General features: G+C 60.5%; 211 protein-coding genes, 1 pseudogene and 1 riboswitch (2 of these 213 only partly in view). Of the genes and pseudogenes, 94 read left to right on the top strand and 118 right to left on the bottom strand.

All coding sequences use genetic code 11. The annotated features are described in order from the left end of the window. The 3 genes from HGP16_RS12440 to HGP16_RS12430 all read left to right on the top strand — a co-directional run. Positions 1–431: the 3' portion of a LacI family DNA-binding transcriptional regulator gene (locus HGP16_RS12440; RefSeq protein ID WP_168840313.1), read on the top strand. The gene continues 568 nt to the left of window position 1, outside the view; 431 of the gene's 999 nt are visible here — the last part of the coding sequence; the start codon falls outside the window, past its left edge; the stop codon is at positions 429–431. A gap of 303 nt (positions 432–734) precedes the next feature. Beyond that, a complete protein-coding gene (locus tag HGP16_RS12435; RefSeq protein WP_168840312.1) occupies positions 735–1,091 on the top strand; it encodes a hypothetical protein in 357 nt (118 codons plus the stop codon). Between the two features lie 212 nt (positions 1,092–1,303). Then, positions 1,304–1,675: a hypothetical protein gene (locus tag HGP16_RS12430; RefSeq protein WP_168840311.1), complete on the top strand. Its 372-nt coding sequence runs from the start codon at positions 1,304–1,306 to the stop codon at positions 1,673–1,675. A gap of 136 nt (positions 1,676–1,811) precedes the next feature. Here the strand turns inward: HGP16_RS12430 and HGP16_RS12425 are convergent, their stop codons facing one another. The 3 genes from HGP16_RS12425 to HGP16_RS12415 form a co-directional block, all read right to left on the bottom strand. Then, positions 1,812–2,252, bottom strand: a complete 441-nt coding sequence (locus HGP16_RS12425; RefSeq protein WP_168840310.1) for a VOC family protein — start codon at positions 2,250–2,252, stop codon at positions 1,812–1,814. Between the two features lie 191 nt (positions 2,253–2,443). After that, the gene (locus HGP16_RS12420; protein WP_168840309.1) at positions 2,444–2,665 is read right to left on the bottom strand and encodes a hypothetical protein; all 222 of its coding nucleotides are present in this window, start codon (positions 2,663–2,665) and stop codon (positions 2,444–2,446) included. A 278-nt stretch (positions 2,666–2,943) separates the two neighbouring features. Then, on the bottom strand, positions 2,944–4,122 hold the full coding sequence (locus HGP16_RS12415; protein WP_168840433.1) for an AraC family transcriptional regulator: 1,179 nt from the start codon (positions 4,120–4,122) through the stop codon (positions 2,944–2,946). 501 nt (positions 4,123–4,623) lie between these two features. Between HGP16_RS12415 and HGP16_RS12410 the strand changes: the two genes are divergently transcribed. Continuing rightward, positions 4,624–5,661, top strand: coding sequence for a dipeptidase (locus HGP16_RS12410; RefSeq protein WP_168840308.1), 1,038 nt, complete (start codon positions 4,624–4,626; stop codon positions 5,659–5,661). A 72-nt stretch (positions 5,662–5,733) separates the two neighbouring features. Here the strand turns inward: HGP16_RS12410 and HGP16_RS12405 are convergent, their stop codons facing one another. From HGP16_RS12405 to HGP16_RS12385, 5 genes are all read right to left on the bottom strand, one after another. Next, on the bottom strand, positions 5,734–7,131 hold the full coding sequence (locus HGP16_RS12405; protein ID WP_168840307.1) for an LLM class flavin-dependent oxidoreductase: 1,398 nt from the start codon (positions 7,129–7,131) through the stop codon (positions 5,734–5,736). A 35-nt stretch (positions 7,132–7,166) separates the two neighbouring features. Then, positions 7,167–8,144 (bottom strand): ABC transporter permease, encoded by a 978-nt coding sequence (locus tag HGP16_RS12400; RefSeq protein ID WP_168840306.1) that lies wholly within the window; start codon positions 8,142–8,144, stop codon positions 7,167–7,169. 3 nt (positions 8,145–8,147) lie between these two features. Continuing rightward, positions 8,148–9,167 carry an ABC transporter permease gene (locus tag HGP16_RS12395; RefSeq protein WP_168840305.1) on the bottom strand — a complete coding sequence of 340 codons (1,020 nt, stop codon included), beginning with the start codon at positions 9,165–9,167 and terminating at the stop codon, positions 8,148–8,150. Beyond that, positions 9,157–10,707, bottom strand: a complete 1,551-nt coding sequence (locus HGP16_RS12390; protein ID WP_168840304.1) for a sugar ABC transporter ATP-binding protein — start codon at positions 10,705–10,707, stop codon at positions 9,157–9,159. Before HGP16_RS12390 ends, HGP16_RS12395 begins: the two co-directional genes overlap by 11 nt. Positions 10,708–10,769: 62 nt before the next feature. Beyond that, the gene (locus HGP16_RS12385; protein WP_168840303.1) at positions 10,770–11,774 is read right to left on the bottom strand and encodes a sugar ABC transporter substrate-binding protein; all 1,005 of its coding nucleotides are present in this window, start codon (positions 11,772–11,774) and stop codon (positions 10,770–10,772) included. A 391-nt stretch (positions 11,775–12,165) separates the two neighbouring features. On the opposite strand from HGP16_RS12385, the gene HGP16_RS12380 reads away from it, so the two are divergent. The 3 genes from HGP16_RS12380 to ftsZ all read left to right on the top strand — a co-directional run bounded on the left by HGP16_RS12380 (position 12,166) and on the right by ftsZ (position 15,868). Further along, complete coding sequence (locus HGP16_RS12380) at positions 12,166–13,209, top strand: substrate-binding domain-containing protein (protein WP_168840302.1); 1,044 nt, start codon at positions 12,166–12,168, stop codon at positions 13,207–13,209. 72 nt (positions 13,210–13,281) lie between these two features. Next, positions 13,282–14,487, top strand: coding sequence for an acyl-CoA dehydrogenase family protein (locus tag HGP16_RS12375; protein WP_168840301.1), 1,206 nt, complete (start codon positions 13,282–13,284; stop codon positions 14,485–14,487). A 373-nt stretch (positions 14,488–14,860) separates the two neighbouring features. After that, positions 14,861–15,868 (top strand): cell division protein FtsZ, encoded by a 1,008-nt coding sequence (gene ftsZ / locus HGP16_RS12370; RefSeq protein WP_168840300.1) that lies wholly within the window; start codon positions 14,861–14,863, stop codon positions 15,866–15,868. An 82-nt stretch (positions 15,869–15,950) separates the two neighbouring features. Here the strand turns inward: ftsZ and HGP16_RS12365 are convergent, their stop codons facing one another. From HGP16_RS12365 to HGP16_RS12330, 8 genes are all read right to left on the bottom strand, one after another. Next, positions 15,951–17,168: an SfnB family sulfur acquisition oxidoreductase gene (locus tag HGP16_RS12365; protein WP_168840299.1), complete on the bottom strand. Its 1,218-nt coding sequence runs from the start codon at positions 17,166–17,168 to the stop codon at positions 15,951–15,953. Positions 17,169–17,343: 175 nt separating this feature from the next. Beyond that, positions 17,344–18,642, bottom strand: coding sequence for an FAD-binding oxidoreductase (locus HGP16_RS12360; protein WP_168840298.1), 1,299 nt, complete (start codon positions 18,640–18,642; stop codon positions 17,344–17,346). A gap of 129 nt (positions 18,643–18,771) precedes the next feature. Further along, the gene (locus tag HGP16_RS12355) at positions 18,772–20,028 is read right to left on the bottom strand and encodes an ABC transporter substrate-binding protein (RefSeq protein ID WP_168840297.1); all 1,257 of its coding nucleotides are present in this window, start codon (positions 20,026–20,028) and stop codon (positions 18,772–18,774) included. A gap of 53 nt (positions 20,029–20,081) precedes the next feature. Further along, entirely contained in the window at positions 20,082–20,510 is a 429-nt protein-coding gene (locus HGP16_RS12350; RefSeq protein WP_168840296.1) for a hypothetical protein, read from the bottom strand. Further along, complete coding sequence (locus HGP16_RS12345; RefSeq protein WP_168840295.1) at positions 20,507–21,562, bottom strand: aldo/keto reductase; 1,056 nt, start codon at positions 21,560–21,562, stop codon at positions 20,507–20,509. Before HGP16_RS12345 ends, HGP16_RS12350 begins: the two co-directional genes overlap by 4 nt. Before the next feature lie 5 nt (positions 21,563–21,567). After that, the gene (locus tag HGP16_RS12340; protein ID WP_168840294.1) at positions 21,568–21,921 is read right to left on the bottom strand and encodes a TIGR04076 family protein; all 354 of its coding nucleotides are present in this window, start codon (positions 21,919–21,921) and stop codon (positions 21,568–21,570) included. Position 21,922: 1 nt separating this feature from the next. Next, positions 21,923–22,411 (bottom strand): DUF3830 family protein, encoded by a 489-nt coding sequence (locus HGP16_RS12335; protein ID WP_168840293.1) that lies wholly within the window; start codon positions 22,409–22,411, stop codon positions 21,923–21,925. Then, the gene (locus HGP16_RS12330) at positions 22,408–23,142 is read right to left on the bottom strand and encodes a GntR family transcriptional regulator (protein ID WP_168840292.1); all 735 of its coding nucleotides are present in this window, start codon (positions 23,140–23,142) and stop codon (positions 22,408–22,410) included. The genes HGP16_RS12335 and HGP16_RS12330 overlap by 4 nt, the downstream gene beginning before the upstream one ends. A 121-nt stretch (positions 23,143–23,263) precedes the next feature. On the opposite strand from HGP16_RS12330, the gene HGP16_RS12325 reads away from it, so the two are divergent. The 4 genes from HGP16_RS12325 to HGP16_RS12310 are packed head-to-tail and all read left to right on the top strand — an operon-like array spanning position 23,264 to position 26,695. Next, positions 23,264–24,061, top strand: coding sequence for an ABC transporter ATP-binding protein (locus HGP16_RS12325; protein WP_168840291.1), 798 nt, complete (start codon positions 23,264–23,266; stop codon positions 24,059–24,061). Then, complete coding sequence (locus HGP16_RS12320; RefSeq protein ID WP_168840290.1) at positions 24,058–24,807, top strand: ABC transporter ATP-binding protein; 750 nt, start codon at positions 24,058–24,060, stop codon at positions 24,805–24,807. The genes HGP16_RS12325 and HGP16_RS12320 overlap by 4 nt, the downstream gene beginning before the upstream one ends. After that, positions 24,804–25,712: a branched-chain amino acid ABC transporter permease gene (locus HGP16_RS12315; RefSeq protein ID WP_168840289.1), complete on the top strand. Its 909-nt coding sequence runs from the start codon at positions 24,804–24,806 to the stop codon at positions 25,710–25,712. Before HGP16_RS12320 ends, HGP16_RS12315 begins: the two co-directional genes overlap by 4 nt. Then, positions 25,709–26,695 (top strand): branched-chain amino acid ABC transporter permease, encoded by a 987-nt coding sequence (locus HGP16_RS12310; protein ID WP_168840288.1) that lies wholly within the window; start codon positions 25,709–25,711, stop codon positions 26,693–26,695. The genes HGP16_RS12315 and HGP16_RS12310 overlap by 4 nt, the downstream gene beginning before the upstream one ends. A 222-nt stretch (positions 26,696–26,917) precedes the next feature. Here HGP16_RS12310 and HGP16_RS12305 read toward each other — a convergent pair whose 3' ends face one another. The 4 genes from HGP16_RS12305 to bla form a co-directional block, all read right to left on the bottom strand. Next, entirely contained in the window at positions 26,918–27,304 is a 387-nt protein-coding gene (locus HGP16_RS12305) for a hypothetical protein (RefSeq protein ID WP_168840287.1), read from the bottom strand. 48 nt (positions 27,305–27,352) lie between these two features. Further along, entirely contained in the window at positions 27,353–27,673 is a 321-nt protein-coding gene (locus tag HGP16_RS12300; protein WP_168840286.1) for a hypothetical protein, read from the bottom strand. Positions 27,674–27,832: 159 nt separating this feature from the next. Next, complete coding sequence (gene ampC, locus HGP16_RS12295) at positions 27,833–29,005, bottom strand: class C beta-lactamase (RefSeq protein WP_409526834.1); 1,173 nt, start codon at positions 29,003–29,005, stop codon at positions 27,833–27,835. 50 nt (positions 29,006–29,055) lie between these two features. Further along, positions 29,056–29,946, bottom strand: coding sequence for a class A beta-lactamase (bla, locus tag HGP16_RS12290; RefSeq protein ID WP_168840285.1), 891 nt, complete (start codon positions 29,944–29,946; stop codon positions 29,056–29,058). Between the two features lie 169 nt (positions 29,947–30,115). On the opposite strand from bla, the gene HGP16_RS12285 reads away from it, so the two are divergent. Together HGP16_RS12285 and cml are read left to right on the top strand one after the other, a co-directional pair. Continuing rightward, positions 30,116–30,994 carry a LysR family transcriptional regulator gene (locus HGP16_RS12285; RefSeq protein ID WP_168840284.1) on the top strand — a complete coding sequence of 293 codons (879 nt, stop codon included), beginning with the start codon at positions 30,116–30,118 and terminating at the stop codon, positions 30,992–30,994. A gap of 364 nt (positions 30,995–31,358) precedes the next feature. Continuing rightward, positions 31,359–32,555, top strand: a complete 1,197-nt coding sequence (gene cml / locus HGP16_RS12280; protein ID WP_168840283.1) for a CmlA/FloR family chloramphenicol efflux MFS transporter — start codon at positions 31,359–31,361, stop codon at positions 32,553–32,555. Positions 32,556–32,678: 123 nt separating this feature from the next. Here cml and HGP16_RS12275 read toward each other — a convergent pair whose 3' ends face one another. After that, complete coding sequence (locus HGP16_RS12275) at positions 32,679–33,701, bottom strand: LLM class flavin-dependent oxidoreductase (protein WP_168840282.1); 1,023 nt, start codon at positions 33,699–33,701, stop codon at positions 32,679–32,681. Between the two features lie 556 nt (positions 33,702–34,257). Between HGP16_RS12275 and HGP16_RS12270 the strand changes: the two genes are divergently transcribed. The 8 genes from HGP16_RS12270 (at position 34,258) to HGP16_RS12235 (ending at position 43,419) form a co-directional block, all read left to right on the top strand. Beyond that, positions 34,258–34,758, top strand: a complete 501-nt coding sequence (locus tag HGP16_RS12270) for an invasion associated locus B family protein (RefSeq protein ID WP_168840281.1) — start codon at positions 34,258–34,260, stop codon at positions 34,756–34,758. 181 nt (positions 34,759–34,939) lie between these two features. Then, complete coding sequence (locus HGP16_RS12265; protein ID WP_168840280.1) at positions 34,940–35,866, top strand: ArsR/SmtB family transcription factor; 927 nt, start codon at positions 34,940–34,942, stop codon at positions 35,864–35,866. A gap of 222 nt (positions 35,867–36,088) precedes the next feature. Next, a complete protein-coding gene (locus HGP16_RS12260) occupies positions 36,089–37,597 on the top strand; it encodes an alpha-N-arabinofuranosidase (protein ID WP_168840279.1) in 1,509 nt (502 codons plus the stop codon). Between the two features lie 124 nt (positions 37,598–37,721). Continuing rightward, a complete protein-coding gene (locus HGP16_RS12255) occupies positions 37,722–39,623 on the top strand; it encodes an ABC transporter substrate-binding protein (protein ID WP_168840278.1) in 1,902 nt (633 codons plus the stop codon). Between the two features lie 117 nt (positions 39,624–39,740). Further along, positions 39,741–40,745 carry an ABC transporter permease gene (locus tag HGP16_RS12250; RefSeq protein WP_168840277.1) on the top strand — a complete coding sequence of 335 codons (1,005 nt, stop codon included), beginning with the start codon at positions 39,741–39,743 and terminating at the stop codon, positions 40,743–40,745. Positions 40,746–40,748: 3 nt separating this feature from the next. Further along, entirely contained in the window at positions 40,749–41,606 is an 858-nt protein-coding gene (locus tag HGP16_RS12245) for an ABC transporter permease (protein WP_168840276.1), read from the top strand. A gap of 2 nt (positions 41,607–41,608) precedes the next feature. Beyond that, positions 41,609–42,598 (top strand): ABC transporter ATP-binding protein, encoded by a 990-nt coding sequence (locus tag HGP16_RS12240; RefSeq protein WP_168840275.1) that lies wholly within the window; start codon positions 41,609–41,611, stop codon positions 42,596–42,598. Beyond that, positions 42,595–43,419 (top strand): ABC transporter ATP-binding protein, encoded by an 825-nt coding sequence (locus HGP16_RS12235; RefSeq protein WP_168840274.1) that lies wholly within the window; start codon positions 42,595–42,597, stop codon positions 43,417–43,419. Before HGP16_RS12240 ends, HGP16_RS12235 begins: the two co-directional genes overlap by 4 nt. Positions 43,420–43,428: 9 nt before the next feature. On the opposite strand, the gene HGP16_RS12230 is transcribed toward HGP16_RS12235, so the two are convergent. Beyond that, entirely contained in the window at positions 43,429–43,860 is a 432-nt protein-coding gene (locus HGP16_RS12230) for an Lrp/AsnC family transcriptional regulator (protein WP_168840273.1), read from the bottom strand. A 138-nt stretch (positions 43,861–43,998) separates the two neighbouring features. Between HGP16_RS12230 and HGP16_RS12225 the strand changes: the two genes are divergently transcribed. Then, entirely contained in the window at positions 43,999–45,102 is a 1,104-nt protein-coding gene (locus HGP16_RS12225; RefSeq protein ID WP_168840272.1) for a saccharopine dehydrogenase family protein, read from the top strand. An 85-nt stretch (positions 45,103–45,187) separates the two neighbouring features. On the opposite strand, the gene HGP16_RS12220 is transcribed toward HGP16_RS12225, so the two are convergent. The 4 genes from HGP16_RS12220 to HGP16_RS12205 all read right to left on the bottom strand — a co-directional run bounded on the left by HGP16_RS12220 (position 45,188) and on the right by HGP16_RS12205 (position 52,588). Then, positions 45,188–48,223, bottom strand: coding sequence for an FAD-binding and (Fe-S)-binding domain-containing protein (locus HGP16_RS12220; protein ID WP_168840271.1), 3,036 nt, complete (start codon positions 48,221–48,223; stop codon positions 45,188–45,190). 137 nt (positions 48,224–48,360) lie between these two features. Then, positions 48,361–49,596, bottom strand: a complete 1,236-nt coding sequence (locus HGP16_RS12215; RefSeq protein ID WP_168840270.1) for a pyridoxal phosphate-dependent aminotransferase — start codon at positions 49,594–49,596, stop codon at positions 48,361–48,363. A 5-nt stretch (positions 49,597–49,601) separates the two neighbouring features. Beyond that, positions 49,602–51,134: an aldehyde dehydrogenase family protein gene (locus tag HGP16_RS12210; protein WP_168840269.1), complete on the bottom strand. Its 1,533-nt coding sequence runs from the start codon at positions 51,132–51,134 to the stop codon at positions 49,602–49,604. A gap of 59 nt (positions 51,135–51,193) precedes the next feature. Next, the gene (locus HGP16_RS12205; protein WP_168840268.1) at positions 51,194–52,588 is read right to left on the bottom strand and encodes a VOC family protein; all 1,395 of its coding nucleotides are present in this window, start codon (positions 52,586–52,588) and stop codon (positions 51,194–51,196) included. A 104-nt stretch (positions 52,589–52,692) separates the two neighbouring features. Here HGP16_RS12205 and HGP16_RS12200 point away from each other — a divergent pair, with 104 nt between their 5' ends. Beyond that, entirely contained in the window at positions 52,693–53,601 is a 909-nt protein-coding gene (locus HGP16_RS12200) for a LysR family transcriptional regulator (RefSeq protein WP_168840267.1), read from the top strand. Positions 53,602–53,617: 16 nt separating this feature from the next. Here the strand turns inward: HGP16_RS12200 and HGP16_RS12195 are convergent, their stop codons facing one another. Continuing rightward, on the bottom strand, positions 53,618–54,142 hold the full coding sequence (locus HGP16_RS12195; protein WP_205926531.1) for a 2'-5' RNA ligase family protein: 525 nt from the start codon (positions 54,140–54,142) through the stop codon (positions 53,618–53,620). Positions 54,143–54,649: 507 nt separating this feature from the next. On the opposite strand from HGP16_RS12195, the gene HGP16_RS12190 reads away from it, so the two are divergent. Continuing rightward, positions 54,650–55,312, top strand: a complete 663-nt coding sequence (locus HGP16_RS12190; protein WP_168840266.1) for a hypothetical protein — start codon at positions 54,650–54,652, stop codon at positions 55,310–55,312. Positions 55,313–55,472: 160 nt separating this feature from the next. Here the strand turns inward: HGP16_RS12190 and HGP16_RS12185 are convergent, their stop codons facing one another. The 10 genes from HGP16_RS12185 to HGP16_RS12140 all read right to left on the bottom strand — a co-directional run bounded on the left by HGP16_RS12185 (position 55,473) and on the right by HGP16_RS12140 (position 65,381). Then, complete coding sequence (locus HGP16_RS12185) at positions 55,473–56,312, bottom strand: mechanosensitive ion channel family protein (protein ID WP_168840265.1); 840 nt, start codon at positions 56,310–56,312, stop codon at positions 55,473–55,475. 121 nt (positions 56,313–56,433) lie between these two features. Further along, complete coding sequence (locus HGP16_RS12180) at positions 56,434–57,903, bottom strand: diguanylate cyclase domain-containing protein (RefSeq protein ID WP_409526830.1); 1,470 nt, start codon at positions 57,901–57,903, stop codon at positions 56,434–56,436. A 220-nt stretch (positions 57,904–58,123) separates the two neighbouring features. Continuing rightward, positions 58,124–58,573 carry a manganese-binding transcriptional regulator MntR gene (mntR, locus tag HGP16_RS12175; RefSeq protein ID WP_168840264.1) on the bottom strand — a complete coding sequence of 150 codons (450 nt, stop codon included), beginning with the start codon at positions 58,571–58,573 and terminating at the stop codon, positions 58,124–58,126. A gap of 167 nt (positions 58,574–58,740) precedes the next feature. Continuing rightward, a complete protein-coding gene (locus tag HGP16_RS12170; RefSeq protein ID WP_168840263.1) occupies positions 58,741–59,745 on the bottom strand; it encodes an inorganic phosphate transporter in 1,005 nt (334 codons plus the stop codon). Next, positions 59,745–60,386: a DUF47 family protein gene (locus HGP16_RS12165; RefSeq protein WP_168840262.1), complete on the bottom strand. Its 642-nt coding sequence runs from the start codon at positions 60,384–60,386 to the stop codon at positions 59,745–59,747. The genes HGP16_RS12170 and HGP16_RS12165 overlap by 1 nt, the downstream gene beginning before the upstream one ends. Positions 60,387–60,550: 164 nt before the next feature. Beyond that, positions 60,551–61,633: an LLM class flavin-dependent oxidoreductase gene (locus HGP16_RS12160; protein WP_168840261.1), complete on the bottom strand. Its 1,083-nt coding sequence runs from the start codon at positions 61,631–61,633 to the stop codon at positions 60,551–60,553. Between the two features lie 87 nt (positions 61,634–61,720). Next, positions 61,721–62,575 carry an ABC transporter permease subunit gene (locus HGP16_RS12155; RefSeq protein WP_168840260.1) on the bottom strand — a complete coding sequence of 285 codons (855 nt, stop codon included), beginning with the start codon at positions 62,573–62,575 and terminating at the stop codon, positions 61,721–61,723. After that, a complete protein-coding gene (locus HGP16_RS12150; RefSeq protein WP_168840259.1) occupies positions 62,572–63,360 on the bottom strand; it encodes a taurine ABC transporter ATP-binding protein in 789 nt (262 codons plus the stop codon). Before HGP16_RS12150 ends, HGP16_RS12155 begins: the two co-directional genes overlap by 4 nt. Before the next feature lie 56 nt (positions 63,361–63,416). Further along, positions 63,417–64,430 carry a taurine ABC transporter substrate-binding protein gene (gene tauA, locus HGP16_RS12145; RefSeq protein WP_168840258.1) on the bottom strand — a complete coding sequence of 338 codons (1,014 nt, stop codon included), beginning with the start codon at positions 64,428–64,430 and terminating at the stop codon, positions 63,417–63,419. Between the two features lie 312 nt (positions 64,431–64,742). After that, a complete protein-coding gene (locus tag HGP16_RS12140) occupies positions 64,743–65,381 on the bottom strand; it encodes an alpha/beta family hydrolase (RefSeq protein ID WP_168840257.1) in 639 nt (212 codons plus the stop codon). A 241-nt stretch (positions 65,382–65,622) separates the two neighbouring features. Here HGP16_RS12140 and HGP16_RS12135 point away from each other — a divergent pair, with 241 nt between their 5' ends. From HGP16_RS12135 to HGP16_RS12085, 11 genes are all read left to right on the top strand, one after another. Next, complete coding sequence (locus tag HGP16_RS12135; protein ID WP_168840429.1) at positions 65,623–66,357, top strand: phosphotransferase enzyme family protein; 735 nt, start codon at positions 65,623–65,625, stop codon at positions 66,355–66,357. A gap of 600 nt (positions 66,358–66,957) precedes the next feature. Beyond that, the gene (locus HGP16_RS12130) at positions 66,958–67,269 is read left to right on the top strand and encodes a hypothetical protein (RefSeq protein ID WP_168840256.1); all 312 of its coding nucleotides are present in this window, start codon (positions 66,958–66,960) and stop codon (positions 67,267–67,269) included. A 5-nt stretch (positions 67,270–67,274) separates the two neighbouring features. Beyond that, positions 67,275–67,712: a toxin-activating lysine-acyltransferase gene (locus tag HGP16_RS12125; protein WP_168840255.1), complete on the top strand. Its 438-nt coding sequence runs from the start codon at positions 67,275–67,277 to the stop codon at positions 67,710–67,712. Between the two features lie 339 nt (positions 67,713–68,051). After that, the gene (locus HGP16_RS12120; RefSeq protein WP_168840254.1) at positions 68,052–69,044 is read left to right on the top strand and encodes an LLM class flavin-dependent oxidoreductase; all 993 of its coding nucleotides are present in this window, start codon (positions 68,052–68,054) and stop codon (positions 69,042–69,044) included. 23 nt (positions 69,045–69,067) lie between these two features. After that, entirely contained in the window at positions 69,068–70,417 is a 1,350-nt protein-coding gene (locus HGP16_RS12115) for an LLM class flavin-dependent oxidoreductase (protein WP_168840253.1), read from the top strand. A 15-nt stretch (positions 70,418–70,432) separates the two neighbouring features. After that, the gene (locus HGP16_RS12110) at positions 70,433–71,632 is read left to right on the top strand and encodes a M20 aminoacylase family protein (protein WP_168840252.1); all 1,200 of its coding nucleotides are present in this window, start codon (positions 70,433–70,435) and stop codon (positions 71,630–71,632) included. Further along, a complete protein-coding gene (locus HGP16_RS12105; protein ID WP_168840251.1) occupies positions 71,629–72,189 on the top strand; it encodes a GNAT family N-acetyltransferase in 561 nt (186 codons plus the stop codon). The genes HGP16_RS12110 and HGP16_RS12105 overlap by 4 nt, the downstream gene beginning before the upstream one ends. A 40-nt stretch (positions 72,190–72,229) precedes the next feature. Then, on the top strand, positions 72,230–74,005 hold the full coding sequence (locus tag HGP16_RS34410; protein ID WP_168840250.1) for an amino acid ABC transporter permease/ATP-binding protein: 1,776 nt from the start codon (positions 72,230–72,232) through the stop codon (positions 74,003–74,005). A 92-nt stretch (positions 74,006–74,097) separates the two neighbouring features. Further along, positions 74,098–75,042: an ABC transporter substrate-binding protein gene (locus HGP16_RS12095; RefSeq protein WP_168840249.1), complete on the top strand. Its 945-nt coding sequence runs from the start codon at positions 74,098–74,100 to the stop codon at positions 75,040–75,042. Positions 75,043–75,119: 77 nt separating this feature from the next. Continuing rightward, a complete protein-coding gene (locus HGP16_RS12090; protein ID WP_168840248.1) occupies positions 75,120–76,058 on the top strand; it encodes an ABC transporter substrate-binding protein in 939 nt (312 codons plus the stop codon). Positions 76,059–76,070: 12 nt separating this feature from the next. Further along, positions 76,071–77,111: an LLM class flavin-dependent oxidoreductase gene (locus HGP16_RS12085; protein ID WP_168840247.1), complete on the top strand. Its 1,041-nt coding sequence runs from the start codon at positions 76,071–76,073 to the stop codon at positions 77,109–77,111. A 135-nt stretch (positions 77,112–77,246) separates the two neighbouring features. On the opposite strand, the gene HGP16_RS12080 is transcribed toward HGP16_RS12085, so the two are convergent. The 5 genes from HGP16_RS12080 to HGP16_RS12060 form a co-directional block, all read right to left on the bottom strand. Next, positions 77,247–79,559, bottom strand: a complete 2,313-nt coding sequence (locus HGP16_RS12080; protein WP_168840246.1) for a heavy metal translocating P-type ATPase — start codon at positions 79,557–79,559, stop codon at positions 77,247–77,249. Between the two features lie 182 nt (positions 79,560–79,741). After that, positions 79,742–80,719, bottom strand: coding sequence for a zinc-binding dehydrogenase (locus tag HGP16_RS12075; RefSeq protein ID WP_168840245.1), 978 nt, complete (start codon positions 80,717–80,719; stop codon positions 79,742–79,744). Between the two features lie 41 nt (positions 80,720–80,760). After that, on the bottom strand, positions 80,761–81,354 hold the full coding sequence (locus HGP16_RS12070; protein ID WP_246705517.1) for a TetR/AcrR family transcriptional regulator: 594 nt from the start codon (positions 81,352–81,354) through the stop codon (positions 80,761–80,763). Positions 81,355–81,416: 62 nt separating this feature from the next. Further along, positions 81,417–82,673, bottom strand: a complete 1,257-nt coding sequence (locus HGP16_RS12065; protein WP_168840243.1) for an arsenic transporter — start codon at positions 82,671–82,673, stop codon at positions 81,417–81,419. Positions 82,674–82,790: 117 nt separating this feature from the next. Further along, entirely contained in the window at positions 82,791–83,246 is a 456-nt protein-coding gene (locus HGP16_RS12060) for a universal stress protein (RefSeq protein ID WP_168840242.1), read from the bottom strand. 628 nt (positions 83,247–83,874) lie between these two features. Between HGP16_RS12060 and cydD the strand changes: the two genes are divergently transcribed. The 23 genes from cydD (at position 83,875) to HGP16_RS11950 (ending at position 108,733) form a co-directional block, all read left to right on the top strand. After that, a complete protein-coding gene (gene cydD / locus HGP16_RS12055) occupies positions 83,875–85,599 on the top strand; it encodes a thiol reductant ABC exporter subunit CydD (RefSeq protein ID WP_168840428.1) in 1,725 nt (574 codons plus the stop codon). Continuing rightward, positions 85,596–87,281 carry a thiol reductant ABC exporter subunit CydC gene (gene cydC / locus HGP16_RS12050; RefSeq protein WP_168840241.1) on the top strand — a complete coding sequence of 562 codons (1,686 nt, stop codon included), beginning with the start codon at positions 85,596–85,598 and terminating at the stop codon, positions 87,279–87,281. Before cydD ends, cydC begins: the two co-directional genes overlap by 4 nt. A 79-nt stretch (positions 87,282–87,360) precedes the next feature. Next, positions 87,361–88,956 carry a cytochrome ubiquinol oxidase subunit I gene (locus tag HGP16_RS12045; protein ID WP_168840240.1) on the top strand — a complete coding sequence of 532 codons (1,596 nt, stop codon included), beginning with the start codon at positions 87,361–87,363 and terminating at the stop codon, positions 88,954–88,956. 6 nt (positions 88,957–88,962) lie between these two features. Continuing rightward, entirely contained in the window at positions 88,963–90,117 is a 1,155-nt protein-coding gene (gene cydB / locus HGP16_RS12040) for a cytochrome d ubiquinol oxidase subunit II (RefSeq protein ID WP_168840239.1), read from the top strand. Positions 90,118–90,135: 18 nt separating this feature from the next. Further along, complete coding sequence (gene cydX / locus HGP16_RS12035; protein WP_168840238.1) at positions 90,136–90,261, top strand: cytochrome bd-I oxidase subunit CydX; 126 nt, start codon at positions 90,136–90,138, stop codon at positions 90,259–90,261. Positions 90,262–90,555: 294 nt separating this feature from the next. Beyond that, positions 90,556–91,959 (top strand): PLP-dependent aminotransferase family protein, encoded by a 1,404-nt coding sequence (locus tag HGP16_RS12030; protein ID WP_168840237.1) that lies wholly within the window; start codon positions 90,556–90,558, stop codon positions 91,957–91,959. A gap of 199 nt (positions 91,960–92,158) precedes the next feature. Beyond that, complete coding sequence (locus tag HGP16_RS12025; RefSeq protein ID WP_168840236.1) at positions 92,159–92,563, top strand: DUF983 domain-containing protein; 405 nt, start codon at positions 92,159–92,161, stop codon at positions 92,561–92,563. Between the two features lie 184 nt (positions 92,564–92,747). Continuing rightward, positions 92,748–93,458 carry a FadR/GntR family transcriptional regulator gene (locus HGP16_RS12020; RefSeq protein WP_168840235.1) on the top strand — a complete coding sequence of 237 codons (711 nt, stop codon included), beginning with the start codon at positions 92,748–92,750 and terminating at the stop codon, positions 93,456–93,458. 28 nt (positions 93,459–93,486) lie between these two features. Then, positions 93,487–95,079 carry an ABC transporter substrate-binding protein gene (locus HGP16_RS12015; RefSeq protein ID WP_168840234.1) on the top strand — a complete coding sequence of 531 codons (1,593 nt, stop codon included), beginning with the start codon at positions 93,487–93,489 and terminating at the stop codon, positions 95,077–95,079. 54 nt (positions 95,080–95,133) lie between these two features. After that, on the top strand, positions 95,134–96,093 hold the full coding sequence (locus HGP16_RS12010) for an ABC transporter permease (RefSeq protein ID WP_168840233.1): 960 nt from the start codon (positions 95,134–95,136) through the stop codon (positions 96,091–96,093). A gap of 1 nt (position 96,094) precedes the next feature. Continuing rightward, positions 96,095–96,970, top strand: a complete 876-nt coding sequence (locus HGP16_RS12005) for an ABC transporter permease (protein WP_168840232.1) — start codon at positions 96,095–96,097, stop codon at positions 96,968–96,970. A gap of 20 nt (positions 96,971–96,990) precedes the next feature. After that, the gene (locus HGP16_RS12000) at positions 96,991–97,905 is read left to right on the top strand and encodes a dihydrodipicolinate synthase family protein (RefSeq protein ID WP_168840231.1); all 915 of its coding nucleotides are present in this window, start codon (positions 96,991–96,993) and stop codon (positions 97,903–97,905) included. A 5-nt stretch (positions 97,906–97,910) separates the two neighbouring features. Then, positions 97,911–98,927 carry an ABC transporter ATP-binding protein gene (locus tag HGP16_RS11995; protein WP_168840427.1) on the top strand — a complete coding sequence of 339 codons (1,017 nt, stop codon included), beginning with the start codon at positions 97,911–97,913 and terminating at the stop codon, positions 98,925–98,927. Next, the gene (locus tag HGP16_RS11990) at positions 98,928–99,881 is read left to right on the top strand and encodes an ABC transporter ATP-binding protein (protein WP_168840230.1); all 954 of its coding nucleotides are present in this window, start codon (positions 98,928–98,930) and stop codon (positions 99,879–99,881) included. Positions 99,882–100,111: 230 nt separating this feature from the next. Continuing rightward, positions 100,112–100,996 (top strand): AraC family transcriptional regulator, encoded by an 885-nt coding sequence (locus HGP16_RS11985; RefSeq protein WP_168840229.1) that lies wholly within the window; start codon positions 100,112–100,114, stop codon positions 100,994–100,996. 198 nt (positions 100,997–101,194) lie between these two features. Beyond that, a complete protein-coding gene (locus HGP16_RS11980; RefSeq protein ID WP_168840228.1) occupies positions 101,195–102,280 on the top strand; it encodes a sugar ABC transporter substrate-binding protein in 1,086 nt (361 codons plus the stop codon). A gap of 75 nt (positions 102,281–102,355) precedes the next feature. Then, positions 102,356–103,177 carry an ATP-binding cassette domain-containing protein gene (locus tag HGP16_RS11975; protein WP_168840227.1) on the top strand — a complete coding sequence of 274 codons (822 nt, stop codon included), beginning with the start codon at positions 102,356–102,358 and terminating at the stop codon, positions 103,175–103,177. Beyond that, positions 103,174–104,424, top strand: a complete 1,251-nt coding sequence (locus HGP16_RS11970) for a sugar ABC transporter permease (RefSeq protein ID WP_168840226.1) — start codon at positions 103,174–103,176, stop codon at positions 104,422–104,424. The genes HGP16_RS11975 and HGP16_RS11970 overlap by 4 nt, the downstream gene beginning before the upstream one ends. A 25-nt stretch (positions 104,425–104,449) precedes the next feature. Beyond that, complete coding sequence (locus tag HGP16_RS11965) at positions 104,450–105,178, top strand: SDR family oxidoreductase (RefSeq protein ID WP_168840225.1); 729 nt, start codon at positions 104,450–104,452, stop codon at positions 105,176–105,178. Then, entirely contained in the window at positions 105,178–106,809 is a 1,632-nt protein-coding gene (locus HGP16_RS11960) for an FGGY-family carbohydrate kinase (RefSeq protein WP_168840224.1), read from the top strand. Before HGP16_RS11965 ends, HGP16_RS11960 begins: the two co-directional genes overlap by 1 nt. Before the next feature lie 170 nt (positions 106,810–106,979). Further along, the gene (locus HGP16_RS11955; RefSeq protein ID WP_168840223.1) at positions 106,980–107,378 is read left to right on the top strand and encodes a cupin domain-containing protein; all 399 of its coding nucleotides are present in this window, start codon (positions 106,980–106,982) and stop codon (positions 107,376–107,378) included. Positions 107,379–107,576: 198 nt separating this feature from the next. Beyond that, positions 107,577–107,699, top strand: coding sequence for a hypothetical protein (locus tag HGP16_RS34405; RefSeq protein ID WP_281408223.1), 123 nt, complete (start codon positions 107,577–107,579; stop codon positions 107,697–107,699). A 113-nt stretch (positions 107,700–107,812) separates the two neighbouring features. Beyond that, positions 107,813–108,733, top strand: coding sequence for an alpha/beta hydrolase (locus HGP16_RS11950; RefSeq protein ID WP_168840222.1), 921 nt, complete (start codon positions 107,813–107,815; stop codon positions 108,731–108,733). A 1-nt stretch (position 108,734) separates the two neighbouring features. On the opposite strand, the gene HGP16_RS11945 is transcribed toward HGP16_RS11950, so the two are convergent. Beyond that, positions 108,735–110,738, bottom strand: coding sequence for a CocE/NonD family hydrolase (locus HGP16_RS11945; RefSeq protein ID WP_168840426.1), 2,004 nt, complete (start codon positions 110,736–110,738; stop codon positions 108,735–108,737). A 23-nt stretch (positions 110,739–110,761) separates the two neighbouring features. Beyond that, positions 110,762–112,342: an ABC transporter substrate-binding protein gene (locus HGP16_RS11940; protein ID WP_168840221.1), complete on the bottom strand. Its 1,581-nt coding sequence runs from the start codon at positions 112,340–112,342 to the stop codon at positions 110,762–110,764. A 121-nt stretch (positions 112,343–112,463) separates the two neighbouring features. Between HGP16_RS11940 and HGP16_RS11935 the strand changes: the two genes are divergently transcribed. Continuing rightward, positions 112,464–113,249, top strand: a complete 786-nt coding sequence (locus HGP16_RS11935) for a helix-turn-helix domain-containing protein (protein WP_168840220.1) — start codon at positions 112,464–112,466, stop codon at positions 113,247–113,249. 61 nt (positions 113,250–113,310) lie between these two features. Here the strand turns inward: HGP16_RS11935 and HGP16_RS11930 are convergent, their stop codons facing one another. The 9 genes from HGP16_RS11930 to HGP16_RS11890 all read right to left on the bottom strand — a co-directional run bounded on the left by HGP16_RS11930 (position 113,311) and on the right by HGP16_RS11890 (position 125,107). Further along, on the bottom strand, positions 113,311–114,942 hold the full coding sequence (locus HGP16_RS11930; RefSeq protein WP_168840219.1) for an ABC transporter ATP-binding protein: 1,632 nt from the start codon (positions 114,940–114,942) through the stop codon (positions 113,311–113,313). Next, entirely contained in the window at positions 114,935–115,762 is an 828-nt protein-coding gene (locus tag HGP16_RS11925) for an ABC transporter permease (protein WP_168840218.1), read from the bottom strand. Before HGP16_RS11925 ends, HGP16_RS11930 begins: the two co-directional genes overlap by 8 nt. After that, the gene (locus HGP16_RS11920) at positions 115,759–116,766 is read right to left on the bottom strand and encodes an ABC transporter permease (protein WP_168840217.1); all 1,008 of its coding nucleotides are present in this window, start codon (positions 116,764–116,766) and stop codon (positions 115,759–115,761) included. The genes HGP16_RS11925 and HGP16_RS11920 overlap by 4 nt, the downstream gene beginning before the upstream one ends. A 198-nt stretch (positions 116,767–116,964) precedes the next feature. Beyond that, entirely contained in the window at positions 116,965–118,554 is a 1,590-nt protein-coding gene (locus HGP16_RS11915; RefSeq protein WP_168840216.1) for an ABC transporter substrate-binding protein, read from the bottom strand. A gap of 128 nt (positions 118,555–118,682) precedes the next feature. Beyond that, complete coding sequence (locus tag HGP16_RS11910) at positions 118,683–119,465, bottom strand: carnitinyl-CoA dehydratase (RefSeq protein ID WP_168840215.1); 783 nt, start codon at positions 119,463–119,465, stop codon at positions 118,683–118,685. 6 nt (positions 119,466–119,471) lie between these two features. After that, positions 119,472–121,529 (bottom strand): acetate--CoA ligase family protein, encoded by a 2,058-nt coding sequence (locus tag HGP16_RS11905; protein ID WP_168840214.1) that lies wholly within the window; start codon positions 121,527–121,529, stop codon positions 119,472–119,474. A gap of 4 nt (positions 121,530–121,533) precedes the next feature. After that, positions 121,534–122,694 carry an acyl-CoA dehydrogenase family protein gene (locus HGP16_RS11900; RefSeq protein WP_168840213.1) on the bottom strand — a complete coding sequence of 387 codons (1,161 nt, stop codon included), beginning with the start codon at positions 122,692–122,694 and terminating at the stop codon, positions 121,534–121,536. 12 nt (positions 122,695–122,706) lie between these two features. Further along, on the bottom strand, positions 122,707–124,197 hold the full coding sequence (locus tag HGP16_RS11895; protein ID WP_168840212.1) for a carnitine 3-dehydrogenase: 1,491 nt from the start codon (positions 124,195–124,197) through the stop codon (positions 122,707–122,709). 7 nt (positions 124,198–124,204) lie between these two features. Further along, positions 124,205–125,107, bottom strand: a complete 903-nt coding sequence (locus tag HGP16_RS11890) for a 3-keto-5-aminohexanoate cleavage protein (RefSeq protein WP_168840211.1) — start codon at positions 125,105–125,107, stop codon at positions 124,205–124,207. Positions 125,108–125,213: 106 nt separating this feature from the next. Here HGP16_RS11890 and HGP16_RS11885 point away from each other — a divergent pair, with 106 nt between their 5' ends. After that, positions 125,214–126,206: a GlxA family transcriptional regulator gene (locus HGP16_RS11885; RefSeq protein ID WP_168840210.1), complete on the top strand. Its 993-nt coding sequence runs from the start codon at positions 125,214–125,216 to the stop codon at positions 126,204–126,206. Here HGP16_RS11885 and HGP16_RS11880 read toward each other — a convergent pair. After that, positions 126,181–127,056 (bottom strand): LysR substrate-binding domain-containing protein, encoded by an 876-nt coding sequence (locus HGP16_RS11880; protein WP_168840209.1) that lies wholly within the window; start codon positions 127,054–127,056, stop codon positions 126,181–126,183. The two genes, HGP16_RS11885 and HGP16_RS11880, sit on opposite strands and share 26 nt — an antisense overlap. A 110-nt stretch (positions 127,057–127,166) precedes the next feature. Between HGP16_RS11880 and HGP16_RS11875 the strand changes: the two genes are divergently transcribed. Then, positions 127,167–128,075, top strand: coding sequence for a DMT family transporter (locus HGP16_RS11875; RefSeq protein WP_168840208.1), 909 nt, complete (start codon positions 127,167–127,169; stop codon positions 128,073–128,075). Positions 128,076–128,171: 96 nt separating this feature from the next. Continuing rightward, positions 128,172–128,534 (top strand): hypothetical protein, encoded by a 363-nt coding sequence (locus HGP16_RS11870; protein WP_168840207.1) that lies wholly within the window; start codon positions 128,172–128,174, stop codon positions 128,532–128,534. A gap of 29 nt (positions 128,535–128,563) precedes the next feature. Here the strand turns inward: HGP16_RS11870 and HGP16_RS11865 are convergent, their stop codons facing one another. The 16 genes from HGP16_RS11865 to oiaX form a co-directional block, all read right to left on the bottom strand. Further along, complete coding sequence (locus HGP16_RS11865) at positions 128,564–129,628, bottom strand: ABC transporter ATP-binding protein (protein WP_168840206.1); 1,065 nt, start codon at positions 129,626–129,628, stop codon at positions 128,564–128,566. A 23-nt stretch (positions 129,629–129,651) separates the two neighbouring features. After that, positions 129,652–131,166, bottom strand: coding sequence for a DUF5060 domain-containing protein (locus tag HGP16_RS11860; RefSeq protein WP_168840205.1), 1,515 nt, complete (start codon positions 131,164–131,166; stop codon positions 129,652–129,654). 38 nt (positions 131,167–131,204) lie between these two features. Beyond that, entirely contained in the window at positions 131,205–132,092 is an 888-nt protein-coding gene (locus HGP16_RS11855) for a carbohydrate ABC transporter permease (protein ID WP_168840204.1), read from the bottom strand. After that, positions 132,089–132,988, bottom strand: coding sequence for a carbohydrate ABC transporter permease (locus HGP16_RS11850; RefSeq protein ID WP_168840203.1), 900 nt, complete (start codon positions 132,986–132,988; stop codon positions 132,089–132,091). The genes HGP16_RS11855 and HGP16_RS11850 overlap by 4 nt, the downstream gene beginning before the upstream one ends. A 95-nt stretch (positions 132,989–133,083) precedes the next feature. Continuing rightward, positions 133,084–134,337: an extracellular solute-binding protein gene (locus HGP16_RS11845; RefSeq protein WP_168840202.1), complete on the bottom strand. Its 1,254-nt coding sequence runs from the start codon at positions 134,335–134,337 to the stop codon at positions 133,084–133,086. A gap of 81 nt (positions 134,338–134,418) precedes the next feature. Next, on the bottom strand, positions 134,419–135,063 hold the full coding sequence (gene dhaL / locus HGP16_RS11840; RefSeq protein WP_168840201.1) for a dihydroxyacetone kinase subunit DhaL: 645 nt from the start codon (positions 135,061–135,063) through the stop codon (positions 134,419–134,421). Continuing rightward, positions 135,060–136,079 carry a dihydroxyacetone kinase subunit DhaK gene (locus HGP16_RS11835; RefSeq protein ID WP_168840200.1) on the bottom strand — a complete coding sequence of 340 codons (1,020 nt, stop codon included), beginning with the start codon at positions 136,077–136,079 and terminating at the stop codon, positions 135,060–135,062. The genes dhaL and HGP16_RS11835 overlap by 4 nt, the downstream gene beginning before the upstream one ends. A gap of 57 nt (positions 136,080–136,136) precedes the next feature. Further along, a complete protein-coding gene (locus tag HGP16_RS11830) occupies positions 136,137–138,014 on the bottom strand; it encodes a hypothetical protein (RefSeq protein ID WP_168840199.1) in 1,878 nt (625 codons plus the stop codon). Further along, positions 138,011–139,045, bottom strand: a complete 1,035-nt coding sequence (locus HGP16_RS11825) for a Gfo/Idh/MocA family protein (RefSeq protein ID WP_168840198.1) — start codon at positions 139,043–139,045, stop codon at positions 138,011–138,013. Before HGP16_RS11825 ends, HGP16_RS11830 begins: the two co-directional genes overlap by 4 nt. Before the next feature lies 1 nt (position 139,046). Continuing rightward, a complete protein-coding gene (locus tag HGP16_RS11820) occupies positions 139,047–140,111 on the bottom strand; it encodes an ABC transporter permease (RefSeq protein ID WP_168840197.1) in 1,065 nt (354 codons plus the stop codon). Then, entirely contained in the window at positions 140,108–141,661 is a 1,554-nt protein-coding gene (locus HGP16_RS11815; RefSeq protein WP_168840196.1) for a sugar ABC transporter ATP-binding protein, read from the bottom strand. Before HGP16_RS11815 ends, HGP16_RS11820 begins: the two co-directional genes overlap by 4 nt. Continuing rightward, positions 141,658–142,302, bottom strand: coding sequence for a DUF2291 family protein (locus HGP16_RS11810; protein WP_168840195.1), 645 nt, complete (start codon positions 142,300–142,302; stop codon positions 141,658–141,660). Before HGP16_RS11810 ends, HGP16_RS11815 begins: the two co-directional genes overlap by 4 nt. 78 nt (positions 142,303–142,380) lie before the next feature. Continuing rightward, entirely contained in the window at positions 142,381–143,322 is a 942-nt protein-coding gene (locus HGP16_RS11805; RefSeq protein ID WP_168840194.1) for a D-ribose ABC transporter substrate-binding protein, read from the bottom strand. Between the two features lie 78 nt (positions 143,323–143,400). Further along, positions 143,401–144,228, bottom strand: a complete 828-nt coding sequence (locus HGP16_RS11800; RefSeq protein WP_168840193.1) for a phosphogluconate dehydrogenase C-terminal domain-containing protein — start codon at positions 144,226–144,228, stop codon at positions 143,401–143,403. Between the two features lie 90 nt (positions 144,229–144,318). Next, complete coding sequence (locus tag HGP16_RS11795) at positions 144,319–145,653, bottom strand: four-carbon acid sugar kinase family protein (protein ID WP_168840425.1); 1,335 nt, start codon at positions 145,651–145,653, stop codon at positions 144,319–144,321. A 23-nt stretch (positions 145,654–145,676) separates the two neighbouring features. Beyond that, positions 145,677–146,936 (bottom strand): 3-oxo-isoapionate-4-phosphate decarboxylase OiaX, encoded by a 1,260-nt coding sequence (oiaX, locus tag HGP16_RS11790; protein WP_168840192.1) that lies wholly within the window; start codon positions 146,934–146,936, stop codon positions 145,677–145,679. A gap of 184 nt (positions 146,937–147,120) precedes the next feature. Between oiaX and HGP16_RS11785 the strand changes: the two genes are divergently transcribed. The 3 genes from HGP16_RS11785 (at position 147,121) to HGP16_RS11775 (ending at position 149,212) form a co-directional block, all read left to right on the top strand. Further along, a complete protein-coding gene (locus HGP16_RS11785; RefSeq protein ID WP_168840191.1) occupies positions 147,121–147,825 on the top strand; it encodes a transcriptional regulator NanR in 705 nt (234 codons plus the stop codon). A gap of 100 nt (positions 147,826–147,925) precedes the next feature. Beyond that, entirely contained in the window at positions 147,926–148,138 is a 213-nt protein-coding gene (locus HGP16_RS11780) for a hypothetical protein (RefSeq protein ID WP_168840190.1), read from the top strand. Between the two features lie 201 nt (positions 148,139–148,339). Beyond that, positions 148,340–149,212: an undecaprenyl-diphosphate phosphatase gene (locus HGP16_RS11775; RefSeq protein WP_168840189.1), complete on the top strand. Its 873-nt coding sequence runs from the start codon at positions 148,340–148,342 to the stop codon at positions 149,210–149,212. Between the two features lie 80 nt (positions 149,213–149,292). Here the strand turns inward: HGP16_RS11775 and HGP16_RS11770 are convergent, their stop codons facing one another. The 4 genes from HGP16_RS11770 to thiM are packed head-to-tail and all read right to left on the bottom strand — an operon-like array spanning position 149,293 to position 152,309. Then, positions 149,293–150,057, bottom strand: coding sequence for a 3-oxoacyl-ACP reductase (locus HGP16_RS11770; protein ID WP_168840188.1), 765 nt, complete (start codon positions 150,055–150,057; stop codon positions 149,293–149,295). A gap of 7 nt (positions 150,058–150,064) precedes the next feature. Further along, positions 150,065–150,877 carry a bifunctional hydroxymethylpyrimidine kinase/phosphomethylpyrimidine kinase gene (gene thiD / locus HGP16_RS11765; protein ID WP_168840187.1) on the bottom strand — a complete coding sequence of 271 codons (813 nt, stop codon included), beginning with the start codon at positions 150,875–150,877 and terminating at the stop codon, positions 150,065–150,067. Next, positions 150,874–151,509: a thiamine phosphate synthase gene (gene thiE / locus HGP16_RS11760; RefSeq protein WP_168840186.1), complete on the bottom strand. Its 636-nt coding sequence runs from the start codon at positions 151,507–151,509 to the stop codon at positions 150,874–150,876. Before thiE ends, thiD begins: the two co-directional genes overlap by 4 nt. Then, positions 151,506–152,309 (bottom strand): hydroxyethylthiazole kinase, encoded by an 804-nt coding sequence (thiM, locus tag HGP16_RS11755; protein WP_168840185.1) that lies wholly within the window; start codon positions 152,307–152,309, stop codon positions 151,506–151,508. Before thiM ends, thiE begins: the two co-directional genes overlap by 4 nt. A gap of 51 nt (positions 152,310–152,360) precedes the next feature. Then, positions 152,361–152,457, bottom strand: a riboswitch (TPP riboswitch). Between the two features lie 234 nt (positions 152,458–152,691). On the opposite strand from thiM, the gene HGP16_RS11750 reads away from it, so the two are divergent. Further along, the gene (locus tag HGP16_RS11750) at positions 152,692–152,838 is read left to right on the top strand and encodes a DUF1127 domain-containing protein (protein ID WP_168840184.1); all 147 of its coding nucleotides are present in this window, start codon (positions 152,692–152,694) and stop codon (positions 152,836–152,838) included. 188 nt (positions 152,839–153,026) lie between these two features. Here HGP16_RS11750 and HGP16_RS11745 read toward each other — a convergent pair whose 3' ends face one another. Then, positions 153,027–153,212: a hypothetical protein gene (locus HGP16_RS11745; protein ID WP_168840183.1), complete on the bottom strand. Its 186-nt coding sequence runs from the start codon at positions 153,210–153,212 to the stop codon at positions 153,027–153,029. Positions 153,213–153,413: 201 nt separating this feature from the next. Here HGP16_RS11745 and yghU point away from each other — a divergent pair, with 201 nt between their 5' ends. Together yghU and HGP16_RS11735 are read left to right on the top strand one after the other, a co-directional pair. After that, a complete protein-coding gene (gene yghU / locus HGP16_RS11740; RefSeq protein ID WP_168840182.1) occupies positions 153,414–154,289 on the top strand; it encodes a glutathione-dependent disulfide-bond oxidoreductase in 876 nt (291 codons plus the stop codon). Between the two features lie 212 nt (positions 154,290–154,501). After that, on the top strand, positions 154,502–156,109 hold the full coding sequence (locus HGP16_RS11735) for a hypothetical protein (RefSeq protein WP_168840181.1): 1,608 nt from the start codon (positions 154,502–154,504) through the stop codon (positions 156,107–156,109). A 23-nt stretch (positions 156,110–156,132) separates the two neighbouring features. Here HGP16_RS11735 and HGP16_RS11730 read toward each other — a convergent pair whose 3' ends face one another. Then, the gene (locus HGP16_RS11730; RefSeq protein WP_168840180.1) at positions 156,133–157,506 is read right to left on the bottom strand and encodes a sigma-54-dependent transcriptional regulator; all 1,374 of its coding nucleotides are present in this window, start codon (positions 157,504–157,506) and stop codon (positions 156,133–156,135) included. Next, a complete protein-coding gene (locus HGP16_RS11725) occupies positions 157,503–159,365 on the bottom strand; it encodes an ATP-binding protein (RefSeq protein WP_409526833.1) in 1,863 nt (620 codons plus the stop codon). The genes HGP16_RS11730 and HGP16_RS11725 overlap by 4 nt, the downstream gene beginning before the upstream one ends. 233 nt (positions 159,366–159,598) lie before the next feature. Between HGP16_RS11725 and HGP16_RS11720 the strand changes: the two genes are divergently transcribed. The 8 genes from HGP16_RS11720 (at position 159,599) to HGP16_RS11685 (ending at position 168,476) form a co-directional block, all read left to right on the top strand. Next, the gene (locus HGP16_RS11720) at positions 159,599–160,927 is read left to right on the top strand and encodes a dicarboxylate/amino acid:cation symporter (RefSeq protein ID WP_168840178.1); all 1,329 of its coding nucleotides are present in this window, start codon (positions 159,599–159,601) and stop codon (positions 160,925–160,927) included. Positions 160,928–161,229: 302 nt separating this feature from the next. Continuing rightward, positions 161,230–161,751 carry an NUDIX hydrolase gene (locus tag HGP16_RS11715; RefSeq protein WP_246703469.1) on the top strand — a complete coding sequence of 174 codons (522 nt, stop codon included), beginning with the start codon at positions 161,230–161,232 and terminating at the stop codon, positions 161,749–161,751. Between the two features lie 312 nt (positions 161,752–162,063). Further along, positions 162,064–162,309: a helix-turn-helix domain-containing protein gene (locus tag HGP16_RS11710; RefSeq protein WP_168840176.1), complete on the top strand. Its 246-nt coding sequence runs from the start codon at positions 162,064–162,066 to the stop codon at positions 162,307–162,309. Positions 162,310–163,451: 1,142 nt separating this feature from the next. Then, a complete protein-coding gene (locus HGP16_RS34675) occupies positions 163,452–163,628 on the top strand; it encodes a hypothetical protein (protein ID WP_409526832.1) in 177 nt (58 codons plus the stop codon). A 1,043-nt stretch (positions 163,629–164,671) separates the two neighbouring features. Next, the gene (locus HGP16_RS11700) at positions 164,672–165,685 is read left to right on the top strand and encodes a helix-turn-helix transcriptional regulator (RefSeq protein ID WP_168840175.1); all 1,014 of its coding nucleotides are present in this window, start codon (positions 164,672–164,674) and stop codon (positions 165,683–165,685) included. 141 nt (positions 165,686–165,826) lie between these two features. Then, positions 165,827–166,117: a hypothetical protein gene (locus HGP16_RS11695; RefSeq protein ID WP_168840174.1), complete on the top strand. Its 291-nt coding sequence runs from the start codon at positions 165,827–165,829 to the stop codon at positions 166,115–166,117. A 365-nt stretch (positions 166,118–166,482) separates the two neighbouring features. Next, a complete protein-coding gene (locus HGP16_RS11690; protein WP_168840424.1) occupies positions 166,483–167,214 on the top strand; it encodes a response regulator in 732 nt (243 codons plus the stop codon). Then, complete coding sequence (locus HGP16_RS11685; protein WP_168840173.1) at positions 167,211–168,476, top strand: ATP-binding protein; 1,266 nt, start codon at positions 167,211–167,213, stop codon at positions 168,474–168,476. Before HGP16_RS11690 ends, HGP16_RS11685 begins: the two co-directional genes overlap by 4 nt. 400 nt (positions 168,477–168,876) lie before the next feature. On the opposite strand, the gene HGP16_RS11680 is transcribed toward HGP16_RS11685, so the two are convergent. From HGP16_RS11680 to HGP16_RS11650, 7 genes are all read right to left on the bottom strand, one after another. Then, positions 168,877–170,832: a MacB family efflux pump subunit gene (locus HGP16_RS11680; RefSeq protein ID WP_168840172.1), complete on the bottom strand. Its 1,956-nt coding sequence runs from the start codon at positions 170,830–170,832 to the stop codon at positions 168,877–168,879. Positions 170,833–170,835: 3 nt separating this feature from the next. Then, on the bottom strand, positions 170,836–172,152 hold the full coding sequence (locus tag HGP16_RS11675) for an efflux RND transporter periplasmic adaptor subunit (RefSeq protein ID WP_246703467.1): 1,317 nt from the start codon (positions 172,150–172,152) through the stop codon (positions 170,836–170,838). Positions 172,153–172,156: 4 nt separating this feature from the next. After that, a complete protein-coding gene (locus HGP16_RS11670; protein ID WP_168840422.1) occupies positions 172,157–173,581 on the bottom strand; it encodes an efflux transporter outer membrane subunit in 1,425 nt (474 codons plus the stop codon). 340 nt (positions 173,582–173,921) lie between these two features. Next, positions 173,922–174,542, bottom strand: coding sequence for a hypothetical protein (locus tag HGP16_RS11665; protein WP_168840171.1), 621 nt, complete (start codon positions 174,540–174,542; stop codon positions 173,922–173,924). A gap of 340 nt (positions 174,543–174,882) precedes the next feature. Continuing rightward, positions 174,883–175,044: a hypothetical protein gene (locus tag HGP16_RS11660; RefSeq protein WP_168840170.1), complete on the bottom strand. Its 162-nt coding sequence runs from the start codon at positions 175,042–175,044 to the stop codon at positions 174,883–174,885. An 81-nt stretch (positions 175,045–175,125) separates the two neighbouring features. Next, positions 175,126–175,977 carry a helix-turn-helix transcriptional regulator gene (locus HGP16_RS11655; protein WP_168840169.1) on the bottom strand — a complete coding sequence of 284 codons (852 nt, stop codon included), beginning with the start codon at positions 175,975–175,977 and terminating at the stop codon, positions 175,126–175,128. Positions 175,978–176,046: 69 nt separating this feature from the next. Continuing rightward, positions 176,047–176,274: a DUF1127 domain-containing protein gene (locus HGP16_RS11650; protein WP_168840421.1), complete on the bottom strand. Its 228-nt coding sequence runs from the start codon at positions 176,272–176,274 to the stop codon at positions 176,047–176,049. 236 nt (positions 176,275–176,510) lie between these two features. On the opposite strand from HGP16_RS11650, the gene HGP16_RS11645 reads away from it, so the two are divergent. Beyond that, positions 176,511–177,653: a Xaa-Pro peptidase family protein gene (locus HGP16_RS11645; RefSeq protein ID WP_168840168.1), complete on the top strand. Its 1,143-nt coding sequence runs from the start codon at positions 176,511–176,513 to the stop codon at positions 177,651–177,653. A gap of 71 nt (positions 177,654–177,724) precedes the next feature. On the opposite strand, the gene HGP16_RS11640 is transcribed toward HGP16_RS11645, so the two are convergent. From HGP16_RS11640 to HGP16_RS11610, 7 genes are all read right to left on the bottom strand, one after another. After that, on the bottom strand, positions 177,725–178,774 hold the full coding sequence (locus tag HGP16_RS11640; protein WP_168840167.1) for a DUF2278 family protein: 1,050 nt from the start codon (positions 178,772–178,774) through the stop codon (positions 177,725–177,727). Positions 178,775–178,929: 155 nt separating this feature from the next. Continuing rightward, positions 178,930–179,988, bottom strand: coding sequence for an ABC transporter ATP-binding protein (locus HGP16_RS11635; protein ID WP_168840166.1), 1,059 nt, complete (start codon positions 179,986–179,988; stop codon positions 178,930–178,932). Between the two features lie 4 nt (positions 179,989–179,992). Continuing rightward, positions 179,993–180,823, bottom strand: coding sequence for a carbohydrate ABC transporter permease (locus tag HGP16_RS11630; RefSeq protein WP_168840165.1), 831 nt, complete (start codon positions 180,821–180,823; stop codon positions 179,993–179,995). A 3-nt stretch (positions 180,824–180,826) separates the two neighbouring features. Then, positions 180,827–181,762, bottom strand: a complete 936-nt coding sequence (locus HGP16_RS11625) for a carbohydrate ABC transporter permease (RefSeq protein ID WP_168840164.1) — start codon at positions 181,760–181,762, stop codon at positions 180,827–180,829. A gap of 90 nt (positions 181,763–181,852) precedes the next feature. Beyond that, on the bottom strand, positions 181,853–183,112 hold the full coding sequence (locus tag HGP16_RS11620) for a sugar ABC transporter substrate-binding protein (RefSeq protein WP_168840163.1): 1,260 nt from the start codon (positions 183,110–183,112) through the stop codon (positions 181,853–181,855). Positions 183,113–183,152: 40 nt separating this feature from the next. Next, on the bottom strand, positions 183,153–184,319 hold the full coding sequence (locus HGP16_RS11615; protein ID WP_168840162.1) for a PLP-dependent transferase: 1,167 nt from the start codon (positions 184,317–184,319) through the stop codon (positions 183,153–183,155). Beyond that, positions 184,316–185,011, bottom strand: coding sequence for a FadR/GntR family transcriptional regulator (locus HGP16_RS11610; RefSeq protein WP_168840161.1), 696 nt, complete (start codon positions 185,009–185,011; stop codon positions 184,316–184,318). Before HGP16_RS11610 ends, HGP16_RS11615 begins: the two co-directional genes overlap by 4 nt. A gap of 193 nt (positions 185,012–185,204) precedes the next feature. Here HGP16_RS11610 and HGP16_RS11605 point away from each other — a divergent pair, with 193 nt between their 5' ends. Together HGP16_RS11605 and HGP16_RS11600 are read left to right on the top strand one after the other, a co-directional pair. Then, entirely contained in the window at positions 185,205–185,459 is a 255-nt protein-coding gene (locus HGP16_RS11605; RefSeq protein ID WP_168840160.1) for a hypothetical protein, read from the top strand. Positions 185,460–185,902: 443 nt separating this feature from the next. Further along, complete coding sequence (locus tag HGP16_RS11600; RefSeq protein WP_168840159.1) at positions 185,903–186,043, top strand: hypothetical protein; 141 nt, start codon at positions 185,903–185,905, stop codon at positions 186,041–186,043. A gap of 143 nt (positions 186,044–186,186) precedes the next feature. On the opposite strand, the gene HGP16_RS11595 is transcribed toward HGP16_RS11600, so the two are convergent. The 3 genes from HGP16_RS11595 to HGP16_RS11585 all read right to left on the bottom strand — a co-directional run bounded on the left by HGP16_RS11595 (position 186,187) and on the right by HGP16_RS11585 (position 189,437). Further along, positions 186,187–187,413, bottom strand: a complete 1,227-nt coding sequence (locus HGP16_RS11595) for an amidohydrolase family protein (protein WP_168840158.1) — start codon at positions 187,411–187,413, stop codon at positions 186,187–186,189. A gap of 46 nt (positions 187,414–187,459) precedes the next feature. Further along, positions 187,460–188,662: an amidohydrolase family protein gene (locus HGP16_RS11590; RefSeq protein ID WP_168840157.1), complete on the bottom strand. Its 1,203-nt coding sequence runs from the start codon at positions 188,660–188,662 to the stop codon at positions 187,460–187,462. 61 nt (positions 188,663–188,723) lie between these two features. Then, positions 188,724–189,437 carry a GntR family transcriptional regulator gene (locus HGP16_RS11585; protein ID WP_168840156.1) on the bottom strand — a complete coding sequence of 238 codons (714 nt, stop codon included), beginning with the start codon at positions 189,435–189,437 and terminating at the stop codon, positions 188,724–188,726. A 268-nt stretch (positions 189,438–189,705) separates the two neighbouring features. Between HGP16_RS11585 and HGP16_RS11580 the strand changes: the two genes are divergently transcribed. From HGP16_RS11580 to HGP16_RS11555, 6 genes are all read left to right on the top strand, one after another. After that, the gene (locus HGP16_RS11580) at positions 189,706–190,794 is read left to right on the top strand and encodes an ABC transporter ATP-binding protein (RefSeq protein ID WP_168840155.1); all 1,089 of its coding nucleotides are present in this window, start codon (positions 189,706–189,708) and stop codon (positions 190,792–190,794) included. Positions 190,795–190,825: 31 nt separating this feature from the next. After that, complete coding sequence (locus HGP16_RS11575) at positions 190,826–192,124, top strand: PotD/PotF family extracellular solute-binding protein (RefSeq protein ID WP_168840154.1); 1,299 nt, start codon at positions 190,826–190,828, stop codon at positions 192,122–192,124. Positions 192,125–192,187: 63 nt separating this feature from the next. Further along, positions 192,188–193,099, top strand: a complete 912-nt coding sequence (locus tag HGP16_RS11570; protein WP_168840153.1) for an ABC transporter permease — start codon at positions 192,188–192,190, stop codon at positions 193,097–193,099. A gap of 1 nt (position 193,100) precedes the next feature. Beyond that, positions 193,101–193,922 carry an ABC transporter permease gene (locus HGP16_RS11565; protein WP_168840152.1) on the top strand — a complete coding sequence of 274 codons (822 nt, stop codon included), beginning with the start codon at positions 193,101–193,103 and terminating at the stop codon, positions 193,920–193,922. A gap of 4 nt (positions 193,923–193,926) precedes the next feature. Then, positions 193,927–194,670: an aspartate/glutamate racemase family protein gene (locus HGP16_RS11560; RefSeq protein WP_168840151.1), complete on the top strand. Its 744-nt coding sequence runs from the start codon at positions 193,927–193,929 to the stop codon at positions 194,668–194,670. Positions 194,671–194,778: 108 nt separating this feature from the next. Further along, on the top strand, positions 194,779–196,068 hold the full coding sequence (locus HGP16_RS11555) for a DUF763 domain-containing protein (protein WP_168840150.1): 1,290 nt from the start codon (positions 194,779–194,781) through the stop codon (positions 196,066–196,068). 14 nt (positions 196,069–196,082) lie between these two features. Here HGP16_RS11555 and HGP16_RS11550 read toward each other — a convergent pair whose 3' ends face one another. Continuing rightward, positions 196,083–198,419, bottom strand: a complete 2,337-nt coding sequence (locus tag HGP16_RS11550; RefSeq protein WP_168840149.1) for a glucose/quinate/shikimate family membrane-bound PQQ-dependent dehydrogenase — start codon at positions 198,417–198,419, stop codon at positions 196,083–196,085. A 355-nt stretch (positions 198,420–198,774) separates the two neighbouring features. Here HGP16_RS11550 and HGP16_RS11545 point away from each other — a divergent pair, with 355 nt between their 5' ends. After that, positions 198,775–198,963 carry a hypothetical protein gene (locus HGP16_RS11545; protein WP_168840148.1) on the top strand — a complete coding sequence of 63 codons (189 nt, stop codon included), beginning with the start codon at positions 198,775–198,777 and terminating at the stop codon, positions 198,961–198,963. Between the two features lie 58 nt (positions 198,964–199,021). On the opposite strand, the gene HGP16_RS11540 is transcribed toward HGP16_RS11545, so the two are convergent. From HGP16_RS11540 to HGP16_RS11530, 3 genes are all read right to left on the bottom strand, one after another. Further along, positions 199,022–199,750, bottom strand: a complete 729-nt coding sequence (locus HGP16_RS11540; RefSeq protein ID WP_168840147.1) for an esterase family protein — start codon at positions 199,748–199,750, stop codon at positions 199,022–199,024. After that, positions 199,747–200,706 (bottom strand): acetylxylan esterase, encoded by a 960-nt coding sequence (locus tag HGP16_RS11535; RefSeq protein ID WP_168840146.1) that lies wholly within the window; start codon positions 200,704–200,706, stop codon positions 199,747–199,749. The genes HGP16_RS11540 and HGP16_RS11535 overlap by 4 nt, the downstream gene beginning before the upstream one ends. A gap of 95 nt (positions 200,707–200,801) precedes the next feature. Then, positions 200,802–201,344, bottom strand: a complete 543-nt coding sequence (locus tag HGP16_RS11530) for a GNAT family N-acetyltransferase (RefSeq protein WP_168840145.1) — start codon at positions 201,342–201,344, stop codon at positions 200,802–200,804. A gap of 522 nt (positions 201,345–201,866) precedes the next feature. Between HGP16_RS11530 and HGP16_RS11525 the strand changes: the two genes are divergently transcribed. Beyond that, positions 201,867–202,169, top strand: a complete 303-nt coding sequence (locus HGP16_RS11525; RefSeq protein ID WP_168840144.1) for a hypothetical protein — start codon at positions 201,867–201,869, stop codon at positions 202,167–202,169. Between the two features lie 85 nt (positions 202,170–202,254). On the opposite strand, the gene HGP16_RS11520 is transcribed toward HGP16_RS11525, so the two are convergent. The 4 genes from HGP16_RS11520 to HGP16_RS11505 are packed head-to-tail and all read right to left on the bottom strand — an operon-like array spanning position 202,255 to position 206,847. Further along, complete coding sequence (locus HGP16_RS11520; protein ID WP_168840143.1) at positions 202,255–203,217, bottom strand: spore coat protein U domain-containing protein; 963 nt, start codon at positions 203,215–203,217, stop codon at positions 202,255–202,257. A 1-nt stretch (position 203,218) separates the two neighbouring features. Next, entirely contained in the window at positions 203,219–205,633 is a 2,415-nt protein-coding gene (locus HGP16_RS11515) for a fimbria/pilus outer membrane usher protein (protein WP_168840142.1), read from the bottom strand. Beyond that, on the bottom strand, positions 205,605–206,324 hold the full coding sequence (locus HGP16_RS11510) for a molecular chaperone (RefSeq protein WP_168840141.1): 720 nt from the start codon (positions 206,322–206,324) through the stop codon (positions 205,605–205,607). Before HGP16_RS11510 ends, HGP16_RS11515 begins: the two co-directional genes overlap by 29 nt. 25 nt (positions 206,325–206,349) lie before the next feature. Next, positions 206,350–206,847, bottom strand: coding sequence for a spore coat U domain-containing protein (locus HGP16_RS11505; RefSeq protein WP_168840140.1), 498 nt, complete (start codon positions 206,845–206,847; stop codon positions 206,350–206,352). Between the two features lie 464 nt (positions 206,848–207,311). Here HGP16_RS11505 and HGP16_RS11500 point away from each other — a divergent pair, with 464 nt between their 5' ends. Next, entirely contained in the window at positions 207,312–207,929 is a 618-nt protein-coding gene (locus HGP16_RS11500; protein WP_168840139.1) for a hypothetical protein, read from the top strand. A gap of 27 nt (positions 207,930–207,956) precedes the next feature. Here HGP16_RS11500 and pepT read toward each other — a convergent pair whose 3' ends face one another. The 3 genes from pepT to HGP16_RS11485 form a co-directional block, all read right to left on the bottom strand. Then, positions 207,957–209,189: a peptidase T gene (gene pepT / locus HGP16_RS11495; RefSeq protein ID WP_168840138.1), complete on the bottom strand. Its 1,233-nt coding sequence runs from the start codon at positions 209,187–209,189 to the stop codon at positions 207,957–207,959. A 217-nt stretch (positions 209,190–209,406) separates the two neighbouring features. Then, a complete protein-coding gene (locus tag HGP16_RS11490) occupies positions 209,407–209,931 on the bottom strand; it encodes a DUF992 domain-containing protein (protein ID WP_168840137.1) in 525 nt (174 codons plus the stop codon). A 245-nt stretch (positions 209,932–210,176) separates the two neighbouring features. Then, the gene (locus tag HGP16_RS11485) at positions 210,177–211,424 is read right to left on the bottom strand and encodes an adenylate/guanylate cyclase domain-containing protein (RefSeq protein ID WP_168840136.1); all 1,248 of its coding nucleotides are present in this window, start codon (positions 211,422–211,424) and stop codon (positions 210,177–210,179) included. 224 nt (positions 211,425–211,648) lie between these two features. On the opposite strand from HGP16_RS11485, the gene HGP16_RS11480 reads away from it, so the two are divergent. Then, a complete protein-coding gene (locus HGP16_RS11480; protein ID WP_168840135.1) occupies positions 211,649–212,245 on the top strand; it encodes a nucleoside 2-deoxyribosyltransferase in 597 nt (198 codons plus the stop codon). 46 nt (positions 212,246–212,291) lie between these two features. Here HGP16_RS11480 and HGP16_RS11475 read toward each other — a convergent pair whose 3' ends face one another. The 8 genes from HGP16_RS11475 to HGP16_RS11440 form a co-directional block, all read right to left on the bottom strand. Further along, the gene (locus HGP16_RS11475; protein WP_168840420.1) at positions 212,292–213,068 is read right to left on the bottom strand and encodes a PhnD/SsuA/transferrin family substrate-binding protein; all 777 of its coding nucleotides are present in this window, start codon (positions 213,066–213,068) and stop codon (positions 212,292–212,294) included. 51 nt (positions 213,069–213,119) lie between these two features. Continuing rightward, the gene (locus HGP16_RS11470) at positions 213,120–214,124 is read right to left on the bottom strand and encodes an ornithine cyclodeaminase family protein (protein ID WP_168840134.1); all 1,005 of its coding nucleotides are present in this window, start codon (positions 214,122–214,124) and stop codon (positions 213,120–213,122) included. A 112-nt stretch (positions 214,125–214,236) separates the two neighbouring features. Next, positions 214,237–215,754 (bottom strand): histidine ammonia-lyase, encoded by a 1,518-nt coding sequence (hutH, locus tag HGP16_RS11465; RefSeq protein WP_168840133.1) that lies wholly within the window; start codon positions 215,752–215,754, stop codon positions 214,237–214,239. 277 nt (positions 215,755–216,031) lie between these two features. Continuing rightward, positions 216,032–216,778, bottom strand: a complete 747-nt coding sequence (locus tag HGP16_RS11460) for an ATP-binding cassette domain-containing protein (protein WP_015343065.1) — start codon at positions 216,776–216,778, stop codon at positions 216,032–216,034. Beyond that, positions 216,771–217,835 (bottom strand): ABC transporter permease subunit, encoded by a 1,065-nt coding sequence (locus HGP16_RS11455; protein WP_168840132.1) that lies wholly within the window; start codon positions 217,833–217,835, stop codon positions 216,771–216,773. Before HGP16_RS11455 ends, HGP16_RS11460 begins: the two co-directional genes overlap by 8 nt. 109 nt (positions 217,836–217,944) lie before the next feature. Beyond that, on the bottom strand, positions 217,945–218,934 hold the full coding sequence (locus HGP16_RS11450; protein WP_168840131.1) for a substrate-binding domain-containing protein: 990 nt from the start codon (positions 218,932–218,934) through the stop codon (positions 217,945–217,947). A gap of 227 nt (positions 218,935–219,161) precedes the next feature. After that, positions 219,162–220,571 (bottom strand): ROK family protein, encoded by a 1,410-nt coding sequence (locus HGP16_RS11445; protein ID WP_168840130.1) that lies wholly within the window; start codon positions 220,569–220,571, stop codon positions 219,162–219,164. Further along, positions 220,564–221,505 (bottom strand): tagatose-bisphosphate aldolase, encoded by a 942-nt coding sequence (locus HGP16_RS11440; protein WP_168840129.1) that lies wholly within the window; start codon positions 221,503–221,505, stop codon positions 220,564–220,566. Before HGP16_RS11440 ends, HGP16_RS11445 begins: the two co-directional genes overlap by 8 nt. Positions 221,506–221,732: 227 nt before the next feature. Between HGP16_RS11440 and HGP16_RS11435 the strand changes: the two genes are divergently transcribed. Then, positions 221,733–222,653, top strand: coding sequence for a sugar-binding transcriptional regulator (locus HGP16_RS11435; protein WP_205927502.1), 921 nt, complete (start codon positions 221,733–221,735; stop codon positions 222,651–222,653). Then, on the top strand, positions 222,653–223,354 hold the full coding sequence (locus tag HGP16_RS11430) for an HAD-IA family hydrolase (RefSeq protein ID WP_168840128.1): 702 nt from the start codon (positions 222,653–222,655) through the stop codon (positions 223,352–223,354). The genes HGP16_RS11435 and HGP16_RS11430 overlap by 1 nt, the downstream gene beginning before the upstream one ends. Here HGP16_RS11430 and HGP16_RS11425 read toward each other — a convergent pair. From HGP16_RS11425 to HGP16_RS11415, 3 genes are all read right to left on the bottom strand, one after another. Beyond that, positions 223,336–223,569: a tautomerase family protein gene (locus tag HGP16_RS11425; protein ID WP_168840127.1), complete on the bottom strand. Its 234-nt coding sequence runs from the start codon at positions 223,567–223,569 to the stop codon at positions 223,336–223,338. The genes HGP16_RS11430 and HGP16_RS11425 overlap by 19 nt on opposite strands. Before the next feature lie 149 nt (positions 223,570–223,718). Then, positions 223,719–224,978: an NAD(P)/FAD-dependent oxidoreductase gene (locus HGP16_RS11420; protein WP_168840126.1), complete on the bottom strand. Its 1,260-nt coding sequence runs from the start codon at positions 224,976–224,978 to the stop codon at positions 223,719–223,721. Continuing rightward, positions 224,975–225,292, bottom strand: coding sequence for a MocE family 2Fe-2S type ferredoxin (locus tag HGP16_RS11415; RefSeq protein ID WP_168840125.1), 318 nt, complete (start codon positions 225,290–225,292; stop codon positions 224,975–224,977). Before HGP16_RS11415 ends, HGP16_RS11420 begins: the two co-directional genes overlap by 4 nt. 178 nt (positions 225,293–225,470) lie before the next feature. On the opposite strand from HGP16_RS11415, the pseudogene HGP16_RS11410 reads away from it, so the two are divergent. Next, positions 225,471–226,294 (top strand): annotated as a pseudogene (locus tag HGP16_RS11410) (LacI family DNA-binding transcriptional regulator). 182 nt (positions 226,295–226,476) lie between these two features. Here the strand turns inward: HGP16_RS11410 and HGP16_RS11405 are convergent. Further along, the gene (locus HGP16_RS11405) at positions 226,477–227,511 is read right to left on the bottom strand and encodes a sterol desaturase family protein (RefSeq protein ID WP_168840124.1); all 1,035 of its coding nucleotides are present in this window, start codon (positions 227,509–227,511) and stop codon (positions 226,477–226,479) included. A gap of 189 nt (positions 227,512–227,700) precedes the next feature. Next, the gene (locus HGP16_RS11400; protein ID WP_168840123.1) at positions 227,701–228,630 is read right to left on the bottom strand and encodes a sugar ABC transporter substrate-binding protein; all 930 of its coding nucleotides are present in this window, start codon (positions 228,628–228,630) and stop codon (positions 227,701–227,703) included. Between the two features lie 230 nt (positions 228,631–228,860). Here HGP16_RS11400 and HGP16_RS11395 point away from each other — a divergent pair, with 230 nt between their 5' ends. Then, the gene (locus tag HGP16_RS11395; RefSeq protein ID WP_168840122.1) at positions 228,861–229,694 is read left to right on the top strand and encodes a sugar phosphate isomerase/epimerase family protein; all 834 of its coding nucleotides are present in this window, start codon (positions 228,861–228,863) and stop codon (positions 229,692–229,694) included. Positions 229,695–229,744: 50 nt separating this feature from the next. Continuing rightward, on the top strand, positions 229,745–229,960 hold the 5' end (the start) of the coding sequence (locus HGP16_RS11390; RefSeq protein WP_168840121.1) for an S-(hydroxymethyl)glutathione dehydrogenase/class III alcohol dehydrogenase. The gene runs 912 nt beyond the window's last position; only the first 216 of its 1,128 coding nucleotides appear in the window; it begins with the start codon at positions 229,745–229,747; the stop codon falls past the right edge of the window.

Here is a 229,960-nt window from a genome sequence, read left to right as displayed (position 1 = left end):
AGGACCTGCGCGCCGGCAAGCGCAAGGCCGGCTTCGAACGCATATTGCGTGCGCACGGTCTGGGTTTTGCCGAGCAGCGGATTGACGATGCCTTTTCTTCGATCGCGCTGGGAAAGCGGCTGACGACGGCACTGCTTGCAGCAGTGCCCGATATCGATTGTATCTATTACTCAAACGACGACATGGCGAGCGGCGGGTTGTTTGCCTGCATGGAACTGGGCGTTGCGGTTCCCGGCCAGGTGCTGATTGCCGGATTCAATGGGCTGGATCTGATCGGTTCCTTGCCGGCACCGATCGCGACGTCCCGTTCGCCAAGGCGCGCGATGGGCGAGATGGCCGCGCAATTGGTTCGTCGCGCTGTCGCCGGCGAGGGAGATAGCGGCCAGAAAACCATCGTGTTCAAACCGACGATCACCGGCATCGGGCGTTAGGATATCGTCGTCCGGACACCGGTGCTGCGACGCGAGGCCAATGTGGCGGCAATCTTATGTTCAGCAACAAGATTTCCCACGAATTCCACCGGGCAGAAACATTCGGACATGGGCGAGGCGAACTCATCGGCTAGACCGGCATCGAGTTTGCTATGTTGCGGAGTTTCGAGTGTCGATGCTTTCCATAAATCCGTGGCGATGGGCTGAAAACACGAATTGTGGCGACAGCGCGCCAGCATGCGAGAAGGTTGTCATTTCGTATGCGTGATACTAATCTGGGTAGCATCAGGGGATTGGGGATTCATGTACGACGATTCGATCCTGCCGACAGAGATTGCCGTTTTGCTGGGCTTGATAGGCAATATCGGCGCGCCGCTTTTGGCCTTCTGGGCGGCGGGAAAACGACCCCGGTTGCGTCTCTGGTTTCATGCGGCCGCCGTCGTCGCGATCATGGCCTCACCGCTGGTGGCCATGATCCTTGGATTGCCGGACCTGCTTCCTGAAGAGGAGGACAGCCAGGGCGCTCGTTTTGCTTTCCTGCCGCTGATCATGGAAACAGCCATCATCGTGCTGCTCTATTGTCTCGCCGGCGCAATGCTTCTGTCCCAGTCGGTCCATTCGGCCATCACCGATTGGCGGGATGGAGATCGTACCCCTTGAGCGGCAAAGTTCCCGACATGGGCCTCTTACTATCGGTAGGGGATCGAAGGAAGTGCCACGCGCCCGCGCGGTCGCCCAACGACTATTTCTTTCGATAATCTTGGCTTGCCATCCAGCGGTATGTCATGAACAGGTTCCGGTGGCGTTCAGGCAGAGTTCAGGCGAGTTGGTGTATCTCTGCCTCGTCCATAAGAGAAAATGGGGTAAGGGAAATGTTGGAACGTTTCGTACGAGTATCGCGTGTCGCCCTGGTCGGGCTGGCCGCACTGCAACTGATGACCTCCGCCGCCTCGGCACAGTACTATGGCGGCGATGACGGATACGCACCGCCGCCCTGGCAGCGTGACCAGGGCCGGGATTGGAACCGCCCGCCGCGCGGCTGGGATCGCGACCGTGACCGTGATTGGGACCGTGATCGCGGCTGCAGCCGGCGCGACCTCATGCGAGCCGCCCGTGCCGAAGGCTTCCGGCGCATCGATTCGATTGACAGCAATGGACGGCGTATCATCGTTCGTGGCTGGAATGACGGCGGCCCAGACCGCATGGCCTTCGCCAACCGGAGCGGTTGCCCGGCTCTCAACTGATAGCTGATATAACGTAAGCGGAAGCCGAGTGTGGATCAGCTTCCGCTTACCTTCGCGGCCGCGCATCCTTATCGACTGGCTGAAAGGGATGCACCGTTGCTGCTCTTGAGCTTTGTTGCCGTTTTCTCGCCCAGCCTTAGGCGGTGGCGAATTTCTTTTTCGCAAGAACAGCACTGCTGTTCATGTCGGATACGGCTGATGCTTCGATGTCATCGCTTCGCGACGTAACGCTGAACTGCCAGGACACTCCCCAGTGATCGACCACCGGGCCGTGTCTGTCCGTCGAACTGCCCTTTTTCAGAGCATCGCGCAGACGATCTGCCTCGGCCTGCGTTGTACATTCGAAAATGATGGAAGAGCAATGATCGGACCGATCGAGTGGCCCGGCCTCGAAGCCCATAAAGGAACGGTTGCCGAGTGTGAAGCCTGCGAACTTCACGCTGCCTGCCGGACCATTCGGATTGTCGGTCAAGATGTTCGAGATCCACCCGGCTGACGAATTCGGAATAAGTGTCGCGTAGAACTCAATCGCCGATTCCATGTCACGCCGAAACCAGAGATGTTGCCTGATTTTCATTGTTGTTCGCTTTCTTCAAGTCCCGCCCGGATAGAGCGCCGCATGAAGGAGGCATGTCTGCCGTGTTGGTGAGTAAAACTCGTGCCGCCGGCGAGCCGCCTTCTTGGTGAGCGGTGGCGCCGGCGGCATGCTGAAGAGTTGCTGCTGGCCGTTCGTGCCCACCCCTGTGAGGCACGGACGGGTACGCAACACTATTTTTCGGCAACTCTACCAGCGAGAGCCATGACATAGTCGTCGGCGATATCGGCCAGCGTCAAAGCGACTTCCGGTTCATTCCAGCCGGCAGCAAGCGCCATTTGCACGAAATCACGAAACGCCACTTCAAGGACCTCTTCGCGTTCGACGGCGCGATAGGCGTCAGTGGAAGGATGTTGAGGTTTGCTGATGTTCATTGTCTGGCGGGTCGATACCATTGTTATGTTCCCTAAAGCTTTGCCTTGGTGGACGGAGGGTACATTCGCCATGCACGAAGGCTTTGGTGTCCAAACGATTATTATGCTTCTTTTCTAATAGGTTACACGCGGTATGTCGTTAGCCGTGCATCCAGAAACTTGCAGCAGCGTCCATTTTCGCAATTGCTGAAGTGCGATCTGGCGGCCGCGCCGCACGCGCCGGCGCAGGCGAATGTATCGCCCAGTGCGCGAAGCAATCCGCTTTGTGCGCGTTTAGGGGATGTCGAAATCCATCGTCTCTAGTGATAGTAGCCGAGGGTCCTTAGCCATTCTTCGAAGGAATGGGTGCTGTCGGGCGATGCCGGCGAGGCGACTTGTCCAAGATAGCGCGGAATGGTGAGATTTCTTGCTTCGCGGGGACTGTAGCCAAATTCCTTGCTGAATGCCCGGCTGAAGTGTGCTGCCGACGAAAAGCCGACAGCAAAGGCAATATCGAGGATCTGCTCCCGGTTCGCCGGATCGCTGAGCGCCGCATGGGCCGACAAGAGGCGGCGTCGCTGAATATAATGATGCACGCCGCCATATTGCTCGAAGATCTGGTAAAGCCTGGTGCGGGATATGCCGAGCTGCCGGCATATCTGCTCCACCGTCAGATCGCCTGCGGCAAGATTGCTTTCGACGAACCGCCGCACGCGTTCCGTTACCGCCAGAGTGCTATGCTGTTCGACGCCCGTCGATTGGGCGGCCGAGGTCGAAACGGAAGCGACGATCATGTTGCGCACCGTCTGGACGACATGCGGCAGGTCCGTCGCCGCAAAGCGAGAAAGATTGTCCGTGACGCTGTCGAGATAATCGATCAGCATGCCGGTGAAGATGCCTGAAAGCGCGATGTTGTTTTCGATCTCGACGGGGGCGGGAACTTCGAACAGCAATGCTCGCGGCAGAAAGAGCGAGAGGGTTCTCGCCTCCGTCGATCGTCCCCGAAAAGGATGTCCGAGGGAGCGCAATTCTATCTTGCCCGGCTCGCCTTCCAGCACACGCCCGTCGACCTCCGTCCACGTGCGGCCGTCGCGTAGGACGGAAATGTGCCAATGATCGATGAGGTTGGCTTTTACCTTCGCCTGTGAACGCATGTAGCTGTGGGGAGGCGTATCCTGCTGAACGATGAGCATGCCACCGAGGTTCCAGGCCACGTGGTCTGCAGGAAAGCCGGTTTCCGGTGAGACATTATCCGGCGGCCGGATGTCGGCCAGCGGTGCGATATAAGCCTGCCAGGCGGCAAATTGCGCCGCCGGTTCGAGCGCGCGTGTCGAAAACTGCAGCGGCTGCAAAGCCGGTGGCGGCAGCGTTTCTTCGCTGGCTGCCTTTTCCGGTCGCGGAAAGCGTCGCCGATCTGACGGCTGGGGCCTTCTATCCTCGCGCCAAGACCGATCCTTCGCCTCGACGGACGCAGATGCGGATTGCTCTTCGCGTGGCAGATCAGACAATCCGGTCTCCTCGAATACCGTCAGGATAAAACACGAGCATCGCGTTCAAATGGACACTCATGATGTCCGCAGATTGGTCGCCTGTTTCAATAGGAATAAGGTCCAAAGCCTGCTTCGGGCTGTCTTTTTTCCAGCAAAACGACATGTTGCACCTTGCCGTATCCTTAGCCACTTGATGACGCCAAACCCTTTCATTTGCAGCGCGATTTCGAAAAGGCAAGTCTTGCGGGTCATCAACCTCATATTCGCGTGGCAATTGTTCCGAAGCATGGCGTCAGGTGGCGTTGATCTGTGCCGCGTCGGCGCATATCGAGCGATTACGGGCCGGCGGCCCGATCGATGCCTGCGCAAGAGCCGATCGCGGCGCGAAATCGGCGCCTTTGCAAAGCTGGTCCAAAATTATTCGGTTTTCGCAGCCCCATGCATAGTTTGCGTTTGCCCATCCCGCCAAGTTTGCCTACGCAGAGATAAACCGCAGTTTTGGAATGAGACATGACCGAATCCTCGATAATCCCCGTCTTTGATGGCCACAACGACGTGCTGCTCCGGCTGCGCCGCGGCGGCTTGAATTCCGTCGACGCTTTCCTGAATGGCGAAGCTGCCGGACATATCGATTTGCCCCGCGCCCGCCGTGGAGGCCTCGCAGGCGGGCTCTGCGCCATATTCATCCCGTCGCCGGATCAACCAAAGCCTGAAAACGCCGATTTTTCCACGCCTGCCCAGCCCGATGCGCTGAACGAAACCCTGGCCATGGCGCGGCTGCTGCTTGCGATCGAGGCCCGGTCGAAGGGAGCCGTCAAGGTTTGCCGTTCGGCCGCCGATATCAAGCGGTCGATCGCGGAAGGCCAATTTGCCGCCGTTTTCCATATTGAGGGCGCGGAGGCGGTCGCGGCCGATCTCGACGCCCTTTATGTCCTGCATCAGGCCGGCCTGCGCACGCTTGGGCCTGTCTGGAGCCGCTCGAACGTCTTTGCTCACGGGGTGTCTTTCCGCTTCCCCTCGACGCCGGATATCGGCCCCGGCCTCACCGATGCCGGCAAGGATCTGATCCGCGCCTGCAACGAACTCAGGATCATGATCGATCTCTCGCACATGAACGAGCAGGGGTTTTGGGATATCGCGAAATTGTCGAATGCGCCGCTGGTTGCCTCGCATTCCAATGCACATGCGCTTTCTCCGCACAGCCGCAACCTGACAGACAGGCAGCTCGACGCGATCCGCGATACCGGCGGTCTGGTCGGCATCAATTTCGGTGTGCTCTTCCTGCGCGACGACGGTGTGAGGAACACGGATACGCCGCTCGATGTCCTCGTTCGCCATGTCGCCTATATTGCCGAGCGGATTGGCATAGAGCACGTCGCGCTTGGTTCCGATTTCGATGGTACGACCATTCCGGCGGCGCTCGGCGATGCCAGCGGCCTGCCGAAACTGATCGACGCCTTGCGCGCGCATGGGTTCGATGACCAGGCGCTCGCAAAGATCGCCCATCAGAACTGGGTTCGTGTCCTCGAGCAGACCTGGGGCGGCTGAGACGAGGCATCCTCTCGTCTCCGCTTGAGGCTGGAAAGCGGTCAGTAGCTCACGAATCCCTTTGCCTGGAGCCTATCCGGCGCGTCTGGATGGGGCCGCAGCTTCACCAAGATTGCGATAGCCCGTCGCCGGATGCGGTGCCGCGAGCCTCGGGCCGCTGCCGCCAAGCTTCTCGCGCAAGGTGCCCGCGCGATATTCGGTCTTGTAGACGCCGCGCTTCTGCAATTCCGGCACCAGGAGATCGACGGCATCCTCGAAGCTCTCGGGGGTGACCGCATAGGCGAGATTGAAGCCGTCGACGTCGGTATCCTCGATCCATTCCTGCATGAGGTCCGCGACCGTCTGCGGCGAGCCGACAAAGACCGGGCCGAAGCCGCCTATGCCGACCCAATCCGCCATCTCGCGCACCGTCCACTCCTTGCCCGGATCGATGGTGGTGAAGGTCTCGACGGCGGATTGCACTGCGTTGGTGTAGCGATGGCGCAGTACCTCGTCGGGCGAGAACTGGCCGAAATCGATGCCGGTCCAGCCCGAGATCAGCGCCTGCGCGCCTTCGAGCGAAACATATTGGCGGTATTCGTTGAACTTGCGCTGCGCCTCGGCATCGGTCTCGCCGAGGATTACGGTCTGGAGATTGAAGGATAGGATTTCGCGGGGATTGCGGCCGAGGCGCTCGGCCGCCTCGCGAACATTGGCGACGTAGCGCTTCAAGACCGGCTTTGAAGGTGCTGCTACGAAAATGCATTCGGCATGCGCGCCGGCGAAATCCTTGCCGCGGCTGGAGGCGCCTGCCTGATAGAGCACGGGGGTGCGTTGCGGCGACGGTTCGCAGAGATGGATGCCGGGAACGCTGAAATGCTTGCCGGAATGGCGGATCGAGTGCACTTTCTCGGGCCGCGTGAAGATGCCCGCTTCGCGATCGCGGATGACGGCACCGTCTTCCCAGCTGCCTTCCCAGAGCTTGTAGCAGACTTCGAGATATTCCTCGGCCAGCGCATAGCGGTCGTCATGTTGCGTCTGTGTCGATTGGCCGATGTTCAGGGCACCACTGTTCAAATAGGAGGTGACGATGTTCCAGCCGACGCGACCCTTCGTCAGATGATCGAGCGTGGAGATGCGCCGGGCGAACGTATAGGGATGCTCGAAGGACAGCGAAGCGGTCAGCCCGAAGCCGAGATGCTCCGTCTCATAGGCCATGGTCGGGATGAGCTGCAGCGGATCGTTGACCGGCACCTGCGCCGAATGGCGCAAGGCGGCGTCGACATTGCCGTTCAGCACGTCATAGACCCCGAGCACGTCGGCGATGAACAGGCCGTCGAACTTGCCGCGCTCCAGCGTCTTTGCCAGATGGACCCAATAGTCGAGGTCCTTGTAGGTCCAGCTTTTGTCGCGCGGGTGGCGCCACAGGCCCGGTGATTGGTGTCCGACGCAATTCATGTCGAAGGCATTGAGCCTGATTTGGCGTGTCATCTTGTGTTCCTGCAATTGTATCGTTCGGCCGGCGCTCAGGCGCCGACGGCTTTCTTGTTGACGAAGCTGAAGGCCAGCACGGCGAAGATCAGCAGGCCGGTGGCGACCTGCTGCCAGTAGAAGTTCAGGCCCGTCAGCAGCAGGCCATTGGCGACGATGCTCAAGAGCAGAACGCCAAGCACCGTGCCGGCGACGTTCGGCCGGCCGAGTGGTGAAAAGGTGGTGCCGATAAAAGTGGCGCCGATGGCGTTCAGCATGAAGCCGTTGCCGGAGGAGGGGATATAGACGGTGACCGTCGCCGTCAGAATCAGACCGGCAAAGGCGGCAATCGTGCTCGCAAGAATGAAGGTCACGGCCACATGCTTTGCCAGGCCGATGCCCGAATACCGCACCGTTTGGGGTTGAATGCCGATGGCAAGCACGACGCGGCCGAAGCGCATGCGCGCGAACAGCAGTGCCGCGCTCGCGATGATGATCGCGGCGATCAGAAGCGGGACCGGCAGGCCGGCAATCGTTCCATGCCCGATAAAGCGGAATGCTGCGGAGATGCCTGATGGCGGCAGATAGACCGGATTGCCGCCATCCGTCAGCAGCTGCTGAATGCTGCGGCCAATGAACAGCGTTCCGAGCGTTGCCAGGAATGGCGACACGCCGATCGCCGAAATCAGCACGGCGTTGACGACGCCGACAACAGCTCCCGCGCCGAGGCCCGCCAGGGCAGCGAGCGGCACGGGCAGGCCCGCAAGAATGCCGGAAACGAAGGCAAAGCTCGCGAAATCGACGGCCGTCCCAACCGAAAGATCGATGCCGCCGGCGGCAACCGCAAAGGTCATGGCGATCGAGACGATGGCAAGCAGCGTGAAGTTGTTGACGAGAATGCTCTGCAGGTTACCGACACTCAGGAATGTCGGCGCCACGGTCGAAAACAGCGAGAAGACGACGATAAGGGCGATAATAAGCCCATAGCGGGCGATGCCGGCGACTGATCTTGTCGGGGCGATGGCAGCGGTCATGGCTTAGATCTCCCTTTTGCGAAGCAGGGTGGTTGCCGAAACCACGATCAGGATCAGTAGGCCCTGGACGCCGCTGACCAGTGTGCTGGGCAGGTTGAGCAGCTGAAAGCCGTTGATGAGGAAGCCGACAAATAGCGTCGAGATCAGTGTGCCGCCGATGGTCGGCACGAGCCGGCGGGAGAAGACCGAGCCGAGCAATGCGGTGACGACAACGGGAAGCAGCATTTCGCCGGAGCCGGTGGTGCTGCCGCTGAGATAGGCGACGGACAGGATGCCGGCGACGCCACCGCAGAGGCCGCTGGCAACGAAGGCTCCCGCGATAAGGCTTTTCAATGGTAATCCAGCGGCGCGTGCGGCCTCCGGAAACTCCCCGACGGCATAGAGCCCGAGGCCGAGCGGAGTGAATTGCACGATCGCCGTGACGATGACGGTAAAGCCGATCAGCACATAGGCCAGGATCGGGATGTCGAAGCCGTCCGAAGACGAAAGAACGGTCAGCAGATCGGTCGAGGCAGGAAGCACCGTGTTCTGCGTCAAAACCAGCTCCAGCCCGGCGACCACATTCATCACGGCGAGGGTCGCCAACAAGGGCACGATGCCGGCAAAAACGATCGCCAGCGCATTGACGGCGCCGATCGCGAGACCGGTGGCCAGTGCGCCCGTCGCGGCGAGCGCATCGCTGAAGCCGAGCTGGATAAGGGTTGCGTAAACAGCAGCGCTCAGCCCCATATTGGCGGCAAGCGAGAGGTCGATGCCGCCCGTGACGACATTGGAGCCGCCGGCGATGAGCACGATGGTCAGGCCGATGGCGAGAACGCCCGGAATGGCCGATTGTCCGAGCACGTTGCCGATATTGCCGACCGTGAGGAAATAGGGCGCGGTCAGCGCGAAAATCGCCAGGATGGCTGCGAAGGCAAGCAGCGAGCCGAACCGTAAGGCCGCAGCCGCAAGCTTGCCACCGGTCGGCAGCGCCTGCGCCGTCTCAACCTGGGGGAGGGAGGCAAACTGAACATCAGCCGACATGGCGCAATCCTTCCAAGGCACCGGTCGATGCCGACAGCACTTCATCCGTTGTGGTCTCAGAAGAGATCAGTTCGCGCGTGACGCGGCCGCGAAACAGCACGAGGATCCTGTCCGTGATGCCCACAAGCTCCGGCAGGTCCGACGAAAGAACGATCACGCCGGCGCCGCGCGCGGCAAGCTCGCCGATCAGCGAATAGATTTCGACTTTCGAACCGATATCGACGCCGACGGTAGGCTCGTCCAGCAGGTAGATTTCCGACCGGCGGCTCAGCCATTTGGCGATCGCCACCTTCTGCTGATTGCCGCCCGAAAGGGTGCGCACCAGCGCCTCGCGCCCGGCCGTCTTGATCTGCAAGCGCTTGATCAGCTCGTCGGTATCGTCGCTTTCCCGTTTGCGGTTGAGAAAGCCGAAGCGCGTGTAGCGGCCAAGGCTCGACAGCGTGATGTTTTCACGCACGCTGAGCTCCAGGCCCACGCCATGGCCGCGCCGGTCCTCGGGCACCAATGCGATCTGATGATCGACGGCTTCGACTGGATTGCGAGGCTTCAGGCCGCGCGCATCGATATCGATCGTCCCGCTTGTCGCCGCCTGCAGCCCGAACAAGGTCCGCACGAGATCCTTTGCTCCGGAGCCAAGCAGCCCGGTAATGCCGAGGATCTCGCCGCGATGCAGGGAGAAGCCGACATCATGGAAACGGCCCGTTGCCGAGAGGTTTTTGACCTTGAGGATTTCCTTGCCGAGTTCGATTTTCCGTTTGGGAAACATGTCGGCGATATCGCGTTCGATCATCAGGCTTGCGATCCGACCGGCCGATATCCCGCCCGTCGTCAGCGATGCGACGTCGACGCCATTGCGCAGAACGGTAACATCGTCACACAAGGTCTCGATTTCGTTGAGATAATGCGAGATGTAGACGATGGTCACGCCTTCGCTGCGCAAACGTCGGATCAGGCGGAACAAAATCTCCGCCTCCTGACGCACCAGCGCCGCGGTCGGTTCGTCGAAGACGAGGATCTTCGGCTTATGCAGCAGCGCACGGGTAATCTGGACGATCTGCCGCTCCGCGGTCGAGAGCTCGCCGATCAATGCATTCTTCGGCAGATCGACGCCGAAATAATTGGCGAGGAGTTCGTCGGCGCGGCGCTGCATGGCGCTGCGGTCCAGGAACGGTGTCTTGCCGCGGCGAATTTCCCGCCCGAGAAAAAGCGCTTCTCCGACGGTAAAGGTCGGGACCAGAAGCCGATCCTGGTGGATGAAGTGAATGCCGAGTTCTTCGCACAGATGCGGCGTCAGGCGATCATAGACCCGGCCCTCAATCTCGATGCGCCCTTCATCCGGAGTGTGCAGACCGGCCAGGAGCTTGATCAGCGTGGATTTGCCGGCGCCGTTCTGCCCGACAAGTCCGTGGACGGTGCCGCGCCTAATGGCGAGCGATGCGCCGGCCAGCGCCTGCGCGCCGCCGAAGCGCTTGACGATGCGATCGAAGCGCAGGATGTGCGACGCGTTGTCTGATTCAGTCGCGTGCTCGGCTGCGATCATGAAAGGGGCCTTTCGCCATTTAAGAGGGCGATGCGGGGGAATCCGCATCGCCGGTTTTCAGGTCAACTGATACCGAGCGTCTTGATCACGTCGGCGACGTTGCGCTTGTTTGCGAGCAGCGCGGGCACATAGGTCTCGCGTGCCAGCGCCTGCCCCGACAGCAGCTTGGCGACATTGCGAATGGCAGTGCGGCCGATCTCCGCCGGCTGCTGGGCTGCATCGGCCCCGGCCGGCGAATTGGGATCGGCGACGAGCTGCAGCACTTCCGGACTGCCGTCGACGCCGTAGGTGCGGATCTCGGTGCGGCCGGCGGCAGCGAGGGCCTGTGTGGCACCCAGCTGCGGAATGTCCCAGGCCGACCAGATCGCCTTGATCGAACCTTTTTCCGGATACTTGTTGAGGATCGCGGTGATCTGCGTAAAGGCATCCTGAACCGTGTTCGGAATGACGTCGCGCAGCTCCGGCTGAATGATCTTCACCTTCGGGAAGTATTTGACGACGTTGACGAGCTGGTCATAGCGGATCGCGCAAGGTGTCACGCCGTAGAAGCCGTTGAAGACGACGATATTGCCTTCGCCGCCGATATCGGAGACGAGCTGCAGCGCCAGGTCCTTGCCGATGCCCCAATTGTCCGAGGTTGTGTTGTTGATCGAATTGGTCGAGCCGACGTCGACGGTCAAAACCGGAATGCCGGCGTCGCGGGCCTTTTTCAGCCAGGGATCGATGACGCTCAGCGTGCCGAGGATCTGGACGATGGCGTCAGGCTTCTGCGCGATCAGCGTCTGCAGCTGCGACACCAGCTTGCCGTCGTTGCGGCCGGCATCGACGGCGATCGGCGTGCCGCTCAGCCGCTTCACCTCGTCGATTTGCGCATTGTAGGCCTGCAGGTCGAAATAGTGGTCGGTTCCGGTCGCGCTGATGGCGATGCGCTTGCCCTTCAGCGACAATGCATCGTCGGCGGCTGCGGCTTTCGACAGAATGCTCGAAGCCGCGAGCGCGGTCCCGGCAACGGCCGTCAATTTCAAAATATCCCGGCGGCCAAGTCCGGTCGTTTTCTCATTGGTCATGAAAGCACCTCCAGTAATCCAAAATTCCAATAGATTATAAAATAGATAGATTTAACGATTTAAAGAGAAACGTTTTTCCAAAACCGGAACGCATGGGGAAATTTCCATGATGTGGTCTGTCTGCCGGCACGTCGGGTTTTGCGGCGATGAGGGCTAACGGCGCCGAATGGAACGCATTCCGATGCCGGAATTGTGCGTCAAATGATCGACCAATCGCGAGGCATGTCCTTGCCGCCATCCGTTCGGCTGGGGAACAAAGAATCTCCGAAGGCGAGCAAAATCGGATGATTTAATCTACTAAAAACATAGGGATTATATCTAATAATTGCACGCGTCGCAGGGTGATCTGTCCGTCAGACGACGCTTTCGGTTGATCGTGAGGATCGCGACAATGAAATTTCTCACACGGCTTGCCCTGTCGGCCGTTGCTCCTCTTCTTCTTACGCAAGCTGCGCTGGCTAGTGGCGTGAACGGTGCCCCTGCGCCCTTTGACAAGGGTGGCGTGAAGGTTGCTCTCGTCAGCTATATCTCCGCCGGTGACTTCTTTCAGGCCTATCAGGCCGGCGCCGAAGCACAGGCCAAGGCGCTCGCCATCGATCTCCGCGTCTTCCCGGGTCGTCAGGATGCTGCCGCGCAGCGTGAACAGATCCTCCAGGCGATCAATCTCGGCGTCTCCGCCATCGTCATCGACCACGGCCTGCCGGAATCGCTTGGCGATGTCATCCAGCAGGCGCTCGACAAGGGTATCAAGGTCGTCGCCTTCGACGTCAATCTCAACAATCCGAAGATCCCGCAGGTTGAACAGAGCGATCACGAGCTTGCCGATCTCGCTTTGAAGCAGGCGGTCAAGGACAATGGCGCCAGCTTCAAGGCGGGCTATGTCTATATTGCCGGCTTCGCGCCGCTCGACCGTCGCAATGAGGTCTGGAACACGTTCAAGAAGCAGAATGCAGGGGTCGTCGAAAAGGCCCGCTTCGGCAATGTCAGCGATACGACGGCGACCTCAACCGCCGACCAGGCAAAGGCGGTGCTGACGGCCAATCCCGATATTACCGTCGTCTTCGCTCCCTATGATGAATTCGCACGCGGCGTGAAGCTTGCCGCCACGGATCTCGGCATCACGGACAAGCTGAAGATCTATTCGGCTGATGTGTCGACCGCCGACATCCAGGAAATTACCGAGCCGGGCAGCCCCTGGGTCGCGACGGTCGCGACCAATCCGGCCGTGGTCGGCGCCGTCTCCATCCGTGCTGCCGCATTGCAGATCGCGGGCCAAGAGGTTCCGCATCAGATCACCGTTAAGCCGACACTGCTGACGCAGGAAGGGCTTCGGGCAGCCGGTGTGAAGACGATCGAGGAACTCGCGCAGAAAGTTCCCGCTTTCAGCGTGAGCGACGCGGTGACCGCAAGCTGGATACCGGACAAGCTTTTCTAAGCTGCCGACTTCGATCTTCCGGCGGGGTCCTTTGATTCCGCCGGATTACGTCACTGAACCGGAGTTCACATCATGAGCCAGTCCAACGTTGTCTTCGCGAGCAATCGAAACGCCACGCGGGAGGACCTTTTTGCCAGAGCGGAAGCGATTGCCGCGGATCTTTCGAAGCGCGCCGCGGAGCTTGACCGCGAAGGTCGCCCGCCGCTCGGTGAAATCGTCAAGTTGAAGAATGCGGGCCTGCTGAACGCCCTGCACGCGCCGCAGATCGGCGGCGGCGGTCTCGATTGGGTGGATGGCTTGCGTCTGGTGCGCATTCTTGCGCGCGGAGAAAGCTCCATCGGCCAGCTTCTCGGCTATCACTATGTCAACAGCCAATATGTCTATTGGGCTTTCGATGAGGCGCGCGCGCAGGAGTTCGGCGGCAAGACGGTCGCCAACAGCCTTTATTGGGGCGCCGCCGTCAATCCGCGCGATCCCGGCCTCGTGCTGACGCGCCGCGGTAATGGCTACGTTCTGAATGGCCGCAAATCCTTCTCGACGGCCGCTCACCTATCCGATTACATCAACGCCAATGCCGCGCTGGACGACGGCATTGTCGGCTTTGCGGCCCCGACCAATCGAGCCGGCTACAAGGCTAATGATGATTGGGACAATTTCGGCCAGCGCCTCTCCGACAGCGGCAGCGTCGAGTTCCATGATTTCCCCGTTTATGAGGAGGATCTGGACAGCGCGGCATCGACCGGAGGCGAGGCACCGGTACTTGCGACATTCAACACTCCGCTCATTCAGCTTGTTTTCGTGAATTTCTATCTCGGCACGGCCGAGGGCGCATTGCGCGAGGCGGTCGACTATGTCCGGAGCACAACGCGGCCCTGGGTTACCTCTGGTGTCGAGCGTGCAGCGGACGATCCCTATATTCTCGAGCGTGTCGGTGAATTTACCGCCACGCTGAAGGCATCCGCCGCTCTAGCCGATAGCGCTGCTGCAGCGGTCCAGCAAGCTCTAGCCAAGGGGCACAAGGCGACGGCACGGGAACGCGGCGAGGCGGCGACCGAAGCCTATGCGGCGAAGGTGAATGCCACGCACGTGTCGCTTGATATCACTTCGCGCGTCTTCGAGCTCACAGGTGCGCGTTCGACCGCGGAGAAATATCGTTTCGACCGTTTCTGGCGCAATGTGCGGACCCATACCTTGCACGATCCGGTTTTCTACAAGGCCAAGGAAGTCGGTGAGTTCGTGCTGAACGACAAGATCCCCGAGGTCAGCCTCTACAGTTGAATACGAGGGCGGCGACGCGGTGCGGCTAAAAAATGGGTGGGCTCGCAATCTGCGCCGGTGATGACGTCACCCGTGCTCAGATCGGTTAACGCTGTTGGTATCCGGTGTGGTGCTGACCACGGTCGGAACACTTAGCAGCTTTAAGCGCGCGCTTCCGGCTGTGGTTTTTCACGCAACGCTGGACGGTTCATGCTTTGATATCTGGCTCACAAATCCTGTGCTCAAATCATTATTCTGTGGAGGCGGCTGGCACATGCCGTAATGCGCACACGTTCCCCGCTAGGATCTCCTCTCTCGCGAATCGCTGCAACGTCCGTTTTCACAAGGGCAGGCGATCGCGATTGAGAATGAAATTGATCCAATGGAGTCCTTCATGGCTGACATCCGCACACCACTTTCCGGGGTGATACCGAAGATTTCCGTCGTCGGTGTCGGCGGTGGCGGCGGCAACGCGATTAACAATATGATCGCGCAACAACTTCAGGGCGTTGAATTTATCGCGGCAAATACGGATGCGCAGGCGCTTGCGACGTCGAAGGCGACCAGGCGCATTCAACTTGGTGCACAGGTGACGGAAGGTCTCGGCGCAGGCTCTCTGCCGGAAATCGGACGGGCCGCCGCTGAGGAATCCATTGATGAGATCATGGACCACCTCCAGGGCACGCACATGTGCTTCGTCACGGCCGGAATGGGTGGCGGCACCGGCACCGGCGCTGCTCCAATCATCGCTCAGGTCGCGCGGCAAGCGGGCATCCTCACGGTCGGCGTCGTCACCAAGCCCTTTACGTTCGAAGGCAACCGGCGCATGCGTACGGCCGACGAGGGCATCGAGCAACTCCGCAAAAGTGCCGATACTGTTATCGTCATCCCCAATCAGAACCTGTTTCGCATTGCGGACGCCGCAACCACCTTCGCAAATGCCTTTGTGACTGCGGACCGGGTCCTGTACGCGGGCGTCGGCTGCATCACGGATCTGATCATCAAGGAAGGTCTCATCAACCTCGACTTCGCCGACGTCAAATCCGTAATGCGGGGAATGGGGCGCGCGATGATGGGAACGGGCGAGGCGTCAGGGCCAGGCCGCGCATTAAAAGCGGCCGACGCCGCCGTTTCCAACCCGCTTCTGGACGACATGAGCATGAAAGGCGCGCGGGGCGTGCTGATCTCCATTTCCGGCGGGACGGATATGACGCTGTTCGAGGTCGATGAGGCCGCCAGTCGCATACGCGACGAAGTCTTTACTGATGCCGATATCGTTGTCGGCGCGATCTTTGACAAGAATCTCGACGGCGTGTTCAGGGTATCGGTCGTTGCAACCGGTCTGGAAAGTCTCGCGGCGTCTGCTGTTCAGGCCGGGGAAATCAATATGGACCGGTACTGATGGGCTCCCGCTTGGTGGCTCTGACTTAACCTTTTGATTATATTAGAGCCCCGGCGTCATGGCGGGGGCTTTTGTCTCTCCGTCAAAGCGCGCCGTTCTTCGGCGGGATGACGTCGTTGAGGTGGTAATTGCCGACAACGTGATATTTCCAGCGAACCGGGTCATGAAGCGTATGCGTGCGGGCATTGCGCCAGTGCCGGTCAAGATTGAGGTCGAGCTTCACCGATGCCGTCCCGGCAAGCTCGAACAGCGTGTTCGTCGCCTCGATGGCGATTTCCGTCGTCAGCACCTTCGCTGCCGCAACGGCAAGCGTCGCTTCGACCACTCTCTTTTCGGTCGTCTCGACTTGCGCGGCATCGACCTTGCGGCCGGCGCGCTCGATGGTTGCGGTCGCGGCTTCGAGCCGGATAGCGATCTGGCCGACCTTGGCGATGGTCAGCGGATCGTCGCTGGCGCGCTCCACGCCGCTATCCATCCAGGGGCGGGATCGGGTCTTCACGAAATCCAGCGTCTCGGCAAAGGCGGCTCGCGCGATGCCGAGATCGACGCCGGCATGGATGATCTGGCCGACAGAGCCGATCGTCGTTGGCCGCTCGAAACCCTTGTGATGGAGGACGACATGGTCGGCATTCACATAGACATTGTTGAGGACCGTGGTGCCGCTGCCCGTCGTGCGCTGCCCGAAGCCATCCCAATCATCGATGATTTCGATGCCGTCCGTGCCCTTCGGAACGAAAGCCATGACCAGCTTGTCAGCTTCATCCAGCGCGAAGACGGTGACCCAATCGGCAAAGAGAACACCCGTCGAATAGAATTTGCGGCCGTTGATGCGATAGCCGGGACCGTCGCGGGTGATGCGCGTGTCGTAATGCCCGACCGTTTTCGTGCCCCGTTCGGAGAGAGCGTTGCCGAAGCGATCGCCCGCCAATGCGCGGCCGAAGAAATAACGCTTCTGATCTTCCGAACCATCGATGCGCAAAGCCTCGAGGATGTAGAAATGGTTCTGCGGGATCTGCCCGATCGAGCCGTCGGCCTCAGCCAGGATCGCGGTGATCTCCGCCAGCGTGGCATTGGAGACATCCAGGCCGCCATATTCCTCGGGAACGGTAATCGCCAGCAGTCCGGATAGAGCCAGCGCGTCCATTTCGGCAAAGGGGAGCAACCTCTCGCTGTCGCGCTCCGAGGCGGTGGCGGCAAAGCGCTCGGCAAGCTCCTGCGCAACAGCCAGCGCCTGTTGCTCGGTCTCCAGCAAAGCCGCCTCGGGATGCGTGGCGTTGATATGGTGCAATTGCGTGTTCATGAGCAGGCTCCGATTTCATTCGGCGCCACGATGCCGCATTCAAGGCGGTGGTTCGAGAAAAGCCATTTCGTTTTTGGCGGTGCGGTCGCGTCTTCGTTTCTTTCTCTATAGAATTAATAGTCAATTGCTGCCTGAAACTGCGTCGTCATTGATAATCATCGATGTTCTCACCCAGCTACCGACGCGCGGTTCGCCAGTCTTCAAAGCGCGCATGCGCGAGCGCAAGCGAAGCGACGACGGGCGTGAAGCGGTGGAATGGCAGCGGACGGCTGGATTGCAGCGGGATCGGCAGCGATGCCGCCGTTTCGCCGAGCGCCAATCTCGCAAGGATTTGGCCGAGCTGGGCGGTCATGGCGACGCCGCGGCCGTTGCAGCCGATCCCTCCGAAGAAGCCGTCACCGAAACGGTAAAGGCGCGGCAGGAAATCCGGCGTCATGATCGCCATTCCGCTCCAAACGATCTCTACGCCTGGATGGCGCGGCAGGCGGAGTTCGGATGCGAGCCGGTCAACGACGGCGCGGCCAACGCGGTCGAAGGCGCCGATCGGATTGATCGCCATGCCGCCGCTGATCAGCCTGTTGTCGCGATCGAGCCGGTAGGTGAAAAGGTTGGAGCGCGTATCGCCGACCGGCCGCCGATGCCGCGCGATCCGCGCGACGGTCTCGGCATCAATCGGCTTGGTTGCGACCTGATAGACTTTCAGCGGTACGCCGGTTCGCCCCATGCGCGCGGCAATGCCATCGGTAAAGGCGTTGGTGGCGAGGATGACGGCATCCGTTTCTATTTCGTGGCCCGCGAGACTGACGCGCCATGTGCCGCCATGTCGTTCGACGCGCTCGACCATGCTGTTTTCGCAGATCGCGCCGCCGCGCCGCATGACCGCGCCGGCAAGTCCGTAGAGATAATTCAGCGGATGGATGGTGCCGCCGGAATGATCGATCAATCCTCCGGAATAGATATCCATGCCCGTTTCGTCCTGGATGGCGCGTGCGTCGAGAAATTCAACTGGACGGCCAAGCTCCGTCCAATCCTGTGCTCTTTGACGCAAGATCGCAGCCATGTCGTCGCCATAGGCCGGCTGTAGCCAGCCGGTCTGCGCGGCGTCGCAGGAAATCTTCTCTTCCGCAATGGTCGCAAAGACCTCGTCTGCTCCTATGCCGACGAGCGACAATAGAGCATCGGCCCTGTCGCGCGGCAGCTTCTGGCGAACGGTCGCCGGATCGGCCTTGGCGAAATTCGGGACGACAAAGCCGGCATTCATGCCGCTCGCACCGGCACCTAATCGCCCTGCCTCAGGGACGATGACGGAGCGGCCGGCACGGGCAAGATGAAGGGCTGCGGTCAGGCCCGTGAAGCCGCCGCCGATCACGACGACGTCTGAGCGGGAGGGAACATCGCGCGAAAGTTCGGGGGCGGGGCCTGCCGTCAGCGTCCACAAGGTCGGATTGGTGGGGCGAGCAACGGGGCTGGGCATCAGCGAACGATCTTTCAATACCTATGCCAGATGGCTGTCACGACAGGTGAGCCGCCGAAGGGATTGCGCCAGAATGTTTCCCGCGAGGCGCATCGGAAAATGCGCCTCGCCGTTTGCAGAAACGATGGCCTACTTGATCTTGTCCTTCAGCGCGGAAACGTCTTCCATTTTGAGTTCGCCATCGGTGACGACCTTGCCGTCGCTGATCTTCCAAAGGCGGAAGGGACCGGTGATGTCGCCATACGGATCGAAGGAGACCGGCCCGATGACGCCTTCGTAGCGGATCGACTTGCCCTCCTTGATCAGGTCGAGCGCCTTGGCGAATTCTTCCTTGCCGGCATAGATCGGCGTGCCCTTGGGATCGACGACCTTGTAGATATCGTCCTTCAGCTTGGACGTGTCGTCGCCGGCGATCGCAAGCGCGAGACCGACGATCGCGCCGGCATCATAGGCGCGGTCCGCAGCCGGATTGGTCGGCTCTATCCCTGAGAAATCCCTGTAGTTCTTGTTGAAGTAGTCAGTCGATGGCGTCGGCGTCGTGCCCGAGGACGTGCCATAGGCCTCCTTCAGATAGTCGGCGCCGACGGAATCGATGAAGTCGGGACTGTTCATACCGTCATTGAGCAGGAATTTCTGCGGGCCGCCCTGCGAGATCCAGGTGCGGGCGATGGTTGCACCGTCGACCGGCGTGCTGACGAGGTAGAGGCCGTCCGGATCACCGCCCATGCTGGCGGTGACTTCGGAGGCATAGCTCGACTGCTTTTCATTGTAGGGCGTCGTCGAGACGATCGTGCCGCCGAGCGCCTTGTAGGCCTTTGAGAATTCGGCGACCATGTTGACGCCGAAATCGTTGTTGACGTGGATGATCGCGAGCTTCTTGAAGCCCTTGTCGATCGCATATTTTGCGGCTGCTATGCCCTGCAGCGAATCCGACGTGATGGTGCGGAAGAAGATGCCGTTCGTCTTGCCGTCACGGCCGAGCGCCGTCAGCGTCGGTGATGAGGCGGCGGGCGATACCTGCACGATCTTGGCGGGCGCAGTGACCGAGGTCAGGATCGGGATCGTCACCGAAGAAATGATGCCGCCGATGATGGCCGGAACCTTCTTGACCTGCACGAGCTGGGTAGCAGCATCGACCGCGACATTGCCCTGGCTCTGGCTGTCGCGCGTATCCGTCACCAGATCGCAGCCGTGAGCGCCGCCGGCGGCATTGATATCTCGGAAGGCCATCTCGACGGACTTGGCGCCCGCCTGGCCGTACTCGCCGGCCGGGCCGGTCAGCTCCATCACGAGGCCCACCGTTACCTTGCAGTCGGCAGCATTGGCGGCTCCGGCTCCGGCCAGAAGCGCCAGGGCGGTGCTGATTTGAAATATCGTCTTCTTCATCTTTGTTCCCCTTGTTCGGTCAACGATTTTCATTTCTGTTTTTTCAGAACCTGTCAGTTCTCCGGCATCTGCAGCCAGGTTTCATGCAGATGCCGCCATTCGACACCGTTGGGCGCCGATGAACTTGCGATGAAGAGCGCGCTTGCCTGGCGGCGGCTGTATTTGCCGCCGCGCGACTGGGCTTCGACATAGGTAAGAACGATCGTGTCCTCAGTCTCGAAGCTTGCGCGGATATCCGAAATCTCGATGCTGAAATCGTTATGAAAAGTCGCCCGGTTTGCTCGGATCAGCTCGATGGTCCCGGCGCGGTCGAAGATGCGACCGGTCGGCGGGATCATGTGGAAAGCATGACCGAAGGTGCGCTCGCAGCGGCCGAAATCGGTGTTGTCCGCAGTTGCCGCATCATACCAGGCTTCGAAGAAGCGATGGAAATCGAGAACTTCGGCACTGGCTTTCCGGAAGAGGGGCGATTCCTGGTTCATACTTTCCCCGCATTGAGGTTGTAATGCATAATCGAGCCGTGTCTGCCGGTGCGGTCGCGCTCCAGCGTATAGACGTCGCCTTCAATGCCAGCGCTTTGGCCGATGATGCCGGCGATCTGCCGACGGTCCTCATCCGAAAGTGCAATATCCATGATCCTGGCATTGGCGAGCGCATGCGCCTGATTGCGGGCGCCGACGATGACTGCAGCCACCTGCGGCTGCTCCAGCACCCAGGCGCTGGCAATCGTCGCGATATCGACGCCATGGCGATCGCCGATGGCCTTCAGCGCGCCGAGCAGCGATTGGAACAGCTCCCAGCCGCCGAAATCATCGATGATCAGCTTGTACTTGACGAGCGAACGGTTCTCGAGCGGCATTTCGGGTTCCGGCTGTCCCAGCCATTTGTCGCTCAGGAAGCCGCCGGCCACCGAGCCGTAGCAGAGGAATCTCACGTTATTTTCGGCGGCGAGCTTGGCGAGGCGGCGCGACGGCCGCTGATCGAGAACGGAATACTGCAGCTGCTGGCTGACCAGCGGAATGCCGGCTTTAAGGATCTCTGAAATATGCGGCGTATCGAAATTGGTCGTGCCGACATTGCGCACCTTGCCTTCGCGGCGCATCTCGTCGAGCCAGCTCAGGGCTTCGAGATAGCCGGGCAGGGAGTAATCCCACCAATGAAACTGCACCAGATCGAGCTGTTCGGTCTTCAGCTTGCGCAGCGACTTGTCGACAATGCCGCGAATATAGTCGCGGCTGATCGTTGCCAGCTTCTCCAGATCGGGCACGAGCTTGGTGTGCACCTTCATCGCGCCCGCGGCCTCGGTGCCGCGTTCGTTGCGAAGCTGCGCGCGCGCTTCGCCGATCAGCTCCTCGACGCCCGTATAGATATCGGCGCAGTCATAGGTGCGGATGCCGACATCGAAGGCGGCGATCAGGTCGGTCACGGCCTGCGCGCGATCGATCGCGCCATGTCCTCCGGCAAGCTGCCAGCCGCCGCGGATGACGCGCGAAATCTCGTATCCCGGGCTGAGCTCAAAAGTCTTGGCGGTCATGCGGTTCATTCTCCTTCGGGCAATGGCACGGCCGTCGTTTCGGCATGGCTGAATCGCCGCTTGCCCGTCCTGACGATCCGCAGCCGGCTCGCGCAGTTGGGGTCGGGGCAGGCGATTTCGGCGTCCGAGGTCATCCAGTCGTTCTTGTGGGTGGGCCGTTGCTTGGCCGCAAGCAGCGGCAGGACGGCCGATATGGAATAGATCGAAAAGCCCTGGCCCGGCGGCAAAGACAGCATTTCGCCCTTGAGTTCGAAATAGTCGCCCGGCTTGGCGCCGCAATAGATCGGCTTGCCGTCGGGAATGACGGCTTCAATCCTCAGGTCGAAGAGCTCGAAACTGTCGTCGCTTGCCGCCGCCATATCAGATCTCCGCCCGCTCGAAGGTGACATCGCAGGCACCGTTACGGCGGATGACGCCGCAGGCTGCGGCGAATTGTTCGCGTTCGTCTGGGCGCACCTGCGCGACGACGCTGCCGGCCAGCCAGCCGATCGGGAAGAGCAGGCGCGCGCCCTGCCCATAGAACAGGCCGATGTCGAAGATCGCATCGGGATTGCCGCCCCACATGCGCGGCGGCACATAGCTCAGCACGATATCGCCGGGCTGTGGTGTCAGCGTCGCATTCTCGGCCGGCAAAGCGGTGGCATGGGAGGCACCTTTCAGATGCGCCGGCGGGATCGGGCAGGAGATTTCCGGGCCGGTCCACATGGCATGAATACCGCCGACTATCCGCGGTTCGCTGAGATAGGTCCAGAGAAAGGTCGCGTTGTCAGGCGCCTTGGCCTCCAGCAGTGGCGCAAAGACGCTGAGGCCGGAGCGTGGTTCGGAGATCTTGATGGCGCGTTGGCTCATGCGGATAGGCCCTTCTTGGCTTCGGCTTCCAGTTTGCTGCGCAGGAAGGTGAATGGCCGGCTGATATCTGCAACGAGCGCATCGCGGGCTTCCTTGGCATCCTGCGCGGCGATCGCCTTGACGATCGTGCGGTGATAATGGGCCGTATCGACCTCGCCGGCGTCCGAAAAGGCGTAGATGGCGACGCGGATACAGGGGCCGGACTGCAGCCACAGGCTTTCGATCATCGGGATCAGCACGGCGGAACCGCAGGCGCGATAGATTTCGAAATGAAAGGCCTGGTTCAGCGTCACCTCACGATCGACGTCCTTCTTATGCTTCAGCGCGCGCATCTCGTCCCATTCACCGAGCATGCTCTCGATGGTCGCGATCTGGCGGGAATTCATGCGGGTTGCGGCGAGCGCGATCGCCTCGCCTTCGATGAGGATGCGGGCGCGCAGAAGGTCGTCCATGCGCTCCAGCGTGATCGGCGGCACGCGAACGGATCGGTTGGGAAGGGCTTCCAATGCCTTCTCGGTGATCAGGCGGCCAAGGGCTTCGCGCACCGGCATGGTGCTGGTCATCAGCGCGTCGGCCAGGCCACGGATCGTCAGCACCTGGCTCGGCTCGAAAAGCCCGCCGATCAGCGCGCGGCGCAGCTCCAGATAGACCCGATCCTGAACCGTCTCGCGGCCCACGGGCGCAAGCTGTGCGGCAATCGGATCGCTCTTGTCGGCGGTGGCCTTTTGCATTCGAAATCCCTTTTCGGCTTGCGAAGACGATTAAAGCTGATTAGCGTGATCAATGCAAGTGTGATCACAAATCAAATAATCAGGGAAGCGACAGCGATCGCTTTCCGGCCAGAGGGATCTCATGAGTGCGACAACTGAACGGCATGGGGAGGAAGCCCGGCCGGTTCTGACGGCAAGAAATGTGGTGCGGCGTTTCGGCGGCCTTGTGGCTGTCAACGACGTTTCTTTCCACGTGCGCGAGGGCGAGATCCTCGGCCTAATCGGCCCGAACGGTGCCGGTAAGACGACGATGTTCGACCTTCTGGCCGGCAGTGTCGCACCGAGCAGCGGCGAGATCGTGCTGAACGGCGTGGCGGTAGCAGGCGAGGCGGCCCATCGCCGGATCGCTCGTGGTCTCGGCCGTACTTTCCAGATTCCTCGGCCCTTTCCCAACCTGACGCTGCTCGACAATGTCATGCTGGCCGCTCAGGATCAGGCGGGCGAGCGTCTGCTGTCGAATTTCCTGCGACCGTGGAGAGTCGCCACGCAGGAGAAGGCTGCCCATGCCAAGGCGATGGAGCTGCTCGACCTCGTTCACCTGACACGCCTGGCGCACGAGCCGGCACGCGTCCTGTCAGGCGGTCAACGCAAGCTTCTGGAGCTTGCCCGCGTCATGATGGCCGATCCGGCTCTTATTTTGCTCGATGAGCCGGCTGCCGGTGTCAACGCCACACTTCTCGAGACGATCATCGACCGCATTCGCGATATCAATCAGCGTGGCGTCACCTTTCTCCTGATCGAGCACAATATCGATATGGTGACACGCCTGTGTCACCGCGTGCTGGTCATGGCGAGCGGCCAGCTTCTGTGCGAGGGCACTCCGGAAGAGGTTGCCCGCGATCCGCGCGTCATCGAAGCCTATCTCGGAGGTGCGGCATGAGCGAACCGGTCTTAACTGTTCGCAATCTTGTTGCCGGTTACGAGCCGGGCGTGCCGATCGTTCGCGGCGCTTCGATCACGGTAGCGGAAAAAGAGATCGTCGTTGTGCTCGGCCCAAATGGTGCCGGCAAATCGAGCTTCATCAAGGCGATTGCCGGCCTCGTTGCCATCGAAAGCGGCACGGTGGAGCTGGGCGGCCGGGATATCACGAGTGCGCCCGCGCACACCATGGTGCGGCTCGGCCTTGCCTTCGTACCGCAGACGGAGAACGTCTTTCCGCTGATGTCCGTCGAAGACAATCTGAAGGTCGCCGGCGGCATTCTGAAGCCGAAGGAAGTGCCCGGCCGCATCGACGAAATGTACGCGACCTTTCCTGATCTCGCCCGTCATCGCCGCATTGCGGCCGGCAATCTCTCGGGAGGGCAGCGGCAGATGCTCGCCGTCGCGCGCGCTCTTATCGTGCATCCGAAGCTCCTCGTGCTTGATGAACCCTCAGCGGGTCTCTCGCCGAAATTCGTCTCGATGGTCTTCGACATGCTGACCGAAATCCGCAAATCCGGCGTCACCATTCTGCTGGTCGAGCAGAATGCCAAGGCGGCCCTCGCTATCGGCGATCGCGCCTATGTTCTCGTCGAAGGCAAGGACAGGCATGAAGGGCGTGCCTCGGAGCTCTGGAACGATCCCGTCGTTGCCGAACTCTATCTCGGCCAGCGCCCGGCTGCTTCCAAAACAGGAGGTGCGGTATGAACCCGCAATTCATCGTCGACGGATTGCTGACGGGTTCCATGATCGGCCTTGGCGCCATCGGCGTGACGCTGACCTATTCGATCTTGCGCTTTTCGAACTTCGCCCATGGCGATTTCATGGCTTGGGGCACCTATGCAACGCTTGCCGTCGTCAGTGCCATCGGCGCTGTCTTCGGCAAGATCGCACCGATCGGCCCGCTTTCCTTCGGCTGGCCTCTGATCGTCGCGGTCATCGTCGCGATAGGCTTTACCGGCGTTCTTGCCCTTGCACTCGATAAGGTGCTGTTTGCCAGGCTCCGAGCCAAGGGCCAGTCGATCATCGTCGTCATGGCGAGCTTCGGTGCGTCCATGGCTCTGCGCAGCCTGCTCGAATTCCTCTTCACCTCGCGTCCGACCTATTTCAGCCGTGCCATCCAGATCGCCATGCCCGTCGGCTTCGGCATTCGCATTACGCCCGATCAGATCGCGCTTCTGATCGTCACGGCGCTGCTTGTTTTCGGCGTGCATATGCTGATGACGAGGACGCAGACGGGCCGCTCCATGCAGGCGCTCAGTCAGAATCCGTCGCTTGCCCGCGTCGTCGGCATCGATGTCGCCAAGGTCGTTCGCGTCACTTGGCTGATCGGCGGGGGGCTGGCCTGCGTCGCCGGCGTCATGATCGGCATTCTCGTGCAGATCCGCCCGCTGATGGGCTTCGATATGCTGCTGCCGATGTTTGCCGCCGCCATTCTCGGTGGTATCGGCAGCGTGCCGGGCGCGGTTCTCGGTGGACTGATTATCGGCCTTGCCGAGGCGGCCGCGGTTCAGTTGATCGGGGCGGAGTGGCGCGCCGCGATCTCCTTCATCATCCTGATGGCAGTGCTGTTCGTCCGGCCGATCGGCCTTTTCGGAGTGAGGGAGCGATGATGGATATTATTGGCTACGGCGCTTTCTTCCTGACGACGGCGCTGATCTTTTCCTTCATCACGCTCGGGCTGAACCTGCAATGGGGGCTGACCGGCCTCTTCAATGTCGGGCTTGCCGGCTTCGTTGCCATCGGGGCTTATACCTCGGCCTTGCTGACGACACCGGATATGTCCGGGCGGTTCGGCGGATTCGATTTGCCGGTCCTCGTCGGTTGGTTCGGCGCCATGATCGTCGCCGGTCTTGCCGCTGCCATCATTGGCATTGCGACGCTCCGGCTGAAATCCGATTATCTGGCGATCACCACCTTCGGCGTCGCCGTCGTCGTTCAGCTTGTGGCGCTGAATGCGCAGAAGCTGACCGGCGGTCCCTTCGGCATCGGCTTCATTCCCCGCCCATTCTCCAGCCTTGCCGAAACGCCGCTGCTCTTTAATCTGGCTAATCTCGGCGTCGTGGTTGTCGTGATGCTGATCGTCTATCTCGCGCTCGAGCATCTGGCAAAAAGCCCCTGGGGACGCGTCTTGAAGGCGCTACGCGAGGACGAGCGCGCCGCCATTTCGCTCGGCAAGAGCGCTCGTTTCTATCGTGTGCAGGCCTTTGCCGTCGGCGGTGCCGTCATGGGGCTTGCCGGCGCCATGCAAGCGCATTTCATCGGCTTTATCGCGCCCGACAATTATATCCCGACCCTGACGTTTCAGGTCTGGGTGATGCTGATCGTCGGCGGTTCGGGCAGCAACAAGGGTGCCGTCATCGGCAGCATCCTCGTCTGGGGAATATGGGCAGGATCGGGAGCGCTGACGAGCGTCCTCTTTTCGCCGGAGCAGCAGGCTCGCGCGGCCTCGCTGCAGATCGTGGCGATCGGCGTCATGCTTTGCATCATCCTGCTGGTGCGGCCGGGCGGCCTCTTCGGCGATATCCCGAAACGTCGTTCAGCGATCGCGCTGCAATCGAAACCTGTCGCGGACGAGGGTAGCGCCGCGTCTTAGCGGTGGGCTTTGCCGATCGGATCGGTATTCCATGCCGTGTGGGGTTCTGCGTTCTGCCGAGGCAGATTAAGGACGTACCGGCCATGGGCGACCGGTACGCAGTTCGTTTTTAGAGCGTGATGCCGAAAAGTGTAGGCGGTTTTCGGACGACATCACGCTCTACTTCTTTGATTCTAGGGCGGATTCAGATTTTAGGTCGATTCGGCCTAAAATCATCCGGCTCTAGGAAGCCAGAGCGCGACGCACAGGCTGAGCCGGAATAGGCTTGGCGGGAACCCGTAGAGGGCGCTTCGCGGCGACGGGCGACTTCCGTGCCGTGCTGGTTTTGGCTACCCCAAGCCAGCGAAGAATAGCGTCGAAGCCGGGCTGGGCCGCCCGCTTGAATTCCGGGCTCATTTCCTCGTCCATGCCGCAGAGAGAGGCGATTTCCTGCCAGTCGACGCGGCCTGCCCGAAGAGGAGGACGCGACTGGAAAACGATCAGGCCGATCATGAAACCTTTGATATTCTCGAAGCTACGCGGCTGAAGCAGCGGCTTGAGCCGCATATCGCAAAAATCCGAAATCTTGCGCTGGAAAACGTCAGAGGCAGAGCTTTTCTTTATGGGCATTATTCATTCCTTGCAGGCGACATCATCCAAAGGTCGGGGTGTGGCCCGCTAAAGCACGGAAGTTAAGGAAGCGCAAACAACCGACCGATTGGCCGCTTTCAATTCTACGATGCGCCGGCATTTGGCAAGTGGCAGATCGGTCACGCTTCGGTAAAAGGCCGCACCGGGCATGGAGCGGCGAGGGAATGTCGGGCGCTTTTCCGAGCCGCCGCTAAGATCATGAAAAAACTGTAACTTGCCTCCCGCACCATTGAGAGCGACATTTTCCTTGCGCCGGATATATGAGGTGAAAGACATGTCAGTCTTAGAAATGTTGGTCAGACGCCGGATGCAGGAAGAATATGCAAAGGGTACATCGCCAGAGCGCATTACCCGCCTCCTGCAGGAATTCTTCAACGGGACAGAGGCCTCCAAGGCAAATGCTGTCTCGCGACGGTCTTCTGGCAATCCATAAAATGATGAGGCCGGCCTCGATGACTTTTCCGAGAGCCGGCCCTTTGTCGACGCAGACTAATCCTTAAAAACTGTCTATCGTGCCGCGTTCGATCCGGACAAGCTTTCGACTGCCGCCAGGATCTTGTAGGCTGCCGAGACGCGGGTGGGGATCGGAAAATTCCTGTTTGCCAAGAGGACGATGCCGATCTGCCGTGCGGGAATGAAGGCCGCATAGGCGCCGAAGCCGTTCGTCGACCCCGTCTTGTTGATCAGCACATCCTTGCGCGGCGGCTGCGGCGGGTCAAGGCGAGTGACCTTGTGTGGATTGCGCGACATGTCGAACGAGTTGCCGTCCACCAACCGGGCAGGCGTCGTCGGATAGGCATAGATTTCCCAGCCAAGCCCCTGCGTCATGTTGCCGACGGTATAATAGCCGACATGCGTCGCATCGACTGCCCGCTGAAGGGTGCTATCGAGCTTCGAACCATCCATATTGGATTCGAGAACGGCAAGCATGTCTAATGCCGTGGTCTTGATGCCATAGGCGGGTGTGTCGAGAACGCCGGGCCCTACGCGGATCGGCTTGCCCTTTTTTGAATAGCCATAGGCATAGTTGCTCATCTCGGCGGCCGGAACGTGGACATAGGTATGCTTGAGCCCAAAGCCGGCGATGATCTTGTCCTGTATCAGCGTATCGAACGGCTGGCCCATAGCCCGCGCGGCCAGATAGCCGAACAGCCCGATGCTGGGGTTGGAATATTGCCGGTACGTACCGGGGGCAAAGGACGGATGCCAGTTGCGATAATAGACGACCATTCCCTCATTGCTGACGCTGTCCGGGAATTGCAGGGGCAGGCCGCCGGCCGTGTATGTGCCGAGATCGAGAAGGCTGATCTTGTCGAAGGCCGTACCTGCCACTTCCGGCATGTATTTCGTCGCCTTGTCGGAGAAAGACAGCTTCCCGCTGACTTCGGCGTAGGAGGCGAGCGTTGCCGCGAAGGTCTTGCTGATGGAGCCGAGCTCGAAGATCGTATCGTTCGTTACCTTCTGGCCGCTGTCCTTCGAGGCGAGGCCGTAGTTGAAGACATAGCGCTTGCCCTTGACGGTAATTGCAATTGCCATGCCCGGCACATCGTTTTCCTTCATGAGCGGACGAATGGTCTCATTGACGGCCCGCTCCAGGCGGCTCTGGTTGATGTCTTCGGCGTGGGCGCCGACGCCATAGAGGAGGCAGGAGGTGATTATTCCAAGTTTCGGCAGCGAAATGGTAGGTATATTCAAGTTGATATCCTCATGCTGATGGATGAAGGGCGATCTCAGATCATTGCAGCGATACGACCGATTTCGGCGACGATTGCGTTACGTTCGTCCGCTGAAATCGACGGTATCTCGCAATAAGCCGTGACGATGATCGGCACGCGGTTCGACGGCCAGAATACCGCGATGTCGTTGGCATTGCCGGCTTTGTCACCGTTTGTGCCGGTCTTGTCGCCGACCAGCCAATCCTTCGGGACGCCGGCGCGCAGGCGGGCGTCCCCCGTCTTGTTGGTGATCAGCCATGCGGCCAGTTGCGATCGCGAGGCGGCCGAAAGCACATCGGTAAACAGAAGCCGTCGCAGGTTCTCCAGCATCGCGGCCGCCGTAGTCGTGTCGCGCTGGTCGTTCGGCGTATCGTGGTAATTCAATGCGGGCTCTATGCGGTCGAGGCGCGTCATCTCGTCGCCGAGGCTTCGGCAGAAGGCGGTTAGCGCCTTGGGGCCGCCGAAGCTCGCGAGCAGGAGATTTGCAGCCGCATTGTCGCTGAGCGTGACGGCCGCAGCACAGAGTTCTGCCACCGTCATGCCGTTGCCTGCGTGCAACTTGGTTGCTGGCGAGCCGTCGATGATGTCGCCTTCCGAGTAACGAATGCGCCGGTCCAGCTTTTCCTCGCCCTTGTCGACCCGCGCCAGCACCAGGGCCGCCGCCAGCGCCTTGAAGGTGCTGCACATCAGAATGCGTTCGCCGGCGCGATGCTCGATGTGCCTGCCGCTTGCCATGTCGAGAATGCTGACACAAATGCGGCCGCGATGCTTGCTCTCGAGCGCGGCAAGCTGCGCTTCACCCGAATGATCGTCTGCAGCGCGTCCAACCGCGCTTAGCCCTGCTAGAACAGGCAAAGCAAGCAAGCCGCCGGCAAGGCTTTGCCGGCGCGACAGTAAGATCGTCATCTTGTTTCCACTTCGATTGATGTTGAGCAAAGAGATAGTTTCAGGGCCGGTGGACGTTGTTGGAACCCTGCAAATCACCTTGCGAGACAGACTATGGCGTCGCTTCCTGCCCTAGACAAACGATCAATTCTGGGCTTAGACATGAGAAAAACTTGGCCTTAGGACACAAATGGACATCTCTCAGCTGCCGTTGAACGCACTGCGCGTTTTCGAGGCTTCGGCGCGGCACTGCAGCTTCACGCGGGCAGGGCTCGAACTCCGGGTGACGCAGACGGCCATCAGCCATCAGGTCAAGGCACTGGAGGACGTGCTGGGGGTGACCCTCTTCAAGCGCCTGCCGCGCGGCCTTGCGCTGACCGATGAGGGGCATGCTCTCTTGCCGGTGTTGACCGATGCCTTTCGCCGTATGAGCGCCACGCTCAGCCAGCTGGAGGAAGGCAATTTTGCCGAGATTTTGACGATCGGCGTCGTCGGCACTTTTGCCATCGGCTGGCTGCTGCCGCGCCTCGGCAGCTTCAAGGCGCAGCATCCGCATGTCGATCTGCGCTTGAAGACTAACAACAATCGCGCCGACATGGTGCTCGACGGGCTGGATTTCTTCCTGCGCTTCGGCGACGGCGCGTGGCACGGAACAGAGGCGATCCACCTGATGGATGCGCCGCTATCTCCGGTCTGCCGGCCCGATATCGGCGAGCGGTTGCGCACGCCCGCCGATCTTGCCGAAGTTGAGCTTTTACGCTCTTACCGGATCGACGAATGGTCGCTCTGGTTCAGAGCTGCGGCCCTGCTACCGCCTCATCTTCGAGGCTGGATGTTCGATTCGTCGCTGACGTTGGTGGAGGCCGCCGCGCGCGGCGTCGGCGTCGCGCTCGTGCCCGTCGCGATGTTTACGCATGACATCGAGGCCGGGCGCATCATGCAGCCGTTCCAGATTACGGCGACGACCGGCAGCTACTGGCTGACGCGATTGAAATCGCGGGCGGAAACGGCATCGATGAAGGTGTTCCGCCAATGGCTGATCGGGGAAATCGAGGAGATGCCGGGATAGGATGTGCAAATAAATCGGCCCCCCGGGCAGAGGCTGGAGCATGATGATCGGTGGTCGATGCATTCGCTGGCGAGTTTCAATCTCACGGCACCGGTTCGAATGCCGGAGCGCACGATCGTCGCGTGTTCCGCAAGCAGTTGCAGTCGCGCGCCCGTTTGCAGCATCATTGTTCGAATTGATGGCATCTGCTAAAGGCTGGTCATCATGAAGCATTTCGCCATGGAGCAATCGGCATGGGGACCCTGAAGTCAGCAGATAGATAAGCCGCAACAGCTTCTTGTTGTTGCGGCGTGCTGTCGAAACTCATTCCAACCGGACCCAGTGGCAGACGCCGCCCGATTTCTCTTTCGAGCGGAATTTTCTCATGTCTGACATACGCCCGTCATGGGCCTCCTCGCTGCCGGCAGCGCTGCTGCTGATGGCGCCCTTCGATATCCTCGCCTCGCTGGCCATGGATATCTATCTTCCCGTTGTCCCGTCGATGCCCGGCATCCTGAACACGACGCCATCGGTGATCCAGCTCACATTGAGCCTCTATATGATCATGCTCGGCCTTGGGCAGGTGGTATTCGGTCCGCTTTCGGATCGCATCGGTCGCCGTCCTGTGCTGCTTGCCGGGGCGATCGTGTTTGCCGTGGCTTCCTTCGGGGCCGCCTGCTCATCGACGGCGGCTGCTTTCGTCCTTTGCCGGCTGCTGGAGGCCATGGGTGCTTCGGCGGCTCTGGTTGCGACCTTTGCAACCGTCCGGGATGTCTATGGCAACCGGCCGGAGCAAGCCATCATCTATGCCGCGTTCGGCTCGATGTTGTCCTTCGTGCCCGCACTCGGCCCCATAGCGGGCGCGATGATCGCCGATCGCTTCGGATGGCGCGCCATCTTCATGGTGCTGGCACTTCTGTCCCTGGCCGCGAGCGTCAACGCCATGGCACGTTGGCGTGAAACGCGGCCTGCGGGTTTGAGCGAGCCACGCCGCTCCATTTGGCCGATCTTCACAAGCCCGCCGTTCTGGACCTATACGCTGGCTTTCAGTGCGGGCATGGGCACGTTCTTCGTGTTCTTCTCGACGGCACCACGCGTGCTGATCGGCCGGGCCGGCTATTCGGAACTCGGCTTCAGCATGGCATTCGCAACGGTCGCAGTCGTGATGATAGCAGCCGCGCGCTTTGCCGGACTGTTTGTCGAGCGCTGGGGCGTTGCAGGCTGTGTCGCGCGGGGCATGGCACTGCTTCTTGTTGGCGCGGCTGGCCTGGCGTTCGGTCAGGTCTACGGCTCTCCGTCCTTCACAAGCTTCGTGTTGCCAATGTGGATCATGGCCCTTGGGATCGTCTTCACGGCATCGGTGACGGCGAACGGAGCGCTTGCGGAATTCGGCGACATCGCCGGATCGGCGGTGGCATTCTACTTCTGCATCCAGAGCCTGATCGTCAGCATCGTCGGTACGCTGGCGGTGACCGCATTGGGCGGCGATAGCGCATGGCCATTGGCGGGCTTTGCCACGCTCATGGCATCCCTGGTGCTGGCGGCACTGCATGTCTTGCGACGCCAGGACGCCGTAGCCTGATCTGCAAAGCACCCGCCTTTCGGCGGTGCGCCCTTAAAAGCACTGCCCGCGAAAGTCGAATTTCGCGGGCAGCCGAGGCCGGTTTATGCAATCCGAACGCCGTGGTCGACGCCAGGAATTGCCTTATCGCCATCCCAGCGCCGGAGCGACATGGGTCAGAATGGATTCGATGACATGGGCGTTGTATTCGACGCCGAGCTGGTTCGGCACGGTCAGGAGCAGGGTATCGGCCGCTGCGATCGCCTCATCTTTCGCCAATTCCTCGATGAGCGCGTCAGGCTCGGCCGCATAGCTGCGTCCGAAGATGGCCCGCGTCTTCTCGTCGATGAAGCCGATCTTGTCGGCATCCTTGCCGCTGCCGCCGAAATAGGCGCGGTCGAGATCGTTCACCAGCGCGAAGATGCTGCGGCTTACCGAAACGCGTGGTTCGCGCTTGTGTCCCGCCTCTTTCCAAGCCTCGCGGTAGAGCTTGATCTGATCCGCCTGCTGGACGTGGAAGGGCAGGCCGCTTTCGTCGTCCTTGAGCGTCGAGCTTTGCAGGTTCATGCCGAGCTTTGCCGCCCATACGGCCGTGGCATTGGAGCCTGCGCCCCACCAGATCCGCTCGCGCAGGCCTTCCGAATAGGGCTCGAGGCGCAGGAGGCCGGGAGGATTAGGGAACATCGGGCGCGGATTGGGTTGTGCAAATCCTTCACCGCGCAGGAGATCGAGCAGCACTTCCGTGTGCCTGCGTCCCATATCGGCGTCGCTCTCGCCATCCATCGGCGTATAGCCGAAGTGGCGCCATCCATCGATCACCTGTTCCGGGGAGCCGCGGCTGATGCCAAGCTGCAGCCGCCCGCCGGCGATGAGATCGGCAGCGCCGGCATCCTCCGTCATATAGAACGGGTTCTCGTAGCGCATGTCGATAACAGCCGTGCCGATTTCGATGCGGCTGGTCCTGGCGCCGACGGCTGCCAGCAGCGGGAAGGGCGAAGCAAGCTGACGCGCGAAATGGTGCACGCGAAAATAGGCGCCATCCGCGCCCAATTGCTCGGCCGCTACGGCAAGATCGATCGATTGCAGGAGCGTGTCGCCTGCCGATCGCGTCTGCGATTGCGGTGATGGCGTCCAGTGGCCGAATGAAAGGAAACCGATCTTCTTCATGATACTATCCTATTATCTCCGGTTCGCCCGGCTCGATTCACGCCATGAGTGCCGACGCCGATTGCCCGCGTCTTCATGTCATGGCTTGCAAAAGCCGTGGATTCAAACGGCTATATGCGCATGGGCTCAGCTGGATGAAACAGTGCGATCTGTGAACTGATTGTCAATGTCGGCAGGGGCGCAGAAGACGGATGACGCCTTGACAACTCCATGTCTCCGTTTGTTTTTCTCACATTTGGTATATTCATGACTGCACATCGTTCGCCAAGTACGATGTCGATCGGCTCTTAATTTCCGCCACCCCCTCCGCCGTATTGAAGGCGTCCAAGGGCGCGAAAATCGTGTGGCGGCCCGCTTCCGATGGACTGTCGAGGCTCGACGCGGTGCCTCCGGCATGATTGCATTTTCCGCCGCCATGGTTTCCTGCACGTCACCCAACATGAACAAATTTTAACGAAGACATTAACAATCGGATAACGCACCGCACCGAAACTGCCGCGCGTGTGAGTACATCTCTCGCTTTCAATGTCCTTGAAACAAGAAATGGCAGGAAACTATGTTTGCTAGAAAATTCGCCCCCGCTCTGGTCTTCGTCGCATTCGGCGCCGGTATTGCGCATGCGGAAGTGCCCGTCCGTATCGATCAGTTCGATCATTGGGGCGCGTATTCTTATAAATCCGGCAATAGCGTCAGTTGCTACGTGCTGTCGAAACCGGTTGCGCAGCAACCCGCCAATGTCGACCACGGCGACAACTTTTTCATAGTCTCGCGCCTATCGCCCGGGGACAAATTGGTTCCCGAAGCCGCAATGGGCTATGATCTGAAAGACGGCGGACAAATGACGGCTGCCGTGGGCGACAAGACGTTTCCGATGTTCACGAAAGACCGGCACGGCTGGGTGAGGGATGAAACTCAGGAGCCTTCCATGGTCGGTGCCATGAAGGGCAGCGCGCAATTGGAGCTGCAGGCAACGTCCAAACGCGGCACCGCCACGCGCTATTCCTACTCACTATCAGGCATTACGGCCGCGTTGAAACGAATAGAAACGTGCGAATGATGCTGCCGGCGTCCAAGGTGCGGGCGGAACTCCCATTGCCAGGAGTTGTATAGCGGGAAAGACCCGACGGCGTCTTCCTGTTCGCATGGGAAGACGCCAAACGGGCGGCAAAGCCAATATCTCTTGTGAAATCAAAAATCCTGATATAAATGATATCCATTGATGGGGTGTTCAGGATTCGATGCAGCGCGGCTTTCTGACAATTTATGCGGGCGAGAACGCCGCGGTCTTCAGGGCACTTTCAGCGCCGGCCCGTGTTGAGATGCTGAAGCTGCTCTGCGCCAAAGGCTCGATGAACGTCAACGAGATCGCGCGGGAACTCGATCTGCCGCAATCCACCGTCGCAACGGCGATCATGATTCTGGAGGAGGCCGGTCTTGTCGAGACCAAGGCCGCGAAAGCGCGCAAGGGTTACCAGAAGATCTGCACTGCGCTTTACGACGAAATCCTGCTGAGCTTCGAGGATCAGGCTTTCAAGCACGACGAGGACGTGATTGAGGTCGCCATGCCGATCGGCCTTTATACGAGCTGCGAGACGCATGCGCCTTGTGGCCTTTGTTCGACCGAAGGCGTGATCGGTCTCCTCGACGTTCCCGATTATTTCCTCGATCCACAGCGCATGCAGGCCGGTCTTCTGTGGTTCGGCCGCGGCCATGTCGAATATAAATTCCCGAACAATGCCAAGATCTTGAACCGGAATGTCAATGCCATCGAATTCTCGATGGAACTGTCGTCCGAAGTGCCAGGCACCAATCCGGACTGGCCGTCCGACATCACCATCTGGATCAATGGCGTCGCTGTCGGCACATGGACGTCACCTGGCGACTACGGCGATAAGCGCGGGGCTTTCACACCGGGTTGGTGGAAGCTGGAAGGCTCTCAGTACGGTAAGCTCAAGACCTGGCGAATCTCGAAGAAAGGCACGTTCATCGACGGCGTTGCCGCTTCCGATGTGACCATCGACGATCTCGCCATTAGCCAGCATTCTTCGATCCGGTTGCGCATCGGCATTGCCGACGACGCCCGCAATACGGGCGGCGTCAATATTTTCGGTCGCGGCTTCGGCAATTATGGCCGCGATATTCTGATGCGCGTCGATCTGGCATAGGTCTGTATCATAAATTTTGATATATAGCATATGATCGAGATAAATTTCCAATAAGTCGTATTTTTAATAAGTTTTTGTTTTTGCGCGTTTTTTATTATCAATAGATCATTGCCCTCGCGATTTTCAGGCTATTTTCCACGGCGGGAGCGTTGACGGCCTTCCAAAAGTATATCAAGATCAAGGTATAAGAACGAAATATGTGATATATATGGGAGGTAGGCCGTGAAGGCGCATGTAATCGTCCACCGAGACTTCCGGATTGCCGATATTGACGATCGGCTCTACAGCTCATTTTTGGAGCATCTGGGTAGGGCGATCTATGGCGGTATCTACGAGCCGGGCCATCCGACTGCCGATGAGCACGGATTTCGCCGGGATGTCATCGAACTGGTCCGCGAGCTGAATTCACCCTATTGCCGCTACCCCGGCGGCAATTTCGTTTCCGCCTATAATTGGGAAGATGGCGTCGGGCCACGGTCAGAGCGCCCGGTGCGTCTCGACCTTGCCTGGCGGACGCGCGAGAGCAACCAGATCGGCGTCAACGAATTCGTCGATTGGTGCAAGAAAGCCAATACCAAGCCGATGCTGGCCGTCAATCTGGGTTCACGCGGCCTCGACGATGCCCGAAATTTCCTCGAATATTGCAATCATCCCGGCGGCACCTATTGGTCGGACCTGCGGCGCAAGCATGGTTGGGCTGATCCTCACGGCGTCAAGCTTTGGTGCCTTGGTAACGAGATGGATGGCCCATGGCAAGTCGGCCACAAGTCGGCTTTTGAATACGGCCGTCTCGCTGATGAAACCGCAAAGGCCATGCGCGGCTTCGACAAATCGCTCGAACTGGTGGTCTGCGGCTCGTCGAATTCCGACATGAAGACCTATCCCGATTGGGAGGCTCAGGTTCTGGACCAGTGCTACGACAGCGCCGATCATATCTCGCTGCACATGTATTTCGCCAATCGCGAAAAGAACACGCTCAACTATCTGGCCAAGGCCGAGAAGCTCGACCGCTACATCGTCACCATCAGCGGCGTCATCGACTATATCAAGGCGAAGAAGCGGTCCAAGAAGACGGTCGGCATCTCCTTCGATGAATGGAATGTCTGGTACCATTCCAACCAGCAGGACAAGGAGATTCTTGCCCGCGATGAATGGCCGGATGCGCCGCATCTTCTGGAGGATGTCTATAATTTCGAAGACGTGCTGCAGGTCGGCGGCATCCTCAATACATTCATTCGCCGCTCCGATCGCGTGCGGATTGCCTGCATAGCGCAGCTCGTCAACGTCATCGCGCCGATCATGACGGAAGACGGCGGCCCGGCCTGGCGGCAGACCATCTATTACCCACTCTATTTCGCTTCGAAATATGGTCGCGGTTATGCGCTGCGTCTCGTCACCGATGGCCCGACCTATGACAGCGACGAAGCTGACGATGTGCCCTATCTCGACGTATCGGCCGTTCATGACGACCTTGGCAAAATGGTCACCCTGTTTGTCGTCAACCGTCATCCGGATAGCTCACTCGATCTCGACACCCGTCTCGAAGGATTTCCCGAAGCCCGCGTCGTCGAGCAGCATGAGATGGCGCACGGCGATCTGCAGGCGGCCAACACGGCAAGGCAACCAAACGCTGTCGTACCGACAAATACGAGCGACGCGAAAGTGGAAGACGGTCGCCTTCGCGCCACGCTGAAGCCATTGTCCTACACGGTAATCCGGCTGTCGGTATGACGGCCGGCGGGCGCTGATCGCGAGGAGGCGGTCCAGTTGGCCTTGAAGGCATAAGGGGAAGAAAGAGCGACCCGCCCGACACCTGTTCGGGCGCGCCGACAATCGACAACAAAGGGAGGAGATCATGCAGCAGTGGAAGAAGCTTGCTTTCGGCGTCGCACTGGCCACGTTCGGCTTTATCGCGACGGTCCAGGCTCAAGACTATACCGCCTTGCCACGCAAGGAGACTTTGATCGTCGAAAACCCCGAGGGGACGATCAAGAATCCTGGCTGGTTCAATATCTGGGTCAATGGCGGCGGCGGCGTTTCGACCGGCCTTCAGCAGCTGACTATGGATACGCTCTGGTACATCGATCCGGAAAAGGGCCTGGGCGGTTCGGCCTGGGACAATTCGCTGGCTGCGGACAAGCCGCAATATAATGACGACTTCACCCAGATGACGGTGAAACTGCGCAAAGGCATCTACTGGAGCGACGGCGTCGAATTTACCGCCGACGATGTGGTCTACACCGTCAAGACGCAGATCGACCATCCCGGCATGAACTGGAGCGCCGCTTTCTCGGTGCAGGTCGCCAGCGTCGAAGCACGGGACCCCTATACCGTCGTCTTCAAGCTGAAGAAGCCGAATTCGCGCTTTCACGCCATCTTCACCGTTCGCTGGAACGGTGCGTGGATCATGCCTAAGCATGTCTTCGAGAAGGTCGCCGATCCCGTTCGCTATGATAATGCCAATCCCGTCTCGCTCGGCGCCTACAAGCTGAAGGCCTACGATCCGCAGGGCAAATGGTACACTTGGGAGAAGCGCGACGACTGGCAGCGCACCTCGCTTGCCCGCTTTGGCGAGCCGGCTCCGAAATATGTGAGCTATGTCGATCCCGGCCCGCCGGATAAGCGCACCATCGCGCAGCTCGAGCATAATCTGGATATCATTCACGACAACACGCCGGAAGGCATGTTCACGCTGAAGGAAAAGTCGAAGACGGTCGACAGCTGGTTCCCTGGCTTCCCCTTCGCTCATCCGGATCCGACGCTGCCTGCAGTGATCTTCAACAATCAGGACCCGTTGTTCCAAAATCCCGATGTGCGCTGGGCATTGGCACTGCTGATCGATATCAAGGCCGTCGATATGGCGAGCTACCGCGGCGCGGCAACGCTTTCCGCGCTCGGTGTTCCGCCGACGGCAATCGCCATGACTGACTATCAGGCGCCGATGCAGGATTGGCTTAAGAATTTCGAGATCGACACCGGCAAGCGCAAGATAAAGCCCTATGATCCGACGATCGGCCAGCAGATCGCCGATATCCTACGCAAGCAGCCGAAATTTAAAGATCAGATCCCGACCGATCCGGCCGCCATCAGCGCTGCCTTTGGCTATGGCTGGTGGAAGCCCGATCCGCAGGCCGCCGCGGAACTGCTGGAAAAAGCCGGATTCAAGAAGGTGGGCGGCAAATGGATGACGCCTGATGGCCAGCCATTCAAGATCCGCTTGACGGTTGAGGGTGACACGCGTTCTGTCTTTACCCGCGCCGGTACCCTGATCGCCCAGCAATGGGCAGCCTTCGGGATCGACTCAAAGGCTGCGCCGACCACCAATCTCTGGCAGGTGGGATTGCAGCCCGGCAGCTACCAGGTTGCGATCGCCTGGAGCGTCGAGACCTGGGGCGGCGATCCCGACCTGTCCTTCTTCCTCGACAGCTGGCATTCCGAGTTCGTCGCCAAGAAGGGTGAGAATCAGGCGCCGCGCAACTGGCAGCGCTGGTCCAATCCCGAGCTCGACAAGATCATCGAGAACATCCGTCGCATCAGCGCCGATGATCCGAAGGGCATCGAACTCGGCAAGGACTATCTGAAGCTGGTCGCCCGTGAAATGCCGACCATTCCTCTGATGTCCTACAACGTCTTCACGTCGATGGACACGACGTACTGGAAGGGTTACCCGACGATAGCGGATCCCTACACCGACCCGGTTCCCAATTGGGCGAACTCGCGGTTGATGATGGTGAAGCTCAAGCCGGCGCAGCCTTAATTCTCCCAAACCTGACGTGGCAGATGCGCCGCGTCGGGCACCTGTCGCCGGGCGCGAAACGGGTCCGGCGATCTTTTCGATAAGAGATGAAGTGCGAGCAGTAAGGAAAACGACGGCATGACGTCCTATCCAGTTTTTGTGTTGAAACGATTTGGCCAATTTCTGCTCGTCGTCTTCCTCGGCATATCAGCGACTTTCTTCATTACGCATCTGACACCGATCGACCCGGTCGAGGAAAGCATCGGCGCCATTCAGCAGATGGGCCAATCCGATCCCCGTGCCGTTGAGCTGATGCGCGAGTCCCTGCGGGAACTCTACGGTGTCGGAGGCTCGATCTGGCAGCAATATCTGCATTTCTGGGGACGCCTTGCGACAGGCGATCTCGGGCCGTCGCTTTCGGCATTTCCCACGCTGGTTTCCGCCATTATTGCAAGGGCGCTGCCCTGGACGATCGGCCTGATGACCGTTTCCACGATGATCACATTCGTGCTCGGCAACATAATCGGCGCGCTGGCGGGCTATTACCGCAAGAGCACGGTGCTAAAAGCCGTGAGCCTCGTTTTCATCGCCATGCAGCCAATACCCTATTATATTCTGGCCTTCGTGCTGATCATCCTCTTCGGCTATATCTGGCCGATCCTGCCGATCAACGGCGGTTATGAGATGAACACCAATCTGCAGCTATCTTTTGCGCTGGTGCTCGATATTTTGCGCCACTCCCTCCTGCCGGCGCTGTCCCTGATCCTTGTCGGGACAGGCGGCTGGCTCATCGGCATGCGGGCGCTCGTCTCCAATATCATCACCGAGGATTATGTCGTTTTCGCCGAGCTTGGCGGCGTGCCGAAGCGCAGGATCCTGCGCTCCTACATCGCCCGCAACGCCATGGTGCCGCAGTTCACCGGCCTTGCCATGTCGCTTGGCGCCGTCTTCAACGGCACCGTCATCACTGAAATCGTCTTCGGCTATCCCGGCATCGGCAATCTTCTGATTTCAGCGGTGCATGCCGGCGACTACAGCCTTGTCCTGGGGCTCAGCGCGTTGTCGATCGTCGGCGTCGCCGCGGCCGTATTCATCATCGATATATTGGGTCCGCTGATCGACCCGCGCATCAAGGTGGAGTAGGCCATGCTGACGATCGTTCGCGACCTCGCTCGCCAGAATGCCGAATTCCTTTGCGGTCTGCTGCTGTTTGCCGTCATCGTCGGAATGGTGATCCTGTCCTATTTCTCGCCCTACGGTCCTTCCGATCTTTATCTGCTGCCGCCCGACATGCCGCCGGATGGACAATACTGGCTGGGCACGACATCGCGTGGCCAGGATGTCTTCTGGCAACTGTCCGTCGCGCTCCGCAACACGCTTTATTTCGGCATCGGCGTTGCCTTTCTGTCTCGCATCATCTCGCTGGTCGTGGGGCTGGTGGCCGGCTATGCCGGCGGCACCGTCGATCGCGTGCTGATGGCGATCAATGACAGCATCATGGTCGTTCCGCAGTTTCCGCTGCTGATTCTGTTCTATTTCGTGCTCAAGGATGAAATGACGTGGACGGTGCTGATCGTCGTCATGGCGTCGCTCGGCTGGTCCTATGACGCGCGCCTGATCCGCTCGGTTGCGATCAGCCTGAAGACGCGGCCCTTCACCACGCAGAGCATCTATTCCGGCATGAGCATGCGCAAGATTCTCGTCGAGGAGCATCTGCCCTATGTGCTGCCGATCGTCTTCGCCACGACGATGAACAATATGATCTGGTCGATCGGCATGGAGATCACGCTTTCGGTGCTCGGCTTCACGGACATCGAAACGCCGACCATGGGCATGATGATCTACTGGGCGAATGCGCATTCGGCGCTGATTGCCGGCACATGGTGGTGGGTTGCGGCCCCCGTAGCTGCCATCGTCGTGCTGTTCATGGCGCTCTTCCTGCTGTCGATGTCGATGAATGAATACAATGACCCGCGCAGTCGTTTGAACCGGATGGGAGGCTAGGCATGGAGGCTGTCGTTGAGGTCAATAACCTCAAGGCCTATTACCGGGCCTTCCTCTATGGCATCGATCGCGAGGTGCGCGCGGTTGACGATATCAGCCTGTCGATCGGTCGTGGCGAGATCTACGGGGTTGCGGGTGAATCGAGTAGCGGCAAAACGACGCTGATCAAGACGATTGCGGGTGCGATCCGGCCGCCGCTTCGCGTCGTATCCGGTGCCGTCAAATTTCACTTCAACGGCGGAACGCAGGATATTTATGCCATGACGCCGGAGCAGCGAGCTTCGCTTCGCTGGCGGCATCTGTCCTATATTATGCAGGGCTCGATGAATGTGCTCAATCCTGTCAGGCGCATCCGTCACTCGTTCACCGATTTCGCCTTCCGGCACATGAAAGCCGATCGTACCACCTTCTTCGACCGGGTGGGCAATCATCTCCAAAGGCTGAAGCTTGACGCCCATCTCCTCGATGCCTATCCGCATGAATTGTCCGGGGGCATGCGCCAGCGCATGACGATCGCGCTCGCCACCATCCTGACGCCGGAATTCATCATCGCCGACGAGCCGACGACGGCGCTCGATGTCATCGTCCAGCGCGATGTCCTGCAGATGATCCGCGAGATACAGCGCGAGATGGGTTCGTCCTTCCTGTTCGTCACGCATGACATGGGCGTTCACGCCGCGGTTTCCGATCGTATCGGCATTGTCTATGCCGGGCGGCTGGTGGAGGAGGCGCCGACGCGCAAGCTTTTCCAGCTGCCGCTGCATCCCTATACGCAGCATCTGGTCGCAAGCCTGCCACGGATCGGCGATGTCTCGACGCGTCCTTCGCTTGAAGGGCGGCCGCCCAATCTCGCCATGCCGCCGGAAGGATGCCGTTTCCATCCGCGCTGTCCGAAGCGCATGGATATCTGCAGCCGCGAAGTGCCGCCCATGGTGACGGTCGAACCGGATCGGCGCGTTGCCTGCTTTGCGGTGACGGGAGGAGGGCGATGAGCGATCTTCTTTCACTCTCGCATGTCAGCAAGGTGTACCGGCAGGGCGGCATGCTCAGCCGTCGCCAGACAACCGCGGTGCAGGATGTCAGCCTGACATTGGGAGAGGAGCCGGAAATCCTGTCCATCGTCGGCGAATCGGGTTCGGGCAAATCCACCATTGCTTCGATGATCCTCGGCCAGACGGCACCGACATCGGGCAGCCTGAACTTTCGCGGCAAACCCGTCACCATTCATGGAAGATCCGAGCGCCGCGCCTTTATGCGCGAAGTTCAACCCATCCTTCAAAACCCGTTCGAAGCCTTCAATCCGCTGAAGAGGGTCGACCGATATCTCTTTGAGACAGCAAGGAATTTTGCCCCGTCTGGCGCGCGGCCGAACCGAGCCGATGTCGAGCGCATGGCCGACGAGGCGCTTGCTCATATCGGCTTGACGCTTGCTGAAGTAAAGGGACGATTTCCGCATGAGCTGTCGGGCGGCCAGCTGCAGCGAACCGCCATCGCCCGGGCGCTCATACCGCAACCGCGCTTGCTGGTGGCCGACGAGCCCGTCTCGATGGTCGACGCTTCTCTTAGAATGGCGATCGTCAATCTGTTCGGCCAGCTGAAGAAGGAGCTTGGGCTCTCGATCATCTACATCACCCATGATCTCGCAACCGCCTATTACATCAGCGATCGCATCATCATTATGAAGAAGGGCGAGATCGTCGAGCAGGGCGGTGCGCGCACCGTCCTCGACAATCCGCAGCATCCCTATTCGCGGGCTTTGAAGGAAGCAGTTCTTTCCACAACGCCGGAGATGGAGCCGGCAGCGCTCGGCTGACCCTTGTTTTCAGCGCGAGATCCGCGTCGAAAGGATGATGGACGACAGGGTGCGTTCGACACCGTCGATCATGCCGATCTCGTCGATCAGCTGGTCCAACTCTGAAATCGAGGGTGCAGCGATAATGGCGATCAGATCGAACGTGCCGCTGACGGAATGAAGCGTCGTAACCTCCGGGATCGCACCCAGCGACGCCGTCACCGCGGACAAGGCTTTCGGCGCGATCGTGATCAGTACATGCGCTCGAATGAGACCGGAAAGATAGGTCTCCGACAGCCGCACGCCATAGCCTGAAATCACGCCTTCTCGCTCTAGCCGTTCGAGCCTCGCCTGAACGGTGGTGCGCGACAGCGACAGCTTTTTGGCGAGCGTCGCCACCGGCATGCGGGCATTCTGGCCGAGCAAGGCGATCAATTCGCGGTCCTTATCCGTAACCTGCATGGCGCTTCCTGCATTTTGCAAAATTGCTTCGTCGTTTTGTATGAATTCATACAACGAAATGCATTTTTCGTCGCTATGAATCGTTCAACTCCCGTCTACACTTATAAAAATCTTATCAATGAAATGCAGGGGAGTCATATGAAAGACATAGTGGTCATCGGTGCAGGCAAGATCGGTGGGGCGATCGCTCTGATGCTGGCTGAAACGGGCGATTACAGCGTCGTTGTCGCCGACCGCAGCCAGGAGCAGCTGGACAAGATCGACCGCCATCCCGCGATTTCCACGGCTGCCGTCGACATCGCCGACCGCGCCGGGCTCGTTGCCGTGCTGAAGGGCAAGTTTGCCGTATTGTCGGCTGCACCGTTCCATCTCACAGGTTTCGTCGCGGAAGCCGCGCTCGAAGCCGGCGTCCACTATCTCGATCTCACCGAAGACGTCGCGACGACGAAGAAGGTGGAAGAGTTGGCTCAGGGCGCGAACACTGCCTTCATCCCGCAATGCGGCCTGGCACCGGGTTTCATCTCGATCGTCGCCAATGATTTGACCAAACATTTCGATAGCCTCGACAGTGTGCGCATGCGGGTCGGCGCGCTGCCGCAATATCCGTCCAATGCCCTGAACTACAATCTGACCTGGAGCACGGACGGCCTCATCAACGAATATATCGAGCCATGCGAGGCGATCGTCGAAGGCAAGCTCGTCACCGTGCCGGCCATGGAAGAGCGCGAGGAATTCTCGCTCGACGGCGTCACCTATGAGGCCTTCAACACGTCAGGCGGCCTTGGAACCTTGGCTAAGACGCTCTCTGGCCGCGTGCGCACGATGAACTACCGGACCATCCGCTATCCCGGCCACCAGGCCATCATCAAGGCGCTGCTTAACGACCTGAACCTCAAGAACCGCCGCGACGTGTTGAAGGATCTCTTCGAAAACGCGCTGCCCGCCACCATGCAGGATGTGGTTGTCGTCTTCGTCACCGTTTGCGGCTGGCGCGAAGGCCGTTACATGCAGGAGACTTATGCCAACAAGGTCTATGCAGGCATCGTTGCGGGGAAGAAGATGAGCGCCATCCAGATCACCACCGCCGCCGGCATCACCACCGTGCTCGATCTGCTGGCGCAGGGTAAGCTGCCCGCCAAGGGCTTCGTCTGCCAGGAAGAAATCGATTTCAACGACTTCCTCGCCAATCGCTTCGGGCAAGTTTACAGTGTTGAAACGATCAGGATGAGAGAAGCCGTGTAAGCGGCTATTCCTCTTGTTATTTTTCAGATGCGGCGCCTTCGGGCGCCACATGTGTTTTAGCCGTTGGAAATTTGCCTTATGGAGGCTAACCAATCAGCCGATCGAGGATCTCCACCGGATGCGGGATGGTTTGGCGATCGATCTTGGCGATTTGCGAGCGGCAGGAGAAGCCGGTCGCCGTGACCACGGTTTGATGACCGTTCTCGGCGACCTTGTCCTGCCAGCTCATCGCGTAGAGCTTCTCAGAAATGGCGCGATTGCGCACCTCGTGACCGAAAGTGCCGGCCATGCCGCAGCAGCCGACATCGGCCATGTCGAGCTTGATTCCTAGCTTGTCGAACAGCAGGGACCATTGCTTGATGGCGGCCGGAGCATTCGTCCGTTCCGTGCAATGCGCAAGCAGTGTGAAGCGCTCTTGCGGCGAAGTCTGGGCTGGCGGCAGTCGGTCGAGATTGGCCACGAGCCATTCCTGAAGGAGCAGTACCGGCGCCTGCAGCCGGGCGGAGGGCAGGGCGGCATATTCGCTGCGATAGGTCAGCGTCATCGACGGATCGATGCCGACCAGCGGGATGCCCATTTGCGAGATGCGATCGAGATAATCACGGGATTTCATCGCCGCCTCTTCGAAACGCCTGAGATAGCCATGCACATGCAGGGCCTTGCCGTTCAGCTGCGAGGCGGCGAGCCAGGGTTTGACGCCCATTTTCAATGCGAGCTTGAGCGTGGCGATGACAACAGCCGGGTCGAAGTAGGTGGAAAACGCATCGGCAATGATGACGACCGCGTGCGCCCGCTCTTCCGCTGAGAGCTGCGCCAGATGTTCGGGCGTGGCGATCCGTACGCCGAGACGAGCGGCTTCCCGTTCGAGCGACATCGCGGCCATGGCCGGAAGCGCGGTGAGGCCGGCAAGCCGCATCAAGGCCTGGCCGGCGCGGGAGCCGGTCAGCAAATTGTAGGCCGGCTTGAAGCGCGCCATCAGCGGCAGGGTAGTTTCGATGGCGGCGACGATCGGATCTTTTAACGGCCTGACATAGCGGCCGTAATAGAGCTCCAGGAATTTCGATCGGAAGGCCGGCACGCTGACCTTGACGGGACATTGGCCGGCGCAGGCCTTGCAGGCGAGACAGGTATCCATCGCCGCCCGCACCTCATGCGAAAAGTCGCCTCGATTGGCCGGATTGAGCGAGTTGACCGTCCGCCGCAAGAGATTGCCGAAAGGGTTGGTGCGGCGCAGCACTTCTGTCTCGTGCCGCGGATCGACCTGCCGTTCGGCAAGTAGACGCAGCCATTCGCGCATCAGCGCCGCGCGGCCCTTCGGCGAATAGCGCCGGTCGCCCGTCGCTTTAAAGGAGGGGCACATCGGGCTCGCCGCGTCGAAATCGAAACAGGCGCCATTGCCGTTGCAATAGGCTGCATTGTCGAAGGCGGCGCGGATATCGTTGCCGATGATACGATCGAAGTCACCGCGCAGTGATACTTTATCGATCGTCAGCAGCGGGCGCGACGAGGCCGAGGCGATCTTGCCGGGGTTGAGGCGATCGTCCGGGTCGAAGGCGCGCTTGATCTCCTGCAGGCTGGGATAAAGGTCGCCGAAGTAATCAGGCACATATTCCGAGCGCACGCCTTTGCCATGCTCGCCCCAGAGCACGCCGCCATATTTGCGTGTGAGGGCAACGACGCCGTCGCTGATCTTGCGGACGAGCGGCTGATGGTCTGATCGGGTGAGATCAAGTGCCGGGCGAACATGCAGCACGCCGGCATCGACATGGCCGAACATGCCGTAATCCAACCCCTCGGCATCAAGAAGCGCCCGGAATTCAGTGATATAGGTGGCCAGATGCTCGGGCGGAACGGCGGTGTCCTCGACGAAGGGCACTGGCCGCACAGGCCCGTCGACGTTGCCGAGCAGGCCGACGGCGCGCTTGCGCATCGACCAGATGGCCTCGATCTCGGCCTTTTCGCGGGCGAGCGTATAGCCCTTGTGGCGCGCGGAAGAGCGGTCATTGAGGGCGGCAGCGACCTCGGCTAGCTTGCGCTCCAGCTCCTCATGGTGGTCGGCCAGCACCTCGACGATATTGATGCCGTTGGCGGAGCCGGATGCATCCTCGGGGAAGAAGCGGGCGATGCCGGTCCAGACGATATCGCCCTTTGCCAGGCCAAGTACTTTCTCGTCGACTGTCTCCACCGAGGCGACCTTCAGCGCCACCAGCCGCCGCGCATCCTCGAGCGCCGTGTTGAAATCATCATAGCGGATGTTGATGAGGGCCGATTGCGCCGGGATCGGCAGAACATTGAGTTCGGCCTCGGCGATCATGGCAAGCGTGCCTTCCGAGCCGCACAATACCGCGTTGAGATCAAAGCGGCCATCGTCGCGCCTGATATGGGCGAGATCGTAGCCGGTCATGTAGCGGTTGAGCTTCGGAAAGGTCGCCGCGATCAGCGCGCTTTTGTCTCTGGCGATCGCATCGACGATCCTGTGAATTTCTCCGATCCGGTCGTCACGTGCCCTGATCTCCCCCAGTTCGGCATCGTCCAGAGGGCGCGACCACCAGTCGCCGCCATCGGAGAGCACGATGCGAAGGCCGAGAACGTGGTTGCTGGTCTTGCCGTAAAGGCATGAGCCCTGGCCACAGGCATCGGTGGAGATCATGCCGCCGATGGTGGCGCGGTTGGAGGTGGAAAGCTCGGGTGCGAAGAATAGCCCGTACGGTTTCAGCGCCTTGTTGAGCTGATCCTTGACGACACCGGCCTCGACCCGGGCAATCCTTCGAACCGGATCGATCTCCAGGATCCGGTTCATATGCCTGGAGCAATCGACGACGATACCTGAGGTCAGCGATTGCCCGTTTGTCCCGGTTCCGCCGCCGCGTGGCGCGATGGCAAGCTCGGAAAAGGCGGGCTCTGATATGGCTGCGGCGATGACCTTCAGGTCGGTAGCGCCGCGCGGATAGAGGATTGCCGCCGGCTTGACCTGATAGATGGAATTGTCGGTCGAGGTGACCGTCCGAGCGCCCTCATCCGTTTCCACGTCACCGCGAAAACCGAGAGCAGCCAGCCGGTGCCCGAGGGCGCCGATCTGCTGCTTGAGGCTGTCTTTCGCCGAAACGAGGCGTGGGAGCATGGTGCGAAGGCTTCCGGCGTTCTGTCCGATGACTAGAGCATCTCCGCTTTTTAAACAGAATTACGGAAATGCTCTATCTCTTTGTTTTCACGCAATTCCGGGTGTACAGCCGCTTTGCCGCTTCTGCCGGAATTGCTTCAGCGCCTGAGAGCCGCGCAGGCCCTTTCGATACGATCGAGGGCTTCGACGAGATCGGCTTCCGATGTCGCATAGGAAATGCGGAAATAGGGCGACAATCCGAAGGCCGAGCCAGGCACGACGGCGACATGCGCTTCATCGAGCAGATAGGCGCAGAAGTCCGCATCCGTCCCAATAGATTTTCCGGATGTCGTTGTCGTTCCGAGTATGCCGGCGCAGCCCGAGAATGTGTAGAAGGCGCCTTCCGGCACCAGGCAATCCAGACCCTCAATGGCGTTGAGCCGGCCGACGACCAGATCACGCCGACGCTGGAAGCTTGCCTTGCGGCCCTCAAGAAAGTCCTGCGGGCCATTGAGTGCGGCAACGGCTGCCGCCTGGCTGACGGAGGAAGGGCAGGATGTCGCCTGGCTCTGGATGACGGCCATGGCTTTGATGAGAGCCTTGGGGCCGCCGGCATAGCCGATGCGCCAGCCGGTCATGGCATAGGCCTTGGAAACGCCGTTGACCGTCAGCGTCCGGCTTTTGAGGCTCGGCTCGATGGCGACCGGCGTGGTGAACTCAAAGCCGTCATAGACGATGTGCTCGTATATGTCGTCGACCATCAGCCAGACATGCGGATGGCGCAGCAGCACCTCGATCAGCGGACGATAATCGGCCTCCGAATAGGCAGCACCCGATGGGTTCGACGGCGAGTTGAGCAGCAGCCAGCGCGTCTTCGGCGTGATCGCTTTTTCGAGCTGATCCGCCTGCAGGCGAAAACCGGCCTTGGCATCGCAGGGGATCAGAACGGGCACGCCGCCACAGATCTCGACGATATCGGAATAGGAGGTCCAATAGGGCGTCGGGATGATGACCTCATCGCCCAGATTGATCGATGCCATGAAGGCGTTGAACAGGATCTGCTTCGCGCCCGTCGCCACGGTGATTTCGTCGAGCGCATAGTCGATGCCGTTCTCGCGCTTAAATTTTCCGGCGATCGCCTTCTTCAGCTCCGGCGTGCCGTCAAGCGCGGTATATTTCGTTTCGCCGCGATCAATCGCCGCCTTGGCGGCTTCCTTGACATTGTCAGGCGTGTCGAAATCCGGTTCGCCGGCTCCGAGAATGATGACTGGCAGACCCTCCCGCTTCATCGCATTGGCGCGGGCGCCGATCTGAAGAATGGTGGAGACGCCGATGGAGGCGATCCGCGAAGCGGGCTTAAAGCCCGCCTCCTCGATTTTGGCGGCGATCGTCATGGAGCTTACTCGATGTCGAAGGAGACGCCCTGCGCCAGCGGCAGGGCCTTGGAGTAGTTCACGGTATTGGTCGCCCGGCGCATGTAGGCCCTCCAGGCGTCGGAGCCGGATTCGCGGCCGCCGCCGGTTTCCTTCTCGCCGCCGAATGCACCGCCGATTTCAGCGCCAGACGTGCCGATATTGACGTTGGCGATGCCGCAATCCGATCCGTCTGCCGCAAGGAAGCGCTCGGATTCCTGCATGTCGCGCGTGAAGATCGAAGACGAGAGGCCGGCGGCAACGGCATTGTGCTCGTCGATGACGGCGTCGAAATCGTCATAGGGCATGACGTAGAGGATAGGCGCGAAGGTTTCTTCGAAGACCGGGCCTGCCTGCTTCGGCATTTCCACCAGCGCCGGCTTCACGTAATAGCCGTCGGCATGGCCGACATCGATCCGCTCGCCGCCCGTGACGGAGCCGCCGTGAGCTTTGGCCTCGGCAATCGCCTTCTGCATGCCGTCGAACGCCGCCTTGTCGATCAGCGGGCCGACCAGCGCAGAGGAGTGCAGGGGATCGCCGACCGAGACGCTCTGATAGGCCTTCTTCAGCCGCGGCACGAGCTGGTCATAGACGCTTCTGTGGACGAAGAGGCGGCGCAGCGTCGTGCAGCGCTGGCCGGCCGTGCCCATGGCGCCGAAGGCGATGGCGCGCAGCGCCATGTCGAGATCGGCCGACGGGCAGACGATACCGGCATTGTTGCCGCCGAGTTCGAGAATGGCACGGGCAAAGCGCTTGGCGAGCCGCGGTCCGACCTCACGGCCCATACGGGTCGAACCGGTCGCCGAAACGAGCGGCACCTTCGGGTGATCGACGAGGATTTCGCCGATCGCGCGATCGCCGATCAGCACTTGCGACAGGCCTTCCGGCGCGTCGCCGAAACGGGCAAGCGCGCGATCGAGGATCGCCTGCGAGGCGAGCGCCGTCAGCGGCGTCTTTTCCGATGGCTTCCAGATGACGGCGTCGCCGCAGATCAGCGCCAGTGCTGCGTTCCATGACCAGACCGCGACCGGGAAGTTGAAGGCCGAGATGATGCCGACGACACCGAGCGGATGCCAGGTTTCCATCATGCGATGGCCGGGACGTTCGGTCGCGATCGTCAGGCCGTAGAGCTGGCGGGAAAGGCCGACGGCGAAATCGCAGATGTCGATCATTTCTTGCACTTCACCGAGGCCTTCGGAGCGAATCTTGCCGGCTTCGATCGAGACGAGGCGGCCGAGATCGTCCTTGGCTGCACGCAGCTCTTCGCCCAGCAGGCGCACCAGTTCGCCGCGCTTCGGGGCCGGCACGAGGCGCCAGGCGCGGAATGCGGCATGCGCCTTCTCGATTTTCTTTGCCGCTTCCTCGGCCGAAACGGTCTTGAGGCTGCCGATCTTCTCGCCGGTGACCGGGGAGTAGGAGGGCATATCGCCTTGCGTGTAGAGCGCTTTGTCGACGCCGAGCTTTTCGAGAATGGCGGCAGCTTCGGCTGCAACGGAAGGGGTCTTGGCTGCGATGTTCATCGTTTGAAACTCCACTTGTCTTGATCCGGATGGCGCGCGGCTTTTATTGCCGCATCACCTCAGTCGGCGGCGTCTTGTTTGGATAATGCCCGCAGGCAGGCGTCGATCGATGCCTGTTCAATGCCGGCATAATGGTCGAATTCGTTCAGCACCTTCATGCCGAGATCAGCTTCGAAGCGCTGCTGGTTCGGGCTGGCAACGAATTCCTGCTGCGCGCCGTCACCGAGATTGGATTGGAAGATGCCGGCAGCACTGACGGGAAGGAAATCCTCGTAGACGATCGGGTCGAACTGAACGAGCCCTTGGCCGATCAGCGCATCGATGTCTCCATGGCTCGTCGCGGCTGTTATGCCCTTGGCTGTCAACGAATAGGTGAAGTAGCCGAGGCCTTCGGCGCGGATTGCCGCCCAGTCATCCGGGAATTCAGCAAAGCTCTGAGCGAGCGCGGCTTCATAGTCGCGCGCATTCGATCCATCTACTGCCGGGCGCACGATCTTGCGCGATTGATCCAGCAGCCTGTCATAGAGCGCACGGCCTTTCGGCGTCAGCGCAATGCCGCGCTGCTCGATCTCGCCGAAGCGGGCCGTGTGCGAGCCGGCTTCCCAGACGCCATCGGCGTTGCGGAAAGAGACGGGCTCCTCGAGCGCCTTGAACGAAGTCTGGCGCAACAGGATCGGGCAGGAGCGCGTCGGCGGCCCTTCGACGACCGCTTTCGGTGCGATGTCGTAATCGGGCATCAGCGCCTGCACCCGGTCGATATCCAGGGTGCGCGGCGTCAGATGGTTGATGTGCGGCCCCTTGAACGACACGACATCGGCGATCAGGCGGTGGGCATCGTGGAGGCGGTGATACATGGCGGCATCGACATTGGCTTCGTCATGCCAGCGGAAGGTTTCCAGCACTTCGTCGACGAACCGGCTGGCATCGGCCATGTTCAGCCCGCCATCGCGTTCGGCTTTCTCTGTGAGCGCAACGGCGCCGTCCGCGAAGATCCGGCGCTGTGCGAGAATATCCGCGGCGGCCTTGCGCAGCTCTTCATCTGCGATGAGGTCGAGTCGCAGCAGCGAAGTAAAGACGCGGAAGGGATTGCGCTTCAATTGCGCGTCGCCGACCGGCCGGAATGCCGTCGAATGGACCGGCACGCCGGCGGTCGAAAGATCGTAATAGCCGACCGGATACATGCCCATGACCGCGAAGACGCGCGCCATCATCGCAAGCTCTGCCGCGGTGCCGAGACGGATGGCGCCGTGCCGCTCCTCGGAGATGCGATCGAGATAATCGGTCGCCTCAAGGCGTTCCTTCAGCTTTGGGTTTGCTGCCAGCGTTTCGTCGTTGACGCGAGCGACCAGTTCCATGAGCGTGCCATAGGCGGGAACTTCTTCGCGATACATCGCCGACATGGCGGCCGAAAAGGCGCTGCGAATATCGCTGGTCGAGACGTGATCAGGCTTCATGTGCGATCTCTTCCTGAAAGGCTATATCATTCCTATTTGGCAGGATATCTCTTGTTTGGCAGCCAGTCTTGTGAGAGGGAATTCTAACTTGATGCGAAAATGGAATGATCATGCGCCGACGCCTCATCCCTGATATCGTCAATCTGCAGGCGTTCGAATGCGCTGCGCGGCACCAGAATTTTTCGCGCGCGGCCGAAGAGCTGAACCTGACCCAAAGCGCCGTCAGCCGGCAGATCAGCGATCTGGAGCAGCAGACGGGCCTGAAGCTGTTCGAGCGTGTCCGCCAGCGCGTCGTGCTATCCGAAGCCGGGCTTCGGCTGTTGCCGGAGGTGAAGGATCTGCTGCTGCGCTCGGAGCGGCTGATGATCGGCGCCGTTGCCGCCGGTCAGATGAAATTGTCGCTGAAAGTCGCGACCTTGCCGACCTTCGGCACGCGCTGGCTGGTGCCCCGTCTCGGCCGATTCCTTGACGAGCATCGCGATGTTGCCGTCACGGTGGAATCGCGCTCCAAGCCTTTCAGCTTTGACGAGGACAATTTCGATCTTGCCATTCACTACGGCCTGCCGGCCTGGGCCGGCGCTGTGGCGACCTTTCTTTGCAACGAGACCGTTCTGCCCGTTGCCAGCCGCGAGCTTGCCGGACGGCTGGGTCTTGTCTCGCCGGAGGAACTATCAGGAGCCCCGCTGCTGCATCTGACGACCCGTCCGAAGCTCTGGGCGCAATGGTTCGATCTGCAGGGGCTGCCGGCCGACAACGCCTATCCCGGCGCGCGCTTCGATCAGTTTTCCATGATCATCGCCGCGGCCATTGCCGGGCTCGGCGTCGCGCTTCTGCCGACTTATCTGATCGAGGATGAACTCAAAGCCGGTACGCTTCTGCCGCTGTTCGATCTACCGATGCCGACCGAGAACAGCTACTACGTCGTCATGCCGGAAAAGAAGCAGACGAACGAGACTGCGACATTGTTTCAGGATTGGCTGCTGAGCGAGGTCACGCCGCAAACGCAGGCTTGATGATATCGTACAGATTCTATCTGCGTTCGATAGTGCATCTGAACGGCACTGTGGCTTCATGCCGCCACGGGCCGCCGAGATAGCTTGCGAGATCAATTCCGGTAATCCTGATCGGCCGCTGTTCAAACCCCTCTCGCAGTCGGAAGAAGAGCGCATCCGCCTTGGCTCTCTGCGCCTTATTCTGGATGGTGATATGCGGGCGCCATTTCTGCAGATCCTGTGGCCCCGGCCAAGATCCGAACAGCTTCATCATTTCAGCACGCAGTTCGAGCAGGCCGGGACTGTCGATTGCAAATGCGACGCCCGCGCCGAGGTGGCGCACGCCACTCACGACGGCCGCCGGTGCCTCACGACTCCCTACGTGCTCTGCCACTAGCTCCCGCACGCGTGCGAGATGCTGACCCGGAAGATGGTGGAAGATCGTCACATGCGCCTCAAGAAAATTGCTTTCGGCGGGGAAGTTCTCCTCGCGAAGGCGATTGAAGGGAGCGAGATCTTTGGGATGAACGCGTGCGGTGACGATGATAGGCGGGATGCGCAATAATGTTTCCTTTCGTAAGGAAAGCTATCCGATATCCATCATGTTGTCAGGACAGGAGTCGCGTGAGTGGTGGTTGCCGCTTCGCTGCCTCGCCGGCGCTTGATCGCAGCCCGGCATCCGATCGCGCGAATGTGATTATCCATCATTGAAAGCATGGCTTGCCGGGGAAGGCCGGTTTTTCAGGCCATTCGCGGTGATGTCGCTTTCGTGCAGCGACGTCGCAGGTGCGACATGTGTGCAACGCAGCAAAAAACATTGGTTCGAGGGGTTTACAAGCGCGGCCTCGGATGGGAGTCTTTTCTGCGAAGGGTGCTGCTTGATTGGGAGCGGCGTCATGCCTTTCGATCGGACGCCGTTTTACATTGGCTCCGATGCGCCGCGTTCCGCTGGCGCTTAACCGAACAAAATCAATCCGAGGCCAGAACGCGGCATTGCTCCGTGTCTGGCTGTTGTCTTAGTGCGCCCTGGACATCGTCGCGTCCGGGCACAGAAAATTCGGGCTTTAGCATGGGCTTCAAGTCAAAACGCGTCCTTCGGGGCGTTCTTGGTCTTCTTGCGAGTGTCAGCGTGCCGCAGGTGTCCAAAGCCAGCGATCTGATGATCTGGTCGCCCGTCAAGGTCGCACCGCGAGCATATAAGACGACGCTTGGCTTTCGGCTGCCGATGGCCTGGGACGTCAGCGCGGGCATGGATCTCGGCTTGGGTAGCGCCACGAGCGGCGCGATCCTGCGCAGCAGCAGCTTGGCGACGCTGTGGGGCACAGCGATCGACGATCACAGGCGCTTTTCGACCGTATGGCGTCGCGAAGTCGCCTTGAGGGTCGATACTCTGAACAGCACGGGAACCCTATGCTTCGAACGCTCGCGGAGCTGGACGGTATCCGAAAACCTGGATATGAGCACATCCCGCTCCCTGAACCTGAATTACGCGGGATCGCGAAACGCGGCGGATTCCATTACCGCGACACAGGCCGTCACCGTCGCCGTTCCGTGGACGGGAACCTCGCTGTCCGCAATCGGTAATCTGAAGGATGCGGGCAGCGTCTTTTCCAGCACGGTCTCGTTTCAGCAGCCGTTGGCGCCGAATCTCAAGTTTTCGGCTTCCTTTGCAAATCTGGAGACTTTGACGCCGGCCGGCAACCTGCGCGTCGACTACCGCATCAAATGGTAGGGTGACGCCGGTCAATCCTCAGCCGGGTAAAGCGCGGAACAAATGCCATTCATGGAAGTTTAAAGCGAGCAAGAGATCAATCTTGCCCGAGGTGTTATGGCCTCGCGAAGCCTGTCGCTGGTTCAGCTCCCTGCCGGCGGCAGGCTTGGTACGATGCGTGTCAATCGGCTGGGCTAGTCGGCTCGGTGGGGGACTTGACCGTGATGTCTGGTCCGGTGAGTCGGGCCTTCAATCTTGAGACGACATCATGCCGAACATCTGTCCATGACGCAGTGACCGTCCAATACTCGATGTTTAAGACGGTCTGATCGACTGCCAGATCGTCGAGATAGACCTTAGGCGCGGGTGCATTCCTGATGCGCTGATCCGCCTTCAGGACGTCGAGTATGGTCTTGCGGGCAAGGTCGACATCGACCTTTTCGCCCAGGGCAACGGTCAACTCCTGACGGCGATCCGGTTCGCGATTGTAGTTGATGATGGGAGTATTCCAGAGCGTGGAGTTCGGCGCCATGAGATAGAGACCGTCAGCCGTCTTCATCTCCGTTGCAAAGAGCCCGATATCCTTGATGTAGCCTTTGACGTTGGCCGTCTCGATATATTCGCCGACCCGGAATGGCCGCAGGATCAGCAGCATGATGCCGGCTGCGATATTCTGCAGCGTGCCTTGCAATGCCAGGCCGATCGCCAGGCCGGCAGCGCCGAGAGCGGCGATGATGGAAGCAGTCTGGACACCGAATTGCCCCAGAACAGTGATGAAGACCAGTATCAGCAGGCTGTAGTGCAGGACGTTCTGAAAGAAACTTGCCAAGGTTTCGTCGATGCCGCGAATGCGCGAGATGACGCGGTAGGCCGAGCGGCTGATAATGCCGGCGAGAATCCAGCCGCCGATCAGAAGAATGATCGCGCCGAGAAGCGAGAAGCCATATTGAACCGCGAGCGCAGCGGCCTGGTCGAGCGCAGTCCGGGTGGCGACGACAATATTGGTCGTTTGATCTTCCATTGGAGGGCTCCCTCTTATCCCAAAGGCCAAATGAGATGTCGCGGGTTTTGTTCCTGCTCATCGGGCGCATGAAGATCAGCAATTTCAATTGATTGCAGGATCAGTTCCTGTGCCGGAAGCTTCAAGCGCCGTGCTTTGCCTGATGGGCACCCATGGTGGCGGCAGCGGCGTAGTGAGCCTTCTTCTGCTCGTACATGCTGAGATCCGCGCGCTTGATCATGGATTCCATGGTCTCGCCGGGCTCGCTCGTTGCAACGCCGATGGAGATGCTGAGCGGCGCGCTGGAATAGAACTGATTGTTGATCTTCAGCAGTTCGTTGATCGTTTCAACCATCGCGGCAGCCGTGACCTCGTCCGCGCCGGGCATGAGAATGGCAAATTCGTCGCCGCCGATGCGGGCGGCATGGTTCGGCAGGGATACGACGCTGTTCAGCACTTCGCCCATCCGGCGCAGCAACGCGTCTCCGGCGTCGTGCCCGCTCTCGTCGTTGGCCTCCTTGAGGCTGTTGAGATCGATGATGATGGCCGAAACCGGCCGAAGCGATTTGCGCTCCAGCCTGTTGAGTTCGTCCATATAGAAGGCGCGGTTGAAGAGCCTGGTCAGCACATCGTGCTTGCCGAGATATTCGAGATAGGCTTCCGCCTTCTTGCGCGCGGTAATGTCGGTGAGTGCCACTTGCACAAGTGACCAGTCGTCCTCATAGCCGGGGAAAACAGAAAACTGCAGGAGAACGTGGCGCTCCGATCCGTCGAGGGCATAGTTCAGTACCTCGCGCTGATGGAATAGGCGACCATTCCACAATTCCACCAGCTGGCCGCGAAAGTGTTTTTCCATGTCGTCGCGGAACACTTCGCCGATCCGGTGGTGCAGGGTCTGGCGATCAGGTGCACAGAAGAGGTCGAGCGTCGCCTGATTGACATCGAGCACGCTGATCTCGCTCATGCATTGCCGCACGAATTCCGGATGCACGTCGAGAAATACCTGAAAGTCGACGATGCCGCGATCACGGATTTCGTCGAGCAAAATCCTGATACGGCTGAAGTCCTCGACCCATAGGGACACCGGAGAATGCTCGAACAGGCCCTCCGCATAGCGGCGCTGTCGCTCTTCCAGACGCCTTGCTTCCTCGCGCGCCGTCACGTCCTCCGTGGTCAGCAGCAATCTGCTCCAGGATGTTTCATACCCCGGCAGAATGACGCCGCGAAGCTGGATATCGAGCCTTCTGCCGCCTAGCGAATAATTGACCGCCGTACCGGAAAATTCGGTCCTGCCCTCCCAGAGAGCGACCAGTTCGTTCACATGGCTTTGCAGCATCTCGTCCCGGAACACCCTGGAAACTGCGCCGGCCAGCACCTCGAAGGACGGCGCCTCGAAGAGTTCCAATGTCTTGGCATTGACGGCAAGCAGCTTGATCCTTTGCGAGCAAGCCGCGACGCGCTGTACGTCGGCAAGCAAATATGAGCGCAGGTCCGTCACGCCTTCCGCGCGCCAGAGTTCGAACTGCTCCTTGACGCCGCTGAAATCCTCCAGCCACATGGCGACGGGGGCCAGGTCGAAAACGATGCTGCTGAGATCCTGGGCGTTCATCATGATTCCCTGCGCCGGCAATAAAACCAGTATGCCAAATAGAAAGACCGGCGGTTCGCTAAGTTCTGCTTAGCGTGCATTTGTAAAGCTTGCGTTGACATCGGATATTGGGTCAAGCCGGTCGGTCAATCGCGGCTTATTTTCAATTCATTCTTGTTAAAACTGTGCCCTAAAAGGCTCGCTGGTGCCATGAGCCGCCGAATTTGCGTGATATCTGCAACCGTCACGTCTTCAAAAAGCGTTCAAACGCTTCGAGGGTCTTTTCGCTGACATGGTGCTCGATACCCTCGGCATCATTTCGCGCGGTATCGGGATCGACGCCGAGACGGCAAAGAACGGCTTCCACAACCACGTGCCGTCGCCGGGTCGCAACCGCCAGGCGCTGGCCTTCCTCGGTCAGGAAGACGCCACGATAGGGGCGCTGCGTGATCAGGTTTTCCTCGACCAGACGCTTGAGCATCTTTGCGACCGTCGGCTGCGTTACCCCCAGTCTCTGCGCAATATCGGTCTGGCGTGCCTCGCCGGCATGCTCTATCAGGTCGGCGATGAGCTCCACGTAATCTTCCATCAATTCGGTACGTCGATCGTCGCGGCTTTTCTGAAAGGCCTCCGCATGCGTCTCCACTTCGGTAGAAGAAAGACGGCTTTCCGGGGCTACGGGCGGTTTCGTCAAGATGGCTCACCTTCGCAAGGTCAAGAAAGTGGTGAAGATATTTAGCCTTGCCTATAAATAAATCGCAAGCGCAATAAAACCCTCACGGCGGTATAATCACCGGCAAATGAGGTCAGGCTTCGCTCTTCGGTTCAGCGCGCTAAGCGCTGTTCCTTATCGTGAGCTGTTCAATGAAAGAGTTGAATGATCCAGTAGGATAGCGCCGAGATCACGGCCGCAGCCGGCAGCGTGATGATCCAGGCGATAACGATGTTGCCGGCAACGCCCCACCGTACGGCCGAGACTCGACGCGCGGCTCCGACACCGATGATGGCGCCGGTAATCGTATGGGTCGTGGAAACCGGTATTCCGAGCCAGGTCGCGGCAAAGAGCGTCAATGCGCCGCCCGTCTCCGCGCAGAAGCCCTGCATCGGATTGAGGCGGGTAATTTTCGAACCCATCGTGTGCACGATCCGCCATCCTCCAAGCAATGTGCCCAAGGCCATGGCCGACTGGCATGAGAGAACCACCCATAAGGGAACGTGGAAAGCGCTGCCGCCATATCCTTGGGAATAAAGCAGTATCGCAATGATTCCCATGGTCTTCTGGGCATCATTGCCGCCGTGTCCGAGGGAATAGAGCGAGGCTGAGAAGAACTGCAAGATGCGGAAGGTGCTGTCAACGGCAAACGGGGTCTGCCGGACGAAGAGCCATGTCACGGCAAGCACCAGAAACAATGCGAGCGTGAAGCCGATGAGCGGCGACATGACGATCGCGCCCGCCGTCTTGAGGACGCCGACCCAGACGATCGAACTGATGCCGACCTTGGCAAGACCGGCGCCGATCAGTCCGCCGACCAGTGCATGCGACGAGCTTGACGGAATGCCGAATATCCAGGTGACGATGTTCCAGACGATTGCGCCCATAAGAGCGGAGAAGATGACCGACGCGTCGACGATCTTCGGGTCGATGATGCCCGTTCCAAGCGTTTCCGCGACGTGCAAGCCGAAGAACATGAAGGCGATGAAATTGAAAAATGCGGCCCAGAGAACCGCATATTGCGGCCTGAGAACTCGGGTCGAGACGATGGTCGCGATGGAATTCGCGGCATCATGAAGGCCATTCAGGAAGTCGAAGAACAGCGCCGTGGCAATGATTGCCACCAACAGCGGAAAGGCAAGCGAAGCCTCCATCAGACACTCTCGATCACGATGCCGTTGATCTCATTGGCGACGTCTTCGAAGCGGTCGACAACCTTTTCCAGCTCGCCATATATCTCGCTGCCGATGATGTAGGCCATGGCGTTGGAGGCGCCGTGCGTGCGGAAGAGATCCTTCAGGCCCTGTTCGTGCAGCTCGTCGGCATAACCTTCGGCCTTGACGATCTCTTCCGTGATGGTCGCAAGCCGCGTGGCATTGGTGCCCATGCGAGCCAGCAACGGCACCGCTTCGGCAACGAGATGCGCCGCCTTGACGATCACTTCGCCCATCTGCTGCATGAGGGGATCGAAACTCTTCTGCTCGAACAGGCGTATGGTCTTGACCGTCTTGTGCATCATGTCGATGGCGTCATCCATCGACATGATCAGATCCTTGATATCGCCGCGATCGAAGGGGGTAATGAAGCTCTTGCGAACCGCGAGCAGCACGTCGCGCGTAATATCGTCGGCCTGATTTTCGAGCTCGATGATCTGCCGGCACCTTCCCTCGATGTCATTGCCGGAAAGCAGGGCGTTCAGCGCCTCGGCGGCACCGACGATCGTGCGCGAATGCTGCGCGAAGAGATCGAAGAAACGATCCTCGCGCGGCATGAGTTTGCGAAACCAGCCTAGCATCAAAGCTCCATGCGTCCATTGTCACGAAATCGTCATAATTGACAAAGTGCGGCTTGGAAAGGCTGGGGAGAGTGATGTTTTCAGGTCTTGCCGATGTTTGCTGTGGACGCCACGACGCTCCGCATCGGCTTCCATTCAACGCGGACAGATTTTTCGCCGATGGATCACGCCGAAACGTGCTCGCGCAGCAGCGGCAATAATTGGTCACCCTGCCGCTTGATTTCCGAGAGATAGGGCGTGTCCGAAAGGACGAAATGCGTGATGCCCAGATCGCGATATTTGAGCAGCGAACGGGCGACGTCTTCGGCCGAGCCGACAAGCCATGTGGTGCCTGCCCCTCCGCCGCCGAATTTGCCCGGCGCGGTATAGAGGTTATAGTCGAGCACGTCGCCGCGCGCGGCGAGATCGAACAACCGTTTCTGGCCGACGGCGACCGACTGCCGATGATCGTTCCAGCGAACTCCGTTGCCTTTGGCCATTTCGGCAACTTTCGCTTCGGCGTCCGCCCAGGCCTGCCCCGTCGTGTCGCGAACCAGCGTCGTGATGCGCAGCCCGAACTCCAGCGGCGGGAGATCTCGATCGAGCTCTCTACTCAATGCCTTGAGCCGGCTGATCCGTTCACCAATGTCGGCGAGCGGCTCACCCCAGAAGAGTTGGACATCGGCTTCAGTGGCGGAAACGCGCTCCGCTGCATCCGACGCGCCGCCGAAATAGAGCTTGGGGTGCAGGCGGTCACCACGGCGCTGGAGGCGTGGCGCGGCGGTGGAGTCGTTCACGCGGAAATGCTCGCCCTCATAGGAGACGTTTTCTTCCGTCCAGAGCTTGCGGGTGAGCCGCATGAACTCCTTGGTGCGGCCATAGCGGTTGGCCTGGTCGCCTTCGCTGTCGCCATAGGCGGCAAGGTTATCCTTACCCGATACGATATTGACGCGCACGCGGCCGCCGCTCAGGTGATCCAGTGTGGCGGCGGCGGAGGCGAAATGCGCCGGTCGCCAATAGCCGGGGCGTATTGCAATCAGCGGCTCGAAAGTGGTGGTGCGGGCGGCAAGTGCGGTCGCGACAGTAAAGGTGTCGGGGCGTCCCCAGCCGGTGCCGATCAGCGCACCCTTCCAGCCGTGATCCTCCAGCGCCCTGGCGTGACTGGTGAGCGTCTCCAGGCTGTTGTGGTTCTCGACGGCGGAATCGCCGCGATGGCCCGGTTTGACGTCGTTGGGGATGTACCAGAGAAACTCGCAATTGTTGCTCATGCCTGCGCCTGTGGGTCTGTCGCAATCGAATGAGTGATTGCATGGAGAGGAGGGCCGCGAACGACATCGGCCCACGGCCGATCGCTGTTAAAGCTTGCCCTTCCAGGGAACGAGGACAGCCGCGAGGATACGGACGGCGGCCGAAAAGGCGAATGCGCAGACCGCGATGATGCCGATGCCGACGAAGACGACGTCGGTGGCAAGGAACTGCGATGCCGACATGATCATGAAGCCGATGCCACGGGTCGAGGCGATGAGTTCCGCCGCCACCAGCGTTCCCCAGCCGATGCCGAAGGCGATCCGCACGCCCGTTAGAATTTCCGGCAGGGCCGAGGGCAGCACGACGGCGAAGAAGAGCTGCAGCCGGTTTGCACCCAGCGACCTGGCGGCATTGACGCGTTCGAGCGGCAGCGACCGGACGCCGGCCTGCGCGGACAGGCAGATCGGCGCGAACATGGCGAGCACGAGAAGTGTGATCTTCGAGGTCTCGCCGATGCCGAGCCATATGATCATCAGCGGCAGATAGGAAAGCGGAGGCAAGGGCCAGTAGAATTCGATCGGCGTATCCAGAATTCCTTTTGCCCAGCGGTTGAGACCCATCAACAGGCCGACTGGAATGCCGAGGAGGATCGCGATGGTCGCGGCGGCGACGATGCGGAACAGACTGGCGAGTATATGCTCGGACAAGGACGCGCCGGCATAGCCGTCGCGATAGACGACACCGATCTGCGTCAGAACCTCGTCCGGGCGGGGCAGGAAGAGATGCGACACCAGACCGAGCTTTCCAACCAGCCACCACAGCGCAAGACAGACGATTGCCGTGGCGATGCTGATGGCGATAGTCGGCTTGTCGCCGACCCCGAAACCGGGAACGCGAACCAGCTTTGGCTGCTCTTTGTTCCGGGAGGTTGCGATCGGGCGCGTCTCGATGATGTCGCTCATGCCGCGCTCCTGATGTTGTCGGCGTCGTGGAGAATGGTGCGAATTTCCTCTCGGAGATTGCCGAATTCCGGAGATGTGACGATCGCCCGCGTGTCGCCGCTCTCGGCGAAGCGATGCACGAAATCAAGTTCGAAGCGGGCAACGACGCGCCCTGGCCGTGGAGACATGACCAGCACCTCCGTGCCGAGGAACAGTGCTTCCTCGATCGAATGGGTGATGAAGAAGATGCGCTTGTCGGTTCTGGCCCAAATCGAGACCAGCAATTCCTGCATCTGTTCGCGCGTCAGGCTGTCGAGCGCGCCGAAGGGCTCGTCCATCAGCAGGATGTCCGGGTCGGTGGCAAGAGCGCGGGCAATGCCGACGCGCTGGCGGATGCCGCCCGACAATTCATAGGGTAGGGCATTGGCAAAATCGGTCAGGCCCACGAGCCGCAGCAGCTCGGCTGCGCGATCTCGGCGCTCCCGCCTTCCCAACCCTGCAAATTGCAGGCCGAGCGCGACATTATCGATCACCGTTTTCCATGGCAGCAACGCATCCTTCTGGAAGACGACGCCACGATCGGCGCCGGGTCCGGAGACGGGTCTGCCGTCGAGCGTGATCTTCCCTTCCGACAACGGCAGGAAGCCGGCGATCGCATTGAGCAAGGTGGATTTGCCGCAGCCCGAAGCGCCAAGCGCCACGACGATGCCGCGCTCGGGAATGTTGAAGGAAACGCGGTCGAGCGCGTGAACGGTTCTGCCGTCACGCGCCCCAAAGAAAACGCTGGCATGGTCGACTTGAAGCATGGAGCCCTCAAAAAAATGCGGCACCGACGCGACAAGCGCGCCGGTGCCAGGGAGGATCAGTTGCTTGCGCTCGTAAGCGCGTCAGCGGTGACGAATGCGCCGTAATTCGGCAGGACCCCGGAGACTTTCCCCTGGCTCTTCAGGAAGGTCGCTGTGTCCTTGAGGATCCTGGCCGCCCCGGACTTGTCGCCGCCGCCGAGCCAGTCAGCCGATGCCTGTACGTCGGGCGTCAAAAGGGTGAGATTTTTCAGGGCGGCGGCTTGCTGATCGGCCGTGCCGCCGAGAAGCTTGGCAAGCGCCTTTGCATTCTCGCTGTCCGGTCCCCATGCAGCCTTGTCGGCCACGAAGGAGGCGTAGTACTTGTTGATGACCGAGGCGTAGGCTCTCAGGAACTGCGGGTTGTCGGCCGCGAATTTCGAGGTTGCAACCCAGGCGGAGAAGGTCGGAGCGCCCTTGTCGGCGACATCCTTGGATGTTACCAGCACCTTGCCGTTCTTCTTCAGCTCCGTCAACGCCGGATCCCAGACGAAGCCGCCGTCGATATCACCGCGATTGTAGCTTGCGACGATTTCCGGCTGCGGGATAGCAAAGACCTGCACGTCCTTTTCCGTCAGGCCGAGGGACTTGATGAGGGCGAGCAGCTGATAGTGATCAGTCGAAACCGGTGCTGCCGCGAGCTTCTTGCCCTTCAGATCGGCAAGCGTATTGATGCCGGAGCCGTTACGCACCACGAGAGCCTCGTCGACGCCCGAGATGGAGGAGAGGTAGAAAGCCTTCATGTCAAGTCCGCGCGAGGCGGCCGCCGCAAACGGGCTTGAGCCGACATAGCCGATCTGGACGTCGCCGGATGCGATGGCGGCAAAGATCTCGGCTCCGGAATTGAATTTGCGGAAATCGATTGCGTAGCCCGTCTCCTTGGCGAATTCGCCATTGACGATCGCGACGGAGGAGGGCAGGGCATCGGTTTGGTAGCCGACAACGACTTTCTTGTCCGCCGCAGCCGCAACGGATGCGATGGAAATGCTGGCGAGACCAAATGCGGCCGCAGCGATCAGTTGCTTGAAATTCATGTTTGTCCCCTTGGCCGGAGCAAGGTTTCCGGCGGTTCGCTAAGTTCGATAAGCTGAACCTAGCGAAGAGAACAGGGTCATCGACAGAAATAACAAACTATTTTTATAGACTATAAGGGGAATTGTTTCTCTGACTCCATGACGAGCGCAGCGACGTCATATTTTTATAGAGGAAAGGCGAAGAGCACTGCTGAAGTGGGCAACCGAGACGGATGAGGCGGGTATTGAAAGAGCCGCCCTGAATCAGGTGTTTGATCTCGCCGGCGGAATGCTTGCAAATCGCGGCTTGGGCGCGCCTTTACCTTCTGCCGATCAACGCAGCGCAGAGGCCCATCGGGCTACGTGATCGGCAACGATTGCGATATGCTCTGCGGACGTCAGACCGGATACGGCCTTTCGTGGCGTGAAGTCATGGTCTCCATCCTCCAGCCAGAGAATCTCGATCATTTTGGAGAGCTCGTACGTAGAGACTTCTTCCCGCGATCCGAATAGGTCGCGAGTTCCCTGACAGATGAGCGTAGGCGTCTTGATGTTTGCGAGATGGGCGGTCGGCAGGTTCTCCGGTTTTCCTATTGGATGGAAAGGATAGCCAAGACAAAGGAGTCCAGAAATCCGTCCCGCATTGCGAAGATCGTCCGCGATCATACTCGCCACACGTCCGCCCATGGATTTCCCCGCGATGACGAGTGTCCCCCCTGAACCGACTTCATCGATCACGGTTTTGAATTCCTGATTCAGGAGCTCTGCTCGAGGTGGCGGGGACCGCTTCCCCGAAGAGCGCCGTGCCGACATGTAATCAAACTCGAACCGGATAATTCGTAAGCCTTTGCGGACAAGCGCCGCGGACACGGCTTCCATCCATTTCGTGTCCATTGCGCCACCCGCCCCATGCGCGAGAACGATAGTGACCTTGGCATCTTCGGGACCATTGACGAGGAAATGGTAAGGCATTCAGGATTCTCCCGGTTCGTAGCGTCGCAGAGTAAGCGCTGCGCCGCTGGCGTCTTGTTAGCAAACCTCGGATTCGATGGCGAGGAGGCACCGCCTGAAGCGCATAGCAAGCTGCTAGAGATCCCGAAAGCGGACACAGCAACGTAGACTTGCGGAGCTTGCTAAGCTTAAGTTCATTGACGTTGCTCGCGCCTGCGGTCAATGAAGTGAAGCACTAACTATGCCGCCAGGGGTATCGCCATTGGGATGGGAAGCTCTCCGGCAATGGGATGAAGATGCGGTTCGTATCGAACCACTCACTGGCGGCGTTGCCAACGACGTCTGGAGCGTTCGCGTTCGTGGACAGATCGCGGTCGGCCGCCTCGGCTCCAGGAGCGACGATGATCTCGCGTGGGAAACCGAGCTCCTCCAACACCTCGATCGTGCGGGTATGATCGTTCCAGTGCCGATCCCCACGGCCGACGGCCGCCTGTTCGCGGACGGTCTGGTGGTGATGAAATACATCGGAGGCGGACCGCCGAAGACGGGGTCCGATTGGCGTCGCGTCGCCGATACGCTACGCAAGCTGCATGGGTTGACGAAAGGTTGGCCGCAGCGCCCCGGTTGGAAGTCCTCGATCGACCTCCTGCATGCCGAAGCGGGAACGAGGGTCAATCTTGCCGCGATGCCGCCGGAGGGCGTTACTCGATGTCGAGCAGCGTGGGCGCGGCTAATCGGGCGTCAGACCTGCGTTGTCCACAGCAACCCAAGCAATCCTGGCAACATCCGCATGACGGCGGATCGCGTCGCTTTGATCGACTGGGATGAGTCTCACGTCGACGTCCCCGATCTTGATCTGGTGTTGCCCGACAACGCCGCCGATCTCGACGCCGATGCCTATGATGTCGCCGCGCAAGCGTCAGCCGCCTGGGAAGCCACTGTTTGCTGGCAGGACGACTACGCAGTCAGGCGGCTCGCCGAAGTTCGAGCAGTCTGAGCGCTCTCGGCGGATCGATGCGCGCCGGAACGTCCGGCGACCGCATAGCTGCGAAGCTTGATAAGAGGTCTAGCAACGGGATTAGTAAGTAATAAGTCAAAGAAAGCGTAGGAAGATATACCAAGTTGGCTGCCGTATGTCATAGTGTACAATAGATGAGAGCCAAGATTGGAGCGACCGATTTGAGATATACGTAGCTTGTTGCGACGTGGAAAAATTTTGTGAAAGACAGTAAGTATATGGCAAGTGTGACAGATAAGAGTTGAGACCCAATACCGAGATAGAGAAGATGCTGTGATACTGCCGAGAACTGCAAGGCACCTTCAAATATGGCGAAGAGAAACAAGCCGATAAATGGATAGGGCGTACGTCTGAAAATCCAGACCGTCAGAAACTTTGTCATTTCCTCAAAGAAGGCGAGCAGCGTTGTCTTAAAAATGAACGCAAAGCTCAAGGACACAGCCGCTCTCCCGTTTCAAGAAACCCTTTTGGGTTCGCTATCTGCCGCCGGAACTATCCCTGCCGTTGTTCGAGGGTGAACCGCCACCCCCGTAATCGCCCATTGCCGTGTAACCAGAAGGATCTGGCGCTCCGCTCCCGATGACAGAACCAAGAGCAGATCTGCTGAATCCCGGATTGTTGCTGGGATCTTTCGATGCGGCAACTTGGCCGTCGAAGCTATATCCGTCTTTCACGCCCACGCCTACACCTTGCGAGTATGAAGTCGAGCCAGACGAGTCTGAGGAACGCCTTCGGCTCGATAAGTCCGAATTACGGGTGGACGGCAAGGACATTGGCTTTTCACCAGGCATGACAGTGACCGTCGACGTCGTCACGTCAACGCGCAGGCTCATTTCCTACTTTTTTGAACCTATTACGAAGGCAATTCAAAATGGATTGAAGGAGCGATGACACCAATGGATGCGACTTCATCGGTCAGAAAATTGGGTGCAACGGAGGCATTGGGGAGTATGGCATTTCTGACGCTTCAATCTCCGCTTCACCGACGCTGGTTGCTCGCCGACCTGGAAAGAAACTTCGTTCCCGCACTCAAGACGGGCCAGTGCAAGATTTACTTTTTCGGACCGGACAATCCCAAGGCCTTTGTGACATGGACACTCGTCGACGACGTCACCCACCTGAAGTTGATGTCCGACGGCCTCACTCCTGATGAATCAAAATGGGCATCAGGCGACAACCTTTGGTTCATTGACGTTGTCGCACCGCATGGTGATGCCGCCATGGTCATTCGAGACTTGCGGCAAAATCATTTCTCGGGTCAGAATGGCTATTCAATCAAGCGCAACCCGGATGGTTCGATCAATCGAATTAAGAAGTGGTGCAACATTCGCTAATGCGGTGCTTGCCCGCTGCACGTGCGTGGTTTCGTCAACGACACCCCGATATATGCCTGCGCAGTTAGGCACAGCGATCTTCTTTCAACCTTGTGACGCAAAGTCTCCTTTTCGCGGCAACTATTCGTCCGTGACATTTTTAAAGGCGCAAGTGGTCGCCTAACCTCCAGTCTGGTGACATTTGTTGCCGCCCCATCCACATCCCGTCGGCGACTGCCGATTTTTTCCGCATCCGGCGGAAGAAAAAGAAAGCTGTTTCTTAAATAACTTAAAATCTATGTTTTTTATAGACTAAAGCGTTCCATGGTCGGCATTGGACGCAAACATGGATGAAGCGGCATGTCTTATCTCCTTAGCCTTCTCGACAAGAGCCCGATCGAACAGGGGCTTGACGCCACCGATGCGCTTGGCGCCACGACGCGTCTGGCCGTAAGGGCCGAAGAACTTGGCTATCATCGCTTCTGGGTTGCCGAGCACCATAATATGGCGAACCTCGCAAGTTCGGCACCCGAAGTTCTGATCGCCTATCTTCTCGCCCGCACTTCGAAGATCCGCATCGGTTCCGGCGGCGTGATGCTGCAGCATTACAGTGCCTACAAGGTCGCGGAGGCCTTCAATCTCCTGGCCTCGCTGGCACCCGGCCGCGTCGATCTCGGCGTCGGCAAGGCGCCGGGCGGATTTCCGCTCTCGACCCGCGCATTACAGCGCGCCTTCGATCCCGAGAAGAAGCCGGATTTCGCGGAGCAACTCTCCGACATCAACACCTACCTTGCCGCCGATCCCCACTCCGACGGCGCGCTGGCAACGCCGTTTCCGCCGCGTTCGCCCGAACGCTTCCTGCTTGGCGCCAGCGTCGAAAGCGCGAAGCTTGCCGCGGAGAAAGGCTGGAGGTTGGTGTTTGCCGGCCATCTGAACGGCGATCCCGAAAACCTGCGGAAGACGTTCGAAGCCTATGACCATGCGAGCGGTGGCAAGGTGCCGATCCTGGCGCTCGCCGCCTTCGCCGCCGAAAGCGAGGCCCATGCCCGGGAGCGCGTCGGCCAGCTGCGCATCGTCAAGCTTTTCCTGCCCAATGGCCAGAGCGTCAATGTCGGCACCCAGGAGCAGGCGGCGGAGTTTGCGCGTCAGGCGGGCTTCTCCGACTTCCGGACCGAAGAGAAGGTGCCGAGCGTGCTGCACGGCACGGCGGCGCAGATCCGCGACGAACTCGACACGCTTCATCATCGCTACGGCGTCGAGGAATTCGTGCTCGACACGCCGGCGCTGACCGCCGCCGAACGGCTGAACTCCATAGAATTGCTTGCCAAAGAACGCCTTTCGCTCGTCGCCTGAGCGCCTATCCCAGGAGGATCATCATGGCTCAAAAACACGTCACCTTCGGTATCATGCTGCAAGGCCCGGGCGGCCACATGAATGCCTGGAAGCACCCGAGCGTCCCGGCCGACGCCAGCACCAATCTCAACTTCTTCGTGAAAGCCGCCCGCAAAGCTGAGGATGCCGGCATTGCCTTCGCTTTCGTCGCCGATGGGCTCTATATCAACGAGCAATCCATCCCGCATTTCCTTAACCGGTTCGAGCCGCTGACCATCCTGTCCGCGCTCGCTGCCTTCACGACGAAGCTCGGCCTGGTCGGCACCGTTTCGACCTCCTACAGCGATCCCTTCACTATTGCCCGGCAATTTGCCTCGCTCGATCTCATCAGCGGCGGCCGCGCCGGCTGGAACGCCGTGACCTCACCGCTCGAAGGCTCCGGCCGCAACTACAGCCGCGAGCATCCCGAGCACGAGCTGCGCTACGAGATCGCCGACGAATATCTCGATGCCATCAAGGGCCTGTGGGATTCCTGGGACGACGATGCCTTCGTGCGTGACCGCGAGACCGGCGTCTATGCCGACAAATCCAAGCTGCATCGCCTGAACCACAAGGGCCGGTTCTTCCGCATCGAAGGTCCCCTTAATATCGGTCGTTCCAAACAGGGGCAGCCGGTGGTGTTCCAGGCCGGAGCCTCCGATTCCGGCATCCGGCTGGCCGGCAAGCACGCCGATGCCGTCTTCACCAACGGCGGACCGCTCGAAGACGCCAAGATCTTCTACACGCAGGTGAAGCAAAGCGCGATCGCACATGGCCGCAGTGCCGCCGATGTCGGCATCTTTCCGGGTATCGGCCCGATCGTTGGAGCGACGCCGGAGGAGGCGGACGCCAAGTATCAGGCAATCCGCAATCTCGTCACCATCGAGGAGGCGCTCGCCTATCTCGGTCGCTTCTTCGACCATCATGACTTCAGCGTCTATCCACTGGATGAGCAGTTTCCCGATCTCGGTGACATCGGCCGCAACAATTTCCGCGGCACGACCGACCGGATCAAAAAGACCGCCCGGGAGAAGGGGCTCACGCTGCGCGAGGTGGCGCTCGATGCGGCAACACCGCGAACCTCATTCATCGGCACCGCCGAGCATATTGCCGGTGAAATCATCCGCTGGGTGGACGAAGAGGGTGCTGACGGCTTTATCCTCGGTTTCCCGGTGATCGGCGAAGGCTTCGACGATTTCTCCAAGCATGTCCTACCGATCCTGACGGCGCGCGGCTACTTCGAGCCCACGCTGAAAGGCGAGACGCTGCGCGATCACCTTGGCTTGCCATTCCGCGAAAGCCGTTACGCGGCGGAACAGGATGGCATCGAACCCGCAAAGGCCGTGGGCGCCTGAGCCCGGACGATCGCCATGAACGCCATCATCAAGCCCGCTTCGGTCATCGACCAAGTCGAGACAGGCATCGCTGCATACCTCGATGAGATCATCGCGCTGAGGCACGATCTGCACCAATATCCCGAGCTCGCCTTCCAGGAGCATCGAACCGCCAAGAAGGTTGCCTCGTTCCTTGCCGACTGGGGCTACGACGTCGCGACAGGCATAGCCGGCACGGGTGTCGTTGCGACCCTGAAGCGGGGCGACGGGAAGCGTAGCATCGGCATTCGTGCCGACATGGATGCGCTGCCCATCGAAGAGGCGACCGGGCTAGACTATGCCAGCAGCAACCCCGGCGTCATGCATGCCTGCGGCCACGATGGGCACACGTCGATCCTCCTGGCGGCCGCCCGCTATCTCGCCGAAAACGGCAATTTCAGCGGCACCTTGCGGCTGATCTTCCAGCCGGCCGAAGAGATCGGCGCCGGTGCGCGCAAGATGCTGTCGGAAGGGCTTTTCGATCGCTTTCCGGTCGATGCGGTCTTCGGGCTGCATAATTGGCCTGATGTCCCGGCGGGCCAGTTCGGCTTCGTTGCCGGTCCGGCTATGGCCTCCGTCGATCAGGCCGTTATCAGGATCGTCGGAAAGGGCGGCCATGGCGCCGAGCCGCATCGTGCCGTCGATCCCGTGCTGGCTTCCGCCTCCTTCATCACGGCACTTCAAAGTGTTGTTTCCCGCAACATCGATCCGCAGGATATGGCGGTCGCGACCGTGGGATCCATTCATGCAGGTTCTGCTTCGAACGTCATTCCCGAAAGCGTCGAGATGAAGCTGACCATGCGCGCTTTCAGCGAAAAGGTGCGCGCGAAGCTGCAGGAGCGGATTCCGGCGCTGGCGCGGGCGCAGGCGGAAAGCTTCGGCGCGGTGACCGAGGTCAATTACCGCCTCGGTTTTCCGGCACTCGTCAATCATGCCGATGAAACCGCCTTCGCCCGTGATGTCGCCTTGAAGACGCTTGGAACTGCCGCCGTGGAAGCGGATTTCCGGCCGCGGACGGCAAGCGAAGATTTCGCCTTCATGCTGGAGGCGAAGCCAGGGAGTTATCTCTTTGTCGGCAACGGCGATAGCGCGCCCCTGCATAGCGCCCAATACAACTTCAACGACGCGATCATTGCACCCGCAGCCCGCTACTGGGTGCGGCTCGCCGAAACCTTCCTTGCGGATGACAACAGGTGACGACCGACATGAGCGATACGTTTCTCTATACGACCCCGCTCGATCCACGCGCCAAGCCGCTGATCGACGAACTGATCCATGAGTATGACAGCCGCTACGGCAACTATTTCAATGCCGAAGGGGCGGCTGCCGAACTCAACCGCTATCCGCCGGAGGCCTTCGCGCCACCGGATGGCAATTTCCTGCTTCTGTTGCGCGATGGCGAGACGATCGGCGGCGGAGGCTTCAAGCGCTATGACGACCAGACCGCCGAATTCAAACGGATATGGACCCGGCAGGATCTGCGTCGTCAGGGCTTGGCACGGAAGCTGCTGGTGGAGCTGGAAGCGCAGGCAGGGCGGCAGGGCTATCGCCGCATCTATCTGACGACAGGTTTCCGCCAGCCCGAGGCGGTCGGTCTTTATCTCACCAATGGCTACACCGCGCTCTTCGACACTTCGGTCGATCCGGAAGTCTACAAGAGCCTGCCTTTCGAGAAGGATATCAGCCATCTGGCCTTGTCCTACGTCGCCGAAGCCTCCGGCTCACGGCAGCGACTGGCCGCAGCCGGTCGATAGCGGCGAACAGGTCAATCACAATCATAAAGGGGTAAGTATCATGGCGCTGACGACGGATTTTGCGGGTGTCTATCGAGGCACTGGAGCCACCGAGCCGAAGACTGACTATTCGCGTTATCGCATCGTGCCTGCGAGACACCCCGGACGCACGGCCGGCACGATCTTTGCCGCGCTCGTCATAGCGGTCGTTCTCTATTCCACCTTCACCAATCCGCGGTGGGGCTGGGCCGTTTTTGCCCAATGGTTCTTTGCCGAGCCCGTGCTGGTAGGTCTCGGCAGGACTTTGCTGCTGACGGCGCTTGCGGCCGTGTCCGGCTCCATTCTCGGAACTGCGCTGGCGCTGGCGCGCGTGTCGAAGTCGCCGCTGCTTGCGAGCCTCTCCTGGGGCTACATCTGGCTGCTGCGTTCAATCCCGATGATTGTGTTACTGTTAATTCTCAACAATCTTGGCTATCTTTATGAAACTATTAGCATCGGCGTTCCTTTCACCGGCAAGGTCCTCTTCGATTATCCGACTACGCAGCTGCTGACGCCATTTGCAGCGGCCTTCCTCGGATTGACGCTCAACCAGTCGGCTTTCTTTGCCGAAATCGTTCGCGGCGGCATCCTCTCCGTCGACCAGGGCCAGTTGGAAGCGGCCGCCGCCCTCGGCCTATCGCGCCGTCGCCAGGCGTTCCGCATCATCTTGCCGCAGGCGATGCGCTCCATCCTTCCCACGGGTTTCAACGAGATCATCGGCCTCGCCAAGAGCACGTCCATGGTCTACGTGCTCGCCCTGCCGGAGCTCTTCTACACGGTGCAGGTCATCTACCGCCGCAATCTGGAAGTCATTCCGCTGTTGATGGTGGCGACGGTCTGGTATCTCGTCATCATGACGGTGCTGTCGATCGCCCAGCACTATATCGAGCGCTATTTCTCCAAGGGTGCGGTGCGCAATCCGACGCCTTTGCCCTTCCAGTCCTATTTCCAGCGCTTCCGTCGTCCGCCGGTCGCATCGGCAAGGGTAAGTGGCGTGACGCTTGGAAGCCGGACGGGTGCTGCTGACTGGCGTGCCAGGGGTGGTGCCGTGCGCATTCATGGCATTTCGAAGAGCTTCGGCACGCTGAAGGTTCTTGACGATATCGAGCTCAATTTGCCGGCCGGCAGCGTGACGGCAATCATCGGCCCGTCGGGCTCGGGGAAATCAACCCTGCTGCGCGCCATCAATCATCTGGAACGGGTCGACAGTGGTTTCATCTCCGTGGACGGCGAACTGGTCGGCTACACGCAAAAGGGCGACGTGCTCTATGAGCTCAAGGAGAAGGATATTCTGAAGCGCCGGACGGACATCGGCATGGTCTTCCAGAACTTCAACTTGTTCCCGCATCTCACTGTTTTGGAAAACATTATCGAAGCGCCGATTCAAGTGCGGGGATTGAGCCGCGACGACGCTATCACTTTTGCGCAGGAGCTTTTGGCCCGCGTCGGGCTGAGCGACAAGATCGATGCCTATCCCCGCCAGCTTTCCGGCGGCCAGCAGCAGCGCGTCGCCATCGCCCGCGCGCTGGCGCTGCGGCCGAAGGTGCTGCTGTTCGATGAGCCGACCTCGGCGCTCGATCCGGAGCTCGTCGGCGAAGTCCTCGACGTGATCAAGGAACTGGCGCGCACCGGCACCACTCTCGTCATCGTCACCCACGAAATCGGTTTTGCTCGCGAGGTCGCCGATACCGTCGTCTTCATGGAAGGCGGACACATTCTTGAGACCGGCTCGCCGGGGCAGGTCTTCAACGATGCGAGACATCAACGCACCCGCGCCTTCCTCGCCAAGGTTCTCTAGCAGCAGCAAGTAGACATTGGACGCTCTGACACAGCAGGCGTCCGGATAATGATAATAATATCAACAACCTATAATTGAAAAGGAGACGGGAAATGACATTTATTGAGAGAGCGAAATATGTCGTTGCGGGCGTTCTGACGGCGGCAGCGATGAACTGCACGACAGCAGGCGCGGCTGAAAAGTTCAATCTGAGCCCGGATACGTCCAATCGTGTTCGCGCCGAGAAGGACGAGGCAGCGATCAAGGCGATCGCTCCCGGTTTTAAATTCGTCAATTCAGGCAAACTCACGGTGGCGATCAACCCTTGGGATCCGCCGATCGCCACCTATGCGACCGACGCCAAGACCGTCGTGGGTGCCGATCCGGATATTGCGCAGTTGCTCGCCGATTCCCTCGGCCTGCAGCTCGATCTCGTGCCGGTTGCCTGGGAAGACTGGCCGCTCGGCGTCTCCTCCGGCAAGTATGACGCCGTCATTTCCAACGTGACGGTCACGGAAGAACGCAAGGAGAAGTTCGATTTCTCCACCTATCGCAAGGACGTGCTCGGCTTTTACGTGAAGGCCGGCAGCAAGATCACCGAGATCAAGGAGCCGAAGGATGTCGCCGGCCTCAAGGTGATCACCGGCGCCGGCACCAACCAGGAGAAGATCATTCTCGAATGGGATCGCCAGAACGTGGCGGCGCGCCTGAAGCCGATCGAGGTGCAGTACTACGACGACCGCGCCGCCGCCGATCTCGCGCTACAGTCTGGCCGCGCCGATGTCGAGTTCAATCCGAATGCGACGCAGGCGTATAACGCCTCCATCAACGGCACGAGGAAGCTTGTCGGCATCGTCTCCGGCGGCTGGCCGCTGACGGCCGAAATCGCCGTGACGACTAAGAAGGGCGCCGGCCTTGCCGATGCCGTTACCCTCGCACTCAACGATCTGATCAAGAATGGCAAGTATGGCGAAGTGCTGAAGCACTGGAGCCTGACGGCCGAAGGGATCGATCAATCCAAGACCAACCCTGCGGGCCTGCCGAAGAGCGGTTCGTAATGTTGGTCGGGCGGACCGGCGTCAGTGGGGCTCGCGCCGGTCCGCTCCCATCCATCTCAAATGGAGAGACAGGTTCCGTGACCATCCGCACGACTTTCAGAACTACGTTTGCCGCCGCAGTGGCAATTGCCTTGACCGGTCTTGCTCCGACAATGGCTGCCGAAGACTTCGATCTGAGCCCGGAACAGCCCGGACGCATCCACGCAGCGAAGGACGAGGCGGTGATCGCCGCTATCCCGAAGGATTTGAAGTTCGTGACGCCGGGCACCTTCACCGTCGCGGTCGCACCGGGCGGTCCGCCGCTTGCGACCTATGCGACGGACGCGAGGACTGTGGTCGGCGCCGATCCCGATTACGCCTATGCCGTTGCCGATGCGCTCGGTCTCAAGCTCGAACTCGTCCCGGTCGCCTGGATCGACTGGCCGCTGGGGCTGACCTCGGGCAAATATGATGCCGTGATATCTAACGTCGGCGTCACGGAGCAGCGCAAGGAGAAGTTCGATTTCTCCACCTATCGGCAGGGCCTGCACGATTTCTTCGTCAAGACCGACGGCAAGATCACTGGGATCAACGAGCCAAAGGATGCCGCCGGTCTGCGCATCATCGTCGGCGCCGGCACGAACCAAGAGCGCATCTTGCTGCAATGGAGCGACGAAGACGTCAAAGCCGGCCTGAAGCCGATCGAGCTGCAATATTACGACGACGATGCGGCAAGTCTTCTGGCCCTCCAGTCCAATCGCGCCGACGTCATCGTGCAGCCGCACGCGCAGCTCGTCTACATCGCCGCGCGCGACAAGAACATCAAGCGCGTCGGCACGCTGAGCGCCGGCTGGCCGGATCGCTCGGATGTCGCGATCACCACGCGCAAGGGCAGCGGTCTGGCGGTGGCGCTGACGCTTGCGACAAACGGGCTGATCAAGGACGGCACCTACGCCAAGATCCTCGACCACTGGCATCTTGCGGAAGAAGCCTTGCCGAAATCGGAAACCAATCCGCCGGGCCTGCCGAAGTTTTGAGGAGACAGCCGCATGAGCCGTAAAGCCGCATCGATCAGCCACATCGGCTTTCTCACGCCAGGCAACTATCCGGACGAAGATCCGTTAGCCGGCCTGGAACAGACCCTGCAACTGCTCGAACATGGCGAAGAGAGGGGATTCAACAGCGCCTGGGTGCGGCAGCGTCATCTTGAACCCGGTATTTCCTCGGCGAGCGCCTTTCTCGCGGCCGCGACGCAGCGAACGCGCCATATCGAGCTTGGCACTGCCGTCATACCCATCGGCTATGAGAGCCCCTATCGGCTTGCCGAAGATTTGGCGACCGTGGATGTGCTGTCGCGCGGACGATTGAACATCGGCCTCAGCGCTGGTCGTCCGCTGCATGCCGATCTGATCGGGCCGCTCGCTTTCGATGGCGATTGGGAGAGCCATGATTTCTCCCATCAGCGGGTGCTGCGCTTTGCCGATAATCTGAGGGGGACCTATGTCGGCAATGACGATACGCTCATCAAGACGCCGTTCGGGCCGCAGCGTCCGCGCCTTCAGCCCTATGCGAAGGGCCTGATCGATCGCATCTGGTATGGCGGCGGCTCCTTGCGCTCAGCCGAATGGGCCGGTCGCAACGGTTTCAATCTGCTGATCGGCAATGTCACGACGGGTGAGCAGACCGACGATTTCTTCGTCGCGCAGTCGCGACAACTGGAAACCTATCGCGCGTCCGGCGGCGATACGAGGCGGGTAGCACTCGGCCGGGTCGTCGTGCCATTCGATAGCGCCGATGCGATCACGCGCAAACGCTATACGGCCTATGCCGCCGGCCGCTACGAGCGCACGCTTTCACCTCAGGGCGAGCGACGCACGCTGTTCGCGCGCGATCTTGTGGGGTCGTCCGAAGAAATCCTCGAACGCTTGCGTAAGGATCCGATCCTGCCCCATGTCAGCGAATTCCGGCTGGAGCTGCCTTACGAGTTTCACGATGAGGAATATCGGCAGATCCTCCATGATTTCGTGACGGCAATCGCGCCGGAGCTCGGCTGGAAAGAAACCACGGTCTTGCGGCGGTCCGTATCCTGACGGCCATAAGCTATTCGCCAGCTGGTATCGGCGAATAGCGCCGAATCCGCCGGCAAGGCGTGGCGCGATTGTTGGCACCATTTCCAACAGCAGCAAAGACGGGCGCCGACATATTCATCGGCGCTCGTAGATATCCTAGGCGGCGACCCGGCGCGGTCTGACGGCGAGCAGGCGCAGCGCATTCATGGTGACCAGCACCGTGGCGCCCGTATCGGCGAGGATTGCCGGCCAGAGACCGGTGATGCCGATGATGGTGGTGACGAGGAAGAGACCCTTCAGGCCGAGCGCAATGGTGATGTTCTGGCCGATGTTGCTCATCGTCCGCCTGGAAAGGTCGATCATTTCGATAACGTCGCCGACGCGGCCGTGCAGCACGGCGGCATCAGCCGTTTCCAGTGCAACGTCGGTCCCGCCGCCCATGGCAATCCCGACATCGGCGGCTGCGAGGGCCGGCGCATCGTTGATGCCGTCGCCGACCTTGGCAACGCGGAAACCTTGTCGCTTCAGGTCACCGACGATCCGCTGCTTGTCTTCGGGCAACAGTTGCGCGCGAACCTCGATGTCAAGCGTCTTGCCGATCGCCTCTGCCGTGCGCTGGTTGTCACCCGTCAGCATGATCGTCTTGATGCCCGCATCGGCAAGCGCCTTGAGGCCGGCGGCCGTATCGGCGCGCGGTTCGTCACGGATGGCCAGCAGGCCGGCGGCACCGCCTTTGGCAACGAGAATGGAAACGGTCTTTCCTTCATCGTTGAGCGCCGCGATCCGGGCCGATTGCTCTGAAGTCAAAGACACTTTGTCGGCTGCCGCCTGCGGCGATCCGAGGAATACGTCCAGACCATCGACCGTTCCGCTTACGCCCTTGCCGCCGATGGCTTTTGCATCGATGACCTGGGGGACATCCGTTCCGGCTGCAACCGCACGGTCGAGGATCGCGCGGGCGAGCGGATGGCTGGAACCGGTTTCGAGCGCTGCCGCCAGTCGCAGCACTTCCGTATCGCTCATGCCGAGACCGACGATATCGGTGACCTTGGGCTTGCCTTCGGTGAGCGTCCCCGTCTTGTCGAACGCGACGGCGGTGACCTTGCCGATATTCTCGAGCACGGCGCCGCCCTTCAGCAGCAGGCCGCGCCGGGCGCCCGAGGAGAGCGAAGCAGCAATCGCCGCCGGCGTCGAGATGACGAGGGCGCAGGGGCAGCCGATCAGCAGGATCGCAAGGCCCTTGTAGACCCACTCGCCCCAGCCGCCGCCGAGAAACAGGGGAGGGACGATTGCGACGAGCGCGCCGACAACGACGACGCCGGGCGTGTAATAGCGGGAGAAGCGATCGATGAAGCGCTCGGTCGGCGCCTTCGATTCCTGCGCCTCCTCGACCAGCTTGACGATGCGGGCGATGGTATTGTCGGATGCCGCCGCTGTTACGCGGATGCGCAGCGCGGCATCGCCGTTGACGGTGCCGGCAAAGACGGTCGCGTCGGCGCTCTTGCGCACCGGCGTGCTTTCGCCGGTCACCGGCGCCTCGTCGATGGCGCTTTCGCCGGAGAGGATAACGCCATCGGCCGGGATGCGGTCGCCCGGGCGCACCAGGATGACGGCACCAATGGCAAGGCTTTCGGCCTCGACCTCGCGGGTCTTGCCATTTTCTTCAAGTTGCGCGGTCTTGGGCACAAGACGCGTCAGGGATTGAATGCTGGCGCGCGCCTTGCCGGCTGCAACGCCTTCCAGCAGTTCACCGATCAGGAACAGGAAGACAACGGCTGCGGCTTCTTCGCTGGCGCCGATGATAACGGCGCCGATGGCCGCGATTGTCATCAGCATTTCGATCGAGAACGGCGTTCCGACCCTTGCGGCCATGAAGGCACGCCGGGCAATTGGCAATAACCCCACAAGCATGGCCGCGGTAAAGATCCAGGCGTCCAGCGCGGGGACGAGCTTCCCGATCCCCCAGGCAGCGGCGACAGCCACGCCGGTCGCGATGGTCAGGCGGCCCTTGGCCGATTTCCACCAGGGGCCGGCCGTTGGGCCGCGATCGTGACCGTGAAGGCCCGCCACAGCGGCCTCCCCCCCTTCCGATGCGTGGCTATGCCCTGCGTGATCGTGCTTATGGCTGGCTGTACCATGTCCGTGATCGCCGCGATCATGGTCATGTCCGGTATGGTCGTGATCGTGGCCGCACCCGCAGGCGTGATCATCCGCCGCCGCCTTCGGCGCGGGAACGGTGCTTTGCGGAAGCGGGAAAACCTTGTAGCCCAGTCCTGAGACGCGCTTTGCAATGCTCGGCAGCAGGTCGGGATCGCCCTGATGTCTGACGGTCATCGTGCCTGCGGTGACCGAGACGGAGACGTCCTCCACGCCTTGCAGGCGGCGAACGGCCGTGTCGATTTTCGTGGCGCAGGAAGCGCAATCCATGCCCTCCACACGATAGCGGCTCTGTTGTGTTGTCGACGTCATCTTCCGGTTCCGATTTCGTTGTCGGAACCATTGCTACATCCTCTAGCTACTAGAGGGACAAGAGCCAGTTTGCAGATTCTTGCGGGATCGTAACACTCCGGCGGCTTCCACATCCCATTGCGGGCCAACGTCAGCTTATGCCGCCCGCAGAGCCTGCAGGCGGCGAGCGCTGCCACAGGGAATTATAGCTTCAGCAGAACCTTGCCGGCCTTGCCGGGTGCCAGCGAAGACTTCACCGCCTGGGCGATTTCGGTAATGTCATAGGCGGCTTCCACCGGCAGCTTGACCTCGCCGGACGCGACCCGCGCGATCAGTTCGCTGATGAGCCGCCGACGCTCGTCGGCCGACATGGCGGCGCTGACCTTGATGCCCCAGAAGCCCTTGATCGTCAGCTGCTTGAAGATGACAGCCCTCGAGGCGATCTGCATCGGCTTGCCGGCCGCAGTGCCGAAGGACACCAGCAGACCGTTTTCACCCAGCAGATCGGCAAGGTCGTTGCTCGCAACGCCTCCGACGGAGTCCACTGCGGCGCGGATCGGCGCATCGCCGATCATGGCACGCACTTTCGCCTTCCATTCGGAGGCAGCGGTCGACACGGCGTTGCCGATACCGAATGCCGACAGCTCGTCAATGCCGCCGTCGCGCCGAACAAGATTGATCATATGGATGCCGCGGCTGCGGGCCAGCATGGCGAGCGTCTTGCCGACCGCGCCGTTGGCGGCGTTCTGGATGATCCAGTCGCCGCGCTCGACATTAAGGGATTCCAGCAGCGAGATGGCGCTGAACGGCATGGCGATCAGCTGCGCCGCGGCCTCGTCGGTAATGGCGTCGGGCACGGGGACGAGGCTGGCCGCCGGCGCCGTGAATTGCTCGGCCCAGGTGCCATGCACGCCGGCCGCAACGACGCGTTTGCCGATCAGCGTCTTGTCGACGCCCGCGCCAACGGCATCGACGAAGCCGACAGCCTCGCTGCCGCCGATCGCTGGCAGTATAGGTTTGTAGCCATAGGCGCCGCGCACTGTCCAAAGGTCGTGATTATGGATCGGCGAGAGAATGGTGCGAATGCGCACGTCTCCCGCGGCGGGTTCGGGCAGCGGCATGTCGGCCAGATAAAGGACGTCTGCCGGGTCGCCGAAGACATCGTGGATGGCACTGCGCATTTTGTATTCCTTGCGTGTTGACATGCTAGTCCTGTCGTGGATCAAAGGCCGCCGGGTGCGGTAAGGGCTTGTTCAGTGGCAAGCATGGCCTGGTCGAGCGGCGTCTTGTCCCTGCCAAGTTTCGCCAGGATCGCCGCCCCGAGCCAGAGACTATAGAGCGAGCGGGCTGTTTTTTCCGGGATGCAGGATGGCGAAATGGAGCCATCCTCGCGGCCCTCGGTGATCGTCTTGGTTAGGCGATGAATGAGATCCTCGACGCCGCCGAGAAGGATCACGCGCATATTGTCCGAGAGGTCGGAAATTTCGGCGGCAAGTTTCACGACCAGGCACCGCTCGGCAAGGCTTGCGCTATTGCCATCGGAAAGCCAGGCGTTCCAATAGTGCATCACACGTTGGCGGCCGTTGCCCTTCCAGCCGAAAAGCGCATCGAGGCGCTCCGCATAGTCGGAGCAATATTGCTTCAGCAGGGCGCAGCCGAAGGCTTCTTTCGATGCGAAATAATAATAGAACGACCCTTTCGGCACGGCGCTTTGCTCAAGCAGCTCTTTCAAGCCGACGCCTCCGAACCCCTTGCGCAGCACCAGTTCCCGCCCGATTGCGAGAATATGGCTTCGAGTGAGCTCTGATTTCTTCATTGTCACCATGAGCGGTGCGTAACAAATAATCGACCGGTCGTCTATAAACTCGTTGTTTGCCGTCAGATCAGTGCGAGCGTTGCAAGCGAGAGGATCAGGGCCGGGAGCATGACGATGGCACCGATCTTCAAGAAGGCCAGTGCGCCCATGTGAAGCCCCTCCCGACGAAGGGCGGCGAGCCAGAGGATGGTGGCAAGCGAGCCGGTTACCGAAAGGTTGGGACCAAGATCGACGCCGATCAACACTGCGCCGGCAACGGAATCAGGAACATGGGCCGCCTGCACCGCGCTGCCGGCGAAAAGGCCGGCTGGCAGGTTGTTGACGAGATTGGAGATGATCGCGACCGAAAAACCGGCGGCTCCGATTGCCTGCGTCTGGGATTGTGCGGCAAGCGATGCGAGCTTTTCGGACAGAAGCGCGGTCAGGCCGGTATGATTGACTGCTTCGACGATCACGAAAAGGCCTGCCACCAGGGGCAACACGCTCCAGCTTATGCCGCGCATCGTCTCGATCGGGCTTTGCCGCGTAAGCGCGAGAACAATGACCGTCGTGATGACGCCTGCGGCAAATGTCGGTATTCCCAGGTCGAAACTCATGGCCGATGCGGCAATCAGCACAAGAGCGGTGACCACAAGCCCCCATCCGGCCAGCCGGGCTGCGTGCGAAAGGGAGGGTTCCGCGACATCGCGTGCGATCGTGTCTTCGATGAGCGCGCGCCTCTGTGTCCAGTAGAGGCAGGCGAAGGTCACGATGATCGAGACGATCGATGGCAGCAGGAAGGTCTGCATCCACCGCGACAAAGGCGGCATTTCGCCACCGGCAAAGATAACGAGATTAGCCGGGTTGGAGATCGGCAGCACGAAGCTGGCGGCATTGGCGATGAAGGCGCAGACCAGCAGGTAAGGCATGGGATCCTTCACCCGTGCCGCCCGGCATGCGGCATAAACGGCCGGCGTGAGCACCACGGCAGTGGCGTCGTTCGACAAGAAAACCGTGACGACGACGCCAACCACATAGACGAGGACGAACAGCCGGCGGGGCGACCCCTTGGCATGCGAGGTGGCGATCGCCGCAACCCAGTCGAAAAGCCCTTCGCGCCGTGCCAGCTCCGACAGAAGCATCATGCCGATCAGGAACAGATAGACATCGAAACCTTTGGATACACCTGCCCAAACGTCGGCCGGGCCGATCAGCCGGAAGGCGAGGAGAACCGCCGCGCCGAGAACCGCCCAGATCGCTTCTGGCCAGCGGAACGGGCGCGTAACGACACCGAGGGCCGTCAGGCCGGCAATGCTCCAGGTGATGGCGGATTCAGTCATTCGGCTCGTCGTGGCTATCGAAAGGGAGCGGATATGTAGCATTGCGGCGTTGGAGCGCAAACGGTAATTTCGGTTCGGCCTTCACGGAAACTCGCTGCCGGACGACCTCGCCAGAGGTTATGCTTTTTTCGTTTTGGCTTCTTTCGCTGCATTGTCATGTGATTTGTCGGCACGCTCGACAAGGACGGAACATTCCGCATGCCGGATGACATATTCGACCGTCGAGCCGAAGATACGGTCGAGAATATCGGAAGTATGGGTTGCAAGCACGATGAGATCGGCCTTCTTCTCCTGCGCGACCGCCAGCAAGGTTCTCGATGCGGTGCCGGTGCGCACTTCTATCGATGCGGTAATGCCGAGACGCCTGCAAAGCGCATCGAGCTTGTCTTCCGCTTCCTTGATGACAGACACGGCCCAATTGTCCGGGCTTTCGCTGCCCGAGGGAAAACGCTCGATCACATGAACCACGATCAGTTCCCCGCCCGGCGACAGAAGAGCGTGGGAGGTGCGCAGTAGACGTTCGGCGCGCTCGCGAGATCCCAGTCCTATTGCGCAGATAATTTTCTCATACATTCCACTCTCCCCAAGCCTATGCCGAAGCGGTCTGTAAACTCGGTCTGCGATCGCGGCGGCCGTCATTGGCAGTATGACGCGTGCTCGTTGATTCGGCGATGATTGTTAGCCGAGTGGTGGCCATTTGGCCGCTATTTGTGCTTTCGATGGCGCATGGCTCGCCATTTGCACAGATTTAATCCCGTCCTTCACGAGAACGAAGCGCGCCCTCGAATTGCTGCGCTGCAAACGGACAGGGCGGCGATTGTCAGCCTGTCGTCGTGGCGAGACTACAGAAATATCATTGGCTTCTGCGTCAATCTGCCATCGTCGGATAGGGGATCTGCGACATCCTGCACGCTTTTGCGCACTGCACAATTTGTCCTAGAACCATTTCGCGAACCACTTGCTGCGGGCTCAACCCTTCGGCGAGACAGTTTCCGTTACTCTTGTCGCTGACAAGACGCGGAAAGCCAGTCATATTGGGGCTCCGATATCGTCGATTGCGGCAAGTGCGTTCTGGGTTCGACGAAGACCAAAGGTGTCTGCGCTGCAGATCTGTCGGTCAGCATATGTCGGCGGACCCTCCTTGATGGCACAGTATGGGAAAGGACGGGCTCACGTGACAGCTTCCTCCGCCACCGATGGAATGTTGGAAAGACGCAAGGCCGCAAACCCCGCTTCGGCAGGGAGCCCAGCCGCTGCCGGTGCCGTAGCCGATCGGACGTTCGAAAAGTGTCCTGGTCTCGGCCTGGCTTCGGCATTGCAATGTCTGTCGTCGCTCGGTTGGATCGGGCAGGCGGCGATGCTTGCCATCGGCGTCGGTGCGATCAGCCAAGGCGGCGGCGTTGCTGATGTCGCGGTCCCGGCAGCCTTCGTCGCAGGCATTGGGGTCCTGCGCGCCGGATTGGATGCGGCCGGTGGTCGGCTAGCATTTCGGGCCGCGCGTCGCGAGTTGAGCCTTCGGCGCGCCGCCGCGACCAAGGCGCTTGCACTGCGCTCACCCCTCGACAGCGGCAGGCCGGCATCCGGTTTGGCGGCAAGCGTCGTGGGCGAGCAGGCCGAGGCGGTCGTACCTTATCTCGCGCGGTTCCGTCCGGTGCGCATGAGAGCGACCCTGGTGCCGCTTGTCATCCTCGCCTGCATCCTGCCGATCTCCTGGTTGGCTGTCGTGATCCTTGCGCTCTGCGCGCCACTCATTCCGATTTTCATGGCGCTGATCGGTTGGCGCGCCAAGGCTGCCAGTGAAAAGCAGCTTGCTGAAACCGGCGGCCTCAACGCCTTCCTGCTCGACCGTCTGCGCGGCCTCGCGGCTATCCGCGCGCTCGATGCCGTCGACATCACGGCACGACGACTACGCGCGGACGCGGATTCACTCCGGGTCCGCACCATGGCCGTATTGAGGATCGCCTTCCTGTCTTCGGCGGTGCTCGAGTTCTTTGCCGCGCTCGGCGTTGCCGCAACGGCCGTCTATGTCGGCTTCAGCCTGCTGGGCTCGATCGGGATCGGCACATGGGAAGGCCGCCTTACCTTGACGCAGGGCCTCTTCATTCTCCTGCTTGCGCCGGCCTTTTTCGAGCCACTGCGCGAACTGTCCGCTGTCTGGCATGACCGCGCCAATGGCGAGGCTGCACTCTCGGCACTGAGGGAGCTGGCATCTCCGCAACTGACCATCCTTGGCGGCTTCGATGCGCGACCAGTCATAACTACAGGCACCCCATCGATCGAAATCGAAGGTCTGGTGTTCCGGCATGGGCCGGAGCGGCATGCGGCGATCGATCATTTCGATCTCTCGGTCGCGCCGGGAGAACATGTGGCGCTTTGGGGCGCAAGCGGTTCAGGCAAGACCACGCTTCTGTCGCTGATCGCCGGTCTCGCCCGGCAGGACGCCGGCGTGATCCGGATCGGCGGCATTCCGCTGCGCGACGATACCGCCGACGGATTGCGCCGTCGCATGGCCTGGATCGGCCAGTCGCCACACGTTTTTGCTGGCAGCGTGAAACGAAATGTTGCGCTCGGACGCGCGAACATCGATGCCGCAGCCGTCACTGAGGCGCTGGAAGGTGTCGCTCTCGATCGCGTCTTTACGCCGGAACGGGTGTCGGCGGTTGGTGAGGGAGGGCTGGGCCTCTCCGGCGGCGAAGCACTGAGACTGGCGCTTGCGCGCATGATGGTCGATGAGGGCGCCGACATCATCCTTGCCGACGAACCGACCGCCCATCTCGACGCAGAAACCGCCGCTGCCGTGACCAATGCGCTGCTCGCGCTCGCTAAAGGGCGGGTCCTGATCGTGGCGACACATGATCCGGAACTTGCGGCGCGGATGCATCGCGTCGTCCGCCTTGACGAGCAGGCACGGAAGGTGGCGGCATGATGCGTTCACTCAAAACCCTGCTTCCACTCATCGGCCTGTTCTGGCGCGAGCGCGGTGCGAGCCTAGCCCTTGGGGCAGGACTCTCCGTGCTCGCGATGCTCGCCGGCGGCGGATTGCTGGGATTGTCCGGCTGGTTCATCACCGCGTCGGCCTTTGCCGGCCTGACGGTTGCAACTGCCATGGTCTTCGACGTCTTCGCGCCGTCGGCCGGCATACGCATGCTTGCGATCGGCCGCACCGCCGCCCGCTACGGAGAACGGCTCGTCACCCATGACGCGACGCTCAGGGTTCTCGCAGCCCTTCGCGAGCGGCTGTTTCGCGGCTGGGCGGAGCCGGCAGCCGCCGCGGCGATGATCCGCCGGCCGGCGAACCTGCTGTTCCGTTTGACGAATGACGTCGATGCGCTCGACTCCCTCTATCTGCGCGTGCTGGTACCGGCTGCGGTCGCCGTCCTTGCCGCCATCGCCGTCACCATCGCCCTCAGCTTCATCGATCCGTGGCTCGGGGTTGCTGCTGGAGCCTGGCTCGTCGCGCTCTGTCTTGGCCTTTCGTTTGTTGCCGGGCGCCTGGCGTTGAAGCCGGGCCGCCGTCGCGCCCATGCCATGGAAGCATTGCGTGCACGCGCTATCGATCTTGTCGCCGGCCAGACCGATCTCGCAATGGTCGGGCAATTGCAGGCGCAGCGAGCCGCTATCGCCGAAGCCGACGAGCGGCTGGCCAGGGCGGATAATGATCTGAACCGTATCGATAGCGCTGTCGCGGCCGGTTTCTCGCTTGGCTCGACCATGCTGATGACCGCCACGCTTTTGGCGGCCGCCCTTCTTGCCAAGCAGGGGACGATCGGTGCGCCCGCGGCGGCCTTTGCATTGCTGATTGCCTTTGCCGCGACCGAGCCGTTCGCCGCGATGCGACGCGGAGCCCTCGATCTCGGGCGAACCTTGGTCGCCGCAAGACGTATTGCGCCGAGGTTGAACCCGGCCGCCGTGCCGTTGGGACGTGTCGAGCCACAGCCGGGCTATGCGTTCCAGCTCGCTGAGGTCGTAGCCGGTCATGATGGCGCACCCGTCTTGAAGGACGTCTCCTTATCGCTCTCGGCCGGCGAACGGCTGGCGATTGTCGGGCAGAGCGGTGTCGGTAAGTCGACATTGCTGGCCCTGCTCGCCGGTGAGATCGCCGCCGCCGGCGGTTCGGTGGCGAGCCTGCCTGCGGCAACCCTGACCCAGCGCACGGAGCTGTTTCAGGACACGGTACGGGGCAATCTGAAGCTCGCGGACCCGCATGCCGCGGATAACAAGTTGCGCGGCGCGCTCGCAATGGCCGGCTTGCTTGATGACGTCGAAGCACTGCCGCACGGCCTTTCGACCCGCCTTGGCGAAGGTGGCGGCGGCTTGTCCGGCGGTCAGCTTCGCCGGCTGGCGCTTGCGAGACTTCTGCTGCGCGACACGCCGCTCTGGCTGCTCGATGAACCGACGGAAGGCCTCGATGCCACGACGGCCCGCGCCGTGCTTGCGCGGCTGGCCTCGGCCGCCGATGCGCGCAGCATCGTGATTGCCACGCATATTCGTCGTGAGGCCGCCTTGGCAGACCACATCGTGCTTCTGGACGACGGACGGATCGCTGCCAGCGCGCGGCGCGACACACCGGAATTCGACATGCTCCTCGACCGGCTGCGGCCGGATTGAGGGGTACCCAACATGCCCGCGACGCGTCGAATGGCGTCGCATTCCTGTCAGACGCACCGTAGGGGGTGGGAGAAAGACTATGGAACTAGATATCGTGGCGCTGTCGCGCCTGCAGTTTGCCATGACGGCGCTGTATCATTTCTTATTCGTGCCGTTGACGCTCGGCCTTTCCGTGCTGCTCGCCATCATGGAGACGACCTATGTCATGACCGGACGCCAGATCTGGCGGCAGATGACGAAGTTCTGGGGGACGCTCTTCGGCATCAACTTCGTGCTCGGCGTTGCCACAGGCATCGTGATGGAATTCCAGTTCGGCATGAACTGGAGCTATTACAGCTATTATGTCGGCGATATTTTCGGCGCCCCCCTGGCGATCGAAGGGCTGATGGCCTTCTTCCTCGAGGCGACCTTTGTCGGCCTGTTCTTCTTCGGCTGGGACAAGCTCTCCAAGGTCGGCCACCTGGTCGCCACCTGGGCGGTGGCGCTGGGATCGAACTTCTCGGCACTCTGGATCCTGATCGCCAATGGCTGGATGCAGAACCCGGCAGGCTCGGCGCTCAACCCGCAGACCATGCGCATGGAGATCGTCAGCTTCTTCGATGTCCTCTTCAACCCGGTGGCGCAGGCGAAGTTCGTTCATACCGTCTCAGCCGGCTACGTTTGTGCCTCGGTCTTCGTGCTCGGCGTCTCTGCCTGGTATCTCGTGAATGGCCGCAGCATCGAGCTCGCGAAGCGCTCGATGACCGTCGCCGCATCTTTCGGTCTTGCTTCTGCGCTGTCGGTCGTCGTGCTGGGTGACGAGAGCGGCTATCTGACAACCGAGCATCAGAAGATGAAGCTCGCGGCGATCGAGGCCATGTGGAAGACCGAGCCAGCGCCGGCCGCCTTCACCGCCTTCGGCTTTCCGGATCAGGAGGCGCGCGAGACCCACTATGCCATCCATATCCCCTGGGCCATGGGTCTGATCGGCACGCGGTCGCTGACAACGGAAATCGCCGGCATCGACAAGCTCGAGGCGCAGGCCAAGGACCATATTCGCCAGGGCATCAAGGCTTATGACGCGCTGATGAAGATCCGCGCGGCAAATCCGGCAACGCCGGGCGAGGCTTCGCAGGACGTCGCCACCGCGCGCACCTCCTTCGAGGATATCGGCCATGAACTGGGCTATGCGCTGCTTTTAAAGCGCTATGTCGACGATCCGCGCCAGGCGACGGACGAGCAGATCGCCCAGGCCGCCCGCGACACCATTCCGCATGTGCCGACGCTCTTCTGGTCCTTCCGCATCATGGTCGGCCTCGGCATGTTCTTCATCCTGCTGATGACGGTCTTCTTCTGGCTTTCGGCGCGGCGGAAACTCGACCGGTATCCAACCCTGCTTCGGATTGCGGTTTTCGCCATCCCGTTGCCATGGGTCGCGATCGAGCTTGGCTGGGTCGTTGCGGAATTCGGCCGCCAGCCATGGATCATCGAAGGCGTGTTGCCGACGGCCGCTGCCGTCTCCAACCTCGGCGCCGGCACGGTGCTTCTGACCATCCTCGGCTTTGCCGCGCTTTATACCGTCCTCATCGTCATCGAGATGACCTTGATGATCAAGGCGATCCGCCAAGGCCCCGAACCGGACGACGAGCCGGAGGCCAAGCTGATTTCCGAAAACCTCGTTCCGGCTGCGGAGTGACCTGCCATGATCCTGCATGAATTGATCGACTACGAGACCCTGCGCATCATCTGGTGGCTGCTTCTCGGCGTACTTTTAATCGGCTTTGCCGTCACCGATGGTTTCGATCTGGGCGTTGGCACGCTGCTGCCGTTCGTCGCCAAGACCGATACGGAGAGGCGCATCGCCATCAACTCGATCGGCGCGACCTGGGAAGGCAACCAGGTCTGGCTGATCCTCGGCGGCGGCGCCATCTTCGCCGCCTGGCCACCGCTTTATGCCGTGTCTTTCTCCGGCTTCTACCTCGCCATGTTCGCCATCCTTTTCGCGCTGATCCTGCGGCCGGTCGCTTTCAAATACCGCTCCAAGCGCGACGGCGCCGGTTGGAAGACAGGCTGGGATTGGGCACTCTTCATCGGCGGCTTCGTTCCGTCGCTGATCTTTGGCGTCGCCGTCGGCAACGTGCTGCAGGGCGTGCCCTTCCGCTTCGATAATGATATGCGCATCTATTATGAGGGGTCGTTCTTTGCTCTCCTGAACCCCTATGCTCTACTCTGTGGTCTTTTGTCCGTCGCCATGCTCGTCATGCATGGCGCGGCCTGGCTGCAGGTGAAGACGGATGGCGCGGTTGCCGAACGCGCGCGCCGCTTTGGCACTTTGGCGGCCCTGGCGGTCATCGTGCTCTTTGCGCTCGGTGGCCTGTTCCTGTGGATGGGCATCGACGGCTATCGCATCGCGAGTGCCATCGATGCCGATGGGCCGTCCAATCCGCTGTTGAAGACGGTCGAGCATGGTGCCGGGGCATGGCTTGCCAATTACAGTGCGCATCCGTGGATGATGATCGCCCCGGTTCTCGGCTTCATCGGTGCGGCGGCAGCTTTGCTTGCGATGCTGGGCCGGCGCGAGGTTACGGTGCTGCTGTTCAGCAAGCTCGCCATTTTCGGCATCATCTCGACCGTGGGATTGTCGATGTTCCCCTTCCTCTTGCCGTCATCGCTCGATCCGCGGTCCAGTCTGACCGTTTGGGATGCGTCGTCCAGCCACCTGACGCTGTTCATCATGCTTGTCGTCACCATCATCTTTCTGCCGATGATCCTGGCTTACACTGCGTGGGTCTATCGCGTGCTGTGGGGCAAGGTCGACGAGGAGACGGTCAACGACAAGAGCGGTCACGCCTATTGATCCTGAAGGAGATTTTGCATGTGGTACTTTGCCTGGCTTCTCGGCTTTCCTCTCGCCGCGGCATTCGCGGTTCTCAACGCCATGTGGTACGAACTCATGGATGATCAAGCAAAGGCGAAAGCGGCTCGCACTCAAGAGAAATGAGTTGCATGATCCCTGTTTGAAGGCGTTCTGCCAGATGATCGGCATGCCGGCTGGAGTCGGCGTGCCGCTTGTCGTTCGAGTGGTTTCCTTCCGTCGGGGCACGCCTTGCGCTGGCGGCCTCCCATGAAACGAAATCCTGTCACCGTCCATTCAATTGGAAATATCGCGGCATGTGATCGCGTCGGAGATAAAAATCGGAACCGATGGTTCCATTTGACGTAAATTGTATGCAACAATATGCAATCAATATCAGTCAGGTTGCAGTTCGGGGCCGATCCCGTCGCGGAGCATGAAATGAAAAACTGGCATCCAGATCTCAGTCGCTCCTCCAGTCCCCGCTATATCGCCATCGCCGACCTGATCGAAATGGATTTGCGCAGTGGCGTTCTGACCGTGGGCGACAGGCTGCCGCCGCAGCGCGCGCTTGCCAAGCGCCTCAATATCGATTTCACGACCGTGGCGCGAGGCTATGTCGAGGCGCAGAAACGCGGCCTTGTGGATTCCCATGTCGGGCGCGGGACTTTCGTCACCGGTAGACAGGAGCGCGAGCGCCGCGGCTCGGTTCTCGATGTCGCCTCGGACCCGCGCCGTGCCCCGGCGATCGACCTCTCGATGAACCTGCCGCCGGAGCCGAACGATCCGGATCTCATCGCCCGCATGCGGGAAGGACTGTCCGTGGTCGCGGCCGATCTCATTCCATTGCTCCGCTATCAAGGATTCGGCGGCTCGGGTATGGACAAGGAAGCCGCCGGCGCCTGGCTTGGCCGGCGCGGACTGACCCCATCCCAGGAGCGCATCTTCGTGACGCCCGGCGCTCATCCGGCCTTGCTGGCGATCTTCGGCCTGTTGGCCAAGCCCGGCGAGACGGTGCTTTCGGAAAATATCACCTATCCGGGCATGCGCTCGATCGCGGCCCAGCTCCGGCTTAATCTCGCGGGGCTGCCGATGGATGAGGACGGCATTTTGCCGGACGCCTTTGCCGAGGAGTGCCAACGCCGGCAACCGAAAGCACTCTACCTCAATCCCATTCTGCAAAACCCGACGACGTTGACTATTCCGCTCAAGCGCCGCGAGGCGATTGCCGCCGTCGCCCGCAGATATCGCGTACCGATCATCGAGGATGATGCCTATGGCTTCATTCCGCTGGACGCGCCGCCGCCAATGGCTGCGGTCGCACCGGATATCACCTGGCATATCGGAGGATTGGCGAAGTGCATCGGCGCGGGGCTGCGCCTTGCCTTCGTCGTGGCGCCGGACACTAAGTCGATATGGCCCTTCATGAGCGCAATGCGCAGCAGCAACGTCATGGCGTCGCCGCTTAATATGGCGCTTGCGACGCGCTGGATCGAGGACGGCACCGCCGATGGCATTCTGCGTTTCATTCGCGCGGAGGCAGCCGCCCGCCAGAAGATGGTGGCCGACATATTGCCATCCCGGAGCTATCGCGCCGATCCCATCAGCTTCAATATCTGGCTGCCGCTGGGTAATGGCTGGACGCGCGCCACCTTCGCCAGCCATATGCGCAATGCGGGCATCGGCGTTGTCGCAAGCGATGCCTTCACGGTGGAGGGTCCTGCATCTGAAGCCGTCCGCGTCTGCCTCGGCGGCCCGATAGGTCGTGAAGCTTTGAAAGCGGCGCTGGACTTCATGGCGCATGCGCTGGAGGCGCCGCCGGAAATGGCGGCATCGTTCTTTTAGAATTCAATCGCAATTCGCGGACGATCCAGACGGACCGTAAGCTCCGGCTCGCTGGCTTTTTCGGCATTTGCCGAGTGGCCTCCTGCGTCACTCTGCCAGATGGACTCGTCGAATGCATTCATCGTAACTATATTGAATGCATGCAATATGCGATATTGATCGCAATTCGCGAGAATATTGATTCAGGAGCGATGCCGCCATGGAAACTGAATATCCGCCGTTGAGCCCGGTTCAGACCGGCCTTCATTGCCGTTGCCCTCGTTGCGGGCAAGGGCGCATGTTCGATGGGTTCTTGACGCTGCGCAAGAAATGCGAAGCCTGCGGCCTCGACTATTCCTTTGCAGATCCCGCCGATGGCCCGGCTTTCTTCGTCATCTGTTTTGCCTGCATTCCGAGCGTGCTTCTCGGCGTATGGCTGGAGGTTGCCTTCTCGGCGCCGATCTGGGTTCAGTTCCTGGTGACAGGGCCATTCATGCTGGCGACCTGCATTCCGCCGCTACGGCCGCTAAAGGGGTGGCTGGTTGCCAGCCAGTATTTCTACAAGGCCGAGGAGGGCAAGCTCGTCCGTTTGCCGGAACGGGATGCGCCGCACGCGGCGAAATGAGCATCGGCACCACCTCCCAAGCCCGGGCAGGCCATCGTTCGGCATGAAGATTATCGCCTTGGTCGCTCCTGGCGGGCCTGGTTTTGCGCAACCGACCCGACGGATATTGCCTACTCACCTGTCCACTTGACGGATATCCTACAAGTTCATAGGATCAATGCCGATCTCTATGGGAGTCCGTTCTATGGTCGGCAAAGTAATGCAGCCTTTGACGCGCGCGCCATTGCTGCATGTCTCCGTGCAGGAAAGTTTGCGCAGTTACATTGCGGACAACGGTCTTCAGGCTGGCACGATGCTGCCGGCTGAAGGTGAACTCGCGGTACAATTGGGCGTCAGCCGCAATTCCCTGCGTGAAGGCATCAAGGCGCTGGAATCTCTCGGTGTGCTGGAGACGCGCCGCGGCATCGGCATCTTCGTCAAGGCCTTTTCCTTCGCGCCGTTGCTCGACAATCTCGCCTATGGCCTCGGGGATGCGCTTCGGCATATGGAGGAAGTGCTGGAGATCCGCCGCACGCTCGAAGTGGGCCTGATCGGCAAGACCATCGAGATGATCGGGCCTGAGGACTTGGCTGAGTTGCGCGCTACCACTGACCGAATGCGGGCTCACGCCGTGCGTGGCGAGCCCTTCGCGGAAGATGACCAGCTTTTTCACCGGCTGCTGTTTCGCTGCCAGGGCAACGAGACCTTCGTTCGCCTGATCGATGTGTTCTGGCTCGCCTTCTACAAGGCCTCCCGGTTTTTCGATCTGGAGAATGTCGATCCCATGGCCACCTGGCGTGACCATGAGGCGATCGTCGATGCGCTGGAATCCAAGAACCTCAAGGAGGTGCGCATGCGCCTCGACCGTCACTACGAGGGAATTTCGCAGGTGATCGCCAACAACAAGAAAGAATAGCGACCGCAAACAAGGGAGGAGGATCGTGATGAGGAAAGTTTTTCATCTGCCGGCAATCGCGTTGGGAGCATTGATGTCGGCCACTGTAATGCCGGTTTTGACCGGCACGGCGGCGTCTGCTGCTGGCACGGCCATGTCCGGGGGCTTCGATGTCGGTCCGGGCGGCTTTCAGGGCAACTTCAATCCGCTGGCGGCAACGGCCGGTCTCACCTGGCTCAGCACCTATTTCGAGCCTCTGGTCAGCTACGACGAAAAGCTGCAGAAGATCGTCGGCGTGCTTGCCTCCTCCTATGAGGTGAGCCCGGATCAACTGACCTATACGTTCAAGCTTGCCGATGCCAAATGGCATGACGGCAAGGCTTTTACGGCCAAGGACGCCAAGTTCACCATCGACCTTGCCGCCAACTCCAAGACCGGCTCGGTCTTTGCCGCCCGGTTTAAACTCCTGTCATCGGTCGAGACGCCCGACGATCATACCCTCGTCATCAAGCTTTCCGCGCCCTCGGCGAGCCTGCTTGATACGCTGGCCAAGATCATGGTTCTGCCCGAGCATGCACTTTCTGCCGTGCCGGCCGATCAGCTTGCCAAGAGCACCTGGTGGTCGACGTCGCCGGTCGGGACGGGGCCGTTCAAATTCGTCAAATATGTGCAGGATCAGTATGTCGAACTCACCGCCAATTCCGATTATCGCGGCGGCAAGCCCGTTCTCGATCGGCTGATCAACCGCTACTTCGCCAACCCGGCGGCGGCGATCTCAGCGCTGCGTGCCGGCGAAATCCAGTTCACCTATGTCGATTCCAACGATGTCCCGACCTTCAAGGAAGACAAGTCCTTTCAGGTCATCGAGGGCAATTCCTTCGTCGTCAATTATCTAGGCTTCAATCAGGATTCGCCATTGTGGAAGGACCTGCGGGTCCGCCAGGCGGTCATGCATGCCATCAACCGCGATGCGATCATCCAGAGTCTCTATGGCGGCGCGGCAAAGCCGGCCAATTGCGCCTATGTCGCCAATCAGCTCGTGCCGGATGGCATTGAAGCCTATGCCTACGATCCAGCCAAGGCCAAGCAATTGCTAGAAGAGGCCGGCTGGGACAAGATCAATGGCGGCAAGCCGATCACCTTGCTGACCTATTACAACACGCCGCTTGCGACGAACGTCTTGGCCGCGGTGCAGGCTATGCTGGCGCAGGTCGGCATCAATGTCGTGCCGCGCGCCGTCGATGCGCCGACTTATAATGGCATCGTGCTCAACCCCAACGCCGATACATCGCAGTTCCAGCTCGTCTATGCCGGCCTGCAGAACGGGCCGGATCCAAGCAATATCAACACCGGGCTCAACGAAAAGCAGATCCCGCCGGCGGGCGCAAATGTGGTGCGCGCGCGCATGCCCGATCTGACCAAGGCACTCGATGCCGCGATTGCCGAGACGGATGCCGGCAAGCGCGATCGACGCTATCAGGATGTCTGCAAGGTCATGAACAAGGACCTGCCCTGGGCGACCATGTGGGTGGCGAACCGCTACGGCGTCGTTTCGTCCAAGGTGAAGGATTTCGTCTGGACGCCGGCGCCCGGCGGCGGGCCTTACATCGCGCATCCGGAAGCGTGGAAGCTCTCAAACTAGGTTTTGAGCCGGCCGCGGGCTGTGCCGGCGCATTCCTCGAAACGCAGGTTCGCTATGCTTCACTATGGTTTCAGGCGTCTCGTGATCGGCATCGGCATGCTCGTGGCCTTGAGCATGCTGGTCTTCGTCCTGCTGCGATTGACGCCGGGCGATCCGATCGATGCCTACATCGATCCGAGCACGCCTCTGTCGCCAGCTGCCATGGCCGATCTGCGTGAACGACTCGGGCTGGATCGACCTCTGCCATTGCAATATGTCGGCTGGCTGCTAGAGGCGTCGCAGGGTAATCTCGGTTACTCCGTCAAGCGGCTGGATCAGCCGGTCTTGACGCTGGTCTTGTCGCGCATCGGGCCGACGGTGCTGCTGATGGGCACCGCCCTGATCATGGCGATCATCGCCGGCATTGCCGCAGGTGTCGTCGGTGCCGTGAAACGCAATTCGGTGACTGATGTCTCGCTTTCCGTGCTGGCGCTGGCCGGCATATCGAGCCCGGCATTTCTGAGCGCACTTCTCGGCCTCTATATCTTCGCCGTGCGCCTCGGCTGGCTGCCATCGGGCGGCATGCTGACGCCCGGCGAGGATTTTTCTCTCGGCGACCTGCTTTGGCATCTCATCCTGCCGGCTTCGCTTCTGGCGATCGCCCAGGCCGCGCTCATCATGCGCTATATGCGGGCGTCGCTGCTGGAAGTCCTGAACCAGGACTATGTACGCACCGCGCGTGCCAAGGGGGTGTTTGAGTTCTGGGTGATCGTCAAGCACGCCCTGCGCAATGCGCTGCTGCCCGTGGTGACGGTCATCGGCTCGACCATCGGGCTTGCGATCGGTGGCGCGATCTTCGTCGAAAGCGTCTTCAACTGGCCGGGCATGGGCCTGCTGCTCGTCGATGCGGTTACGTCCCGCGACTACCCCGTCATCATGGGAGCGACGCTTGTCATCGGCGCCTGCGTCATCATCGTCAACCTGCTGACCGATATCGCCAATGCGGTGATCGATCCGCGTATCAAGGTGAGCTGAGATGCTGGCGCGAACCGAGCGACCAAGCCATGGCCCGCTTGCCCGGGCACTCGACCGCTTCCGGCTGAACGGCGCGGCCTTCTTCGGCGTCTGCATCGCAGTGCCCATGCTGCTGCTGATCGCCACATATCCGCTGTGGTGGCGGTTCCAGCCCAACGACATCGATCTTTTGGCCATGAACGCACCGCCCAATACCACGCATTGGTTCGGGACGGACGGTGTCGGGCGTGATGTTTTCGCCAGAGTGCTCGAAGGCGGCCGCATATCGCTGATGGTTGCGGCAGGTTCCACCGTCATTTCGGCTGTTATCGGCTTCCTGTTCGGCTTCGTTTCGGCCTTTGCCGGTCGCTGGGCGGATGCGCTCAGCATGCGCTTCGTCGATCTGGTCATGACCTTGCCGCCGGTGATCTTCTTGCTGGTGCTGGCCTCGATCACCGGCACGGGCATTCTACCGACAATAGTAGTCATATCGCTTCTGTCCTGGCCGCTGCTCGCCCGCATGGTGCGCTCGAGGCTGCTGGAACTGCGCGAGCGTGATTTCGTGACGGCGGCACGCGGCATGGGGGCCGGGCTGCCGCACCTGCTGCTGCGTCACGGCATGCCGAACTGTATCGATATTCTGGTGGTCTACGCCACGACGCAGGTGGCGAACGCGATCCTCTTGGAGGCCGGGCTTTCTTTTCTCGGGCTTGGTATCGCACCGCCCGCAGCGAGCTGGGGCAACATGCTGAATGCGGCTCGCTCCACCGCCGTCCTCGAACAATATCCCTGGCAATGGCTGTTTCCCGGCGCCGCGCTGGTTCTTGCCGTCCTTGCCATCAATTTCATCGGCGACGGATTGAGGGATGCCTTCGATCCGCGCGCCGAGCTTCGCTGAACCCAAGAAAGAAAGAGACAATGAGCAAATTCAAGGGCGTGGTGCCTCCCGTCGTAACGCCGCTGAACGACGATTTCACCGTGGATTACCAATCCTATACAAGGGTGCTGGAGCATCTGATCGATGGCGGCTGCCACGGTGTCTTCGTGCTGGGTTCCACCAGCGAAGTCGTCTTTCACGACGAAAAGACACGGCGCGAGATCATCGAACATTCCGCCAAGGTCGTGAACGGGCGGGTGCCGTTGCTGGTCGGCGTCATCGATCCCACGACCGACCGGGTCATCACCCATTCGAAAATTGCCAAGGCGGCCGGAGCCGATGCCGTTGTCGTTACCGCTCCCTTCTACACGGTGACCAGCCAGTCCGAGATATTGGATCATTTCCGCTATATTCGGGATGCCGTCGATGTGCCGCTGGTCGCCTATGACATCCCGGTCTGCGTGCATGTGAAGCTGCAGCGCCAGACCGTGGTGACGCTCGCCAAGGAGGGAACCATCATCGGGTTGAAGGATTCCAGCGGCGACGACGACAATTTCCGCTATGCGCTGCTCGATCTTGCCGATCACAAGGATATTTTCCTGATGACCGGCTCCGAGATCGTCGTCGACAATGCGCTTCTGATGGGCGCCCATGGCGTGGTTCCCGGCATCGCCAATGTCGATCCGCATGGCTACGTCCGGCTATGGGATGCAGCACAGCGCGGCGACTGGGCCGCAGCCCGGCGCGAACAGGAGAGGCTTTGCCGCCTGTTCGAGATCGTCTGGGTCGCGCGGGGGCGTGTCAGCGGCGGTGCTGCTGGCATCGGTGCCTTCAAGGCCGCGATGAAAAGCCTCGGCATCATCGATACCGCTGTCATGCCTCGCCCGCGCGCGGCGCTGAACGCCGATGAAACGGCCAGGATCGATGCGATCCTGAAAAATACGGGGCTGCTATAGACATGATGACGCCGGCTGCCCAACCTGTTCTCGATATAAAGGGGCTGAGGACGGTCTTCCGCACCCGCGGTGGCGAATTGACCGCGGTGCGGGATATCGACCTGACCATCGACGCCGGCGAGACGCTGGCGCTGGTTGGCGAGTCCGGTTCGGGCAAGTCGGTGACGAGCCTTTCGGTGATGCGGCTTCTGACCCGTAATGTCGGGACGATCGCAGCCGGCAGCATCAGGTTGCGGGACCGGCAGGGCATTGTCAGCGATCTCGCGACGCTGGATGACAGCCACATGCGCGAGATACGCGGCGGCGATATCGGCATGGTGTTTCAGGAGCCAATGTCGAGCCTCAATCCGGTCTTGACCATCGGTGACCAGATTGCCGAGCCGATCCGCATCCACCGCAGCGCAGACCGCGCCACGGCGATGCGCGAAGCGGTCGCGCTGCTGGAGAGTGTCGGCATTCCCGATGCCAAGCGCCGCGTCAGGCAATATCCGCATGAATTGTCGGGTGGCATGCGCCAGCGCGCGACCATTGCCATGGCGCTCGCCTGCGATCCGGTGCTGCTGATCGCCGACGAGCCGACGACGGCGCTCGACGTCACGATACAGGCACAAATCCTCGATCTCCTGCAGGGGCTGCAGCGGGAGCGCGGTATGGCCATCCTATTCGTTACCCATAATCTCGGTGTGGTGGCGGAGATCGCTCATCGGCTGGCAGTCATGTATGCCGGCCGGATCGTGGAGGAGGGGCCGACCGAAGCAGTCTTCCGCAATCCGAGGCATCCCTATACACGCGGCCTTTTGGCTTCCATGCCGCGGCTTAGCGAGGCGACACGGATGCGGCAGGCGGGCGAGCCGCTCTACGCCATTCCCGGCGTCGTGCCGAGCCTGACGCGAATGCCTTCCGGCTGCGCTTTCGCGCCGCGTTGCGCTTATGCCATCCAGGCCTGCAGTGACGGAGTACCGGCTCTCGAAACCGTCGAGGCAGGCCATGCAAGCCGTTGCATCCGCTGGCGGGAGATTTAGATGGCCGAAGCGCTTGTCTCGATCCGCGATCTTGCCAAGGATTATGTGTCCCGAGGTACGAAGCTTTCCATCCTTCGCGATATTTCCTTCGACATCGGAAAAGGCGAAGTCGTGGGGCTCGTCGGCGAATCCGGCAGCGGCAAGACGACAATCGGCAGGTCTATCCTGCGGCTGGTCGAGCCATCGGCGGGCAGCGTGCGCTTCGATGGCACGGAATTGACGCGGCTTGGCGCCGGTGATCTCAGGCGGATGCGGCCGCGCATGCAGTATATTTTTCAGGATCCCTTCGCGAGCCTATCGCCGCGCATGACCATTGGCGAGATCCTGACAGAGGGTCTGAAAATCCAACGCATCGGCAGCCGCCTCGATCGGCTGGATCGGGCGCGGGCAGCGCTCGAACAGGTGGATTTGCCTGCTGACGCCATCAATCGCTATGCCCATGAATTTTCCGGCGGCCAGCGCCAACGGATCGGGGTTGCGCGTGCCCTGGCACTTGGGCCGGAATTTCTCGTCGCCGACGAGCCCGTCTCGGCGCTGGATGTCTCCATTCAGGCGCAGGTCATCAATCTGCTGCGCGGTCTGCAGCAACGGCTGGCGCTCACCATGCTGTTCATCTCGCATGACCTTGCCGTGGTCGAATATCTCTGCGATCGCGTCATCGTGCTCTATCTCGGGCGGATCATGGAGGTTGCCGCAAGCGCTGATCTCTACGCCAGACCGCGACACCCCTATACACGTGCCTTGCTATCGGCGATCCCGTCGCCGGACCCGGATCGCAGGCGTAACAGGCAAATCCTGAAAGGCGATATTCCAAGCCCGGCAAACCCGCCGAGCGGCTGCGTCTTCCGCACGCGCTGTCCCCTAGCGCTCGACGCCTGTGCCGCGGCGGTTCCGCAGTTGCGGGAGGTTGCGCCCGGACAGTTTAAGGCCTGCATTCGCGACGATCTCGATTGATCCCGCTTCCGGTCGAATACAGCCGTTTTGGCGGTGCGATTTGTCATGCCGCACTGCACATTTGACCAAAGACACTGCCCTTCATGTCAAAAAAGTATCGGTCGAGCGTATAAGGCGTAGTAGCGGCAGGCGGCTATGAGGGGTAGGTTTACCACATAAAAGACGCGATGGCCTCTGGGAGGAGGCGCCGTAACCGTAGTGAACGCGGACGGATGAAAGGAGGCTTGCCGATGAATCCCGATTTGGAAGTGGTCGCAATCGGCAGCGGAGAATCCTTCAAGGCCTGGGAACACGGCTATCCCTACCGCACCGTTCGCTGGCATTTCCATCCCGAATATGAAATCCACCACGTCGTCGCGACGACGGGCCAATATTTCATCGGCGACTTCATCGGCGAGTTCGAGCCGGGCAATCTCGTGCTGACGGGGCCGAACCTGCCGCATAATTGGGTGAGCGACGTTCCCGTCGGCGTCACCTTACCGCTGCGCTGCCGCGTGCTGCAATTTTCCGAATCCTTCTTTGCCGATGCCAGTAAAGTCTTTCCGGAGCTGTCGGCTTGCGCCGGTATTCTTGAAACGAGCCGCCGTGGTGCGCTCTTTACGCCTGAAACAGCTGCCATCGTCGGCCCGATCCTCGGCGAGCTGGTGGACGCGACCGGCATCCGCCGCATCGAGCTCTTCATGAATATTCTTGATGCGATGAGCCGCGCTGAAGGCACGCGCACGCTTGCCAGCGCCGGCTATCAGCCGGACCCATCCGGTTTCATGTCGGCCGGCGTCAACCAGGCGCTGGCTTACATCAACGCGCACCTGACCGAGCCGTTCAGCGAGTGCGATCTGGCCGAATTGACCGGTCAGAGCCCGAGCGCCTTTTCACGCAGCTTCCGCCGGCACACCGGCATGGCACTGGTGCAATATGTCAATCGGCTGCGCATCAACTTTGCCTGTCATCTGCTGATGAGCAAGGCTGACATGACGATCACCGATATCTGCTTTGCGGCAGGCTTCAATAATATCTCGAACTTCAATCGGCGTTTTCTGGACCAGAAGGGCATGGCGCCCTCCCGGTTCAGATCGCTCTTGGCACAGCATGCACGCGCGGTGGAGGCCGCCTAACACAGGAGGACAGGGAGGAGAGATAAGATTGAGGGCAAGCGAACGGGCACCTCTGTCGCCCGAAGGAGAAGGCTTGTGCAAAATTTACCGCCGCGTCGGTTTGGGACCGTTCTCGACGACGCATCAAACAAGAGCATTGCGTGCGGACAGCCGTGATGATCGAGGGAAACCATGACCATTTGGAACGGAGAAATTCCAATGAACCATTTCGCACTGAAAATCGCTGGCGCAGCCGCGCTTGCCGTCGGTCTTCTGGCCGGCACGTCCGCCTTCGCACAGTCGGCCAAGGTGACTGACGCGACTGTCGCCTTCCTCATGCCAGACCAGAGCTCCACGCGTTATGAAGAGCACGATTTCCCCGGTTTCCAGGCGGAGATGAAGAAGCTCTGCGCCGGCTGCAAGGTCATCTATCAGAACGCCAATGGTGACGCCTCGCGCCAGCAGCAGCAGTTCAACTCGGCGATCTCGCAGGGCGCAAAGGCCATCGTGCTCGATCCGGTGGATTCCACGGCCGCCGCTTCGCTGGTGAAGCTGGCGCAGAGCCAGGGCGTGCGCGTCATCGCCTATGACCGCCCGATCCCGTCGGCTGCCGCCGATTACTATGTGTCCTTCAACAATGAAGAGATCGGCAAGATGATCGCCAAGTCGCTGGTCGATCACCTGAAGGCGAAGAACGTCAAGGCAGGCGACGGCGGCCTTCTCGAGATCAATGGTTCGCCAACGGATGCTGCCGCCGGCCTGATCAAGAAGGGCATTCATGCCGGTCTCGCAGAGGGCGGCTATCCGGTGCTGGCGGAATTCGATACGCCGGAATGGGCGCCGCCGAAGGCGCAGCAATGGGCAAGCGGGCAGATTACCCGCTTCGGCAAGAAAATCCTCGGCGTCGTTGCCGCCAATGACGGCACTGGCGGCGCGGCTGTTGCCGCGTTCAAGGCCGCCGGCTTCGATCCGGTCCCGCCTGTCACGGGAAACGATGCGACGATCGCCGGCCTGCAGCTCATCATTTCCGGCGACCAGTACAATACGATCTCCAAGCCGAGTGAGATCGTTGCCGCTGCCGCTGCCAATGTCGCGATCGAATTGCTCTCGGGCGAGACGCCGAAGGCCGACACGAAGCTCTTCGACACGCCGACCAAGCTGTTCACGCCGGCCTTGGTGACGTCCGAAAACCTCAAGGCCGAAATCATCGACAAGACCGTCAACGGCAAGCCGATCCAGACGCCGGACCAGCTCTGCATCGACCGCTATGCCGATGGCTGCAAGAAGCTCGGTATCGGCAGCTAAGCTCCGCACCATCCAGAACCGGCCGCTTCGGCGGCCGGAAACCAACAGCATTTCAACCCGGGAAGGTGGCGAGAAATGAGTGACGCTTCCGATCAAAGAGCCCCATCGGGCGAGCTGGTGCTCAGCCTCAAAGGGATCTCGAAACACTTCGGCGCCGTCTCGGCACTGACGGATATCAACCTCGATGTGCATGCCGGCGAAGTCGTGGCACTCGTCGGCGACAATGGCGCGGGCAAATCGACGCTCGTCAAGGTGCTGGCCGGCGTCCACCAGCCGAGTTCAGGCACGATCACATTCCGCGGCAAGCAGGTGACGCTCAGCGATCCTGCAACCGCGCTTGACCTTGGCATCGCCACGGTCTTTCAGGATCTGGCTCTTTGCGAGAACCTGGATGTCGTTGCAAACATCTTTCTCGGCCGGGAATTGAGCCCGATGAAGCTTGATGAGACCGCCATGGAAGTTCGCGCCTGGACGCTGCTCAATGAGCTTGCGGCGCGCATCCCGAGCGTTCGCATCCCGATCGCATCGCTTTCGGGCGGCCAGCGGCAGACGGTGGCGATCGCCCGCTCGCTGCTGCTCGAGCCGAAACTCATCATGCTCGACGAGCCGACGGCTGCACTTGGCGTGGCTCAAACAGCCGAAGTGCTGAACCTCATCGAGCGCGTCCGCGACAAGGGGCTCGGCGTCCTCATGATCAGCCACAATATGGAGGACGTGCGCGCCGTTGCCGACCGCATCGTCGTTCTGCGTCTCGGCCGCAATAACGGCATCTTCTATCCCGACGCCTCGAACCAGGAGCTCGTCAGCGCCATCACCGGAGCCACGGAAAACGCCGTATCGCGGCGCGCCGTGCGGCGCCAGGCCCAACAGGAACTCGGAGAAGGGGGCCAGCCATGAGTGAGAACGGCAAGCAATCGACCCTGCTGCTCGACCGCAGCGACGTTCGCGTCAACCATGACACCGGGCTTGCGGCCACAATCCGCTCGTCGATCGACAAGGTGCGCTCCGGCGATTTAGGCTCGCTGCCTGTCGTCGTCGGCCTTGTCATCATCTGGACGGTGTTCGGTACGCTCAACCCGACCTTCCTCTCCAGCAACAATCTCGCCAACCTGCTGTTCGACGCCTCGACCGTCGGCATCATCTCGCTCGGCATCGTCTGCGTGCTGATGGTCGGCGAGATCGACCTTTCCGTCGGTTCGATCAGCGGCTTCGCATCTGCCATGGTCGGCATGCTCTGGGTGAATGAAGGCTGGCCGGTGGCCTTGGCGATCCTCGCCGCACTCGTCGTCGGCGGCGTGATCGGTGCTGTCTATGCCGTGCTGTTCAACCGGCTGGGCATGCCGAGCTTCGTTGCGACATTGGCGGGTCTTCTCGCCGTGCTCGGTATGCAGCTCTATCTGCTCGGCGCGACCGGTTCCATCAATCTGCCCTATGGTTCGGCGATCGTGAATTTCGGCCAGCTTCTCGTCATCCCCCGCCCGCTCGCCTATGTCTTCGCGCTCATTCCGGGTGCGGTCCTGTTGGTGACCGGCTTAGGCGCTGTGCGGCGGCGCAAGCAGGCAAATCTCTCCGCGCCGTCGGTGGGTGGTCTGCTGGCGAAGGCAGCTGTGATCACGGTGGCGCTGGAATTCGTCGCCTTCTATCTCAATCAGGATCGCGGCATTCCCTGGATGTTCGCCCTGTTCGTGGTGCTCGCCATCGTCATGAATTATGCGCTGACGCGCACGCAATGGGGCCGGTCGATGTCCGCCGTCGGCGGCAATCGCGAGGCCGCGCGGCGCGCCGGCATCAATGTACGGCGGATCTATACCAGCGCCTTCGTGCTTTGTGCCATGTTCGCGGCCCTTGGCGGCGTGCTGGCGGCAGCACGTTTGGCGTCCGCCAGCCAGCAGGCAGGGACCGGCGACGTTAATCTGAATGCGATCGCTGCGGCCGTCATCGGCGGCACCAGCCTGTTCGGCGGCCGCGGCAGCGCCTATTCAGCCCTGCTCGGCATCATCGTCATCCAGTCGATCGCCAGTGGCCTCACCATGCTCGATCTGTCGTCGGCGCTTCGCTACATGATAACAGGCGCAGTTCTTGCCATTGCCGTCATCGTCGACTCGCTGGCCCGCCGTTCCCGCGCCTCGCATGGGCGCGGCTGATTTCTTCAAGAAGGTAAGGATTGCCATGAAACAGGATTTTGCCGGCAAAGTCGCCGCCATCACCGGGGCTGCCTCTGGAATTGGCCTGGAATGCGCCAAATCGTTATTGAACGAGGGCGCTAGCGTCGCCCTCGTCGACCGGACCGAAGACAGCCTGAAAAGCATTTGTGCCGAACTGGGGCCGAACGCCCATCCCGTCGTCGTCGATCTTCTGAAGCCCGAGAGCGTGGCGACGATGATGCCGCAAATTCTCGGCAAGTTCGGCAAGCTCGACATTTTCCATGCCAATGCCGGCGCCTATATCGGCGGCGAGGTCGCGGAAGGCGATCCAGACGCCTGGGACCGGATGCTGGGTCTCAATATCAACGCGGCCTTCCGCTCGGTCCGAATGGTGCTGCCGCATATGATCGAGCGCAAGACCGGCGACATCATCATGACCAGCTCGATTGCCGGCCTGGTGCCCGTAGTCTGGGAGCCGATCTATACGGCGTCGAAGCATGCCGTTCAGGCCTTCACGCACACGGTGCGGCGTCAGGTCGCCAAGCATGGCATCCGCGTCGGCGCCGTGGCGCCGGGGCCGGTGGTGACAGCGCTGATCAGCGACTGGCCGCAGGCAAAGCTCGATGAAGCGATTGCCGCCGGCGGCCTCATGGAGGCGACTGAGGTGGCGGAAGCGGTGCTCTTCATGCTATCGAGACCGCGCAACATCGTAATCCGGGATCTGGTGATCCTGCCCTTGCGTACGGATCTGTGATGACGGCACCATATTTCATCGGCATCGATGTCGGCACCGGCAGCGCCCGGGCCGGGGTTTTTGATGCAAATGGCCATTTGCTCGCCGCAGCCAAGCGGCCGATCACCATCTGGCACGAGGCCGGCAGCATCGTCGAGCAGTCGAGCGAGCAGATATGGAAGGCTGTTTGCGACAGCGTCAAGGAGGCAGTCGTCACGGCTAAAATAGCAGCCGGTGATGTCGCCGGCATCGGCTTCGATGCAACGTGTTCGCTGGTTGCGGTTAAAGCGGACGGTCGGCCCGTGGCTGTGGGACCATCGGGTGACGCCGATCGCAACATCATCGTCTGGATGGATCATCGCGCCGCCGGCGAGGCAGCGGAGATCAATGCCGGAAATCATGCCGTGCTGCGCTATGTCGGCGGCCGCATCTCGCCGGAGATGGAGACGCCGAAGCTGCTGTGGCTGAAGCGAAACCTGCCGAAATTCTTCGCGGCAACCGACCATTTCTTCGATCTAGCCGATTATCTGACCTGGCGCGCGACAGGCTCGCTGCAGAGATCGGTGTGCACGGTGACGTGCAAATGGACCTATCTCGCCCATGAGAAGCGCTGGGATACCGAGTATTTTAAAAATATTGGCCTCGGCGAATTGGCCGATGAAGGCTTTGCGCGGATCGGCACCGAGATCGTCGAGCCGGGTACGGCGCTTGGCGAGGGCTTGAACGAGTTAGCCGCGCGCGATCTCGGCCTTGCTATCGGCACGCCGGTCGGCGCATCGTTGATCGATGCCCATGCCGGCGGCGTCGGGACACTGGGCGGGCAGGGGTCGGACGGCCAGGCCGATGTCAGGAACAGGCTCGCCTATATCTTCGGCACATCGGCCTGTTCCATGGCGTCGAGCGAAGGAGCCGTGTTCGTCGATGGCGTATGGGGACCTTATTATTCGGCGATGGTGCCCGGTCTCTGGCTGACTGAAGGCGGCCAATCGGCGGCAGGTGCTGCGATCGATCATCTCGTCACCATGCATCCGGCATCCGGCGAGGCGCGTCAGAAGGCTGAGGCGGAGGGCCTGTCGCTGGTCGCCTGGCTCGACCGGCAGGCCATAAAGGTGAGCAACAACGCGTCCGACGCCGTGAAGCTCGCGCGATCCATCCAGGTCGTTCCCGAATTCCTCGGCAACCGCTCACCCTATGCCGATCCCGATGCGCGTGCCGTCATTTCCGGCCTTGGGCTGGAAACCGGCGTTGACGATCTCACCGCTCTCTACATCGCCGGCCTTTGCGGCATCGGTTACGGCCTCAAGCAGTTGCTCGAAAAGCTGGCACAGGATGGCATTGCCTGCGATCTCATCATTGCAAGCGGCGGCGCTGCCCAGAGCGGCCTCGTGCGACAGCTCTTGGCGGATACGACCGGCCGGCCGGTCGCCGTCTCCGATACGGAAGAACCCGTTCTTCTCGGTGCCGCCATGCTCGGCGCTACGGCTGGCGGACATTGCGGCTCTCTCGTCGAAGCCATGGCAGCCATGTCGCGGCTGGCGAAACGGTTCGAGCCAGCCGAAGGCGCCGTTAAAGCGTTGCATGAGCGGCGCTACGAAGCTTTCGAGCTGCTGCAATCGGTAGATCGCAGCATCCGTGCGATGATGTCGCGATAGACATGGCGACACGGTCACCCTGGGTATCTGCTTCCTCCAACTCGAAGGGGATTTATCGTCCTAATTCATAAGTCTATGCGTGAACGGCCCTCTACCGCTTCGTGAATCGTGAGCTAAATTAAGTCCCACACGGTCGCGCCATCGCAACCGATCTCGGGAAGGACGTCATCATGGACATCAAGAAGAACGGCACGCAGCCCTCTGGCAAAGGCCCCTCCGACTGGTTCACGGGTACGGTACGCATCGACCCGCTGTTTGCTGCCAATGACGCCCGCCGGGCGGCGGCCGGCAGCGTCACCTTCGAACCTGGCGCCAGGACGGCGTGGCATACCCATCCGCGCGGCCAGACCTTGATCGTCACGGCTGGCCTGGGTCTCGTTCAGCGTGAAGGCGGCCCGGTCGAGGAGATCCGGCCGGGGGATATCGTCTGGTTCGAACCGGACGAGAAGCACTGGCACGGCGCTTCGCCGACGACGGCCATGACCCATATCGCCATCCAGGAACATCTAGACGGCAAGGTTGTGGATTGGCTGGAACATGTGACGGACGAGCAATATCACGCAAGGTGAAGGTCCAACCCCGCGGTCGGGCCAGCGCCGAGCGGATCGTTCACGAGCAATCAACGTTTGTCACGGCTTGGCCATAAGTCAGCCTCAACAGGCCGATATAGATGGAGCTCCGCCGCTTCCACGGCGCAGGCGTACTGATTGAATGCGCCCGCAAGGCAACTGACCTTGCGATAGTAGCAACATGGATGAGGAAATATCATGCTTCGGCTTGTAATTGGCGCGGCCCTCGCGCTTGCAGCGCTCACCTGGTCCAACGCGCAGTGCATGCAGATGCCGACGGGTTTTCCCTTGCCGTCGAGCAGCGTATTTGCAGCTGACTGAGCCGTCGCGATCGGCGAATGTCGCCATCGTGGCGACGATGGCCGTAGGGAGATAAGCATTCGGTTGCAACCGCGCGCTATCCTTGGTGGATACGCACGAATCGAGGATATCCGATGGCTACTGCCGAGCGTCCCATGCCGAGCGAGGCAGGCATCTTGCAGTTCATGGAAATCTGCGATTCCTTCTATCCGCCGGATGCGGTCGCGGCTTCGATCACGCAGCAGCGTGAGTGGTATGACGCCTTATGCGCCCGTTTCGATCGCCGCTTGCCCGAGGGCATGGACACCAGGAATGAATTGGTCGTCGGGACGATCCCGGTCCGGCATTACAGGCCGGCCGATCTCCGTACGGCAACGAACCTCCTTTATCTCCATGGCGGCGGCTTCGTCGTTGGCTCGCTCGAGAGCCATCATGCCATCTGCGCCGAGATTGCCGATCATGCCGGCGCGGAGTTGATCTCGGTCGATTACCGGCTGGCGCCGGAATATCGCTGGCCGGCTCAAACGGATGATTGCTTTACCGTCCTCAAGCAGCTTCTCGCCGAAAAGAAATCGGTCGTCCTGATCGGCGACAGCGCCGGCGGCAATTTGGCGGCGGGATTGGCTGTGCGGGCGAAAGCCGAGGGGCTTTCAGGAATTGTCGGGCAGATCTTGATCTACCCCGCGCTCGGCGGCGACCTTACCTCCGGCTCCTATGAGGAAATGGCCGATGCGCCGGGGTTGACGACCGCGGATGTCGCCTATTACCGCAGTGTGCTGCAGGCTCCATCGGGTAATCCGGTCTCCGAGCCGCTTGCTTTGTCTTCCGTCGCCGGTCTTCCGCCAACCTTCATCACGGTGGCACATTATGATCCCTTGCGTGACGACGGCCGTAATTATGCGGCGCGTCTGGCGCAGGCGGGCGTTGAAGTCTGGTTCCGCGAGGAGCCGCAGATGGTGCATGCCTGGCTGCGGGCACGGCATATGAGCGAAGGCGCGCGGGCCGGCTTTGCCGCCGTCTGTGCGGCGGCAAGCCGGTTTGCCCGTCAGCGCTGACCTACATCAGGTCGCGCGCAATACGCTTCTCTTCGAATATCTTCTCGAAAATCTGTATTTCGCCTTCATAGGCAATGACGGAGGCGCTGATGATCCAATCCTTTGCCGTGCAGGATATGGATGATGTCGCGACCGTGCGGACGAACCAGCCGGGGCGCTGCATGTCGCAGGTCCATGTCGAGATGCCGCTCATCGACAGCGGATCGTCCGGCGCGATCGACCAGGTTTCCTCGCGCAGCTGTCGGGTCGAAAGACCTGTAGTAGGATGTTCAAGAAGTCCGGTATCCTCGTGAATTTCATAACGAGTTTGACCTTCCGACAGATCGTGAACGACCTGCCGCTTCGTTAGAGACGGCGCATGCTCGATATATTTCGGCAGCGGATCGGGATTGTCGGGCTGCTTCACATCGATGAGCTCATGCGCACCGAGCTGCGGCAAGGCGAGACCGATGGAGGCGATGTCGATCGTCAGCCCCGGATTTTCCGGCGGCGGCAGGACCATCGGCCAATAGGCTGTCGACAGCGACAGACAGATGCGGTGCCCCTTGCGGAAGCGATAGCCGCAGGCATCGAGCGTCACGGTCACGGTGGTCAGCTGACCCTTAATCAACGGCTCCGGAGCAGCATTGCCATTGCGATGGGCGAGATTGAGCACGCCGAACGAGACGCGGGTCGCCGTGCCATCCGGATGGATGTCGACAAGCCTTGCGCAGAGATTGGCGGTTTCGGCGTCGCATCGCAGCGTCAGGCTCACGACGGGGCGGCCGAGATAATCATGGTCTTCCAGCAGCGGTGTCGTCTGGAAGGTCAGCGACCCGGCATCGTCGACGCGCTGGTCGATCGCCAATTCTGCGTCCGGCTTCAGGGTAAACCACTCGCCCGAGGCTGTGCCCGTCTCGAGCGGCGAGCGCAAATAGACGGGATATTCCGGCGCGTGCGGGATCGGCATGCCTTCCATCAAGCTGCCGAACTGCTCGACATAGAAGTACTGCATGTCAGGCGGCCGCCAACGACGCTTGGCGATCCAGAAACCGGGATCGAAATCGCGGCGCGTGGCGGGCTTTATCGAATCGAGAATATAGGCGCGCACGGATGGCATGGTCTCCGCGCCGTTGGGCTCGCCGCGCAGCCAGCGGTTCCACCACGTGATGGCTTCGCCATGGAAATCGGCGCGCGGCTTCGGCCAGGCGAAATGCGGATATTTGTGGACCCATGGACCGATCAGCGCCTTCGTCTTCTCGCCGAGGCCCTCGACCGCAAGCAGCGGAGTGTTGCGATAGCCGTCCGCCCAGCCGGCAATGACGAGGGCCGGGATATCAAAGCCCGCGAAATCATCACAGATCGACCCATGCCGCCAGAAGTCGTCGCGGCGCTGATGCTGAAGCCATTCTTCCATGAAGAAGGGTTCCTGCTCGAGGCGCTGCAGCCACATATCCCGCCATTCGTCGCCGACGATGGCCGGGTCGGGCGAGCGTGATTGGTAGGCCAGCATGGTCGCCGCCCAGGAAAGCTGGGCGGAGAGATGGCAGCCGTTCTTGTAGTGAATGTCGTCATTGTAGCGGTCGACCGTGGAAGCGATCGATATCACGGCCTTCAATGCCGGAGGCTTCAAGGCCGCGACCTGCAGGCAGTTGAAGCCGCCCCAGGAAATGCCCATCATGCCGACCGAGCCGTTCGACCAGGGCTGCGCCGCGATCCAGGCAATCAGCTCGCAGGCATTGGCGAGCTCCAACTCGGTATATTCACCATCGATGATGCCGCTGGATTCGCCGGAGCCTCTGATATCGACACGGACCCCGGCAATGCCGGCTGCGGCGAAGACCGGATAAGTGGATTCGTCGCGCGGGCTCGTCCCGTCGCGCTTGCGGTAAGGCAGGAATTCGAAGACTGCCGGCACGGGATCGCTCTCCGCGCCATCGGGCATCCAGATGCGCGCGGCGAGCCGCGTGCCGTCCTTGAGAGTGATCCAGTGATTTTCGATGGTGGTGAAGCTGCGGTCTGCCATGATCATATATATCTCAAAGATGTTTACGCGTCGAACCACACGCGGCTGCCGATATAGCCATTGGACATGTCGTTACCGATGTCGTCGACATATCCTTTCAGCGTTTTCGTGGCGGCCATGAGATAGTCGTTGAAGACGGGCAGGATCAGACCACCATCGTCTCGCACCAGCAGAGCCAGATGTCGATAAAGTTCCTTGCGTTTGCTCTCATCGAGTTCGGACCTTGCCTGCAGCACCATCTTGTCGAACTCGGGGCGCTTGAAATGCGTGTCGTTCCACTCCGCGGTCGATAGATAGGAGGTCGAATAGCGCGAATCCTGTGTCGGACGGCCGCCCCAGAAGGAGGCGCAGAAGGGCTGCTTGTTCCAAACATTGGTCCAGTAGCCGTCTTCCGGTTCGCGCTTCACATCGATTGTGATTCCGGCCTTGCGCGCGCTTTGCTGGAAGAGGATTGCCGCATCCACGGCGCCGGGAAAGGCGGCGTCGGATGTGCGCAACAGAATTGGGCGATCGAGACCCGATTTCTTGAAATGGAAGGCGGCCTTGTCAGGATCATATGGACGTTGCTCGATATCGGTTGGCGCGAGAGCGTAATTGGAATTGACCGGATAGTCGTTGCCGATCGTTCCGTAGCCGCCCAGCACCTTGTCGAGGATCGACTGGCGATCGACGGCATATTTCAGCGCGAGCCGGAGGTCGCTGTTGTCGAACGGTGCCGTGTCGCAATGCATCAGAAAACTGTAGAAGCCCTTACCGGCACTGCGGACGATATCGACATTCGGCGCGCGCTTCAGCATCGCGACGGTCTTCGGGTCGACGTTGTTGACGAAATGGACCTGGCCGGATGCCAGGGCGGCGATCCGGGCGGTGTTGTCGTTGATAACGAGTATTTCCACGCTGTCGACAAAGCCGCGATCGGCGCGCCAATCTTTGGGGTTCTTCTCAAAGGAGGCACGAACGCCGGGTTCAAAGCTTTTCAAAATGTAAGGGCCGGTGCCGACGGCGGCTGCGGGCTTGTCCACGCCACCCTTCGGCTGGATGATCAGGTGGTAGTCGGTCAGGAGAAGGGGCAGGTCTGCGTTGCCTTCCGAAAGCGTCAGGACAAGGTCACCCGCTTTTTCTTCGATACCGGTGATCGAGGCCATTAGCCCCAGAGCACCGGACTGTGAATTTTTGTCTGCGTGCCGCTTCAGCGTCGCGACGATGTCGGCAATGGTCATCTTGCTGCCGTCATGAAACTGCACGTCGTTCCTGATCTTGAAAGTCCAGACGGACGCGTCCGTCGATGGCGTCCATGAAGCCGCCAGCGACGGCAGGGGCGCACCGGTCTTGGGATCGGATTCGACGAGCGTATCGCCCCAAAGGCGGCCAATGACGAACAGGACGGAGGCACTGTATGTTGCGGGATCGAGTGCGTCGCTGGTGGCGCCGCCCTTGAGGCCGAGCTTCAGATGGCGGCCATGTTTTGCTTCCTGAGCGCGAGCGTCGCGCGGCATCAGCAGGCTTGAGGCAAGGCTCGGCAATGCGCCGAGCGCGACGGCACCGCCGAGAAAGTGGCGGCGGCCGATTTTAAGGTGCGAAGATTGTTCTTTTTGATGCGTCATTGCAGTTCCCTCTTTTCCATTTTGTAAGAGGGAACGTAGAGGTCAGGCCGGCCCACGCAATTTCGCGACTTGACGCATCTTTAAGCGAGTTTACGCTAGCTTCATCAAGACGGAGCTGCCAATGCCTCACCTGGTCGAGAACCTCAAGATTGCCTGTGCCACGCAGCGTTCCATTTCGCATCTTTGCCGCGCGATTGATATCAATCGGCAGCAATTCAACCGATACATCAACGGCCAGACGAGACCGTCTGCCCATAACCTAGCGCGCATAGCCAAGTATTTCGATCTCGATTCGGCCGACTTTGGTCTCGCTCCCAGGGTCTTTCGCGAGCGGCTTCGCAAACCGAACCTAGACCTCAATCAAAGTTCCGAACTCCTAAGAGCGTTCCCCGGAGATCTGACCGCGCTACGGCGCCATATCGGCTATTTTCAGACCTATCATCGCTCGCCGTCCTGGCCTGGAATGGTCGTGTGTTCGTGCAGTCGCCTTATCGAGCAGGGCGGGCTTGTGCATGTCAAATCAATGGAGCGCCTGCGGGATCCTGGAAACGGCATCCAGCAGTTTTCAAAATATGTGGGTTTGGCGGCCTTCTATCGAAACCGGATATTCATTACGGAGCGCGTCGTCGGCCCGAACCCCATACTGTCACAGACGATCCTCCTGCCATTCGACGAGTATCAGCGCGTCTACTTGCGTGGAACGACAATGGGGGTCTCCTGGCGAAAGGAAAATCTCCCCTATGCGTCACGGATGATCTGGCGGCATGTCGGCGCCGAGCCAGACCTGCGTGAACTTCTCGCGCGCTGCGGACCTCTGCCGCTGTCGTCACGCCAGCTGCCACCCACGGTACGCTCATTCCTCGCAGATCCCTCCGCCGAAGTGTACGCGGTGCCGGCAGAGTATTGATGACACCGATTTTCGCAACGAGGCCCTCAAATCCGGGTGAGTGCCCGAAAATGTCGAGCCTTCAATTTCCGGCGCTCTCCATTCTCCGAGTCGTCAGCACCCGCTCCAGCCAGCCGATCTCCATCTCAGGCACGGATTTTAGCAGCAGGTCGGTATAGTCGTCGAAGGGCGGGGAAAGCGCTTGCGATTTCGGGCCGAAGCGAACGAGCTTGCCGCGATGCATCACCGCGACACTGTCGGCGATGGCGCGCACGATGGCGATGTCATGAGTGATGAAGACATAGGAAAGATGCGCCTCTTCCTGCAGCTTCATGAGCAGTTTCAGAATGCCTTCGGCAACCAGCGGATCGAGCGCCGATGTCGGCTCATCGCAAAGGATGAGTTCCGGCTTGGCCGCAAGTGCGCGGGCGATGGCGACGCGCTGCTTCTGGCCGCCGGAAAGCTCGGCCGGATAGCGGTCGATGAAGCCGTTGCTCATCTCGATCTGATCCAGCAACTCTTTCACGCGTGCCGTCTTTGCCGCGCCACGCAGGCCGTCATAGAAGGTCAGCGGGCGACCGATGATGTCGCGCACGGTCTGGCGCGGGTTCATCGCGGTATCCGCCATCTGGTAGATCAGTTGGATACGCCGCAATTCCTCCCGCGAGCGATTTTTCAAGGCGGGTGTCAGTGGCTTGCCATCGAAGGAGATCCGGCCGTCGCTTGGCGGCAGCAGGCCGGTGATGACGCGGGCAAGTGTCGACTTGCCGGAGCCGGATTCGCCGACCACCGCCAGCGTCTGTCCTTTCGGAAGATGTAGAGAAACATCGTGCAATACCTTGAAACCGTTGGAGTATTGCGCGCTGATATTTTCGACTTTCAGAAGCGCGGCCGACTGGTCGGCGGCTTCGGTTCGTGCCTCCTGGCGCACGTTGACGAGGGCGCGGGTATAGTCTTGTCGGGGCTCCTCGATGATCTGCTGGACGCTACCATATTCCACTGTCTTGCCGTACCGCAGCACCATGATGTCGTCGGAAATCTGGGCGACGACGGCAAGGTCATGGGTGATGTAAAGCGCTGCCGTATTCGTCTCTTCGATCGCATGCTTGATCGCCGCAAGCACGTCGATCTGCGTCGTCACGTCGAGCGCGGTGGTGGGTTCGTCAAAGACGATCAGTTCCGGATTGGAGCAGAGCGCCATGGCGGTCATGGCGCGCTGCAGCTGCCCTCCCGAAACCTGGTGCGGATAGCGCTCTCCGAACGTTTCCGGATTGGGCAAGCCAAGGACGCGGAAGAGATAGAGCGCTCGCTTCTTCGCCTCCTCCTTCGTCATCAGGCGGTGCTTGACGGTGGCTTCGATCACCTGATCGCCCAGCCTATGCGCCGGATTGAAGGCGGCAGCGGCCGATTGGGCGACATAGCAGACGCGCGCGCCGCGGATCCGGCGGATGCCGGATTTGCCGAGCGGCAGGATGTCGGTGCCGTCGAGCAGCACCTTGCCGCCGGTGATTTCGGCGCCGCCACGGCCATACGCCAGAGCGGAAAGGCCGATGGTGGATTTGCCGGCGCCTGACTCGCCGATCAGCCCAAGCACCTTGCCCTTTTGAAGATCGAAGGAGACGCCATCGACGATGGTAACACGTTTCGGCGGCTCGCCGGGCGGATAGCTGGTTGCCTCGATCTTGAGATCGCGAACGGAAAGAAGCTCAGGCATCGCCACGCCCTCCCTTGAGGCTGGAGGTGCGCCTTAAGAGCCAGTCGACCACCAGATTGACACAGATCGCCAGCGCCGCGATCGCGGAACCCGGCACGAGCGCGGCGGAGATGCCGAAGATGATGCCGTCCTTGTTGTCCTTGACCATGCCGCCCCAGTCGGCCGAGGGCGGCTGTATACCGAGGCCAAGGAACGACAGCGTCGAGAGGAACAGGATCGAAAAGGCAAAGCGCAGGCCGAATTCCGCCAGCAGCGGCGACAGCGTATTCGGCAGGATCTCGCGGAAGATGATCCAGATCTTGCCTTCGCCGCGAAGCTTGGCCGCCTCCACGAATTCCATGACCGCGACATCGAGCGCCACGGCGCGGCCGAGACGATAGACGCGAGTGGAATCGAGGATGGCCATGACGAGGATCAGCACGATCAGGTTCTGCGGCAGCACAGCCAATACGACGAGCGCGAAGATCAGCGTCGGGATCGACATCATCAGGTCGTTGAAACGCGAAAAGACCGTGTCGATCCATCCGCGTGAGACGGCGGCGGTAAAGCTCAGGATGATGCCGAGCGAGAAGGAAATGATCGTTGCTGCCAGCGCGACGAACAGTGTCGTACGGGTGCCATAGATCAGACGCGACAGGATATCGCGGCCGAGATTGTCGAGGCCGAAAAAATATTGCGTATCGGCGGGCTGCCAGACATTGCCGACGACTTCCGTCTCGCCGTAAGGGGCGATCCACGGCGCGAAGATCGCGCAGATGAAGGCAATCAGGATACCGATGATGCCGACCCAGGCGGTAATGGGGATATCTTTCAATCTCATCGCGGATGCCTCAGGCGCGGGTTGGCGACGATGGCGAGAATATCGGCCGTCATGTTGAGGAAGATGTAGACGGCGGCAAAGATCAGGCCGCAGGCCTGGACCACGGGCATGTCGCGCACCGTCACCGCATCGACCATGTACTGACCCATGCCGGGATAGACGAAAACGACCTCGACGACGACGACGCCGACGATGAGATAGGCAAGGTTGAGCGCGATGACGTTGATGATCGGCGCCAGCGCGTTGGGGGCGGCATGCTTGACGATGGCGCGGAAGGCGGACAGTCCCTTCAGCTCGGCCGTCTCCATATAGGCCGACGACATCACGGAAAGAATGGCCGCCCGTGTCATGCGCATCATGTGCGCGAGCACGACCAGAACCAGCGTTGCCGTCGGCAGGGCGATCGCCTTCAGCCGGTCGATGAAGCCCATGCCGTCGAAGACCGTCGCCGGAAAGGTCGCGACGCCGAGTTTGACGGAGAAGAACATGATAAGCAGATAACCGATAAAGAATTCCGGCAGCGAAATCGCCGCCAGCGAAATGACATTGATGATCTTGTCGGGCATGCGGTTGCGGAAATGAACGGCCAGCATGCCCAGGCAGACGGCCAGCGGCACCGAGATCAAGGCGGCAAAGCCGGCGAGAAACAGGGAGTTTCCAAGCCGCTTGCCGATCTGTTCGCCGACGGAATTCTTGCTGGCCCAGGAGGTGCCGAAGTCTCCCTGCACTGCATTGCCAAGCCATTGCACATAGCGGGTGGCGACGGGCCGGTTGAGGCCCAGCTCCTCGCGGATATTGGCGACGGCCTGCGGCGTCGCCGACTGGCCGAGATAGGTGGTGGCGAAATCGCCGGGCAGGGCTTCGAGCCCGCCGAAGATCAGGATGGAGACCGCAAACAGCAGGACGATGCTGAGCAGGCAACGCTCGAAAACGAGGGACAGCAGCGGAAAACGCTGCTTGAACCTCAGCCCGGGCAAAACGGTTCCGGGGGGCAGATTGGACATGGCCGATGCCTCTCGCTTGGAGCGGTTCGGGGTTTGAAGGAACCGTCGAACCGCTCAATCTTGTTGTTTTACGCGATTCCGGACGGAAAACTGCTGCGCACTTTTCCTGGAATTGCTTGAAACGTCGGGAGGACCGCGAAAGGCTTCCGCGGTCCCGGCTGCGTCAGAGATGAGGGCGTTTTCGCCCGGCTTCGGGCATCAGGCCTCTAGCCAGACGCGGGTGGCGACGTAGCCGTTCGACATGTCGTTGCCGATATCGTGGACGTAGCCCTTCACCTGCTTGGTGGAGGCGTTTACGAAATCGTTGAACATCGGCAGGATGACTCCGCCTTCGTCGCGCACCATCATCGCCATGGCGCGATAAAGCTCCTTGCGCTTGGCCTCGTCCAGTTCGGAACGGGCCTGAAGCAGCAGCTTGTCGAAGTCCGGACGCTTGAAGCGCGTGTCGTTCCAGTCCGCCGTCGACAGATAGGCGGTGGAATACATCTGGTCCTGCGTCGGACGTCCGCCCCAGTAGGAGGTGGAGAAGGGCTGGACGTTCCAGACGTTCGTCCAGTAGCCGTCGCCCGGCTCGCGCTTGACCTCGATGTTGATGCCGGCCTTCTTGCAGCTTTCCTGGTAAAGCACCGCCGCATCGACGGCACCGGGGAAGGCAACTTCCGATGTGCGCAGCAGCACCGATCCGCTGTGGCCGGATTTCTTGTAGTGGAAGGAGGCCTTGTCGGGGTCGTAGGCGCGCTGCTCGATGCCATCGGGGAAGAGGGCATAAGTGCTGTTGATCGGGAAGTCGTTGCCGACCTTGCCGTAGCCGCCGAGGATCTTCTTGACCATGGTCTCGCGGTCCATGGCGTATTTCAGCGCCAGGCGCAGGTCGTTGTTGTCGAAGGGCGCCTTGTCGCAATGCATGATGAAGACGTAATGGCCGCGGCCGGCGGTAGAGAGAATCTCGACGGTCGGCGCGCGTTTCAGAAGATCTACCGTCTTCGGATCGACACGGTTGATGTAGTGGACCTGACCGGACGACAGGGCGGCGATACGCGCCGTCGCATCGTTCATGCAGATGATCTCGACCGAATCGACGAAGCCGCGGTCCGTGCGCCAGTCGTCCTTGTTGCGCTCGAACGTGGCGCGCACGCCGGGTTCGAAGCTAACCTGCTTGTAGGGGCCGGTGCCGATCGAGGCGAGGGGGTCGTCATAGCCGCCATTCGGCTGGATGACGAGGTGATAGTCGGTCAGGAGCAACGGCATGTCGGCGTTGCCTTCGGTCAGCGTCAGGACGAGGTTGTCGCCGTCGGCCTTGATCTCCTTGATCGACTTCACGACGCCGAGCGCGCCCGATTCCGATTTTGCATCCGTATGACGCTTGAGCGTGGCGACGACGTCGTCGATCGTCAGATCCTTGCCGTTGTGGAACTTGACGCCCTTGCGGATCTTGAAGGTCCAAGTGGCGGCATCCTTCGACGGCTCCCAGGATTCTGCGAGCGACGGAACGGCTGCACCGGTCAGCGGGTGGGATTCCACCAGCATGTCGCCCCAGCAGCGGCCAATGCAGAACATGACCTGAGACAGGAATTTCGCCGGATCCTTGGAATCGGTCGCGGCGCCGCCTTCCAGGCCAAGCTTCAGATGACCGCCGCGTTTCGGTTCGGCTGCCATTGCGCTTTCGGTAAAGAGTTTGTCGGCGAGCGTTAAAGTCACGCCCACTGCCATTGCGCGTCCCATGAATTCGCGGCGGCTGAGGCCGCCCGCCGTGACGCGGCTTGCCAGATATTTCGTATAGTCGTTCATTCCCCTGTTCCTTCTTCTTGCCGTGTTGACAAAACTCCCGGGCAAGCCACTTCACGTCGCGGTTTCCTCTTCCGCCTGAAGCCTGCTGCCCGCGATCATGCGGGAAAATGCTGCGGTTGTCGCCGGCTCTACTTTCCTTTCCAGATTGGGGCTCGCTTCTCCGCGAAAGCCCGTGCGCCTTCCAATTGATCCTCGCTTGAATAAAGGGCGTCGACGGTCGCAAACTGCCGCTTGGTGATCTTATTCATGGCCGTCTGGAATGTCGTGCCCTCCGCTTCGCGAACGATTTCCTTGATCGCCGCGTAAACGAGCGGTGGCCCGCTTGCGAGCAGGCGGGCGAGTTCCCATGCCCTGTCCATCAGCTTGTCGGCCAGGACGATCTCGTTGACGAAGCCCCAGCGATGCGCCTCTTCGACGTTCAGCCAACGACCGGTCAGCAGCATGTCCATCGCGATGTGGTAGGGGATGCGCTTCGGCAACTTGATCGATGCCGCATCGGCAACGGTGCCCGAGCGGATTTCCGGCAAAGCAAAAGTTGCATGGGCGGCGGCAATGATCAGATCGGTCGAAAGCGCTATTTCGAGCCCGCCGCCGCAACAGATGCCGTTGACGGCGCAGATGAGGGGCTTATTGAGATCGCGCAATTCCTGCAGGCCGCCGAAACCGCCGATGCCATAGTCGCCATCGACCGCATCACCATCGGCGGCGGCCTTCAAATCCCAGCCGGCAGAAAAGAATTTCTCGCCCGCGCCTGTGACGATGGCGACGCGCAGATCGGGATTGTCGCGGAAGTCGCGGAAGATCAGCCCCATCTGCCGGCTCGTCGCCAGATCGATGGCATTCGCCTTCGGTCGATCGATCGTCACCTCCAGGATGCCGTTGTCGCATCGGGTTCGAATGGGGTCTTGCAACTTCTGCTACCTCCTTCGCCGGATGAGAGCATCCGCGGCGATGACGCCGCGAGATTCTGATAGGACCATCAATGGATTAATGTCCAGTTCTTCAAGCTGTGCGGCGTTCTTTACGACATATTCTGCCGCTGATAGGACGGCGTCGGCAACGATTTCGAGGCTGCTTCCGGGATTCCCGCGATAGCCTTCGATCAATTTCCGGACCTTCAGCCGCGAAATCCGCTCCAAGACCTCGGCTTTCGTCACCGGAAGCGGCAAAACGACGGAATCTTCAAGTAGTTCCACCAGGATTCCGCCGGCACCGACTGTCAGGGTGAGGCCGACGACCGGATCACGGGCTGCGCCAACGATCAGTTCCGCGAGCGGACGGTCGATCATCTTTTCGACGAGGAAGCCACGTGCGACAGAAGCCATGCCTTCGGCCGCGTCTCTGACAGCATTCCTATCCCATAGGTTGAGCTTGACGGCGCCGACATCGGATTTGTGTTCTATGCCAAGCGCCTTGAGTGCGACGGGGAATCCGAGTTGCTCCGCACAATTGGCTGCATCGCTTGCCGTCATGGCAGTCTTGCCGCGCGGCACCGCAAGGCCTGCGGCTGCAAGTTCGGCCTTGGCGGCTGCCTCGCTCAGGGTCTCGATTTCGCCCGAGTTGGCCGCCGTGCTGAGAAGCGGCAAGGGTTGCGGTCGCTTCCAGGCATGAGCGATCCGGCTGGCAATGTCGACTGCCGCCAGCGCCTCGCTGATGCCGCAAAGCGGCACGATGCCGGCCTCGATCAGTTGCTGCGCGATTGCCTCCGGCATGTTTTCGGGCAGCGTCGCCAGGATGCCGGCGCGCGCACCGGTTTGTTTTGCGGCGGCAGCAACGGCCGAAACGGTGATCATCCAATCGGCGCCGTCACAGCGGTCCTCTCGCGGGAAGTCGAGTACGAGGAGATTGAGGGCATAGCCGCCGGCGAACATGGCGCTGAAAGCCTCCGTCTGCCGCGCAAGATCGCCCCAGACGAAGGTGTGGTAGTCGAGCGGATTGGCAAGCGTCACCATCTGGCCGAGGCTCGCGCGCAGGGCGGGCAGCTGTTCGGCTTTCAAGGCGCGGAACGCGACATCGCGGCCGACGGCGGCATCGGCCATCAGCGATGCCTCGCCGCCCGAACAGCTCATCGAGGAGATCGCATTGCTGTCGAGCGGACCCGCGACATGCAGGAGTTTCAGCGTTTCGATGAGTTCCGGCAGCGTCGCGACACGACCGATGCCGAGGCGATCGAGAACGGCGCTGGCCACCGCATCACTGCCGGCGAGCGAGGCCGTGTGCGAAACGGTGGCACGCTGCGCCTGCTCGGATTTGCCGACCTTCAACGCTATGACAGGCTTCTTCAGCTCTCGGGCGCGTTTTGCAAGTGCCTCCAGAGCCCGGATGTCACCGAAGCCTTCGATATGCAGGCCGACCGCCGTGACGCGCGGGTCTTCCAGGACAGCATGGGCGAGATTCGATAGGCCCGTCTGCGCCTGATTGCCTGCCGTCATCAGATAGCTGATGGGCAGGCCGCGCCTCTGCATGCTCAAATTGATGGCGATATTGGAGGATTGGGTAAGGATGGCAACGCCGCGCTCGCTGCGCACGACGCCATGCTGATCCGGCCAGAGCAGGGCACCGTCCAGGCCGTTGATCATGCCGTAGCAATTCGGCCCGACGATCGGCATGGCGCCCGCCGCTTCGACGAGAAAGCGCTGCAGATCCGCCCCATCAGCCAGTTCGGCAACCGCTTCGCTGAAGCCGGAGGCGTAGCAGACGGCGCCGCCGGCGCCTCTGGCTGCTAGATCACGGACGATATCGATGGTCAGCGTGCGGTTGACGCCGACGAAGGCTGCGTCCGGCGCATCAGGCAACTCGGCGACCGACCGATAACAGCGGCGGCCGAGCACGCTTTCCTGTGTCGGATGCACCGGCCAGATCTCGCCGGCAAACCCCATACGGTCGCATTGCTCGATGACGCGCCGCGCCTCTCTACCGCCGAAGACGGCGATCGTTCCGGGTCGGATCAGGCGGTCGAGCGAGCGCTGTGTCATGGGTTCATGCTCCGAACGGCCGAAGCAGGTCGCGGCTGATGATGTGCCGCTGGATTTCCGAAGTGCCGTCCCAGATGCGCTCGACGCGGGCATCGCGCCAGAAGCGGGCGAGCGGCAGGTCGTCCATCAGTCCCATGCCGCCGAAGATCTGGATCGCCTCGTCGGTGACGCGGGCGAGCATTTCCGAGGCATAGAGCTTCGCCGAGGCGATCTCGCGATTGGCCGGGATGCCGGCATCGAGCTTCCAGGCGGCCGACAGCGTCAGGAGGTCGGCGGCGTCGATCTCGGTGATCATATCGGCAAGCTTGAACGACACGCCTTGATTGGCGCCGATCGGCTTGCCGAATTGCTTGCGCTCGGCGGCATAGGGCAGGGCGAGGTCGAAGGTGCGGCGAGCCCGGCCGACACAGGTCGCGGCCACCGTCAGGCGCGTCCCGTAGAGCCACTGGTTGGCAAGATCGAAGCCGCGATGCACCTCGCCCAGCACCTGCGATTTGGAGAGGCGGCAATCGGTGAAGTTCAAGATGGAATTGTGGTAGCCGCGGTGGGAAACCGAGTCATAACCTCTGAGGATCTCGAAGCCCGGCGTGCCACGATCGACCAGGAAAGCGGTGATCTTCTTCTTGACGCCCCTATGCGTCTCCTCCTCGCCGGTGGCGGCAAAAACGATGACGAAATCCGCGACATCGGCGTGCGAGATGAAATGCTTCGTGCCGTTGAGCACGAAATCATCACCATCCTGCCGTGCTGCGCATTTCATGCCGCGCATGTCGGAGCCGGCGTCCGGTTCGGTGATTGCGAGCGCATCCACTTTTTCGCCGCGCACCGCCGGCAGGAGATAGCGCTCGCGCTGCTCGCCCTCGCAGGCCATCAGAATGCCGGATGGGCGGCCGAAGAAGACGGTGAGGCCAAGGGAACCACGACCAAGCTCGCGCTCGACGAGGGTGAAGGTCAGGTGATCGAGGCCGGCGCCGCCGATTTCCTCGGGGAAATTGCAGGCATAAAAGCCGAGCTCGATACATTTGCGCCGGATCTCGTCGCCGATTTCAGGCGGCACGAGGCCGGTGCGCTCAACCTCGTTTTCGTGCGGATAGATCTCCGTCTCCACGAAGTCCCTGACCGTCTTGACGATCATCTCCTGTTCTTCGCTGAGTCCGAAATTCACGATCGCCTCCTCCTAGCGTTTTTGTCCCACGTGACGGCCCGCGCCCTCCGGCACCGGCAAGTCCGCATGCGCGGCGGACATCGGCCTTAGCTTCGCCAGCACCTCCTCCGGTGCGGCGACAGCCTTGCCTGCCTTGGCATCCACATGCAGCAGCATCTGTTCCGCCGTGGCGATCACCTCGCCGCTCGCGCTCTCGTGCAGCGCATGGAAGACATGCAGCCGCTTTTCATCGGATGCGAGGATCTGCGCCGTCGAATGGATGGCCTGTCCGAGCTTGGCCTCGCCGAGATGGCGGATATGGGTCTCCACCGTATAGTAGCTGCGGCCGCGCTCGACATAGTCGAGATCGACGCCGATCAGGCGCAGTAGCGCGTCCGATGTGTCGCCGAAAACCTGCAGATAGCGATGTTCGGTCATATGGCCGTTATAGTCGACCCAGGCCGGGCTGACCTTGGTATCGATCAGGCGCAGCGGTTTTGTAACGTCGAGCTCCCGCTTCTCTCCGCCGCCGGCGGCCCAAAGCTGCTGCTCGAAATCCTTCAGCAGCTTGCCGGCGCCCCAGCCCTTGCCACCATGGCTTCCCTTCAGGCTCTGGAGGATGCCGACGAGATTTTCGTCGCGGATACGCTCGAGTTCGCGGATCGACAGGCCATCCGCCTGTTCGTCCGACTGCTGGCCGATCTTTTCGACAAGGGCATCGTCGAGATCGACGACATCCATCAGCTTCGTCCAGTTCCATTGTAGGGCGGGACCGAACTGCGCCAGGAAGTGACGCATGCCCGCTTCGCCGCCGGCAATGCGATAGGTCTGGAACAGGCCCATCTGTGCCCAGCGCAGGCCGAAGGAATAGCGGATGACATCGTCAAGTGTCTCGACGGTGCAGATATCGTCCTTGATCAGCCATAGCGCCTCGCGCCAGAGCGCTTCCAGCAGGCGGTCGCCGACGAAAGCCTCGATCTCCCTGGCGATATGCACACCCTTCATGCCGATCGGCGGCAGCCGTTCCATCGCAGCCTGGATCGTGGCAGCGCTGGTCTTTTCGCCACCGACGATCTCGACGAGCGGCAGCAGGTAGACCGGATTATAGGGATGAGCCACGAAAAGGCGCTCGGGATGGCGCATGTCGCGCTGCAGATCTGATGGCAGCAGCCCCGAAGTCGATGAGCCGATGAGCGCATCCGGCCGCGCGACCGCATCGATCTGCGTCAGCACATTGCGCTTGAGATCCAGCCGCTCCGGCACGCTTTCCTGGATCCAGTCGGCGCCATCGACGGCTGCTTCCAGCTTGTCACTGAATGTAAGCTTGCCGCGTGGCGGAAGCGGCGCACCGGTCAGCATCGCATAGGCTTTTTCTGCATTATCAATGACTTCGCCGACGATGCGTGTTGCTTCCGGATGCGGGTCGTAGACATCGACATCGATGCCCGCCAGCAGGAAACGGGCAATCCATCCGCCGCCGATGACGCCGCCGCCGATGCAGGCCGCCTTGTTGATCTTGGTCATCGCGGCCTCAGCGCTTCGTCAGTTTCAGTTTCTTGCGGACATCTTCGGGGCCGATGATGCGTGCACCCATGCCTCCCACCACCTGCACCGCCTTTTCGACGAGCTGCGCATTGGTCGCAAGCATCCCCTTTCCGGCATAGAGATTGTCTTCCAGCCCGACGCGGACATTGCCGCCGGCAAGGATCGCGGCCGCCGGATAGGCCATGGCGTTGCGGCCGATGGAAAAGGCCGAGAAGGTCCAGCTTTTGGGAACGTTATTGACCATCGCCATAAAGGTGTTGAGGTCATCGGGCGCCCCCCAGGGGATGCCCATGCAGAGCTGGATGAGGACTGGGTCCTCAATCAAACCTTCCTCGGCAAGCTGTTTGGCAAACCAGAGATGACCGGTGTCGAAAGCCTCGATTTCGGGGCGAACGCCGAGGTCGGTCATCTTCTTCGCCATCGCCCGCAGCATCGAGGGCGTGTTGGTCATGACATAGTCGCCGAGACTGAAATTCATCGTGCCGCAATCGAGCGTACAGATCTCCGGCAGGCATTCGGCAACATGGCTGACGCGCTCCGTGGCGCCGGCCATGTCGGTACCCCTGTCGTTCAGGGGCAAGGGACGTTCAACATCGCCGAAAATCAGGTCGCCGCCCATGCCGGCGGTCAGATTGAGCACCACATCGACATCGGCCGAACGGATGCGGTCCGTGACTTCCCTATAGAGTTCGTTGCGGCGGCTGGCAGCGCCCGTTTCCGGATCGCGGACATGGCAGTGGACCACTGCCGCCCCAGCCTTGGCGGCGTCGATCGCGGAGTCCGCGATCTGCTTGGGAGTGATCGGAACATGGCTGGATTTCGAAACCGTATCGCCGGCGCCGGTCACAGCACAGGTGATGAAGACATCGCGGTTCATCGCAAGAGGCATTTTTGTTCTCCCTCGTATTGAGGACATTACGAGCCATGAGAGGCTGTCATGCTTTGCATTATCGGAAGAATTCGATACAGTTTCAGAACGATCGAAGGAATGCTGCATGCGGACATCGGCCAATGAGACACTCGACATCGACCTTTTGATCCTTCCGGAGACGAACCTGATTTTGATCGCTTCGGTTATCGAGCCGCTGCGTGGGGCCAACCGCATTTCCGGAGCGGAGCTTTATCGCTGGCGCCTCTTCACGCCGGATGGATCGCCGGCGGAAACGACCAGCCTCATCCCGGTGCCTGCATGTTCCAGCTTCCGGCCGACCTCGGATACGGCGCCGCTTTTCGTGCTTGGGAGCTACAATTGGCGACGAAGCGCGACGCAGGCGTTGAAGATGCAGCTGTCGCAGTCCGCGCGTCACCGGTCGATGGTCGCCGGCATCGAATCCGGCACCTGGCTGCTTGCTGAAGCAAGCCTGCTCGACAATGTCTCGGCCGCCGTCCACTGGGAGGACTACGACGATTTCGCGCTCGCCTATCCGCAGGTGCGCGCCGTCAGGGATCGCTACGTGATCGACGGCAAGCGGATCACCACCGCCGGTTCGCTGCCGACGGTCGATCTCATGCTCGAGATCATCCGGCGGCGGCAGGGCTATTCGTTGGCGCTGGAAGTGAGCCGCCTGTTCATCTACGAGCCGGCAAGCCCGCAAAGCGCGGCGGAACTTTCGCCATCGACGGCCGGCCTGCGCATGCGGGATCCGCGGGTTGCTCAAGCCATTCGCCTGATGGAGGATCATATAGAGCAGCCGCTGGTGCTCACGCGTCTTGCCCGTCGCATCGGCGTCAGCGCACGCCATCTGCAAGCGCTCTTCCAGGAGAGCATCGGTGCGCCGCCGCATGTGCATTACCTGGCGCTCAGGCTCAATGCGGCCCGGCGCAAGGTCATCGAGACGAAAGCCTCCTTTGCCGAGATTGCCGATGCGACCGGCTTCAATTCGGCATCGGCATTTTCCCGCAGCTATCGTGCCAGCTTTTCGGAAAGCCCATCTGGCACGCGTCGCCGCTTGTGCCGCCGCACTACGCCTGCAGGAGAGTCGACATAGGCTGGAAGGCCTCGCGTACCATCTCGGCCAATTCGCGGATCGCCTCGCTCGAATGATAGGGGTTGCGGCGAAGCACGACGCGGGAAGAATCGACCGGCGGGAAACCGTCATCGCCCGTCAGCTCCCGGCAGCCATGTGGAATGTTGCTGCGCGACAGCGTCGTTACGGCAAGCCCGGCGGACACGGCGTTCTTCAAGCCGGAACTCGTGTCGGCAATGAAGGCGATACGATAGCGCCGCCCGATTTGCTCCAATGATTTCAGAGCGAAATCGCGGCACCATGTCGAATCCCGATAGACAGCGATGGGCAGGGGTGTCGCCTCATGCACACGATGGACCAACGATGTCACCCAGACAGTCGGGTCGATACAGAGAACCTCACCTTTGCTCTGGTTGTTCCAATCGAAGACGACGGCGAGGTCCAGCTCGTCTTTTTCCAGCGCGGCCAGGTTATGTGCCGTGTAATCGCATGAAACGGTGACTTCGACGGCCGGATGCCGGATAGCGAAAGCGGCCAGCGCCGCCGGCAACACAGTCTGGCTGTATTCTTCCGGAATCCCGATCCGGACAGGGCCGTCCAGAGGCTTGGTGCGGATATTCGCCGCCGCCTCGTTGAGGAGCTCGATCACGCGTTGCGCATAGGGAAGCAGTTGAGTGCCGGCGCGGGTCAGCATCGCTCCCCGTGCGCTTCTTTCGAAGAGCGTTTCGCCTATCGTCTCCTCCAGCCGCTTGATCTGCGCGCTGACGGCCGATTGCGTGCGGCCGATCCTTTGAGCGGCCGTGGAAAAGTTGGATGTCTCGGTGATGACGAGAAACGTCCGCAGCAGGTCGCTTTCGATGGGGTCGCGCATGACACGTCACAAATATTTCTGATAGCTACTATCTCTACTATTCGTTTGCCTGATGTCAAATATCGGCGCACACAGGTCATGTTCCTTCTGCTCATTCTTTGAGTCCATACATGACATTCCAGTTTCCGACCCGCTCCGCTTTTGCCAGCGATTATGAGAGGGGCGTCATACTCGTGGCCACCGCAATGCTTGCGTGGAGCTGCAGCGGCATCTATGCGCGCCTTCTGACCACGGACATATGGACGGCGATCGCCTGGCGATCGCTGTTCGGCGGCCTGTTCCTGCTGATCCCCAGCTTTTTCCTCGAAGGTGGGTTTTCGCGTCGGCAATGGGCATCGATTTTTCATCCTGCCGGGCTGGCGATGCTGGCCTGCCAGACGATCAGCCAGGCCTGCTTCATCGGCGCGCTCTACACGACCACGGTCGCGAACGTAACGATGATCTACGCGACGGCGCCGTTCATCGCGGCGTTTCTCAGCTGGACCATGCTCAAGGAGCGCGTAGCAAAGCGGACCTTGATCGCCGGCGGCGTCTGCCTCATCGGCGTCGCTGTCATCGTGGCGTCGTCGATCGGCGGCGGCACGGGTATTGGTGATCTGCTCGCACTCGGCATGACGGTCACCTTCGCGCTGATCATCGTTATCCCGCGCATGGATCCCGCTATCCCGATCCTGCCGTCGAGCGTTGTCAGCGGGCTTCTGACCTTCGTCGTCTTCGTGCCCTTTGCGTCTACAGGCTCGGTGGACGTTCAAAACTGGCTTTTGCTCGCGGCTTTCGGGGCGACGAATTTCGCGCTGGCCTTCGTCCTTTTCCTTTTCGGATCAAGAAAGATGCCTGCCGCCGACGCCGCGCTCATCAGCTCGATGGAGATCGTATTGACGCCGTTCTGGGTCTGGCTGTTTTTTTCCGAGATGCCGCCGGTCGCTACCTTCGTCGGCGGGGCGATCATCTTTGCGACGATCGTCTGGCACACGGCTATCGATCTGCGGCATAGCCGCCGCGCTCGCGTGCCGGTCTAGCGGTTCGTAATCCTGAAACAAAATGTAACAACTAATAACACCCCGTTACGCCGCGAATCATTATATTCCGCTCGTGTTTGAACGAGAGGTCTCTTGATGCTGGCTAACCAAGCGCCGTCCCCTTCACAATCCGATGTGCTGATCTGTCTCGACAATCAGCAGGTTGCGTCCCGCATCGGTACGGTTCTGTCGCAACAGGGACTGACAGTGCTGACTATCCCGACGACCGGGCTTCAGGAGTGGTTCGAGCCCAACGGGTGCCAGCTTGTGATCACGCATACCGCGATGATCGGCCAGGTGCGCAGTCGCCTCAACCTGCCTGTCGTCAACATCGAAGCCTTCATATTCGATCGCCCAGATCATGCGACCGAGGGTGCTGCCCGGCAGTTTGATGGCGACGCCTTCGTCAAACGGGTTTTCCTGGTCATGAATGGCGCCCAGAGGCGCATCGCCAGCTGACCCATGCCGGCCAGCACTTCGGCCACTCTCTACAGTCGTTGCTGGCTGGTCTTGTCGAAGAAGTGAAGGTTCGGTGTCTTCAGGGAGATCTGAATCTTCTGGCCGGGGTTGAGTTCGGCGCGCTCCCGCATGACCCAGGTCAGTTCCTTGCCTTCCAGATCGAGCGCGACATGCGTTTCCGAGCCTGTCGGCTCCACGACCGTCACGGTTGCTGTCACTCCGTCGTCTGACGCAAAGGAGATATCTTCCGGCCGGATGCCCAGAACGACCTCCCGGCCCTCCGACTGAGCCGGAGCACTGACGAGTTCGACGCGGGTGCCGGTCGCCAGCGTCAGCGCTGGGGAGGCGCCGCCGGTGATCTTGCCTTCGAGGAAATTCATAGCCGGCGAACCGAGGAAGCCGGCGACGAAGACATTTCTTGGCCGGTCGTAAAGTTCCAGTGGCGAACCGACCTGTTCGACCTTGCCGCCCTGCAGAACGACGATCTTGTCGGCCATGGTCATGGCCTCAATCTGGTCGTGGGTCACGTAGACGATCGTCGTCTTCAAGCGCTGATGCAGAGCCTTGATTTCCGCGCGCATCTTCACGCGCAGCTTGGCATCGAGATTGGAGAGCGGTTCATCGAACAAGAAAACCTTGGGATCGCGCACAATGGCGCGGCCCATGGCGACACGCTGGCGCTGGCCGCCGGAAAGCTGGGCGGGCTTGCGTTCCAGCAATGGCTGCAGTCCCAATATCTTGGCGGCGTCGCCGACTTTCTGGTCGATTTCCGCACGCTTTGCACCGGCAAGCTGCAGCGCAAAGCCCATATTTTGCGCCACCGTCATCTGCGGATAAAGCGCATAGTTCTGGAATACCATGGCGATATCGCGATCTTTCGGCGGCAGGTCGTTGACGACCCGCCCGCCGATCGAGATCTCGCCGCCGGTAATATCCTCGAGCCCGGCGATCATACGCAGCAGCGTTGACTTGCCGCAGCCCGACGGGCCGACGAGAATGACGAATTCGCCGTCCGAGATTTCGACGTCGACGCCATGGATGATATTTACTGCGCCGTAGGACTTCCTGACGTTCTTGATGGTCAATCCGGACATGACATTCTTCCCTTGAGGATCGATCAGTGCTTCTTGCGGACGCGGAGGGCCTGGTATGGCTTGCCCGGCAGTTCCACGCCGAAAGCCGCATCCGCCTTGCCGCCACGCACGATCGCGCCGTGCCGCGTCGGATGCGGGATCGGCGCTTCCACCTTCCTGGCCGGTGTGATCGTCATCTCCCATGTGTCGATGATGTCGACGTCATAATCCGTGCCGTCCTTGGGCAAGCCCGTCGACCAGATGACCGGCTGATGCTCGCCGAGATAGATGTAGCTGACATCACCATCGCGCGCGCCGGAAACGCGTGTCCACGGCCATTCGCCGAACGAAGCCATCGGCTCAAGGCCGTTGACAACGTCCTGCTCCAAGAGGTCGCGCAGGAAGCCGATGCGCTTCCAGGCTTCGCCGCGCAGTTCGCCGCCCTTGGCCCACCAGATCAGGTCTTCCGGGTGCGAATAGGTTTCGCCGTGGCCGGCATAGCCGCCGCGCGTCATCGTGATCCAGAAGCGATGCACCAGCTCCTCAGCCGTCAGGTTGCCCCAGGACTGAATGATGTTGCCCTCATATTCCGGCTCGTCGTTGACGACTGGCTTGCCATAGGCCTCGCGCCACTCCTGCGTGCGCTTTACATCCCAGTTCTGGATGCAGGTATGGGTCACCCAGGGCTTGCGATGATCGAAGTTCATCGTCGGCTCGCCGTTATGGATGGATTTCAGATGGCCGTAGGGATCGTTCTCCTCGAGAATGTGGAAATAGCGGTCCCATTGCTGCAAAGGCTTGGTGTCGAGAAGGAAGTCATACTCGTTGGCAAGCGCCCACCAGACATTGCGATAGGCGGCAAGGCGCGCGGCGAGATAGGCGACGTAGCGGAAATCCTGCTCGGCCGACATGTCTGAATAACCCCAGCGATCATAGGGGTGGAACATGATGATATCGGCCTCGATGCCGAGCTGGCAAAGGGCCGCGACTTGGCTCTCGAAATGGCGGAAGGAAACGGGGTTCGGCCTGTCGAAATCCTCTTTGCCGTCGGTGCCCTTCTCGAAACAGGCATAGAGCGGCTCGTTGACGTTATAAGGATAGTCCTTGGGGAAGACGCCCATGCGGATCTTGTTGAAGCGTGACTTTTTCAGCGTCTCAAGGGTCTGTACCTGCATGTCGAGCGGCTGGTGCGTCCAGGCATAGCAGGTCGTGCCGAAGGAGAGAAAAGGCTTGCCGTCGGCATAGGCGAAATGGAACTTGTTGTGGACATGCACGGGGCCGTGGTTGCCCTCGGATGGCTTGCTCGCGACGAAGGAACCAGTCTTGCCATCCAGTTCCGACGTCTTCGAGCGGGTGCGGAACGACCACTCACCTTCATTGTCGGGCATGAAGCGAACGCGATAGACGCCGTCGCCATCGTAGAAGCCGGGTACGCGGACCTCGCGGCTGTTCTGGCTGAAAACGGCATCGAATGCCACATCGAGATAGGGATTGCCGCCTGAAGGACCGTTGAGGGCCGCTTCGAAGACTCCCCATTTTTCGACGGACGCGTTGGACATGATGTTCTCCTCGGAAGATGTAGGGATGGTGCGACCGCTCAGCCCTTGACCGCGCCGGAGGTGAGGCCGGAGACGAAGTAGCGCTGGAAGATCAGATAAACGATGGTGGCCGGCAGTACGGTCATAACGATCGCCGCGTTCAACTGTCCGTAATCATTGGAAAACTGCCCCTGGAACGACATGAGCCCGAGCGGCAATGTCCACATGTGCTGGTCCTGCAGCAGCACGAGCGCCATGGCGAACTCATTCCATGTCGAGACGAAATCCAGGATCAGCAGGGCCGCGAGCACCGGCAGGCAGACGGGCAGGAATATCCGGCGGAAGATGGTGAAGTGGCTTGCGCCGTCGATCAGGGCTGCTTCCGACAGTTCTTTGGGAATGCCTTTGAAGAAACCATGCAGGATGAAGACCTGGTAGGGCACGCCGAAGGCGATATAGGGCAGGATCACGCCCGGATAGGTATCGATCAGCCCGAGCGAATTGACCAGCGTGAACAACGGCGCCAGCATGACTTGAAAGGGGATCATGGTGCCGAAGACGACGGCGAGCAGCAGCAGCTTGCCGAACCTCAGGCGGATCTTGGCAAGCGCATAGGCCGCCATCGCCGACAGGATGAGCCCAAGCGGCACCTTGATGACGGTGATGATGGTGCTGTTCAGGAAGGCATTGGCAAAATTGCCGCGGCCCCAGGCGCTCGAATAATTTTCGAAAGCCGGATCGAGCGGCGGCATGAAGGCGCCGGTCGATGTCACGTCGGCTTGCGTCTTCAAAGAGGTGAAGACGATGAAGACGAAAGGCGCAAACCAGATCGCCGCGACGACGAAAAGCGCGATCCACAGGCCGATCAGCACCGGATCCCGCTTGCGCTTGGCGGGGACGACGGTTTCGAAGTCGTCCGACATGGATGTTGCCGATGCTGCGGTCATTGTTCGGCCTCCTCATGCTTCTGCGTCCATCGCAGGTAGGGAATGACGATCGCAATGGTGATGAGCAGCAGAACGACCGAGATCGCAGCGCCGCGGCCGAAATCGAAGATCTGCATGGCCTGCGTGAAGGCCCAGAGCGCCAGCATTTGTGTGGATTGCGCCGGTCCGCCGCCCGTCAGGCCGTAGACGATGTCGAAGGCCTTCAGCGAAGAGATGACCGAGAGCACCAGCACGATGGTCAGTGTCGTGCGCAGCGCGGGCAGGGTGACGTAGCGGAAGATGTTCCAGCGCCCAGCGCCGTCGATACGCGCGGCTTCCACGAGCGTTTGCGAGACGTTCTGCAGGCCTGCGAGAAACAGCACCATGGAGAAGCCGACGGACTGCCAGAGATAAGCGACGAAGACCGAATAGAGCGCGACGTCCTTGTCGCCGAGCCAATCCTGAATCCAGGCTTGCATCCCCATCGATGTGAGGATCTCGCTGAAGAGGCCGAAGAAGGGATCGTACATCCACTTCCACATGGTCGCGACCGCGATCGGGGCGATGATAACAGGCAGATAGAAGATGGCGCGAAAGGTATTGCGGGCAAAAAGCTTCTGATTGAGGCTCAGCGCCAGCAAGAGGCCGACCATGGGCGGAAAGATCACGCACATGATCGTCCAGATCACCGTATTGCGGAAAGCGACCCAGAAGACGGGATCCTGCGTGAAGACATATTGATAGTTTGCCAGTCCGACGAACGGGCGTTGCGGATCGAGGCCATTCCATTTCTGGAAGCTCAGCACCACCACGTTCAGCATCGGATAAAGCGCGAAAATCGCGTAGATCAGCATGGCTGGGGCGAGCAGGATCACTGCCTGAACGCGGGGATCATCGGTTCGATTGCGGAATGACATTCTGATTGCTCCCGGCGGCAGCTGGCGCGTGGGCATAAGGTGAGGGAAGCCGTCCGCCGCGATCGGCAATCGGAGCGGCGACCTCCCTCGATCGATCAGCTGCGGCCGGAGATGAAGGTCTGCAGCTGCTTGGCGGCATCGGCCGGCTGGATATTGCCGGCAGCCACGTCATTGATCACCCGGAAATATTCGGTGGTGACGTCAAGCGGGAAGGCCTGGTCGCCGTTCATGTAGACCTTGCTATAGGTCTTGAAGATATCGAGCCACTTCGCCTCCAGCGGCTTCTGGTCGGTGTACTGGACATTCTTGTTGACCGAGATCGAGCTGATCTGCCCGACGAGGTCCTGCTGCACCTTGGTCGAGAGGAAGTAATCGAGGAACTTCGCGGCGAGATCCGGGCTTTTGCTCTTGGTGCTGACGTAATTGTACTCGGCAAAGCCGTAGAGGCGGTTGGTGTTCGTCGGGAACGGCACAAGGCCGTAGTCGTCGAGGTTGACCTTGCTGCCGCTCAGCTGACTGACAAGCCAGTCGCCTTCAAGCATCATCGCAGCGCGGCCGGCGACGAACAGCGTGTAGGACTGCTGGTTGCTGATGCCCATGAAGGGTTTCAGCGTGTAATCCTTCGTCCACTTGGCAAATTCGGTGAACGCGTCGGTCGCGCAGGGCTCCTTGGTCCAGTCGGTCTTCATGGCCATCAGCGCGTCATGCTTGTCGGCGCCGCACTTGGTTTCGAGCAGCACATCCATCAGGCGCATGACATGCCAGTTGACCGAGCCGCCGAAGGTGAAGGCCGGAATGCCGGCTGCCTTGAGCTTGTCGGCCGCAGCGAGCAGCTCCTCATAGGTTTTCGGCTCCTGCGTGATGCCGGCCTTCTGGAAGAGCTTCTTGTTGTAGTAGATCGCTTCGCCCTTGAAGGTGAAGGGGACACCATGCTTGCCGCCTGGATAGAGATCGGCAAAGGCGGCGGCGGACGGAAGCAGCTCGTCGTTCCACTTGTACTGGGTATAGTACTTGTCGAGCGGCAGAGACAGGCCGGCCTTCACATATTCGCCGCCGAGGCCAAGCCCGGCCCAGCTGAAATAGATATCCGGGCCTTTGCTGGAGCCTGCCGCGACGCGAAGGGCAGTCTTGTGTTCATCGACGCCACGCTGGACAATTTCGATGTGCGTGCCGGGATTGGCGGACTCGAAGTCCTTCGCCACTTTCTTCAGCGCGCCGTTCGCCGCGCCGTTGTCGAAGTTCAGTGTCCATAGTGTCAGGTCTTCCGCGGCGACATTGGTCGACCAAAGAGCCGCGGTCGCGATCGCCGCGGCACCGAACCAACGCGCATATTTGAAATTGATAGCCATCTCCCGTCCTCCTCCTGAACAAGCTGAGGGCGGTTTTGACAAATCGTTACCAACATGTCAACTGGTATGATGAGATCATCATCATTCTGACGCGAAATGGACTTTGAAGCAGGATATGATCACCACCGCTGAAGCCGCTCCGGGATCGATATGGCCCAAGGCTCGTTCTCCAAGGCGCGAGGATCTGCCCTTTGCGGCAATCATGCCCTTCGTTGCTTCCGCTCCCGCTGCGCCAGCCTCAAGACCGGCGGCCAGACATGCGGCCAGCGGCAAGCCTTGATCCCGGGCGGCTCGGCAGGCCGCTGCGGCCGGCACCCATGCATCGACCATCGTCTTTTCACCGACTTCGGCCTTGCCGCGGTCCTGGATGCCCTTGGCAAAGGCTGAAAATATCTCGACCATGTCGTCGTCGTTCAGCGAGGTCTTCCCCTTGGCGACCGCGCCCGCACGCATGAAGGCAGTCGCATAGAGCGGCCCCGACGAGGCGCCGACTGCGTTGAGGAAGGATTTGGCCGCCGTATTGAAGACCAGCGTCGGATCGGCAGCTATCGGATCCAGCTCCGAAACCGCCTTGGCGGCGGCGGCAAAACCGAGCTCCATGGCAATGCCATGATCGGCATCGCCGATGACGCCGTCCAGTTCGCAGAGGCGATCCTTTTCGCGCGCCATCGCCTCGGCGATCCGCGCGAAAAGCGCCTTCAGATCTTCCGTTGCAACCGTCGTCATGACAGGGCCTCGCCGGAACGGAACATGGCGCAATCGCAGGGATGGTCGATCAGCCGCTGCAGTTCCTCGTCCAGATGCATGAGCGTGATCGAGGCGCCGGCCATCTCCAGCGACGTGCAATAATTGCCGACCAGCGACAGATGGATGATAAGGCCTGCGTCGTCGAGCATCACCTTGAGCTTGCGCATCATGATGTAGAGCTCCATGAGCGGCGTCGAGCCGAGCGAGTTGACGAGCACGGCGACCCGGTCACCGCGAGCCGGCTTCATCTCGTCGAGGATCTTGCCGACGAGTTCGTTCGTCACCTCGTCCGCCGATCGCATCGGTCCGCGGGCGACGCCGGGCTCGCCGTGGATGCCCATGCCGATTTCCATCTCGTCGGCACCGATCTCGAAATTCGGCTTGCGTGTCTGTGGTAGAGAGCACGGCGAAAGCGCAACGCCCATTGTATAGGTTCGTTCATTCGCCCAGCGCGCCACTCGTTCGACCTCGTCGAAACCGTACATCAGATCGCAGGCCGCACCCGCCGCCTTGAAGATGAAGACGTTGCCGGCAACGCCCCGGCGGCGTTCCGTCTGATCGACCGGTGCGGACGCGATGTCGTCCGTCGTCAGCACGGTACGCACCTCTATATCGTCCATGGCAAGCATTTCCGCCGCCATGTCGAAGTTCATCACATCGCCGGCATAGTTGCCGTACATGAACAGCACGCCGACACCGCCATCGACGGCCTTGGCGCATTCGATGATCGGATCGGGCGGCGGCGAGGCAAAGACGTTCCCGATGGCGGCAGCATCGGCCAGCCCTTTGCCGACGAATCCGAGAAATGTCGGCTCATGCCCGGATCCGCCGCCGATGACCAGGCCGACCTTGCCGGTTCGTGGGCCATGGTTCGCCACGATCGAGCGCGGCGAACCGTCAACGGCGTGGAGATGACGCGGATGGGCTGCCAATATCCCGGCCAGCATCTCATCCACGGCGGCCGCACCTTCGTTGATCAGCTTCTTCGTCTTCACGCAGTCCTCCAAATCATTGCGATTGTTAGGACTAACATGCGCGTCTGCGATCGAAGGTCAATCCATCAAGATCGCCGAAACAGCGCTATAGGCATCCAGCATGAGCCTGTTATTTCCGGTCTGTTCCGTGAGGCGGAGTTTCCCCAGCTCCACCAGCTGAGAGATGGGTGTGATGTTGACCAAATGGAGCGACCGCGATCCGTTGGACTGCGCGGTGATGAAGGCCAGTACCGCGGTCGGATCGGACGACAGGCACTCATGCCATTGCTGGCCCGCGAGGCGGGACAAGGTCGAGACCACGTTGAAGAGCGGTCGTGTGGTTCCTGCCGATGATGGTTCGTTCTCCCCAGCAATCAGCCCGAAAGAACCGGTCAGTGCCGACAGTGTCAGGCATTCCAATCCGGCATCGAGGACGCAGGCGGCGTAGCCAAGCGCAAAGGCTTCTCCGAAACGGGCATTGTGCCGGGGATCGGCATTGGCCATGGCGATGCGGCGGCCGTGGGGATTGTCCATCGTCCGGCTGCCATAGGGGTTCTGCCGCATCGGTATGGTGGAGGGGCCGATACGGTAGGGCTTATCTCCGTAGATGGCGCGCACGGAACGGGTGATGAATGGCAGTGCTTCCAGCGTCTGCATGACGCTGAGATCGTCGGCCGCATGCACGATGGGATTGGTGCAATGGGTGATGAAATCGAGAGTGTCGGCGGGCACCCGTTTGCGATTGAGTTCGGTGAAATAGCTCAGCATGCCGCCGCCGAGGCGCACATCGGGGAAGGCGGCCCGCGCGGCGGCATAGATCTCCTCAAGAGGCGGGCACTCGGGCCATTTGCTGCCCGGCGGCGTCGATTGTCGGTCGACCGAAGGGGAGATCACGATCGCATCAGGTTTGAAATCGGCCGCTCGCATCCAGCCTGCTATTTGCCGTGCCTCGACAAGCGGCGCCTGGCGGCAGGGCAACGCGATTTCCAGCGTCGATTTGCCGGCATGAAGCGCGGCAACGGCGGCGAAGCGTTCGAAGGCGTCAGCGCCGTGGCCGACATTCGGATCGAAGTGGAAGAGCAGCTCCTGCGGTGCAATCTCTGCCAGCCGGTCGCGCGCGGCCCGCGCCGCATCCGCTTCTTCGGGTGTAACGACAAGGCCGATGGACGGCATGGTGCCGGATTTTGTTCCCGGGCTTAACGCGATCGCTGCATCTGAACTATGGGAAAAAGAGGGTGGCGAACGTCGCATGTCCCCTATGGTGAGAACGATGCGCTGCCGCATCGGCTCGCCGGCTGGAATTCGATAGGGCCAAGGCAGGGCCAGCGGGCGAACATAGGTCTTGTAGGAGGCATCCGACCAGTTGCGCTGGTCTTCCATTTCGAAAGTGTCGCCTTCCATGCGGCACTCGGCTGTCACGTTGGACGCCACGCTATGCGTAATCGCCCGCATGTCCTTAAAGGGCTGCCAGGGCTCGATAAGGTCAGGGAAATGCGTGTTCCTTCGGCTGCCATCGACGTGCTCGACCGATACGGGCATGCCGGCAACGCCGACGATCGGATGCAGGATGCAGAAGCCGCAACGGTTGGTTTCGAAGCCGGTCATCGAGAGCGCTATCGCTTCGAAGGTCAGGGCTTCATCAGCCTCAGCGGCTATCCGAACGTCGATTGCGAGTTCGGTATTTTCAGGGCCTGCGCAACGCGCGATATAGCTGACGAAAAAGCCATCCTGATGCTGATTGATCCGCAGGTCGTCGATATCCGGTGCATAGGTGCCCCAATCGCGGTCGCGAACCAGGTAGGAAACGGCCCGCAGGACTTCGGCGCCGTCATAACGAATGGCCCGGAGATTACCGTCCTTGAAGTCGACCTCGAGCCTGCCCGATGTCAGCCGCACCGGCGGCGTTTCAGCCTCGCGCGTGCCGTAGAGCTGGAACGGATCGATCCCGGTCGTCATCGCAACATCGCCCCGATATCGACCGGACGCTTGCTGGCCGCACTCTCATAGGCGGCCTCGACAAGTGCGAAAGTCTTGAGATTGTCAGCACCTGACGTGGAGGTCTCGACGCCATTGGCAAGGCGGTCGGTCCAATGCTGCTGGATCGCGAGAACGCTCTCCTGGATATTGTGCCAGGGACGGGAGGCCCAGGGCAGAAGCTGCGGCGCGGCATCCGTGATGGTCACGCCAGCCGGGCCGTTGACCTCAAGACGATAGCCCTGTGAGAGCCGAATGGTACCCCGCGCGCCGTCGAGCTCGATCAGCGTCTCCGGAAAGGGTTCGGTCGCAAGCTTGGAGGCATAACTGACATCGACGATCGATGTCGCGCCGTTCTCGTGATCGAGCAGGATCGTGGCGACATCCTCGCCCTTGATCTTCGGATTGACCCGCTTGGTGCGGGCGGTCAACGAGGCGACGTCGCCGAGGATGAAGCGGGCGATGTCGAGCGTGTGGATGCCGAGATCCTCGATGATGAAGCGCTCGCCTGCGGCCAGATAGGGCTGACCTGAGAAGACGTCGTAGCCGGAGCGGAACGAGAAGCGGCCCCAGAAGGGCTCGCCGATCACACCCGACCGCAGGACGGTCTTGACGGCCTGTATGGGTGTTTGCCAGCGGAAATTTTCATGCACCATCAGCGGCACGCCGGCCTGCGCGCAGACTGCGACCATTGCCTTGGCGTCGCTCAGCGTCTTTGCGAACGGCTTCTGGCAGATGGCCGGGATCTTGTGGGAGGCAGCCATTTCCACCAAAGCGCGATGGCTTTGCACCGTCGTTGCGATGTCGACGAAATCGAATCCACCATCGGCAAACATGGCGGCGGCGTCCGCATAGCGGCGCTCGATGCCGAATTGGTCGCCGACGATCTTCAGCCGCTCCGGGTCGCGGTCGCAGATCGCGACGATGCTGGCACCTTTGATGTCCTGCCACGCGTGCATCTGATTGATCGCGAAGAAGCCACAACCGATCAACGCGCCCTTAAGTTCTGCCATTTCAGCTTGCCTTTGCCATCTGCATGAGAGTTACGCGCTGCTGGAGGCGCCGTTGCGCCTGATCCACGACCACCGCGATGATGATGACCAGCCCCTTGATGACCATCTGCCAGAAGGAAGATACGCCCATCATCACAAGGCCGTCCGAAAGAATGCCGATGACGAAGGCGCCGATGATCGTCCCGCCGATGGTGCCGCGTCCGCCCGACATGGAGGTGCCGCCGAGCACGGCTGCTGCGATCGCATTCAGCTCGAAGCTTTCGCCGGTTGCCGGATGTGCCGCCATCAGTTCCGATGATATGACGATACCGACGATGGCGGCGCAGAGCCCCGAGAACATATAGACGAAGATCTTGACCACATCGACGCGGATGCCGGACATGCGTGCGGCGCGCTCGTTTCCGCCGACGGCGAAGATGTGCCGGCCGATCGGTGTCGAGCGGGCGACATAGGCGGCGGCGAGGGCCAGCACGATCAGGATCCAGATGGAGACGGGAAGGCCGAGCAGGCGGCCGGCGCCGAAGACCTCGAAGCCCGTCGTATCGTATTCCGGCCGCCCGACCAGGTTCGGGAAGGTTTGCCCGTCCGAAGACAGAAGCGCGAGGCCGCGGGCGATATAGAGCGTTCCGAGCGTGGCGATGAAGGGCGCGACATTGAGCTTGGTGATGAGCAGGCCATTGATGAGGCCGATCAATAGCCCGACGGCCAGCGTGATGAGGATGATCTCGTAGATGTTGAAATAGACAGTATATCCGATCGGCAATTCGACGCCGTTGAGGATGAGGGCGCCTGCCATCATGCCGCAAAGGCCGACGATCGAACCGACCGAAAGATCGATCCCGCCGGTGACGATCACGAAGGTCATGCCCATGGCCAGAAAGGCATTGAGCGCGACATGCTTCGACATCAGGATGATGTTGGCGGTCGAGGTGAAATTCGGTGCGAAGATCGCAAAGAAGATGATGACGGCAAACAGCGCAATGAAGGTCCTGAGCTTCATCAGCGTCAGGAGAACGGAACCGTTCGAGCGATTGGCCGCGAGGCCGGAGGACGTATCTGCCGTCATGACGCGAGTTTCCCTGTATGTCCATGTCCCTTGGCGGATGCCGCGATGATGGCCTCCTCCGTCGCTTCGCTTCGGTCGAGAACGGTCACGAGCTTGCCGTTGCTGAGTACTGCGATGCGATCCGAAAGAGCCATGACCTCTTCAAGGTCCGAAGTTGAAAACAAGATAGCCAGGCCCTTGCCGGCGAGCCGGCGCATGGTGCGGAAGACATCGGCCTTGGCGCCGACATCGATGCCGCGGCTCGGCTCGTCCATCAAAAGCACCTTCGGGTCGGTCATGAGCGCCTTGCCGATCACGACCTTCTGCTGGTTGCCGCCGGACATGGAGGTGACCTCGAAATCGGGATTGGGCGCCTTGATGGAAAGATCGCGGATCATGTCGCGGATGGCGTTCTTTTCGGCGCCCGGATCGATATGGAAAAGCAGCCGGGCGAAACGCCCAAGGCTTGCAAGCGTCAGGTTGCTGGCGATGGATAATACCTGCACCAGCCCTTCGCGCTGCCGATCCTCGGGGATCAGCGCCAGGCCGCGCCGGATGCGCCGGGTGGTGTCGCGTGCGCGGACCTCGATGCCGTCGATATAGATCCGCCCGGTCGAATGCGTATGCCGACCCATCACGCATTCGAAGAATTCGCTGCGCCCGGCACCCATCAGGCCGTAGATGCCGAGGATTTCGCCGGCGCGCACCGACAGCGAGACATGATCGACGGCGAGGCCGCCCGTGCGTCTCGGCAGGCTGATCTCCTCGGCGCGGAAGGCCTCCTCGCCGATCGCATGGCCTCCGTCCCTGGCGAAATCCTTGGCATCGGATCCGATCATCGACCGGACGATCCATTTCGTGTCGATATCACGAACCATGGCATGGCCGGTGATCTGCCCGTCGCGCAGGACGGTGATGTGGTCGCCGATCCGCATCAGCTCTTCCAGCCGGTGCGAAATATAGACGATCGCAACGCCCTGAGCCTTCAACTCCGCGATGACCTTGAACAGAATGTCGACTTCCGCCGCCGACAGCGCCGATGTCGGCTCGTCCATGATCAGGATGCGGGCATCGAGAGAGATGGCCTTGGCGATCTCGACAAGCTGCTGCTGCCCGATCGGCAGGTCCTCGACCATGGTTTCGGCGCCTATGCCGGCATCCAGCCGATCCAGAAACTCGTTGGCTTTTACGATCTGCGCCTTGTGATCGATACCGAAGACGGCGCGGGTGATTTCCCGCGTGGCAAAGATGTTTTCGGCCACCGTCATGTTGCCGAAGAGATTGAGCTCCTGGAAGATCATGCCTATGCCACGAGCTTGCGCGCTGGCCGGGCTATCGAACGAAACCTCCTCGCCCTCAAGCAAGATGCGGCCCGACGTCGGTCGCTCGACGCCTGCGATGATCTTCATCAGGGTAGACTTGCCGGCGCCGTTTTCGCCGACGAGCACGTTGACCGCGCCGCGATGCAGCTCGAGATTAGCGTGCTTGACGGCGACAATGCCGGAATAGACCTTGGAAACGTCCTCCAGGCGCAGGATGATGTCGTTGCTTGGCGTTTCGCTCATGGTCATTGCCCCAATGTCAGGGCCGAAGGTGTGATCAGGGGAAGCTGACCGGATGGGGGCAGCGGAAAGGCACCCGTTACCGTGATCGTCTTTCCGGTCAGCCCGTTCCGGGGCAGGGCCGCCAGAAAGGATGAGTTCGCCTTCTCATTGAAGGCTTTGCCGAACTGAGCCCATTCGATCTGGTTCCTGAATTCATTGAAGTCCAGAAAATCCAGCGCGTCGCGCAGCGCTGTGCCGCGGATCGCCGGGCCGATCTGTACCTTCGCGTCCGCCTTGCCGTCGCCATCCACATCAACATCGAGCGTGCCTGCACGGGAGGCAGTGTCGGCAGCGACGATCTTGCCGCTCAACTTGACGGCATAGGTCCAGGGCGATGAAGCCTGTTTCCGCGGATTTCCGTATTTCGCCCCGGCATCATCCGGGTTCGATGCTACGGCCTGCAATACCGTCTTGATGTCGCTGGCGCGCTTCTCGATGCCGGGCAGTACCTGGGATTGCCAGATCGCCTCGACCTTCGCCGCTGGATCGAAGGCACCCTTTGCCGCCTGCGCCGCTTTCTCCTCGGGCGTCGGTGTCTTGATAATCTTGCAGCCGGGCAATGCCGCGGCCAAAACAAAGGCCACGAGCGCGCCTCTGATCCTCAACATGCAATGCACCTCGATCTCGCAGGAAAAACATTCGGAGAGCGCGGTTTTCCCGCGCCCTCCAACCTAGCTGGTCCGCCATCAGTTCTTCAGTGCGAAGGTCTCAAGCTTGTCGGCATTGTCGGCATTGATTAGAACGCAATCCATCAATTGCTTCTCATCCTTCGGCGCCGTCTTGTTCTTGATGTACGCATCGGCCTGCTCGACCGCCTTCTGCGCCTGGGCGTAAGCCGGCTGCATGACCGTCGCCTTGATGCCGCCGGCCTTGATCGAGTCGCGCACGTCGTTGGAGCCGTCGAAGCCGACGACGATCACGTCCTTGCGGCCAGCGGCCTGCAGGGCGGCAATCGCCCCCATCGCCATGGTGTCGTTGCCCGAGATCACGCCCTTGATGTCAGGATTTGCCTGAAGGATGGTTTCCATCTTGGCATAGGCCTCGGTCTGGCTCCAGTTCGCCGACTGCTTGGCGACGAGCTTCAGGTCCGGATAGTCGTCGATGACGTCGTGATAGCCCTGCGAGCGGATGCCGGCATTGGTATCGGCTTCGCGGCCGACGAGTTCGGCGTAATTGCCTTTCTCACCCATCAGCTTGACGAATTCCTGCGCGCCGAGCTGCGCCCCCTGATAGTTGTTGGAAACGATTTGGGCGACGGCGATGCCGGTGACGTTGATTTCGCGGTCGATGAGGAAGGAGGGGATGCCCGCATCCTTGGCCTTCTTCAAGGCGGCGACCGTCGCATCCGCGCCGGCATTGTCAAGAATGATGGCTTTGGCGCCGCGTCCGATGGCCGTGTCGATGACTTCCGATTGCTTGTTTGCATCGTCGTCATGCGTCATGACCAGCGTCTCGTAACCCAGCTCTTTTGCCTTGGCTTCGGCGCCGACGGCCTCTGCCTTGAAGAATGGATTGTCGAAGGCTGGCGTGATGATGGCGATCAGGTCGGCGGCGAAGGCAGGCATTGCCGTTCCCAGAGCGAGTGCGCCGGCGAAGGCTGCAAGTGTCAGTCTGCGTGTTAGTTTCATGGTCTCCTCCCAGTTATGAAACAGGCCCTGTTCCCGGCAGGGCAGTAGGGGAGGGCGACGCCCTCCCCGGGACGTCGATCAGGTGATGCGACGGATGCTGTCTGCGATTTCCTGCGGCTCGAACACCTTCTTCCAGTCGTCGCGCATCAGCGCAGGAATGCCGAATTCGATCGCCTTGTTGCAGGCATCGGAGAACACGCCGTCGACTTCCTTGAAGATGACGGCGCCGAGTACGTTCATGTGGCCGAGCAGGAAGTCGCGGGCGGCTTCCGCCGGAACGCCGCGGGCCACGCACTCATCCATGGCCTGGCGCATGATCACCAGCAGCGAGGCGCAGACCGTTTCGGAAAGACCCGGCTCCAGCATCGCCATCTGTTCGACGGTGACGCGGTGCGAGCGCATGACGGGCGCCCAGATGACCTTGGCGATTTCCTCGCCGAGAGCATAGGTGCTTTCCGGGCCTTGCATCAGGGCCGAAACGATATGCTGCTTGGCAAAGAGGCCGCCGAAGTGGTCCTTCTTCGCCTGCATGTCGGTCTCGTCGTTGAAGATCGGCGGATGGCAGGGATGGGTAACGAAATAGGTGAGATCGTCGCGCTGCGGCAGATGGCCGGCAAAGGGGGCGGCGGCGTCGAGGGCGACGACCATCGTGCCGGGCTTGAGCTTGTCGACGATGCCGGCGGCAACCTTGCCGATCGCCGTATCAGGCACGGCAAGGATAACGACGTCTGCGCCATCGAGCGCGGCGTCAGCAGGTACGCAATCGACGGAAAGATCATTTTTCAGGCGCGCCTTGCCGGCATCGCTGACCTCGACGTGGCGCACGTCGAAGCGTGAGCCTTTCAGGTTCTTGGCGAGCCGGTAGCCCATTTTGCCTCCGGCGCCGAAAAGAGCAATTGCTGTCATCTTAGTACCTCGTTCACTTTCAGAGTGTGGTAGCGCAAGTGGTATGATGAGTCAATGAGTATGCCAACGATGCGCTGGAAAATGGCGCCCTTAAGACCCTCTGCCGTCGCGGATCTGCGCGAAGTAGTCGTCGGTGCCGACCTGCCCGCCCTTCAGCGCAATCTGCAGGCCGTTGGTGGGGGCGTAGCTGCCATGGGCGGTGCACAGTGGCGAGCCCGGCGTCTGCGGCAATGGCAGGAGCGTCGTCAGTGCCTCGACACGCAGTTCCTTGAGGGCATGGCTGGACGTGTCACCGCCGGCAATGACGGCGCGGCCGAGCTTTTCCTGTTCGATCAGCCGCCGCAAAATTGTGCCGAGGGCCTGCCCGAGACAATGCCGTGCGCCGGGAATACGGTCGATGTCGCCGCCGCGGTCGGCGGAGGGGCCGAGCGCGGTATGAAGAATGACGCTGCGGCCGGCCTTCAGGCTGGCAATTCCCGCAGCGACCGCTGCGTCCAGCGCCTGTTCGGCATTTTCGCTGACAAGCGCCAATGGATCGAGATCGATGCCGTCAAAATCGTCCGCCGTGGCGCGGCGGATTTGCCGTTCCGTCGTCGGCGATACGCTGCCGGAAACCACCGCGAGGCGATCGACGCTGCCGGGAGCTGCGAATTCCGGTTTCTCTCCGATCAGACCTTCGCTGCGCCAGGCATTGAGAAGGGCATATTCGACACCGGACGAGCCTGCGACGAAGGCATGGCCCTTGTTTGCAAGACGCCATAGCTGGTGTCCCGCAGCGGCCTGCGTTTCCGCACTGTCGACGTCAAGCAGCAGGATACCCTGATTGCCTCCCGTCAGCGCATCGATCTGCAGGTCGGCATTGGCTGCCCGGATCGTGACGAGATCCGTGAGGCTGACGGGGAGGGACGTCTGCTTGCTCAGATGCACGGCCAGATCGGCCTCATCCATCGGCGTGACCGGATGCCGGCTCATGACCGGATGTCGGTCGATGCGAAAGACCTGGCCCTGATAGGTCGCAAAGAGCTGGCCGAAGGCGGTGTAACGCTTCAGCTGCGGCGCCCCGACCACAACAGGCACCACGGATTGTGCAAAGAGCGCCTTGCCGATCTCGATCGCCTTGCCGATGTTCCCGATCTTGGGGCTGGAATCGAAGGTCGAGCAGACCTTGTAATGGCAGATGGCAGCGTCGAGACTCCTGAGCCATTTGAATGCGGGCGTCAGATGCTCGTCCATCCATTGCGGCGTTTCGCTGCGGCTGGTGCCGGCGATGCCGATGGCGCGGCAATCCTTGAACCGCTCCAGCATGGCCTCGCTCGGAATGCCGAGGAAGAGGGCCGTCTCCACGCCGTTCGAGGCGAGGGCCTCCATGACGTCGGTGGAGCCGGTGAAATCATCGCCGTAATAGCTGAGCAGAAGATCGGACATCGTTGGAAGACTGGACATTGCTGTTAGGCGTCCTTGCCGTCACTGAATTTTGCGATGGAAGCGGCAAGCTCCGGATGGTCCTTGGCATAATCGGCCAGAGGTATGTCCGAAACCGCTGCCTGCCAGGCTTGCTGGATCGCTCGCACGCCGGCGGCCGGTCCGAAAGGATGGCTGACGATGCCGCCGCCGCAGAGATAGAGAAGATCCGTGGTCCGGCCGGTACGCTGGTAGGTTTCGGGCGCCTGTCCTCCCCATTGACCGGAACCGGCAACCGGAAGCGGACAGTCTGTGGGATCGAAGAGCGGCGTGCTGATCGCCTTGAAGGATTCGACGAAGCTGTCGTCCGGTTCCCAATATTTGACCCTGATGCCATTGATCTGGAACTGATCGACGCCGAGCAGGCGCCAGAACTGCTGATATACTTTGAAATCCATGCCGGCGCCGGGATGGCGGGTCAGGATATCCCAGCCATTGCGATGCGCATGCAGCACCAACCCGGAGCGCTTGCGCAGGAAGCTCATGCCGCCGAAGCCGATGGAGTTGATATTGACGACGGCGCAATTGCCGCCGGCCTTCAGCACCAGATCGTGGTTGCGCATCATCTCGTCGGGGTCGGCATGCGAAATGCCGAAGGCGTACATCACCTTCTTGCCGGTTTTCTGCTCATGATCGAGGATCAGCGGCATAATCGCCTCGACGCGCTCCTTCAGCGGCGAATAGGCCGGGCTCATCAGTTTCTCATCGTCTTTGATGAAATCGACGCCTGAGCTGATCAATTCGCCGACCAGCGCAGCCGTTTCCTTCGGCCGAAGGCCGAGAGCCGGCTTGACGATGGTGCCGATGATGGGACGACCGCTGACGCCGGTCAGGCGCATGCTGCCGGCGACGCCGAACTGCGGGCCGGGATGCGCATCGCGAAAGGCATCCGGCAGTTTCATGTCGACGATGCGAATGCCGGTCATGCCCTTGATCGAGAAGACGCCGCCGATCGCGATCGTCATGAGTGCCGCAAGATCGGTGCCGATCGCATCCAGCGGGAAGGCGATATCGACATCGGCGCGATGAATCGGACCATGCCCTTCCGCGACCTCCGGCCAGGTCGGGTGTTCCGCATCGGCAAGCGGGCGAATCGCGGCGACGCGCGCGGCGACGCGCGCCTTGAGCTCTTCCGTTTCACCGGGAACCGCGACGAAAGTGCCGGTCGATTGATCGCTGGCGATCTTGCTGGCCATCGCCTCGATGCTGCCTGAGGTTTCGATACGGTAGGTAACAGTGATGGTCATGAGTGGATGAATGCTCCTCTCGCCGACGATTTTCGCGTGGCGCAAACTGGTGATCTGGTATAATGAGTATTCCAACTTCTGCAACGATTTTTTTGCCCGGCAGTCGATAACACGTTTCGTATGGGCTTCCGCCACGGCAACCAAAAATGCATAAGGGAGAAAAGCTTTGGGAAAGCGGGGTTTCATGGGCCAGCCTGTCGAACAAATTGTACGTCGAAAGCTGTCCGATGAGGTATTCGACCGCCTGGAGCGGTTGATCACATCGGGAGAGCTCAAGCCCGGCGATGAGATGCCATCCGAGCGTGTCCTCATGGAGCGCTTCGGTGTCGGACGGCCGGCGATCCGCGAGGCCATGCAGGCGCTTGCCAATATGGGGCTGGTCAACATCTCGCATGGCGAGCGCGCCAAGGTGCTCCAGCTCACGGCGAAATCGATTTTCCGGCAAGTCGACCTGACCGCCAAGATCATGCTCTCCCAATCGTCCGACTCGCTCGAGCATTTGAAGAGCGCGCGCATCTTCTTCGAGCGCGGCATGGCGCGCGAAGCGGCCCAGCGCGCCACCGAGAAGGATATCGCCGAACTCCATGAAATCATCGAGCGTCAGCGGGCTTCGCTGGGAGACGCCGAGGCGTTCATTTCGGCCGACATGCAGTTCCATACGCGCATCGCCCAGATTTCCGGCAATCCGATTTTTGCCGCTGTCAGCGAGGCCATGCTGGCATGGCTGAAGGCCTATCATACCGACATGCTGATCTGGACCGGCAAGGAAAAGTTTACGCTGGTCGAGCATGAGGAGATCCTCGCGCGTATGGCGGAGAACGATGCCGATGGGGCAGAACAGGCGATGCTCAAGCATCTGGAAAGATCACGCGCGCTCTATACGAAGTGATCTTGGCCTGCATGCCGCAACGCTGACAGGCGAAATGCCTTTGTCCTAATTCCTCCCTATTCCTTATGGAATCTGGCCATATGCAAACGAGGTGTGCGTAATGGTCAATTTCATTCAGCGGAATGTGGCGCTTTTTCTGGCCCCTGTTCTGACAGTGGTCGCCATAACCCTTTACAATCTGGCCTGCCTCATGGTGAGGCATCATCATGCGATATTGCACGATGTGCACCGCGCGGCGGGCGGTTTGGTGCTTCTCGTCGCATTTTATGCCATCATCCGCTACATGCAGGCACTGCCTGACGATGAAGGCTAGAAATCCGGTAAACCTGGAAATCAATGCTGGCAATTTCAGATAGCGTTCAGCCTACGCGGCTATATCCTCGGCCTGTCATAACGCGGAGTTGACGGCGTCCTACAAGGCGGCTGTTGGTTTCGTGTCGGAAAACGGTTCCACAGCAAGTTCATCGCACCGTTCCGGTGCCAAGCCCCCATGAAGAACTGAGGATGTCAAAACGTGGCTGATGTTTGTACGCAAGGCGTAGACACGGGCTTTGTTGCCCTGGGCTATGCCAAGATCGCGATACTGGGTGTCGTGCAGGGATTGACCGAGCTGTTGCCGGTCTCCTCCACCGCCCACATGCGCCTGGTACCGGCCTTGCTCGGCTGGCAGGATCCGGGTTCGGCCTTTTCGGCCGCCATGCAGCTTGCGGCCCTTGCCGCTATCATCTCCTACTTCTGGAGCGACGTTCGCTACGTCACCTTCGGATCGCTCGATGCCATCAGGCAAAGGGACTGGCGCTCGCCCGCGATGCGGCTTGCGATCGCCATCGTTATCGCGACCGTGCCGATCGTCATCGCAGGCCTCTTGCTTTCGAAGTCGTTGAACGCCTGCGGCACGTCGTTCCGCAGCCTCTGGGTGATCGGCATCGCCTGCGTTGTCATGGGCCTGCTTCTGGCGATCGCCGAACTCTATAGCCGTCACAGGAAGGGCATCGAGCAGATGACGCTGATGGATGCCCTGTTCGTTGGCATCGCCCAGGTCGGCGCGCTGGTTCCCGGCGTTTCGCGCTCGGGTTCGACGCTGACCGGTGCATTGTTCCTTGGCCTGAAGCGCGATGAAGCCGCACGGTTCTCGTTCCTGCTCGGCCTGCCGGCCATTGCGCTCGCCGGTTTGAAGGAACTCTTCGAGCTCTACAAGGCGCATATCCCGATGGAGGCCTGGTCGGTTCTGATCGTCGGCCTTATCGTCGGCAGCATATCGTCCTTCATCACCATCTGGGGACTGATGCGTTTTCTGGAGCGCTTTTCGACCTGGCCTTTCGTTATCTACCGTATCGCGCTCGGCGTGATCATTCTCTTCGGCGTACTGACCATGGGATGGGCTTGAGCGGCCTGAACCATACGGCTTGCCAAGACTTGAATATTGGCGCTGCCCGTAAAGGCAGCGCCTTTTTCGTTCTAAGACCGCTATCCGAAGACGAGACCGCCATCGACGATAAGATTTTGCCCGGTGACGGCACGTGCCCAAGGGCTTGCGAAGAAGAGCACCGCATCGGCAGCCTCCTCAGGGGTGGTGACGCGGCGCAGCGGCGTATTCGCGGCGATAATGTCGAAAACGGCCTCCGGCGTGGCGCTGCTGGCGGCCGTCGTGCGCAGAAGGCCGCCGGAGACCATGTTGACGGTGATCCCGAGCGGGCCGAGTTCGGACGCGGCCGTGCGGGTCAGCGACAACAGCGCCGCCTTGGCGGCGGTATAATCGTGATAGGGCACCACCGGGTTCTGGAAGAGGTTCGTGCCGATGGTGACGATCCGGCCAAAGCCTGCCTGCGCCATTGCCGGCCGCGCCGCCTGTATCAGGTTCAAGGCGCCCTGCAGCGCGGTTTCCATCTGTATCGCCATTTCCGCCCAGCTCAAGGCGTCCAGTTTCGAGCGCGCATCGCCGTTGAAGCTGAAATCGGCGAGCGCATTGTGGACGACCGTCGTCGGCGCTCCGAAGTGCTCGGTTACCTCGGCGACGAGCCGCTTCGTACTTCCAAGATCGCGGATATCGGCCTGAAACGCTTTCGCGTGATTGCCAAGTTCTGCCGCTAGCGCCTCTGCCCGTTCGCGGCTTGCCCGATAGTTGATGGCAACCTTCGCGCCTTCGCGGGCAAAGGCCGTCGCGATGGCGGCGCCAAGACCGCGCCCTGCGCCGGAAACGATGACGATCTGGCCCTTGAGTGACAGGCTCATTTCTTCTCTACTCCTTGTTTGTGTGCCAGAGAGCATGGAAATGCTGCACGGGTCCGTGGCCGCTTCCGACGGAAAGCTGGCCTGCGGCGGCAACCGCGGCGGCAAGATAGGTTTTGGCGGCGGCGACGGCCTCGGGGAGCGGGGCGCCCTTGGCGATCTCGGCGGCGATAGCGCTGGAGAGCGTGCAGCCCGTTCCGTGTGTATTCTTCGTCGGCAGCCGCTCGGCTTCGAACCAGGTCAGGTGGCCGGCGCTTGCCAGCACATCCGGACTTTCGTCACCCTCAAGATGACCGCCTTTGACCAAAACAGCCGAAGGCCCCAGCGCTGCCAGCGCAAGCGCCTGGCGGGCCATGTCGTCGCGGCTTGCCGCCTCGGCGTCGTGCAGCAGCGCCGCCGCCTCGGGCAGGTTCGGCGTGATGACCGTCGCAAGCGGCAGCAGCCGCGTGGTGAGCACGTCGACGGCGTCGGCAGCAAGCAGGGCAGCGCCGCCCTTGGCGATCATGACAGGGTCGAGCACGACAGGGACATTGCGATGTCGCGCCAGGATATCCGCGACAGCATCAGCGATCTCGGCGTTGGCGATCATACCGATCTTGACGGCATTGACACGGATATCGCCGAAGATCGCCCGGATTTGGTCCGCCACGAAAGAGGGGGGTACCGGATGGACGCCGGAGACACCCTGCGTGTTCTGCGCCGTCAAGGCGGTCAAAGCTGCCATTCCGTAAACGCCGCGGGCGGAGAAGGTCTTCAGGTCGGCCTGGACGCCGGCACCACCTGATGGGTCGGAACCGGCGATGGACAGAACATTGCGGATCATTGGCGAGCCTCCTTGATGACGTTCGCGATAAGGGCTGTCGCCGCTTGCGGGTTCGGACGGCCACAGATGGCGGAGACGACCGCAAGACCATCCGCGCCGGCCGAGAAAACCTCTCTCGTGTGCTCTGCCTTGAGGCCGCCGATCGCGACTGATGGAACCGGACAGAGCCCGACGATGCGGGCAAGGCCCGCGAAGCCGATCGGTTGCTTGTGATCGGGCTTGGTGGGGGTCGCAAAGACCGGACCGATTCCGGCATAGTCGACAATGCCGGCATCTATGGCGATAGCAAGAGCCTCCGTTTCCACCGAAAGGCCGAGGATCATGTCCGGCCCGATGAGGCGGCGTGCGTCGGCGGCACTCATGTCCTCCTGACCGATGTGGAGGCCATCGGCACGGACGGCGATGGCGGCCTCGACATTATCGTTGACGATCAGTCGGGCGTTGGTCCCGTGCAGGATCTGTTTGAGGGCGCGGCCCGTCTCGATCATGGCTGCGGTGGGGGCATGCTTGTCACGCAGCTGTACGATCGTGGCGCCGCCGGCAACGGCCGCACGGGTCGTTTCGATCATGCCGAGTTCGGCACACAGCACCGGGTCCAGCACGAGGTAGAGCGAGAGATCGAAGTCCTTCATGCCGCCGACATCCTTGCGACGCGATCCAGCATCTCCGGCGTGAGCGCGGCGAGCGCATCGAGGAAGCGCCAGGAGAATGAGCCCGGACCGTCCGCTGCTGCTCCTGCCTGAGCGCCGGCAACGGCGAAGACCGCGAGTGCCGCTACGGTGGCATTGAATGGATCATCCGGCGTTGCCGCCGCAAAGGCGCCGACGAGGCAGGTGAGCGAGCAACCGAGCGCGGTCACCTGCGGCATGAGCGGCGAACCGCCGGCAATGCGCTTGGCCCTCCGTCCGTCCGTCACGAAATCCGTAACGCCGGTGACGGCAACGACACAGCCGTGCTTTTCAGCAAGCTGCCGGGCGGACTCTTCCGCCTGCTCGACGGCGTCACGGCTATCGACGCCCTGGCCGCGGCTGGTGCCGCCGGCGAGCGCGATGATCTCGGACGCATTGCCGCGAATGATCGTCGGCTGCAGCTCCAGCAATTGCTCGATCGCCTTGCGACGAAACTCTGTCGCATAATGAGCGACGGGATCGAGAACCCAGGGTTTGCCGGCATCGTTGGCCGAGCGCGCTGCTTTCAGCATGCCCGCAAGCCAGCCGGACGAGAGCGTGCCGATATTGATCGTCAGCGCGCCGGAGATGGCGGCAAATTCACCCGATTCTTCTTCGGCATGCACCATCGCCGGCGATGCTCCGGCGGCGAGCACCACATTGGCCGCGATATTCATGGCGACGAAATTGGTGATGCATTGCACCAGCGGTGGGTTCGCCCGCATGATGTGAAGCTGATTGCCTGCTGTGATTTGGTCTTGCATATCGCGCCTTTCAGGGCAGGCGAGACGCAAAGGGACGACGTGCTGAGCTTCGCGAGGTCCCGAGCGACTCCCTCCGCCAGCATGATCTGGTTCAGGTTCAAAGGGTCCTTCTCAGCCCGCCGGAAAGCGGACGCCCCTGTCTCTCATCTCCCTTCTTTTTGCAGACAACGGCGGCGCTGTCATCAGCAAATCACCAAAGCCCTGGCGATGAATGGAGTTGGGCTCTGTTAATTTCCAGGAGACCCATGCAATGAATGCATGGGTGCAGTGATTCCTTAGCTCTGCAAAAGCCGAGAGGTTTCGACTATATGTCACTCATCGAAGCGAAGGGGGCGCCAAGCACGGCAGCTCAGCTTCGAAAGCCCAACGAAAGGGGATCATCATGAACGTAGCACGCTCTTTCAATAACTGGCGCAAGTATCGTCAGACGGTCGCCGAACTGGGCCGTATGTCCACGCGCGAACTGCATGATCTGGGTATCGATCGCGGCGAAATCCGCAATGTTGCCCGCGCAGCCGTCGCTCGCTAACGGCCGCAACGGCTGCTTATAAAGCTGCATTATGCCAGCGCCTGTTCGTCCCGAGCAGGCGCTTTTGGTTTGTCCGGAGGGGACGGTTCAGGCTCTTCGCATGAGCTGCAAGCAGATCGGCAAAGCCGGCCGCTTTTCGCATAGCGCATAACTGCCTTGCAAAGAAATGCCTATCCTGTGAGCAAAAATCAGCTATTCTCATTTCCATCGAAGCGATGCATCTCCTCCCGCATCCCTTCGTTTTTGCGGACGTCCTTCTCCTCCTCCCAGGGACGACTGCGGGAACAGCGGCATTCCTCCTCCCGTTCGCTGTTCGGTTCTTGTAAAAAGCCTGCCGCACCTCCTCCCGCGGCAGGCTTTTTCGTTTCAGGCAATATCGGATTTCCTCCTCATCGTTCCCGGTCTGCAGCGCGCGTCGGAACGCGGTCCTTGCTTCGGCCATCTCCGATCCCAGCCTGTCTGAAAACCGACGGCCTCCTCTCGCAAAAATGAACGGCCGTCCCTATGTGCGACGCCTGTAGCGCGCTACATCGAAGACCAACCCCAACGTGATTCCCTGCAACAGGAGGATGCCCATGACCGGTTCTGCCGAATACACGCCGCCGAAAATCTGGACCTGGAACAAGGCCAATGGCGGTCAGTTCGCCAATATCAACCGTCCGATCGCCGGGCCGACTCACGAAAAGGAATTGCCTGTAGGGCGCCATCCCCTGCAGCTCTATTCCCTCGGGACGCCGAATGGCGTGAAGGTCACCATCATGCTCGAAGAGCTGCTGGCGCTCGGCCACAGCGGCGCGGAATATGATGCCTGGTTGATCAAGATCGGCGAGGGCGACCAGTTCGGCAGCGGTTTCGTCGACGTCAATCCGAATTCAAAGATCCCGGCCCTGCTGGACCGCAGCGGCCCGAAGCCGGTCCGCGTCTTCGAATCGGCCTCGATCCTGATGTATCTCGCCGAAAAATTCGGTGCCTTCCTGCCGACGGAACAGCCGGCCCGTGCCGAATGCCTGTCCTGGCTGTTCTGGCAGATGGGCAGCGCGCCCTACCTCGGCGGCGGTTTCGGCCATTTCTTTGCCTATGCGCCGACGAAGATCGAATATGCGATCGACCGCTTCGCCATGGAAGTGAAGCGCCAGCTTGACGTGCTCGACCGTCGCCTGGCCGAAAGCGAATATATCGCCGGCAGCGACTACACGATCGCCGATATTGCCATCTGGCCGTGGTATGGCGGTCTCGCCAAAGGCTGGCAGTACGGCGCGGCCGAGTTCCTGCAGGTGCAGGACTACAAGAACGTTCAGCGCTGGGCCGAGCAGGTTTACGCGCGTCCCGCCGTCAAGCGTGGCCGCATGGTCAACCGCATGTCGGGCGAACCGTCCGAGCAGCTGCGTGAGCGCCACGACGCCAGCGACTTCGAGACCAAGACGCAGGACAAGATCGCGCCTGCAGGCTGATAGGCAGTTTCGCTCGTTATTTCCTTGAACCCGCGGTCTCCGGATTGCGGGTTTTTTTATTGGCTTTGCCAGCGATGTTCGTGAGGCGGCCAAGTCAGCCTCGCTCCATCTTGTCGGGTCTAATGTCTCCCTGCCGAAGCTTTATCGCCCGGCAGAGAACGCAACGCACTCTGCAATGCGTTTCACCGATGACGCAAGAGGAATGCTTTTCCATGCAGCAAATTGCTGGTGACCGTGCCCTGGACAATAAAATCATCGCGGGCGCGCCGTCGCAGCAATCAAGCAAGGAGAGAGAAGCGCTCTTGAAGTGCCTGATTTCGGGTGGCGACGAGCGGTTGGACTGCGATGCCGTCAGCGGTCTCAATATGTACGGTTACGGCCCGGCGCCTCGTCCAAACGATCTGGCTTTCGGCTCCTCCACGGCGTCGACGATTTCCGCCGATGCCTTTGCCGAGATCGACACTTACTTTGCCGGTCTGGTCGGCGAAATGGAAACCGGCTCGCCCGCAGCTATCTATGAGCGTGAAATTGGACGAGTGCGGTCGGATTTGCTGCGTCTGCTTGATCTCAATCAGGCCGTCGGACAACCGCAAGTCGACGCGATCCTCGCGACTTCGGGCACGGACATCCATCTCTTTGCAGCCTCGCTTCTGGCGCGCGAGGATGATTGCGCCTTGATGACCATCACGTTGATGGGCAACGAGACGGGCAGCGGCGTCATGACGGCCTCAGCAGGTCGCCACTTCATGGGCCGTGTCAGCAGCGATCGCGCCGTTGCCAAGGGCGAGGAGTTGCGGCCCGGCGACGCAACGCGCAACGCGACCATCGCCGTCCGCAATAAGGATGGCTCCCTTCGCGCCGACCGCGAAGTCGAGGACGAATTGCGGGGCCTGATCGAGCTCGGCCGTGCCGCCAGGCTCCGATGCTTGCTCGTCGTGACCGACGTGTCGAAGACCAGCCTTCTAGCGCCGGGCCTGGAAAGCGTGCTGCGGCTGAAGGCGCGTTTCGGCAACGCGCTCGACATCATGATCGATGGCTGCCAGTTCCGCCTGTCGGCGGCGACGATCCGTGCCTATCTCGCGCATGGCTTCATGGTGGCCCTGACCGGCTCGAAGTTTCTTGCCGGACCGATTTTCAGCGGCGCCCTTTTGTGCCCGCCGCAGATATCGGAGCGCTTCAAGCATCGCTGCCTACCGGCGGCTCTGGCGGACTATTGCGGCAAGGCCGAGTGGCCGGAGGGCTGGGCAGCGCGTGAAGCCTTGCCCGAACGCGCCAATTTCGGCCTGCTGTTGCGCTGGAAGGCGGCGTTGTTCGAGCTGCAATCCTTTGTCGCCGTTCCGGAAGTGCAGGTTACCGCGGGTCTTTCCACCTTCGCTGAAGCGGTAACCGCCCGGCTTGCCAACGACCCTGCCTTTGCGTTGCTGGACAGCCGTCCCCTTGATCGCCGCTGCCTATGGACCGTGCCCTCTGTGCGCCATTGGGACGAAATCCCTTCGATCTTTTCGTTCTATCTGCGCGACGCCAGCAATGCAGGTGTCTTAAACGCGGCCGAGACCGCAGCCGTCTATAAAGAGTTGGCCATCGAGGAAGATGGGTTCGCCGCCGTGCGGCTTGGCCAGCCCGTGCGTTGCGCAGATTTCGGCGAGATGCCAGTCAGCGCCCTGCGCATTTGCCTGAGCGCGCCCTTGATTGTCCGGGCTGCCAAGAGCGCCGAAGCGCTTGCAAGCGTTATTGATCAGGCCATGCTGGTGCTCGACCGGACCGCGGAGATTGCGGCACGGCATGCTTCCATGCCCGGCGTAAGGCTTGCAAGCGCCTAGAGATCGGCATCTCTTTAATCCCCTCAGCTTCTTCGGTCGTCGCCGTCAAAGCCGGCGAAATCACCCCTGACGATCCCGTGGCGCTGGAGCTTGTCGTAGAAAGTCTTCCTCGGAATGCCCAGTGCCTCGATGGTCCGGCGCACATCGCCATTGTTTTGCTGCAGGGTCTCGCGGATGAGTTCTGCCTCGTAGCGTTCCACGCGAACGGGCAGTGAAAGCCCTGCCTCGAGCGCAGCCGCGTCGCCGAATTTCGGCAGGACATCCGCCTCCAGTCCAAGCACGAAGCGTTCGGCGAAATGCGAGAGTTCGCGAACATTGCCCGGCCATTCGTGCTGCTGCAGATGACGGCGCACGGTGGCCGTAACGGCCGGCACGTCGCGCTTGAAGCGGCCGGCGGCGCGTTCGGCGAAATAACCGAAGAGCAGGGGGATATCGTCGCGCCGTTCCCGCAGCGGCGGGATGGAAAGCGTGACGACGTTGAGACGATAATAGAGGTCTTCGCGAAAATCACCGCGCTGGCCCGGATCACTGAGATCGACCTTGGCGGCCGCGACGACGCGCAGGTCGACGGGGCGGACTTCGTTCGTCCCAAGCGGCGTCACCTCGCGCATTTCCAGCACCCGCAGCATCTGCACCTGGATCGCCGGCGGCATGCTTTCGATTTCGTCGAGAAACAGCGTTCCCGCGCTCGAGTGCTCGATGCGCCCGATGCGCTTCTTCTGCGCACCGGTGAAGGCGCCCGGTTCGTGGCCGAAGAGCTCGCTCTCGATCACGGTTTCGGGCAGGGCGCCGCAATTCAGCGCAACGAAATTGCCCTTGGCGCGGCGGCTCCAGCGATGCAGCAGGCTGGCCACCACTTCCTTGCCGCTGCCCGTTTCGCCTGTCACCAGCACGTCCACATCCGTATCGGCGATCTGCCGCAAGGTGTGACGCAGGCGCTCGATCGCCGGCGTCTGGCCGATCAGTGGCAGATCGCCCTGGGCTTGTTCGGCGGCCTGCCGGAGCGCGCGGTTTTCCAGAACGAGCCGCCGCTTCTCCGTTGCGCGCCGCACGCTCTGCACCAATCGATCCGTGGCGAAAGGCTTGGCGATGAAATCATAGGCGCCATCCTGGATCGCCTGCACCGCCATCGGTATATCGCCATGACCCGTCATCAGGATAACAGGCATATCGGCGTCGAACCCCTTGATGCGGGCAAAGAGCTGCTGTCCGTCCATCTGTGGCATGCGGATATCGGAGACGACGACCCCGGCAAAGCCGGGATACAGGGCATTGAGGGCATCGGTCGCCGCCGAAAAGGCGGAGACGGCAAAGCCTGCAAGTTCGAGCGTCTGTTTCGTGGCCTTCAGGAGATCCTTGTCATCATCGATGAGGAAGACGGGGGGAAGTTCGTTCATGCTGTGGCCTTGCGCAAATGGATGGTGAAGCGGGTGCCATTGTCATTGCTCTCGACATCGATCCGGCCGCCGTAGTCGATGACGATGTCCTTGGAAATGACAAGACCGAGACCCAGGCCCTTTTCCTTGGATGTATTGAAGGGCGTAAACAGTTGGTCGAGGATTGCAGCGGGAATGCCCGGCCCGTTATCCGAGACGACGATCTCGATATCGTCGGAGGTTTCGCGCACCGAAACCTCGACTTTGGCCCGCTCCCGGCCCTCCAGAGCTTCCAGTGCATTCTGGAAAAGATTGATCAGCACCTGCTCAAGCCGGATGCGCGTGCCGACGACGAGGAGACCTGTCGGCGGCAGATCGATCTTCAGCGCGTCGAGACGGCCGGCAAACCGGCTTCTGAGTAGCACGACCGCCCCTTCGATCGCGCTTCTGATGTCCACCGGTTCGGGTGCCGTTCTTCCCTTGCGGCCAAAGGCCTTCAGTTCTTCGGTGATCGTGCCGATGCGCTCGGTCAGCGCCGTGATCGCGGACAGATTGTCCTTGACCGGCTCCGTCTGCCGCCTATCGAGGAAGATATGCGCATTCTCGGCATAGGCACGGATCGTCGCGACGGGCTGGTTGATCTCGTGAGCGACGCCGGCGGCGACCTGACCGAGAATGGCGAGGCGGTTGGCCTGCACGAGATCCTGCTGCACGCCCTGCAGCTTGGCCTCTGTCGCCCGATGGTCGGCGATCTCCGCCTCCAGCCGATCGCGGGCCTGGCTGAGATCCTCGGTGCGTTCCAGAACACGGCGCTCCAGCTCTTCGCGGGCGATCCTGCTGACGGCGATCTGCATGATGGAGACATCGCGGCGACGCAACAGGAAGGCGGCGAAGGCAAGGATCGGCAGCAGGACGGTCAAGGTAAGGAAACGCGTCTCGCGCACGGAAGACGCAATCGCCTGATCCGTCGGAATGAGATAGCCGAGCTGCCAGGGCGTCGAAGGGATTGCTGTCGTCAGCCGCAAATATTCAGCTGCGCTGCTGCCGGGCAGGACGGCGCGGACGATGGTCGCATCCGGGCCTACGGTCTCTGGGCGGCTGACCGGCAGCGGCGACAGCGGAGCGGCGCCGAACTGCAGGCTCTTGCGAATGGCTGCCGCTTCTTCTCGGCCCAGCGCCGTCGTCGTCATGAAGCGCCATGAAGGCAGGCTGGTGATGAGGATGACGCCGCGTTCGTCGGTCACATAAGCAGGACGACCGGTCTCGCTCCAGTCGGCCTCCAGCTGATCGAACTCCATCTTCACCACGACGACACCCAAAGCTGAACCAGCATCGCCGACGCGGCGCGAAATATAGAGACCGGGGCGGTTACTGACGGTACCAAGCGCATAATGCTCGGCGGTGCCGTCTTCCATAGCCCTACGGAAGTAGTCGCGGAAAGAATAGTCGTTGCCGACGAAGCTCAAGGGTTCGCGCCAGTTGCTGGACGCCATCGCAACGCCGTCCCTGCCGGTGACATAGAGCACCGAGGCACTTGTCCCCGAAACCAGGCTCTCCAGCTTGCGATCCAGGGCGACGATATCGTCGATCCGTCGCCCCGCAAGAGCATCACGCACCTGCTGATCGTCCGCCAGCAATAGCGGCAAGGCGCGCGGGCGTTCGAGGACTGCCCGCAAAAGTGCGACCTTGAGATTGGCATCCGTATGCCCCTGCCTCTGCAGTGTCTCGATCGCGGAGATGCGGCCATAGAAGCTTGCGCCACAAAGGGCAGCCGCAATGACGGCTGCGCAGAGGAACGCGAACGCCAACCAAACCCGGCGGGAGCGCCGGCTCAGTTGCTCCGGCGTCAAAAGTCGGTCTGTGGGCGCGCGCTGTAGCATCGCCATATTGTGCATGTTTTCGCGCGCATCGCAAATCAATCTGTGCGGATTGTCGCACATTCTGTGCGGCAGGCTCTCTCGCCGATTTTATAGATGTCATGAAATCAAGTAGTTAAATCCATCCCCCTTAATTGGCACGCTCGTTGCAAAGCCAAGCGGAACAGTCGGAGGCTGTTGAATTGTAGTCGTCGCCCGGAGGGCCGAGAGATCGGTTGGGCTTAATGGAGGACATCATGATTGCTCCCATCGCTGCCGCCGAAACGCGCGGCAAACTTCCCTTTTACCGGCATCTCTATGTGCAGGTCCTGACCGCCATTGCCGCCGGCATCCTGCTTGGCCACTATTATCCGCAGCTCGGCGCATCGCTGCAGCCGCTCGGCGATGCCTTCATCAAGCTCGTGCGCATGGTCATCGCGCCGGTCATCTTCCTGACCGTCACGACGGGCATCGCAGGCATGTCGGATCTCAAGAAATTCGGCCGCGTCGTCGGCAAGGCGTTCATCTACTTCCTGACGTTCTCGACCCTGGCGCTGATCGTCGGCCTTATCGTCTCGAACGTCGTGCAGCCGGGCGCCGGCATGCATATCAATCCGGCGACGTTGGATACGAAGGCCGTCACCAATTATGCGGCGCAGGCCCATGATGCGACGGTCGTCGGCTTCCTGATGAACATCATTCCGGATACGATCGTCGGCGCTTTCGCCAAAGGCGATATTCTACAGGTCCTGTTCTTCTCGGTGGTCTTCGGTATCGCGCTCGGCGCTGCCGGCGAACGCGGTCGCCCGGTCGTCGACTTCCTGCAGGCGTTGACCACGCCGATCTTCCGCATGGTTGCCATATTGATGAAGTTCGCGCCGATCGGTGCCTTCGGCGCCATGGCCTTCACCATCGGCAAGTACGGCATCGGCACCATCGCCAACCTGGCCTTCCTGATCGGCACCTTCTACGCCACGTCGCTTCTGTTCGTACTGGTCGTGCTCGGCGCCGTTGCCCGCTATAACGGCTTCTCGATCCTGGCGCTGATCCGCTACATCAAGGAAGAGCTGCTGCTCGTGCTCGGCACCTCGTCGTCGGAGGCCGCGCTGCCGGGCCTGATGAACAAGATGGAACGGGCGGGCTGCAAGCGTTCGGTCGTCGGCCTTGTCATCCCGACGGGCTATTCCTTCAATCTCGACGGCACCAACATCTATATGACGCTGGCGGCATTATTCATCGCCCAGGCAACCGACACGCCGCTGTCGCTCGCGGACCAGATCCTGCTGCTGCTCGTGGCCATGCTGAGCTCCAAGGGTGCCGCCGGCATCACCGGTGCGGGCTTCATCACGCTTGCCGCTACCCTTGCCGTCGTGCCTTCAGTGCCGATCGCCGGCATGGCGCTGATCCTCGGGATCGATCGTTTCATGTCGGAATGCCGCGCTCTGACGAACTTCGTCGGCAATGCGGTTGCGACGATCGTCGTCGCCCGCTGGGAAAACGAACTCGACCAGACCAAGTTTGCCGCCGCCATGGCGGGGCAATTGAGCGAGGAAATCGAGGCGCCTGCCTTGCAGGCGGCCGAGTAGGTTTCGCTTCATCCTCCCAAGAACGAAACGGCCCCCATGCGGGGCCGTTTTCTGTTCGGCACCCTGGGCGGTCACAGTTTCGTGTATCGCCGGCTACAACCCATGCAACTGTCCTCATCAACAGCAGGCTTCATAAAACTGTCACCGCAACGGCTCACAGCATCGTATTGACAATTGTGAATTTCGGCAGAGCCGCAGGACAGGAGGGCAGCGTGTCGTATTTTGTGGGCGCACGCCAGCCGGCCTTTGGGTGGATTTGCCTCTATCGACCTTATCGCGGGTAACCGCGCATGGCGTCTTCAATGTCAACGCAGCATAAGGTCTTGAGGCGTTCGGAAAGTTTCCTGTCCGAACTTGCGTCCCATACGGATGCGTTGCTTCACGGCCGCGTTTACGAACAATATGCTGCGATCTGCTACAGGAAAGAAGCTGAACGCGACGATGCTGAGGTGCTCGTCGTCACCAGCCGGGAAAGCGGGCGCTGGGTTGTCCCGAAGGGCTGGCCGATCAAGGGCAAGAAGCCGCATGAAGTCGCAGCCATAGAGGCCTATGAGGAGGCTGGCGTGCGCGGAAAAGTGAAGAAGAAGCCTTTTGGCTATTTCACCTATCTGAAGCAGCTTGCCGACGGCAATCGCGTTCCCTGTATCGTCGGGCTGCATCTACTTGAGGTCGATCAGATGCTTCAGGATTTCCCGGAGCGAGGCCAGCGCCGCGTCGAATGGGTCTCCTTCATCGAAGCGGCCAATCGTGTGCGCGAACCGGAACTCAAGGGCCTTCTGATCGAGGCCGAACGGAAGATACGCAAGGCAAGGGCCAAGAAGTAACTTTGCCTGGGCGGGTGGTACGGGCTCTCCTTCCATATCTCGTGACGGTGAACGATCGCGAGAATGGTCCGCGGTAGCGCTCGGCCATTTTGTAACCGTGGCGTGCGGCGATATCACTGAATATTAAAATACGACATGAGCCGAGAGCCAGGCGATGGGCAGCTATGCGCTTCCATGCTTGCCCTTGCCGCATTGATGCCTATATTGACCCAGCGTTCGGCCGCGTCTGTTTAGGTCGATATGCCTCATGGCTGCAATAGCTGCCTTCACCCGGCAACGAGCTGGCCGGCGGACTCTGGAAGGAGAAATTTCATGTCCATTACTCCGAATAATATCGATAGTTCAAAGGCTTCTACCGTTCCCCATGGCGAAATCGCAGCTGCCGTGCGGCAGGCGCGTGAAACCATCGGTTATACGGTTGACGATCTGTCTGAAACCTGTGGCCTCACCAGTGAGGAAATCATTGAAATCGAGGCCGGCGCGGAGGCTGATCCGGCAAAACTTCGCCGCATTGCCACCGCGTTGCAGATCCCACCCTCGACTTTTTTCATCGTCTGAACAAGCGGCGCACTTCGGTGCGCCCCTTCGATTTCTCCCGCAGAAAAGCGGCGCTCGTTCGTTCCAATATGGCTACGCATGACATCGCGCAGGGGGATGCCCATTTTTATCGAGCTCCTCCCATCTGCGTTCTGGCGTAGTCAGATGATCCCGCTCGCGACATGACGTTGCTGACCCAGCTGGTCAGGAAGCGAAGATGCGCAGGGCTTGACTGAACTACCGTTCAGGAACGGCGGGATTTCTCCAGGGGGGATTCCGACAATCTCCGAAGCGTTGTGTTCGAGCCGGTCAAAATCAGTCATCGACGACGATGGCGAAGTTCAGATTGTCGATCCCGTCAGCCACGCTGTGGAATATCTGCCGATACAATGGCCGGTGCGTCACGGAGAGGCGTTCGAGACGCGCTCCAGGCTTGGATTGTCAACGTCAAGGGCAGGGCGTCGCAGCCGCAGGTCCGATTTGCATTCATCGCGGCCGCCAAGGTGGTTAGCGGCTCAATGACACTCTGAACGAAGAGCAATCCGCCGTCTTTCTGCCGGCTATAGTCCATTCGTCAATCTTTGGAGTTCCGCCAAAGAGACGATTGAGCAGAGGTCTTGAGGATACGAGGAGGTCCGACCGTTGCACGATGCAGGCGATCGAACCTCCCGACCATCGCAATTTGGCGGTTGCGATAGTTGCAAAGATGTGACCTGCCACCGACGTATCGTCCATACGGGAAACGACGCGGGAGATCTGATTGCGCCCGACTTTGGAAAGCCGCAATTGAAGCAGGCAACAGCCTAGAATCCAGGTGTGAAGCTCCGACAAGACGGCTATTGAATCGCTCCGATCATTCTTCGAGATATTGATGGTCCCATATGAGCCCTATCGAGAATAACAAGGATTCGGCGATTTCTTCACGTTGGTGACGGTGTACTCGCCCGGCGTCGTACGCTTCTTCGTTCATCCAGGTTTATGAGCACGCGGCTCAGCAATGACCTATCTTGCGTTCGGTCTCGCGCGATTCGCGCCATCGGCAGTCCCGGTCTTGAAGCCGAGGCGCCCAAGCTCGAAGATGGCATTGTCGGCGTATTCGATCTTGTCAAGGAGTATGAAGTGAACGGGCGCATGCGCCGCGATCTTGACGGTGTGACTTTAAGATCGGCCGTGGGGAGAAGATCGCTGTTCTTAGTCATAACGGCGCGGGCAGATCGTCGCTCGCGCGGATGATCGCAGGCATAGACGAGCCGGGCATGAGGCAAAGTCGTACGCAACATGTCGATGTCATGTCCGACTGCATTGAGCGGCGGGTTCGGTGGCTCAATGACGGGCTTTGACCGGATGCGCTTCCTGTAACTGATCTGCGATAAGCCATTCGACGAAATCGCGATCTGATAGAGTATTTCAGCGAGCTTGGTTGCCATCCGCGCATGCCCACCGAGCATACTCGTCCGGCATCCGGGCGCGACTGGCCTTCGGCATGTCACTTGCCATCGATTTCGACTGCTATCTCATCGACGAGGTGCTTTCCGTCGGCGAAAAGCGATTCCACCTGCCTCCTTCGAAGAGCACTTCGTTATACGCAACGATCTTTCGATGATAGTCGTCCGACGTAACCTCAATGTGATTGGTGATTAGTGCAAGCCTGCGCTTGTCCTAAAAACAGGCTGGGGCCGCGTTTTCGATGACATGGAAGCGGCGTTTCGGATCCACTCTGCATTGCAGGTCGATTTGCTTTTTTGGTTGACTTGTTCGCGTACCGATGACAAACGCCGCCCGCCGGTTGCGCAAATGAGACAGTATCGGAAGCTGACAGATCGAGCATCGTCGCATCTTCGCGTCGACCATCGAAACAATGCCGTTAAATCTCAAACCCTATCGGTCCGCCCGGTCAAAGCATATGATAAATTAAGACAAGCGAAATTATCTCGCCTTCTAATTGCTTTTAAAATCGGGGCCATTCTCCTCACGTCTTTTGGCGACGAACGACAAATATCCGATTACGCTCATCATCCGGCTATCGCGACGCATAGATTAGTAACTACATCTGCAAGCAATGGTAGTGCTTCGCTGGGGTGATGGCAATATTGGCAAAGACATTTTGTTTGATGGCCTCGTGCCCGAAGACGGTCGAGAGTAAGCATACGAAGGTGTGAGCAATCTGTATAACGCCGTCATCATCTGTACTGTATGGCTAAAATTTACCATGCTAATTTAATATTAACGAATTCAACTATAAGTTATTATCGGGGTGATTTGAATGATCAAACGGGCAAGAGCATGGAGGCCTCATAAAGAAGTCTTGAAGCAATTTGGCCTCGAAAAAATCATGTGGCGGCGGTTGCGACTATGCAATCTGAGATTTTGAGTAGGATAGCGGATGGCGACGTTGGAAAGAGTTGCCGAACAATGCGTTGGCACCTTTGAGGTCTATTCTCGTGCTGCAATTGTTCGCAATCTCGACTTGCTTGAACCAAACTGGAAGTGGAGTGTTCCGTCGGAATCCAGTGGCGATTATTCCTTTAAATTCAGCAAGCAGCCCGTTCAATCGACGTTCATCATAAGTGCGCAGCACTCCGCCGGCCTGGAAGCTATTGCGAAGCAGGACGTATCGCGTGTCAGCATCATATTCGTTCTGGCAGGCGAGTTAGAAATTAATCACAGACGGATGCAGAAATCATTGCGCATTCCCATCAATAATGTCGCCAGCATCAGCGACCGCGCCGGCAAGCGGCTGGAGATAAAGCCACGGAGCTCTTGGCTGCTATTTCAAATTCCGGAACCGGTTATCAGGCAGCACTTCGAGGAATTGACGGGCAAGCCCTATGTGCAGGAATTCGCCCTAGCGCCGGTAAGCTTCCGTCAGGGCGGTGCGCAGGGGCTATACCAAACACTCCGCCAGGCCGAAAAAGATCTCATGACCGCTCGCCCGGTCGAAAGGGTGATGCTCGCAAAGGCCTATAGCGAGCTTCTTCTAGTCAAGCTGTTTACGAAGCTTCCGCACAATCTTTCCGACGCTTTTCATCGCGGAACATTGGAAAGCGCGCCGCGCCAGCTTCTGAGGGCAGAGGCCTTCATGCGCGACAATCTGCACAACGCGATCATGCTGGAAGATCTCGCCCATGCCGCGAGCTGCAGCCCGCGTGCACTGCAACGCATGTTCAAGACCTATCGGGGCGACACGCCGATGGGAATCTTGTGCAACTATCGGCTGGCCGCGGCTCACGGCGCCATCAAGGGCGGCCAGACCGACAGTATCACCGATCTCGCTATGAGCCTGCAGTTTTCCAATCCCGGGCGGTTCTCCGTTCTTTACAAGCATGCCTACGGTTCCAGCCCTTCATCGATCCTTCGGTTTACCCGGGAGCGCAGTGACGATGCCGAAACGGCGTAGTGGTCAGAGCAATGATGCCTCATCAAAACTACTCCATGCCGCTCAGAATTGTCGATGCCGCGGAAGGTCGGACGATTGTGCGTTCTCGCCTGCGTTCCTAGGGGCTGTGCATTTTCTGAGGCCAAACCGAAGGCCAACCGCATGTCCGAGGCAGCAGCGGCGCGTATCGTGCCGCCATTTGCGCTTGTCGGCATGATATCTACCGGCAATGAACAGAAGTGCCCCGCGGTCGGGGGGCTGGCGGCTTATTTCTGCGAAGGCGCCCGTGATCTCGGCCTAAGGATCGCCGTTGCCGCGATTGTCCGGAACCCGCGCGACAACGTAAGATTGCGGCATGAGAACGTGGGCACTGTCGTGCGCGAGCCGACCACCTACGCGCTCCCCGGCGCGTCGGGGCAGAATGGCGAAGTACCCTTTAGCGACAGCATCTGACCATCGCAAACGCGGCGGCGCACGGGAGGACTTCAGGATACCCGTACAGATATTTCGAGCATCTTCCTCTTCAGTTATGAGCCGCTTCCGTCTGGAGCGTCGAATGGTAGCGAGCTGCCTGATCCGACCACAGCGCTGGCTTCATGCGTCGTGGAAGCTAGAACATGCATTCGGCGGCGACGCGCATTTAGATTGCCGGCTGGTTTTGCTGTGCCGAACATTATTTTGTTGCTCAATATTTCCGGCTCCAGGAATTTTGTAAACCAACGTTTCCCGCGCTGAAAATTCCGTATTGGCGCCGCAAAAACGCTTCTTCTCAGAGGATTGATAGTTTGTATAAGGGTTGAGAAAACGGAATGAAGCCTATGAACGCCAGCGCCACACCGGATATTCTGATCGTCGATGATGACCACGAGATACGTTCGCTCCTGAGCCGGTATCTCGAGGAGCAGGGGTTCCGTGTGTCGACGGCGAGCGACCTTCGCGGATGCAACGACGCGCTGAACCGCCGCCATCCCGACCTGCTGGTGCTGGATGTCATGCTTCCCGATGGATCCGGCCTTGATCTTTGCCGTGACTTGCGAAACCGCCGTCCGCGGGTTCCCGTCATTCTGCTGACAGCCTTGAAGGAGGACATAGATCGTATCCTCGGTCTTGAGATCGGCGCTGATGATTATCTCGGTAAACCGTTCAATCCGCGCGAGCTGGCGGCGCGCATTCGCGCCGTGCTGCGTCGCACGAACGAGGATTCTTCGGTAGAGCCTGAGCAAAGACGCTATCAGTTCGCGGATATGGTGCTTGATCCGCAGCTTCGCCGGGTGAGCCGAGACAATGGCGAGGTAATCGCGCTGACGGGTGCCGAATTCGATCTTCTCAAGGCGTTCCTTGAGCGCGCCGGCCGGCTGCTGTCGCGCGATCAGCTGCTCGACCTGACGCAGGGGCGCGATCGCGACCCCGCCGATCGCTCGATCGACGTCCTGATGAGCCGGCTTCGTCGCAAGCTGGGAGAAACGACGGAAGATCCCATTTTCAGAACGATCCGCAACGGCGGCTATCAGCTCGTCGTCCCGGTAACGGCTATCAAAGGCGATTCATGAGGTCACTTGGTGCGCGCCTGGCACTACTCCTGCTGACGGCCATCGTCCTGGTCGTCATTTCGTCGTCCTTCGTGGCAAGCCTTGTCATGCGAGGGCCGCGACCGGACATGACGATTGATGGGACGGCCCGGCAGCTTGCCGTTCTCGCGACCTTCGCGGAGAAGGATCGCGCCATGGCGGAATCGGCAGGGCTGATCGTTGCTCCCATGCCAGCCGGCGGCCCGACTGACGAAGAGCTCTCCCACTTTCTCACCGAGGCGCTGCTTCGCATTTCCGGAATGCGCGAGGCAATCATATCGCGCCAATCGACGGGCGGGTTGATCGCGTCCTTGAAGCTCTCCGACGGCAACTGGCTGGTCATGCCGATGGGGCCGCACGGCCCGCCTCCGGACGGCTGGAAGGTTCTTGTGGGCTGGCTCGGCCTCATCATCATCGGCAGCGTGCTCGTTTCGATCTTTGCAGCTTCCAAGATCATGAAGCCGCTGCGTCTGTTGGAACAGGCGGTGGCGGCAGTCAATCCCGACGGCACGCTACCGCACATACCCGAAAGCGGCCCGGGCGAAATTCGCGCCACCGCGCAAGCGCTCAACGGCCTTTCCGCGAGAGTGAAGGCTGCCACGGAAAGCAGGATGCGGCTTGTTGCCGCCGCTGGACACGATCTGCGAACGCCGATGACCCGAATGCGGTTGCGTGCCGAGTTCATCCGGGACGAGGACGAGCGGCGCAAATGGCTTGCCGATCTGGAGGAGCTGGACAGGATCGCCGATAGCGCCATCGGCCTCGTTCGCGAAGAGATTTCCAAGGACAGCCTGGAACAGGTGCGGCTCGACAGGATCGTCGAAGGTATCGTCACTGAACTGAAGGCGATCGACATGAACGTCAAGAGCGGCGATCTGGAGCAGGCGACGATCTGCGCGGGGCCGCTGGCGGTTACACGCGCGTTGCGCAACCTGCTCATCAATGCCGCGACACATGGCCAGTCGGCGACGGTGACGGTCACGCATCTTGGCAACCGGGCCGTCGTGAGGATTATCGATACCGGTCCCGGCATCCCCGAGGATCGATTGGATCAGGTGTTCGAACCCTTTTTCCGAATCGATATCGCAAGGCAAAGATCCTTCCCCGGCGCTGGCCTCGGCATGGCTATTGCGCGCGAAATCGTCACCCGATTCGAGGGCGAAATCACCGTGCGAAACCGCCAGCCGCGGGGGCTGGAGCAAGTCGTGTCATTCAAGAGCGCCGAAGCGAAGGCCGCAGGCTGACCGAGCAAAAAAGACCGAACGGATTAGCGGCATGCAGATTCGGCCACGCTCCAAGGTAGCGGTCGGGTAACGATCCGAATTTTGCCTCAAAACAGGATTTACTTGCGTAGGATTTTCGAAAATTCTATGAACGACAGTATTTGCAGTAAGCTCATAGAACTTACCAAATAATGTTTTCCCGATAGAAAAGCCGAGACACCAAAATTCGTCAAAATGCCCTCTTTCAGCAACATTCGGAAATGTTCTGAGCGCCAACTAATGTAAAATTGTTGTCGATCAGCAGCTTGGCTCGAGCAGGCTTTGATCGCCCCGCATACCCGGCTTCGCCATGACGCCCCCAACACGAATGGCGAAGCCGGATTGCTTTCCGGCAACGCCACCGCGATTTTATCCAGAATAATCAGTCTCTTGAGAGTGCCGCCACGGGATCGAGCAACGACGCGTTGCGCGCCGGCAGGTAGCCGAACGTAAGGCCGATGGCGCAGGAGCAGGTGAAGGCGAGGATGATTGAACCCGCCGAATAGACCAAAGTAAAATTGGATCCAAAATAATTGAACGCGGCACCGAAGCCAAGTGCCGTTGCAATGCCCAAGGCGCCGCCGAGCAGACAAACCAGCACGGCTTCAATGAGAAATTGCTGCAGGATGTCCTGGCGTCTTGCACCGACTGCCATGCGCACGCCGATTTCGGCAACGCGTTCGGATACCGAGACGAGCATGATGTTCATGACGCCGATGCCGCCGACCAGCAGCGAGATGACGGCGATGGACGAGATAAGCAGAGTCATCGTCCGAATGGTGCTCGTGATTGTCTGACGGATATCGTCGGTATTGAGGATGAAGAAATCCCTGGTGCCATGGCGACGTTCCAGAAATTGCGTCACCGCCGCCTCGGCTGTCGAGCTATCGGCGTCGTCAGCAACACGTACGGTGACGCTGCGCAACGACATGTCGCCAAGGAAGCGGGCTTGTACGCCGGTATAGGGAAGGTAGACCGAAAGATTGTCGCTGGAGCCGAAGCCTCCCTGCTGCGCGGCGATAACACCGATGACGCGCACGGGGACCTTGCCAACGAAGATCGTCTGCCCGATCGGGCTGAGGCCTTTGTCCGCAAACAGCGCCGTCGCGGTGTTTTGATCGATCACCGCATCCTGCGTCATTCCTCGGACGCCGTCGGAATCAAACAGCTGGCCCGCGACCAGTTTTGATCCTTTCACGGAAAAATACGCGTCGCCGACGCCGTTGATCAAAGCATTCGCCTCCGTCGCACCGAAGCGCACCGTATTGCTGGTGGACACGGTCGGCGTGACGGCGGCGACATAGGTGAGTTTTGCCAGTGCATCGGCATCAGCAACCACCAAGGTTTTTATGCGTCCGGACCGGGTATCGCCGAAGCTCTTGCCGGGAAAGATCTCCAGCGTGTTCGTGCCGAGGCTGTTGATATTTGCCAGAACCTTTCGCTGCGATCCCTCGCCAAGCGCTATGACGCTGACGACCGACGCAATGCCGATAATGATTCCCAGCATGGTCAGAAAGGTACGCAGCCGATGTGCTTGCAGTGCAAGCATCGCCATCCGGAACGCTTCGAGTAGCCGACCCGTCATTTCACCCCAGCCCGACTTGCCGGCGCGGGTCTCGGCAAGGGAGGCTTGGGGTTCCGCCGTTTCGTTTCGCGTCCGTCGGTCGGCGACTATGCGACCATCGGAAATTTCGATCATACGGTCGGCGCGCGAAGCGACATTCATGTCGTGAGTGACGATGACGACCGTATGCCCGTCGGCATGCAGCTCGCCGAGAATGCGTAGCACCTCTTCGCCGCTCTGCCGATCGAGCGCGCCGGTCGGCTCGTCGGCCAGAATGACATTGCCATTGTTCATCAAGGCACGCGCAATAGAGACGCGCTGCTGTTGGCCGCCGGAAAGCTGGCCCGGCCGATGGCTGCCGCGCTCGCCCATGCCGAGACGTTCAAGCAGGGCGATAGCACGTTCACGTCTCGTCTCGCTCGGCCGTCCGGCATAGATCGCCGGTACCTCGATATTGCCGATTGCCGTCAATTCCGACAGCAGATGGTAGCGCTGAAAGATAAAACCGAAATGTTCTCGCCGCAGCCGGGACAGGGCATCGCTGTCGAGGCTATGCGTATGCACGCCAGCGATCGCGTAGGTGCCGCCAGTGGGGCGATCGAGCAGGCCGATGATATTCATCAAGGTCGATTTTCCGGAGCCGGAAGGCCCGACGATGGCAACCATCTCGCCTTCGGTTATCGACAGATCGACATCCTGCAACACCGCGATAGTGCGGTCGCCCGATTGGTATTCGCGCCGCACGCGCCGCAATTCGATGATGGGGGAGGGCACGGCTTAGAATCCCATGGGCGGCGGCGGGCCGCCATTGCTGCTGCTCTTCGTCGTCGTGGCGCTCGCCTCGCCGATAACGACATTCTCACCCTCCGATAGGCCGGACCGGATCTCGGCGGAGACATTGTTGTTGAGGCCGACGGTGACCTTGCGCTGGTTTCGCTTACCATCGTCGCCCAGCGTCTGAACGACATAGGAACCGTCTGCCGACCTGGCGCCCAATGCCGAGGAGGGGATGGTGAGCACATTCTTGGCCTCGCCGAGCACGATGTGAACTTCGGCCGACATGTAGGTTCGGAAATATTTCTCGCGGTTGGGCACCGCGAAAACCCCGTTGTAGTAGATCGCCGAGGACGAGGACGACGATGTCGTGCTGCTGCTGGAAGACGAAGTGGTGGTCGAGGAGGTGACGCTGCTGTCACTGGTGATCGACTCCGGTGCCGGTTCGATCGATTGCAGCGTGGCGTCATGGCGCGTGCCGGGATCACCCAGAATGGTGAAATAGAGAGGCTGTCCGGCCTTGACCTTGACGACATCGGCTTCCGATATTTCAGTGCGGACGATCATCGTATCAAGCTGCCCCAGAATGACGATGGTCGGCGCCGATTGGGCCGCATTGACCGTCTGGCCCTGCTGGTTGACGATGGCAAGCACGGTGCCGTCCATCGGCGCCGTGATGCGCGTGTAGGAAAGATTGGCGCGCGCTGTTTCGACCGCAACTTCGGCAGAGGTGATCTGCGCATCGAGAGCCGCGATCTGCGCGGTGATCTTCTTGACGCTCGCTTCCGCGCTATCAAGGTCGGCCTTGGAGCCCGCCTGATTGCGGAACACCGTCTGCTGGCGGACGAGCGTGAGCTGTGCGTTCGCAAGATCGGCCTCGCTTTCCTGACGCTGTGCCTTGACGTTTGCGAGGGAGGCCTGCGCGGTCTTCAGGTCGTTGCTTTGCGTGGTCGAATCGATTTCGGCAACCAGCGTATCCTTCTTCACCGTATCGCCGAGCTTGACGTGAAGCGCGGTAATCCGCCCGGAAACCTGTGCACCGACGGCAACCAGTTTGGTTGGCTTGAATGTGCCGGAGGCGAGGACCGCCTCCTCGACATTGCCGCGCGTCACCGGCGCGGTGATGGCGGATGATGTCTGCCGGTCGAAGTAGCCATGCCAGAAGAGGATGACGCCCACGATGGCAAGTGCCAGCACGCCTGCGAGCGCCGGACGTGCCAGCTTGATACGCCGGCGTGACGGCGACTTTGCCGGTGCTGGATTTTCGGCGCGCTTGGGATTGATGGTCGTTGGCGCTTCGCGATCTAAGATGTTCAGCATGGAACTACTTGGCCATCGTTAGGTGCGGGCCGGTATTGGTATCGACCACCGCAGGTTTGGAAACATCGACCTGCCCGTCCCAGCCTCCGCCGAGCGCCTTGTTGAGCGAGATATAATCGGTGGCGATCGAAGCCTTGCTTTGAATGACGGACTCCTCGGCGCTGTAGAGCGAACGTTCGGCATCGAGCACATCGAGGAAATCCGTAACGCCCGCCTGGTTCAGCGTGCGCGAGAGATCCGATGCACGGCGATAGGAGCTGCTGGAAGAAACGAGCTTGGCATATTTCAGCCGCTCCTGAGTGAGGGACACGACTGCGTTCTCGACATCTTCCATGGCCGAAAGCACGGCCGACTGATAGGCGATGAAAAATTGATCCCGCTCCGCCTTGGCGACATCGACGGCGGCCTTCAGCTGGCCGCCCTGGAAGATCGGCACCGTCAGTGACGGGCCGAACGTCCATCCGATGGAGGACTTTTTCGCCAGATCGCCGATATTGGCGGCCGACGAAGAAATGTCGCCTGTTAGCGAGATGGACGGATAGCGATTGGCTTCAGCCTGACCGATCTTCGCCGTGTATTGTGCAAGTTGCCGCTCCGCGAGACGGACGTCCGGCCGAGACGTCAGGATATCGGCCGGAATACCGGTCGAGATATTCATCCTGGGGCTCGGAATGGAGCCGCCCGTCCTGAGCGTGTCTTCAAGCGTGGCCGGCGGCTTGCCCAGCAGCACGCTCAGGCGATGGACCGCTTCCGCATAGGAGATTTCGTAGGTCGGAATATCCGACTCGGTGCTGCTGGCGAGAGCATCGGCCTTGGCCGAGTCGACGCCGGTGGCGCTGCCTGCCAGATACTCCATACGCGTCAGGGCTGCGCTCTTGCGTTGGGATACGGCGGTGCGCTTGGCGAGATCGCGCAGAGCCTGGTATTCGCGCGCCTGGACATAGTAGGACGCGACGTCGCCGATCAATGTCAGCATGGTGTCGCGTAGCTGCTCGTCGGCAGCATCGACACCATATTTTGCCGCCTCGGTGGCGCGCTTGTTGCCACCGAAGAGATCGAGCTCCCAGCTGGCGTCGAAACCGCCGTTATAAAGCGTGGAGAAGGTCGCGTCGGTGGTGCCGCTTGATGCGGCCGACGTGCGTGTTCGCGTCCCCGAACCGGTTCCCTCGACGCTCGGCAGCAATGCGCCTTTCTGCTCGCGGTAGGTGGCGCGCGCTTCGCGGATTTTTGCCTTGGCCGTCGCCACATCCAGGTTGCTGGCCAGCGCCGCCTCGATCAGTGCATCAAGCGTCGGATCCTTGAGTTGCTTCCACCATTGGGACAATCGCGGCGCCTTCGAAGGCTTCGTTCTGGCTTTGCTGCCCCAATGCGACGGCATGGCAAGGTCGGGTGTCCGGTAATCCGGGCCGACGACGCAGCTTGTCAGCATCCCGGCAAGTGCGGCGGCTATGGCTATATTTGGCAAGCTTTTGCTTGCACGCGAACATGTCGACAAGATTTTTATCCCTGCTCAATTGGTCTTTGCGCCGGCTTTTGCCGATCCTCGTGCAGGCGACGGACAGTCGGCTTTTCCCGCCGAAAGGGCGGATCTTGCACGCGAATGGTCCGGGAGCGCCGGGCGGGGCGCTCCCGGACCATTCAGCCCCAGAGGGGCTACTCCTTCCAACCGACAAGGGCGTCCGGGGGAATCTCGATCGATTGGAGGCGGAGAGGAAATGGTCTGGATCGACTAAGCAGCGGGGTTTTCCCTGATCGAACCTCTATTGCGGTCAGCGGAATGCAAGAGGGCCGGGAACGAGCGATCGTTCGACATCCTCAAGCCTTGCAAGCTGATCCGCCGTCAAAACTTTGCGGAGAGCCGTCGCCTTGTCCTTGAGGGCAGTTGCCTTGGCGGCACGATCAAGAACGCCATCGGCGATACGCTCGCCAAAGAGCTCAGTCGGCTTGTCGTCATCGTGATCGGGCTGCCGCGCGGCATCGTCATTGGCGGGCGGCGGGCCAGGGGGCCGATGCTTTGGGAAGGCCAGAAAATCCGTGAGCGCGCTGGTATAGTCCCTCCAGGCATCAAGCTGAGCGCTGCGAACGCCGATCAAGGTTTCCATCGCCGACAACTTGTCCGCCAGTTCCAGGGCCGGATTTGGCGGATGAGGAAAGCCACGCGGCGGCATTGGCATGTCTTCGCCAAAGGCCATCATCGGGCCTTGGGGAGGTGGACCGGGGAAGCCCCAACCTTCCGGCGACATGTGAGCCGGCGGTCGTGGTGATGCCATCTCGGCGACCGGTGGGGTCTGAGCGTCCAGCGTAACGGCCGGCTCGCCGGCAAGTGCCGAAGCGGCGATGCCGCCGATAGCCGTTATCAACAAAGTTGCGACGATATGTCGTTGCCTCATGATCAGTGCCTTCATTACGATTGACTGATGCTGAGGCTAGCGGGACCGTATGAACGCAATACGTCCTGATATTTCCGAATGCTTCCCGCCGGGGGAATGTTGCGAATGAAGTTTGCCAGGAGCCTGGCAGCAACAATTTATTACAACTTTTCTTGACGGAACACGCGGGGAGCGAAAACTGCGGCCAGGTCAAGAATCGATCCAAAATCGGTACCGCTGCGGGTCATGAGGCAGCGATTTCTGCACAAGCGAGCACGTCGCCTATGAAAAGAGCCGCATCGAGTGTGCGGCTCCTTCCTGGATGTTGTCGGCATGCCGGTCCCGGGCGGCCCGGCAGCTTCTATTCCTTGCCGGTCGCAGCGGCTGATGTCGATTGACCGGCTTCCTTCAAGGCAGCCGCACATTCCTCGCAGCACACCTCGACTGATTTGCCGCCGAGATTGACCTTGATCGTATCTGCACCGAGTTCGCAGTCACAGGCAGCGCATGTTGTTTTCTTCATGTCGTGATCCTTTCCTCATTGATCCCCCACAGGGGCAAGATCAGGAAATCACCGATCGAGGCATATACGCTGTCGGAATCTTTAGCGAACCGTGTAGCGCTTCGGCTTCAATTGCGCTGAGCGCTGAAACTCCGCCGGCGTCAGCCCATAGGTCTGCTTGAAGGCGGCGCTGAAGTGGCTATGGCTGGAAAAGCCGAGATCGAGTCCGAGCATGGTCAGGTCGTCGTAGGAACCGAGAAGATCGAGCGCTCGCGCCAGCCGCAGCCGCAATTGATAGCGATAGAGCGGAATGGCTTCGACCTGCTGGAAAACCTGCGTCAGATATACCGGCGAGACGCCGACCTCCTTGGCGATCTCGGCAAGCGTCCACCGCCGGGCTAGATCAGAGGACAGGACGAGTTTCGCCCGATCGACCAGTTTCTGCCGGCCGAAGCTTGCGCCTGCCTCATGCGAGGTACTCTCGCCGAGCGAGCGACGCACCAGCGTCAGCGCCAGTGTTTCGCCCTCCAGGCTTTCGGCTATGTTGCGGCTGAGCCCGTGGCGAAGCATCGCCACAAGCGCTTGCGCTCGCGGGTCGATGCGGCGGCGCTGGCGCCGGAAGACGACGCCTTCGCCGGATTGTATCTGTTCCTTTGGCGCGAGCTCATGCAGCATGGCCTCGTCGATCATGAGATCTAAACAGGAATCGCCACCCTCGACGGGGTGGCTGATCCTGTAGTCCTGGCCGCGATTGAAGAAGACAACCTGATTGGCTTCCGAAACGGCCTCGCTTTGACCGACATGGCGCTTGAAGACGCCGCGATAGGTATAGACGAGGCTTGTCTTGTGGGCGCATTCCTCATCGCTCTTGTGCCGACAGTCGCCATTGCAGACGACATCGCGGATGAGGACCGTTTTCGTCTTCAGCAGCACGGCTGTCGAAAATTGTAGCATGCCGTAATCCTCATCCCACCGTTTGGGCCGGTTGCATGTCGTGAACTTAGCACGTTCTGATTCATCTTTTTAGTAGCGGCTGTAAATATGGACATCGCTTCCGGCTTGCCCGCGAGAAAGCCCTATATCCTTCAACTGATCGTCCGAAAGCTCGAGCAGCGCATTGCGGTTTCTTCGCTCGGCCATTTTGCGCGCGAGGATACGTATCAGATCGACGAAGACCGAAGCTGGTTTGCGCTGGACCTTGCGGACGGCGTGGCTGCATTCGGAAAGAATTGTGATGTTTGCGACTTGCATGGCGATACTCCACGGTTTGTTTCGATGGAGCCAGTGAACCATTGGAACCGCATCCGCGCTGTCAGATAATTTAGCGATCGGCGAGACGGCTGAGTCGGAGAGCGCTATATGGCGAAAGCGCCAAACAGTCGTGGATAGCCCCTATGGCGTCAATATTTTCATTGTCGACATCTTGCCCACAGCGGCAATAGTGTCGAAGCCGACTAGCATAGGCCAAGGTTACTGAGGAGAGTGAAATGTCGTGGCAGCATCCCGTACCCCGGACCACCGAACAGGAAAGGCACGAACGCCTTTCGCGGCTTCGCCAGCTGCTCGATGCGCACGGACTAGCCGGCATGCTGCTCGGGCCGACCGAAAGCCTGCGTTATTTCACCGGGCTCGTTTGGCATGCGAGCGAGAGGTTTCTGGGGGCACTCGTGACGCCGACCACCCTCTATTACATCGTCCCCAGTTTCGAGCGCAGCCGCGTGGCGACGCTGCCGCATCTGCCGGCCGAAATCCTCGAATGGCAGGAAGAAGAGAGCAGTGCGGCATTAATCGCGCGTGTCCTTGGTAGTTCGGGCGTTCTGGCACTTGACGACAACATGCCGCTCTACTTCTACAACGCATTGGCGACCGAGCTTGGGGCCGAAAGGCTGGCCAATGGCGGACCGCTCATCAACAGCCTGCGCCGGATCAAATCTGTCGCGGAAATCGCGCTTATCCAATATGCGATGAACTTGACTCTCGATGTGCACAAGCAGGCCCATGCCTTGCTCAAGCCGGGAATCCGCGCCTCGGACGTGGTCGCGTTCATCGACCAGCGGCATCGCGAGGCAGGCGCCCATGGCGGATCGACCTTCTGCATCGTGTCCTTCGGCGAGGCGACATCGCTTCCGCATGGCGCAGACGGCGATCAGACGCTCGGCGAAGATGACGTCATCCTGGTGGACACGGGCGCACGCATCGACGGCTATCATTCCGACCTGACGAGAACATACAAGCTGAAGGCCGGTGACAGCGGATTTGAAGACGCATGGGCGATCGAGCGCGAGGCGCAGCAAGCGGTTTTCGAGGCCGCGAAGCTCGGTGCTGCCTGTTCAAGCCTGGATGATGCGGCACGGGCCGTACTGGCGAAACATGCGCTCGGCCCCGACTACAAGCTGCCGGGCTTGCCGCACCGCGCCGGCCACGGCCTCGGGCTGGAAATCCATGAGGAGCCCTACATCGTGCGCGGCAATGCAACGGCGCTTGCGCCCGGCATGTGCTTTTCGAACGAGCCGATGATCGTCTTTCCGCGGAAATTCGGCATCCGGCTGGAGGATCATATCTACATGACGGCGGACGGCCCGCGCTGGTTTACCCAGCCATCCAAGGGGCCGACCGAACCTTTCGCCTGATGGGAGAAACCAGCTCGGCGCTCTGGCGCCGGGCAATGCCCGATATCGGCTTTCGGCATTAGCCGAAACTCTTACCCCTGGAACGGGATGGTGCGCCCGGGCTGCTTTGCCTGCTCCTTAGTATAGGAAACGCCGTGAACCTTGAGGCCCTGTGCGTTGAGCAGGGTAATGATCCCGCCCTTGTTGGATAGGGTGACGGGCGACCGGATTTCGATCACCTGCGTCGCTCCGGCGGTGATCGAACCGCTGAGCACCATCGCATTTTTCTGTTTGTCCTTGATCTGCCAGCCGGTGAGGTCGACCGGCACGTCGGCGGTATTCAGCAGCGTGACGGTTTCCCGCTCGGGCGTCTTCACGTCGTTGACATAGGCAGCGATAATGCGCACCAGGCCATCCGGCACGTCGAAGGTAGGAATGGCGTCGCGATCGACCGGCGTGTGCGGCAGGTTCGGATGATCTTGATCCCGCGGCACGATGACGGACCCGTCCGCATCGTCCGAGTGCCATGCCTGCGTCTGGAATTTCATGAAGATCGCAACCCATTGCTGCTCGCGGGGAAATTCCAGTATCAGCCCACCGTCCTGCCAGGGGCCGTTCTGCGAGGCATATTTGCCAGACGGGTTGCCCTGGTTGAAATGAATGTCGTGAATGCCGCGGCCGGGCTTGAAGCCGAAATACTGATCGGCCTTGTCGTTCTCCGGTCCCCAGGTCTCGCCGAAGGCGTAGATCATTGCCTCCTCGTCCGACATGGCGCGCTGAATGTAGCTATCGATCTTTTCGTTGAGATCATTATCCGGACCTGCCGCCGAGATCGGAAGTGGTTTCAGTTCCCAGGGCTGCATGAGATTGCCGCGGATGAAATCGAGCGCGACGCCGCCCGGCCGGCTTGCTGTCGCGTGCAAGCCTTCCGGCAGCTCCGCCAACTGCGCGGTGATCGGGTGTTCGAAGCGGGAGCGCACGAGGAATTCGACCTCGCTTCCATCCTGCGAACGCACATTGATGGCGATGCGATACGGCGTCCCGTTCTCCGAAACCAGCACCTGATAATGCGGGCTTGAGCCGGTTGCCAATCGATTGTTGATGGGTCTGCCCTTGAGCACGGCGTAGTTGTTAAGCGGCACGACATCCTCCCTCAGTGCACATAAGCAGCACATAGTGTCGCATCAGAATGAAGCTTCTGCGACACCGGAGGAATCCATGGGCGTCCCAAGGCTTTTCCGACTTTGCGAGGCGTGCCGCGCCGCCGCGGCGATCATCTCGGCCGAACGGACAGTCCTTATGCCGCTCTTGTTCCATCCTCGCCGAAGACATGCAGATACTGCGGCGGGAAGGCGACCTTCACCTGCGGACCGGCGCTCAGTGCGCTGCGATCGAGCGTGAATACCTTGAACGGCAGGCCATGCAGCGAAAGATGCAGGATGATGCCGAAGCCCGTGGGTTCGACAAGTTCGACATTGGCGGACATGCAGGACTGATCTGACGATAGCACGACATGCTCGGGCCGAATGCCGAGCGTGACCTTCGTGCCGGCGGCCAATTTCAGCGGCTCCGAAAGCGGAACGAGCGTGCCGTCCTTGAGCTTGACGCCATTGCCTTCGTAAGTTGCATCGAGAAAATTCATCCCCGGAGAGCCGATGAAGCCGGCGACGAAGAGGTTGGCGGGACGGTCGTAGAGTTCCAGCGGGCTGCCGACCTGCTGCACCACCCCGCCATGCATGGCGACGATCCGGTCCGCCAGCGTCATCGCCTCGATCTGGTCGTGGGTGACATAGATCGACGTCGCCTTAAGATCGCCGTGCAACCTCTTGATTTCGGCGCGCATCTGCTCGCGCAAGCGAGCGTCGAGGTTCGACAGCGGCTCGTCGAAGAGGAAGGCTTTCGGCTGCCGCACGATGGCGCGGCCCATGGCGACACGCTGACGCTGGCCGCCCGAGAGCGCCTTCGGCCGGCGTTCGAGCAGCGGATCGAGACCGAGCTTTGTGGCCGCACCGGCGACCGCCTTGGCGATGTTATCCTTCGCCATCTTCCGCAGCCGCAGGCTGTAACTCATATTGCCGGCGACATTCATGTGCGGATAAAGCGCATAGGACTGGAACACCATGGCGATATCCCGATCCTTCGGATGCAGCTCGTTGACGCGGTTGTCCGCGATGCGGATCTCGCCGCCGCTGATGTCTTCGAGGCCGGCAATCATCCGGAGCAAAGTGGATTTGCCGCAGCCGGAGGGGCCGACGAGGACGACGAATTCGCCGTCCTTGATCCTGAGATCGATGTCGTGCAGGACTTGCACATGGCCATAGGCCTTCTTGACGTTCTGAATATCGATCGATGCCATATGACTAACCCTTGACCGCGCCGGCCGTCAGGCCCTGCACGAGATAGCGTTGGATGAGCAGGAAGAAGAGCGCGGCCGGAATGAGCGCCATGACGCCCGCCGCCATCATCTGCCCGAAATCCACGGAGAATTTCGAGACGAAGGTGAGAAGCCCGACCGGGAAGGTCGCTGCCTGGTTGCCGTTGATCAGCATGAGCGCGAAGAGCAGCTCGCTCCACGCCGCCGTGAAGACGAAGCCGAGCGTTGCCGCGATGCCGGGCAGCGTCAGCGGTAGGATGATCTGCCTGAAGGCGGTGAACTGCGTCGCGCCGTCGATCATGGCAGCCTCCTCCAGATCCTTGGGAATGCCGTCGAAGAAGGACTGCATCAGGAAGGTGGCGAAGGGCACGTTGAATGCCGTGTAGACGATGACAAGGCCGGTCAGGCTGTTGGTCAGATGCAGCGGCGAAAGGATTTTGAAGATCGGCGCGACGAGCATGACCAGCGGAAACATCTGGGTCAGCAGCATCAGCGCCACGATCCAGTATTTGGCGCGGAAATTGAAGCGCGAGAGCGCGTAGCCGGAGAGCGACGCGCAGATGGTGACGGCAATCGCCGTCGAGGCGGAGACGATCAGGCTATTCTTGAAGAAGGTCGGGAAGTCGCTGTGCTGCAGCACGAAAGCATAATGTTCCCAGGTCGTGCGCGAGGGCCACATGCGCACGCCTTCGGTATAGAGCAGGTCGTTCGGCGTCACCGAGACCTTCAGCAGCCAGAAGAGCGGAAAGAGCGCGAAGACGACGTAGCAAAGAATTGCCAGGCGATGCGCGATGGTGGGAAGGACGGATCGTCTCATGGCTCAATCCTTGTTCAGCAGGGTCTGCCGCAGCAGGATGATCAGCATGGAATAGGCGAGAAGAAGGACCAGCAGCACCAGCGCGATGGCCGAGGCATAACCGAAATCCAGTCGCTTGAAGGCCTGCGTGAAGATGTAGCTGGCGACGATCTGCGTGCGATCCGCCGGTCCGCCACCCGTCATGACGACGATCAGGTCGGCGAAGTTGGACACCCAGACGGTACGAAGGAGAACAGTGATGGCGATGGTCGGTGCCAGAAAGGGAAGCGTGATCGAGCGGAAGCGCTCGAACCAGCCGGCACCATCGATCGATGCTGCCTCATAGAGATCGCGCGGGATGGCCTGAAGTGCGGCCAGAAGCGTAATGGCGAAGAAGGGGATGCCCCACCAGACATTGGCGACGATCGGCCCCCACATGGCGTAGTGTGGATCGGACAGGATGTTACCAGGCTCGCTCATCAAGCCCAAGGCATAGAGCCAATGCGGTATCGGACCGATGACCGGATTAAACAGCCACGACCAGTTAAGGCCGGCCAGAAACGATGGTACCGCCCAGGGCAGGAATACCAGCGCCTGCACGATCGACCGGCCGAAAAACGGTTTGTCCAGCAGCAGCGCCAGGATCAGCCCGAAGATGAACTGCAGCGCCACGGAGGCGCCGGTCCACCAAAGCGTATTCTTCAGCGCCCAATAGAACGCCGTATCCTTGGAGAGATCGCGAAAGTGCTCCAGACCGATGAAGCCGCCGGAAAACGGATTGAGCAATTGAATATCGCGGAAGGCGTAGGATATGCCGATCGCCAGCGGCACCAGCATCACGGCGATGATGAGAATGAGGGCAGGGGCGCTGTAGAGATAGGGCTCCGAGGCGTCGGCGAGGCGCTTCAGCCACGGCCTGCGGTCGTGACGCCTGTCGAGCGTGTCGGTGATCGAAGTCATCTGCAAAAGTTCCCATTCGCGGCGTTCGGACACCGTCTGTTTCAAGTGGGCAGGAGAGGCGGCGGATCGCTCCGCCGCCGCATGTAAGACTTACTTCTTGGCGAGGAATTTCTGCTGGGCCTTGGTCAGATAATCGGCCCACTGGTCGGCAAGATCCTTGGCCGAGATATCGCCGAGCAGCGCCTGCTGCGAAGTCTTGATGGCGAGCGAATCCTTGAAGAAGGCGAATTCTTCAAGATAGGTCGGCATGACGGTCGGAACCGTATCCTTGTCGGCCAGTTCCTGGAACCAGCCCTTGAACTGATCGCCGGCATAGAAGGGGTCCTTTTCCGCAGCCGTGTAGGCCGGAAGCGCACCGATCTTCTTGTTCCATTCCAGATTGCCTTCCTTGCCTTCAAGGGTTGCGATCAGCTTCCAGGACAGATCCTTGTTCTGGCTTGTCGCGAACATCGACCAGCCGGCGTAGCCGATGGTCGGGAAGGATTTCCCATCCGGACCCTTCGGCAGTGGTGCTACGCCAAAGTCATCCTTGTTCATGCGTTCCGCGACAGCGATCAAGGCATCCGGGTCCTGGTCGAGGAAGGCGCAGGTGCCGGAATAAAAGCCGGCGACGACTTCGTTGAAGCCCCAGTTGACGCTGTCCTTCGGCGCATAGCCCTTCTTGTAGAGATCGACCATCCACTCGATGCCCTTGGCCCAGCCGGGGCTGTTCATCGTCGATGTGCCGTCATCCTTGAAGTATTTGTTGTCGCCGGCCATGGAGGCGGCGAAGATCATCCAGCCGTTGAGACCGCCCGGACCGCCGCGCATGCAGTAGCCGTATTTGCCCGGCAGTTTGGAGACGGCTTCGGATGCCTTGACGAACTCGTCCATCGTCTTCGGCGGTTCGGCGATGCTGGCCTCCTTCAGGAGCTTCTTGTTGTAGAACATGGCGCGCAGATAAAAGCCGTAGGGCAGCATATAGGCGGTATTCTTCACGTCGCGGCCGAGTTGGAGCGCGCGCGGCGTCAATTCACTCGTATGCTCCCATTTCGCCAGGTACGGCTCCAGACTTTCGAGCATGCCGTTATTGCCGTAGAGCGACAGCCAGGTGTCCGGCATTTCCATCACGTCCGGCGTGTCGCCGGCCGAAACCATGGTGGCGAATTTCTGGAAGGCCTCGTTCCAGGGCAGGGAGATGATGTCGACCTTGGTGCCGGGATTTGCGGCCTCGAACTTGGCGACGATCGACTTGAGCGTTTCGGTACGCTCCGGGCTGGTGATGACTTCGACGAGCTTCAGCGTCGTATCGGCAAAAGCGGTGCCCGTCATCATGGCGGTGAAGAGTGCTGCTGTTATCAGTCTTTTCATGTTGGTTCCCCTTTTAGGTCTTCCTCTCAGATTGACGACTTTACGAGGCGGCGGCGATCGCCTCCTCGAGCTCTTTCCATAGAGCCTCGGTTCCTTCGAGGCCGATATGGAGACGTACGGAGCGCGGATTGATGCCGAAGGTATGCGCCGAATTCGGCTGCGCCTTTTGCTGCAGCACGACTTCGCCCGGCACGATCAGGCTCTCATGCCCGCCCCAGCTCACACCCAGCTTGAAGAGCGTGAGGCGATCGGCGAAGGCGCGGATATCGACGCCCTCGCGGAAGATGAAAGAAAACAGGCCCGAGGTGCCGTTGAGGCCGGCCGGCAGCCGGTTGGCAAGGCCCGGATGGCAGACCTGCGCGACGGCATCGAGCTCCTGCAGCCGCTTGGCGATCGTCATCGCCGCCGCCTCATGCGCCTTCATGCGGATCGGCAAGGTGCGCAGGCCGCGGATCAGAAGCCATGCGTCGAAGGGCGAAAGCTTGCCGCCGAGATAGGGATAGGCTTCGGCCTTGATGCGCGCGATCATTTCCTTCGAGCCGGCGACGACGCCGGCGACCACGTCGCTATGTCCGCCGAGATATTTTGAGGCTGAATGGACGACGAGGTCGACGCCGAGCTTCAGCGGCTGCTGGAAGTAAGGCGTGGCCCAGCTGTTGTCGATCATCGAGACGACGCCATGCTGCTTGGCAAGTGCTGCAAGCGCGCCGACATCATGCGCGTCCATGACCCAGCTGGTCGGGCTCTCCATGTAGAAGACCTTGGCGCCGGGAAGTGCCTTGGCAACGGCCTCCTCATCGCGGCCGTCGACATAGGTCACCTCGACCTTCATGCGCTTCAGAACCGTGCCGAAGAGGCGGAAGGCATCGGGATAAACATGCTTGACCGCGACGATGCGGTCTCCCGGCTCGACGAAGCTCAGCACGACCGATGAGATCGCCGCCATGCCGCTGGCAAAACCGAGAGCATCCTCGGCTCCCTCGAGCTTTGCCAGCATCTCCTCGAACATGCGCACCGTCGGGTTAAGGCCGCGCGTATAGATCGGCCGTACCTTTTCGCCGCGATAGGAGGCGATCATCTCGTCGTAGCTGGAGAAGGTGAAGAGCGACGTCTGGAAGATCGGCGGCACCACAGCCTCGGCGAAATTGCCGTCGTCATGGGCTGTAATAAGGGACGCAAGTTCGAACGGCTCTAGCCCGTCAGTCATTTGGACATTTCCTTGATGTCTTCCTCGACAACGTCGAGAATTTTCAGTGTTTCGGCGCGCGCCACCTCGGGATCCTGGTCGACGATCGCGTTGAACAGCGTGCGATGATAAGGGAAGGACCGACGGGCGAAATCCTGCCGATCAAAGGGATGATCCCAGAAGCGTTCGAAGGTTTCGCGCATCTGTTCGAGAAGCTGCCGGAACAGCGGATTGTGCGTGGCGTCGTAGACCGCCAGGTGAAAGGCAAGATCCTCCGGGCCGGACGTGCCCTTGGCCATATGGACGCGCTCCATCTCGTTGAGCTTCTCTTCGATGATGACGATATCCTCGTCCGTGCGCTTTCTCGCCGCCACCATGCCGGCCTCGCATTCGATGCCGCGGCGGACCTCCAGCGTCTGCAGCAACGCATCGCGCAGGTGCGGCGGATCGAGGGAAAGCGGCATGTGGATGGTCGCCTTGGAAACCGGCTTCAGCAGATAGGTGCCGCTGCCTTTGCGCGTCTCCATGACGCCGAGCGCCTGGAAGTAGGTGATCACCTCGCGGATGGTCGAGCGCCCCACCGAAAGCGCCGCCATCAGCTCGCGCTCGGTCGGCAGCCTGTCGCCTGCCTGCAGCTTCGACGATTCGATGAAGGTCGACAGCGCGTCGATGACTTGTCGCGTCCGGTCGATGGAAGGGAGAGGTGTCAGCATCGGTTTGGTCATGGTCGATAAATTGGTCTGACATCTGCCATCAGGTCAATCTCTTTTTCAAATGACGCGCTTTTTTCCGTGCCTGCAATTCGAGAGGAAGGACATCGAGCTGTGAGGCAGGTCGTTCACGGCCTTCAAGTGCAGCGACGGCACTGCTAGAAGGAGGCGAATGTGAGTCCCGGATTGGAAGAGAATGGCCGCGCGAGATCGATATTCACGGAAGCTGGAATGCGCGAAATGCGCTCATACCGGATTTGCCGAGGTTTCCGAAACCGACGACCGCTGGGCTCCCAGCCGGGATTTCAAGGTAGATGACATGCCCGGTGGCTTTTCCACCGAACGTCCATCACCCGATCCGCGCAAGCATATGATGCGCTGCCGTTGCGGCTCCGTATTTCCTTTCGAGCAGGACACGGCCTATGCACCCGGCGGCGAGCCGCGCCGCTGAACAAAATGCGAGCAGAAAAGAAAAAAGCCTCGCACGGGCGAGGCTAAGCTTGTGCCGCTCCGGGGAAATCGGAAGCGACGCGGCGTTCTTAATAGCCGCTCTCGCTCTCGGCTAGGTCAGTTTTGCCGATAACGGTACGCTTGCGTAAAAAAGCTCTTCATTCGTGAACCCCGCTCGGGAGGTGGTGGAAAAATATCGGCAAGCATTCCTTCCATTCGCTTGAAGGAAACGCCGTCGATCTCAAGGAAGAGCACCCTTGCTCATAACGAGAAACACAGGGGAAAACCATTATACCGTGCAACATTGTTCAGCTACCGTTCATTTTCGCGCACGCAAAAAGGCAATCGCCGCAACGCCTTGCGGTTGTCGAGGCTCGGCGTCCGATTGGCTTTCGGGTCTGGTCGCCGAGCCTCGCAAATACTGAAAAGAGCTTGGATATAGGCATGCGGCTGCTTCGCGCTTTCGTCGACTGGATCCTGTGCCGCCGCCAACCGCGGCTGCAGCAGGAAGTTGCTCAACATTCCGCAGACGATCCGTGGGTTCTTCAGCAGATCGAAAAATTCGAGCGGGAATTGAAGCGATAGAGGCATCGCGACACGATCGGCCTTCATCTGCTAGAGCCGGATGATTTTAGGTCTGTTCGACCTAAAATCTGAATCTGCTCTAGAATCAAAGAAGTAGAGCGTGATGTCGTCCGAAAACCGCCTACACTTTTCGGCATCACGCTCTAGCTTTCGGGTGACAGCAGGCGAGCCTGCAGGCGCGTGAAAGTCTGCTTGCCGTTCTTCCAGCCGGCGATCGGCTGCCGGATCTCACGAACCAGCGACAGCGAATCGACCGCATCCACCACCACGATATCGGCTTGGGCACCCGGCTTGAGGCCATAGTCACGCCCCATCACGTGCGCGGGATTGATCGTGACCATGTCGAACGCTGCAGCGATGTCTTCGTCCCGCGATAGCTGGGCGATATTGGCGAAGAAATTGGCCATGCGGGCAAGCGAGGCATCGCCAAAGGGGGTGAACGGGTTGAGGACATTGTTTGTCCCGACCGTCACGGTAACCCCATTGGCCGTCAGCAGCATCGCCGGGGCAAGGCCGCGCGGGATAAGGTGATCGCTGTCCCGGCCAAGCAGGAAGAGATCGGTCGCTGGCAGAACGGTTACCGCGATCCCCGTATCGGCAAGACCCGCGGCAATCTCGCCGGCCTCGGTCGCCGGCATGGCCGCAAGCTTGGTGGCGTGGCCGATGGAAACGCGGCCGCCATAGCCCCGGCGTTTCGTTTCCGCCAGCACGGCAGGGATTGCGGAGCCCTGTGGGTTGAGGTCGAAATCGAGATGGAAATCGACATCGACATCATGGCGTTCCGCCAGATCGAAAATCCGGCTGATATGACCCAGAGGATCGGGATCGGTATAAGGGCAGCCGCCGACGAGATCCGCTCCGTTGCGCAATGCATGATCCAGCATGCGCGCTGTCTCGGCCTCGTTGGTCAGTCCTTCCTGCACGAAAGCGCAGATCTGGATATCGATCGCCCAGGCATAGGTGCGTTTGATCTGCTTGATTGCCTCGAATGATCGATAACCGGCGCGTGGATCGATCTCGACGAAGGTCCGCATTGCCGTGGTGCCGTTGACGATCGCGTTCTCGACCACGCGAGCGGCACGCGCATGGACATCCTCGACCGTGAAGGCGGCCTTTGCCTTGGCCGTCTCACGGACGGCCTCTTGCAGCGTACCTTCGCATATGAAGCAGCGATCGAGAATGCAAGCCTTGTCGAGATGGATGTGGCTATCGACAAAGCCGCCAAAGGCCAGGCAGCCGCACATATCGCGACGCGGCGCGTCCGCGATCAACTCACGCTCGATCGCGGCAATCCTGCCATCCTTGATACCGATATCGAAGCAACCCTCCCGCCTGGCGATGCGGACATTCGAAATCACCAGATCGAGCATTAAGCTGCCTCGTTCATTAGAGGGTGGGATAGGGGTCTGTCATGGGTTAGTTCCGCACGACAGCGCCGTTCCTGGCGACGAGCTTGCCGGCCTTGAAAACGGACCGTCCCTTCGGGACCGCGACGACAGCCTCCGGCACGTGTTCCGCCTTCAGCGTTACAAAATCGGCTTTTGCGCCAACGCGCAAGCCATAGTCCTTGAGCCGCAATGCCTTGGCGCCACTCTCCGTAACGACGTCGAAGGCGGCCTTCAGCTCATCGTCCGTGTAGAAGCCGGAACGATAGCCGATCATCATCGCGCGCCCCAGCATGTCGCCATCGCCATAGGGCCACCACGAGTCGCGAATATTGTCGCTGCCGCTGAAGACGGTAACGCCAGCCGAGCGCAGCAAGGCGACGGGCGGGAAGGGGTGAGCGCCCGGTGCGTTGGTCATGATCGAGACGCCGCTCGCGGCGATGAGTGCCGCCGCCCGCTTTGCGGCGTCGATAGAAAGATCGCCAAGCCCATAGGCATGGCTGATCGTGACGTGTCCGCCCATGGAGAGTTCACGGGTTCGGGCGCAGATCTCTTCGATGGTGAAGAGGCCGAGCGTGCCGCCTTCGTGAAGATGGATGTCGATATCGACACCGTGCTTTTCGGCGACGCCGAAAACGACGTCGAGATGCTTTTCGATATTGCGGTCGAAACTCGCCGGATCGAGCCCTCCGACAAGGTCTGCGCCCATGGCGATCGCCTCGTCTATAAGCTCAGGCGTGCCAGGGCTTTTTAGGATGCCGCTTTGGGGAAAGGCAACGAGCTGGATGTCGATCAGCTCGCGATATTCCTCGCGCACGGCAAGAATAGTCTCGAGCGATTTCAGCCCGACCGAGCCATCCACCATGACATGGCTGCGCATATGCGTGCTGCCATTGGCGATGCAGAGGTCGAGCTGGTTTCTGGCTCTTTCGTTCATCGGCGCGGCCTGCGCCATGTTTTGTGCCTGAAACGCGACGCGTTCATGAACGTCGAAGCCGTTGGTGCACGGCTTGTGCGGTATCCATGCGTCACCATAAAAGCTGGTGTCGAGATGGATGTGTCCCTCGACGAAGCCCGGAACCACCAGTGCGCCTTCGAGGTCGATAGTCTGAGATGTGGAGACGGTTGCTCCGGCCTCCTCGATCGACACGATGTGGCCATCCGCGACGCCGATGTCTTTGGTAGAGCCGTTAGCGAGCTTGGCCCGGGCAAACAGGGTTTCGATCGCGCTCAATTTTTTCTCCTTGGATCTATCGCTGACGACCTGAGTGGGAGCGGCCTGTAAGACGATCGTCTCACCGCTCGAACGCTTCTTTCAGGCCGAAGCTTTTGCGCTCGCGTAAGTCGAGATCGGCTTCGATATGCGCGATATGATGAAGCATCAGACCACAGGCCGCATCGATGTCCTTCTGCTCCAAAGCGGTGATGATGTCGCCGTGCTCGGAGTGGCCGCAGCTGGAGGCGCTCGATTGTCCGTAGAGCGCGATCACCAATGACGAGCGGGCGACCAGCTCCTCCATGAAGCGCTGCATGATAAGATTGCCGGAAATGCCTGCCACCATCAGATGGAAATCGCCCGAAGCCTTGATCTCGGCCCGGCGGGCGGACTGACCGCGCTCGCCCATCAGCCGGCCTTCCTCCAGGAGAAGGTGCCTCAGCTGCCTGAGCTGAACCGGGGTGATCCGCTCGGCTGCTGATTTCAATATGCCTGGCTCCACCAGGCGGCGCGCTGCGAATATCTGCCTGGCTTCCTCGGGCGATGGATAGGCGACGAAAGCGCCCCTGTTTTTTTCGACACTGACGAGACCCTCGTAGGAAAGCGCCTGCAGGGCGGCGCGCGCCAGAGTGCGGCTGACATTGAACAGGCCGCCGACATCGCTCTCAGACAGTTTCGTGCCAGGTGCAAGCCTGCGTTCGACGATCGCGTCGCGAATGGCGTCGCGGATCTGCTGTGCGCCGGTCTCCGCGGAATCGATGGGAGTCAGAAACTCGTCTGCTGAAGAATTCATAATCGCTTACCTGAATGGTTGGCAAAAATGATAGCCCGGTTTCGGGCCGAAGTTAAACGAAATCTGATGCAAAGACGATGCTAAATTGTATACAATAATTTGCACAAATCGAGCACAATAGCCTATTTGATGAGCAGTTATCAAACTGCCTCAAGAAGGGCAGGAATTCCTCTTCTCCGGAATAAGGCAGGCATCTCAGTAATTTAGTGCGCTGCAGCGAAACTGGCACGATTGATGCAGTGTCTTTCCCAAACAAAAGGGGAAGATGATGTCGAAAGCGGCAGAGATCGATATAGTGTCCGTTTCGAAGGTCTACGGTGCGACCACGGCTGTTCACGCGATTAGCCTGAAAATACCGGCAGGCTCCTATTGCTGCTTCCTTGGTCCGTCCGGCTGCGGCAAGACCTCGACCCTGCGCATGATCGCCGGCCACGAAGACATTTCCTCCGGCGACATCCGGCTTGGAAATACCGTCGTGACGGACTTCCCGCCGGCCAAGCGCGGCACGGCGATGATGTTCCAGTCTTACGCGCTGTTTCCCCATCTCGACCTTATCGACAATGTGGCCTTCAGCCTGAAGATGAAGGGTGTCGCAAAGGATGAGCGTCGTGCCAAGGCGCTCGAAATGCTGAAGCTCATGCAGATGGAGGCCTATGCGGCCCGACGCCCGGCGCAGCTTTCAGGCGGCCAACAGCAGCGTGTCGCGCTGGCGCGCGCGCTTATCACCGATCCGGAGGCGCTGTTGCTGGACGAGCCGCTGTCGGCGCTCGACCCGTTCCTGAAGATCCGCATGCGTGCCGAGTTGAAGAAGCTGCAGAAGACATTGGGCATCACCTTCGTCCATGTCACGCACAGCCAGGAAGAGGCGATGGCGCTCGCCGATATCATGGTCATCATGAATGACGGACGGATCGAGCAGGCCGCTTCGCCACGGGAGGTTTTCGAGCACCCCGCAACGGCCTTCGTCGCACGCTTCATGGGCGACCATAATGTCCTGTCGGGCCGGGTAACGTCGAGCGAAGACGGCGTCATCACCATGACCGTGCCGGAAGGGCAGGGCTTTTCCGTAAAAGGGACAGGACGCCGGAGCGGCGAAGCCGCTGATATCGCCATCCGCACCGATCGTATCCGGCTTTCGCAGTCCGACAACAAAGGACTCGGTTTCAACGGCGTGGTCTCCAATGTCGAATATCGCGGTGCGACCCTGAAGATCACCGTCATCGGCGCAGGCAGCGACGATTTCACCGTAATCGCAAGCAACGACGATGACGCCGCCAAATCCATAGCGGTCGGCGATGCCGTCTCATTGAGCTGGGCTCAGGAGGACGCGATCCTTCTGGGCCGTATGTCCGCATGAAAATCCGAAGCATCAAAAAAGGGGAACTGACATGACGACTGAAACCAAGACTACCAAGACGACGAAAGGCATTTCCCGCCGCTCGCTGCTGAAGACCGGCGCCGCCGCTCTCGGCGCCATGGCCGGCTCCGGTGCCATCACCGGCTTTCCGACCATCTGGGCGCAATCGAACATCACACTGCGCCAGTTCGGCACCGGCGTTTCGAACATCAATGCCATTGCCGAGAAGTGCAAGGCCGATCTCGGCATTACGCTTGAGATGACCGCGACCGATTCCGATGCCGCTGCACAGCGAGCCGTGACGCAGCCGAACAGCTACGATATCGCCGATATCGAATACTGGATCGCCAAGAAGGTGTTTCCATCGGGCGTATTGCAGCCGATGGACGTCAAGAAGCTCAAATATTACGACAAGATCGTGCCGCTCTTCATCAACGGCAAGCTGAAGCCCGACAGCGTCATTGCCCAGGGCACGGCGCCGCATACGGTCGGCTTCGTCGAGGGGCAGAGCTCGAAGAAGTTCGCCAAGGAGCCGACGCAGTGGATGACGATGGTTCCGACCATCTACAACGCCGACACGCTTGGCATCCGTCCCGATCTCACCGGCCGTCCGATCACCAGCTGGGCCGATATTCTCGATCCGGCCTTCAAGGGCAAGACCGCGATCCTCAATATCCCGTCGATCGGCATCATGGACGCCGCGATGATCATGGAAGCTGCCGGCAAGATCAAATATGCCGACAAGGGCAATATGACGAAGGCCGAAATCGACAAGACGATCGACTTCCTGATCAAGACCAAGGGTGACGGTCAGTTCCGCGCCTTCTGGAAGTCCTTCGACGAAAGCGTCAACCTGATGGCATCGGGCGAAGTCGTCATCCAGTCCATGTGGTCGCCGGCGGTTGCCGCCGTACGCTCGAAGGGTATTGCGTGCACCTTCCAGCCGCTCAAGGAAGGTTATCGCGCCTGGGGCGGCGGTCTCGGCCTTGCCTCGCATCTCAAGGGTGCCCAGCTCGACGCGGCTTACGAGTATATCAATTGGTACACCTCCGGCTGGGTTGGCGGCTACCTCAACCGCCAGGGCTACTATTCCGCCTGCATGGACACCGCCAAGGGTTTCATGTCCGCCGACGAATGGGACTACTGGATCGAAGGCAAGCCGGCACAGGGCGATATTCTGTCTCCGGAGGGCAAGGTCATGGAGAAGGCCGGCGCCGTTCGCGACGGTGGCTCGTTCGAAGCCCGCATGGGTGCGGTTGCCTGCTGGAATTCCGTCATGGACGAAGACCGCTACATGGTCCGCCGCTGGAACGAATTCATCGCGGCATAAACTGCGTCCATCGTCTCCTCTCCCCGTTCGCGGGGAGAGGCTCATCAACGGAAAGGCCTGAACATGGCGACGATCGCTTCCTCGGACGCGGAGCAGGAAACACCAAAAGCTGGACGTGGATTTGGCGTGCCTGCCTGGGCCGTGGCCTATCTGCAGGCGGTTCCGCTCTTTCTGATCCTCGGCTTCTTCTTCCTGCTACCGATCGCGATGATCGGCATCGTCAGTTTCTGGGACTATGACTTCGCCAGTCTTTATCCTGCCTTCCTGACCACGAACTATACCGACACGTTGGGTTCATGGGTTACTTGGAAAACCTACCTCAACACATTGAAATTCACTGCTATTGTCTGGGCACTGACCCTGTTCATCGGCTTCTGGGTCGCCTATTTCCTCGCCTTTCATATCCGTCGCACCTCGACGCAGATGATCCTGTTTCTCGTCTGCACGGTGCCGTTCATGACCTCCAACATCATCCGCATGATCTCGTGGATACCCGTTCTCGGGCGCAACGGGCTGGTCAATTCGACACTGATCGAGATGGGTCTCATTCCAAAGCCGATCGAATGGCTGCTCTACTCCGATTTCGCCGTCGTGCTGGCCATGGTGCACCTTTACACGCTGTTCATGGTGACGCCGATCTTCAACACGCTGATGCGCATCGACCGCTCGCTGTTCGAGGCCGCGCGCGATGCCGGAGCTAGCGGATGGCAGGTGCTCTGGAATGTGGTGATACCACTCGCCAAGCCGGGAATAGCGATCGGTAGCATCTTCGTCGTCACGCTCGTCATGGCCGATTTTTCAACTGTGCAGGTAATGTCCGGCGGCCAGAGCGCTTCCATCGCCTTGATGATGAAGAACCAGATGTCGCTGCTGCAATATCCGGCCGCCGCCGCCAATGCCGTCGTGTTGCTGATCGTCGTCCTGCTGATGGTCGCAGCCATTCTGCGCGTCGTCGATATCCGCAAGGAACTTTGAGATGAACCACGAAAAGCGCAGCCTCGAATTCTATGTCCTGGCAATCTTCTTCGCCATTTTCGTACTGTTCCTATACGGCCCGCTGTCGGCGATCGTCATCCTGTCCTTCCAGGGGCCAGACGGTGGGCTGACTTTTCCTTTGAACGGCGTGTCGCTTCATTGGTTTGCCAATCTCTTCGAGAAGCAGGCGGTCGGCGATTTCGGTGCTTCGTTCCAGCGGTCGCTGATACTCGGCGTGATGGTCATGCTCGTGACCGTCGTCGTGTCGCTGCTGGCGGGGCTCGCCTTTCGCCGCCGTTTTCGCGGATCGACATTCCTGTTCTATGCGACCGTTGCGAGCCTCGTTGTACCGTCGATCATCATTTCGCTCGGGATAGGCGTAGTCTTCCAGCAGGGCGGTCTTGCGCCCGCCTGGTATTCCTCGGCTTTCGGCGCGCACCTGACCTGGACTTTGCCTTTCGGCGTGCTGATCATGTTCGCGGTCTTCAACCGGTTTTCGCCGGCCTATGAAGAAGCCGCTCGGGATCTCGGGGCCAGCCCCTGGCAAACCTTTCGCCACGTCGTGCTGCCGATGATCGCGCCGAGCCTGATCGGCGTCGGCCTGTTCGGCTTTACGTTGTCCTATGACGAGTTCGCTCGCACCTTGATGACATCGGGCACCTACAACACCCTGCCGCTTGAAATCTACGGGATGACGACGAACGTGACGACGCCGGTGCTCTATGCGCTCGGAACGGTGACGACGCTCTTTTCCTTCACCATTATCCTGCTGGCGCTTGCCGTCATGACCATGCTCGGCCGCCGCCAAGCCAAGAAAAGTTGAGATCATGCGCCTGCTGCTCATCAATCCGAATACGACCGTTTCCATGACGGAGAAGGCGGCGATCGCCGCGCGCGCCGTGGCAAGCGCCGGCACGGAAATCATCGCCGCCACCTCACAGATGGGGCCGGCTTCGATCGAAGGCTATTACGACGGAGCGCTAGCCGTACCTGGCATGCTGCGCGAATTGAGGGAGAGGCAGGCAGTGGGCTATGATGCGGCGATCATCTGCTGTTTCGACGACACCGGCCTGGAAGCAGCCCGCATGTTTTGTGACGTTCCCGTTGTCGGGCTCTGTGAATCCGCTGTTGCCACGGCTGGTTTTCTGGCGCAGCGCTTCAGCGTGGTGACGACACTCGAGCGTTCGCGCATCCTCATCGACAATCTCGTCAAGCGCTACGGCATGGGCGGGCGGGCGAAGGTTCGAGCGTCGGACATTCCCGTTCTCGAGCTCGAAGACCCGTCTTCCGGCGCGATCGGAAAGTTGCGGGCGGAAATCGAGCGCACGCTTGCGGAGGATGGAGCCGAGGCGATCGTACTCGGCTGTGCCGGCATGGCGGATCTCGCACGAGAACTGCAATCGATCTATGGCGTCCCGGTCGTGGATGGCGTCGCCGCAGCGGTCAAGCAGGCCGAGGCGCTGGTGTCGCTCGGGCTATCCACCAGCAAACGCAGTTCCTATGCCTCGCCGTTGCCCAAGCCGTTTTCGGGCGCAATGCAGGATTTTGCGCCCATGCCGATGCCAGCTTAACTTTATCGCGATCCCATATTGCAGCCTCGGCAGATCGCTTCGCCCCGCGGATGGCGTATCTCGCGTGTCGAGACTATAATGCCGCGATGAAGAACGAGAGTCGTGGATTTGGCACAAAGAGCTGGCAAGGCTGACCTTCCCCTGCATGGTGGCCGTGTGCCGCGCTGGCTTGGAGACCGGATGACGCGCCTGGGCGCCGTCATCACCGAGGCGATCGTGCAGCATTATGGGCGGGACGAGCTGTTTCGTCGTCTCGCCAATCCCTTCTGGTTCCAGTCCTTCGGCGCCGTCATGGGCATGGATTGGCACTCCTCCGGAATCACGACAAGCGTTCTTGGCGCCTTGAAACGCGGCCTGACGCCGCTTTCCGGCGAACTCGGCATTCATGTCTGCGGTGGCCGTGGCGCGCAATCGCGCAAGACGCCGGGCGAGCTGGTTGATATCGGCGATCGCGTCGGTATTGACGGTGCGTCCCTTGCCACCAAGAGCCGGCTGATCGCGAAGGTGGATAGTGCAGCCGTGCAGGATGGCTTCGATCTCTACTTGCATGGCTTCATTGTCGCGGATGACGGCAAGTGGGTCGTGATCCAGCAAGGCATGAATGGCGAACGGCGGCAGGCGCGGCGCTATCACTGGTTATCCGAAGGCCTCACGAGCTTTCTGGATTCGCCGCATGCGGCCATCGAAGGGCGCGAACAGGGCGAGATCATCAATCTCGCCGATCGACGCGCGGAGCGCTCCCGCAGCGAACAGCTCGATTTGCTTGCCTCGATCGGCCCCGATGGAATTATCCGTGAATTCAATGCACTGGAGAGGAAAGCTAAAGCAAACAATAAAGTTGAGCTTCAGCCGACATTGCCCTATCTCATCATGCCGGCACATCATGATGTGCGCGAGGAAGATGTGAACATGCGGCGTTTGCATGGAAACCTTGCCGCCGCGGCCGACCGTGGCCCGGTCGATTTCCAGGAATTGCTGCTGACGTCCGGCGTCGGCGCCAGAACGGTCAAGGCTTTGGCGATGGTCGCCGAAGTCGTGCATGGCGCACCCTGCCGTTTTTCCGACCCGGCGCGCTTTTCGCTCGCGCATGGCGGCAAGGACCGGCATCCTTTTCCGGTGCCGCTGAAAGTCTATGACGAGACGATAAGCGTGATGAAATCAGCTGTCAGGAAAGGCCGCCTCGGTCGCGACGAGGAATTGTCGGCTCTCAAGCGCCTGGATGATCAGTCGAGAATGCTGGAGCGCTATGTCACCGGCCCCGATCTCAAGGAGATCGTTGCCGGCGAGTTCGACTGCGCTTTTTCCTATGGCGGCCGCAGCGTTTTCGGCTGGGAACCGCCCACCGATTCCGATGGTGATCACATCGAATCCGGCCGCTTACGCTCCCGGAAAAGCTAACCAAAATTGTCGGCCTATGGCAGCGTATAACCGATGACATAGTCGCCCGGCTTCGTGCCCACGGAACCGTGACCGCCGGCAACGATGACGACATATTGCTTATTGTCGCTTGCCGTATAGGTCATGGGCGTTGCCTGGCCGCCCGCCGGCAGACGCGCTTGCCAGAGCTGCATGCCTGTTGTGACATCGTAGGCTCGCAGATAATCGTCTACCGCGGCGGCGAGGAAGGCGACGCCACCCTTGGTCATCATCGGGCCGCCGATGCCGGGAACGCCGACCTTGAAGGGCAGCGGCAAGGGCGTCATGTCGTGTACAGTGCCGTTTCTATGCTTATAGGCGATCTTGCCGGTCTTCAGGTCGACACCGGCGACATAGCCCCAGGGTGGCGCCTGACAGGGTATGCCGAGCGGGCTGACAAACGGACCCATATAGACGCCATAGGGCGAACCCTCGTTGCGATTCAGGCCCTGCTCACTGCCCTTGTCGCCTGCGCCCTTCGGCGGGATCTCGGCTCGAGGCACCAGCCGTGATGTGAAGGCCAGGTATGTCGGCATGCCGAACATGATCTGCCGTTCCGGATCGACGGCCACACTGCCCCAGTTAAAGGTCCCGAAATTGCCGGGGAAGATGATGGATCCACGCAGCGACGGCGGCGTGTAGCGGCCTTCATATTGATGCTGATGGAAGGAGATGCGGCAGGCGAGCTGGTCAAACAGCGAGATGCCCCACATATCCTTTTCCTTGAGCGGCGGCGGCGAGAAAGTCAGGTCCGAGATCGGTTGCGTCGGTGAGGCATGATCCTCGGGAATGGTGCCGCCCGGTGCCGGAATCTCCTTGAAGGGAATGATCGGTGCGCCTGTGCGGCGATCGAGCACATAGATGTCGCCCTGCTTGGTCGAGGCGACCAGTGCGGGAACGACGCTGCCATCGGCCTTGGTCAGGTCGAGGAGCACGGGCTGGGCCGGCACGTCCATGTCCCAAAGGTCATGATGGACGAACTGCTGCACCCATTTGAGCTGGCCGGTATTGATATCGAGTGCCACCACCGAGGAGGAAAAGCGTTCGACGTTTTCGCTGCGTCCCATGCCGAGCTGGTCGGGCGTCTGATTGCCGAGCGGGACGTAGATCATCCCGAGCGCCTCATCGGCGCTGGAAACCGACCAGCTGTTCGGCGAGTTCGTGGTGTAGGTCTGTCCCGTGGGTATGGGAGCCGTATGGTCCGGATTGCCAGAGTCCCAGTTCCAGAGCAGCGTGCCGGTCCGGGCATCGAAGGCGCGAATGACGCCGGATTGCTCCTGGGTCGAGTAATTGTCGTTGACCGCACCGCCGATGATGATCTTGTCGGCGACGATGACGGGAGGCGACGTCGAATAATAATAGCCGGCGGGATTGTATTTCATGCCGGCCTCGAGATGCAGCGTGCCCTGATTGGCAAAGCTCGGGCACACCTTGCCGCTGGCTGCGTCGAGCGCGATCAACCGGGCATCCGAGGTCGGCAGATAGACACGGTCGGCGCAAGCCGCTCCGGCTGCGGCGGCCGTGTCGTGATAGTAGGAGACGCCACGGCAGGTCTGATGCTGTCGGTTGGGGTTCATGCCGGCATTGGCGTCGTAACGCCATTTTTCCTTGCCGTCCTTCGCGTCGAGCGCAATCGCCAGGCTGTGAGGCGTGCAGATGAAAAGCGTGTCGCCCACCTTCAGCGGCGTCACCTGATAGGTGGTCTCGCCGATATCGTCGGGGCGCTTCACATCGCCGGTCTGGTAACGCCAGGCCTCCTTGAGATTGGTGACGTTCTGCGGATTGATCTGATCAAGCGGCGAATAGCGCTGGCCGAAGGAGGTTCTGCCATATTGGTGCCATTCGCCGTCAGGCACGTCGCCGCCCATCGGGGCATTCGAAACAACAGTCGTCGGCAATTCGCCGGCTAGATCGTGAGGATCGGTCGTCATCGAATAGACAGCAACGACGATGGCGATGACGAGGGAAATGGCAAGCGGCCAGGGATTGGCTCCGTAGTGAACCCCGTCGAGGCTGCGAAAGCCGAGGGGGCGCCGGATCCAGGGCGTCAGCAACCATAGTCCGATCAGAATGATGAGGCCGCCGCGCGGACCGAGCTGCCACCAGTCGAAACCCACCTCCCATATCGCCCAGGCAAGCGCTGCAAGCACGAAAATCGCATAGAGCCAAAGGGCGGCGGCCTTGCGCATGGCAAGCAGGATGGCGGTCAGGAGAAAGGCGAGGCCAGCCAGAAGATAAAAGAAACTTCCGCCGAGCAGTACGAGCCAAAGTCCGCCGCTGCCAAGCGCCAGGCCGATGAGTGCGAGAATGATCGAAGTGATGATGATGGCCATGATCCGTTCCAGTCTATCCGCCGATTGGACAGTGATTGATCGAAGGCATGCAAAAGACACTCGGGCTCCAAACGGAGTCCGAGGCCGGTCTCAAGTCGAAATCGATGTCGGTTGTTTCGCTGGCAGCATCCAGTGCCGTTTCCAAAGTGATTTGGATCGATGCATCAAGCTCCCCAATCCATCAGAGATTGAATGCCAGGATTGCAAGAATGTTCCAATCCGGCCGGCCATTCAAGTTCGATACCGCGTCGTCCGAATTGATTAACGGACGTAGTTAATTTTTTAACAATTATGCGGATACTAATGGAACAAACATTGGAATCAAGGGTTTCCGTGCCGAGCCGGAGGACTAAAGATGAATCTGAAGATCGTTACCGCCCAGTCGGAAGTCGAGACCGCCGACACCGGAACCTATCCGGATGGCATGATGGAGCGCATTCTGGTTGAGTTCTCCGCAAGCTCCGAGCAACAGCATCGCAAGTCCCACGAGCGGGACTACGGTGCCCGCAAGGCTTTGCGGCCAATCCCGGCCGGACTTGCCTGATATCCCATTGGGACATGCGACCTCGCCACATGCGGAGTTCGCGGTGTCGGTCGCCTGATCAGATGTAAAGCGGCGCCATTCTGCGCCATGCGCCGGCTCGATGAGCGCGTCCGTTCCATACATGCAGTCGATGATCGATCTGTTTGTCCGCCAGCAGGCGGCTCAGATGGCGGTTGTTGTCGATGAAGGGATCGGCGTCCCCGATCGTCATGACGATCTCGATCTGACGCAGCTTCTCCAATCGCCAATCGCAGGCTAGCCCCGGCAGAAAATGTGTCGGCATGTGAAAGTAGATTTCGTCGTCATAGTAGCCGTCGAACAAATCGGTGAAGGATTCGACGGTCATTGTCAGGTCGTAGCGGCCGGAAAAGACCACCAGCTTGCGGAAAAGGTGAGGGTGACGGAAGACCAGGCTCGCGGCCTGGAAGGCGCCGAGGCTGCAGCCATGGACGATGGTACACTCATGCGCGTTCTTCTGCGCCATCAGCGGCAGGACTTCGTTCAGGATATAGTCCTCGAACGCGTTATGCCTGCGAATGCGCTCGGCCGGGTGGCGATGAGCGCCGTAGAAGGTTTCCCTGGCCAGCCCTTCGATGCAATAGAGCTGAAGGTGCCCGGCATTGAGCTTCTCGGCGAGGCTGGCAACGATGCCGATCTGCTCATATTCCCAGAAACGACCGTCGCGCGTAGGGAACACCAAAACCTTGGCGCCGGCATGACCGAACACCAGCAGCTCCATGTCTCGATCCAGCCGCGGGCTGTACCAGCGCAGATATTCGCGGTTCATAGCACCTTGAAAAATCGCCCGACCTTGTCTCGCAGAATCGCGTTCTGCTCCTCGCTGCCAGCATAATCGAAGTGGCCGGCATCCAGAATGAAGATTTCGTTAAACTTCTGTAGCGCATTTGCGACGGAGAACTGGCAGGGCGGCGCAACGGCGGGATCGAAGAGGGCAGGCGCGACGAGCATCGGAACGGTGATCCGGCTTGCGGCGATCGCTGCATCGAAGAAGCGCAGGGTTTCCAGAACGCTGCCATGTTGCTTCTGATAGGCCTGAACGGATTGCGCGCTGCCCACGGTCGGCAAGGTCAGCCACAGCGGACGATGGCCGAAGGTCGGGACGACGAGATGGCCGCGTCTGATCCTTGCATCGAACGGAATTGCCAGTGCCCCGATGCCGCCGCCAAAGCTGATGCCGCTATAGCCAATATGGCCTGCAAGCCACGGGTAAAGAGTTCCCAAGGTAGAAACGGCAAGCCAGATGTCTTCGACGCAGCCGCCGATGACGTAGGTGTCGCGATGTTCGATGCCATGCAGAACATGCCCCGACGCATCCGAGGGAATCGGCGGCCGGGCGCTTAGAGAAAGCCCGCGACTGCAGGGAAACAAAACAGCGGTCTCTTCGACCGGCAGATCGAACTCGGGCTGGTCCCTGCCTCCATATCCATGTCCGACGACTAGGCCGCGTCGTACCAGACTATTGCGAGGAACGAGCAACCAACCGTTGATCTGAAACGACCCTGTCGACATATAGCTGATATCGAAAACATGCCAGTTGTCGTGACGCAACCTGCTGTGGCGAAGCTTCGGTTGCGGGTCGACGGCAATGGCGGCTTTGTAGCGCTTCTGCCAAAAATCGTCGAAGCCGGGCGGGGCTTCCGGTATCTCGATAGCCTGCAACTGGCTTAGCTGCAGGCCATAGGTCGGATCGAAGTCGAAGGGATGGGCTATCTGTACATTCATAGCAGATGTGTCGCGTGAAAGGATCGGCAACGCAAGGACGAACATTGCATGCTCGACGTGCCTGCCGCCCAGATCGCTCCTATATATCTGCGGGTCTATCGTGTCGGGCGATCGATGCGATAGAGCACATGCGGCCGCATGACATGGCCAGGCGGCACGGTGATGTCGTCGAAATCACCGCCTTCTACATAGATCATCCCGAGCTTTTCCATCGCCCGGCGCGACGGATGGTTGATGAACGAGGTGTAGCCGATCACGCATTCGGCCTGGAGCCGCCAGGCGAACTCCAGGCAGCGGCGGCCGACTTCCGTCGCATAGCCTTGCCGCCAGTAAGCACGTCCGAGAATCCAGCCGATCTCCAGCGGGAAATTGCCTGGAACCTCCGATCCGGGACGTGAAAGACCGGCGCCGCCGATCAGCGCGCCATCGGCTTTCCGTTCGACGGCCAGGAAGCCGAAGCCTTCCCGAGCCAGTTGCTTGGCTGCTTCATCGATCAGCTCGTCCGTTTCCTCGGCCGCGAGCAGGCTCGGGTAGTAATATTGCCGAACCTCCGCATCCGCATTGATGGCGGCAAATGGAGCACGATCGCTGTTCCGCCAGGGCCGGAGAGTGAGCCGGGAGGTTTCGAGGGTAAGCATCCTGCTCCTTGCTGCGAGTTGATTGGCCCGGGTGATGCGCATGCGCGATGACCGCAAATCGGTAGCCTCTCCATCCGTGAATTGGACGGGAAAGTCCATCATCTCCGGGCAATGTTTGTTCTTGGCAGCTTCGCCACACGCAACGAAAAGATGACGCAGATAGGCTAGGTTTCCTGCGAACTTCGGTCGCCTCCCTTCCGTCCTTGGCGTATAGTGCGCCAATGTTCAGGATCCTAACGATACTTGCGGGAATTTCGGTTGCAGGCTCCGGATTGGCGGGGCAAAATCAGATCACCTACAAAATCCAGGATTGCTCGAATGCGGTGGACGAAGTCCTGTCGAAGACGAAGGGACGCCTGCTGTCCGTCAAGCCGCGCGACAATCGCTGTAATTGTGACCGTGATCGTTCCGCACGATGATCAACGACCCGAAAAGGTCGTGGTTCGCATCGATTACGTCGATGTCGACGATAGCCAAGACAATGGCGAATAGCAGCAAGCGGTAAAAGGGACCGCGAGAAACATGGGCGAAGTCATCCAGTTCCGGCCCACGAGCAAACATGGCAAGCATCTTGATGCACAAGCCCGCCTGGAAAGGGAGCTGTTGCTTCCCTTCGCGAGCGTGGAACCAGCCGCGAAAAAGTGCTCTGGCATAAATCCCGAAGCATCACCCGGTGCAGCGTCGAAGATGAGTTTTCCGCTGAACGGTATCGTCATCGTCCTGGGTTCGATCCTGGTCTATGCGCTGGTGATATCGCATGTGGTCGGCCAGCCGCACTACTCCGCCCGCGCCAATTTTATGCCCGCGGCTTTCGTTCAGAACTAGATCTGCCGTAGCGGCTGCTTGGCAAGGCGAAGCGGAGACATGTAGCGAAAACGCCGGTTGATTGGCTCGCCGCCGGCAATTCGCGTCAATAGGTGAGCGTGACCACCACCGTATCCGTATAGACTCCCGGAGATGGCGTCGTCTGTGGCGGTACGCGGCCGTAAACCGTCAGGGGCTGAGCGGCACCCGTTCCGCTTCCAGCGACGGTGCTTCCCGGCGTATTGGCATCGCCCCAGGGCTGCAGCCTACCCGTATCCTTGTAGAGGCCGTAAGTCACAGTCTCGGCCCCTTTCGCCATCTTGCGCGCCGTCGGTGCGGCATTCGCCGTGCCGCCATTCAGGGAGATCGTATAGTTCGTGCCCGGCGTGCAGGTCGCAGTCACAGAACCTGTGGCGTCGACGTTGGTTCGCAGCACGCCCTGCGTGCCGAAGTCGATATTCTGGACGCTGACCAGGCAGTTGCCGGCGACGCTCGCATTGACGCTGAACGATGCCGTTCCCACCGTTCCCGAGGGCGATGCGCAGTTGGTGGCGCTGCTGTAGCTGTAATAGAACGAGGTGTCGGGGGAGGTGAAGCTCGATGTATAAGCGCCCGGCGCCGCCGTCGGCGGGCTTCCCAGCGCCGAGCCATAGACCGTCATGCTGCCGGTTGCGCCGACCAATGACCCATTCAACAGGGCCATTGTCAGCGCGTAGGCCGGTGCCCGTGACGGATAGGACCAGTTGCTCGATCCCCAGATCACGCTCCGGCCGGAATCGGAGTAGAGCTGATAGTTCAAAGAACTTGCTCCGTTCACCATCTGGCGGGCTGCCGACGAGGATGCTCCACCACTGCCGGCGCCGATATTGGGGCAAATCAGCAGTCGCTTGCCCAGGTCCAGGACTCCCCCGGAACAACTTACATTTATTGTGGATGTTGAATTGACCGGAGTGCCCGACAAGGTATCGACCGCGCCAAAGTTCATATCGGTTGCGGTGAAGCTGCAGCTCTGTGCGGCGCATAGCGAAGGTAGCAGCAAGACGAGCAGAAGGGCAATCGATCGCAGCATCCTAAAAACACCTGACATCATCGATCGTCACCTGCGCGCCTCGTTGCTGCTTGTAGGCGAATTCGGCATGGCACCTCGTTCCATCTTCCAGCGAGACGTCGATCGAATTGCGCGCATGCAGTCCGCGCATATAGGCCTGGCCGTCATAGCCGACGACAAACGCCTCATCCGATCCCTGTAATGTGCCGCTCAACCCCGCCCGCAGGGGCACGCCGTTCTTGTCGTTGATGGTCACAAGTGCCGCCTGCGGCGCTTCCGCCACGCCGAATTTGACGACGACACCGCTGCGATCCGCCGGGACGACAGTTTCCCGGGTTGCCGGCACATCGGCATCGACGGGAAGATTCTTGGGATCGATGGAAACGGTATTGGGTTCATAGGAATTGAGGTTCGGCACCAGAATGCGGCCGCTCTGGCCGGTCTTGCCGATAGGCCTGTTTTGCTGCTGGACTTCGACGTCCGGGGCGCCGACGTCGACGATGGCGAAGGCATCGTCGATCCGGTTGGTGGCAAAGACGCCGCCGCCGGCGACCGCGATGGCACCGTCCATGCGCGCGACCGCCCGTGCCTGATTGTTCTGCTGCTGAACGCCGGCTTCGAACTCAGCGAATGACGCTCTATAGCCGATCGCAGCCTCCCGGTTGGCATCCTCGCCCTCGGACGTACGCAGCCGCCAGCCGACGCTGCCATCCTCCTGCCGCAGCGGCCTGGAAACGTCGGCAACCACGTCAAGCCCGTTCGGCCCGCTCTGGATGCCCGTATTCGCTGTGACGCTGTCGCCCAAGGGAATGGAAAGGCCGGCGAAGACGCCGAAATTGCTTCGTTCATCGAGATCGGTAAAGGCGGTGGCGTAGAGCGTCGCGCGCTTGAACGTCTGGCTGTACGAAAGCCCGGCGATCCGGCTTTTGCTTCCGTCCGAATTTTCAAGCCTGGTGTAGGAAAGATTGAGGCTGGAAAGATCCAGCGGCGCCGGTACGCTGAGGGTGACCTGATCGATGGCGCGCGGTACGCCGGCGCTGAATATGGTGAATTCGCCCGCCGTGCCCGCCGTCGGTCTGGCGGAAACGGATGCTATGTCGTCGTAATCGTCGAAGGCGCGCTGCATGCGCGCATAGAGCGCCCACCTGTCGTAGCTCAGCTCAAACGAGGCATTCACAAGCGTCCCGGTGCGGGAGCCGCTTTTACTCCCCGCACCGGCAACCGATGCCACACCCCAGGCGCCGAGAGGGAAGGCGGCCCCGACACCGCCATTCAATAGATCCGTTCCACCTTCGAAATGCCCTTCCAGCGTCAGCCAATCGGTCAATCCATAGCGAGCCGTGGCGACGCCCATGATCCGGCCGTCGTAATCGTCGGACTCGGTGCCGAAGTTTCGTCGCGGGACACCGAGTTCGGTCGAAAAATCCAGAAGACCACGGCGCAGAAGCCAATTGGACGCATAGAAGGGCAAGGTCTGCGTCGTCTCCCGCCCCAGGCTGTCGCGCAACACCACGGTCGCTTGCCCGCCGCCGGAAAAGACGGGAAGATTGGTCACCTCGAACGGACCTGCAGGGACATCACCCGAATAGGTGCGCACGTTTTGCGTGTAGATATCGAGTGTCGAAGGGACGGCGGCGCTGCCGGCAAACGCAGGCAAGGGTTCGGTCACCAGGTCGGAACGCAGCGCGAAATTGCGCTGGAATTGGATGCCGCCGAAATAGACCGGCCGGGTCCAGGAAAGGCCGCCCGTCGTTATGTCGCCGGCGCGATAGGTAAGAAGCCTTTTCGGGTCAGAGTAGCTCCACGTCGTGTTGAGGCGGGTTATGCCATCGAGGCTGCCGTCGGAGTAGCCGGCCAGGAAGGATTGGCTGAGCGATCCGTAGGGACTGAAGAGACGGGCATCGAACGAACCGGATATGCCTTGGAACAGGCTTGAACCGCCTTCAAAGAGGCTGTTGGAGCTCGCATAGAGGGAATAGTTGAGGACGGCGCCGTAGCCTGCCTGGGGTGCTGGGATCGTGCTTTCCTGTTGCCGTTTGACGTCGATGACATGCGGGGCACGGCCCTTGTCGGTCGTCTGGACATAGAGCCGCTGGGTCTCTTCGTCGACCTGATATGACAGGCCGGGCAGAGCGCCGAGTTCGACCGGCGTGTCGTCGGCAACATCAGCCGGAGGCTTTATGCCGACCTCGCGCAATTCCTCAGCAGCGGCCGCAATCGAGCCATTCGGGCGTTGTTTGAAATTACCGATCATCTTCATCGACGTATTGTTGATGAATACTTCCAGGTAGATGTCGCGGCTGCCGGCCGGCTCGTTTGCGGACGCGGCCACCGCCGGCAGATTGGGCACTTCTTGAGCACGCAGCACCGAAACTGAAAGACAGATGTATAAGAGAGCGGCACCGGCGCTACCGTTGATTAACGGCGACTTTTGCATCGAACGGCCCAAGATCGCTCTGGCCATGCAGCGTTACCGTGCTCCCGGAAAGGGACTTCGCAGCCCCGATCGGCCATTGCATCGTCGCACCGCCGAGCACGTATCCGACCAGCCCATTGCGGCCGCTGATCTTCGTCCCTCCTTGCGCCAGGGTGAGGTTCGACAACCGGAAGCGGCTGCCGCCATTGTTCCTGCCGACCAGAAAGAGGCCGCTGCCTTGACGGGCGACGCTCCAGGAGACATCGGGCGCCTTCGCATCGGCTTGCTTGAAAAAGACGGGAATGGATTGACGCATGATGAGCGTGACCGTGCCGGCCCGTGTCCGCGACGCGTCCGGCAATTCGTCGACGATGACGCGATAGGTCTCTTCCGCTCTGACTGGCGCCTTGCTCGTTCGGATCACTCGGACGACATACTGACCGTTCGGGTTCATCCTTGTCGAAGGAGGGCTGGCGACAACATCCCTCGTCGGTTCCAGGCGCTCTATCCCGTCCGCCTGGCTCCATTTGAAAACGCGTATCTGCACATTGATGGGATGGTCCCCGTCATTGCCGAGGTTCAAAACAGTCGCGCTGGCCGGCGCGACGAGTTCGAGACTGGTGGGTGCTACGCGCAGGGACGCCGCGTTGATGCCGTGAGCACTGAGGCAAAAAAGCGTAGACGCGGCAATGCATGGCAACATGCGTTGCATGGCATCCTCCTCAATTGACGGGTTTTCAGTAGGTAACGGTAACCGCCACTGTATCCGTGTAGACGCCCGCAGCCGGCGTGGTCTGCGGCGGCACCCGGCCGTAGACGTCTATGTTCTGGACCGCGCCATTGCCCGTGCCTGTGACTGTGTCGGTGCCTATGGTTATGCCCCAGGTCTGCGTACGGGCAACGTCGCGATAAATGCCGTAGTTGATCGTTGCGTTGCTCGGCCCGGTCATCACACGTACGGCCGTCGTCGCTCCGCTGCCGGCGCCGGCACTCAAGCCGATATTGTAGGTTTGCCCCGACGTGCACTGAACGCCGATGGTGGTGGCCTGGTCGATATTGGCAGCGATGACGCCGTTAGTACCGAAATCAAGATCGTTGGCGCTCTGGATCAGGCATTGTGCCTGGATGGTAATGCGGACCGTCATATTGGCCGTCGCGGTGGCGGCCATCGTGGACGGCGCCGCTGCGATCATCGTGATAGCAGCAAGGACAGCGCCGTGCAGCATCCTCTGCATTCGTATTCCCCCTCAGCACACCCCATACGCATCAGAATATGATAAAGTAATCACATATATGCCTTGCTGGCAATGAGGCAGAAAAAGGCGGACGAGAGCGTTACAGTATTGAAAGAATACCTCCTGAGTATAGTTTTGTTTTATTCAACGATTACCTGAATATGAGTTGTAGTTTTGAAAAATATGGTTAACGCAAGGTGAATTCAATGATCGCCGAAACCGGATAGTGGCAGCGGGAATACATGCTTCATATTCCGCGAATCATGCTCTTGGGAAAGCCCGGTGATTCGTCTGGATCAAAGTTCGAGAAGAGGAAGCCCGTGACTTGCCGGTCTTTCCTCCTGGATCAGCGCCTCCATCAACATTTTTTTGCAAAAGGTCCGCAATTAGCCATGTTTCGGTAAAAGCCGCGCCACAGTTCCAGTCAGAATGGGCAGGCGAGATCTTGTCCTAAGGAGCGATCGATGGATGCGCAGCCTATGAGATGGTGGAATGGCCAAAGCGAGACGACCCGGCGGCTGGGTTCCGGTCTTGCGGTTTGCGGCACGGTGGTTGGTGCTCTTTACATGATTGTTCAGACGGCTCCGACTGAGCGTGCCATGCGTATCATCGATGATAGCGGTCGAATTACGATCAGCAGCCGCGGGCTGCTGGACCATGTCGCCACCAATGGGTTGCAGGTCGTGGTGGATGCGAGCCCGGCCCAACAGGTGATGTCGGTGCCGATTCCACAGCCGTCGCCTCTCACCGCTGCGAAAAGTAGCGCTCCGGCTAAGAAGACTGCCTCGCGCACCGATGCCATTAAGACGAGCGTCGCGGCATCTGGTGACGTCGAACGTTTCGATCGCTGCCTGCCGCAATGCGAAACACGCGATCCGCTGATCTCGGGATATCCGCAATATGCCGAGGCGGAGCCATCCTTGGCTGGGGACGATGATCCGTCTCCCGTTGTGGAGGAGCGGGTTGGCTTTCACCCACTGGCCGGTGCTCGCCATATATTGACCAGGGCGGTGGATGCGCCCGGTGCGATGCTGCGACGAGGCCGAGAGGCGCTCGACGACGTCGCACGCATAGATTGGTAGAGCAGGAAATACCCTTCTCGGAAACGCTTAGGCACGTTCCGCCCAGATCTTCGCCAATTCAACGAGGGTCTTTACGGCTCTTTCCATATCCTGGCGGCTGACCCATTCCAGCGGCGAATGGAAAGCATGTCCGCCAGCAAAGATATTGGCGCAGGGCAGGCCCATGAACGAGAGCCTGGAACCGTCCGTACCGCCGCGAATGCTGCCGCGCACCGGCGTCATACCGGCCCGCCGGATGGCTTCGACGGCATTTTCGACGATCTGCGGGTGGCGGTCGAGGATTGGCTTCATGTTGCGGTATTGCTGCCTGACGGTAAATGTATGCGAGGAACCTGGATACGTCGCCATGACATCCTTGACGATCTGCTCCAGCATATTCTCCTTGACCGCGAGAGCCGCCTCGTCGAAATCGCGGATGATGAAGCCGAGCGCGGCCTTCTCCATCGAACCGCTGACACCGGTGGGATGAATGAAGCCCTCCCGGTCCGCGGTCGTTTCGGGGGCGATGTTTTTCGGCAGCCTGTCGATGATCGCGCCGGCGATCTTGATGGCATTTTCCATCTTCCCCTTGGCGAAGCCCGGGTGAATGGCGACACCCTGGATAACGATCTCGACGCTGTCGGCCGAAAAAGTCTCATCTTCTATATGGCCTGCCGTTTCGCCATCGACCGTATAGGCGAATTGTGCCCCAAGCTTCTTCAGGTCGACCTTGTCGACGCCGCGTCCGATCTCCTCGTCGGTCGTGAACAGAAGCTTGATGGTGCCGTGACGGATATCCGGATTGTCGACGAGATATTGGGCGGCCGTCACGATCTCGGCGAGGCCTGCCTTGTCATCGGCGCCGAGCAGCGTCGTCCCGTCCGAAGTGATGATGTCATTGCCGATCTGATCGCTAAGGGCAGGGTGCTCGTCGACAAGGATGACTCGCTGCGGATCGCCAGAGAAACGGATATCGCCGCCGTCGTAGTTCTTGAGGATTTGCGCCTTGACGTTCGTGCCGGTGAAATCGGGCGCCGTATCCATGTGGGAGCAGAAGCAGATCACAGGAACCGGCTTGTCGACATTCGATGGAATGGTCGCATAGACATAGCCGTGCTCGTCGAGATGTGCGTCGGCAAGGCCAATCAACCGCAACTCATCGGCGAGCACGCGGCCAAGATTTTTCTGCTTTTCGGTGGAAGGCTGCGCGCTTGAGGTCGGATCCGATTGCGTATCGATGACAACGTAACGAAGAAAGCGATCGGTGACGGTATCTGTCATGAACCTGGCTCCAATGAATTGCTGAGTTTGGCATAGAGCGTTTCCGCTTTTCTTCGACTCGCGAAAAGGCTGTATCCTCGTGTTTTCCGCAATTCCAGGAAAACCGCTGCACGCCTTTCCTGGAATTGCCCCTAGCTAAAGCGCCGCACGAAAAACAACGGCCGCTCCAACGCCAGGCGGGAGCGGCCATGTCATGCAACAAGCTGTGACCGAAAGCTCACTCGGCCGAGGTCAGCGTAACCGACGTGCCGGTCGCGGCCACGTTCAGGCCGAGCTGACCCGTCACGCTTACGGTCTGAAGATGAATCGAGCCGGAAGTGCCGCCAACGAGAATGTTCGTTCCGACGCCGGCACCGACCGTCGCTTCAACGGTGGCACCCTGATAGAGGCCGCTCAGAGAACCATGATGATAGCCGGCTGTCGGCGCGAAGACCAACCAGACGAGCCGACTGCGGGTCGTGAAGCCGAGATCGACACCCATTTTGCGGATCGCACCGGTGTAATGGTCGATGCGCTCGCGTCCAACCGTCGAATGGAAGGTGCAATCCACCTCCTTTGCCGAGCCGAGCACATAGCCGACACCGCCACCGATTTCGCACTCGAGGTAGCCGATTTTCACGCCGTTGCGCTGATCCGGCTCTTCTTCGCGATAGTTCGTCGGCATGTCAGCCGCCCGTGCCACCGCCGTGCCTGCAACGATCAAAGATGCTGCTGAAAACGCCAGGGTCAAAATTTTTCTCATCTGTTTTCTCCTTGTCAGAGTATTATAGGGTGGCAGGCACCCTCGTGGTCGAGCCGATAGAATCAACCCTTACTAAACGTACGTACGCCCAGAACGATCCCCAAAATAAGGCGGCTATCGTCATGATCCACTTCACAATATAGGGAACTCGATCCGCAGCGGCACCCCCGGTCATTTCACGTTTTGCAACCGACTGAGTCGCGCCGTATTAAATCGCCGCTCCGCCGGGCAGTTTAATACGGCGATCAGCTGGCTTCCGGCAACCTTTCCTTTGCAGCGAAGGCGTAGACATCGACCGGCTCGCCAAGACCCTTCAGAGGGAAGGAGCCAAGGCTTTCCATGTCGCGCCGGCATGCGGCCATATCGACGAATGCCTTCGACAACAGCACTGGCCGCTTGACCTCCTTGGTCAGCGATTCCAGCCGCGAGGCAATGTTAACGGCCGGGCCGATGACGGTGAAATCAAGACGGGTGCGCGAGCCGATATTGCCATACATCACATCGCCGACATGCACTCCGACGCCGTAGCGCAGCACTTCGCGGCCATGCTTGCGGTTTTCCTCGTTGAGTACTCCCACGGCCGCCTGCGCCTCGCCGATGGCGAGAAGAAGATTGTGACATGCATTGGGATCGCTCAACGGAAAGATGGCGAGCAACCCATCACCCATGAACTTGAGAATCTCGCCGCCATGCTTTTCGATCGGCTCGACCATGGCATCGAAATAGCCATTGAGCAGTTCAATGACATCGTCTCGTGGCCACATGTCGGAGATGTTCGTGAAGTCGCGAAGATCGCAGATAAGAATGGCCGCGCCCACCGTAGCGCCGCTTCCGCGTGTCGTCGCGCCTGCCAGGATCTGCTCGCTGGCATGCGGACCGACATAGGTGCGCAACAGCGTGCGCGCCATGATGTTCTTCAACCTGATCTCGGTCACCATGGTCAGGGCTGGAAGCAAATCCCTGAGCACAGTGATGTGCGCCTCGGTGAAGCCGCCCGGCATATCCGTGGCGAAGGTGACGATATGGCGCTTACCAAGGGTGTGATAAATCGGCCAAGCGATATAGTCGGTCAATCCCTCCGCGTGTAGTTCCCTATAGAGCGGATAGGCAAACTGGCTCCCGTCGGAAACCTCGAGATTTTGGCGGACCTCGGTTGCGCCGTTGAAGATCTCGTTGATGGGGCTTGCCAGAAACTGCGGCGTGTTCTCGACACCATAGCTGAACGTCGCAATATCGCCTTCTTTCATGCCTGTGCGCCAGAGGATCCGTGCGCCGGCCCATTGCGGATGCAGCGTCCTGAAATGCATGGTCGATCGCGCGACTGGAATCCCAGCGACCAACAGCTTCTCGCATAGTTCGACGAGGATGTTGTCGATGAAACGCTGGTCGCGCACATCGTTCATCAGCCAATCGAGAATCTTGCTTTGCTTTGTTGGCCAGACGCCTCGGTCGTCATGTGATGAATCGGCAATTGCCTCAATGGAAGATTGCATTTCCTTATACCCCACAAATTCCGTCACCTGCCGCAGGCCGTCGGCGTCATTCGATCCTGAGCGACTATACGCGCCTCGCCAGCGGCCGGGAACGGCAATCGCCTCTATTTCGCGTTTTCGTAAATTATGTTTCCGGCTATGGCAGAAGAGGCTTGAATCGGCCATAGGGCTTCATATGGTTCCGCAATTCCCGCGGTGCAATATCGTATCGAGAGGCAAAGCTATTGAGAGCATATCTAGCAGGGCCCGAAGTCTTTCTTCCCAACGCAAGGGAAATCCTCGATCGCAAGATCGCTTTGGCTCGCAGCTACGGATTTACACCCGTTTCGCCCGGTGATCTGGTGGTGCCGGAGACGGAGACCCGCCGGCAGCGTGGTCTTGCCATCAGCGCGATCAACGAGACACTGATGTCGAGTGCCGATCTCATCATCGCCAACCTGACGCCGTATCGCGGTATTGCGGCGGATGTCGGCACGGCGTTCGAGCTCGGCTTCATGTGCGCACGCGGCTGCCCGGCATTCGCATTTTCCAATTGCACCGAAAACCACTTCGAGCGTGTGAGCGGGCTCTACGGTGGCGACGTTCGTCTCGGTCCGGACGGACGGCACCGTGGTCCCGACGGAATGGCGCTGGAAAATTTCGACATGGCCGACAATCTGATGCTCGACGGCGGCATCGCGGCCCGCGACGGCATCATCATAACGCGCCAGGTCGCGACGGATCAGCTCTTTCTGGATCTGACCGCGTTCGAGGAATGCCTTCGTGTTGCCGCCGGCAAACTGCTGAAGCAAGCCGTCGGCACGGGATGTGCCGCCTATTGAACGCTTCCTTTCGCTGAGCGAAAGTGACGAAGGCTCGCCCGAAACTTCACCAGGTCCCGAGAGCTTCATCGACGGCACGCGCTCGCGCCGGCAGCCGCTCATACGCGGCAATATCCGGTTCCGCGAACGCAGCCAGGCCGAGTGACCCAAGGATATCGCGCCCCTGTGGGTCTTGGTGTGCGCCAAGGAGAACGGCGCGAAGCGAGGCGACGATTTCGGGGGATTGCTGTCGGGAGGCGACCAGCAGAGGGAAGGGCGCCGGCTTGGTCGTGGCGACGACCCGCAATGATGCAATCGTTTCCGGCTCGTGCATCTCCAGCAGCTGGTAGGCATAGGCATCGATCGCACCGACATCGACGGCGCCTGAGCGGATCGCCTCGACCACGCCGCGCGGATTAAGGAGCGGGCCAAAGGTCGCGCTTGGCGGCCGTCCATCGGCAAGGGCTGCAAAGAATTCGCGTGGCGCATTGTAGCCGGATTGCGAGTCGCGCACGGTCCAACCCCAGCGCGCCGTCGCAAGATCGGCCTCCGCAAGCGGCCTGTCACGCGCGGCGACGATATGGCTGGCATAGACCGGCTGCCCAGTTGCCCAGTCCGCCAGCGAAACGGGCGCCGCCAGCGGCAGCGGACGCTCGGCTTTCGCAAGTCTGGAGAACGGAAAGCCGCACATGAAGACGGCGCCCATGTCCAGCCGCGTCCATAGCTCGGAAAGCGGCGCCGGGGCGGCATGGGCTATAATCTCCAGTTCGACATGAGACCGATCCGCAAGCCAACGAAAAAGACAATCCCAAAGCCCAGATATTTTCGGGCTCAGATTGTACATTCGCGAACAGGCAATGGCCGGGACAGGGGCGGGAGACATTGTCATGGCTCGTCACGCGAACCGGAGGCGCTGGCCGATATTCATGCGCCTTGCTTTTTCGACCATCGCCGCGCCGAGCGCGACATCGGTCGTGCTGAGCCCGCGATGCCAGAAAAGGATGGTCTCGTCATTGCTTTCGCGGCCGGGTTTAGCGCCGCAAACGATCTGGCCGATCTCGGCATGCAGTGTTTCGGCGGTCACCTTGCCCTCGTCGACATGACGGCGCAGCGCGCCGAAGGGGCGGCCGGGACCGCATTGCCCCCAGTCATCGACCACGACCTTGTCCATGATATCGGTCAGGTCGAATTCGAGCGCGCTCATCGTGCCGTAGGGAACGACGAAGGCGCCTTTCTTGACCCATGCCGTCTTGAAGAGCGGCGTCGGCTCCGGCAGGCGGCTCGCCTCGATCATGATGTCGGCGCCGTTCAGGCATTCCTCCCAATTGTCCGTCACGATGATCGACTTACCGAGATCCTTCTCCAGCCGCGCGGCGAAGGCGTCGCGGCTTTCTGGACGGCGCGAATGCACGCGGATCTCATCGAAATCGAAGAGATGATCGAGCAGCCGCACGTTCCAATAGGAGGTGCCGCGCGCGCCGATATGGCCGAGAATTTTGCTGTCCTTGCGGGCGAGATGGCGCGCGCCGATGGCGGTGACGGCGCCGGTGCGCATGTCGGTGATGGCTGTCGCATCGATGATGGCCTTCGGCACGCCGGTGCGGGGATCGAACAGATTGAGGACCGCCATTTCCGAGGGCAGGCCCTGCTTGTAGTTGTCGACGAAATCACCGACGACCTTGACGCCGGCGTAGTCGAGCGGCTTCACATAGCCGCGCAGCACGTTGAAATGGCCCTTGTCGGAACTCTCCGGCACGAGGTGAACGCGAGGCTCGATGACGGTCTCCCCACGCCCCTGCGCATCGAGCGCCTTGGTCACGGCGTCAAGAATTTCGTCGTTGGAAAGCGCCAGCGCCTTGGCGTCGATGGCATTCAGATAGTCGATCCAGATTTCCTGCATTGCCGTTCTCCAGGCCTTTCACGGCCGCTCCGGTCTATCGAATAATGAGGGCCGCATGGGCGGCCTGCGGAAACGCGAGGTGACGGAGCAGGCCACTCTGCCGCCATATCGATCAAGAATTCGTCTCCTTGGCATCGGCATTCATGATGAATTCCGATAGTCTCTGAAAATCAGGCCCCTGCGCACGATCTTCCTCCAGCGGCGCGACCATTTCGCGCACTTTTCGATAGGCGTGCTGCATCCCGCCACCAAGCTCGCCCGCTACACCGCGCAGTTCGACGGCCTGGGCGGATGCGACAAGCTCGATAGCCACGAGATAGCGAAACCGCTCAATCATCGCTTCGATCTTAGACAGAACGCTCGGTGCCATGGATGCCTGATCCTCGAGGCCGTCCGCAACGGGAATGGGCGTGAGCGAGACCGGGATCGCCAGATGCCGTATCTCGGCTTCGAGTGCCGAGACCGTTTTCTGCACGGTGGAAAAACCGGTTCTGCTCTGTCCGAGCGGCGTCAGGAAGCGCGGCAGCTCCGATATGCCTGGTGACATAATCTTCATGGTTCGATAGGCGGTCGCCGCTGCACAATGAGCGATTGCCTGGCTGAGCCGCTCCCATGCCAGAGCGAAGGCCGTCATGTCGAAATTCCCATGCGACAGGATAAGCCCTTCGTCGGCCAGCACGACAGGATTGTCGCTCGAGCTTGCAAGTTCGATTTCGGTCGCGGCGCGGGCCTCGCCGATCGCATGGAGAAGGGCGCCCCATACCTGTGGAGCGCAGCGATAGCTCAAGGGGTCTTGCAGACGCCGCGCCGCGCCATCCATGAGAAGAGAGCTTCCGGAAAGCACCTCGCGAAATCTCGCCGCCACCTCGCGCTGGCCGAAGGCCGGCCGGGCCGCCAGCGCGCGATCGTCGAAGGCTGAGACATTCGCCCGGAAGGCCTCGAAATTCAGCGCGACAGCCGCATGCGACCAATCAAACAGCCGCTCGATATCCTCGATGCAAAGGCAGGCCTTGCCGACCGAAAGACTGTTGGCGACGACGAGCACATGACCATCCTTTGGCGCGATCGGCAGCGGTTTCAGGCCGGCTTTCGAGAGAGCGTCCGATGCGGGCATCATCGTACCATCCACTTCGGCTTCGCCATCTCCTAACAGAGCCCGTGCCATATGCGCCAAAGGCGCGAGATCGGCGGCACCGATCGAGCCGAGCGATGGCACCACTGGATGAAAGTCGGCATTCAAAGCAGCGACGAGACCAGCGAAAACCGGGAGCGACACGCCGGAGCCGCCTGCCGCCATCCCTGCAATGCGCGCGGCCATCATTGCTCTCACGGCTTCGCGCGGCAACGCTGGCCCGACCCCGACTGCACGCGCCTGCGGCACGCGCAATTGGAAGGCGATCAGGTCGTCGGTGGCGAGGCGAGTGTCGACGCTCGCGCCCAATCCTGTCGTCAAGCCGTAAACGGGCCGGTCCGCCGCCAGATAGCGTTCAACGACAGCGCGGGCGGCGGCGATCTTGTCTTTGACGTCAGGCGAAATCGCGATCCTGGCGTTGCGCCGCGCGATTGCAGCAATATCGTTGGCCGTCGGGGGCGCTCCGTTGAAGGATACGATATTATCCGTCCTGCTCATTCCTGCTTGCCTCCAAGACGTGCGCTCGGTATCCCGCGATCTTCGCCGGAACGCTCTTCCAGGCGATATTGGTCGTCGGAATAGCAGATATTACGCATAGCACGGCACGTGGCCGGCGACAGTCATATCGATTGAAGAACACGCTATCTCATTGCGAGGCATATTCGGCCGGAAAAAGCTCAGGCAGCGCCAAGGGGCCTGATGCAAACAAAAAAGTGATAGCGATCAGACGTTATCGCTATCACTTTGATTTGAACGGAATTGGTTCGATGACGGCTTAACCGCCGATCATGAGCCTGACGACTTCCTCGTGATTGGTGTCGGCGATGTTGCGTTCGCCGGCCACGATCCCGCGCCGCAGGACGACGATACGGTCGGAGACCGCGAAAATGTCCTGCAGGTTGTGCGAGATGAAGATGACGCCGCGCCCTTGCGCCTTCAGCGACTTGATCAGGGCCACGACCTTGCGCTGTTCCGGCACGCCGAGCGCCGCCGTCGGCTCGTCCATGACCAGAATGCGGGCATTCCAATAAACCGCGCGTCCGATCGCGACCGCCTGACGCTGGCCGCCGGAGAAGTTGCTGACCGGTGCGTCAAGCCGCTTCACATGGAAATCGAGCTCCGCCATCGTCTTGCGCGCCGCTTCCGCCATGGCCTTCCGGTCGAGAACTGGCAGAAAGCCGAAGAGCTTCTTCATCGGTTCGCGCCCAAGGAAGATGTTAGAACCGATCGTCAGATTGTCGGCCAGCGCCAGATCCTGGTAGATCGTCTCGATACCTTTCTCGCGCGCATCCTGCGGCGACGAGAAGGTGACGGGCTTGCCCTCGATCAGGATTTCGCCCGCGGTTGGCGGATAGACACCGGAGATCGCCTTGATCATCGTCGTCTTGCCGGCACCGTTATCGCCAGCAAGCGCCACGACCTCACCGGGCCGCACGACCATGGAGCAATTGTCGAGGGCACGCACCGCGCCGAAATAGCGCGAGAGATTGCGGACCTCGAGGAGGGGAGTTGCACTATTCATCCTGTTTCGCTCCGCTGAACCGGCGCTGAGCCTGGTCGATAAGCACCGAAATAATGATGACGATGCCGACGGCGATGAACTGCCAGAACGGCTCCACGTTCATGAAGACGAGGCCGTACTGGATGACGGCGATGACGAGCGCGCCGGCAATGGTGCCGACGATCGTGCCGGAACCGCCGAACAGGCTCGCGCCGCCGATGACGACGGCAGCCACACTATCGAGCAGCAGAGGCTCGCCTGCCTGGGCCGCGCCCGCGGTGAAACGGGCCGCATAGAGCGCGCCGCCCAAGCCTGCGCAGACGGCCGAAAGAATATAGAGCCGCAGCAGGTGGGATTTGATGTCGATGCCGGCGCGGCGCGCGGCCTGCGCATTGGCGCCGATGGCGTAGTTATGCTGGCCGAAACGTGTCTGGCTCAGCAGGTAATGCATGATCACCACGAAGACGAGCGTGACGATGACGAGATAGGGCACGCCGTAGAACCGCCCGTTGCCGAGTTCGGCGAAATAAGAATTCTTGACCGGCACGGTGGTGCCGCCGGCAATCAGGAAGGCCGTGCCACGCGCGACGCCGAACATGCCAAGCGTGCCGATGAATGGCGGAACCTTGAGACGGGAGATCAGCAGACCGTTGATCAAGCCGGGGACTGCGGCGGCCAGCATGGCGACGAGAATGCCGAATACCATCGCTATCGGCAGGGGCATGTAGAGCCCGGCGATAGTGGCGATATGCGCGGCGACGACGGCGGCAAGGCCCATGATGAAGCCGGTCGACAGATCGATGCCGCCGGAAATGATAACAAAGGTCTGCCCGATCGCTAGCAGCAGCGGCGCCACCGCGAAGACCGCGACGGACTGCCAGTTGAAGCTCGAGCCGATGAAGGTGCCGCCGAAATCGATCCGCGCCCAGATCTCGAAAGCAACGATCAGCGCGGCAAGAAAGAGCCACGCGCGCAATTGCGCGATGCGATTTAGGATGGTTTTTGCTTGGTCGCCGTGGTCCGCCTGAGGCGCCACGTGGTGATCCGCCTTGCGGATCTCTGCATTGTCGATTGTCATGGACTGGTCCAAACTGAAGCGTTAAAGGCGCGAAGCTTAGGGCGCCGTTCGCTCTATCATCGTTGGATGATGTGCCTCGCCCTTCGGCGAGGCACAGACTATCTCCGGACTAATCGGAGTAGATGAACTTCGCGACATTCTTGTCGGTAACGTTCGATTTGTCGATGACCGTAAAGCCGGTGCCGATCGCCGTCGGGATCGAATTGCCGGTCAGGTGCGCATAGGCTGCCATCACGCCGAAATAGCCGATTTCAGCCGGGTGCTGTGCGATTGCCAGATCGACGAGGCCGGAGTTGATGTTGTCCACGATCGACGTCGGCGCATCGAAGGCCACGACGCGGATTTTGCCCGTTTGGCCAGCCTGCTGCACGCCGTTGGCGGCACCGAGGGCGGAGAACAGATTGGCGCCGAAGACACCGTCAAGATCGGAGTTGCGGGCAAAGACCGCCTGCAGCTGCGATGCCGCCTTGTTGGCGTCGTCATCGTTGTACTGGGTCTCCAGAACGGTGATGTTCGGATACTTCTTCATTTCCTCCTTGAAGCCCTGCTCGCGCTGGTCGGTGGTTGAAATACCGGGCTTGACGTTGGAAACGTAGACCTTGCCTTTTTCGCCGACGGCTTTTGCCAGCGCGCGTGCGGCAATCGCGCCGCCGAGCAGGTTGTCAGAAGCGATGTAGGCCAGCGGAAAATCGGCATCGCCTTTGCCCGTCTGATACACACCCGTACCGATGAAAGTATCAACGGTGATGATCGGGATGCCGGCATCCTCGGCCTTCTTCAGCGGCTGGACCAACTGATCCTTGTCAGTTGGAGCGATGAGGATAGCGTCGGGCTTTTTGGCGATCACCGCATCGAGAACCGGCACCTGCGTCACCGGGTTGAAATCGGGGCCGCCTTGAAACACCAGCGTCGCACCGACGGCTTTGGCCGCGGCCTCGGCGCCCTTGCGCATAGTGATGTAGAAAGCATCGGTCGTCAGACCCGGAATAAGGGCAATCGTAAACTTCTTGTCTGCTGCTCTGGTGGTGCCGGCGACGGCCGCAACACCTGTCGCGAGCGATGCCACGGCCGAAGCCTTAAGAAATGAGCGGCGCTCCATAATTTTCCTCCTCTTGAAACCGAACCTCCCCTGTCCGGCACAGCGATAATCAGTGGGTTACCACGGCGCGTCAAGCAATTTTTTTCTGCAAGGAATTTCTTTTATCCAATTGATATACTTAAACAATTCGATGGTAGTCGCAATATCATTATCCGCCGGGAGACATAGCGTCGCACGACGTTCGGCATCATCACGCATTTGTCCCGTCCATCCCGGACGGCGACTTATTATTCGCGGTCGAACACGCGCCAGACCCAGGCCAGGATCGCGTTCATGTCCGGCTCCTTGGTCTGGTCCACCGTCATCACGGCACCGCAGCCCATCGGCTCGGCCCGATCGGCAAGTGCGATCAGTTCCGGTACATATTCGGCACCCGGATGGCCTGGCAATCGATCCTCCAGCCGGCTGGCGTAACGCTCGCCCGCAACCGGTCCGGGCACCTTGCACCATAGCTCGGCGACATGCCCGATCTTCGCGGCGCTGATATAGCTTTCGAGTTGGGCTTTCGGCTGGAAACCGAACCAGGCATCGACGATGAAGGTCGAGCCGGCCGGAGCCTGCCTGATGACAGACCAGATCGCCTGGTAGCTCGCCTTTCCCAGGGTCCGGTTGAAGTCGCGGTCGACTCGTCCGATATGCTGGAGAAAGGGGTTTTTGATACCATCGAGAGACAGGATCGGCCAGCCGGTTCGCTGGGACAAAGCCTTGGCAAGACGGCTTTTCCCAGAGGCCGGCACGCCGTTGACCAGGACGACCCGTTTTCTCTGCGCGACTTCATCGGCGAAAATCGACAGGCCCGCGCCGATCACGCCGGCATCGTCGGCAAGTTTCGCCGGCAATATTGTGGGGCAGAACCAAGGTGCTACCGCCGGCAGGTCTGCAAGCGCGCGCGCCGCGTCGCAGCCGAGCCCGCCGCCAAGCAGGATGACTTCGGGATCCATCGTTGCCGCGATATTGTCGAGTGCGGCCCGCAAGGGGACTGCCCATTGGCGCAAGACGCGCGCCGCTGTCTCGTCTCCATCGGCTGCCATGCTGAAAATTTCCCCGATCGTCACAACGGACAATCCCGCTTCGGCGATATGACGCCGCAGCGCGGTTCCGGAACTAAAGGTTTCGACGCAACCGCGCCGGCCACAAGGGCAGGGCGGACCGTCCTGAGACACGCAGATGTGGCCGAGCTGTCCGGCTGCCCTGTGTCCGTGACAAATGCGCCCGGCCTGGGCGACAGCGCCGCCGATGCCCGTCCCAATCGTCAACATCGCGACATTCCGATAGCCCTTGGCGCCACCGATCCGCATTTCGGCAATCAGCGCCATGCTGCAATCATTCTCGACGACGACCGGCTTTCCAAGGGCTGCCTCGATCCGCCGCACGAAGTCGAGGCCGGCGAGGTTGAGGATGCCGCCGGACAGGATCTCGCGACTGTCGACGTCGACCCGCCCGGGTATGCCGACGCCGATCCCTAAGACTTCGGCTCTGTCGAGTTCGCGTGCCATTGCGACGACGCGCTCCAGCACCTGCAGGGGATCGGTCGGGGTTCGTTCCGACAGTTTGGCAAGAATCTCGCCGCGAGCGGAGACGAGGGCGGCACGAATATTCGTGCCGCCAATATCGACGCCGATGGCGATGTCAGCCATTGGCGCGCTGCCTTTGATCAGCGCCGTGCGAGCCTGCGCCCTTGAAGTACGTTGCGATGACGGCCTGAATTTCGCGAAGCCTTGGCACCGCGACCGTCTCCAGCCGATCTTTCGTCACCGAACGGTCGAGCGAGATGCAATCCTTCCACAGCGAACGGCCGGCGATGACGCCTGAGGCGCCGTTGCGCATGGCATCCTCCACCTGCGTCAGGAAGGTTGCATGGTCGACACCGGCCGACAGTACTGCCCACGGCACGTCGCGCGCAAGGCGCGTGACTTCGGTACAGGCATCCGACGATCCCGGATAGGGGATCTTCAGGACTTTTGCGCCCCGCTCAAGGCAGATCTTGCTGCCACCGACGATCAGGCCCGGCAGCTTGGCCTTATACTCGGCCTCGTCCTCATCTTCGAATTTGTAAGTCAGGAATTCGACGACGAGAAGAAGATCTTCGCGAGCAAAGTCTTCGATGCACTGCTTCAGGATCTGCATATTATGGACATTCGCCGCATCGCGATCCGAGCGCAGATAGACCATGATCTTTCCGCCGGTCGCACCTAACTGCCGCACGCGGCGCGCGGAAACGCCGGGAACCAGCTTCGACAGACGATAGCCCTCCGGCGAGGTATCCCAGCCGGACGCATCGAGGCCGATCAGCAGCGCTGTATCGCGCTGAAGGACGCGGTCATCGACCAGCGCCGGCACGGCGCAGATCGGATCGACGAGAACGCAGGACGCCTTGCTTGCAAGGAACCGCGCGATATCGGCCTTCGTGTCCCCCAGCACCTTGTCGGAGATGGCAGCCTGTTCGGCCGGGTCCTTGGCCAGAAGGCTGCGCATGCCGCCGCGCTGATCGCAGGCAATCACCATCATGGCGCCGTCGCTACCGCAAATCTGCTGGTAGCCGCGCATCTCCGCTGTCGTCAATTTTGTCATATGATCCTTCCTCCAGCCGTTGCGAAACGGCACCCATCCGCACATGCCTTCTCCACTCCCCGAAGAGGCATTGCTCTTGAAATTGAGGGCTCTCATGCGCGGTATAAACGTTGCGAAACCGGCCTTTTTAAGCGATAACTCCTCAAGTGCCGTATGTGTAACACATTGCAGAAAGGAATTTCAACCTGAATTCGTCTCAATCGCAGGAGGCTGCGGCAAATCGCGCTTTGCTGCATACGGTCGCCAAATTGCATTACCAGTCCGACATGTCACAGGTGGACATCGCCAGGAAGTTGGGTCTATCGACGGCGACGGTTTCGCGATTGCTGCAGCGAGCCCGGGCGATCGGAATCGTCCGGATCGAGGTGATCGATCTTTCACCCGCGGAGGATCTGAGTGCCGCGCTGATCGACGGCCTGAAATTGCGCACCGCCGCCGTGATCGATACGTCGTCGTCAAACGTCCTGAGCGCGCTCGCCGCACCGGTCGGCTCACTTCTGCAACAGGCCGGCCTGCGCTCGGGTTCGACCTTGGGCATCGGTTGGGGAAGGGCAGTTCGCGAGGTGACATTGGCCGGCCTGCCGCAATTGCCCGGCATTGTCACGGTCGCGCTGAACGGCGGCATGCAGCAGGCAGCTCCACACTTCCAGATCAATGAATTCGTGCGCCAGGCGGCAGCCCAAATGGGAGGCGTGCCGCACTTCCTGCATGCGCCGTATATTTCCTCGGCCGAACTCCGGGACGCGTTTCTGGGTGACCCTACCGTGCAACAGGTGACATCCCTTTGGGACAGGCTGGATGCAGCGATCGTCGGTGTCGGATTGACGCATGCCGCAAACCCTTCGGAAACGGCGTTGCCGGGCGAAAAGGCGCTGAGCCATGCCGCCGGCGACGTCCTTCGCCACTATGTCACCGAAGCCGGCGAAGTCCTGCATTGGGATGGAGAGGAGGGCATGATTGCGGCCTCGCCCGAGCAATTGCGCAAGGTGCCGCTCTGTATCGCGGTCGCAGCGACCCCCGGTAAGGCAAGCGGCATCATCGGAGCGGCCCGATCGGGAATGATCAATGCTTTGGTCACCGACGCCAACACCGCTCAAGCCATTCTCGATCGCCTGTCATCCAATCAAAAAGCCGAGGATCGATCCTGATGCGCTTTGACGACCGCTCATTCGGCGCCTTCCTGTTCGACATGGACGGAACCGTCCTAAATTCGATTGCGATCGGCGAACGGGTCTGGACCGCATGGGCGGAGAGACGCGGCGTTGACGCCGTCAGTTTGCTGGCGACCGTTCACGGCCGCAAGGCGATCGAGACGATTACCCGGCTTGGCCTGTCGGGGATCGATCCCGCCGAAGAGGCCAGAATCCTCACGCAGGCCGAAATCGATGACGTTGCCGGCGTCGAACCGATTGTGGGCGCCATCGACTTCCTGAAAAGCCTGCCGCGAGACCGGTGGGCGATCGTGACTTCCGCTCCGCGAGAGTTAGCGAGGGTTCGCCTCGAAGCAGCCGGGCTCCCCTGGCCGCCGGTTCTGATCGCCGGCGAGGATGTGCAGAGCGGCAAGCCGGCACCGGATTGCTTCATTCTTGCTGCGAAAATATTGGAACAACCTATTGAAAACTGTCTTGTTTTTGAGGATGCGCCTGCAGGAATAGAGGCAGCGGAAGCGTCAGGCGCTTCCGTGCTCGTCATCAGCGCGACCCATCGGGCACCGTTGCTAACGCGGCATCCGAGCGTTGAGGATTATGACAGGCTTGCTCTGGACATCGGCTCGGGCGGCGCTCTGCGTCTCTCTGGAAAGCCTCTCTCAAATATGCCGGCCCGTCCACCTTATGGAAATGGGTCATAACCGGGCTTCTTATAGATTGTGTCGGGCTTGGCTTGAATATCCGGGACATAGACACTTTTGGTCCAATCGGCCATGGCGACGTCTTCTATCGCGACGGACACCGAGTCTTCATCGACGCCGAACGCCGAGACGACAACTCTGGTCGGGCGTTCAGCCACGGTTCGCTTCTGTGTCTCGGTTCGTCCCGACACCATTTTCAAGATCAGATGGGGCATCAATATTCTCCTCATAGACGATGTTGCCGCTCCAACAATGCGACGACCATGTCACAGCCAGCCCGTCAGAGCAGAAGGAGATATAGTGAGCTTAGCCTGCGCGATTAGGGCGTGAAGACGGCAAGCACTTATGTCGTCTGCTCATGAGTTCACAAAACAGCTATCTCTTGCGCTGCCTTTGGCAAGAGAGACTTCAGGTTCACGCTGGCCGCCAAAGCCTCGATCGGCGGAATGACGCGCTTGGCGATCAACATCTCGCTCAGCTTGATGTCCTTGGCAATTTTATTGCCGGGACCGACGCCGCTTGCGGCGACCATCCGCCGTTCGCCATCAAGATGAAACAGGATGAGGGCGCCGTCGCCAAGGTCCCGTCGAACGACTATTTGTCCTTCATCGGCGAGGCCGGCGATTTGAAGCGTATGATCGTATTGGTCGGACCAGAAATAGGGAACGGCCTGATAGCTGCGCGCCGCGCCTGTCAGATTGGCGGCGGCAAGGATGCCCTGATCCTGCGCATTGCGCCAGGCTTCGAGGCGCAGCCGGCGTCCGCCGTATAGGGGATGCGGAAACGAACAGCAGTCACCGGCGGCATAGATATCCGTCACCGACGTCTCCAGGCGCTCGTTGACCGCAATGCCGTTGTCGACCGCAATCCCGGCCTGAGCGGCAAGCTCGGTGCGCGGCTGCGCGCCGATTCCGACGACAAGAACATCCGCCGAGATCATATCTCCCTCGGAGAGGAAGATGGCAACACGCTGTTCGTCCGCTTCGATCCCGAGAACCGTCACGCCGCATTTCACGACGACGCCGTTACGCCGATGCAGGGCAGTCATCGTTTTGGCAATCGGCTCGGGCACACCGCGCTTGAGAATGCGCTCCTGCGACTCGATGACCGTTACCTTGGCTCCGCGACTGCGCGCCGATGCGGCGACCTCCAGGCCGATGAAGCCGCCGCCAAGCACGGCGACGTGCATATCGGCCCGCAGCCAGGAACGAAGCGTCAACGCGTCATCGAAGGTCCTCAGATAAAACATCCGTCCGCTGGCGGGCGCGTTCGACAATCGCCGGGGTGCGGCGCCTGTCGCCAGCAGCAATTTGTCATAGGGCAGTGTCCGGCCATCCGAGAGGACCAACTGTTTCCCCACGATGTCTATGTCGCTTGCCGATGCACCGCTGACGTGCCGGATCGCCCGCTCATCGAGCCGGATATCATTGAGAACGGCCGACGCTTGCGGCGTGGCTTCGTCGAGCAGAACCTGCTTGGAAAGAGGCGGCCGCTCGTAGGGGAGATGAACCTCGTCGCCGATCAGCGTGATTGCCTGCCGATAGCCATTCTCCCTCAAGCTCAACGCGGCGCGTGCGCCGCATTCCCCGGCACCGACGATGATGATACCCGTATCGCTGCTCATGCCTCGATCCCGATCATGATACGATCGCCTTCCACTCTGACCGGGTAGGTTTTCAGATTGACGCACACCGGCGCGCCGCGAGCCTCGCCTGTCTTGTAGCTGAAGCGGCCATTGTGCTTCGGACACTCGATGATGTCGTCCATGACGAGCCCATCAGCCAGATGGATCTTTTCATGCGTGCAAAGGCCATCGGTCGCGAAATACTCGTCGTCGGGGCTACGATAGATGGCGAAGGTTCGTCCGGAGTGATCGAAGCGGACGACATCCTCCTGATCGACTTCGCTGGCAGCACATGCATCAACCCATGTGGTCATTTCTTCCTCCTCATTGCAATCTCGCAAAGCGCGAAAACCGTCGCCAACTCTTGGGAGCAAGTTGACGTTGCGCCTTGATCGCGCATCGTTTTCTCCTCCCGGCTGGTTCCAAGCATGCGTGAGATTGCCCTTCACATTCCACGCCGATTATGATCATTTTTCCTCAAGGAGGAGCGGAATGAAAAAGAACCGTCTGGTGGATATCGCGGCGGCGGCAGGCGTTGGCCTTGCAACGGTGGAGCGCGTTCTCAACGAGCGCGGCAGCGTCAGGCCGCAAACGGCGGAAAAGGTGGTGCTGGCAGCTAAGCGGCTGGGCTAGAAGGGGCTTATTCCAAGCCTCTATCGCGGCACGATCCGCATCGAGGTGATCCTGGTCAGGCCGGAATCGCCGTTCTTCAGCAGGCTCAACCGAGCCTTCGAGCGGATCGCCGCTTCGTCGGATAGCTCGATCACGATCCATCGGACTTTCCTTGAGGAGAATGATCCCGAGAAATTCGCCGCGCATGTGGCCAATAGCAGCATTCGCCGCCACGGCCTGATCGTTGCGGCCGTCGATCATCCGGCAATCCGTGAGAGCCTCAGAAAGGCCCACGCCGCCGGCGTCGAGGTCGTCCAGATCGTCTCCTATCTCACCGGCCGGGATGACGACGTGAAGTCCGCCGAGATGATGACGCAGGCGCTTCACCGCTGCCCGGATACTATCGGTATTTACAATGCCGGCGGCGCCAATCTCGGTGTCGGCTCGGTGCTTCAGCGCTTTCAGGAGCAACGGGGAAGGGAACTCGTCTGGATAACGCATGAGCTCAACGATGAAACCCGCCACTTCATCGCATCGGGCCTGATGACGCTCGTTTTCGATCAGGCGCCTGAAACCCAGGCAAGGCGCGCCCTGAATACGATTCTCTCGCGACGGGGATCATTGATCTACCTGTGAACAAGGACCCTGTACCGTTCCTGACCTATACGGTGGAAAATATCGGGCTCACCTCAAGTCACCCCTAAGTGACAGGGCCGGAGCCTGCGGAAGGAGGGCCGCAGGCTCCGGCATTTCCCGTCATCAACGGCCGGTTCGACCGGTGGCGGGGGGAGAGCCCAATCGTCGCATATGGAGCGCGGAGCTCCCTCGGCAAGTCCTTGAGATCGTTGTCCCGAACGGAGGAGCCCGGCCATGCTTTGCCTCTCCGCTAGCCCGGCGTGCCGGAGCGGCGCGCCTGCTTTTCAGCATATTTCTTGGCGCGTTCCATGAAGCGCTTGTTCATGCGGTCCTCGGCTTCTTTCGAGCCATCGTGGAAAGTGCCGAACCATTGGTCGAGCGGAATGACGCCGTCGGCATAATTGCATTCGAAAAACTTGTGGTGGAGGTAATGGTCATAAGCATGGGTATCGATCCCAGCATCCTCGCCGATGACGATCTTGTCGAAACCGGCGTGGCCGGGCGCGGGCGCAAGGGCGGTATGCGTCATATGGAACAGGGCATGGATCGGATTGGACGGTACGATCCAGTGGATGAGCACGCCCGAGAAATACAACAGATGCTCGACCGGGTGCATGGCGAGCCCGGACCAGGGGCCGGGATTGACGTTGTTGTGATGCAGCTTATGGACCGTATGGTACAGCGGAGGCCAGTGGATCAGGCGATGCACGAGATAGAAGTGCAGATCGCGGAACGCCGGGATCAGCAGCATGATGACGGTGCAATAGATCGGGTGTTCGGCAAAACCGACATAGGGAATGATGCCGTTCGCAAAAGCCCAGAGCGTCAGCACTTCGAAGGCCGTCCATAAGGGTACGGCGCTGGCGAAAGTCCAGATCACGTTGTCGACGGTCTGATTGCTGAAGAGGAAGGCGGAATTATCCTTCGACGGCCACTTGCTATTGTATTTGAAGCTCGTGCCCTGCTTCTTCTGCATATAGAGGCGCAGGTGAAAGGCGCCGAAGAACAGGAAGACCAGTGCGGCATTGCGCAGGAGAAGATAGGCGATCCAGGCCGGCGCCAGCGTCTTCATGGTCTCCATGGAGGGCGTCGCGTAGAGCCACAGCAGCGTTGCGACAATCGCATAGACCACATTCCAGGGCATCAGATAGCCTGGATAGCCGAAGAACCATTTCAGGAAGGCGGCCGGTTTCGCCGGCCAGATGAAAACAGGCGGATATTGTAGAAGCTTGTTGGGTTTCCAGTCGCCGCGCTTGTCGCGCCTGCCGTAGAGCGTGTCGTCCATGATGTGCCTCCCTGTGAGTGGAACTATGTGGTCAGTGTCAGCGACGCCGGTTCGAAACGACAGCATTGATTTGATGAAATTTGCTCACGGCGACGGGACGTTCGCCGGGCCACAATCAGGGAAGGGGATGCGGGCAGCCTGTCCTTCCCGCGCCGGCAATGGTACTCTAAGTTGCCGACGCCTCCCTGCTCAGTTGAGGCTTTCGAACTGAACCATGTTCTCCTTCGTCACCAGCTTGAAGGGGATCCAGACTTCCTTGTCGATCTGCTCGCCCTTGGCTGCCTTCAGGGCCGTATCCACGGCGCCGCGGCCCTGAGCCTTGGCGTCCTGGAACACGGTGACCTTGAGGTCTCCCGATTTCATTGCCTGCAGTGCGTCCGGCGTCGCGTCGATGCCGGCGACGATCGTCTTGTCGGTCGAGCCGCCGGCATTCTTGATCGCTGAGATCGCGCCGAGCGCCATCTCGTCGTTATTGGCGATGACGGCATCGAACGACAGTCCGGAGGTCAGCCAGTTCGAAACAAGATCGGCGCCATCGACGCGGCTCCAGTTGCCGACTTGCTCGCGCACGACTTTGATGCCGCTGCATTCGCTTGATTTCAGCACGTCATGCACGTCCTGTGTCCGCTGACGTGCCGCCTGGCTGGTGAGGTCGCCGACCATGACGACGACATCGCCCTTGCCGCCGAGCAAGCGACAGACTTGCTTCGTCTGAAGCGTGCCGGATTCGGTTTCATTCGATCCAACGAAAGCCTGCTTCCTTCCGAGCGTCGACAGATCCGTTGGCTGTATATTGACGTAGATCAGCGGAATGCCGGCATCCTGTGCAATCTTGCTCATGGCCGGCGTGCCGTCCGAATCCACCGGGTCGACGATAATGGCCGAGACGCCGCCCGCCGCGAAGTTGCGCACCTGATCGAGCTGCTTGTTGACGTCGTTGGCGGCATCCACCACCTGCAGGTCGAGGCCTTTGGTCTTGGCGTAGTCCTGCATACCATTGGCGATCAAGGTCTGGAAATTGGTCGTCAGGTAGCCCATCGAAACACCAATCCGATCGGCGGCGTAAGCTTGCGACGACAGTACCAGCGCAAGCGCGCTTGCACTCAAAAACTTCAGCATGTTCTCCTCCCAGGAAACAGCGGCCCAAGCGACCGCTCGGGAAGAGTTACCGACGAAGCCAATCGGCGTCCGAAAGTATTTTGATGAAAAACCATCACGCCGCGACCGCCGCGACATGCGAATACATCCGCTTTGCAATGAAACGCGCTGATGATCAAAAGCCATCACCGCGGCGACTGGTAAAGGCTTCGGATTCGTGATCTGAGCAAGCCACCGGTACGGGAGGACCTATGCAAAACTTGCTCATATTCCAGTCGCTCTGGTCCATGGAGCGTCGCAGTGCTCGACATCCGGAGCTTTCTCTGGAAGAGAATATCGAAAAGATCGCGGCCGCCGGCTTTAACGGCATCAGCACCCATTGGTACGACCGTAACGTCGTTTCCCGCGTCGCGGGTCTGCTCAAGCAGCATGGATTGCAGGCGGAAGGCCAGTGCTTTCCCAAGACTGTCGACGATCTGAAGCCGGTGCTCGAGGTCGCCGCCGAACACGATGTCCATCACATCTGTCTGCAGCCTGACGTGCGGCTGCGGCGGCTGGAGGATTGCATTCCGTTGCTGGAAGGCTGGCAGCGTCTGGGGGAGGAGGCCGGTATCGACGTCTGGATCGAGACGCATCGGGACCGGATGACGACGGATCTGTTCTTCACGCTCGATCTGCTCGATCGGCTGCCTGCACTGCGGCTGCTGGGCGACATCTCCCATTTCCTCGTCGGGCGTGAATTCGCCTGGCCGGTATCCGAAGAGAACCATGCGCTCATCCACCGGATTCTGGACAGTTCCTGGGCCTTCCACGGCCGCGTCGCCTCGCGCGAGCAGGTCCAAATCGAGATCTCCTTTCCGCACCATGGGCCATGGGTCGATCTTTTCCTCGGTTGGTGGGAATATGGCTTCAAGAGCTGGCGAAAACGCGCCGACAAGGACGCGACGCTCGCCTTCACCTGCGAATTGGGACCGAAACCCTATGCCATTACGGGGCGCGACGGCGAAGATACCACCGACCGTTGGGAGGAATCCCTGCTTATGAGGCAGGAAATACTTGATTTGTGGGCAAGGATATCACGCTAACAAATCACGCTAGATACAAGCTGTAGACTATTGATTTTGGAGGGATTTCCATGGACGTTCGCGCCGCCGTAGCCATTGCCGCCGGCAAGCCGCTAGAAGTGATGACGGTTCAGCTTGAGGGGCCGAAGGCCGGCGAAGTGCTGATCGAGGTCAAGGCGACCGGCATCTGCCATACCGATGATTTCACCCTGTCGGGTGCCGATCCGGAAGGCTTGTTCCCGGCGATCCTCGGCCATGAGGGCGCCGGCATCGTCGTCGATGTCGGA

Origin of the sequence: Rhizobium sp. P40RR-XXII (assembly GCF_012641405.1) — a bacterium.
In the GTDB taxonomy this organism is placed as follows: Bacteria; Pseudomonadota; Alphaproteobacteria; order Rhizobiales; family Rhizobiaceae; genus Rhizobium.
The sequence above is the reverse complement of the archived record's forward strand: the minus strand, read 5'-3'. Positions and strand labels throughout refer to the sequence as shown.

Excerpts from the sequence above, each read along its gene's own strand:
- HGP16_RS12435 (WP_168840312.1), top strand. The coding sequence starts at position 735 with ATGTACGACGATTCGATCCTGCCGACAGAGATTGCCGTTTTGCTGGGC.
- HGP16_RS12430 (WP_168840311.1), top strand. The coding sequence starts at position 1,304 with ATGTTGGAACGTTTCGTACGAGTATCGCGTGTCGCCCTGGTCGGGCTG.
- HGP16_RS12425 (WP_168840310.1), bottom strand. The coding sequence starts at position 2,252 with ATGAAAATCAGGCAACATCTCTGGTTTCGGCGTGACATGGAATCGGCG.
- HGP16_RS12420 (WP_168840309.1), bottom strand. The coding sequence starts at position 2,665 with ATGGTATCGACCCGCCAGACAATGAACATCAGCAAACCTCAACATCCT.
- HGP16_RS12410 (WP_168840308.1), top strand. The coding sequence starts at position 4,624 with ATGACCGAATCCTCGATAATCCCCGTCTTTGATGGCCACAACGACGTG.
- HGP16_RS12405 (WP_168840307.1), bottom strand. The coding sequence starts at position 7,131 with ATGACACGCCAAATCAGGCTCAATGCCTTCGACATGAATTGCGTCGGA.
- HGP16_RS12400 (WP_168840306.1), bottom strand. The coding sequence starts at position 8,144 with ATGACCGCTGCCATCGCCCCGACAAGATCAGTCGCCGGCATCGCCCGC.
- HGP16_RS12395 (WP_168840305.1), bottom strand. The coding sequence starts at position 9,167 with ATGTCGGCTGATGTTCAGTTTGCCTCCCTCCCCCAGGTTGAGACGGCG.
- HGP16_RS12390 (WP_168840304.1), bottom strand. The coding sequence starts at position 10,707 with ATGATCGCAGCCGAGCACGCGACTGAATCAGACAACGCGTCGCACATC.
- HGP16_RS12385 (WP_168840303.1), bottom strand. The coding sequence starts at position 11,774 with ATGACCAATGAGAAAACGACCGGACTTGGCCGCCGGGATATTTTGAAA.
- HGP16_RS12380 (WP_168840302.1), top strand. The coding sequence starts at position 12,166 with ATGAAATTTCTCACACGGCTTGCCCTGTCGGCCGTTGCTCCTCTTCTT.
- HGP16_RS12375 (WP_168840301.1), top strand. The coding sequence starts at position 13,282 with ATGAGCCAGTCCAACGTTGTCTTCGCGAGCAATCGAAACGCCACGCGG.
- ftsZ (WP_168840300.1), top strand. The coding sequence starts at position 14,861 with ATGGCTGACATCCGCACACCACTTTCCGGGGTGATACCGAAGATTTCC.
- HGP16_RS12365 (WP_168840299.1), bottom strand. The coding sequence starts at position 17,168 with ATGAACACGCAATTGCACCATATCAACGCCACGCATCCCGAGGCGGCT.
- HGP16_RS12360 (WP_168840298.1), bottom strand. The coding sequence starts at position 18,642 with ATGCCCAGCCCCGTTGCTCGCCCCACCAATCCGACCTTGTGGACGCTG.
- HGP16_RS12355 (WP_168840297.1), bottom strand. The coding sequence starts at position 20,028 with ATGAAGAAGACGATATTTCAAATCAGCACCGCCCTGGCGCTTCTGGCC.
- HGP16_RS12350 (WP_168840296.1), bottom strand. The coding sequence starts at position 20,510 with ATGAACCAGGAATCGCCCCTCTTCCGGAAAGCCAGTGCCGAAGTTCTC.
- HGP16_RS12345 (WP_168840295.1), bottom strand. The coding sequence starts at position 21,562 with ATGACCGCCAAGACTTTTGAGCTCAGCCCGGGATACGAGATTTCGCGC.
- HGP16_RS12340 (WP_168840294.1), bottom strand. The coding sequence starts at position 21,921 with ATGGCGGCGGCAAGCGACGACAGTTTCGAGCTCTTCGACCTGAGGATT.
- HGP16_RS12335 (WP_168840293.1), bottom strand. The coding sequence starts at position 22,411 with ATGAGCCAACGCGCCATCAAGATCTCCGAACCACGCTCCGGCCTCAGC.
- HGP16_RS12330 (WP_168840292.1), bottom strand. The coding sequence starts at position 23,142 with ATGCAAAAGGCCACCGCCGACAAGAGCGATCCGATTGCCGCACAGCTT.
- HGP16_RS12325 (WP_168840291.1), top strand. The coding sequence starts at position 23,264 with ATGAGTGCGACAACTGAACGGCATGGGGAGGAAGCCCGGCCGGTTCTG.
- HGP16_RS12320 (WP_168840290.1), top strand. The coding sequence starts at position 24,058 with ATGAGCGAACCGGTCTTAACTGTTCGCAATCTTGTTGCCGGTTACGAG.
- HGP16_RS12315 (WP_168840289.1), top strand. The coding sequence starts at position 24,804 with ATGAACCCGCAATTCATCGTCGACGGATTGCTGACGGGTTCCATGATC.
- HGP16_RS12310 (WP_168840288.1), top strand. The coding sequence starts at position 25,709 with ATGATGGATATTATTGGCTACGGCGCTTTCTTCCTGACGACGGCGCTG.
- HGP16_RS12305 (WP_168840287.1), bottom strand. The coding sequence starts at position 27,304 with ATGCCCATAAAGAAAAGCTCTGCCTCTGACGTTTTCCAGCGCAAGATT.
- HGP16_RS12300 (WP_168840286.1), bottom strand. The coding sequence starts at position 27,673 with ATGCGCTCTGGCGATGTACCCTTTGCATATTCTTCCTGCATCCGGCGT.
- bla (WP_168840285.1), bottom strand. The coding sequence starts at position 29,946 with ATGACGATCTTACTGTCGCGCCGGCAAAGCCTTGCCGGCGGCTTGCTT.
- HGP16_RS12285 (WP_168840284.1), top strand. The coding sequence starts at position 30,116 with ATGGACATCTCTCAGCTGCCGTTGAACGCACTGCGCGTTTTCGAGGCT.
- cml (WP_168840283.1), top strand. The coding sequence starts at position 31,359 with ATGTCTGACATACGCCCGTCATGGGCCTCCTCGCTGCCGGCAGCGCTG.
- HGP16_RS12275 (WP_168840282.1), bottom strand. The coding sequence starts at position 33,701 with ATGAAGAAGATCGGTTTCCTTTCATTCGGCCACTGGACGCCATCACCG.
- HGP16_RS12270 (WP_168840281.1), top strand. The coding sequence starts at position 34,258 with ATGTTTGCTAGAAAATTCGCCCCCGCTCTGGTCTTCGTCGCATTCGGC.
- HGP16_RS12265 (WP_168840280.1), top strand. The coding sequence starts at position 34,940 with ATGCAGCGCGGCTTTCTGACAATTTATGCGGGCGAGAACGCCGCGGTC.
- HGP16_RS12255 (WP_168840278.1), top strand. The coding sequence starts at position 37,722 with ATGCAGCAGTGGAAGAAGCTTGCTTTCGGCGTCGCACTGGCCACGTTC.
- HGP16_RS12250 (WP_168840277.1), top strand. The coding sequence starts at position 39,741 with ATGACGTCCTATCCAGTTTTTGTGTTGAAACGATTTGGCCAATTTCTG.
- HGP16_RS12245 (WP_168840276.1), top strand. The coding sequence starts at position 40,749 with ATGCTGACGATCGTTCGCGACCTCGCTCGCCAGAATGCCGAATTCCTT.
- HGP16_RS12240 (WP_168840275.1), top strand. The coding sequence starts at position 41,609 with ATGGAGGCTGTCGTTGAGGTCAATAACCTCAAGGCCTATTACCGGGCC.
- HGP16_RS12235 (WP_168840274.1), top strand. The coding sequence starts at position 42,595 with ATGAGCGATCTTCTTTCACTCTCGCATGTCAGCAAGGTGTACCGGCAG.
- HGP16_RS12230 (WP_168840273.1), bottom strand. The coding sequence starts at position 43,860 with ATGCAGGTTACGGATAAGGACCGCGAATTGATCGCCTTGCTCGGCCAG.
- HGP16_RS12225 (WP_168840272.1), top strand. The coding sequence starts at position 43,999 with ATGAAAGACATAGTGGTCATCGGTGCAGGCAAGATCGGTGGGGCGATC.
- HGP16_RS12220 (WP_168840271.1), bottom strand. The coding sequence starts at position 48,223 with ATGCTCCCACGCCTCGTTTCGGCGAAAGACAGCCTCAAGCAGCAGATC.
- HGP16_RS12215 (WP_168840270.1), bottom strand. The coding sequence starts at position 49,596 with ATGACGATCGCCGCCAAAATCGAGGAGGCGGGCTTTAAGCCCGCTTCG.
- HGP16_RS12210 (WP_168840269.1), bottom strand. The coding sequence starts at position 51,134 with ATGAACATCGCAGCCAAGACCCCTTCCGTTGCAGCCGAAGCTGCCGCC.
- HGP16_RS12205 (WP_168840268.1), bottom strand. The coding sequence starts at position 52,588 with ATGAAGCCTGATCACGTCTCGACCAGCGATATTCGCAGCGCCTTTTCG.
- HGP16_RS12200 (WP_168840267.1), top strand. The coding sequence starts at position 52,693 with ATGATCATGCGCCGACGCCTCATCCCTGATATCGTCAATCTGCAGGCG.
- HGP16_RS12190 (WP_168840266.1), top strand. The coding sequence starts at position 54,650 with ATGGGCTTCAAGTCAAAACGCGTCCTTCGGGGCGTTCTTGGTCTTCTT.
- HGP16_RS12185 (WP_168840265.1), bottom strand. The coding sequence starts at position 56,312 with ATGGAAGATCAAACGACCAATATTGTCGTCGCCACCCGGACTGCGCTC.
- HGP16_RS12180 (WP_409526830.1), bottom strand. The coding sequence starts at position 57,903 with ATGATGAACGCCCAGGATCTCAGCAGCATCGTTTTCGACCTGGCCCCC.
- HGP16_RS12170 (WP_168840263.1), bottom strand. The coding sequence starts at position 59,745 with ATGGAGGCTTCGCTTGCCTTTCCGCTGTTGGTGGCAATCATTGCCACG.
- HGP16_RS12165 (WP_168840262.1), bottom strand. The coding sequence starts at position 60,386 with ATGCTAGGCTGGTTTCGCAAACTCATGCCGCGCGAGGATCGTTTCTTC.
- HGP16_RS12160 (WP_168840261.1), bottom strand. The coding sequence starts at position 61,633 with ATGAGCAACAATTGCGAGTTTCTCTGGTACATCCCCAACGACGTCAAA.
- HGP16_RS12155 (WP_168840260.1), bottom strand. The coding sequence starts at position 62,575 with ATGAGCGACATCATCGAGACGCGCCCGATCGCAACCTCCCGGAACAAA.
- HGP16_RS12150 (WP_168840259.1), bottom strand. The coding sequence starts at position 63,360 with ATGCTTCAAGTCGACCATGCCAGCGTTTTCTTTGGGGCGCGTGACGGC.
- tauA (WP_168840258.1), bottom strand. The coding sequence starts at position 64,430 with ATGAATTTCAAGCAACTGATCGCTGCGGCCGCATTTGGTCTCGCCAGC.
- HGP16_RS12140 (WP_168840257.1), bottom strand. The coding sequence starts at position 65,381 with ATGCCTTACCATTTCCTCGTCAATGGTCCCGAAGATGCCAAGGTCACT.
- HGP16_RS12130 (WP_168840256.1), top strand. The coding sequence starts at position 66,958 with ATGACAGAACCAAGAGCAGATCTGCTGAATCCCGGATTGTTGCTGGGA.
- HGP16_RS12125 (WP_168840255.1), top strand. The coding sequence starts at position 67,275 with ATGGATGCGACTTCATCGGTCAGAAAATTGGGTGCAACGGAGGCATTG.
- HGP16_RS12120 (WP_168840254.1), top strand. The coding sequence starts at position 68,052 with ATGTCTTATCTCCTTAGCCTTCTCGACAAGAGCCCGATCGAACAGGGG.
- HGP16_RS12115 (WP_168840253.1), top strand. The coding sequence starts at position 69,068 with ATGGCTCAAAAACACGTCACCTTCGGTATCATGCTGCAAGGCCCGGGC.
- HGP16_RS12110 (WP_168840252.1), top strand. The coding sequence starts at position 70,433 with ATGAACGCCATCATCAAGCCCGCTTCGGTCATCGACCAAGTCGAGACA.
- HGP16_RS34410 (WP_168840250.1), top strand. The coding sequence starts at position 72,230 with ATGGCGCTGACGACGGATTTTGCGGGTGTCTATCGAGGCACTGGAGCC.
- HGP16_RS12095 (WP_168840249.1), top strand. The coding sequence starts at position 74,098 with ATGACATTTATTGAGAGAGCGAAATATGTCGTTGCGGGCGTTCTGACG.
- HGP16_RS12085 (WP_168840247.1), top strand. The coding sequence starts at position 76,071 with ATGAGCCGTAAAGCCGCATCGATCAGCCACATCGGCTTTCTCACGCCA.
- HGP16_RS12080 (WP_168840246.1), bottom strand. The coding sequence starts at position 79,559 with ATGACGTCGACAACACAACAGAGCCGCTATCGTGTGGAGGGCATGGAT.
- HGP16_RS12075 (WP_168840245.1), bottom strand. The coding sequence starts at position 80,719 with ATGCGCAGTGCCATCCACGATGTCTTCGGCGACCCGGCAGACGTCCTT.
- HGP16_RS12070 (WP_246705517.1), bottom strand. The coding sequence starts at position 81,354 with ATGAAGAAATCAGAGCTCACTCGAAGCCATATTCTCGCAATCGGGCGG.
- HGP16_RS12065 (WP_168840243.1), bottom strand. The coding sequence starts at position 82,673 with ATGACTGAATCCGCCATCACCTGGAGCATTGCCGGCCTGACGGCCCTC.
- HGP16_RS12060 (WP_168840242.1), bottom strand. The coding sequence starts at position 83,246 with ATGTATGAGAAAATTATCTGCGCAATAGGACTGGGATCTCGCGAGCGC.
- cydD (WP_168840428.1), top strand. The coding sequence starts at position 83,875 with ATGTTGGAAAGACGCAAGGCCGCAAACCCCGCTTCGGCAGGGAGCCCA.
- cydC (WP_168840241.1), top strand. The coding sequence starts at position 85,596 with ATGATGCGTTCACTCAAAACCCTGCTTCCACTCATCGGCCTGTTCTGG.
- HGP16_RS12045 (WP_168840240.1), top strand. The coding sequence starts at position 87,361 with ATGGAACTAGATATCGTGGCGCTGTCGCGCCTGCAGTTTGCCATGACG.
- cydB (WP_168840239.1), top strand. The coding sequence starts at position 88,963 with ATGATCCTGCATGAATTGATCGACTACGAGACCCTGCGCATCATCTGG.
- cydX (WP_168840238.1), top strand. The coding sequence starts at position 90,136 with ATGTGGTACTTTGCCTGGCTTCTCGGCTTTCCTCTCGCCGCGGCATTC.
- HGP16_RS12030 (WP_168840237.1), top strand. The coding sequence starts at position 90,556 with ATGAAAAACTGGCATCCAGATCTCAGTCGCTCCTCCAGTCCCCGCTAT.
- HGP16_RS12025 (WP_168840236.1), top strand. The coding sequence starts at position 92,159 with ATGGAAACTGAATATCCGCCGTTGAGCCCGGTTCAGACCGGCCTTCAT.
- HGP16_RS12020 (WP_168840235.1), top strand. The coding sequence starts at position 92,748 with ATGGTCGGCAAAGTAATGCAGCCTTTGACGCGCGCGCCATTGCTGCAT.
- HGP16_RS12015 (WP_168840234.1), top strand. The coding sequence starts at position 93,487 with ATGAGGAAAGTTTTTCATCTGCCGGCAATCGCGTTGGGAGCATTGATG.
- HGP16_RS12010 (WP_168840233.1), top strand. The coding sequence starts at position 95,134 with ATGCTTCACTATGGTTTCAGGCGTCTCGTGATCGGCATCGGCATGCTC.
- HGP16_RS12005 (WP_168840232.1), top strand. The coding sequence starts at position 96,095 with ATGCTGGCGCGAACCGAGCGACCAAGCCATGGCCCGCTTGCCCGGGCA.
- HGP16_RS12000 (WP_168840231.1), top strand. The coding sequence starts at position 96,991 with ATGAGCAAATTCAAGGGCGTGGTGCCTCCCGTCGTAACGCCGCTGAAC.
- HGP16_RS11995 (WP_168840427.1), top strand. The coding sequence starts at position 97,911 with ATGACGCCGGCTGCCCAACCTGTTCTCGATATAAAGGGGCTGAGGACG.
- HGP16_RS11990 (WP_168840230.1), top strand. The coding sequence starts at position 98,928 with ATGGCCGAAGCGCTTGTCTCGATCCGCGATCTTGCCAAGGATTATGTG.
- HGP16_RS11985 (WP_168840229.1), top strand. The coding sequence starts at position 100,112 with ATGAATCCCGATTTGGAAGTGGTCGCAATCGGCAGCGGAGAATCCTTC.
- HGP16_RS11980 (WP_168840228.1), top strand. The coding sequence starts at position 101,195 with ATGAACCATTTCGCACTGAAAATCGCTGGCGCAGCCGCGCTTGCCGTC.
- HGP16_RS11975 (WP_168840227.1), top strand. The coding sequence starts at position 102,356 with ATGAGTGACGCTTCCGATCAAAGAGCCCCATCGGGCGAGCTGGTGCTC.
- HGP16_RS11970 (WP_168840226.1), top strand. The coding sequence starts at position 103,174 with ATGAGTGAGAACGGCAAGCAATCGACCCTGCTGCTCGACCGCAGCGAC.
- HGP16_RS11965 (WP_168840225.1), top strand. The coding sequence starts at position 104,450 with ATGAAACAGGATTTTGCCGGCAAAGTCGCCGCCATCACCGGGGCTGCC.
- HGP16_RS11960 (WP_168840224.1), top strand. The coding sequence starts at position 105,178 with ATGACGGCACCATATTTCATCGGCATCGATGTCGGCACCGGCAGCGCC.
- HGP16_RS11955 (WP_168840223.1), top strand. The coding sequence starts at position 106,980 with ATGGACATCAAGAAGAACGGCACGCAGCCCTCTGGCAAAGGCCCCTCC.
- HGP16_RS34405 (WP_281408223.1), top strand. The coding sequence starts at position 107,577 with ATGCTTCGGCTTGTAATTGGCGCGGCCCTCGCGCTTGCAGCGCTCACC.
- HGP16_RS11950 (WP_168840222.1), top strand. The coding sequence starts at position 107,813 with ATGGCTACTGCCGAGCGTCCCATGCCGAGCGAGGCAGGCATCTTGCAG.
- HGP16_RS11945 (WP_168840426.1), bottom strand. The coding sequence starts at position 110,738 with ATGGCAGACCGCAGCTTCACCACCATCGAAAATCACTGGATCACTCTC.
- HGP16_RS11940 (WP_168840221.1), bottom strand. The coding sequence starts at position 112,342 with ATGACGCATCAAAAAGAACAATCTTCGCACCTTAAAATCGGCCGCCGC.
- HGP16_RS11935 (WP_168840220.1), top strand. The coding sequence starts at position 112,464 with ATGCCTCACCTGGTCGAGAACCTCAAGATTGCCTGTGCCACGCAGCGT.
- HGP16_RS11930 (WP_168840219.1), bottom strand. The coding sequence starts at position 114,942 with ATGCCTGAGCTTCTTTCCGTTCGCGATCTCAAGATCGAGGCAACCAGC.
- HGP16_RS11925 (WP_168840218.1), bottom strand. The coding sequence starts at position 115,762 with ATGAGATTGAAAGATATCCCCATTACCGCCTGGGTCGGCATCATCGGT.
- HGP16_RS11920 (WP_168840217.1), bottom strand. The coding sequence starts at position 116,766 with ATGTCCAATCTGCCCCCCGGAACCGTTTTGCCCGGGCTGAGGTTCAAG.
- HGP16_RS11915 (WP_168840216.1), bottom strand. The coding sequence starts at position 118,554 with ATGAACGACTATACGAAATATCTGGCAAGCCGCGTCACGGCGGGCGGC.
- HGP16_RS11905 (WP_168840214.1), bottom strand. The coding sequence starts at position 121,529 with ATGACACAGCGCTCGCTCGACCGCCTGATCCGACCCGGAACGATCGCC.
- HGP16_RS11895 (WP_168840212.1), bottom strand. The coding sequence starts at position 124,197 with ATGACCAAGATCAACAAGGCGGCCTGCATCGGCGGCGGCGTCATCGGC.
- HGP16_RS11890 (WP_168840211.1), bottom strand. The coding sequence starts at position 125,107 with ATGCCTCTTGCGATGAACCGCGATGTCTTCATCACCTGTGCTGTGACC.
- HGP16_RS11885 (WP_168840210.1), top strand. The coding sequence starts at position 125,214 with ATGCGGACATCGGCCAATGAGACACTCGACATCGACCTTTTGATCCTT.
- HGP16_RS11880 (WP_168840209.1), bottom strand. The coding sequence starts at position 127,056 with ATGCGCGACCCCATCGAAAGCGACCTGCTGCGGACGTTTCTCGTCATC.
- HGP16_RS11875 (WP_168840208.1), top strand. The coding sequence starts at position 127,167 with ATGACATTCCAGTTTCCGACCCGCTCCGCTTTTGCCAGCGATTATGAG.
- HGP16_RS11870 (WP_168840207.1), top strand. The coding sequence starts at position 128,172 with ATGCTGGCTAACCAAGCGCCGTCCCCTTCACAATCCGATGTGCTGATC.
- HGP16_RS11865 (WP_168840206.1), bottom strand. The coding sequence starts at position 129,628 with ATGTCCGGATTGACCATCAAGAACGTCAGGAAGTCCTACGGCGCAGTA.
- HGP16_RS11860 (WP_168840205.1), bottom strand. The coding sequence starts at position 131,166 with ATGTCCAACGCGTCCGTCGAAAAATGGGGAGTCTTCGAAGCGGCCCTC.
- HGP16_RS11855 (WP_168840204.1), bottom strand. The coding sequence starts at position 132,092 with ATGACCGCAGCATCGGCAACATCCATGTCGGACGACTTCGAAACCGTC.
- HGP16_RS11850 (WP_168840203.1), bottom strand. The coding sequence starts at position 132,988 with ATGTCATTCCGCAATCGAACCGATGATCCCCGCGTTCAGGCAGTGATC.
- HGP16_RS11845 (WP_168840202.1), bottom strand. The coding sequence starts at position 134,337 with ATGGCTATCAATTTCAAATATGCGCGTTGGTTCGGTGCCGCGGCGATC.
- dhaL (WP_168840201.1), bottom strand. The coding sequence starts at position 135,063 with ATGACGACGGTTGCAACGGAAGATCTGAAGGCGCTTTTCGCGCGGATC.
- HGP16_RS11830 (WP_168840199.1), bottom strand. The coding sequence starts at position 138,014 with ATGACGACCGGGATCGATCCGTTCCAGCTCTACGGCACGCGCGAGGCT.
- HGP16_RS11825 (WP_168840198.1), bottom strand. The coding sequence starts at position 139,045 with ATGGCAGAACTTAAGGGCGCGTTGATCGGTTGTGGCTTCTTCGCGATC.
- HGP16_RS11820 (WP_168840197.1), bottom strand. The coding sequence starts at position 140,111 with ATGACGGCAGATACGTCCTCCGGCCTCGCGGCCAATCGCTCGAACGGT.
- HGP16_RS11815 (WP_168840196.1), bottom strand. The coding sequence starts at position 141,661 with ATGACCATGAGCGAAACGCCAAGCAACGACATCATCCTGCGCCTGGAG.
- HGP16_RS11810 (WP_168840195.1), bottom strand. The coding sequence starts at position 142,302 with ATGTTGAGGATCAGAGGCGCGCTCGTGGCCTTTGTTTTGGCCGCGGCA.
- HGP16_RS11805 (WP_168840194.1), bottom strand. The coding sequence starts at position 143,322 with ATGAAACTAACACGCAGACTGACACTTGCAGCCTTCGCCGGCGCACTC.
- HGP16_RS11800 (WP_168840193.1), bottom strand. The coding sequence starts at position 144,228 with ATGACAGCAATTGCTCTTTTCGGCGCCGGAGGCAAAATGGGCTACCGG.
- HGP16_RS11795 (WP_168840425.1), bottom strand. The coding sequence starts at position 145,653 with ATGTCCGATCTTCTGCTCAGCTATTACGGCGATGATTTCACCGGCTCC.
- oiaX (WP_168840192.1), bottom strand. The coding sequence starts at position 146,936 with ATGACCATCACTGTTACCTACCGTATCGAAACCTCAGGCAGCATCGAG.
- HGP16_RS11785 (WP_168840191.1), top strand. The coding sequence starts at position 147,121 with ATGGGCCAGCCTGTCGAACAAATTGTACGTCGAAAGCTGTCCGATGAG.
- HGP16_RS11780 (WP_168840190.1), top strand. The coding sequence starts at position 147,926 with ATGGTCAATTTCATTCAGCGGAATGTGGCGCTTTTTCTGGCCCCTGTT.
- HGP16_RS11770 (WP_168840188.1), bottom strand. The coding sequence starts at position 150,057 with ATGAGCCTGTCACTCAAGGGCCAGATCGTCATCGTTTCCGGCGCAGGG.
- thiD (WP_168840187.1), bottom strand. The coding sequence starts at position 150,877 with ATGATCCGCAATGTTCTGTCCATCGCCGGTTCCGACCCATCAGGTGGT.
- thiE (WP_168840186.1), bottom strand. The coding sequence starts at position 151,509 with ATGAAGGACTTCGATCTCTCGCTCTACCTCGTGCTGGACCCGGTGCTG.
- thiM (WP_168840185.1), bottom strand. The coding sequence starts at position 152,309 with ATGCAAGACCAAATCACAGCAGGCAATCAGCTTCACATCATGCGGGCG.
- HGP16_RS11750 (WP_168840184.1), top strand. The coding sequence starts at position 152,692 with ATGAACGTAGCACGCTCTTTCAATAACTGGCGCAAGTATCGTCAGACG.
- yghU (WP_168840182.1), top strand. The coding sequence starts at position 153,414 with ATGACCGGTTCTGCCGAATACACGCCGCCGAAAATCTGGACCTGGAAC.
- HGP16_RS11735 (WP_168840181.1), top strand. The coding sequence starts at position 154,502 with ATGCAGCAAATTGCTGGTGACCGTGCCCTGGACAATAAAATCATCGCG.
- HGP16_RS11730 (WP_168840180.1), bottom strand. The coding sequence starts at position 157,506 with ATGAACGAACTTCCCCCCGTCTTCCTCATCGATGATGACAAGGATCTC.
- HGP16_RS11725 (WP_409526833.1), bottom strand. The coding sequence starts at position 159,365 with ATGCTACAGCGCGCGCCCACAGACCGACTTTTGACGCCGGAGCAACTG.
- HGP16_RS11720 (WP_168840178.1), top strand. The coding sequence starts at position 159,599 with ATGATTGCTCCCATCGCTGCCGCCGAAACGCGCGGCAAACTTCCCTTT.
- HGP16_RS11715 (WP_246703469.1), top strand. The coding sequence starts at position 161,230 with ATGTCAACGCAGCATAAGGTCTTGAGGCGTTCGGAAAGTTTCCTGTCC.
- HGP16_RS11710 (WP_168840176.1), top strand. The coding sequence starts at position 162,064 with ATGTCCATTACTCCGAATAATATCGATAGTTCAAAGGCTTCTACCGTT.
- HGP16_RS11700 (WP_168840175.1), top strand. The coding sequence starts at position 164,672 with ATGGCGACGTTGGAAAGAGTTGCCGAACAATGCGTTGGCACCTTTGAG.
- HGP16_RS11695 (WP_168840174.1), top strand. The coding sequence starts at position 165,827 with ATGTCCGAGGCAGCAGCGGCGCGTATCGTGCCGCCATTTGCGCTTGTC.
- HGP16_RS11690 (WP_168840424.1), top strand. The coding sequence starts at position 166,483 with ATGAACGCCAGCGCCACACCGGATATTCTGATCGTCGATGATGACCAC.
- HGP16_RS11685 (WP_168840173.1), top strand. The coding sequence starts at position 167,211 with ATGAGGTCACTTGGTGCGCGCCTGGCACTACTCCTGCTGACGGCCATC.
- HGP16_RS11675 (WP_246703467.1), bottom strand. The coding sequence starts at position 172,152 with ATGCTGAACATCTTAGATCGCGAAGCGCCAACGACCATCAATCCCAAG.
- HGP16_RS11670 (WP_168840422.1), bottom strand. The coding sequence starts at position 173,581 with ATGCTGACAAGCTGCGTCGTCGGCCCGGATTACCGGACACCCGACCTT.
- HGP16_RS11665 (WP_168840171.1), bottom strand. The coding sequence starts at position 174,542 with ATGAGGCAACGACATATCGTCGCAACTTTGTTGATAACGGCTATCGGC.
- HGP16_RS11660 (WP_168840170.1), bottom strand. The coding sequence starts at position 175,044 with ATGAAGAAAACAACATGCGCTGCCTGTGACTGCGAACTCGGTGCAGAT.
- HGP16_RS11655 (WP_168840169.1), bottom strand. The coding sequence starts at position 175,977 with ATGCTACAATTTTCGACAGCCGTGCTGCTGAAGACGAAAACGGTCCTC.
- HGP16_RS11650 (WP_168840421.1), bottom strand. The coding sequence starts at position 176,274 with ATGCAAGTCGCAAACATCACAATTCTTTCCGAATGCAGCCACGCCGTC.
- HGP16_RS11645 (WP_168840168.1), top strand. The coding sequence starts at position 176,511 with ATGTCGTGGCAGCATCCCGTACCCCGGACCACCGAACAGGAAAGGCAC.
- HGP16_RS11635 (WP_168840166.1), bottom strand. The coding sequence starts at position 179,988 with ATGGCATCGATCGATATTCAGAACGTCAAGAAGGCCTATGGCCATGTG.
- HGP16_RS11630 (WP_168840165.1), bottom strand. The coding sequence starts at position 180,823 with ATGAGACGATCCGTCCTTCCCACCATCGCGCATCGCCTGGCAATTCTT.
- HGP16_RS11625 (WP_168840164.1), bottom strand. The coding sequence starts at position 181,762 with ATGACTTCGATCACCGACACGCTCGACAGGCGTCACGACCGCAGGCCG.
- HGP16_RS11620 (WP_168840163.1), bottom strand. The coding sequence starts at position 183,112 with ATGAAAAGACTGATAACAGCAGCACTCTTCACCGCCATGATGACGGGC.
- HGP16_RS11615 (WP_168840162.1), bottom strand. The coding sequence starts at position 184,319 with ATGACTGACGGGCTAGAGCCGTTCGAACTTGCGTCCCTTATTACAGCC.
- HGP16_RS11610 (WP_168840161.1), bottom strand. The coding sequence starts at position 185,011 with ATGCTGACACCTCTCCCTTCCATCGACCGGACGCGACAAGTCATCGAC.
- HGP16_RS11605 (WP_168840160.1), top strand. The coding sequence starts at position 185,205 with ATGGCCGCGCGAGATCGATATTCACGGAAGCTGGAATGCGCGAAATGC.
- HGP16_RS11600 (WP_168840159.1), top strand. The coding sequence starts at position 185,903 with ATGCGGCTGCTTCGCGCTTTCGTCGACTGGATCCTGTGCCGCCGCCAA.
- HGP16_RS11595 (WP_168840158.1), bottom strand. The coding sequence starts at position 187,413 with ATGCTCGATCTGGTGATTTCGAATGTCCGCATCGCCAGGCGGGAGGGT.
- HGP16_RS11585 (WP_168840156.1), bottom strand. The coding sequence starts at position 189,437 with ATGAATTCTTCAGCAGACGAGTTTCTGACTCCCATCGATTCCGCGGAG.
- HGP16_RS11580 (WP_168840155.1), top strand. The coding sequence starts at position 189,706 with ATGTCGAAAGCGGCAGAGATCGATATAGTGTCCGTTTCGAAGGTCTAC.
- HGP16_RS11575 (WP_168840154.1), top strand. The coding sequence starts at position 190,826 with ATGACGACTGAAACCAAGACTACCAAGACGACGAAAGGCATTTCCCGC.
- HGP16_RS11570 (WP_168840153.1), top strand. The coding sequence starts at position 192,188 with ATGGCGACGATCGCTTCCTCGGACGCGGAGCAGGAAACACCAAAAGCT.
- HGP16_RS11565 (WP_168840152.1), top strand. The coding sequence starts at position 193,101 with ATGAACCACGAAAAGCGCAGCCTCGAATTCTATGTCCTGGCAATCTTC.
- HGP16_RS11560 (WP_168840151.1), top strand. The coding sequence starts at position 193,927 with ATGCGCCTGCTGCTCATCAATCCGAATACGACCGTTTCCATGACGGAG.
- HGP16_RS11550 (WP_168840149.1), bottom strand. The coding sequence starts at position 198,419 with ATGGCCATCATCATCACTTCGATCATTCTCGCACTCATCGGCCTGGCG.
- HGP16_RS11545 (WP_168840148.1), top strand. The coding sequence starts at position 198,775 with ATGAATCTGAAGATCGTTACCGCCCAGTCGGAAGTCGAGACCGCCGAC.
- HGP16_RS11540 (WP_168840147.1), bottom strand. The coding sequence starts at position 199,750 with ATGAACCGCGAATATCTGCGCTGGTACAGCCCGCGGCTGGATCGAGAC.
- HGP16_RS11535 (WP_168840146.1), bottom strand. The coding sequence starts at position 200,706 with ATGAATGTACAGATAGCCCATCCCTTCGACTTCGATCCGACCTATGGC.
- HGP16_RS11530 (WP_168840145.1), bottom strand. The coding sequence starts at position 201,344 with ATGCTTACCCTCGAAACCTCCCGGCTCACTCTCCGGCCCTGGCGGAAC.
- HGP16_RS11525 (WP_168840144.1), top strand. The coding sequence starts at position 201,867 with ATGGGCGAAGTCATCCAGTTCCGGCCCACGAGCAAACATGGCAAGCAT.
- HGP16_RS11520 (WP_168840143.1), bottom strand. The coding sequence starts at position 203,217 with ATGCTGCGATCGATTGCCCTTCTGCTCGTCTTGCTGCTACCTTCGCTA.
- HGP16_RS11515 (WP_168840142.1), bottom strand. The coding sequence starts at position 205,633 with ATGCAAAAGTCGCCGTTAATCAACGGTAGCGCCGGTGCCGCTCTCTTA.
- HGP16_RS11510 (WP_168840141.1), bottom strand. The coding sequence starts at position 206,324 with ATGCAACGCATGTTGCCATGCATTGCCGCGTCTACGCTTTTTTGCCTC.
- HGP16_RS11505 (WP_168840140.1), bottom strand. The coding sequence starts at position 206,847 with ATGCAGAGGATGCTGCACGGCGCTGTCCTTGCTGCTATCACGATGATC.
- HGP16_RS11500 (WP_168840139.1), top strand. The coding sequence starts at position 207,312 with ATGGATGCGCAGCCTATGAGATGGTGGAATGGCCAAAGCGAGACGACC.
- pepT (WP_168840138.1), bottom strand. The coding sequence starts at position 209,189 with ATGACAGATACCGTCACCGATCGCTTTCTTCGTTACGTTGTCATCGAT.
- HGP16_RS11490 (WP_168840137.1), bottom strand. The coding sequence starts at position 209,931 with ATGAGAAAAATTTTGACCCTGGCGTTTTCAGCAGCATCTTTGATCGTT.
- HGP16_RS11485 (WP_168840136.1), bottom strand. The coding sequence starts at position 211,424 with ATGCAATCTTCCATTGAGGCAATTGCCGATTCATCACATGACGACCGA.
- HGP16_RS11475 (WP_168840420.1), bottom strand. The coding sequence starts at position 213,068 with ATGTACAATCTGAGCCCGAAAATATCTGGGCTTTGGGATTGTCTTTTT.
- HGP16_RS11470 (WP_168840134.1), bottom strand. The coding sequence starts at position 214,124 with ATGCAGGAAATCTGGATCGACTATCTGAATGCCATCGACGCCAAGGCG.
- hutH (WP_168840133.1), bottom strand. The coding sequence starts at position 215,754 with ATGAGCAGGACGGATAATATCGTATCCTTCAACGGAGCGCCCCCGACG.
- HGP16_RS11460 (WP_015343065.1), bottom strand. The coding sequence starts at position 216,778 with ATGAATAGTGCAACTCCCCTCCTCGAGGTCCGCAATCTCTCGCGCTAT.
- HGP16_RS11455 (WP_168840132.1), bottom strand. The coding sequence starts at position 217,835 with ATGACAATCGACAATGCAGAGATCCGCAAGGCGGATCACCACGTGGCG.
- HGP16_RS11450 (WP_168840131.1), bottom strand. The coding sequence starts at position 218,934 with ATGGAGCGCCGCTCATTTCTTAAGGCTTCGGCCGTGGCATCGCTCGCG.
- HGP16_RS11445 (WP_168840130.1), bottom strand. The coding sequence starts at position 220,571 with ATGGCTGACATCGCCATCGGCGTCGATATTGGCGGCACGAATATTCGT.
- HGP16_RS11440 (WP_168840129.1), bottom strand. The coding sequence starts at position 221,505 with ATGACAAAATTGACGACAGCGGAGATGCGCGGCTACCAGCAGATTTGC.
- HGP16_RS11430 (WP_168840128.1), top strand. The coding sequence starts at position 222,653 with ATGCGCTTTGACGACCGCTCATTCGGCGCCTTCCTGTTCGACATGGAC.
- HGP16_RS11425 (WP_168840127.1), bottom strand. The coding sequence starts at position 223,569 with ATGCCCCATCTGATCTTGAAAATGGTGTCGGGACGAACCGAGACACAG.
- HGP16_RS11420 (WP_168840126.1), bottom strand. The coding sequence starts at position 224,978 with ATGAGCAGCGATACGGGTATCATCATCGTCGGTGCCGGGGAATGCGGC.
- HGP16_RS11415 (WP_168840125.1), bottom strand. The coding sequence starts at position 225,292 with ATGACCACATGGGTTGATGCATGTGCTGCCAGCGAAGTCGATCAGGAG.
- HGP16_RS11405 (WP_168840124.1), bottom strand. The coding sequence starts at position 227,511 with ATGGACGACACGCTCTACGGCAGGCGCGACAAGCGCGGCGACTGGAAA.
- HGP16_RS11400 (WP_168840123.1), bottom strand. The coding sequence starts at position 228,630 with ATGCTGAAGTTTTTGAGTGCAAGCGCGCTTGCGCTGGTACTGTCGTCG.
- HGP16_RS11395 (WP_168840122.1), top strand. The coding sequence starts at position 228,861 with ATGCAAAACTTGCTCATATTCCAGTCGCTCTGGTCCATGGAGCGTCGC.